Raw genomic sequence first — 164,502 nt, 5'->3', positions numbered from 1 at the left:
GGACCCTGCCCCGCCTGCGGACCCTGCCCCGCCTGCGGACCCTGCCCCGCCTGCGGACCCTGCCCCGCCTGCGGACCCTGCCCCGCCTGCGGACCCTGCCCCGCCTGCGGACCCCGCCCCGCCCGCGGACCCCGTGTCGGCTCGCCGGTCGAGATGCCCCTCAGCGGTGGGAACCCATGAGGTGGTGCATGAGGTGGTCCCGGAGGCGGTGCCGGCGCAGCCGGACGGCCAGTCGTCGAGGTCCCGCCACACGTCCTCGCCGCCGACGTGCACCCGCACCCGCGTGGGACGCAGCCCGGAGGGCTCGCCGCACAGGTGTGCCCGCAGCCAGGCCAGGCTTTCGGCGAAGACCTCGGGCCAGCCCTGCTGCATGGCGGAGGTGTGGGTCCAGGGCCCGACGAGCAGGGCGGTGTCGCATCCGGCCTGGCGCAACCGGGCGTACTGCTCGAAGGTCTGGTCGACCAGGGCGTCGTACCGTCCGGTGATCAGGCTCGTCGGGACGCGCAGCCCCTCGGCCGCCCGCGCCAGGGACGCGCCGTCCCAGTACGGGTCGCCGGCGTCCGGGTGTGCCATCACGTCGTCCAGCCACGGCACGTCGCCGAGGGCGGAGGCGTACGCCCCGCGCAGGGGCCGCGCGGTGACGATGTCGCGCATACGGCGCTGGAAGCGCAGCGTCGCCCTGGCGAACGGCGCGATCCCCCGGTGCTGGTACGTCATGCCCAGGCCGACGAGCAGGGCGTTCTCCAGCCGGAGAGCGCCGTCCGCGTAGAACAGGGCGTAGGGGTCGTGCAGACCCACCTGGACCACCATGGCCTTCAGCTCCGGCGGCGGGTCCAGGGCGAGCGCCCACTGCACGTATCCCAGGTAACTCGGGCCGATCGTCCCCAACGTCCCGTCGAACCACGGCTGCCGGCGCAGCCAGGACACCGTGGCCCGGCCGTCGGCGGCCTCGTTGCGCCACAGATCGAACACGCCGCCCGAGCCGCCGGTGCCGCGGCAGCTCTGCAGCACCACGTGGAAACCCTGCTCGGCGAAGAGCATGCCGTACATGGGGGACCAGGGCAGACCCCTGCCGTAGGGCGAACGCACCAGGAGGGTCGGGAAATCGCCGGCCGTCCGGGGGAAGTAGTGGTCCGTGAGCAGCGGACTGCCGTCGGCGCCCGGCACCACCAGCCCCGGCTCCCACCCGGCGTCGTGCCGCTTGTCCGGCAGGCCGCGCCAGATCGCCCTCATCATCCGCGAGGACAACGGCGGCTTCCCACGTCGTGATGCCATGCTTCACTCCTCATTCTCGTACGTCGTACGAGAATGGAGGATGCTTGGATGGCGGTGCACGGGACGGGAGGACGAAGACGGTGACGCGTGACGGCGGTGGGCCCGGAACCCCGGGGACCGACCCACAACAGCTGTGGCTGGCCCCCGAGCAGCCCCGCAGGGGCCGCAGGCCGGGCTTCAGCCGCGAGGCGATCACGGCGGCCGCCGTCGCCCTGGCCGACGCCGAAGGGCTCGAAGCGGTCACCATGCGGCGGGTCGCCGCACAGGTCGGAGCCGGAGCCATGTCGCTCTACAGCTACGCCTCCGACAAGGAGACGCTGCTGGAGCTGATGGTCGACCACGTCAGCGGCGAACTGCCGGCGTCGGAACCTCTCACCGGCGACTGGCGCGCCGACCTGAAGACCATCGCCCACCGCCAGCGCGACCTCATGCTCCGCCACCCGTGGCTGCCCGCCGCTCTCTCCACCCGCCGCAGCCTGGGCCCCAACACCCTGGCGTTCCTGGAACACGCGCTTGGCGCCTTGCGCCCCACCGGTCTGGACGGCGCGGCGAAGCTGGAGGTCTTCGCCCAGCTCACCGCGTTCGTCGCCGGACACGTCACCTACGAGATCACGCAGGCGGCAGCGGCCAGGTCCCCCGACCGGGCCGCGGCGGAAGCCCGCTATCTCGCCACCGTCGCCGCGGACGGCCACCACCCGGAACTCGCCGAAGCCCTCGCGTCCCCCGTCCGCGCCGTGACCCCCGACGCCACCTTCACCCGCTTCCTCAACCGCCTGATCGACGGCCTCACCACCGACTGATTCCGCTCCGCTTACCTCGGCTTCCCTCCGCTCCCGCCGCGAACTGGCCCCGGGCACGGGATCAGCTACGGGGCAGGACGAGGCGCGAGAGGACGGCGGTGGCGAACAGGAGCGCGGCGACGGCGAGCAGGCCGATGCGCATGCCCGGGAGGGAGAAACCCCCGCCGGGGCCGGCGAGCAGACTGCCGAACAGGGCGACGGACAGTGCGCCACCGGTCTGGCGAAGGGAGTTGAGCAGCCCGGACGCGGTGCCCGCGCGCTCCTGCGGGACGGCGTCCATCAGCAGCGCGGTCAGCGCGGGCACCGCCAGCGCCCCGCCGACGCTCAGCGGCAGCAGCAGGACGAGCACCAGCCACACCGGGGTGTGCGGGGCCAGCGGCAGCATGGCCAGCATCGCCCCGCCGAAGACCAACTGCCCGGCGACGATCACCGGCCGCCGCCCGATCCGCTCCGCCAGCCGCGGCGACACCAGGTTGGTCGCCGTCACCACGGCCGACATCGGGACGAACATCAGCCCGGCCGCGATCGCCGACATCCCGCGCAGCTGCTGGTAGTACAGGCCGAGCAGGAAGATCCCGCCGTAGAAGGCGGCGTTGAGGGCGAAACCGACCGCGAGCGGGACGGCCACCCGGCGGTCCCCCAGCATGCCCAGCGGGACCATGGGCTGCCGGTGCCGGGCCTCCACCACGGAGAAGGCGTACCCGGAGGCGAGCGCGAGCGCGGCGGCGGCCAGTACGGGCCCGCTGGTCCAGCCGCGGTGGCCGCCCTCGATCACCGCGAACGCCAGTCCGGCCAGGGCCAGTACGGCGGTGAGCTGACCGCCGCCGTCCAGTGCGGCTGGCCGGCGCGGGGAGCGCGGCACCCGGACCAGCAGGCCCAGGATCACCGCGCCCACCGGGAGGTTGAGCAGGAAGACCGCCCGCCAGCCGGCCGAGTCGGTGAGCAGCCCGCCCAGCACCGGGCCGGCGGCCATCGCCACCGAGCCGCCGACCGTCCACAGCGCGATGGCGCGGGCACGCGCCCGGGAGTCGTCGTAGGCCTGCCGGATCAGCGCCAGCGAGGCCGGCATCACGATCGCGGCGGCGGCACCCTGCGCCACGCGCGCCCCGACCAGCACGCCGATGCCGGGCGCGAGCGCGCAGCCGAGCGAGGCGAGGGTGAACAGGGCGACGCCCCACGCGTAGGCGCGACGGGCGCCGATGCGGTCGGCGAGGGAGCCCGCGGAGAGCATCAGGGCCGCGAACATCAGGGTGTAGGCGTCAACCACCCACTGGAGCCCGGCCATCCCGCCGCTGAGGGAGTCCCGGATCGCGGGCAGCGCGATGTTCACGGCCGAGACGTCGACGGTGATCACGGTGAACCCGAGCAGCGAAGCGACCAGTGCGACGCCGCTGCGCCGCGGCCGGGCGGGGCCCTCGGCGGGCGGCGACTCGGTTGTCCGGGCCGGGGACGGAGACGGGGCGGGGGTGGCCGGCATGGTGAACTCCTGGTGCAAGGGGACGACTCCAACAGCGAAGACCGGGCGGGCGGCCAGCCCGTTTCCGAGGCCGCGGACCGGTGTCACGCACCCCCTGGGCCCCGGCGGACGGGCCGCCCGCTCCGGCAGTTCGACTCTCCTCCCGCACATGGCCGCGCGGCAGACCGCGCTGTACCCGGGGTGCGGCGTTCCAGGCCCTGACACGGCCCCCCACGCTCCTCGACCGCCTGCGACAATGGCCGGATGGCAGCAGCGGACACGAGGGGCACGGAGCTCGGCCGATACCTGAAGGCCCGCCGGGCGCAGGTACGCCCGGAGGACGTCGGTCTCCCGGCCGGCGCGGGCCTGCGCCGCACTCCCGGACTGCGCCGTGAGGAACTGGCCGCGCTGGCCGGAGTGAGTGTCGACTACTACATCCGTCTGGAGCGCGGCCGGGAGACCAACCCTTCCCCCGCCGTGGTGGACGCCCTCGGCCGCGCCCTGCGGCTGCGGGGCGACGGTTACGAACGCCTGCACGAGCTCGCGGAGCTGGCCTCCGGCCGGCCCGCCGAGCTGCCGGCCTGCTCGGACCACACCGTCCGCGAGTCGGTCCTGCGGATGCTGGAGTCGGTGCGCCCGCTGCCCGCGTACGTGGTGAGCCGCTACAACCGCCTCCTGGCAGCGAACCCGCCCGGCCGACGGCTGATGCCCGGACTCTGGGACTGGCCCGAAAACCAGCGCAACCTGACCCGCTACCTCTTCCTGCACCCGGTCGGCCGGACGCTCTACGAGCCGTGGGAGGAAACCGTCGCCTCCTCGGTGGCACATCTGCGGGCGGTCGCCGGTGCCGACCCGGACGATCCCGAGCTGACCGCGCTCGTCGGCGAACTGATGCTGAAGTCCGCGAAGTTCGCGCAGCTCTGGGAGCGGTACGACGTCTGCGAACGTGGCGGCGGGCAGAAGTGCTTCCAGCACCCGAAGGCCGGCCCGATGACCCTGACCTACGAGGTCATGCGACTGGCCCGGACGGGTGGCCAGCGCATGGTGGTCTACCAGGCAGCCCCCGGCACCCCGGACGAAACGGCCATGCTCCGCCTGGACCCCGCGAACACCCACGCGAAGCCGCCGCCCCGGAAGCCCGCCGCCGAGCCCCGCCCCACCGCCACGCCCTCTCCGACCCACGCCTCGGCCGGCTGACACCTGCCGCTGTGCCGCCGGTGATCAAGACGGCTACGTCTGGTCGCCCCGCCCCACGGTGACGTTGACCGCCGCAGGGCCCGGTTCCGGCGCCGGTCCACCCCCGCTCTCTTTGTCATCCGTGCGCTTTCGCACCAACGGCCGCCTCCGCCCGGCGCAGGCCCGGTAGGTCAACACCGCGGCTGCGGTGGCCGGCGTGCATCGGGCGGGCGGCCGTGGAGCGCGTCCCTGGAAGACCGGCCGCTCCGCAGCTGTGCGACCGCCGGTTCACGGCGTGGACGCAAGCTCGGTCCGGATCTTGATTCTGGGACGATGCCCGCATGACTGATGAGATACGGAACGCGTATCTGGAGGCGGCCGAGAAGGCCGTGGACCTGCTGGCCACCGAGCAGGTGGCCCACCGTTGGAAGGACGAGTCCGTGCTCGCCGGGATGTCGGTGGGCGGACTGGCCGGTCACCTCGCCCGGAGCGTCCTGCAGGTCGAGTGGTTCCTCGACGGCCAGGTGCTCGGCGCGGAACCGGTGTCGCCGGTGCGGTACTACGCGCGACTCGTCGGCACGGCGAAGCCGGACTCGGCCCTGAATGTCGGGGTGCGTGCCCGTAGCGAGGAAACAGCCACAGCCGGTCCGGCTGCCGTGGCCGAGCAGGCACGGGTGGCGTGGGAGCGGCTGACGCGACGGCTGAGCACGGAGCCGGTCGATCGACGGGTGGAAGTCCTCCACCGGCCGGGAGAGGAGATGCTGCTCAACGGCTACCTGCAGACTCGTTGTGTCGAGCTGGCGGTGCACATCGAAGACCTCGCGCTCAGCGTGGGCACTGATCACCGGGCGCCCGACGCCGCCCTCGCCATAGCGGTGGACGTCCTCGTCGCAGCCGCCCGCGACCGGCACGGGGACCAGGCCGTGTTGCATGCGCTGGCCAGGCGCGAGCGCGACGTTCACCAGGCCCTGCGAGTGCTGTAGCCCGGTCCCGCCACAGGGACGTCCTGCTCGTCGTCCCTGACCTCTTGCCCCCACCGCCGTACCGCCGCGGCGTACGCGCTCCTCGCAGCGGGACTGTCGCCGTCATAGCGCTGCCCTCATTTCGCGGCTACGACCCGGACCAGCATGCAGCGAGGGACCGTGAGCGAGCCGTCCGTCCGGCATTCCGCACGGAGTTCGATACTTCGTTCAGCGATGGAAAGGTATGGCCATGCCTGCCGGGCGTCAATATCTCTGCCGAAGAAGGCCGCTTCCGCGTCGGGCGACCGGCAGGCCGCCGGCCTCGCCCGCTGCTCCGCGTTACCCAAACGTGATGGCCTGCTTCTCGCGCAACCTCTTGACCAGGGGGGACGGTGGGCGCTCATATGACCTCCGCATCACTGACCACTTGAGGGAGGTACAGCCGTGGCGCATCCGGGGCACAGCAGCACCTCCCTGGCAGGTCGCGACCAACGATTAGACGGCCCCCCTTAGACGGCACTCCTTGTTGCGGAGGCCGGGCGAGGTGAGCGCCCGTACTCCCTGCGACGCCACGCGAGTTCCAGTTCGCGTCCCGGACTCATCGCCCGCATCGTCGACTCGACGCCCGCGCCGGCCGGACGACGCCGGCGCCACGACCACATCGCCGGCTCCTCCCTGGCCCCTCCCTGCCCCCCTGATCGGCTCCTCCGGCGCCGCACACATCGTCGGCTCCCCGACCCCCGCATCCGGCCGCTCCCGGCCTCACCCCGCCCCAGACCACCCTCTGACGGCACGCGCCGCATGTTCAATATTTCGAACGTTGGTCGGTCCGCAGAACGTCGTCACGTCCACGGTTCCCGACGGAACGTCAGAAGCCGCAGCAACCGCGTCCGTTCCCCGGGCCGGCTCAACGAAGGAGATCAAGCATGCTCAGCAGAAGGAACTTCCTCACCGCGGCGGTCGGCGTGGCGGCTGCGACCGGACTCGCGGCCTGCGCCAAGGAGGACGGCAAAGCTGCCGCCTCCGCCGGCAGCGGCAGCAAGGCGATCACCCTCGGCTTCTCCCAGGTCGGCTCGGAGAGCGGCTGGCGCACCGCCAACAGCGACTCGGTGAAGTCGGCCGCGAAGGACGCGGGTTACACCCTCAAGTTCTCCGACGCCCAGCAGAAGCAGGAGAACCAGATCTCCGCGATCCGCAACTACATCGCGCAGAAGGTCGACGTCATCGCCTTCTCGCCGGTGGTCGTCACGGGTTGGGACGCGGTGCTCAAGGAGGCCAAGGCCGCGAAGATCCCGGTCGTCCTCACCGACCGCTCCGTCGAGACCTCCGACGACTCCCTGTACGTGACCCTGGTGGGCTCCGACTTCACGGACGAGGGCCGGCGCGCCGCCAAGATCCTGGAGAAGGTCCTGGAGAAGGCGGGCCACAAGGGCGCCGTGAAGATCGCCCAGCTTGAGGGCACCACCGGCGCCGCCCCCGCGATCGAGCGCGCCAAGGGCTTCAAGGAGGTCATGGAGGCGGACCACGCGGACGACTGGAAGATCGTCGTCAGTCAGACCGGTGACTTCACCCGGGCCGGCGGCAAGCAGGTCATGGCCGCCTTCCTCCAGTCCAACCCGGACATCAACGTGCTCTTCGCGCACAACGACGACATGGCCATCGGCGCCATCCAGTCCATCGAGGCGGCCGGCAAGAAGCCCGGCAAGGACATCCTCATCGTCTCCATCGACGGCGTGAAGGACGGCTTCGTCGCCATGTCCGAAGGCAAGATCAACGCCATCGTCGAGTGCAACCCACTGCTCGGCCCGCAGTTGATGGAGGTCGTCAAGAAGGTCAAGGACGGCGAGACGGTCGAACGCTGGATCAAGACCAAGGAGAGCGACTTCATGCAGGACCAGGCCAAGGACGCGCTCCCCACCCGCAAGTACTGACCGACCGTCCCCACCGGCGGGAGCCTCCCGGCCGGCATCCCCGGCCGGGAGGCTCCCCGCGGGCCTGGACCATTCACGAGGAGCGCTGCCATGGCAGAGCCGCAGCCCGTCCTGGAGATGACGGGCATAGTCAAAGAGTTTCCGGGGGTACGGGCTCTGTCGGGCGTCGACTTCCGGCTCTTCCCCGGTGAGATCCACGCCTTGATGGGCGAGAACGGTGCGGGGAAGTCCACTCTCATCAAGGTGCTGACGGGCGTCTACTCCCTGGACGGCGGCACGATCACCCTGGACGGCGAGTCCGTACGGTTCGGCAGCCCGCTGCAGGCGCAGCAGGCCGGTATCAGCACGGTCTACCAGGAGGTCAACCTCTGCCCCAACCTGTCGGTGGCGGAGAACATCTTCATCGGACGCGAACCCACCCGCGCCGGCCGCATCCAGTGGAAGCGGATGCGCAAGGAGGCGGCGGAGCTGGTCGACCGGCTCGGACTCGACATCGACGTCGCCGCGCCGCTGTCCTCGTACCCGCTGGCCGTGCAGCAACTGGTCGCGATCGTACGGTCGGTGGGCACCGGCGACCGGGACGGTGCGGGACTCGGCACCAAGGTGCTGGTCCTCGACGAGCCGACCTCCAGCCTCGACCGCGACGAGGTCCTCGAACTGTTCCGTCTGATGCGGCAGCTGAGGGACGAGGGCGTCGCGATCCTGTTCGTGTCACACTTCCTCGACCAGATCTACGAGGTCTGCGACCGGATGACCGTCCTGCGCAACGGCACTCTGGTCGGCGAGCACCTGGTCCGCGACCTCGACCAGGTCGGGCTGATCGAGCTGATGATCGGCAAGGCCCTGGACCAGCTCGAGGAACTGCACGAGCACCAGATGCACTCCGACGTCGGCGAGGCACTGGTCAAGGCCGAGGGGCTCGGCCGCACCGGCGGAATCACCCCCTTCGACCTGGAGATCAACAAGGGCGAGGTGCTCGGACTGGCCGGCCTGCTGGGATCGGGCCGCACCGAACTCGCCCGGCTGCTGTTCGGAGCCGACCAGCCCGACAGCGGCAAGGTGACCATCGGCGGCAGGCAGGTCTCGATGAGCGCCCCGAACGACGCCATCGCGGCCGGTGTGGCGTTCTGCTCGGAGAACCGAAAGAGCGAAGGCCTGGTCCCCGACCTGACGGTGCGCGAGAACATCATCCTCGCTCTCCAGGCGGCCCGCGGCTGGACCCGGCCCATCCCCGCCTCCCAGCGCGACGAACTCGTCGCCAGGTACATCAAGGCGCTGGACATCCGCCCCGCCGACCCGGAGGCCCGCGTGGGCCGGCTCAGCGGCGGCAACCAGCAGAAGGTACTGCTCGCCCGCTGGCTGATCACCCAGCCGAAGCTGCTGATCCTGGACGAGCCGACGCGCGGCATCGACATCGGCGCCAAGACGGAGATCCAGAAACTGGTGGTGTCCCTCTCCGAGGACGGCATGTCGGTGCTGTACATCGCGGCCGAACTGGAGGAGGTGCTCCGGCTCAGCCACACCATCGGAGTGCTGCGCGACCGCCGGCTGGTGGCGCGGCTGACCAACGGGCCGGAGATCACCACCAGCAAGATCCTCGAGACCATCGCGAGCGGAGAACACCAGTGACCACCACCTCCCGCTGGCGAGCACTGACGCATCACCACCTGTTCTGGCCGGTCGCGGTCCTGATCACCCTGCTGCTCGTCAACGTCCCCTTCACGCCCGACTTCTTCTCGATCAACATGACGGACGGCCACCTCTACGGCAGCCTCGTCTCGATCGTGCTGTTCGGCTCGCCGCTGATCCTGGTCGCGGTCGGCATGACCCTGGTCATCGCCACCGGCGGCATCGATCTCTCCGTCGGTGCCGTGGTCGCCATCACCGGCGCCCTGACCTGTTCGTACATCAGCGACCAGGCCGACCAGAACACCCTGTCCGCGGTGTTCCTGGCGATGGGCATCGGGCTGGTGGCCGCGGTCGTCTGCGGTCTGTGGAACGGCTTCCTGGTGGCCAGGATGGGAATCCAGCCCATCATCGCGACCCTCATCATCATGGTCGCGGGCCGAGGCGTCGCCCAACTGATCACCGACGGCCAGATCATCACCGTCAACAGCGAGCCGTACAAGCTGATCGGCGGCGGCTACTGGCTGACCCTGCCCTTCTCCATCTTCGTGGTGGCCGCGGTCGTGGCCGTCACCGTGGCGCTGACCCGCCGCACGGCGCTCGGCCTGCTGGTCGAGTCGGTCGGCGGCAACGCCGAGGCCAGCCGCCTGGTCGGCATCAGGTCCACCCGCATCAAGATCATGGTCTACATGTTCTGCGCGCTGTGCGCGGGCATCGCCGGCCTGATGATCAGCTCCAACACCTCGGCCGCGGACGGCAACAACGCCGGCCTGTGGATCGAACTCGACGCGATCCTCGCCGTGGTGATCGGCGGCACCTCGCTGCTCGGCGGCCGGTTCTCCATCGGCGGCACGGTGGTCGGCGCCCTCGTCATCCAGACCCTGACCACCACGATCTACACCATCGGCGTGCCGACCCAGACCAATCTGGTCTTCAAGGCCGCCGTCGTCATCGTCGTCTGCCTGCTGCAGTCCCCGAAGTTCCGGGCCAAGGTCTTCGGCGCGAAGGGCCCCAAGGGGCCGCGCCGGGACGCCGCCCCGGTGGAGCCCGCTCCGGCGGCCGACGCCGCCCCGAAGATGGAGGTGTCGCGATGAGCGCGACCACCCAGACCCCCAAGGCGGCTCCGCGCGGCAGCACCGCCTCCCGTGCCCGTGCCACGCGCCTGCTCGGCGACCGGCGTCTGCCCGTCCTGGTCACGGCCGCCCTGTTCATCGCCATGTACGCCGGCGGCCTCAGCCGGTACCAGAACTACGGTTTCGCCGAACCCCAGGTGTTCCTCAACCTGTTCATCGACAACGGCTATCTGCTGGTCGCCGCCATCGGTGCCACCTTCGTCATCATGTCGGGCGGCATCGACCTGTCCGTGGGCTCGCTGATCGGCTTCACCACCATGTTCACGGCGTGGCTGGTGGAACGCCAGGGACTGCCGCTGCTCCTGGTCGTCCCCCTCGCACTGGCCGTCGGCGCCTTCGGCGGTTTCCTGATGGGCTACGTCATCCACAACTTCGAGATCCAGCCCTTCATCGTCACCCTCGCCGGACTCTTTCTCTTCCGCGGACTGTGCCTGGTCATCAGCAAGGAGTCGATCTCCATCAGCGACGCCTCGGTGGGCACCCTGGCCCAGACGCGGGTGTCGCTCGGCATGGGGGAACTGTCGATCGGCGCCCTCGTGGCCCTGGTCGTCCTCGGTGTCGCCTGCTACGTGCTCCACTACACCCGCTTCGGGCGCCGTGTGTACGCCATCGGCGGCAACGAGCAGTCGGCTCTGCTCATGGGCCTTCCGCTGGGCGGCACGAAGATCGCCGTGTACACGGTGAGCGGCTTCTGCTCGGCCCTGGCCGGTCTGCTGTTCATGCTCTACATCCAGTCGGGCGACCCACTGCACGCCGTCGGCATGGAGCTCGACGCCATCGCCGCCGTGGTCATCGGCGGGACCCTGCTGACCGGCGGTTCCGGTTATGTGCTGGGCACGCTCTTCGGGGTGCTGGTGCTCGGCCTGATCAAGAGCGTCATCACGTTCGAGGGCACGCTCAGCTCCTGGTGGACGAAGATCGCCACAGGTGTGCTGCTGTGCGCCTTCATCCTGGTCCAGCGGACCATGACGGCACGCCGGAAGACCTGACGGCGGCACCCTGTGTGGCACGACCGCGATCCCTCGCCGGGGGGGTGCTCATTCGCGCCGACTGGTGCTGTTCTTACAGGTCACTGGTGCTGTTCTTACAGGTCACTGGTGCTGTTGTTACAGGTCAGCAGCCCCGGCGGGGGCGGTGCCCCCAGCGCCGACCGTGCCACCCGCGGCCAGTCGGCCGCCCCGCCGCTGACACGCGGTGCGTGGGGGCGGCGGTGCGGCACACGCACCCGGAGCGCCCCGGGCGCGCTGCGGCACACGCACCCGGAGCGCCCCGGGCGCGCTGCGGGACACGACGGGTGAGGGCAGAACGACGTGCTCTCCGTCGATGCCGACCGGGAGGGTGTCCGTGCCGGCTTCGACGACGACTTCCCCGGCGCTCAGCCGGACAAGTCCCCCGGAGCGCGGGCCGCGCACCAGCCGGGCCGCCTGAGCGGTGTTGCCGACCCGCACGCACACCACGCCGAGCAGGCCCGGGTCCAGCCGTTCCCTGCGCCCCGGATGGGCCGCGTCGACGGCACGTCCGTAGGGATTGTTGCTGACGAGGAGTGCCTGGAGTCCGTCGACGTCAGGAGAGAGGCTGGGGCGTCGGGCCGGTGAGCTGCCGCTTCGTCGGCTGAGCCAAAGGGCGTGCAGGCACCCGTCAGGGCCTGTCCGGCGGATCAGGCCGGTCGGCCCCGGCGTTGAATCGCTGTAGCTACCCGCCGGGCACGGAGCTGGGTGGAGCGGGTTGGGCCCGTCGATAAATACCTCGACATCGGTCGCGGTGATCGGGGACGCTTCGCGCGATGACCAGAATCCACGACACGCCGCCCGCGTGGGACGAGCGCACCCAGCTCACCACGTTTCTCGACTACACACGTGACACCGCCCGCGCCAAGTGCGATGGCATCTCTGCGGAGCATGCTCGCAAGGCGCTCCTGCCGGGCTCGCCGCTGATGACCGTGAGCGGAGTGATCAACCACCTGCGCTGGGTCGAGTACTACTGGTTCCAGGTGGTCTTCCTCGGCGAGGAAGACCGGGGCCCCTGGACCGAGGAGGACCCCGACCGCGAGATGCGTATCGCCGTCGACTTCCCGCTCACGCAGTTGCTCGACGAATACGCCGAACAGAGCGCCCGCTACCGCGAACTGGTTGCCGGGAATGGATTGGACGACCAGGCCAAGCGAGCCGTCCGTGACGGCCTCCACGTCGACCTGCGCTGGATCCTCCTCCACCTCACCGAGGAGACAGCCCGCCACAACGGCCACCTGGACATCCTGCGCGAGATGCTCGACGGCACGACCGGCGGCTAGTGCTGTGACCAGGAAGGGTCACCGGGTTGGTGGTCGGAGCGGTTGGAAATGGCGTGTCATCCGATCCGACTGCTGGGGGTGTGGTGGCTGAGCCTGTTCGTGTGCGCAGGCTGACCGACCAGGAAGGGCAGAAACTGCAGCAGATCGTGCGCCGGGGCAGCACCGGCTCGGTGCGTTACCGGCGCGCGATGACGCTGCTCGCTTCGGCCGGCGGCAACCGGGTGCCCGTGATCCGCCGACCCTGCAAACCTTTGGACTGCTTGAGCGTCCCCGCTTCGTACAAGAACCGTGCCACCTGAGTCAGCTCTTCGGCCACGGTCGAGTCTCCTCTCAGGCCTCGGCAAGGCGGATCGCCTACCTGATGCTGTCCAGTTCACGGCGAGCGCGAGCCGAGAACTCCCGGCTATCCAACATCACTGGCAGCCGTTCGCGCGGGGCTCGGGTCGCTGCCCCGGATTTCAGAAGATTCGGCCGGATGGCGAGCAAGGACCACAGGGAGTGGATGGTCAGGTCGACGTACCCGTAGTGGGAGCCAGCCCGTGAGCGAGGTGAGAGAGCAGCTTGTCCCCGGGCCAGGGACCGGGCTCGCGGGAAGCGATGAAGTCGTCGGACAGTTCGAGGTGGCGGCTCTCGCCCACCCCGTACGCCCAGTAGTTCAGGTTCGCGGCCTCACCGCGGTCGTCGTCGAGCAGGGGACGGTGTCGATGAAATGGCCCGACGTGTCGGACTGGTCGTCGCAGCCGAACAGGTACAGCGCCTGGCGTCGCAATAGGAACTGCTCCTCGCGGCGCGCTTGTTCGGCACGCGCTGCCGGCTGCTGAGCAGTGCGTGGGCCAGACCTGGCCGAGGTCGATCTCCACCGGGAAGGGGGGCCGCTACCTGAAGGACGCCGGTGAACACGTCTCCGTCCCGGTAGGTCCAGGTGCATGACTCAAGTGAGCCCTGGACGAGAAGGAGCACCCACGGGGATTCGCGAGTGCTCTTTCGGCCCGTGCCCCCCGGTGGGGGCGCTGAACCGCCGAGGTCGCCTCGGGGGTTCACCGGGCCACGGTGGCGAGGACATCGTGGCCCAGCCGCTGGACGACGTCCGTCGCGAGGCGGTGCCGTACCAGCTTGCCGTCCCGGGTGGAGCGCAGCAGGCCCGCGTCGCGCAGGGTCCTCAGGGCGTGGGAGACCTGGGGTTCGGTGGAGCCGAGCCGGGCGGCGAGCTCCGAGGTGGTGATGGGTTCGCCCAGCAGATGGCGGCAGAGTTCCATCCGGGCGGGCGAGGTCAGCGCCATCAGCCGGTCGTGCAGGTCCCGCAGGGTCAGCTGCCCGGCCGGAGCGGTACCGCGCGCCGCGTACTGCACCACCACGCACGACCGGTGCTCGTGCTTGACCGTCAGATGCGGCCACACCCGGGCGGACGGGACGAGGACGAGGGGGCGTGGGGCCACCTTCACCTCGTCGATCTGCAGCTTGTCCAGCCGTACCCGTTCCCCCGGACCGACCCGGGCCGCAGTCGGCAGCAACTCGGTGAGCACCTCCGCGGGCGACCGGGCCGTCAAGCGGCGACGCACCTCCCGCGCATGGTCCTCCAGAGCCGGCCGCAGCGTGCGCCAGTCCTCGGCGAAGAACGCCGTGTCGGCGGCCCGCAGCACCGCCAGCAGCCGGTCCCGAAGCTCCAGCGGCGCCGCCACCAACTGCCGCGCCAGCTCACCGCGGGCGTAGGAGCGACGCAGACAGCGGCGGGCGTAGTCCTCCGCGGCGGCGGTACCGGCGTGCAGCTCGCGGGCCGACGGCACGGGCAGGGCGTTGGTGCCGAGCACTCCGGGAGCCACCAGCTCCAGGAACTCCTCGGCCGGCAGCGCCGCGAGGGCTGTCAGCTCCTCGTCCAGACCGGCCACGGGCGGCAGCGCACGGGGGAAGAACAGCCGGCAGCGGAAACGGGCCCACAGCGGAGCGAAAACCGACAGCTCGTCGCGCAGTTCGTCCCCCGCCGCGACGGCGCGGGCCGTCCAGCCGGCGGCCTCCGGGTGGTGCTCGGGTTCGGCGAGTACATGCAGACTCGCCATCAATTCCGACAGCGCGGAGGGCCCGACCGCGAGGTCCGCGCGGCCGAGCCCCCCGAGGTCGAGGACGATGCTCACGTCGTCACCGTACGGCGGAACTCACCGGACCGGCGCGTCCGGACCGAGCGGGATGCCCAGCAGGTACCAGGCGAAGAACAGCGCCACCCACACCACCAGCATGATCATCGCGACGGGCAGGGTGAAGGAGACCAGGGTGCCGATGCCGGCCCTGCGGCGCAGGGTCTGCAGGTAGCCGACACAGAGCATGAACGAGGTGCTCATCGGGGTGATGGAGTTCGTGCAGGAGTCGGCGATGCGGTAGAGCGCCATGGTGGTGGCCGGGCTGGTGCCGAGCAGCATCAGCATCGGAACCAGCGCCGGGGCGACCAGGGTCCACAGGGCGGAGCCGGAGGTGATGAGGAGGTTCATCAGCGCGACGGCGACGATCAGCAGGCTGAACAGCACCAGCGTGGACGCGCCGAGCCCCTTGAGGAAGTCCGCGCCCTCTACCGCGACGACCGTGGCGATGTTGGTCCACTTGAACAGGGCGAGGAACTGCGACACGGCGAAGAAGAGCACCAGCAGCGGCGCGATGGAGCGCACCCCGTCCGCCATGAACTGCGGTATCGCGCGGCTCCCCCTGATCCGCCCGGTGAGCCGCCCGTACACGGCACCGACGAGCAGGAAGAAGACAGTGAGGAAGACGGCGATGGCGTTCATGAAGGTGGACTCCACGATTGCACCCCCCTCGCCACGCAGTGGCGACGAGACGGGCACCATCGCGAGCACGATCAGCGCGGCGTAGCCGAGCACGGTCAGCCCGGTCAGCTTCAGGGCCCGCCGCTCGGTGGCGTCATCGACCTCGGCGGCGACCACCTGCTGGGTCGCGGCCGCCTCCAGGTCCGCGTCGGGGGTCAGGTGGTGCTCGCGCTTGGCGAGGATCTTGTCCACGACCAGGGCGATGGTGCCGGCCAGCACGAACGCCGAGACGGTGGTGAAGTACATGTTGTCCGTCGCACGGACCACCACGTCCTTGTCGACGAGCTGCGCGGCCTCGGTGGCCACGGACGCGAACAGCGCGTCACCCGGGGCGATCAGCGGGTTGGCGTCACCGGCGGCGTTGATCGACACGAACGCGACGATCATGCCGAGCATGGGGGAGCGGCCCACGGCACGGAAGGCCACCGCGCCGAGCGGGATGAGGACCACGTACGCGGAGTCGGACAGGAACTTCCCCAGTACGCCGCCCAGCGCCACGCCCAGGACGACCGTGCGCGGGGAAAGTCCCGACAGCATGCGGCGGGCCAGCGCCTCGAACAACCCCGACCGTTCGGCGACCGCGACGCCCAGCATCACCATCAGCACGGTGCCGAGCGGGCCGAAGGTGACGAAGGACTCCTCGGCCCCGGTGACCAGGTCCCGTACGGCGTCCGCCGACAGCGCGCTGCGCACGCCCACCAGGCCGCCCGAGGACGGGTCCTCGACCTTCAACCCGGAGACGTTCAGCGCCCAGCTGGCGACGGCGACGACCCCGCACAGGATCCAGAACAGCCAGAACGGGTGCGGCAGGGCATTCCCCGCGCGCTCGACCAGGTCGAGGAGCCGGGAGCCGCGGCCCTCCTCGTCGGGCTCGCGGGTCCGCACCTCCGGGGTGCGACTGTCGGATGTGGTCATGACGGACTCCTGGGACGACGGGACGGGGGCGGAAGGGAGCGAGGAAGGGGGGAGGCGGCCCGAGGGGGTGCGCTGCACAGTAGGTCCCGTATGCGGCCCCGTCACCGTCCGGCGGAACAGTTGACCTGATGACGTCAAGTGATCGCCCTGCCCCGGCCCGCTGCCTAGCGTCACGGGAGTGACCTCGTACGACACCTCCTCCCGAGCCTGCCCGTCCGAACCCCTGCAGGGCGCCGCCCTGTGGCGCCGCACCCTGCGCATCCCCATGCGGGACGGCGTACGGCTCGCCGCCGACCTGTACTCCGCCTCACCCGAGCCGGAGTGGACCCCGCTTCCCGTGCTCCTCGAACGCACCCCGTACGGCCGGCGCGCACAACGCGGTTCGGACCAGGACCGCCACGACGCCCCGCTCCCTCGCCCCGAGGACATCGCCCGGCATTTCACCGAGGCCCGCTACCACGTCGTACGGCAGGACTGCCGGGGCCGCGGCGACTCGGAGGGCACGTTCGTGAAGTACCTCGGCGAGGGCCCGGACGGGGCGGACACGATCGTCTGGCTCAGGAAGCAGCCGTGGTGCGACGGCAGGGTCGTGATGACGGGTGTGTCCTACTCCGCCCACGCCCAGGCTGCCGCGGCCGCCGAGGGGGCGGAGGGCCTCGCCGCCATGTTCCAGGACTCGGGCGGCTTCTCCTCGGCGTACGACGCGGGGATGCGGATGGGCGGCGCCTTCGAGCTGAAGCAGGTGACCTGGGCGCTGCGGCACGCGGTGCGCAGCCCGGAGGCCGCGGCGGACCCGGTGCTGACCGAGGCGCTGCTGCGAGTGGACGTGCGGGGGTGGTTCGGCGCGATGCCGTGGCGGCCGGGCTGCACGCCGCTGCGGCATCTGTCGCCGTACGAGGACTATCTGCTGGAGCAGTGGCGGCAGGACACCTTCGGCGACTACTACCGGACCCCGGCGCTGTACGGCCGGGGCTTCTACGAGCGCTTCCCCGACGCGCCGAGCCTGCACATGGGCAGCTGGTACGACCCCTACGTCCGCTCCACCATCGAGAACTTCACCGCCCTGCGGGAGCTGAAGTCGGCGCCCTCGTACTTGGTCATGGGTCCGTGGACGCACGGACACCGCTGCGAGACGCACGCCGGGGACGTGGACTTCGGTCCGCGGGCGACCCTGGACGGCAATCTCGCCCCGTCGTACCTGGAGTTCCGCCGCCGCTGGTTCGACCGGGCGCTGGGCCGGGAGGGCGCCGATGAACTCCCGGCGGTCCAGTACTTCCTGATGGGCGGCGGCGACGGCAGACGGGACGCGGCGGGCCGAATGCGGCACGGCGGGGTGTGGCGCACCGACACACAATGGCCACCGGCCTCGGCATCCCCCGTCGCCCTCTACCTCACCACCGAGGGCACCCTCGCCCCGGCCCCGCCCACCACGCCCGTCGCGTCGGTGACCTACGACTTCGACCCACGCCACCCGGTACCCACCATGGGCGGCCAGGTCACCTCGGGCGAGCCGGTGATGACGGGCGGCGCCTACGACCAGAACGCCCCGGACGAGCGGGTGTACGGCGCACACGAGCCGTACCTCCCCCTGGACTCCCGCCCGGACGTGATCAGCCTGAGCACGCCGCCACTCCAGCGGGACGTGGTGCTGGCCGGCCCGGTGTCGGCACGGCTCCACATCTCGACCACGGCCCCGGACACCGACTTCACCATCAAGCTGATCGACGTCCACCCGCCCAACGCCGACTATCCGCACGGCTTCGCCATGAACCTCACCGACGGCATCGTCCGCTGCCGCCTGCACCGCTCCGCCGAGAAGCCCGAGTTGCTCACCCCGGGCGAGGTGTACGAGATCGAGGCCACCGCCCCCGACACGGCGAACCTCTTCGCCGCCGGCCACCGCATCCGGCTCGACATCTCCTCCAGCAACTTCCCCCGCTTCGACGTCAACACCAACACCGGCGAGTCGGAGGCGACGGCCCGTCGCACCGCCATAGCCACGAACACCGTGCACATGGACGCGGCGCACCCCTCCCATCTGCGGGTGTGGGTGGCCGGAGGAGCGGACGCCCTCGCGCAGGCAGCCTGGGGCGGAGTTCCGGGATCTGACCCTGCTGTGCCGCTCGGAGGCACTCGGACGGTGACGTGAACGGATCGGACCCACGCTCCGTATGCTTATCCGATCGAGGTGCGTATCCGGACGAATCACTCGATCTTCATGGGGTTGTGCACACGGGTCGCGGGCGTCGCGGCCTCGGGGGAATGTGAGGCGACCATGGTGGTGGCGAGTAACACGGTCCGCGGAGGCGCCATGCTTCCGGTGAACGCGGCGCGCTGGGCGATGTGGACCTTCGTCCTCGTCAACGCGGTGATCGTCGAGACGCTGTTCCTCAGCGCCGGTTCGGGCAAGAACGACGTACTCACGGTCGCCAAGTTCTTCGGACTGCACGCGGCCGTGCTGATGCTGTTCCAACTCCTGCTGGTGGCCCGGCTGCCCTGGCTGGACCGCCGCATCGGGATGGACCGGCTCACGGTGTGGCACCGCTGGCTCGGCTTCACCCTGCTCTGGACGATCCTCGCCCACGCCACGCTGGTGGTGCTCGGCTACGCTACTCTCGACGACACGACCATGGCGAAGACGTTCGTCGCACTGAGTGGGGTACCGGCCTCCCTGCTGGGCATGTGGGCTGCGGCCACCGTCCTCGTGGTCGCCGTGATCTCCACCCGGCCCTTGCGCCGACGACTGCGCTACGAGGTCTGGCACGGCCTGCACCTGCTGCTCTACATCGCCCTGGGCCTGTCGTTCGTCCACCAGCTGCTGGAGACCACGACGTTCACGTCCTCCGCCTTCGCCACCGCCTACTGGTGGATCCTCTGGCTGTTCGCCTTCGGCGCCCTGCTGACCGGGCGGGTCGTCATGCCGCTGTGGCGCAACGCCTACCACCGGTTCACCGTCGCCGCAGTGGTGCCGGAGTCGGACAACGTGGTCTCCGTCTACGTCACCGGCCGGCACCTCGACAAACTCCCGGCCCGCGCCGGCCAGTTCTGCATCTGGCGGTTCCCCGGACACAACCACTGGTGGTCGGCCAACCCCTTCTCCCTGTCGGCGGCACCGGGCGGACAGGGCCTGCGCCTCACGGCGAAGGCGGTGGGCAGCACCAGCGCAGGCCTGCGGAACGTCCCCGTCGGCAGCCGCGCCTTCGTCGAGGGACCGTACGGGGCGTTCACCTCGCTGCACCGCAGCCGCCCCGGCACCCTTCTGATCGCCGGCGGCGTGGGGATCACACCCGTGCGGGCCATGCTGGAGGAGGCGACCGGTGACGTCGTCGTGCTGTACCGGGTACGCAGCGAGGCCGACGCGGTGCTGCTGAACGAGGTACGGCACCTGGTCGCGCTCCGGGGCGGCCGGCTGCACCTGCTCACCGGCAGAACCGACGAGTGCGGCACCCCGCCGTTCGGTCCGGACAGCCTGCACCGCCTGGTCCCGGACATCACCGAACGCGACGTGTACGTCTGCGGCCCGCCCGCTATGACCAGGGCGGTGCTCGCGGGCCTGCGAGACCTGCGGGTCCCCGCGCGACAGGTGCACGCCGAGAAGTTCGGCCTGGCCTGATCGGAAAGGGGCCCGACGTCCGCAAGCGGTCGACCAGCTTCTCGCACCGGCGTCGGGCCAGCTCGTCCTTCGCGGGCATCTCGCATAGCTCCCACCTCTGCCCGCAGCCCCCTTTGTGCCATATGTGTGCCGGGAGGACATCTGACCAGGCGTTTCTCGGTGCCCGTCAGGAGTTCGATCCATCCCCGGCACGGTGGGGCCTTCCTGCGTGCACTGGGGTTACGAGCAACCGCCGACATCCGCGGCTGTTCGTAGCCGTTGATGTCGGCGTTGGATGTCATTCAGATCATTCAGATCATTCAGAGAGCACCAGGAGGATCAGTTGTAGGGGCATCATGACGAACGCGAGCGACAGCAGCAGTCCGCCGGCCAGCGTCACGCCCGCTGTGCGCCACAGCAGGGTCGAGGCTGTCAGTGAGCAGACGGCCCTGTCGGGCTGCTGACGGTCGTAGACGACTTCGATGCGTCTCGGGTCGCCGCCGATGCGTCTGGCCGCGTAGTCGGGCTCGATCTCGTGCGTCCCGCCCTCCAGATCGGTGTACCGGAAGAACGTCCGCTTGCCCTCTCGCCGGGCGAATGCCGCGACGACCGTGACACCCCGCCTGCGCACGGTCCACCGCTTCCACGCCCACCGGAGCGAGGGCACCACGATCAGCAGACCGAAGAGGGCGGGTACCGCCCCGAGCAGCCACCACGCCACCTGCTGCGGTTCGCCGGCCCAGGCCAGCAGGGCGAGTCCGCCGGCGTATACGAGAAGGAGAACGATCCCCGCGGCGCGTTCACGGCGGGTCAGGCCCTTCTTCCGGCCGGATGTGCTGACCGGCTGCTCCTCGACCAGGGCCGCCCCGCCCTGCGCCGGACCGCTTCTTGACCGTGCCCCGTTGGCCACCTCAACGAGCCGGCCCGCTTGGGCGGCGTCGCGGCCTTCCAGGGTGAACACGGGCCCCGGAGCGCCGTCCACGCCCCACAGCGCGATCTCGACCGAGCGTCGCCCCCGGCCCACGGCCCGTGCCTCCTCCACGGCCTCGACCGGTATCCGCCGCCGCAGCCCCTTCTGCTCCAACACTACGGCCCGGCCCTCCAGCCACATGGTCTCGCCGTACCCGCGCAGCGTGATCGACGGCAGTGGCGACAACGGCGGTGACGGCTCATGCCGACGGGACATCAGGACCTCTTTCTTTGGATCCGGAGGGGGTGGCACGAGAACTCAAAAGCATCCCACGTATCCGCCGCCCCCAGGGAGCGTCCGTTACCGTGAACCGGCTGGCGGACACTGTTTGCCTCGCCGAGATCCAGGCTTCCTTGCAGGAGCTGCCGCCCCTACGGAAGGTCCGCACACCGCTTCAACTGACGGGTACGGCGGCCATGGGGGGCCGGGAATTGAGGGTCCCCGGATTCGCCTCGGTTCCAGTCGCACCGGCGCACCGCCACCTCCCTTGGCGACGGGACCGCTTCGTCCCGAAGCAACTGGAGTGGGGGTGCTGTCTTGGGCTGGTGTGGCTCTCACCTGTGCTGATGTTCCGCAGGCGTTCGCGATTGTTCGCCGGTGTTCGTGGGCGCTGTCACGCAGTTAGACACTCAGGGGTGCCGCTCAGGCCAGGGACGGCCTTGCCCCGTGGCGTTCGTAAAGCCGTCGTACCTGCTTGATCCAGAAGCTGTCCTTCTCGTCCTTCGACGCACTCATGGGGAGGAGTTGAAGCTCCTTGGCGAGCTGGTAGAAGCCGGGGCCGGCATCGTTGGCGGTCAGGTAGTTAACGAGAGCCGACAGCATCAGCGGGGGATCAGAGGGCGCGATCTGCTGGTCTCGTTCCACGATCAGACCGAGCAGATGTCCCATAGCTGCTCGCTCGTCGGCACGGTCAAAGTCGAAGAGCCGATAGCCAGTTCGCCTGGCCAAGGTGACGTTGAGCTCGGTGTATGAAGTGAGCTTGCCCAACTTCGCTCGCTCAACGAGGAACTCGCGCCCTGAGTCCACAAGGCAGTCCCACTCGCTGTCCTCCCGGCCATATGCAGACATCCCGCCCCCTATGTGTCGTACCGGTCCGCTCGCGTAGGTGCCTGACCTCGTAATCGCGCCCGGCGTCGGAGTCCTCCAGGGTCTCGGCCCATAGGCGTTCGAAGGGCTGGCGATGCATCTGTGAAGAGATTGCGCCGCTCCAATCGCGCCAAGTGTCGTCGGAAACCCGGCCTTGAGCACGCAGATCTGCCTCATCCTCGCTCAGGCGAAAGTACAGCCGGATTGCCGTCTCCTCTTGCGGCGTGAGCGTGTGTCCGTCCATCCCACGAAGGGTGGTAGTCGACAGTCTGTCCAGCAACGACCAGTAGCGCGCCACGTAGACGTCTTCGACCTGGCGAACTCGCTGTGTCCGTACCTGCCAGACGGTGATGCCCCACGCAAGCGCCGCAGGGACCAGTGCGATTGTCAGTGAAAGCCACTCCATGATCGGGAATTGTGGAGCTTGTAGGCTGGCCCGACGCTGCCGTTATGGGACTGGGGCTCAGCCGATACCTTGCCCTGCCCTCCCCAGCCCGCGCGTGAGGTGGCATCGACCAACACGCTTTCCAACTGTGTTGGTGGCCTGCTGGGGCCTGTCCAGGGCCGTTCGCCCGCGTTCATGGCCGGTTGGTCGGAGGAGTGGGCCGGGGCTCGGATCCTCCCCTGAACGGCCATGAACGGGGCTGAATGAGACGGAAAGTGAGACGGTTCCGCTGGGCCAGGCGTTTAGCTCTTCCCTGGTATGGCTCAGCCTGCCCGTGCCTCATCCGCCAGCGAGGCGAGGTCGGCGGTGTCTTCGGACGGTGGTGCCTCGACGGTCACCGGCTGGTTGATGTCGAGGAAGGTGATGGTCAAGTCGAGGGGAGCACCGTCGATGAATTCGAGCGGCTTGCCGTCGGTGCCGCCCCGTGTGGCGCGTGTGTCGCCCCGCATGCGGAACTGCTTGGCGTGGTTGTCGTCCCCGATCCACAGATCCATGGTGAGCGTGTCGTCGACGCGCAGCATCATGAACTGATCAAGGTTGTCGATCTGGCGCTCCCGAGCCGCCTTGTTCGCTGCAGTGTCACGGGCGGCACTGATGCCGCGACCGGTGACCGTTCCTCTGTAGTGAGTGGTCCGGGTGCCGTCGATCGTCTCCGTCCCGATCCTCCGCACGTCCTTGGCGGCGGTCAGGATCGTGGACTGCATGGCTGGGTTACCTTCGATCTGAGTCGGCAGTACCCGGTAGGACTTGTTGTCCATCGCGCCGCGTCCCCATACAGCCGGGTCGGCGCTGAACCAGCTCTTGCCGTCCAGCTTCTCGGAGTCGATCCCGCTCCCGCGGACATACATCACCTCGTCGACGAACCGGATCTCCAGCCGGCCGTCTCTGCCCTGGTCGGTCGCGTTCATCCTCATCTTCATGACCGCCGGTTCCGTGTGCATGGATGCTTCGGCCTCCAGCCGGCCCTTCTCCGGCACGGTCCCGGTGACGCGGTAGTGGAGCGACCTGATGCGCTCGGAGTTCGCCGCCGCCTTTGCCACGGCCGTAGCGGGCGTCACCCTGGGCGAGCCCTCCGCGGAGTCACTCGCCGAGCCCCCTCCGCAGGCAACCGTTCCCCAAATGAGCAGCACAGAGGCGAACGTCGCGCTCGTCACTCTGCGCGGTACGCAACCATGCGATGAAATCGTCACAATTCCCCCCGGAATAAAGGTGGCTGGCTGACTCATTACCAAGGCGGTGAGCGTATCCCGGCGTGTGTCCTGTGACCTGCTGGGTTCTGATGAGCAATGCGCGACGGACCGCACACGCCTGCCCAGACGAGACGCTGCGACCCGAAGCGGCAGCATCACCACGGACGTCTACACCCATGTCGTCCAGGACACGCAGCGCGAAGCCATGAGCCACATGGACCGCCTGCTCAGGAGGCGCCCCGGTCGTCAGTGACCAGGCTCGTTGATGTCAGCCGTAGATGTCAGAAGGGCTCGCACCTACGAAAGTCGTAGGTGCGAGCCCTTCTGACCTGGTGCCCCCGGCAGGATTCGAACCTGCGACACCCGCTTTAGGAGAGCGGTGCTCTATCCCCTGAGCTACGAAGGCGGGCCTTGCGAAACCGTAGCTGAATACTCTGAGTGACTATTCGCCCCGATCGCGACAAGGGTGGGGACGCCACCGAGGTGGCAGCCCCTGACAGGGTAGCGGATCGGGGTGGGGCGGTGGGCTGGGGCCGTAGGTGCGTCCGCGCCGGAGCGAGGGAGGGTCTGCGCCGACCGCTGGACACCGCCCAGGGGCCGGTGCGGCGCACCATGCTCGCGGCGGCGGTCCGGGTACGACTTCCCCGGCCGGGCTTCGGGTTCGAGCTGTTGTTGATCGGCGAGTGGCACGAACGAGCCAAGGCACCGACGGCCCTGTGGCTCGCGGCCCCGCGACGGCATGTGTGGGCGCTTCGGGCCTCGCCTGATCCCTGCACACCCGAGCCCTACGCACCCGACCCTGATGCGCCCAACCCCCATGCGCCCAACCCCCGTGCGCCCAACCCCCGTGCGCCCAACCCCTCCGCACCCAACCCCTCCGCACCCAACCCCAACCCACCCGCCCCTTCTGCACCCTGACTGCCCGCATCCCCCACGCCCTCCCGAGACCGCACCCCCTGCTGCAGCGTGCGCCGGGTGTGGTGCAGTGGAGGGCAAGGTGGATCTCCAGGGCCCGTTCGGGATCCTGCCAGTCGTGGCCGAGGCGATGGTGACGCCGGTGCTGGCGGACGCGGTGGCGGAGAAGGTCGGCGGAGACAACGTCGAGGAGAGCCGCCGCAATGTCCGGTCCTCCCTCGGCCACCTGGCGATCCGGTGAGCGGGATGGAACACCCGTAGCTCCCCCCGGGGCGGGGGTCAGGTCAGCGGCACATGGGTGAAGCGGCCGGCGGTGTGGAGGTCCGCCTCGATGCGGGCGGCTGTCGACGTGAGTTCGGGGAGGAGGTCCGTCACGCACTCGCGCAGGGTGTGGCGGCTGGCGTGCATCGCCGTGTTCAGGGCGGCCACCACCCGTCCGGAGCGGTCGCGGAGCGGGACCGCGAGGGAGCGGAGGCCCTCTTCCAGTTCCTCGTCGACCAAGGCGTAGCCCTGGGAGCGGATCGAGGTCAGGTCAAGGCCTTCGTGATCCGTGGCTGTGTCCGCCAGCAGGACTCGGCCCGGGGCCGTCGCGTGCGCCGGCCGGCGCGTGCCCACCGTGATGTTCACGCTCATCACACGGCCCGTCGCCACCCTGGCCGTGTACTGGATCTCCTCGCCCGGGTCCGAGAGCACCGCCAGCGCCGTCGACTCGTGGATGCGGGACGTCAGGTCGGACAGGTGGGGCTGGGCGATCTCGGGCAGGGACGTGCGGGAGAGGGGCGGGAAGCCCAGGGAGAGGACCCGGGGGGTGAGGGTGAAGGCGCGGGGGTTCGGGGTCGTCACCAGGCCCAGGTGTTCGTAGGTGATCAGGGCTCGGCGGGCCGTCGCCCGGGCCAGGCCCGTCGCCTGGGCCACCTCCGTGAGGGTCAGTTCCGGCCTGCCCTCGCCGAAGGCCGTCAGGACCGTCAGGCCGCGGGCCAGGGATTCGATGAAGTCGCGGCCCAGCTGCTGCTTGGACGCGCCCGTCCAGAGCGCCAGGTCCGAGGGCGGCGGGCCGGGCTCCGGGGGCGGCGTGCGGCGCAGTTCGCGTTCCATCTCCGTCACCGCCGTCCGCAGCCTCGGCAGCAGGGTCGTGCGCAGGTCGTCCGCCGTGTGCCGACTCGTGTGGCTGACCACGCTCGCGACGCACGCGATTTTCCGGCTGTCGCCCGTGTGCGCGGACCGGACCGGGACCGAGACCGCCACCAGGCCCGGTTCGATCAGCTGGTCGTCGAGGGCCCAGCCGTTCGCGGCCGCGGCTTCCGTACGGCTGACGAAGGCCGCGTCGCTGCGCTGGTCCGCTCCGTGCTTACGCGGCGGTACGGCCGTGAAGGACAGGTCCCTCGGGTCCGACGCCCTGCGGTCCCGCCAGCGCTGCCAGTCGGTGTCCGTCCACTGCGTCGCGAACAGCGGGCCCGGTGCGGTGCGTTCGGCGGGGAGCAGGTCGCCGATGCGGAAGCTCAAGGACATCGCGCGGCGGCGGGTCGCCTGGTGGATGAAGCGGATGCCGTCGCGGTCGGCGACCGCCAGGGACACCGACTCGTCCAGTTCGTCGGCCAGGGCGTCCGCTCGGGCGGACAGGAGCGCGGGGAGGCGCAGGGCGGAGAGGTAGGCGTTGCCCAGTTCCATCAGGCGGGGGGCCAGGTGCACGTCCCTGCCGTCCACGCGGACGTAGTCCATGCGGGCGAGCGTGGCCGTGATGCGGTCGATCGTGGAGCGGGCGAGGCCGGTGGCGCGTTCCAGGGCGCTGAGGCTCAGCGTGCCGTCCGCCTCGGTCAGTTCCCGCAGGACCGCGATGCCGCGGATCAGCGGTGTGACCGCCTCGGTGGGCGCCCCGGCCCCGGCAGCCGGTGCGGCTGCCGCCCCCGTCACGGCCCCGGCAGACGGTGTGGCAGCCGCCCCCGTCACCTCGGCCCGTGGGGCCGCCGCCTCGTGGGCGTCGTTCGTGGGCTTCGCTGGCATCGGCTCTCCGGTACGGCGGTCGCGGCAGGCCTACCGTAATCCGGAATTCGTCCGACTACTGGGCGCTGATCGACCCCAGCCGACCGCTACCCCCTGCTACCTCGGCTCCCGCCGACCACTATCCCCTGCTACCTGCCATTATTGGCTCCCGCCGACCAGTATCCCCTGCTACCTGCCATTATTGGCTCGCGCCGACCGCTATCCCCTGCTACCCGCCATTATCGGCTCCCGCCGACCGCTACCTCCTGCTACCTGCCACCATCGGCTCCCGCGTCACCCGCACCCGGTAGTCCCCCTTCCGGTCCGCTCCCACCACCCTGATCACGATCCCCCTGCGCGGATCGCGGAACGTCTCCCCGCGCGCGAACGGCGCATCGGACAGTTCCGCGTGGACGTTCGGCACGCGGGTGCAGCCGCCGCTGTCGCGGCGGGAGTCCTGGACGGTGACCGGGCCCATGCCCGTGTCCACCGCGGCGTCGATCCTGTAGATCAGGACGCCTTGGCGGCAGACCGCCTCGTCGTTGCCGGCGCGGGTGCGCAGTTCGAGGGCGTAGCCCGTCCCGCTGTCCAGGGGGACGACGACCAGCTTGGAGCCGCCCCTGCGGGCCAGCGGCGTCAGGGTGTACTCCGTGGTGCCGGGGGCCGACACGCAGTGCACCTGCGCGGCGTCCAGCCAGCCCAGTTTCCACTTGTGCCAGCCGAGGAGGTCGTTGTTGGCGCCCCAGTCCTCGCTCATGATGTCCCAGTGACCGACCGCGCTGCCGCCCTCCGCGGTGTACAGGTCGGGCAGGCCGAAGACGTGGCCGTTCTCGTGGGGGAGGACGCGGTAGCCGGTGCGGTCGTAGGAGCCGGAGCCGTCGTCCTGGCGGGAGTAGACGAACGAGGCGTTGGCCACGGGTATGCCGTCGGCTTTCGGGGCCTCGGGGTTGCCGGCGAAGGTGACCGAGAGGACGGTGTCGAGGGCGGAGGGGCCCGCGTTGGGGGTGACCAGCACGTTCAGCAGGTCGTACTGGCGGAAGTCCACCTGGGGGTCGGCCGCGGCCACGAGGTCCTGGACCAGCGCGCGGTAGCCGGGGTCGAAGGGGGCGCCGCGGTCTATGCCGTACTCGCGGAAGGACTTCGGCATGCGCAGCCACTCCCGGATCGGGACTGCGGGGCGGTAGTCGAGGCGGCCGTAGGAACTGGTGCGGAACCAGTGGCGGGTCTGCGGGAAGAACTCCCGGTAGCGGTCCAGGGCGTTGCCCTCGCCGGGTGCGTCGGAGAAGTCGATCATCAGTGTGAGGGCGCGGACGGTGCCGGTGGAGCGGGCGTAGCCGTCGGTGGTGGGGATGCCCTCGGACATCTGCACCTTGCGGGCGCTGCGGATCAGGCAGGGGCCGTGCGCGGAGCTGCGGGACAGGACGACCGGACCGGCTCCGGCCGTGGTGGTGCCCGGGGCGAGGTGGCCCGTGCCGGCCGAGGTGCTGACCGTGAAGGTCAGGGCGGTCACGCAGGTGAGAGCGGCCAGACGCCGCCGGGGTATCCGGCGGCCGGGCGGCCCCGGGCCGTCCGGCCGGGGGCGCCGGTGCTGTGGCTGCATGCCAGGGACCAGCAAGGGACCTCCCGCGCCACGGCAGCCTCCCGGTCTCCGGCTGCACCCATGCGATCACCCTGCGTCGAGGGGTGTGGGGGGCGCGCGTTGGAGGAGACCGATCGTGGGTTTCCTGCCGGTAGCGGTCCCGGCGGCCTGCCGGTAACGGCCCCGCCGGCACCGTGAGCCAGGTCACAAACAAAAAGCCCGGGTGCGGGAAATACCGGGGACCCAGTCCCCGTTTAGCCAAGTGTCCGAGTGAAACGGGGAGCCTCTCCCCGGATCGCCTGACCGCACACCAAGACCGCACCACCCACCCAGGAGTACGCCGTGCAGACCGCCACCCCCACACAGCGCAAGGCGCCCCGGCCCCGTGCCGACGCCCTGCGCAACCGGGAGCGGATCGTCACCGCCGCCCGGGAGATGTTCGTCGAGCACGGCCCCGAGGTGCCGCTCGACGAGATCGCCCGCCGGGCCGGCGTCGGCAACGCCACGGTGTACCGCAACTTCCCGGACCGCGACGCGCTCGTGCGCGAGGTCGTCTGCTCCGTATTGGACCGTACGGTCGCGGCGGCCGAGCGCGCGCTCTCGGGGACCGGGGACGCGTTCGAGGCCCTGGAGCGCTTTGTGCACACCTCCGCCGACGAGCGGATCAGCGCGCTGTGCCCGATGGTCTCCAGCACGTTCGACAAGAACCACCCGGATCTCGAAGCGGCGCGCGAGCGCGTGGAGCGGATCCTCGAGATGGTCATGAACCGCGCCAAGGCGGCCGGCCAGCTCCGCCCCGACGTCGGCGTCGGTGACCTGATGGTCGCCGTGGCCCAGCTCAGCCGGCCCCCGGCCGGTACGGCGTGCCTCAGCGCCGACGCCTTCGTACACCGTCATCTTCAGCTGTTCCTGGACGGACTGCGGGCCCCGGCCCGTTCCGTCCTGCCGGGCACGACAGTGACCATGGAGGACCTCCGCCAAGCCTGACCAGCCGGACCGATTGGTTCCGGGCGCCACCCCAGTCACCACACGCAGAACTCACGACCAACGCCGGTCGTCGAGTCGTCCCTCAACGACACCCTTTTTCTTCCGGTTTTTCCATTTTTTCCGTCATCTTGTCCCGAAGTGGGTATCCCCATGTCTGAAACAGCCTCAAAGGCACTCGGCGCTCCGGCGGCCTCGCCGGACGCCGGCCGCTGGAAAGCGCTCGTCTTCATCGCGCTGGCCCAGCTGATGGTCGTCCTGGACGCCACCATCGTGAACATCGCCCTGCCCTCCGCCCAGCAGGACCTGGGCATCTCCGACGGCAACCGGCAGTGGGTCGTCACGGCCTACGCGCTCGCCTTCGGCGGTCTGCTGCTGTTCGGCGGCCGGATAGCCGACCTGTGGGGCCGCAAGAAGGCCTTCGTCGTGGGCCTGGGCGGCTTCGCCGTGGCCTCCGCGCTCGGCGGCGCGGCCACCAACGAGGCGATGATGTTCGGCGCCCGCGCCCTCCAGGGCGTCTTCGGCGCCCTGCTCGCGCCCGCCGCGCTCTCCCTGCTCGCCGTGATGTTCACCGATGCCAAGGAGCGCGCCAAGGCGTTCGGCATCTACGGCGCGATCGCCGGTGGCGGCGGCGCCGTCGGCCTGATTCTGGGCGGCTTCCTCACCGAGTACCTGGACTGGCGCTGGACGTTCTTCGTGAACATCCCGTTCGCCATCGTCGCCGCGGCCGGTGCGTACTTCGTCATCCGTGAGCCGGAGGGCGGCCGCAACCGCTCCCCGCTCGACATCCCGGGCGTCGTCCTGTCCACCCTCGGCCTCGTCGCTCTCGTCTACGGCTTCACCCGCGCCGAGTCCGAGGGCTGGAGCGACTCCGTCACCATCGGCATGTTCGTGGCGTCCGTCGTCCTGCTCGCGACCTTCGTGATCGTCGAGTCCAGGGTGAAGGCCCCGCTGCTGCCGCTGCGCGTGATCACCGAGCGCAACCGCGGGGGCATCTACCTCTCCCTCGGTCTCGCGATCATCGCGATGTTCGGCCTGTTCCTCTTCCTGACCTACTACCTCCAGATCGTGAAGGGGTACTCGCCGGTCAAGACGGGCTTCGCGTTCCTGCCGATGATCGCGGGCATGATCACGGGCTCCACGCAGATCGGCACCCGTCTGATGACCCGGGTCGCCCCGCGCCTGCTGATGGGCCCCGGCTTCCTGGTCGCCGCGCTCGGCATGCTGCTGCTGACCCGGCTGGAGATCGGCTCCTCGTACGCGGCCCTGCTGCTGCCGGCGATGCTGCTGCTCGGCCTGGGCATGGGTACGGCGTTCATGCCGGCCATGTCGCTGTCCACGCAGGGTGTGGAGCCGCGGGACGCCGGTGTCGCCTCCGCGATGGTCAACACCTCGCAGCAGGTGGGCGGCGCGATCGGCACGGCGCTGCTGAACACGATCGCCGCCTCGGCCACCACGTCGTACATCGCGGACCACATCGCCGGGGCCGGCAGCCGGTCCCAGCAGCAGCTGGTCCAGCTGGAGGGCATGGTCGAGGGCTACACGAGCGCCATCTGGTTCGCCGTCGGCATCCTGGTCGTGGCCGCCGCGATCGCCCTGACCTTCGTCAACGCGGGCCGTCCCGGCAGCGCCACCGTGACCGGTTCCGGTTCCGGTTCCGGTTCCGGAGAGGGCGTGGCGGACGAGGTGCAGGTGCCGGTCGTCGCCCACTGACGGCCGTACCGGGAAAACCCCTTCGGGCCCTTCCGTAGGTACGGGGAAGGGGACGCCTCGTACCTACGGATTCCAGGACCTGCCCCGGCTCAGCGGAGCCAGGGCAGGTCCGCACCGGCTTCGGCCGGCTGAAGTCCCTCGGCGATGATCCGCATGATCTCGCCGAGGGACTTCTGCTGTTCCGGGGTGAGCCGGTCGAAGACCGCCTGCCGTACGGCCTCCACATGCCCCGGCGCGGTCCGCCGCAGCACCTCGTAGCCCTCGTCCGTCAGCACGGCGAACTGGCCCCGTTTGTCGTCGGGGCAGTCCTCGCGGCGTACCCAGCCGTTCTTCTCCAGGCGCGCGATGGCGTGCGAGAGGCGGGAGCGGGTGATCTTCGCCAGCATGGCGAGCTCCGTCATCCGCAGCCGCCGCCGCGGCGCCTCGGCGAGCTTGACCAGAAGGCCGTAATAGACGTGCGGCATGCCCGCGTCGCGCTGGAGCTGACGGTCGAGGTGGTCGTCGAGGAGGGTGACGCCCTCCATGAACGATCGCCATACCAGTTGTTCGTCGTCGGTGAGCCAGCGCGGTTCCGGAGGCGCCGCCACGGAGCCCGGGGTCGGTGCGGATGCGGGTGCCTTCATGTCTTCCACTCTACGTGGCCCCTCCTTGAACTTTAAACAAATGCCCCGTACAGTTTTGTTAGGGAACCATGTTTTGGAAGGAGCCGCAGCATGTCCGCCGCCACCCAGGAGCGCATGCCCGCTCTGTACCTGAGCCACGGTGCCCCGCCCCTGGCGGACGACCCGGTCTGGCCCGGTGAACTGGCCGCCTGGGCGGCCGGCCTGCCGCGTCCCCGGGCGATCCTGATGGTCTCCGCCCACTGGGAGGAGGCCCCGCTCGCCCTCGGCGCCACCGAGACCGTGCCGCTCGTCTACGACTTCTGGGGCTTCCCCGAGCACTACTACCGGGTGACCTACGAGGCCCCCGGCGCACCGGAGCTCGCCGAGTCGGTACGGAAGCTGCTGCGCGCCCCCGGTGTTCCCGTCCAGGACGTCCCCGACCGGGGCCTCGACCACGGCGCGTACGTCCCGCTGGTCGAGATGTACCCGGAGGCGGACATCCCGGTCCTCCAGGTGTCCATGCCGACGCTCGACCCGGTCCGGCTCATGGAGATCGGCCGCAGGCTCGCCCCGCTGCGGGACGAGGGCGTGCTCATCGTCGGCTCCGGTTTCTTCACCCACAACCTGGCCGCGCTCCGGCAGGGCGGCACCCCCGCATGGTCGGCGGAGTTCGACGACTGGGGCCGGCGGGCGCTGGAGGCGCGGGACGTGGACGCCCTGCTGGACTTCACCCGCAAGTCGCCCGCGGGGCGGCTGGCGCACCCGCGCACCGAGCACTTCGCCCCGCTGTTCGTGACCATGGGCGCGGCCGACGCCACAGGTGAGCTGGACGCGCAGAAGTCGGTGATCGACGGCTTCTGGATGGGGCTGGCGAAGCGGTCGGTGCAGTTCGGCTGAGGCCGGGCCCTACATGAGGTCCTTCTCGTACCAGGCCACGTCCCAGTAGCGGCCGAACTTGCGGCCGACCTCCCGGTAGGTGCCGACGTGCCGGAAGCCGAAGCGCTCGTGCAGCCGGGCCGACGCCTCGTTCGGCTGCGCGATGCCCGCGTAGGCGCGGTGCAGGTCCTCGCCGGACAGGGCCTCGAAGAGGGCCTTGTACAGCAGGGTGCCGACGCCGCGGCGGCCGGCGTCCGGGGCGACGTACACCGTCGTCTCCACGGAGGTCGCGTAGGCGGGCTTCGCCCGGAAGGGGCTGGACGTGGCGTAGCCCAGAATCTCCTGTGAGTCCGCATCCGTGGCAACCATCAGGCGGTACGGCCCGTCTACAGGGTGGGAGAGCAGCCAAGGGCGGCGCTCTTCCGGAGTGAAGAGCGCGGTATCGAATGTGATCGCCGTCTCACGTACGTAGTGGTTGTAGAGGGCCGTGAGGGCTTCGAGGTCGGCCTCGACTCCCGGCCTGACCTGCACCTCTGTACGTTCCGTCGGCACCGCGCCTCCTCATCGGGCCCGACAGGGTACTGCATGATCCGAAAAATTGGGGGACAGGTTGGGAATTCTGTCCTGATTCCAGTCGTTGTTTCCATCGGATGCAGGGCACCCGAGGAGAGTCCGGAGAGTCCCGGAGACGGAGTCCAGCGTCCGAAGGACCACCCGCTGACCTCACCATCGCAAGGGAGCACGCATGGCAACCCGTGCCGTCGCCCGTCGTCAGTCCGCCACCGGCGAGACGGCCGACGCGGCAAGCAGTGTTCGCGCCCATGGCGGCGAGATCGCCGATCGCGACCTGGTCGGCATGTACCTCGACGAGATCGCGCGCACACCGCTGCTCGACGCCGCCAAGGAAGTCGAGCTGTCCCAGGTCATCGAAGCGGGTGTGTTCGCGCGGCAGGTCCTCGACGGGTACGAGGAGACCAAGGCGGACGCCACCCGTGAGGAGCTCGAAGCCCTCGTCGCCGACGCGGAGCGGGCCAAGGACGTCTTCATCCGCTCCAACCTGCGCCTGGTCGTCGCCGTCGCCCGCCGCTACCCCCGCAGCGGTCTGCCGCTGCTGGACCTGATCCAGGAGGGCAACGCCGGCCTGGTGCGCGCGGTCGAGAAGTTCGACTACCGCAAGGGCTTCAAGTTCTCCACGTACGCGACGTGGTGGATCCGCCAGGCCATCACCCGCTCCATAGCCGACCAGTCCCGTACGATCCGCCTGCCCGTCCACCTCGTGGAGGAGCTTGGCCGGATCCGGCGGGTGCAGCGCGAGTTCAACCGCGAGCACGGGCGCGACCCGGAGCCCGCGGAGATCGCCGCCGAGCTCGGCTCGACGCCGGAGCGCGTCACCGACGTGCTCGACTGGGCCCGCGACCCGGTCTCGCTGAACATGTCGGTGGACGACGAGGGCGAGACCCAGTTCGGCGACCTCCTGGAGGACACCTCGGCGGTGTCGCCCGAGCAGTCGGTGCTCACGCTGCTGCGCAGTGAGGAGCTCGACGACCTCATCGGCCGCCTCGACCAGCGCACGGCCTCGATCATCAAGATGCGCTACGGCATCGAGGACGGCCGGGAGCGCACGCTGACCGAGGTCGGCAAGGAGCACGGCCTGACGCGCGAGCGCATCCGCCAGATCGAGAAGCACGCGCTGCTGGAGCTGAAGAAGCTCGCTCGCAGCACCGGGTTCGACGCGGCGGCGTGACGCCGCCGCCGGCGTTCACGGGCAACGGTGCCGGCGTTCGCCGATGGGCGTCCGGACGTCCGGGAGCCCGGGCGTACGGCTCGTTCCACGGCCCATGGGTGTTGTCCGAGTGCCTGTGCGTGACGGGCGGTGTGCGCCCGGGGGCCGCCGCGTACGCCGGGTGGCGAAAGACCGCGCAAACATGGCGATGTAACGCCGCTTCAACCCGCGGGGCACCGGGAACAAGACTTCCGGGCCCACCAGTTCGGGCCGGGGCCACGCCCCTGGCCCACAGAGCCAAGTCCCGTCGCACTCCCCCCGGCGCCGGGACTCTCCCAAAGCCGGGCTTCGGCGCCCCTCCCCCCGGGTGCCGGGGCCCGGCTCTCCGCGTGAGCGGGGAACCCGCCCCTTCGCCGGGCGGGCAAGTGAAGGGCGGGTCACCCCGTACCTGAACCACGGGGTGGCCCGCCAGATGGCAGATTGTGTCACATGGGCATAGCCTGCCGGGCGTGAGCAGCACCACCCCGACCCCTCCTCAGGCCTCGCTGACCGAGCGGCGGAAGGCCGAGACGCGTATGGAGATCGCCCGGGCCGCAGCCGGCCTCTTCGTCCGGCACGGCTTGCGCGCCACCCGCGCGGAGGACATCGCCCAGGCCGCGGGCATCGCCCCGCGCACGTTCTACCGGTACTTCGCCACCAAGGAAGAGGCCGTCGCCCCGCTCTACGCGGCCGGCGCCCAGCGCTGGGCCGAGGCGGTACGCGCCGCCCCCGCCGACGTGGGCGTGCTCCGGGCCCTGGAGCACGGGGTGCGGCACACCCTCACACCGGCCGCCGGCGTCTCGGCGTCCTCCTGGGAGCGGGTCCGCACGCTCCTGCGCCTCGCCGAGGAGAACCCCTCCCTGCGCAGGGTGTGGGCGGAGGTGTGCCAGGCGTCGGAACGGACGCTGGGGGAGGTGCTGGCGGAACGGGGGACCGAGGCCGCTGCCGGTGACGACAACGTTGCCGCCGCCGCCGAGCCGCGCTTCACCGCCGCCGTCGCGAGCGCCGCCGTACGTACGGCCCTGGAGGGCTGGGCGGAGGGGGACGGCCCGGTGGAGGGCCCGGGCGGCCCGGCGGAACTCGCGCTGCGGAATCTGAGGGCGCTGCGGGACTTTCCCTGGGAGTCCTGACTTCCCCGGGACCCCTGACGGAGCCGAACAGCGGCCCGGCGCCGGATGCTTACCCCGAGCCCGAGCCCGAGCCCGAGCCCGAGCCCGAGCCCGAGCCGGAGCCCGAGTCCGAGTCCGAGCCGGAGCCGGAGGCGGAGCCCGAGTCCGAGCCGGAGCCCGAGTCCGAGCCCGCGCCCGAGTCCGAGCCGGAGCCGGAGCCGGAGCCCGAGTCCGAGCCGGAGCCGGAGGCGGAGCCCGAGTCCGAGCCCGCGCCCGAGTCCGAGCCGGAGCCGGAGCCGGAGTCCGAGCCGGAGCCGGAGGCGGAGCCCGAGTCCGAGCCGGAGCCCGAGCCCGAGTCCGAGCCCGCGCCCGAGTCCGAGCCGGAGCCCGAGCCCGAGTCCGAGCCCGCGCCCGAGTCCGAGCCGGAGCCGGAGCCGGAGTCCGAGCCGGAGGCGGAGCCCGAGTCCGAGCCGGAGCCCGAGCCGGAGGCGGAGCCCGAGCCCTGGCCGGAGGCGGAGCCCGAGCCGGAGGCGGAGCCCGAGCCGGAGGCGGAGCCCGAGTCCAAGCCGGAGCCGGAGGCGGAGCCCGAGCCCGCCGCCCTGCTCAACCGCGCCCCCAGTTCCCGTACCGCCCGCACGAGTTCCTCCGGCTCGCGGACCACGAAGTCGCACTCCAGCATCGCCAGCCGGAACGCCACCCACTGCACCGCGTCCCCGGCGGACCCGCGCAGCCGGCAGCTGCCGGCGTCCAACGGCTCGGGCGTGCCGAGCCACTTCGGCAGCCGGGCGGCGACGAAGTCGGCCGGGGCGGCGAACGTGACCTCGAACTCGTAGGACTCCTGCTGCCGTTGCATCGACTGCCGCAGGTAGTCCGCCGCGTTCCCCGTCGGCAGCTCGCGCGGCACGAACCGCGCTCCCGTGGCGAACGGTTCGCTCACGCGGTCGACGCGGAACGTGCGCCAGTCGTCCCGGTCGATGTCGTACGCCACCAGGTACCAGCGGCGGCCCGTGGACACCAGCCGGTACGGCTCCGTCAGGCGCCGCGACTCGGTGCCGTCGGCCGCCCGGTAGGCGAACCGCAGCCGCTCGTGCCCGGCCACCGTCGAGGCCATGACGGTCAGGGTCTCCGGTGCGATGCTCGGCCCGTCCCCGCTGGTCAAGGGCGTGGTCGCGGCCTGGAGTGTGGTCACGCGGTGGCGCAGCCGCCCCGGTAGCACCTGCTCCAGCTTGGCCAGCGCCCGTACCGACGCCTCGTCCAGGCCCTCCACCGCGTGCCCCGCCCCTGCGCGCAGCCCCACCGCGATGGCCACGGCCTCCTCGTCGTCGAGCACGAGCGGCGGCATGGCCTTGCCGGCGACCAGCCGGTAGCCGCCGTCGGAGCCCTTGGTCGCCTGCACGGGATAGCCCAGCTCGCGCAGCCGGTCGATGTCCCGGCGGACCGTGCGGCGGGAGACCCCGAGCCGGTCGGCGAGTTCGCCGCCGGGCCATTCGCGGGGCGTCTGGAGGAGGGAGAGGAGCGTCAGCAGCCGGGCTGGTGTGTCCGTCGTCATACCGAAGAGGATGCCGCACCAGTAGGACACGATCTGACCTAATCGCCCTCTACCTTCGACCCATGACCTCCACCGAGACCCCTCTCAGCGCCGCGGGCGGGACCGACCGCCGCCGTTGGTTCGCCCTCGCGATCGTGATGACCGCGGCCTTCATGGACCTCGTCGACGTGACGATCGTCAACATCGCCATACCGTCGATCCAGCGGGAGTCGGGCGCGTCCTTCAGCCAGATCCAGTGGATCACCGCCGGATACGCCCTGGCCTTCGCCGCCGGGCTGATCACCGGCGGACGGCTCGGCGACATCCACGGCCGCAAGCGGATCTTCCTCGTCGGCATCGGCGGCTTCACCCTGGCTTCCGCGCTGTGCGGCCTCGCGGTGAACCCGGAAATGCTGGTCGCCTCGCGGTTCCTCCAGGGCGCCATGGCGGCGCTGATGGTGCCGCAGGTGCTGTCGATCGTGCACGCGACCTTCCCGGCGCACGAACGGGGCAAGGTGTTCGGGCTGTTCGGCGCGGTCGTCGGGCTCGGGGCCGTGTCCGGTCCGCTGCTCGGCGCGCTGCTGACCGAGTGGAACCTGTTCGGGTGGGAGTGGCGCTCGATCTTCCTGATCAACCTGCCCGTCGGCGTCGCGGGTCTGTTCCTCGGCAGCCGCTTCATCACCGAGTCCAAGGCGCCGCGGGCCCTGAAGCTGGACCTGGTGGGTGTCGCGCTCGTGACGCTGGGGCTGCTGATGCTGCTCTACCCGCTCATCCGCGGCCGCGAGCTGGGCTGGCCGGTGTGGGGCTACGTCTCGATGGCCGGCGCGCTCGTCGTCCTCGCGGCGCTGGTGGCGTACGAGCGGCGCAAGAGCGCACGGGACGGCTCCCCGCTGGTCGAGCTGTCGCTGTTCAAGGTCAAGAGCTTCGCGGCGGGCATCGCCGTCCAGACCGTCTTCGGGGTCGCGCTCGGTGTGTTCTTCCTGGTGTGGACGCTGTACATGCAGGTGGGGCTGGGCTGGAGCGCGCTGAAGGCCGGGCTGACCGGGGTGCCGTTCTCGATCGCCGTGTCCGTGGCCGCCGGGATGTCCGTGCAGCAGCTGGTCCCGCGCTTCGGGCGCAAGGTGCTCCAGGCGGGCGCGCTGGTGATGGCGGCCGGAGTGCTGCTCTACCTCTGGGAGTCCGGGCACTACGGCCTCGGCATCGCGCCCTGGCAGATGGCGCTGCCGCTGGTCGTGATGGGCGTGGGCATGGGCCTGATCGTCGCTCCGCTGACCGACGCGATCCTCTCCGAGGTGCCGCGCGAGCACTCCGGCTCGGCGTCCGGCCTGCTCAACACCGTGCAGCAGATGGGCAACGCGCTGGGGCTCGGCCTGGTGTCGGTCGTCTTCTTCGGCACGATCGGCGACCATCTGCGCCGGGACCAGGTGGGCCAGGCCTTCGCGGACGCCTTCCGGAACTCGCTGGGCTGGGTGGCCGCGGTGATGGGCCTGATCTTCCTGCTGATGTTCGCCCTGCCGAAGCGGCCGGCGCAGCACGTCGAGGGGGAGCAGGCGGCGACGGAGCGGAAGGAACCGGTGCTGGTCTCCTGACCGCGGCTGTTCCCTCGGGGCAGGACGGGCTCGGCACCTGCGTGTCGAGCCCGTCCTCATTTCCGATCATGCCCGATTGAGTCCGAACCTGTTTACTTCGCCGAAATCTCGGCGTAGCCTCCCGCTGAAACCACACGTTCGGGCATAGGGCGGAGGCGAACAGACATGTACGCACCGGAGCGGCAGCAGGAGATCCTCCGGCTCGCCCGTGACGGCGGCCGAGTGGATGTCGTGTCGCTGGCCGAGGAGTTCCAGGTGACGGCGGAGACCATCCGCCGGGATCTGAAGGCCCTCGACCGCGCCGGACTGGTCCGCCGGGTGCACGGCGGAGCCATCCCGGTCGGGCGGCTCGACTTCGAACCGGACCTCGCCGAGCGCGAGACGACGGCCGCGGACGAGAAGGACCGCATCGCCAAGGCGGCCCTCGCGGAACTGCCGAGCGAGGGCACGATGATCCTCGACGCCGGTACGACGGTGGCCAAGATGGCCACGGCCCTCCCGCTGGAGTCCGCCCTCACCGTCGTCACGCACAGCCTGCCCATCGCGGCCCGCCTCGCCGATCATCCCGGCATCCAGCTCCACCTCGTCGGCGGCCGCGTACGGCACCGCACCCGAGCCGCCGTGGACGCCTGGGCACTGCGCGCGTACGGCGAGATCCGCGCCGACGTGCTGTTCGTGGCCGCCAACGGCTTCTCCGCCGAACACGGCCTGACCACCCCCGACCTGGCCGAGGCCGCCGTGAAGCGCGCGGCCCTGGCCGCCGCCCGCCGCGTGGTGCTGCTCGCCGACTCCTCCAAGCACGGCCAGGAGCACTTCGCCCGCTTCGGCGACCTGAGCGATGTGGACCTGCTGATCACCGACAGCGGGCTGAGCCCCGAAGACGCCGTCGCGATCGAGCGCGGCGGCACGGAAGTAGTGCGCGCATGATCCTCACCGTCACCCCCAACCCGTCCCTGGACCGCACCTACGAGGTGCCGTCCCTCGACCGCGGCGAGGTCATCCGCGCCACCGGCGAGCGGATGGACCCGGGCGGCAAGGGCGTGAACGTCTCGCGCGCCGTCGCGGCGGCCGGTCAGCGCACCGTGGCGGTCCTGCCCCTGGGCGGCGCCCCGGGCGCGCTCGTCGCCGACCTGCTCGACACGCAGGGCATCGAGGTCGCGCCGGTCCCGGTCGCCGGGGCCACCCGCTCCAACATCGCCCTCGCCGAGGCCGACGGCGTCCTGACGAAGATCAACGCGCCGGGCCCCGAACTGTCCGAGGCCGAGCGGGAACTGCTCCTGGAGACCGTACGGCAGCAGTCCCGCGACGCCGCCTGGATCGCCTGCTGCGGCAGCCTCCCGCGCGGCCTCGCCCCCTCCTGGTACGCCGACCTGGTCGCCCGCGCGCACGCCGCCGGCGCCCGGATCGCCCTGGACACCTCCGGGCCCGCGCTGCTCGCGGCCCTGCGCGAGCGCCCCGACGTGGTCAAGCCCAACGCCGAGGAACTCGCGGAGGCCGTCGGCCGCCCCCTCGCCACCGTCGGCGACGCCGTGAAGGCGGCCGAGGAGCTGCGCGCGATGGGCGCCCGGGCCGTCCTGGCGAGCCTCGGCGCCGATGGGCAGCTGCTGGTCTCCGGCGAGGGCGCCTGGTTCGGCAGCGCCCGCGTGGGCGCCGTACGCAGCAACGTGGGCGCCGGTGACTCCTCCCTCGCCGGTTTCCTGATCGCGGGCGGCAGCGGTCCCGAGGCCCTCGCCTCCGCGGTCGCCCACGGCGCGGCGGCCGTCCAGCTGCCCGGCAGTGTCATGCCCGAGCCCGGCGATCTGAACCCGGCCGCGGTGACGGTCTCGGCGGACATCCCGGCGGACCGCATGTTGAAGGAGCCGGTCTCATGACCCACCTCGAGCTGCCCGAACCGGCCCATGAGCGGCGAGTCGCCCCGTTACTCCCCGCTCCCACCCCCGTCACCCCCCACCGCACCCCCGTCCCCACCCCCGCCCACCCCACTGACCGGGCGATACGCGTGCTAAGGAGCCCGCGATGAGCGACATGATCACCGCGGACCTGGTCGATCTCGACCTGTCCGCCGACACCAAGGAAGCGGCGGCGCGTGCGCTCGCCGAGCGCATGGTGGCCCTGGGCCGGGTGACCGACCTGGACGGTTTCCTCGCCGACGTGGCCGCCCGTGAGGCGCAGATGCCGACCGGCCTCGACGGCGGCATCGGCATCCCGCACTGCCGCAGCGAGCACGTCACCGAGCCGACGCTCGCCTTCGGGCGCAGCTCCGACGGCATCGACTTCGGCGCGGCCGACGGCCCCGCCGACCTGATCTTCCTGATCGCCGCGCCGGCCGGCGCCGACGACGCCCATCTGACGATCCTGTCGTCGCTGGCCCGGCAGCTCATGAACACGGAGTTCACCGACGCCCTGCGCGCGGTGGGCGACGCGACGGCCGCCGCCGCGCTGATCCGCGGCGACGAGCCCGGCGAGCCTGCCGAGGCCGCCTCCGAAGACCCCGTGGCGTCGGCGGGAGCGGCCTCTCCCGCCGCCGCCACGGTCACCGACAGCACCGACGGCACCGCCGACGCGGCGGAGCGTCCGTTCCGTATCGTCGCCGTCACCTCCTGCCCCACCGGCATCGCCCACACCTACATGGCGGCCGAGTCGCTGGAGAACGCCGGCCGTGAGGCGGGCGTCGAGGTCACCGTCGAGCCTCAGGGCTCGGCCGGCTTCACCCGGGTCGACCCGTCGGTCATCGCCGCGGCGGACGCCGTGATCTTCGCCCACGACGTGCCCGTACGGGAGAAGGAACGCTTCGCCGGGAAGCCGACCGTGGACGTCGGTGTGAAGGCGGGCATCAACCGCCCCGCGGAACTCATCGCCGAGGTCCGCGAGAAGGCCGCCCGCGGGGAGGTCACCTCCGGGTCCGCCCCGGCCACTCCGGTGGAGCGCTCCGGCGACGCCGGCGAGGGCTACGGCACCAAGCTGCGCAAGTGGCTGATGTCCGGCGTCAGTTACATGGTGCCGTTCGTCGCGGCGGGCGGTCTGCTGATCGCCCTCGGCTTCGCGATCGGCGGCTACAAGGTCGACAAGGCCCCGTCGGTGATGGACCACTTCATGTGGGCCCAGGCCGACAGCTGGGCGGCCCTGCTCTTCCAGATCGGCGGCGTCGCCTTCGGCTTCCTCGTCCCGGTCCTGGCCGGCTACATCGCCTACGGCATGGCCGACCGGCCCGGTCTCGTCCCCGGCTTCGTCGGCGGCTCCATCGCCCTGACGATCAACGCCGGCTTCCTCGGCGGTCTCGCGGCCGGTCTCATCGCCGGTGGCGTGGTCATCGCGATCCAGAAGGTGAACATCCCGACGGCGCTGCGCGGCATCATGCCGGTGGTGGTGATCCCGCTCATCTCCTCGGCGATCGTCGGGTTCCTGATGTTCGTCGTCATCGGCAAACCCATCGCCGAGGCCCAGAAGGGCATGACCGACTGGCTGAACGGCCTGTCCGGCAGCAACGCCATCCTGCTCGGCGCCCTCCTCGGCCTGATGATGTGCTTCGACCTCGGCGGCCCCGTCAACAAGGTCGCTTACACCTTCGCCACGGCCGGTATCGCGGTGTCCAACCCCAGCGACTCCGCGATGAAGATCATGGCGGCCGTCATGGCGGCCGGCATGGTGCCTCCGCTGGCGATGGCCCTCGCCACGACCGTGCGCGGCAAGCTCTTCACACACACCGAGCGCGAGAACGGCAAGGCCGCCTGGGTGCTCGGCGCCTCCTTCATCTCCGAAGGCGCGATCCCGTTCGCCGCGGCCGACCCGCTGCGCGTCATCCCGGCCTCCATGGCGGGCGGCGCCATCACCGGCGCCCTGTCGATGGCCTTCGGCACCACGCTGCGCGCCCCGCACGGAGGCATCTTCGTGGTCCCGCTGATCGGCAACCCGCTGCTCTACCTGGTCGCCATCGCCGCGGGCGTCTGCGTCACCACGGCCCTGGTGGTCATCCTCAAGGGCATGCGCAAGCCGGCGGGCACCGCACCGGGCTCCGGCGAGGCCGCGGCCCGGTCGGCGGACGCGAAGCAGCCGGTGGCGGCGTGACGCCCCACGCCCGAGGGCCCTGGGTTCGCCCCTTTCGGGGTGTGTGAACCGTTCACGGCACCTGCGAGATAGATCACGAAAATCACGGCCCGGGACCGAAGTCCCGGGCCGTGGTGTCTACTGGGGCGCATGCCCGAGCACGTCTCCCGATGGCCCGCAGGCCACCCTCTCCCCGCCCTCCCGCAACAGCGGCAGACGGGCCCCCGGTCGGAGTCCGTGGAACTGACCCCCGAGGAGAGAGACGCCTTCACGGAGCTGGCGCGCCGACTCGGCGACAGAGCGGCCTGAGAGCCGCCCGGCGGCCTCCGGTTGCCGGGGTCCGTGCAGCGCGCGACACCTCGGCCGCGTTCACCCGCTACGAGGCGATGCCGCGCAGCCCGAAGTTCTCGGATGCCGCCTAGGACAGCTGCGCCGCCCGCCGCTCCATCGCCTCGCGTGCCGCGTCCTCGCTGGCGTACACCTCGCACATGTGCCGCCCGTCCGGCGTCGCCGTGTGCTCCACCTCCCAGAGGGAGACCTCCGCGCCGTCACGCAGCAGGAACGCGTGCTCGTAGAGCGAGTAACCCAGCCCCGCCCGGCCAGCGCGGCACGGGCGGCCGAAGGCCTGGGTGATCTGGTGGCCGGACGCCGTGGCCAGCAGGGCGGCCGTGTCCGCGCCCGGCCGGTCCGCGTTCTCCGCGCGGCGCAGTAAACGCCGCGCGTGGTCCGCCGAGTTGTCCCCGGCGTACGCGGGGCGCGGCGCGGGGACCTGGGACAGCTGTACCGCCACCGGCAGCTCGAAGTCGGGTGTGTCCGGCGGCAGCGGCAGACGCGTGGTGGCGGCGCGCAGCTCCTCCTCGTCGACGTACACCTCGTGCTGCGGCTCGCTGCCCGGCGCCGTGTTGTGGACGAGCTCCCAGAGCGTGAGCGCGGAACCGTCGGCGAGCAGCCAGGTGTGCCGGTACGTCTCCCGGTGCAGTCCCGCGCTGTGGTGCGCGGAGTGCAGCGAACCGTCGTGCGCCAGCGCGCAGTCCAGCCGCCTTATCGACTCGTCAGGCAGCTCGAAGGAGTTCAGCGCGCGGCCGAGGAGTCGCGCGAGGTGCTCCTCCGGAGACTCGGGCGAGTCGTGGGGTTCGTACGCTGCCGTCTCGTACGGAACGCTCAAGGTTTCTCCCGGCGTTGCTGCATGTCACCTTGTGGGTGCATACCGTAGCCCCTCGGTCGGACATCGTGTCCGGGAACCGAGAAAACGTACGTCCAGGAAAACGCCCGGACCGCGCGAAAAGTTCCCGCGCGGCCCGGACGGTCCGTCAAAAATCCCAGTTCGTACGATCGCTCAGCCGCTCACGAGGCGCTGCCCGCGACCCACTGGCTCCAGTCCATGTTCCACCCGTTGAGCCCGTTGTCCGGTGACACCGTCTTGTCGGGCGAGTTCTTGACGATCACCACGTCGCCGATGAGCGAGTTGTCGTAGAACCACTTGGCGGACGTGTTGCCCCCGGCGCCCTGGACGTCCGCCAGGCCGACGCAGCCGTGGCTGGTGCCCTGCCGGCCGAAGGGCGGATTTCCCTTGTTGTACCAGTAGTTGCCGTGGATGAACGTGCCGGACGTCGTCAGGCGCATCGCGTGCGGGACGTCCGGGATGTCGTACTCCCCGCCGAGCCCGACCGTCCGGCTGTTCATCCGGGTCTGCACGAACTTCTCGGAGATCACCATCTGCCCGTTGTACGTGGTGTGCTCCGGGCTGCCCGCCGAGATCGGGACCGTCTTGATGGTCTTGCCGTCCCGCACGACCGTCATGGTCTGCGTGTTGACGTCGACCGTGGACACCTGCGAGCGCCCGACGGTGAAGGTGACCGTCTTCTTCTGCACGCCGTAGACGCCGTTCGTGCCCTCGACGCCGTCCAGGTCGATCTTCATCGTGACCTTGGAGCCGGCCTTCCAGTACTCCTCGGGTCGGAAGTCGAGCCGCTGCGCGCCGAACCAGTGCCCGACGACCTTCTGCCCGCTGCTGGACGTGACCGTGATGTGCGCCTGCACGTCCTTGCGGTTCGTGATCGCCTTGTCGAAGCTGAACGACACCGGCATGCCCACACCGACCGTGGTGCCGTTGTCCGGCGTGTACGTCCCGATGAAGCTGTTCGCCGAACTGACCGTCGTGAAGATGGAATTCGCGGCGGCCGTACGACCCTTCGTGTCCTTCGCGGTCGCCGATATCTGGTACTTCGTGCCGCGCTCCAGCTGCTCCTTCGGCTTCCAGGCCTTGCCGTCGGAGGAGATCGAGCCCGGCACGGCCTGACCGCTGCCCGCCACCGTCATCTTCACGTCGGTCAGCTTCCCGTCGCTGACCTTCACGCCGGTCGAGTTGATGGAGGCGTCGGTCGAACCGTCCTTCGCCGAGATGGCGATCTTCGCGACGGACGTCTTCGCCGAGTCGCCGCCACCCTTGGCGTCGTCCTTGGCGTTGGCGCTGCCACCGCAGGCGGTGAGCGTCAGGGCGCCGACCATCAGGGCGGCACATGCCCCCAGTTTGCGCCGCGCTGCAATGTCCGGCGTTGTCACGGGCTGCTCCCAGTTCGTGTGATGTGCGTGGTCCGCTCCAGTACGTGAGAGAAGAGGGGACGGGCGGCCGGCCGGGTTCCGTCCGGCTGCCATGAGCGACATCACCGTTACAGGGCCGGGACAATGTCCGGCGCCACTGTGCAGCCGCTGTGCGGTGCCGTCCGTTCAGCGGCCCGCGTACAGCTCCCCGTACGACGGCCACGCCCCGCCCGGACCGTCGGACGGCTCCGCGGCGCGCACGGCCCGTACGATCGCCCGGGTCACGACGTCCGCGCCCGCCGCGAGGATCTCGTTGAGGGCGAGCGGGTTCGCGGCGTCCAGGGCGCGGTCCCCGGTCGCGAGCGCGAACACCGTGTCCCCGTCGTTGAGAAGGTGCACCGGCCGCACCGCGCGGGCGATGCCGTCGTGTGCCGTACCGGCCAGCTTCTGCGCCTGCGCCTTCGACAGGTCCGCGTCCGTGGCGACCACCGCCAGTGTGGTGTTGAGCGGCGGAGTCGAACTTCTCGCGGCCGTCTCGGCCAGGCGCCGCCGTGCGGCCTCGTGCACCCGCGCCTCCGGGTACTCCACCCGCCCCTGGAACAACTCCCCGTACAGCACCCCCGTCTCCGGATCCAGCACCGACCCCGCCGCGTTGGCCACCACCAGCGCGGCCACCGTGATCCCCGAGCCGAGCACGGTGCTCGCGCCGCCGACCCCGCCCTTCACGACCCCGACCACCGCCCCCGTGCCGGCGCCCACGCACCCCTCGGGCACCGGTGCGCCGGGCTCGCTCGCGGCGGCCGCCTCGACCGCCGCACGTCCGGTGGCCGCGTCCGGCCGGGCCCGGAAGTCGCCGCCGCGCCCCAGATCGAAGACACAGGCGGCGGGCACCACCGGCACGACATGCCCCGGATCCGCCCCGACCCGGATCCCACGCCCCTGTTCCTCCAGCCAGGCCATCACCCCCGAAGCCGCGTCGAGCCCGTACGCGCTGCCGCCGGTCAGCACGATCGCCTCGACCTTCCGCACCACGTTGCGCGGGTCCAGCGCGTCCGTCTCCTTGGTGCCGGGACCACCGCCCCGCACGTCCACGGCGGCCACCGCCCCGCCCTCCGGGGCCAGCACCACCGTGGTGCCGGTGAGCCAGCCGTCACCGGCGCGTGTAGCGTGCCCCACCCGCAGGCCGGAGACATCCGTCAGAGCGTCCACCAGAGCGTCAACTGTCATGCCGCCCAGTCTTGTCCACATGCCGGCCCTTGCGGGCGTACCCAGCCGGTCGGTACCTGCCGGGCGTACCCAGCCGGTTGGCCCGTCGGGCGCACCCGGCCCGGCCGACCATGCCGTCAGCCTCCCCGGCCGTAGGGAGGACGCCCCGTCACCCGGTCGGCGCCCTCTGCCCGTCGGACCGGGCGGCCCGGGTGGCCCTGCGCAGGGCCAGGGTCTCTCCCGCCACCACCGACAGCGCGCAGACCACGCCCGCCGCGAGCACCGCCCAGTCGGTGAGGAACGTGCAGCAGATCACCAGCAGTGCCGTCGTCGGCAGCACCAGCTGCTGGGCGATGCCCGACTTGAAGTGGCGCGAGTGCAGGGCCCACAAGGTCAGCAGGTACAGGGCCGTCGGCAGGGTCACGGCGGCCGACGCCGCCAGCGTGGAGATGTGCGCCTTGCCGACCGTCTGCTCCACCGCCACCTCCAGTCCGGCACCGATCGCGGCCGCCGAGGCGAAGACCAGATAGTGGCCGTAGCCCCACAGGAACGCCTGCCGGTTGGACCGCAGATGGCTGTGGATGGGTACGACGAAGTAGACCCACCACGCGGCGAAGATGATCAGCAGCCCGCCCGCCGCGATGGGGAGGAGCTCGCCCAGGGCGTCGTTCTCGTCGACGCCCGACTTCACGGCGACCGTGGCCGCGGCGATCGTCTCGCCGAGCACGATGATGGTGAACAGCCCGTACCGCTCCGCGATATGGCGCGGATGCCAGGACGTGGGACGGTCCTTCTCCGCCAGCGGCGGCACGCACAGCTCCAGCAGCACCATCACCAGGAACCACCAGGGCCGGGCCCCCTCGGGCAGGAACAGCAGCCCCAGCCAGCCGACCTGGCACGCCAGCACGCCACCGGCGTAGCGCAGAGCCGTCGTCCGCTCCGGGCCCTCGCTGGAGCGGGCCGCCCGCAGCCACTGCGCCGCCAGGGCGAGCCGCATGATCAGGTAGCCCAGCCAGACCACGAAGAACTCGTGCTCCCCGAACGCCTGGGAGACCCCCGCCGAGAGGACCAGCACACCGGCGATCTGCACCAGCGTGACGACCCGGTAGAGCACGTCGTCGTTGTCGTACGCCGAGGCGAACCACGTGAAGTTCATCCACGCCCACCACAGGGCGAAGAACACCATCGCGTAGTCGAGGATCCCCTCGCCCGCATGCCCCTCGGCGACGGCGTGCACCAGCTGGATGCCCGCCTGGGCCACCGCCACGACGAAGCACAGATCGAAGAAGAGCTCCAGCGGCGAGGCGGACCGGTGCGCCTCGTCCCGGCCCCGGGCCGTGAGCCTGCGCAGCGGCCCCCGGTCGCCGGGCAGGCCGGAGGGGTCGGGCGCAGGGGAGGGGACGGGCGGGGGAGCGGAGCTGGACGTCATGGTTCCCAGCACAACAGAAGGAGCGGGGAATTTCACCGCGACTTTCACCGCGACCGTACCCTGGACGCATGACCACCGCCCCCGATCCCGAGCCGCGCGCGCCGAAGCCCGCGCTGGTCTTCGACGACCCCCTCGACCAGCAGTCCTCCGACGACACCGACCGCGGCTGGGGCGAGCGCTCCGACACCGGTGGCGGCGCGGCCGACCTCAAGCGCTTCCTGGACGAGAAGCCGCCCCACCACCTCTGAGCCGCCCGGGCGGCCGCCCGTTGCGCTCCTGCCGGCGTTACTGCCGGTCGTGCCCGGCGCCGCGCTGTGCAACCAGCGCGTCCCGTATCTCCTTCAGCACCTCCAGCTCGGTCACCTCGATGACCTCCTGCGTGCCCTCCTTCGCCTTGCGGCGGGCCTCCAGGCGGGCCAGGTACTTCGCCATCGGCAGGACCATCAGGAAGTAGACGACCGCCGCGGTGATCACGAAGCTCAGCGTGGCGCCGAGGACGGAACCCCACAGGATCCGGATGCCCTCCTCGCCCTCGCACGTCGAGCTCAGACATGAGCTGTAGTGGTCGAGGTTCTTGGTCCCGATGGCCCCGACGACGGGATTGATGATCCCCTTCACCACGGCGTTGACGATGTTGGTGAAGGCGGCGCCGATCACCACCGCCACGGCCAGATCGACGACGTTCCCGCGCATCAGGAAGGCCTTGAAGCCCTCCCAGACGCTCGGATCCTTCTTCTCGCTCACCTCGGGGTCTCTCCTCGCACGAGCTTGCGGAACAAAACGCTCCGCAACCTACGTCAACGGTGCTCCGAACGGAGCACCTGGGTCCGTCGAACGAGCGACTTGACGAGACCAGGGGTGTCACCACAGGGTCACCGCCAACCGCGCGGTGGTGCTCGCGCCGGCCAGCCGGGCCGCAGTGGCACGGGGCACCGACAGCACGACCAGCGCCCCTGTGCCGCTCGCGTCCTCCAGCGGCTCCGGCACCTTCGTCACCCGGGCCCCGCGCGCGATCACCCGGGCATCGCCACCCGGCACCGTCTCAGCGGCGGCGATGACGTCGACCCGGTCACCGGGCCGCAGCAGACGCACGGTAGCCGCGTCGGCGATCCGGACCGGGGCCGTCACAGCCCCCACGGCGCGACGCGTGCGCACGGCCTGCCCCCCGGACACCGGGGCTGCGTGCGCGGGCGGCTGGGCCCGGGGATGCCCACGGGCCCCGTCGGCACCCCGCGGTCCCGCCGCCACCAGCGCGGTCGCGGTGACCGCGAGTCCCACGGCCAGGGCCCGCCGCCGGTTGCGCACGAGCCGCCCGGCCCGCCCGCGTACCCGTACGGGGTCGAACCGCGGCACCTCACGGGTCGCCGGCACCTCGGGGCCGGGCGGGCATGCGGCAGCAGACCAGGAAGGCAGGGTCGGGAACGAGGAAGACGGAGCGAGGGACATGGGGAACCACCACCTGTGACGAGCGACCGGCTTGCGCTCCCCACGATGAGGCTTCCCGCGACCGCCCGCTCAGGCCTGTGGACCTACCGCCGCCCTGTGGACAACTCCTTCACCCGAACGGCAACTTCCGCGCCGCGGTCCGCCCCCAGTGCACAGTCCGCCACCTACGGCAACGCGAACCCCGGATCCATCCCGCCCAGCGCGTTCACGCACAGACAGCCCCGCTTGTCCTCCTCCGGCAACCCCGCCACGGCGTCGAACAGCACGCCCCGCAGCCGGTCCACGTTCGCCGCGAACACCCGCAGCACCTCGTCGTGCGAGACGCCCTCCCCGGTCTCGGCGCCGGCGTCGAGGTCGGTGACCAGGGCCAGGGACGTGTAGCAGAGCTCCAGCTCACGGGCGAGAGCCGCCTCGGGATGGCCGGTCATGCCCACCACCGACCAGCCCTGCGCCTGGTGCCACAACGATTCGGCACGGGTCGAGAAACGCGGCCCCTCGATGACGACCAGCGTGCCTCCGTCCACCGGCTCCCAGTCACGGCCGCGCGCCGCCTTCAGCGCGACGGCCCGCCCGGCGGGGCAGTAGGGGTCGGCCAGCGACGCGTGCACCACGTTCGGCACCGTCCCGTCGGGCAGCGGCAGCCCGTCGAAGTACGTGTTCGCGCGGGACTTGGTCCGGTCGACCAGCTGGTCCGGCACCAGCAGCGTGCCCGGCCCGTACTCGGGACGCAGGCCGCCCACGGCGCAGGGGGCGAGCACCTGGCGCACACCGACCGACCGCAGCGCCCACAGGTTGGCCCGGTAGTTGATCCGGTGCGGCGGCAGGTGGTGCCCCCGCCCGTGCCGGGGCAGGAAGGCGACGCGCCGGCCGGCGATCTCGCCGAGGAAGAGGGAGTCGCTGGGCGGCCCGTACGGGGTGTCGACCTGGATCTCGGTCACGTCGTCGAGGAAGGAGTAGAACCCGGAGCCGCCGATGACGCCGATCCCGGCGTCCCCCTTGTTCGCCACGTTCGCCTTGTTCGCCATGCCCGCACCCTAACCGCAGGCGGAAACGCCGAGGACCCCGTCGCCGAAAGGCGACAGGGTCCCGTAAGAAACAGGCCTTCGAGAAGCCTCAGGAAGCCTCGAGAAGCAGACTTCAGGCGGCGGTGCTGCTGCTGGTGGAGCTGCCGGTGCTCGACGACGAGCTCGAGCCGGAGCTGGAAGCCGAGCCGGAGTCCGAGGACGACGACGAGGAACTCGACGACTTCGACGCCGGGGCGCTGCTCGACGAGGAGCCGCGGCTGTCGTTCCGGTAGAAGCCGGAGCCCTTGAAGACAATGCCGACCGCCGAGAACACCTTCTTCAGGCGGCCCTTGCAGCTGGGGCACTCGGTGAGGGCGTCGTCGGTGAACTTCTGCACCGCCTCGAGGCCCTCGCCGCACTCGGTGCACTGGTACTGGTAGGTGGGCACTGTCTTCCTCCTGGCACTCTCACTCGATGAGTGCTAACGACGATCCATCTTGACGTATTCCGGCCGTTCAGTCCACTGCCACCGGCACGCGGTGACCCACGCCACGCGCGACGGTGCGGCCCTGGGCGCGTCCCGCCAGCCGGGAACGCAGGGCCAGGAGGGTCGCCAGGGCGAGCACGGTACCGCCCATCGGCACCAGGAAACCGGCACCGTCCCAGAAGCGGTCCTCCAGTTGTCCGGCCACCGTGACGGCGGCCGCCTGGCCGAGCGCCACCGCGCCGGTCAGCCAGGTGAAGGCCTCGGTGCGGGCACCGGCCGGGACCAGCCCCTCGACCAGGGTGTAGCCGGTGATCAGGGCGGGCGCGATGCACATGCCGACCAGCAGGCCGAGCCCGGCGAGGACCGGCACCGAGTGGGCGGCCCACAGGCCCGACGCGGTGAGCGCGAGCGCCGTGTAGCCGACGACGAGGCGTCGCTGCGGGGCCACCTTCCAGGCGATCGCCCCGCAGACGACGCCGGAGAGCATGTTGCCCGCGGCGAAGACCCCGTAGAGGACGCCGTTGAGGCCCGGTTCGCCGATCGACTCGGTGAACGCGGCCAGCGAGACCTGCATCCCGCCGAAGACGGACCCGATGCCCAGGAACGTCACGATCAGCACGCGCACCCCGGGGATCCGCAGCGCGGAAGCGTGCTCCACGCGCGCGTGGCCGCTGCCGCCTGCGACCGAGGGCTGGGTGCTCTTCTGCGCGGCGAACAGCAGACCGCCGATCAGGGTCAGCGAGGCCTCCGTGACCAGCCCGGCGGCCGGGTCGACGGCCGTGCACAGGGCGGTGGCCAGCAGCGGGCCGACGACGAAGGTCAGTTCGTCCGTGACCGACTCGAAGGCCGCCGCGGTGGTCATGAGCGGCGAGTCCTTGAGCTTCACTCCCCAGCGGGCCCGCACCATGGGCCCGACCTGCGGCACCGAGGCACCCGTCGGGACGGCCGCCGCGAACAGCGCCCACAAGGGGGCGTCCGTCAGCGCCAGCGCCGTCAGCGTCAGCCCGGACAGCGCGTGCAGCAGCACGCCGGGGATCAGCACGGCCCGCTGCCCGTGACGATCCGCGAGGCGGCCGCTGTAGGGCGCGAACAGTGCCATGGAGACACCGGTGACGGCCGCGGCGGCGCCCGCCGCTCCGTACGAGCCGGTGGTGTGCTGCACCAGCAGCACGATGGAGATGGTCAGCATCGCGAACGGCTGGCGCGCCGCGAAGCCGGGGAGCAGGAAGGTCCAGGCGCCGCGGGTGCGCAGCAGCCGGCCGTATCCCGGGCGGGCGGAAGCCGTCGACTTCTTCGAGTCCGTCGACTTCTTCGAGTCCGTCGAGTTCTTCGAGTCCGTCGAGTTCTTCGACTTCTTCGAGGTGACCGTGGACGCCACGGCCCGTGCCTTTCTGCCGCCTGGTAGCGCGGGCCCGTGAGCGGGCGGCGCCGAGAGCTGTCCTCTTGCGCGGAACTGCGGTAGATGCCGGGGCCCGGTGAGGAGGGGTGACCCGACCGCCATACGGTCGCGCCAGCTCTGCGTCAGGCAGAGTTGGTTCGATCTTGGGGTGATGCCTTCATCGTACAGGCGCCCGGGGGTGGCCAGCCTGTGAAAAAGAGCACTGCGGGTGCGTCCACCTGTGAAATCATGAGCATGAACGGCGCAAAACCGTCCCTACTGACTCGCCCCGTCCGTCCCCAGCCATCCGGCCAGCTTGCCGCCGTGGCCCACCGCGCGCAGCCGGCGCTCCGTCGCGTCCCGTACGGGATCCGTGGCCACGACGAGGAGCTCGTCCCCGCGCTGCAGCACCGTCGTAGGGAGCGGAACGAACGATTCTGACTCGCGCACGACGAGCGTCACGGCGGCACCGGGCGGCAGCCGCAGCTCGGCGACCTCCACGCCGTGCATCTTCGACCCCTCGGGGATCGCCACGGACAGCAGATGCCCGCGCAGTCGCTCCAGCGGTGCCGACTCGATGCCGAGGTCGGCGGCCTCCGAACCGTCGCCCAGATGCAGCTTGCGGGCCAGCCACGGCAGCGTCGGGCCCTGGACCAGGGTGTAGACGACGACCAGGATGAAGACGATGTTGAAGATCCGGCGGCTCGCCTCGACGCCCTCCACCATGGGAATGGTCGCAAGGATGATGGGCACCGCCCCGCGCAGCCCCGCCCAGGACATGAGGGCCTGTTCCTGCCAGGGGACCCGGAAGGGCCGCAGGGAGACCAGCACGCTCAGCGGGCGCGCCACCATGGTCAGCACCAGCCCGATGGCGAGCGCGGGCATGATGTCGTCGCCCAGCTCGTGCGGGGTGACCAGCAGGCCGAGCAGGACGAACATGCCGATCTGAGCCATCCAGCCCAGCCCGTCGGCGAAGCCGCGCGTGGCGGGCCAGTGCGGCAGCCGCGCGTTGCCCATCATCATCGCGGCGAGGTACACGGCGAGGAATCCGCTGCCGTGGGCCAGCGCGCCCGCCGCGTACGCCACCACGGCGATGGCCATGACGGCGATCGGGTAGAGGCCGGAGGCGGGCAGCGCCACGTGCCGCAGCCCCCAGGAGCCGAGCCAGCCCACCGCGAGGCCGATGGCCGCGCCGATGGCCAGCTCCAGCAGGATCACGCCCAGCAGCACGTACCAGTGCTCGATCGGGCCCGCCGTGGACAGCGAGACCACGAGGATGACCACCGGGGCGTCGTTGAAGCCGGACTCCGCCTCCAAGGTGCCCGTCACGCGCGCGGGGAGGGGGATTTTCCGCAGCACGGAGAACACGGCCGCCGCGTCGGTCGAGGAGACGACCGCCCCGATGATGAGCGCCTGCCGCCACTCCAGCCCGATCAGGTAGTGCGCGGCCGACGCCGTCACCCCGACACTCACCGCGACACCGACCAGCGCCAGTGCCGTGGCGGCCGGCAGGGCCGGCTTGATCTCCTTCCACTTCGTGCCCAGACCGCCCTCGGCCAGGATCACGACCAGGGCCGCGTATCCGATGACCTGGGTCAGTTCGGCGTTGTCGAAGTGGATGTCGCCGATGCCGTCCTGGCCCATGGCGACGCCTATCCCCAGATACACGAGCAGGCTGGGGAGCCCGCTGCGCGAGGAGATCCGTACCGCTGCGACGGCGACGAGCAGGACGAGCGAGCAGACGAGCAGGAGCTGGTTGAGGTGGTGAACAGTCAGCGGCCGAATCCTTCCCTGGCCCACCCGCACGCGCGCGTGGGCTCACGTACATCGCACATGACGCTGTGGCGCATCGCGCCAACTACTTCGTTACCTTACCTAACTCTTGACGATTTCTTGACACTTCCGGGGCTGGGATCGAACGCTCGTCCGGGCTGGTTCCCGACTCCGCGTCAAGGGGCGCAGGGCCCTGCGCCTATCGTTGCTCCAGCGCTCAGTTAAAAGCACAGCCGAACCTGCCGCTCGACTTAGGACAGCAAGGACAGCGATGCCCCCGAACACCACCGCCTCCACGGGTCAGCAGCCCGGCAAGTCCGGCAGGAGAAAGGGGCGCAAAGCACGTCTGATCGTGCTCGTCCTGGTGCTGGCACTGATCGGAGGCCTCGCCTTCGGGGCGTACTGGTCCATCAGCACCGTCCGGGCCTCCTTCCCGCAGACCAAGGGCTCCCTCACGCTCAAGGGCCTCTCGGGACCCGTCGAGGTCAAACGGGACGGCTACGGCATCCCGCAGATCTACGCCTCCTCCGACGCGGACCTGTTCATGGCGCAGGGCTACGTCCAGGCGCAGGACCGGTTCTACGAGATGGACGTACGCCGTCACATGGCGGCCGGCCGGCTGTCGGAGATGTTCGGCAAGAGCCAGGTCGACAACGACGAGTTCCTGCGGACGCTCGGCTGGGAGCGGGTCGCCAAGGAGGAGTACGACACCAAGCTGTCGGCCGCCACCAAGAAGTACCTCCAGGCCTACGCCGAGGGGGTCAACGCCTACCTCCAGGGCAAGGACGGCGAGGACATCTCCCTGGAGTACGCGGCGCTCGGCTTCACCAACGACTACAAGCCGCAGAAGTGGACCCCGGTCGACTCGGTCTCCTGGCTGAAGGCGATGGCCTGGGACCTGCGCAGCAACATGCAGGACGAGATCGACCGCGCCCTGCTGACCAGCCGCCTCGGCCCGAAACAGATCGCCGAGCTGTACCCGCGGTACCCGTACAGCCGGAACAAGGCGATCGTCCAGGACGGCCAGTACGACGAGCTGACGGGCGCGTTCGAACAGGGCGGCACGAGCGGCACCGGCACGGGCACGGGCACGGGCACCGGCACCGGCGGCACGGGCACAGGCGGAACCGGCGGCACCGCGGCCGGCACGGCGGGCACGGCCTCCGGCGCCTCGGGCACCGCCTCCGGCACCTCGGGACTGGACAGCCAGCTCACCGGCCTCAGCGATGCCCTGAGCGACCTCCCGCCGGCCGTCGGCGTGAACGGCGACGGCATCGGCTCCAACTCCTGGGTCGTCAGCGGGCAGCACACCATCACCGGCAAGCCGCTGCTGGCCAACGACCCGCACCTGTCGCCCTCGCTGCCGTCCGTCTGGTACCAGATGGGCCTGCACTGCCGCAGCGTCTCCAGCGCGTGCCAGTACGACGTCAGCGGCTACACCTTCGCCGGTGTGCCGGGCGTGATAATCGGTCACAACCAGGACATCGCCTGGGGCATGACCAACTCCGGTGTCGACGTCACGGACCTCTACCTGGAGAAGATCACCGGCGACGGCTACCTGTACGACGGCAAGGTCAAGCCCTTCGAGACGCGCGAGGAGACCATCAAGGTCGCCGGCGGCTCGCCCCGGAAGATCGTCGTCCGCGAGACCAACAACGGGCCCCTGCTGTCCGACCGGGCCAAGGAGCTCGTGAAGGTCGGCAAGAAGGCCACCGTCGACACCGCCGCACCCGACAGAGGCGACGGCTACGGCGTCGCGCTGCGCTGGACCGCGCTTCAGCCGGGCACCAGCATGGACGCCGTCTTCGCCATGGACCGGGCGAAGAACTGGACCGACTTCCGCAAGGCCGCCGCCCTGTTCGACGTGCCCTCGCAGAACCTGGTCTACGCGGACACCGAGGACAACATCGGCTACACCCTGCCGGGCAGGATCCCCAAGCGCTCCCAGGACGACGACGGCTCCGTCCCGGCGCCCGGCTGGGACCCCAAGTACCGCTGGACCGGCTACATCGGGCAGGACGAGCTGCCGTACGAGTACAACCCGGACCGCGGCTACATCGTCACCGCCAACCAGGCCGTGATCGACCCGGACAAGTACCCCTACACGCTCACCGAGGACTGGGGCTACGGCACGCGCAGTCAGCGGATCACCGACCTGATCCAGTCGAAGATCAAGGACGGCGGCAAGATCTCGACGGACGACATGCGCCAGATGCAGCTGGACAACAGCAGCGAGATCGCCCGGCTGCTGGTGCCCACGCTGCTCAAGATCGACCCCGAGAACAAGGACGTCCGCGAGGCGCAGAAGCTGCTGGAGGGCTGGGACTACACCCAGGACACCGACTCGGCGGCCGCCGCCTATTTCAACGCGGTCTGGCGCAACATCCTCAAGCTCGCCTTCGGCAACAAGCTGCCCAAGGAGCTGCGGGTCAAGGGCCAGTGCCTGTGGGTGAAGCCGGTCAACACCACCGGGCCCGCCGATGAGGCGGAGGAGGTGCGCGAGTGCGGCGAGCGCGACCCCGACCAGGCGCAGCCCGACGGCGGCGACCGCTGGTTCGAGGTCGTCCGCAAGCTGATGGACCAGCCGGACAGCGACTGGTGGAAGACGCCCAAGGCGGGCACCCGACCCGCCGCCGTCAACCGCGACCAGCTGTTCAAGCGGGCGATGATCGACGCCCGCTGGGAGCTGACCGCCAAGCTCGGCAAGGACATCGACACCTGGACCTGGGGACGGCTGCACCGCCTGTTCCTGAAGAACCAGACCCTCGGCACCGAGGGACCCGGTTTCGTCCAGTACGCCCTCAACCGCGGCCCCTGGGAGCTCAGCGGCGGCGAGGCCACCGTCAACGCGACCGGCTGGAACGCGGCCGGCGGCTACGGCGTGGTGTGGGTGCCGTCCATGCGGATGGTCGTGAACCTCGGCGACCTCGACAAGTCCCGCTGGATCAACCTCAGCGGCGCCTCCGGGCACGCCTACAGCGCCCACTACGTCGACCAGACGGACAAGTGGGCCGACGGCGAACTGCTCCCGTGGTCCTTCTCGGACAAGGCGGTGGAGGACGGCACGGAGGACAAGCTGGTGCTCAAGCCGTGAGCCGCTGACACCGGAAACCGAAAGCGGCCCTCCACGCGTGCGTGGCGGGCCGCTTTCGCGTCAGGTCTCCGGCCCGAACCGCCGCACCCCCGACGGCGTCACCACCGCGTGCACCGGCCGGTCGTGCGGCTCCCCGGGGACGTGCTCGACCACCTCCGAGTCGTACAGCAGCACCACCAGCGCGGGATGCGCACCCGCCCGCTCCAGCCGCGCCAGCACACGGTCGTACGAGCCTCCGCCGCGTCCCAGCCGCATGCCGCGCGCGTCGACCGCCAGCCCCGGCAGCAGCACGGCGTCGGCGGTGGTCACGGCGTCCGGCCCGAGGCGCTCGCCGGCGGGCTCGAAGAGGGCCATCCTGCCGCCGTGTTGGACGCGCGCGAGCGAGCCCTCGCCCTCGTAGACGCCCCAGTCCAGGTCGTTGTCGGGCAGCAGGACCGGCAGCAGGACGCGTACGCCCCGGGCGCGCAGCGCGTCCAGGAGCGCGGGCGTCCCCGGTTCGCTCCCCACGGAGACGTACGCCGCCACCGTCCCGGCCCGCGCCAACTCGGGCAGCTCCAGTGCCCGCCCGGCCAGCGCGGCGGACGTTTCCCGCAGGTCATCCGCCGTCAACCTGTTCCTCATCGCGAGGAACTCCAGCCGCAAACTCCGCTTGTCAGGCTCGCCCGGACGTCCGATGTGACTCAAAGGTTGCTCCCGTACCGTTGCAATACGCTCATATGAGCGCCTATGAACCGGAGCCGCAGATTCCATGCAAAGGCACCGGATAAGGTGGCGGGCATGACTCAGTCGCACCCTCGGATCAGCAAGGCTGTCATTCCAGCAGCAGGCCTCGGTACCCGGTTCCTGCCGGCCACCAAAGCCACTCCCAAGGAGATGCTGCCGGTCGTCGACAAGCCGGCGATCCAGTACGTGGTCGAGGAGGCCGTCGCCGCGGGTCTCGACGACGTCCTCATGGTGACGGGTCGCAACAAGCGCCCCCTCGAGGACCACTTCGACCGCAACTACGAGCTGGAGTCGGCGCTTCAGAAGAAGGGCGACGCCGGCCGCCTCGCCAAGGTGCAGGAGTCGAGCGACCTCGCGACGATGCACTACGTCCGCCAGGGCGACCCCAAGGGCCTCGGACACGCCGTCCTGTGCGCCGCCCCGCACGTGGGTGACGAGCCCTTCGCCGTCCTCCTCGGCGACGACCTCATCGACCCCCGCGACCCCCTGCTCCAGCGCATGGTCGAGGTCCAGGAGCAGCGCGGCGGCAGCGTCATCGCGCTCATGGAGGTCGCCCCGGAGCAGATCCACCTCTACGGCTGCGCGGCCGTCGAGACCACCGAGGACAGCGACGTCGTCAAGGTCAGCGGCCTGGTCGAGAAGCCCGACCCGGCCGACGCCCCGTCCAACTACGCGATCATCGGCCGGTACGTCCTCGACCCGCACATCTTCGACATACTGCGCAAGACCCAGCCGGGCCGCGGCGGCGAGATCCAGCTCACGGACGCGCTCCAGCAGCTCGCCGAGACGCATGCATCAGCGGCTACCGCCGCGGGGACCATCGGCGGCCCGGTGCACGGCGTCGTCTTCAAGGGCCGCCGCTATGACACCGGCGACCGCGGCGACTACCTGCGTGCCATTGTCCGACTCGCGTGCGAACGTGAAGACCTGGGCCCGGACTTCCGGACCTGGCTTCGCAGTTACGTAGCCGAGGAGATGTAGCACGTTGAGCAGCGCCGCGACCCGCGTCACCGGCCAGGACCACTCCGGCCCCGACCACCTGTGGTCGGTGGAGGAGCACCTGGAGGACATCCTCGCCACCGTCCGTCCCCTGGAACCCATCGAGCTGCATCTGCTCGACGCCCAGGGCTGCGTCCTCGTCGAGGACGTCACGGTGCCGGTGTCCCTGCCGCCCTTCGACAACAGCTCGATGGACGGATACGCGGTACGTGTCGCGGACGTGGCGGGAGCGAGCGAGGAGTTCCCGGCGGCCCTGGAGGTCGTCGGGGACGTCGCCGCAGGCCAGGCCGAGCTGCTCCACGTGGGCCCCGGCCAGGCCGCCCGCATCATGACCGGCGCCCCGCTGCCGCCCGGCGCCGAGACGGTCGTGCCCGTCGAGTGGACCGACGGCGGGCTCGGCGAGGGCCCGGTGCGCGGCATGCGCGCCCGCAGCCTCGGCCCCGAGGGTGCCACGGGGCACGTGCAGGTGTACCGCCCGGCCGAGGCCCGCGCGCACGTGCGCGCGAAAGGCAGTGACGTGAAGGCCGGCGACCGCGCCCTGGAGGCCGGCACGATCCTCGGCCCGCCCCAGATCGCCCTGCTCGCCGCGATCGGCCGCGGCACGGTCCGGGTGCGCCCGCGCCCGCGCGTGGTGGTGCTCTCCACCGGCAGCGAACTCGTCCAGCCCGACACGGAACTGGGCGCCGGTCAGATCTACGACTCCAACAGCTTCGCCCTCACCGCCGCCGCCCGCGACGCCGGTGCCATCGCCTACCGCGTGGGCGCCGTCGCCGACGACGCCGAGACGCTGCGCTCCACCATCGAGGACCAGCTGGTCCGCGCCGACCTGGTGGTCACCACGGGCGGGGTGAGCGTCGGGGCGTACGACGTCGTCAAGGAGGCGCTGTCCCACGTCGCCGACGCGGACGAGGCGGGCAGCGGCATCGAGTTCCGCAAGCTCGCCATGCAGCCCGGCAAGCCCCAGGGCTTCGGCTCCATCGGCCCCGACCACACGCCGCTGCTGGCGCTGCCCGGCAACCCGGTGTCGTCGTACGTCTCCTTCGAACTGTTCGTCCGCCCCGCCATCCGTGCCCTGATGGGCCTGGCGGACGTCCACCGGCCGGTGACCCGGGCGACCCTGACCGCTGACAAGACGCTGACCTCGCCGAAGGGCCGCCGCCAGTTCCTGCGCGGCACGTACGCCGACGGCCGGGTCACCCCGGTCGGCGGCGCCGGATCCCACCTGATCGCGGCCCTCGCCCACGCCGACGCGCTGATCGTCGTCCCCGAGGACACCGAGTCCGTCGAGCCCGGCACCGAGGTCGAGGTGGTCCTGCTCGGCCGATAGGCGCTGGTTGGGGGTACCGTGTCGCGCACAGCAGGCCCGGACCGGGAGCGCCACACAGCATGAGCATGCAGGACCCCCCTACGCAGGACCGCCTGACGCACATCGACGAGGCGGGTGCCGCCCGCATGGTCGACGTGTCCGAGAAGGACGTGACCGCCCGCACCGCCCGTGCCAGCGGACGCGTCCTCGTCTCGCCCCGCGTGATCGAACTGCTGCGAGGCGAGGGCGTCCCCAAGGGCGACGCCCTCGCGACCGCGCGGATCGCCGGGATCATGGGCGCCAAACGCACCCCGGACCTGATCCCGCTCTGTCACCCCTTGTCGGTGTCCGGTGTGAAACTGGACCTGTCGGTCGCGGACGACGCGGTGGAGATCCTGGCCACCGTGAAGACGACGGACCGCACGGGCGTCGAGATGGAGGCCCTCACCGCGGTCTCCGTCGCCGCGCTCACCGTGATCGACATGGTCAAGGCGGTCGACAAGGGAGCGGTCATCACGGACGTACGGGTGGAGGAGAAGACGGGCGGCAAGTCGGGCGACTGGAGCCGGGCATGAGCTATCGCGCTCTCGTCGTCACCGCCTCCAACCGGGCCGCCGCCGGTATCTACGAGGACAAGGGCGGTCCGCTGATCGCGCATGGCCTGAGGGGTTTCGGCTTCGAGGTCGACGGCCCCCAGGTGGTCCCCGACGGCGACCCCGTGGAGGCGGCCCTGCGCGCCGGTGTCGAGACCGGCTACGACGTCATCGTCACCACCGGCGGCACGGGCATCTCGCCCACCGACCGCACCCCCGAGGCGACGCGCCGGGTGATCGACCACGAGGTGCCGGGCATCGCCGAGGCCATCCGGGCCTTCGGCCGGGAGAAGGTGCCGACCGCGGCGCTCTCCCGGGGCCTGGCCGGAGTGGCGGGCGGCACGCTGATCGTCAACCTGCCGGGCTCCAGCGGCGGCGTGAAGGACGGCCTGGCGGTCCTGGAGCCGCTGCTGGTCCACGCCGTCGAGCAGCTCCGCGGCGGTGACCACCCCAGACCCGGCAGTGGGGGTGCGAGCTGAACAGCCCATCCTGGCCCGTCGAGCTGGTGGACGGCGATGTCGTCCTCAGGCCGATAAAGCTGCGCGACCAGCGGGCGTGGCGCGAGGTCAACCGGCGCAACCGCGACTGGCTGCGCCCCTGGGAGGCGACCATTCCGCCGCCCACGCCCGGCGGGCCGCTGGCGCACCGCCCGACCTTCCGCCAGATGGTCCGCCACCTGAGGTCTGAGGCGAACGCGGGCCGGATGCTGCCCTTCGTCATCGAGTACCAGGGGCGGCTGGTGGGGCAGTTGACCGTGGCCGGAATCACCTGGGGCTCGATGTGCTCCGGGCATGTCGGCTACTGGGTGGACGAGGCGGTGGCCGGCCGGGGCGTGATGCCGACGGCGGTGGCGCTCGTCGTGGACCACTGTTTCCGCACGGTCGGGCTGCACCGCATCGAGGTCTGCATTCGCCCCGAGAACGGGCCGAGCCGCCGGGTCGTGGAGAAACTCGGATTCCGCGAGGAGGGGCTCAGGCCGCGGTATCTCCACATCGACGGGGCCTGGCGCGACCACCTCGTCTTCGCGCTCACGGCGGAAGAGGTGCCGGACGGGTTGCTGAGGCGCTGGCACCGGGCACGATCGCAGAGTAATCCGGGAATCCGGCACCACCCCGGAAATTGAATATGTGTTCGAAATTGATCGACTGATGACCATCTTGGGGCATTGAATTCCTGGCGTGGGCGGTCTGCTGATCGCATCGGTCGCAAAAAAAGTTAGAAATATCAGCCAGATCGTGCGACACACCGGCTCAATTGGCAGATGGCCTCACGCAAACCCCTCTACCGTGTGAGGCGTGAGCAGCAGCGGCCTCATCTACGCAGTCATTGTCGGGGCCTGGGCCGCCTACTTGGTGCCGATGTGGCTCCGTAGGCAGGACGAGCTGAACGAGGCCCGTCCGACGGAACGCTTCAGCACCGCCATCCGGCTTCTGTCCGGAAAGGCGGCCATGGAGCGCCGGTACGCCAAGGACCTGCGGGCGCGCTCCGCCGAGGAGGGGGAGCAGGACGCCGACGACCTGGACGCCGTCACCGACTCGGTGGACGTCCGGGCCTTCGCCGTGTCCAAGACGCGTCCGCAGACCCAGGTGCCCGTACCGTCGCCCGCCCCCGAGCAGCCGGCCCGCCCGGCACCCGGACAGGACCGGGCGAGCGCCGAACGCGGCCGGGGCCAGATGCCCGCCGCCCGGCGCGGTGCGGCCCCCCGGGCGAACAAGACGAACCAGGCGAACCAGGCGGCCGCAGCGCGGGCCCGGCGCTCGAAGGTGCTCGCCCGCCGTCGGCGCACCACCACCATGCTGTTCCTCGCCTTCACCCTGGGTGCGATCGTGGCCGCGGTCGGGGGCCTCGCGTTCCTGTGGGCGCCCGGGGTGCCCGCCGTCATGCTCAGCGTGTACATCGCGTACCTGCGCTCCCAGGAGCGCCGCCGCTTCACCTACCAGATGGACCGCCGCCGGGCCGAGGTCGCGGCCCAGCAGCTGCGGGAGCGCCAGCGGCAGCCCCGCCGGCACGCCGCCACCGACGAAGCGGCCGACGAACCGGAGGCGGGACCCGAGCCGGCGACCGACCCCGGCCTGTCGGCCCTCGCGGCGGACCGGCGCGCACTCGTCGAGCAGACCGACCACGCCGAGTGGGTCGACCAGCAGCGCGAGCGGCAGCGGCGCCCGGGACAGGGCGACAGCTGGGAGCCGGTGCCGGTACCCCTGCCGACCTATGTGACCGCACCCGTCGCGCCCCGGGCCACCAGCGACGTGGACCTCACGGCGCCCGACACCTGGAGCTCGGCGCGGTCGAGCACCGTCACCCCCGATCACGAGGACGCCCCGGCCCCTGCCGACAGCGCGGACCCCGGCGAGGCGGAGGCCCGCACGGAGGAGAGGGCGGACGGCGGCGGCCGCGGTGACGCCCGCCGTGCGGCCTCCGCACGGCGGGCCCGGGAGCGCGGGCGCACCCCGCTGTTCGACCAGTACGAGGACGGGGACCGGCCCCGGGCCGCCAACGAGTAGCCCCGCGAAGCCGCAGGTGACCGCCCCTCGGGAACGGATTTCCAAGCAGGCCGATCGGGGTGCTAAAGTTTCACTCGTTGCAAGGGCCTGTGGCGCAGTCCGGTAGCGCACCTCGTTCGCATCGAGGGGGCCAGGGGTTCAAATCCCCTCAGGTCCACGCAGCTCAGAGCCCGGTCGGGAAACCGACCGGGCTCTGACGTATGTTCAGCACCACATGCTTGCCCAAGCTTGGTCTCGCCGTGGATCTTCTTGACGATCTCACCTCGAGGCGAGCGCTGAGCCCCCGTCAGCCAGGGATCAGAGTCGCTTCGCGAAGCACCGGCTCGACTCGTGGTGCCGGTAATAGCCGAACTTGGCGCACGGCTCGTAGCCGCTGGACGTGTACAGGGCTATGGCCTCCGGCTGCTTGAGGCCCGTCTCCAGGACCATGCGGATGCGGCCGGCCGTGCGGGCGTCCTCCTCCAGGGCGGCCAGGATGCGGCGGGCGAGGCCCCGGCCGCGCAGCTGCTCGATCACGTACATCCGCTTGACCTCGGCGTCGCCGTCCAGGTTGCCTTCGTCGTTCGCGTCCTGGGAGCGCCAGGCGCCCGAGGCGACGGGGGTGCCGAGCTCGTCGTACGCGACCAGGTAGATGCCGTTCGGCGGGTCGAAGTCCGTGGCGGCCATGGGCGTGGCATCGCCGTCGTCGCCGTAGCGGACGGCGTACTCGGCCTGGACCTCGTCGTTCAGCTTCACGGCGTCGGGGTGGTCGAAGGAGACCCGGCGTATCTGCATGACGGCTACCGTATTCGATCCGGAACTGGACGCCGTCCAGTGTGCCGGTATCGTGCCGGGGTGCTCACTGTGACCTCTGTGAATGTGAACGGGCTGCGTGCCGCCGCGAAGAAGGGTTTCGTGGAGTGGCTCGCGCAGACCGATGCCGACGTGCTGTGTCTCCAGGAGGTGCGGGCCGAGCCGGAGCAGTTGCCCGAGCACGTCCGGGACCCCGAGGGCTGGCACGTGGTGCACGCGCCGGCCGCCGCGAAGGGGCGGGCCGGGGTGTCCCTCTACAGCCGGCGTGAGCCCGACCGGGTCCAGGTCGGGTTCGGGTCGTCCGAGTTCGACGGCAGCGGGCGGTATGTGGAGGCCGATCTGCCGGGAGTCACCGTCGCCTCCCTGTATCTGCCCTCGGGTGAGGTCGGGACCGAGCGGCAGGACGAGAAGGAGCGCTTCATGGGCGAGTTCCTCGCCCATCTGAAGGGGCTCCGGGAGCGGGCCGCCGCCGAGGGGCGCGAGGTGCTCGTCTGCGGCGACTGGAACATCGCCCACCAGCGGGCCGACCTGAAGAACTGGCGCGGCAACACCAAGAGCTCCGGGTTCCTGCCCGAGGAGCGGGAGTGGCTGTCCCAGGTCTTCGATCCCGCGGACGGCGGGTACGTCGACGTCGTACGCGCCCTGCACCCGGACACCGAGGGGCCGTACTCGTGGTGGTCGTACCGCGGGCGGGCCTTCGACAACGACACCGGCTGGCGGATCGACTATCACGTGGCCACCCCGGGTCTCGCCGGGCGGGCGGTCAAGGGATTCGTGGAGCGGGCCGCCACGCACGCGGAGCGGTGGTCCGACCATGCGCCGGTGACCGTCGTCTACGACCGTCAGGACACGGCCTAAGACCTGCGCATCCTGCGGTCCATCGCCAGGGACAGTTCCGCCTCCACCACGCTGCGGGCCAGCGGGCGCAGGCGGGGCAGGTCGTCCTCCGAGGCGTGGCGCAGGACCAGGCCGGTGAAGAGTTCGGCCAGGGCGTCGGCGTGGGTGCGAACCTGTTTGGCCGCGCGGAGGACCTCGGCGAGGGGGATGCCCTCGCGGACCAGGGCCGAGGAGACGTCCAGGAGGCGGCGGCTGATGTGGACGATCTCGTCGCCGTCGGTGCCGAGGTAGCCGAGCTCCATGGCGGCGGCGAGGTTCTCGGGGGTCGCCTCGCCCGCGAAGTGGTCGGCGAGCTCCTCGGGGGTGAGGTGCACCGGCTCCTCCTCCGTGGGGGCGCCGACGCCGAGCAGGTCGCCGACGTCCCGGCCGTGGTCGAAGGCCTCCGCCAGCTCCGCGATGCCGCTGAGGGTGTGGCCGCGTTCCAGCAGGGCCGTGATCGTGCGCAGGCGATTGAGGTGATGGTCGTCGTACCAGGCGATACGGCCCTCGCGGCGAGGCGGCGGGATCAGCTTGCGTTCGCGGTAGAAGCGCAGGGTGCGCACCGTGATCCCGGCCAGGCGGGCCAGCTCTTCCATGCGGTATTCACGCTTCTCGGCCACCTGGGCACCTTAAGGCGTACCGAGGGTAGCTTTCCTCGGCCGCCCCCTACCCATCAGTACGTGACTGCCCTACTCTCCCATTGCGCCAGTGTTCACTGGCATGGTTCTCGTGGTGTGTGGAGGTGTCGGCATGGGCGAACGCGAACACGAACGCGAGCATGTGCGGGTCGCGGTGGTCGGGTCCGGGTTCGGCGGGCTGGGGGCCGCCGTGCGGCTGCGCCGTGAGGGCGTCACCGACTTCGTCGTGCTGGAGCGGGCGAGCAGCGTCGGCGGGACCTGGCGGGACAACAGCTACCCGGGGTGCGCGTGTGACGTGCCGTCGCATCTGTACTCGTTCTCCTTCGCGCCCAACCCCGACTGGCCGCGCACCTTCTCCGGGCAGGAACACATCCGCGCCTACCTGGAGCACGTGACGGACACCTTCCGGCTGCGGCCGCACATCCGCTTCGACTCGGAGGTGAAGCGGATGACGTGGAACGCCGAGCGGCTGTGCTGGGACATCGAGACCAGCAGCGGGAGCCTGTCGGCGGACATCGTCGTCTCCGCCACCGGGCCGCTGTCCGACCCGAAGGTCCCGGACATCCCCGGGCTGGACTCCTTCCCGGGCAAGGTCTTCCACTCGGCCCGCTGGGACCACGGCTACGACCTGCGCGGCAAGCGCGTCGCGATGGTGGGGACGGGGGCCTCGGCCATCCAGATCGTGCCGGCCATCCAGCCCGACGTGTCGCGGCTCACGCTCTTCCAGCGCACCCCGCCGTGGGTGCTGCCCCGCGTCGACCGGGCCATCAGCGACGCCGAGCGGTGGCTCCACCGGCAGCTGCCCTTCACCTCGCAGCTGCGCCGCGGACTGCTGTGGGGCATCCGGGAGGTGCAGGTCCAGGCGTTCACCAAGCGGCCGAACGAACTCGGTTTCGTCGAGCGGCTGGCCAAGCGCAACATGGCCCGCGCCGTCAAGGACCCGGCGCTGCGGGCGAAGCTCACCCCCGACTACCGCATCGGCTGCAAGCGGATCCTGCTGTCCAGCGAGTACTACCCGGCGCTCGCGCAGCCGAATGTGGACGTCGTCGCGAGCGGGCTGACCGAGGTCCGCGGATCGACCCTCGTCGCCGCCGACGGCAGCGAGGCCGAGGCGGACGCGATCGTCTTCGGCACCGGGTTCCGCGTCACCGACATGCCCATCGCCGAGCGGGTCGTGGGCGCCGACGGACGGACCCTCGCCGAGAGCTGGAAGGGCGGCATGGAGGCCCTGCGCGGCGCCTCCGCCGCAGGTTTCCCGAACTGGATGACGATCATCGGGCCCAACACCGGCCTCGGGAACTCCTCGATGATCCTCATGATCGAGTCCCAGCTGAACTACCTGGCCGACTTCGTCCGACAGGTCGACGTCCTCGGCGGCCGGGTCGCCCTCGACGCCCGGCCGAGCGCCGTGCGTGCCTGGAACCACCGGGTGCAGGAGCGCATGAAGCGGACCGTGTGGAACACCGGCGGCTGCACCAGCTGGTACCTCGACGCGAGCGGCCGCAACACCACCATCTGGCCCGGCACGACAGCCGAGTTCCGGCAGGCGACGCGGCGGGTGGACCTCGCGGAGTACGACGTCCTGCGGGCTCCCGTGACGGAGACCGAGAAGGCTGCTGAACAGAAGGCCGGGGTGCACGCGTGAGCCGCCTCCTGTCCGTCGACTCCGGGCGCTACGCCCCGCCCGCCCCCGCGCGCGAACTGACCGCCGTCTCCGCCGACGGCGCCCGGCTGCACGTCGAGACCCACGGGCCCGACGGAGCCCCCGCCGTCGTCCTCGCCCACGGCTGGACCTGCTCCACCGCCTTCTGGGCGGCCCAGATACGCGACCTCGCCGCCGACCACCGGGTCATCGCCTACGACCAGCGCGGCCACGGACGCAGCCCCGCGAGCCCCGCGTGCACCACCGATGCCCTCGCCGACGATCTGGAAGCCGTGCTCGAAGCCACCCTCGCGCCCGGCGAACAGGCCGTGATCGCCGGGCACTCCATGGGCGGCATGACCGTGATGGCGACCTCCGGGAGAACCGCCTTCCGCGAGCACGCCGCCGCCGTCCTGCTGTGCAGCACGGGCAGTTCGCAGCTGGTCGTGGCCTCCACCGTCGTACCCCTCCGGCCCGGGCGGCTGCGGACCTGGCTGACCCGGCGGATCCTCGGCTCCCGGGCGCCGCTCGGCCCGGTCACGCCCCTGGCCCGCCGGATCCTCAAGTACGGGACGATGGGCCCGGGTTCGGCCCCGGACATGGTCGAGGCCTGCGCCCGCATCGTGCACGCCTGCCCCCGCAAGGTCCGCTACGCCTGGTCGCACGTGCTGGACCTGCTCGACCTGGACCACGGCGTACGGGAGCTGGACGTCCCCACGGCCGTGGTGGCCGGTACGGCGGACCGGCTCACGCCGCCGGTGCACGCCCGGGCCCTGGCCGCCGCGCTGCCGCACTGCACCGCTCTCACCGAGCTGCCCGGCATCGGCCACATGACGCCCATCGAGGCGCCCGAGCTGGTCACCGGCAAGATACGTGAACTCGTCCGGGCACACATCCAGGCACACATCCAGGTCGTATCCGAGGAGAGCGCATGAGCAGGGTGAGCCTCGAAGGCAGGGTCGCCGTGGTGACCGGGGCGGCGCGCGGCGTCGGGGAGTTGCTGGCCCGCAAGCTCTCCGCGCGCGGTGTGAGGGTGGCGCTGGTCGGACTCGAACCGGACGCGCTCAAGGAGGTCTCCGGGCGGCTGCACAGCGACAGCGACCACTGGCACGCCGACGTCACCGACCACGAGGCGATGGCCCGGGTCGCGCAGGAGGTCATGGAGCGCTTCGGCCGGGTCGACATCGTCGTCGCCAACGCCGGTGTCGCCACGGGCGGTCCGTTCGTCGACTCCGACCCGGTGTCCTGGCGGCGGGTGATTGAGGTCAACCTGATCGGTTCCGCGGTGACGGCCCGCGCCTTCCTGCCGCCGCTGCTGGAGAGCCGGGGTTATCTGCTGCAGATCGCGTCCCTCGCGGCGATCACCCCGGCGCCGATGATGACCGCGTACTGCGCGTCCAAGTCCGGTGTGGAGGCGTACGCGCACAGTCTGCGCGCCGAGGTCGGGCACCGGGGTGTGAAGGTCGGCGTCGGCTACCTGTCGTGGACCGACACCGACATGGTGCGCGGGGCCGACCAGGACGACGTCATGCGGGAGTTGAGGCAGCGGCTGCCCTGGCCGTCCAACAAGACCTACCCGCTGGGCCCGGCGGTGGACCGGCTCGTGGCCGGGATCGAGAGCCGGTCGAGCCATGTCTACGGGCAGTGGTGGCTGCGCGGCATGCAGGGCGTGCGCGGATATCTGCCCGGGATCATCGGGACGGTGGGCCAGCGCGAGATGCGGCGGTTCGCGGACCGGCTGACCGGCATGCGCACGGGCCTGGTCGGGGCGGGCGGAGCGGCCGATGAACAGCAGAGGACTACGCTCCGTAAATGATCGACATGCGCAGCGTCACGGGCCGTGTGAATCTGGTCGAGCCAGATCCCCTCACCCCCAACGGGAGTGAACCCACATGGGTATGAAGGACCAGTTCCAGGAGAAGTCCGAGCAGTGGCAGAACCAGGCCAAGCAGAAGGCCGACCAGGCCCGTGAGCAGATGCAGGGCCGCGGTCGCCGGCGTGACGAGGACATGGACCCCTCGCAGCCCTCGCAGCGCGAGCGTGAGCGGGAGCGCGAGCAGGAGGACCGCTTCGACCAGGACTACGACGCCTGACGTTGCGTGCTGAAGGGAAGGGGTGCCTCGCGCGGGGCGCCCCTTCCTCACGTCCGGGACCCTCGGGCCGTCCTCACGCCCTGGGCGGCAGCTTCGGACGGGAGCGGTCCGGTACGTCGCTGTAGGTCGGCGGTTTCGCCGGCGGGTTGGTCTCCAGCAGCCCGAGCGCCAGCTCCACCGCGTCGGTCAGCTGGGCGTGGCGGCCCTCCGCCCAGTCCAGCGGGGTGCGCAGGACGTCGATGTCGGGGGCGACGCCCTTGTTCTCCACCGACCAGCCGTAGGCGTCGAACCAGGCCGCGTTCATCGGCACCGTGATGACCGTGCCGTCCCCCAGCTCGTGCCGGCCGGTCATGCCGACCACACCGCCCCAGGTCCGCTGTCCCACCACGGGGCCCAGCTTCAGCAGCTTGAACGCGGCGGTGATCATGTCGCCGTCGGAGGAGGTCGCCTCGTCGGCCAGGGCCACCACCGGGCCCCGCGGCGCGTTCGAGGTGTACGACACGGGCTGGGCGTCGCGGGTGAGATCCCAGCCCAGGATCGTGCGGCTCAGCGTCTCGATGACCAGCTCGCTGATGTGGCCGCCCGCGTTGCCGCGCACGTCCACGATCAGCGCGGGCCGCGACACCTCCATGCGCAGATCGCGGTTGAACTGCGCCCAGCCCGAACCCCCCATGTCCGGGATGTGCAGATACCCGCATCGCCCGCCGCTCAACTCCCGTACCACCGTCCGGCGTTTGGCCACCCAGTCCTGGTAGCGCAACGGCCGTTCGTCGACGAGCGGGACGACGGCGACCCGCCGGGGCGGTCCCGTGCTCTCCGCGGCGGAGAAGGTCAGCTCCACCGTCGTACCGCCCGCGCCCGCCAGCAGCGGATACGGGCCCGCGTCCGGATCCACCGGGCGGCCGTCGACGTGGGTCAGGATCGCCCCCTCGCGGATGCCCGTACCGGCCAGCGGGGAGCGGGCCTTGGAGTCGGAGGAGTCGCCGGGCAGGATCCGCTTGACCATCCAGCCGCCGTCCCGGCGTACGAAGTTGGCGCCCAGCAGACCCTGCCGGCGCTGGTAGTGCGGCGGGCCCTCGTTGCGCCGGGCGGCGGTGACGTAGGCGTGGGAGGTGCCCAGCTCCCCCAGCACCTCGCGCAGCAGGTCGGCGAACTCGTCCGGGGAGGCGACCCGTTCGACCAGCGGACGGTACTGGTCCAGCACCCCGTCCCAGTCGATGCCGCACATGCCGGGCTCCCAGAAGTACGCCCGGATCAGCCGCCCGGCCTCCTCGTACGCCTGCCGCCACTCCGCCTCCGGGTCGACCACGTGCAGGATGCGGCGCGCGTCGATCCACACCGTCGTGTCCAGGTCGCCGGGCTCGGTCGCGGGCACCGCGCGCAGCTCGCCCTCGTCGACGATCACCAGCCGCGTGCCGTCGCCGCTGACCGCGAAGAAGTCCAGGTGCACGGCGAGTTCGGACTTCTTGGCCTTGGTGATGCCGAAGTGCTCCAGGGTCGGGCGGCCGCTGGTGTCGTCCGGGTTCGCGAACGTCTCGCCCAGCGCCCCCGAGATCGGCCAGCGCAGCCACACCAACCCGCCGCCGGCCACCGGGTGCAGTGCCGAGTACTTGGAGGCGGCCACCGGGAACGGCGTGACCCGGTTCTCCAGCCCCTCGACCTCGACGGTCACCGCCCCGTTGTCCCCGTTCTCATCGTCCTCCACCGGATCCAGGCCCCCGGCGGCCGGGCGGCCCTCCGGGTTCAGCGCGAACGGGGAGGGCGTCGCGGAGGACAGCGGCACGAGATACGGGCGGCAGCCCAGCGGGAAGGACAGGTCGCCGGTGTGCACGTCGTAGACGGGGTCGAAGCCGCGCCAGGAGAGGAAGGCGAGGTAGCGGCCGTCGCGCGTGAAGACCGGGTTCTCGTCCTCGAAACGGCCGTTGGTGACGTCGACGATGAACGTGTCCCCTTCTGCCGTTCCGGCGAGGCGGGCCATCTTGATCTGCCGCAGGGTCCGCCCGATCCCCGGATGCGACCAGGTCAGCCATGCCCCGTCCGGGGAGAACGCGAGGTCGCGCACGGGCCCGTTGATCGACCGGATCAACTCGGTGACCTCCCCGTCGGACTCCTCGGCCACGTCCACGAGCAGCAGTCGCCCGTCGTGCGAGGCGACCGCCAGCCGCTCGCCCTCCGGATCCGACACCAGTTCGCGCACCCGGCCCAGTCCGCCCGAGGCCAGCCGCCTCGGCCCGCGGTCGCCGCTCGCCCGGGGCAGGGAGGCGATCTCGATCGCGTCCTCGCCCTCGGCGTCCGTCACGTACGCCACCCGCCCGCTCGCGCCCAGCATCTCCGGCATCCGCACCCGGACACCCGGGGTGTCGGTGAGGGTGCGGGCCGGCCCGTCCCGGTGGGTGAGCCAGTACAGGCTGCCGCGCACGACGACCGCGCTGGCCCGCCCGGTCTCGTCGACCGAGATGCCGTCGACGTGCTGCGCCGCGGGCACCTGGTACGGGCGCCGCCCCGCGCGCGGCCCGCTCAGCCGTACGTCGAGCCGGCGCGGCTCGGAGTCCGGTGACAGATCGTCGACCAGCCACAGGTCGCCCGCGCACTGGTACACCACCCGGGTGCCGTCGCTGGCGGCGTGCCGGGCGTAGAAGGCGTCGTGATCGGTGTGCCGGCGCAGGTCCGAGCCGTCGTAGGCACACGAGTAGAGGTTGCCGACGCCCTCGTGGTCGGAGAGGAAGGCGATCCTGCCGCCGGCGAACATGGGGGAGTGCAGATGGCCGCCGAGGCCTTCGAGCAGCCGTTCGCCGTGCAGCCACAGCCTGCCCATGGCCCCGCCCCGGTAGCGCTTCCAGGCGGCCGGTTCGTGCGGCGGGGTGCCGGTGAGGAGGAGCGACTTGCGCTCCCCGTCCAGATCGGCGACCTGGATGTCGGCGACCGGCCCCCAGGGCAGCTTGCGGCCCGGGTCGCCGTCCGGGGAGACCTTGTACGCCCAGGTGAAGTACGAGAAGGGCTCGCCGTGCGAGGCCACGGCCAGGATCTCGCCGTCCGGAGTCCAGCCGCAGACCCGGGTGTCGGGGCTGCCCCAGTGGCTCACCTGTCGGGCCGGGCCGCCGTCCACCGGCGCGAGATGGACCTCGGGCACCAGGCTGCGCCAGCTCGTGTACGCGAGGTGCCGTCCGTCGGGCGAGAAGCGGGGGTGGCCCACCTTGGTGCGGTCGACGGTGAGCCGCCAGGCGCGGCCGGGGCCGTCCAGCGGGGCGAGCCAGAGGTCGTCCTCGGCCACGAAGCAGAGCAGGTCGTCATGGAGATGAGGCAGACGCAGATAGGTCACGTCTTCATGCTTTGCCGGGGGACGGAGTGCAGCAAGTTCAGGCAAAGCGGACCGCTGTCATGGCCGGGGCCGCGGTCGTGACCCAGGACACGTACGAAACGGTTTCGTTTCGTAAGGGCGTGCGCTATCTTCGTGGTGTACGAAACCGTGTCGTTCGGAGCAGGAAGGTGAGCGAGATGGCTGAGGTCGCCGCCGCGCGTCGCAGTCGGATCACCCCCGAGCGTGAGGCCGAGCTGTACGCGGCCGTGCTCGACCTGCTCCGCGAGGTCGGCTACGACGCCCTCACCATGGACGCCGTGGCCGCCCGCACGCGGTCCAGCAAGGCGACGCTCTACCGCCAGTGGGGCGGCAAGCCGGAGCTGGTGGCGAAGGCGATCCGGCACAACAAGCCGGGCAGCGTCGCCGACATCGACACGGGATCCCTGCGGGGCGACCTGCACGCCCTCACCTCGCGTGAGGACGACTGCACCATGCAGCAGAACGCCGCGCTGATGCGCGGTCTGTTCATGGCGGTCCACAGCAACCCGGACCTGCTCCAGGCCTTCAAGGAACTGCTCATCGAGCCCGAGATGGAGGAGTTCCACCGGGTGGTGCAAAGAGCAGTCGACCGCGGTGAGGTCGAGGCCGGCCGCCCGGCGCTGGACTACATCGTGCACATGCTCGTCGGCGCCTTCGCCACGCGCACCCTGATCGATGACCAGCCACCCACGCAGGCGTTCCTCACCTCGTACATCGACGCCGTGGTCCTCCCCGCCCTCGGCATTCCCGTCGACTGACAAACCCCCTCAGCACATCCCCACCTGACGTCACCGCTCACGTCGTCGGGCTGATCAGCCCTGCCCAGAACCGACCCCACGACCTGACCGGGAGTACGCCCTCGTGGCCACATTCCTCTACAAACTCGGCCGGATCTCCTTCCGGCGGCGGCATTTCGTCGCCCTGATATGGGTGGCCCTGCTGACCCTCGCCGGTGCCGGCGCGGCCGGCGCACCCGCCGCGGGCAACAGTTCCTTCTCCATCCCCGGCACCGAGGCGCAGAAGGCCTTCGACCTGCTGGAACAGCGTTTCCCCGGCGCGAGCGCCGACGGAGCCACCGCACGCGTCGTCTTCAAGGCGCCGAGCGGCGAGAAGATGACCGACCCCGGCAACAAGGCGACCGTCCAGGAAACCGTCAAGGAACTCTCCGACGGCTCCGAGGTCGTCCGCGTCACCGACCCGTACCGGGCGAGGGCCGTCAGCAAGGACGGCACGGTCGCGTACGCGCAGGTGTCCTACAAGGTCTCCGGGATGGAGCTGGAGGACTCCTCCCGCGACGCCCTGGAGGACTCCGCGCAGGACGCCCGCAAGGCCGGGCTGACCGTCGAGATCGGCGGTGACGCGCTCCAGACGGTCCCGCACACCGGCACCACCGAGATCATCGGCATCGCGGTCGCCGCCGTCGTCCTCGTCATCACCTTCGGCTCGCTGGTCGCGGCCGGTCTGCCGCTGCTGACGGCGCTCGTCGGCGTGGGCATCGGCGTCTCGACGATCACGGCGCTGGCCAGCGCGCTGGACCTGGGCTCGACGACCTCCACCCTGGCGATGATGATCGGCCTGGCGGTCGGCATCGACTACGCGCTGTTCATCGTCTCCCGCTACCGCGCGGAACTGGCCGAGGGCCGTGACCGCGAGGAGGCGGCGGGCCGGGCCGTCGGCACGGCGGGCTCCGCGGTGGTCTTCGCGGGCCTCACGGTCGTGATCGCCCTGGTGGGCCTGTCCGTCGTCAACATCCCGATGCTGACGAAGATGGGCGTCGCGGCGGCGGGCACCGTGGCCGTCGCGGTGCTGATCGCACTGACCATGATCCCGGCGCTGCTCGGGTACGCCGGCCGGAGGGTGAAGCCGGCGGGGGAGAAGGGCAGGCTGCTCGGCCGGGCGAAGAAGCAGGACGGGCAGGACGAGCCGGCCAAGCCGAACCTGGGCACGCGCTGGGCGAGCTTCGTCGTCCGCCGCCCGGTCGCGGTGCTGCTGCTCGGCGTCCTCGGCCTCGGCGCGGCGGCCGTCCCGGCGGCGAGCCTGGAACTGGGCCTGCCGGACGACGGCGCCCAGCCCACGTCCACGACGCAGCGCCGCGCCTACGACCTCCTCTCCGAGGGCTTCGGGCCCGGCTTCAACGGCCCGCTGATGGTCGTGGTCGACGCCAAGGACAGCGACGACCCGAAGGCGGCCTTCACACAGGTCGGCGACGAGATCAAGGGCCTCGAGGACGTCGTCACGGTGACGCCGCCGGCGCCCAACAAGGCCGGTGACACGGCGACGATCACCGTCATCCCGGACTCCAAGCCGTCATCGGTCGCGACGGAGGACCTGGTCCACTCCATCCGCGGCAAGGGCGCCGGGATCAAGGCCGACTCGGACGCGAACGTGCTGGTCACGGGGCAGACGGCGATGAACATCGACGTCAGCGAGAAGCTCAACGACGCCCTGATCCCCTACCTGGTGCTGGTGGTCGGCCTGGCCTTCCTCCTGCTGATCGTGGTGTTCCGCTCGATCCTGGTCCCCCTGAAGGCGGCCCTCGGCTTCCTCCTGTCGGTGATGGCGGCCCTCGGCGCCGTGGTCGCGGTCTTCCAGTGGGGCTGGCTGGCGGACCTGATGGGCGTCGAGCAGACCGGCCCGGTCATGTCGATGATGCCGATCTTCATGGTGGGCGTGGTCTTCGGCCTGGCGATGGACTACGAGGTCTTCCTGGTGACCCGGATGCGCGAGGCCTATGTCCACGGCGAGAAGGCCGGCCAGGCGATCGTGACGGGCTTCCGGTACGGCGCCCGGGTGGTGACGGCCGCGGCGGTCATCATGATGGCGGTCTTCGCCGGCTTCATCGGCTCGTCCGAGTCGATGGTCAAGATGATCGGCTTCGGCCTCGCGATCGCGGTCTTCTTCGACGCGTTCGTCGTCCGCATGGCCATCGTCCCGGCCGTCCTGGCCCTCCTCGGCCGCAAGGCCTGGTGGCTGCCGAAGTGGCTGGACCGGGCACTGCCCAACGTGGATGTCGAGGGCGAAGGCCTGCGCGCGGACACCGACCGCGAGGATCAGGACAGGGAGCCGGCACGCGCCTGACCGCACCCCGAAAGACCGGCCGGTGAGGGCCCCGTGGGACGGGGAGCCCTCACCGGCTCTGCTTTCTCATGCGTGTTTCTCAGGCGTGCGGGTGGAGGACGACCTTGGTGTAACCCTCGACGCGCTTGTCGAACTTCTCGTACGCCGTCGGCGCCTGGTCGAGAGGAAGCTCGTGCGAGACGACGAAGCTCGGCTTCGCGCGGTCCTCGATGATCAGGTCACGCAGGTGGCGGTTGTACCGCTTGACGTTGCACTGGCCGGTGCCCATGCGGAGCCCCTTCTCGAAGAGGCGCCCGATGGAGACCATCAGCATGCCCTGCTTCGCCTGCTCGTCCGGCCCGCCGGGATCACGCGGGACGTAGAGGCCGGGCACGCCGAGCGCGCCCGTCGGCCGGACCGTCTCGACGAGCGCGTTCAGCACGGTCGCCGGTTCCTCGCGGTCCTCGCCCTGCGCCTGCGCCTGGTAGCCGACGGCGTCGATGCCCTTGTCCGTGCCCTGGCCGTCGGTCTGCTCCTTGATCTGCTCCGCCGGGCTGCCCTGGGTGAAGTCGACCGGCACGGCACCGATCTCCCGCGCCTTCTCCAGCCGCTCAGCCACCCGGTCGACCACGAACACCTTGCTCGCGCCGCGCAGCATCGCGGAGTAGGCGGCCATGAGCCCGACCGGTCCGCCGCCGTAGACGGCGACGCTGTCACCGGGACGCACGTCGGCCAGTTCGTTGCCGTGGTAGCCGGTCGGGAAGATGTCCGCGAGCAGGACGAAGTCGGTCTCCTTCTCGGTGCCCTCGGGAAGCTTGAGGCAGTTGAAGTCGGCGTACGGCACGCGCACGTACTCCGCCTGGCCTCCCACATAGGGCCCCATCGCGACATAGCCGTAGGCGCCGCCGGCGAAGCCCGGGTTCACGGTCAGGCAGAAGCCCGTGAAGCCGGCCGTACAGTTCTTGCAGAAGCCGCATGCCACATTGAAGGGCATCACCACCCGGTCGCCGCGGCTGAGCGAGGTGACGCCCTCTCCCGTCTCCTCGACGACCCCGAGGTTCTCGTGGCCGAACACGATCCCCGGTTCCGCGGCGGTACGGCCCTCGTACATGTGCAGGTCCGAGCCGCAGATGGCGGTCGAGGTGACACGGACGATCACATCGTTCGGGTGCTGGATCCGTGGGTCCTCCACTTGCTCTATCGCTACCTCGAAGGGGCCTTTGTACACGACAGCCCTCATCGTCACGCACCTCCAACTGTGCCGTGGGTCATATACCAGGCTGGTGCATGATGAGACGATTTGCATCTACAGACGGAAGGAAGTACAGCCTTGTCACGACGTATCGGCACATTGCTCGTAGCGGTCCCCGGCCTGTCGGGCATCGTCTATCCGGAGGGCACGCGCGTGACCATCCAGGGCACCGGAGGGTCCGTCGACGGTTTCGTCGACGGGGACTGGCTGCCGCTCGCGTGGTGGGAGTTCGCGGACGTCCGGCCGGAGGACGCCACCGGCTGAAACCACCTCGCGTGCCTCACGCACGTACCGCTAGCGTGCCCGCATGACGACGACAGACGCCACGGACGCCGAGAACCCCGGAGCGCACCCCCGTTTCGCCGAGGCCCTGCGGGAGCTGGGGATCGGGGACCTCGTACGCCAGGTCCGCCGGTTCCCGGAAGCCACCCGTACCGCCGCCGAGGCCGCCGCCGCGCTCGGGTGTGAGCTGAGCCAGATCTGCAAGTCGCTGATCTTCGCGGCGGACGGCGTGCCGGTGCTGGTGCTCATGGACGGGGCCTCCCGGGTCGACCTCGAGCTCATGCGCAAGGAGCTCGGGGCGGACAAGGTCACGCGGGCCAGGGCCGATGTCGTGCGGGAGACCACCGGGTACGCCATCGGCGGGGTGCCGCCCTTGGGGCACCGGACGAGGACGCGCGTGCTCGCCGACCGGTCCCTGCTGGCCCACGACGTCGTCTGGGCCGCCGCCGGGACGCCGTACACCGTGTTCCCCATGGCGCCCCGCGACCTCGTCGCCCACGCCGGCGCCACCCTCGTGGACGTGCGCGAGCTCTCCGCGTGAAACCTCTGGTCACCGCCGCCGTCCTGCTCGCCGCCGTCACCCACGCCAGCTGGAACGCCATCGCCCACAAGATCACCGACAAGCTGGCCGGGTTCGCGCTGATCTCGGGCGGCGGGGTGGTCATCGGGTTGGCCCTGGCGCCCTTCGTGGCGTTTCCGCAGGCCCGGGCCTGGCCGTACCTGCTCGGCTCCGCCGCCATACACATCGCCTACTACGCGCTGCTGATGAAGTCTTTCCGGCTGGGCGACTTCGGGCAGGCCTATCCCATCGCGCGCGGCACCGCGCCGCTCGTCGTGACCGTGCTCGCCGCCGTCTTCGCGCACGAGGTGCCCGACGGATGGGCCGCCGCCGGTATCGCCCTGTCGTGCGCGGGGCTGACCGGCGTCGCCGTGTGGGGACTGCGCGGGCGCCGGCCCGACTGGGCGGCGATCGGGGCGGCCCTGGCGACCGGGCTGACGATCGCGGCGTACACCGTCGTCGACGGGCTCGGCGTGCGGGCCTCCAGATCCTCCCTCGGCTACATCGCCTGGCTGATGGCCGTGCAGGGCGTCGTGATCCCCGCCTACGCCGAAGCCAACTGGGAGCGGCTGGAGAAGGAGGAGGACTACGCCCGCATGAACGCGATCTACCGGTTCCTGTTCGCCGCCGTGGTCGTCCGCCCGCCGACGAGGCGCCCGGTTCAGCCGGTCGGCAGCCTCCGGCGCGACCCGCCACCCCGCCACGTAGTCGACACCGGACACCCACAGCCCGGAGTCCACGCCCGCGATGTCGTCGAGCCCATCGCTCAGCCAGTCCTCACCCGCGCCAGCCACGGCGTCCACCTCAGCCCTTTCCGAGATAACGGATCGTCAACTTCCTTGGCCCAGGGGTCGGAAGCAACGCAATGCGACGACCCCGGTACCATCAGGCACCGGGGACCGTCGCGTCCCCTGCCGGGCCACCCTTCGCTTTCCAGGGCTGATGGGGTGGCCCGGTCTCGGTATGGGGTTGTAAGGCGCGGCCCCTACTCGGGAGGGGAGCCCCCGAGGGGAACCAGGAGCCGCGCCCCCAGGCTGGGTGCTGTCCAGGCCCCAGCCCCGGCCGGAAAGGTCAGTCCGGCCGTCCGGATCACCGTCCGCTCCCGATCGCGTGGGAGCAGACCGGCACGGTGACCCGGAGATCTCTAATCCGGTCTGTCGTCGGCCCCGTTGTCGCGGTCGAAGCGGCACCAGACCGTCTTGCCGCCCTTCTCATGCGGCGTCCACCAGACCGCCGTCGCCAGCCGCTGACAGATGAGCAGCCCTCGACCGCTCACAGGGAGCACCGCCTCGGACATCTCACCCAGCAACCCCGGGGAGAACGTCTCTCCCAGCGGAAGCACGGGAGGGGTCGAATCCTCATCCGTGACCCCGATGAACAGCCACTTCGGCCAGAGCTTGAACGTCACGTCGATACGCCGACAGCTGCCCGGAAGGGCGAGGTGGCGTTCCGGCACCGCATGGTTCACCACGTTCCCGACCAGCTCCGAAACGGCCACCCGCGCATCGTCCACGAGCGCATCAGCACCCGCGCCCCGAAGGAACACCGCCGTCAGGTCACGTGCGACACGTGCCGTGTCGTCGAACTCGGCGAAGAGCGTCAGCGTCAGATAGTGCCCGTTGGAGGACGGATCCGGCGCCACGTACCAGTGCGCGTATGCGTCCAGTTCCTTCGCCAAGTGCTCGGTCTTCCCGGCGTCCATCACGCCCCCTTTCGAGCCTCCGATGGCTCACCCATCGCTTGCGTCACGCAAGCCAGTACACGGCTTGAGGTGCGTGACCGGCAGCGTTCACCAGGGGGTTCACGTGAGCACCGGAAATGCGAAGGGGGTTCACCAACGAACCCCCGCGACACCTCAGTTGTGACACCATGAACACTCGCCGTCATTCTCGGGTTGGCAGGGGAGCATGAACCGAGAGCCAAACGCGCAGTTAATCGCTGTCATGGCCGAGGCGAAGGTCTCGAACAAGGGCCTCGCGAAACGCATGCGGGACGCCGCCGAGCAACGCGGCACCACCCTCGGGACAACCCACATCGCCGTACAGCGATGGCGGGACGGCGCAGGCATCCAACCCCGGACAGCGGCGATCATGGCGGACGTCCTCGGCGCCAAGCTCGGCCGACGCATCACACCCGGCGATCTCGGATTCTTCGACCACACCCAGCCGCCCGCACCTCAGCCGATTGGCTACCCCACCACCGTCCCCGACGCCCTGTCCATGCTGGAGGGAATCACCCAGGAACGCGCCGAAACCCCGGCGATCAACTGATCATCGCGGACGCCGACCTGAGCTCCACCGTCCTGTCATGGATGATCGCCCGCCCCGACGGCATCCAGGCCCACCGACCCGCCCACCAGCGCATCGGCATGCGCGAGGTCCGCGCCATCAGAGACGCGGCCAGCATGTTCATGCAACTCGACTTCAAGTACGGCGGAGGCCACGGCCACAAGGCACTGCGCCACTACTTCCGCCACGAGGTCCTGCCCCTGCTGGACGCCAGCTACAGCGAGAAGGTGGGCACCGCACTGTTCGGTGCCGCCGCCGAGGTCTCCCAGCTCCTCGCATGGACCGCGTACGACACCGGAAACCACAAGCTCGCCCACCGCTACCTGACATCCACACTGCGCCTGTCCCAGGTCATCGACGACCGAATGTTCGGCGCCCGCATCCTCGGCAACCTCAGCCACCAGGCCAACTACCTTGGCAACCACACCCAAGCCATCCAGCTCGCCCGCGCCGCCGTCGAGGGTGCCAAGGGCCGGGCCACCCCGCGCGCCATGGCGAACTACTCGGCCATGGAAGCGCGAGCCCTGTCCAACGCAGGCGACCCGATCGCAGCAGGCCGGGCCATGAACGAAGCAGAGCGCCACTTCGAGCGCGCCGACACCGCAGAAGACCCGGCATGGTTCGGCTACTTCGACGAAGCGGAACTCATGGGCGAGCTCTGCCACTGCTTCCGCGACCTCCAGATGCGCCGTGAAGCGGTCGAGCAGGCGCAGCGCGCCGTGGACAGCACCGACCCGAAGTACGCCCGCACCCTGGGTTTCTGCCGCCTGGTACTCGCCCAAAGCCAGCTACTTAACGGCGAACTGGAAGCCGCCGTCACAACAGCCAGCCTGGCCGTGGACGGCGGCGACACCCTCCAGTCAACACGCTTCCAGCGCTACATCACCGACTTCCAAGCCAAGGTGAGCACCCACGCCACGAACCCGGCCGTGGCCGCCTTCAACGACCAGGTGCGAGACGCACTCGCCCGCCTGGAGGACGACGAGTAGCAGCTACCAGGGCCGCCAGTCCCGAGGCGCATCGTCATCACGCAGACCAGCAATGCGCCGGCGGTATTCAGCCGCAGTCCGCTCGTCCTCCTGCACGTTCTGCATGAGCCACGTTGTCATCCCGAACTCTTGCAGGCCACGCAGCGTCTCGTAGCCGTCCCAGTCGTACAGATCCCGACCGTACGCGGCCACGAAGTCGGCGTACTGCTCATCGGTCTGCCACCCAAGGCTGTGGTGCTCAACAGCCGTGACCATCAGATCCCACTCAGGGTGATCGAAGCAGAAGGCCTCGAAGTCGATCAGGATCACCTTCCCCTGATCGTCGACCATGAGGTTCTGTACGTGGGCATCACCGTGCACGGGCCCCTTGGGGGTCTCGAACCGCAACTCGCCATACTTGTCCCGCAGCTCCCGCCACCGCTTCCGCAGGAAGACCTTGTCATCCTCCTGGATCACGGCCCGGTCCAGCCGCAGCTCCTGCTTGTCGAACGGATCAAACGAAGGCAGCTCAAGCCCCTCCGGCACCGTTAGAGAGTGCAGATCCCGCAGGATGCCCCCGAACTCTCCGTAGGTGGCCTTCCGATCACCTTCAACGATCAGATGCCAGAACGTCACGGGGTGCCCCCTCGATCACGAGAGGCTGCTCAAGATCCTCAATGATGCGCGCGGCAGGGAACCCTTCCTCTGCCAGCCACCGCGAAACGGCCACTTCTACACGAGCCTTGGGCAGCCACTCCTGCCCACGAGCCACACGCACGATCACCGGGGCCGAGGCCAGCCGGAACAACGCGTTCTCTCCCAGCCGGATCAACTCGGCTCCCCTGTCGTCGAGCCCCGCCGCCCGGCACGCGGACGCCATCACTCGCGTAGCCCTCGCAGACGTGAACCCCTCATCCGATCGAGCAGCGTCAACCGCCATGCCCGTACCAGCTCCCCTAGTCGCGCGCGATCAACCGGCGCACGCCCACGGGTGACCAACCCCGACGTGCACCGGACACGACCACGACCGTACCCAGTTGCTGGAGCCGCGACGAGAGGCAACCGCGCGCATGGCCGATTGCTTGGTCCACTTCGCAGGGATCTGCGCCACGATCCAATGCGCGTGTTGGCGACCGTCACAGTTGTTGTTTTCACGCGGTGCGTGGTGCGTTGCACGGGGCAAGCGGATGTCGGTCGCAGGTGCAAGATGCGCCGGAACTCGAACGGGTCCATCCTGGAAGCAGCGACGCCTCGCCACGCTCCGCTCAATGCCGTGAGGGTTTTCCGGCCTCTGGTGCAACGCTTATCTTTCTCATTTGCCTAATGATCGCCACTTATGAGTGATGCACAGAGAAAGATGTGACCATGAAAACGAAAAGGCGAATCTTCGCGACAATCATGCTAGCCTCGATGGTCGGCCTTTCCTTTTCCGCTACTTCCATCGCGGAAGTAGAAACGGTCAACCAGGGATCTCAAGTGCAGTATCTAAGCGATATTGATCCACTGAGGTCCGAGTACGGAGTGGCAAACGAGCCTGCAGAGATCAATGGCGAGCAGTATGCGCAGAGCGTCGTCATGCAAGCCGATAAGGGCTACGTACCCTATGGTGACGCGGAATATAACCTTGGCCGCAAATGGCATAATCTCGATGCCACTATCGGGCTGCGTGACGATTCTCCGAGTGAAGCGGCATTGAAGTTTGAGGTCTTCGCAGACGGAACAAGACTGCACGAGGAAAGAATGCAAATCGGCGAGTCGAGTGAGATTTCCCTCAACGTATCAGGGAAGCTACGGCTGATACTCAAAGTATCCTATGACTCGTCCGAAGAAATAGACACTTATTGCTACGGCGTATGGGGAGACGTTCGGCTTAGCAACTAGGACCTGCAATTCCATGAGCCCGAGGCGACTCGAATCCTTAACCTCACACTAGTGTCGGCGTTGATGATCACGCTCAGCGCCTCGGCTCACGCAGCATCGGCCCCACATGTCCGCGTGTTGGGCAGGCTACCTGACATTCCATCCTACTGCGAGCCCAAGGGGTTTGAAGATTCCTCAGACCCTGCGAGTGTCGATCAATCCCCAAGGTAGGCGAGCCGGCCTGTGCGGATCTGAGCGTGTCCGGAGGACCAGACGGGATGCTGCTGCGGTTTGTGAATGACAGCCTCGCCGCCATCTCCGTGTCGAAGCCAGCGGTCTCGAACTCAACTGCATCTGGGATTCGCATCGGCAGCACACGAGCTGACGTCATGCGGACCTATGCCCGCGAGGTCTCCAGTACACCCTTGGAGGGTGGACTTGAGGAACTCGTATTTGCGCCCACAGTGCGGGAGTTTGCGGGGAAGGTCATCAGGTTCAATATGAGAAATGGAAAAGTCGAGCAGATTGTCGCCGGGCAGCGGGACTGGGCCACCTTTGCACCTTGCCCGCACTAGCTAGGGCCTGCCGCGAACGAATCCAGTCACCCTATCTGGTGTCCACCGAGGGAGAGGGGCTGAGATGAAAAGCCTCCTGATGATCTTCATCGCGAGCCTTGCACTTGCAGGATCGGGTCTCATCGTGGCCTCAAACGCTAACGCCCAGGGAAGGTACCTCCACTCTCTTTCAAAGAGCCAGTTCGACGAATACTGCCTCGCTGCAGGGCACGGGAAGGGCGTTACGGCAATCGGGAGCGACGCAGAATCCCTGCGCTGCATTGATGGTGACGGGAATCAAGTGGATATCGACGTCGACAAAGTTTGCGCATCCGCCTATCCGGAAATGAACGACCCTACCAGCAGGCTTAAAACCATGGGTGCAACATACTCTGCTTGGCAATGTATGGACGCGATTGGCTACGCGGGGCCGCCCGACCTGGAGAGCTTTTGTGAATCCAAAGGGGCGAAACTGGTATTTGTGGGTCATCCGTCGGGCTATGACGCCTATGGCTGGCGATGCAGTCCCCCGGTGAGGTTCACCGTCACCACGGTCTGCAAGTTGCAGTACGGGCGTGATGCGATCGATAGGGTAGAAGATGTCCGAAGTGATGAAGTCGATACGGCCTGGGGCTGCTATCACGTAAGAAAATCTTCCTCACCCGGCTGCCCAAGGAATCCGACGATGGCTACGATCCCCGATTCTGGAGTGGTCGGGTCGCGGTTTGTTCAAAAAGGTAACAACTGGCTGCCTGGAGGTACGGTGCATCTCACAGTGCCTGCGGGCTCCGCGGCCAAGTTCCTTGCTCAGTCGGCTACACCACGGGTTGGGCTTAGCGGCGGTTGGCAGACGGTCGTGACGGTAGGTAAGGGAACTCGGCCTGGCACGTACACCTACACCGCCACTGAAAAGGCGCCGCAGTGCCCATCCGGGAAGATCACCAAGAGTGGTTCGTTCACAGTGCGATAGCTGCACCAGGAATCGTCGCAGTGACCAAGCCGACTCGCGCCGGACAAGTCGCGTCACGACCGCACCGAGCACGCATGGCGCAGGACGAGGGCGGGTGTGATCTCATCCAGCCTCTGACCAGCAAAGCATGGCCGTGTTCTTCAAGGAGCGGTTCGGGGCGCCGAGAATCGTGGCGGCCGGGCTGCTCGTCGCCGGGATCGGGCTGATGCTGCACACCGGATAGTCCGGGTCGGACGGGTGCGCATCCCCCTTCTGAGGAGGACCCTGGAACTAGGCGTTCCGGAGGTGATCGACATGATGCACACCAGAGTCGGATGGCACGTCGAGATGGAGTTCCGGGAGGACGACCAGCACACCCAGGCGGTGGCGATGGTCCGGCTGCCCGACGGCACCGAGGTACGGGCGCGCGGGCACGCCAGCCGGCACCGGACCGACGTCAATCAGCCCAGAGTCGGGGAGGAGATCGCCGGCGCCCGGGCACTCAACGAGCTCGCCATGCAACTGCTGACCAAGGCGCACGAGGAGATCGACCAGGCGTCCGGGCGGACCTCCCACCCGATTCACGTCTAGAGACGTCCAAGACGTCCAAGAAGTCCAAGACGTCCAAGACGTCTAGAGTCCCAGCGCTCCCCGCACAGCGCGCACCAGCCCCTGCGCCCGCGGATCCGCCGTCACCGTCTTGCGGAAGCCGTTGGTGACATAGCCGAACGCGATCCCGGTGTCCGGGTCGGCGAAGCCGAGGGCGCCGCCGCGGCCCGGGTGGCCGAAGGAGCCCGGCGTGAGGAAGGGGGAGGCGCTGCTGTGCAGCATGTAGCCGAGGCCGAAGCGGGTGCCGACCACCAGGACGCGGTCGGGGCCCGCCGACTCCTCGGCCCGGGCCAGTGCGACCGTCTCCGGCGTGAACAGGCGTGCCGCGCCGGCGGTATCGCCGATCAGCGTCGCGTAGAAGCGGGCCAGTCCGTCCGCCGTCGCGATGGCGTTGGTCGCGGGGAGGGCCGCCGCGCGATAGGCCGGGTCGTTCTGGTCCGGGAACGGGGTGATCGCGGCGAAGGCCCGGCGGGTCAGGGAGGCCGGGTCCTCGTAGGCCGCGGTGACCGAGCGCTTCGGGCGGGTGCGCAGGCCGCCGGCCGGCTCGGGTCCCTCGACGCGGCCCACGCGTCCGACCCGGCCGGCCTCCGCGTCCGGCAGACCCAGCCAGAGGTCCAGGCCCAGCGGGCCGGTGAGCTGCGCGGCGAGCCATGCGCCGGCACCCTGCCCGGTCACGCGTCGCACCAGTTCGTCGAGCAGCCAGCCGTAAGTGAGCGCGTGGTAGCCGTGGTCGGTGCCGGGCTCCCACGCGGGGGCCTGGGCGGCGACGGCCTCCGGCCCCCGCAGCGGGTCGAGGGCCTCCTCGGGGCTGAGGGGCCGGTCGAGCACGGGCAGGCCGGCCCGGTGGTTCAGGACGTGCCGGACCAGCACCCGCTCCTTGTGCCGCGCCTTGAACTCCGGCCAGTAGTGGCCCACCGGCGCGTCCAGGTCCAGGTGTCCGCGCTGGTGCAGCAGCAGGAGTACGGCGGCGGCGACACCCTTCGTCGCCGAACGCACGACCTGGGCGGTGCCGCGCTCCCAGGGGGCCGTGCCGTCGACGTCCTTCGTGCCGGCCCACAAGTCGACGACCCGCTGTCCGTCCCGGTAGACGGCGACCGCCGCGCCCCGCTCCCCGAGCTCGGCGAAGTTCCGCACGAACGCGTCCCTGACCGGCTCGAAGCCCTCGGCCACTGTGCCGTGCACGTCCACGTCCACAACTCCTCGTATCGCTGCGGTGCTCTCCTCGTTCCCCTTCAGCCAAGCAGGATGGTCACGTCGATGTTCCCGCGGGTCGCGTTCGAGTACGGGCAGACCTCGTGGGCCGCGTCCACCAGCTTGCCCGCGAGGTCCGGGTCGAGGACGGGCAGCGAGACGCTCAGGGCGACCGCGAGGCCGTAGCCGCGCTGCTTGTTGGGGCCGATGCCGACCTTCGCGGAGACCGTCGAACCGGTCAGGTCGTATCCCTCGCGGTTGCCGACCAGGATCAGCGCGTTGTGGAAGCAGGAGCTGTAGCCGGCCGCGAAGAGCTGTTCCGGGTTGGTGCCGTTGCCGTCGCCGCCGAGCTGCGGGGGCATCGCGACCTTGAGGTCGAGCTGGCCGTCCTGGCTGGTGACATAGCCCTCGCGGCCGCCGTGGGCGGTGGCCTCGGCCACGTACATGATCTTCGTCGGGCGGGTGTCGACGGCGGGGCCGTCCATCATGCTGTCCTCCCCCGGGAAACAAGTGTGCACAAACACATCGTGCACAAGATACTGGCCGGTAACCGACCGTCCGCCACCAGGGGTGGGCAACCGTGGGTAACCGCTCCTAGGCCGTGTCCGCAAAGCCCCGCCTGCCCCGCGACGCCTGGCACGCTCCCCCACTGCCTCAAGGGCGTGGGAGGTGCCCCCACTCGCCGCACCGGACGAAGCCCCAAGTACATCCAGTACGAGGGACTCCGCCCGGCGCGCCGAGAGCACGCACCAGACGCCGCGGGGCCCGCCCTCCAGGCGGACGACGGGACGTTGCGGACACGACCTAGAGGCGCTCCGCCAGCCGCCACAGCTCCTCGCGCAGTCGCGCGACCTCCGTGTCGTCGAACCCCGTCGCCGACAGCAGCGCGCCGGGCACGCTCGCGGCCCGCTCCCTCAGTTCCTCTCCGCGCCCGGTCACCGCCACGAGCACCGAGCGCTCGTCCCGCGCCGACCGCTCACGCCGGACCAGACCCGCCGACTCCAGCCGCTTCAGCAGCGGCGACACCGTGCCGTAGTCGAGGCGCAACGCGGCCGCCAGCTCCTTCACCGTGGTCTCCCCGCGCTCCCAGAGGACCAGCAGGACGAGGTACTGCGGGTAGGTGAGGCCCAGTTCCTCGAGGAGCGGACGGTACGCCGACGTCACCGCGCGCTGGGCGGCGTACAGCGCGAAGCACAGCTGCCGGTCCAGCAGCAGCGGGCTCTCGGTCTCCTCGTTCGTCACGCGCCCATTGTCACGGACGGGCCGGAGCGGCCGGCACGGCACGCGGATCGAAGCCGAACGGCAGCTCCAGCCGGTGGGCGCGCATCAGGTCCTCGTCGGAGAGCAGTTCGCCGGTCGGGCCGTCCGCCGCGATCACGCCCTCGCTGAGGATCAGGGAGCGCGGGCACAGCTCCAGGGCATAGGGCAGGTCGTGCGTGACCATCAGCACGGTCACGTCCAACGACCGCAGGATGCCGGCCAGTTCGCGGCGGGAAGCGGGGTCGAGGTTGGACGAGGGCTCGTCGAGGACGAGGATCTCCGGTTCCATGGCGAGGACGGTCGCGACGGCCACCCGGCGGCGCTGCCCGAAGGAGAGGTGGTGCGGCGGGCGGTCCTTGAACTCCGCCATGCCGACCCGCTCCAGGGCCCGGTCCACGCGCTGCTCCAGCTCCGGCCCCTTCAGCCCGGCCGCCGCGGGCCCGAACGCCACGTCCTCCCGGACGGTCGGCATGAAGAGCTGGTCGTCCGGGTCCTGGAAGACGATGCCGACCCGGCGCCGGATCTCCGCCATGTGCTGTCTGCCGACGGGCAGTCCGGCCACCTTCACGGTGCCGGTGCCGCCGCTCAGGATGCCGTTGAGGTGGAGCACCAGGGTCGTCTTGCCGGCGCCGTTCGGACCGAGCAGCGCGACCCGCTCGCCGCGCGCGATCGAGAAGTCGACCCCGAAGAGGGCCTGGTGCCCGTCGGGGTAGGCGAAGGCCAGTCCGGCCACGTCCAGGGAAGGCGTCACATCAGTCACAGGGTCCATCCCAGCAGACATACGACGAGGGCCGCGCAGGGCAGGGCGAGGGCGTACGACCACTGCGACCGGGACGCGGTCACCTCGTCGATGACCGGCATGGAGCCGGCGTACCCGCGGCTGATCATGGCCAGGTGGACGCGCTCGCCGCGCTCGTAGGAGCGGATGAACAGGGCGCCCGCGGACTTGGCCAGGACGCCCCAGTGCCGGACGCCCTTCGCCTCGAAGCCGCGGGACTCCCGGGCGATCCGCATGCGCCGCATCTCGTCGGTGATGACGTCGCCGTAGCGGATCATGAAGGAGGCGATCTGGACGAGGAGCGGCGGGAGCTTGAGCCGCTGGAGGCCGAGGAGCAGTTCGCGCAGTTCGGTGGTGGCGGCGAGGAGTACGGAGGCGGCGACGCCGAGCGTGCCCTTGGCGAGCACGTTCCAGGCGCCCCACAGGCCGTTGACGCTCAGGGAGAGACCGAGGACGTCGACCCGCTCGCCCTCCGCCACGAACGGCATCAGCACCGCGAAAGCGACGAACGGCACCTCGATCAGCAGCCGCCGCAGCAGGAACCCGGCGGGCACCCGCGCGACGTACGCGACGGTCCCGAGCAGCAGGGCGTACAGCCCGAAGGCCCACATGGCCTCGCGCGGCGTCGACACCACGACCACCACGAAGGCGAACACGGCGGCGAGCTTGGTGTGCGGCGGCAGTCCGTGCACGGGCGAGTGCCCGTGCCGGTAGAGCTTGTGCGCGTGCCCTGCTCCCATGTCAGACGCTCGTGGTGCTCGTCGCGTCCGACGCGTCCGACGCGTCCGTCGCTCCCGGCGTGTCCATCGTGCCCGTCGTGTTCGAGGGGGAGGCGTCGTCGTCACGGCGGCGGCGGACGGCCCAGAAGACCGCGCTGCCCGCGACGACCGTGACGCCCACGCCGATGACGCCGGCCAGCCCCCCGGAGAGGCGGGCGTCGTCGACGTCCTTGACGCCGTAGTCGGCGAGCGGGGAGTCCGCGACGGCGTGCTCCTCGGTCTTCTTGTCGATGCCGTGGTCGGCGGCGACCTTCTCCAGGCCGTCCGGGTTCGCGGAGGCGTAGAAGCTGACGAACCCGGCCAGGACCAGGGAAGCGGCCAGGCCCGCGGCCCACACCTTGCGGTGCGAGGTCCGGGCGGCCACGGGCGCGGGCTCGGAGCCCGGCGCGTCGACCAGCTCGCCGTTCACCCGCAGCTTGAGCTTCTGCGTCAGGCCACGCGCCCCGTACACCAGGTCGGGGCGGACGGCGATGACCGCGCCGACGGTCAGCGCGGTGATCACGGCCTCGCCGATGCCGATCAGGACGTGCACGCCGATCATGGCGGTGGCGACCTTGCCGATCGACACGTCGGTGGTGCCGCCGACCGCGTACATCAGCGTGAACGCCAGGGCGGCGGCCGGGACGGAGACCAGGGCGGCGACGAACGAGGCCACGGTGACCGACCGGCGGCTGCGGGGCAGTACCTTCACCAGGCCGCGGAAGAGGGCGTAGGCGACGACCGTCGTGACGATCGCCATGTTGGTGATGTTCACGCCGAGCGCGGTCAGGCCGCCGTCCGCGAAGAGGATGCCCTGCATGAGCAGGACGACGGAGACGCACAGGACCCCGGTGTAGGGGCCGACGAGTATCGCGGCGAGCGCACCGCCGAGCAGATGGCCACTGGTCCCCGCCGCGACGGGGAAGTTCAGCATCTGCACGGCGAAGATGAACGCCGCGACGAGTCCGGCCAGCGGTGCCGTCCGCTCGTCGAGTTCGCGGCGGGCGCCGCGCAGGCTCACGGCCACGGCGCCCGCCGCGATCACACCGGTGGCGGCGGAGGTGGGCGCGTTGATGAATCCGTCGGGTACATGCACCGTTCGATGATGTGGCTTGATGCGAATGATGTGCAAGAGCGGGAACCTTGTTTTACCTCACGTGCGATATCTCCGGCCTCCGGGAGCGCTATGCGGAAAATATGCGACATTGGAGAGGGAATGGACGCACAGTCTCCGCACAGGTGGCGCACGGTGAAGGGTCTGTCCGATGTCCGTAGTCGAGCAGTACACGCGAGCCCACATCGTCACGGACGCGGCCGTCCCGCTGACCGACGAGCTGGAAGCGGTTCCGGTGACGCTGCGGTACGACCCCGAGCGCGATCCCCGCAGTGTCCGGATCCGTCTGCCCGGGGCCGGGGAACGGGAGTGGACCTTCGACCGCCGGCTGCTGGAGGAGGGGCTGCGGGCCCCCACGGGCAGCGGTGAGGTGCGGGTGTGGCCGTGCGGCCGGGTACAGGCCGTCGTGGAGTTCCACTCCGCGCAGGGCGTGTCGGTGGTGCAGTTCGAGCGGCAGCCGCTGCTGCGGTTCCTGCGGCGGACGTACACGGCCGCCGCGGAACCGGTCAGGCACTGAGCCCGGCCCGGGCGTCAGGCCCTGAGGCTCAGCCGCCCGCCTTCAGCAGCGCCGCCACGATCGGACCGGCCGTCGATCCGCCGTGCCCGCCCTGCTGGACCACACCCGCCGCCGCCAGGTCGCCCCGGTAGGCGGTGAACCAGCCGTTCGGCTTCTTCTGGCCGTCGACCTCGGCGGACCCCGTCTTCGCGCCGGCGTCGCCGCCCATCCCGGCCATCGCCTCCGCGGCCGTGCCGTAGTCGGCCGTGTACGCCATCAGTTCACGCAGCTGGGACAGCGTGCCCGCCGACAGCGTGCGCGAGGCCGTCGCGAGCTTGCGGCCGTCCACGTCCGGGGAGACCAGGTACGGCTGGCGGAAGGTGCCGGACTTGACCGTCGCCGACACCGACGCCATGTTCAGCGGGTTCATCCGGACGCCGCCCTGCCCGATCAGCGAGGCGGCCATCTGGGCCGCCGACTGCACCGGCACCGTGCCGTCGAAGGACGGCACTCCGATCGCCCAGTTGTTCATCCCCAGGCCGAAGACCTGCTGGGCCTGCTTGGTCAGGTCGTCGTCCTTGAGCTTGGGCGCCTGGCTGATGAAGGCCGTGTTGCAGGAGCGGGCGAAGCTCGCCTTGAACGTGCCGTTCTTGATCTCGAACTTCTTGTCGTTCTGGAACTTCCAGTGCCCGTACGTGAAGTACTTCGGGCACGGGTGCTTCTTGTCCGCCGCGGCCAGGCCCTTCTCGATCAGCAGCGACGAGGTGATGACCTTCATCGTGGAGCCGGGCGCGAGGGAGCCCTGGAAGGCGGTGTTGAAGCCGGGGGAGGCGTTGGCGGCGGCCAGGATCTCGCCGGTCGAGGGCCGCACCACGGCCACCGACGACCGGGCCTTCTTCGCGACCTGCTGCTCGGCCGCCGCCTGGAGGGCCGGGTCCAGCGTGGTCTTCACCGTGCCCGGCGTGCCCTTGCTCAGCTCCAGCAGGGTCTTGTCGGACAGGTCGTCCGACTTGGCGGACTTCCCGCGCACGACCCGCAGCTCGATGCCGGCCTTGCCGCCGGCCTCCTTGCCGTACTTCTCGCGCAGCCCGTCCAGGATGGGGCCGATCGAGGCGTACTTCTGCTTGGTCAGCTCGCCGCCGTCCCGGTCGAGGGCCTTGACCGGGGGCGTGCCCGCCTCGCCGGTGATCAGCTTGTCGCCGTCCTTCAGGTCGGGGTGGACGACCGCCGCGTGCCAGTCGACCAGCGGCTTCCCGTCGCTCGTACGGCGCACGACGGTCAGCGCGCTGTCGTACGCCAGCGGCTTCTCGGTGTCCTTGTACGCCACCGTGGCCTTGACGGAGAACGGCACCTTGTCACCCGTGGGCTTGCCCGGGGTGAGGGTGACGTCCTTGATGCGGGCTTCCTTCGTGTAGCCGGTGAGCTGGGACCTGGCCGCCGCCGAGTCGTCGGTGGCCGCGGCGGCCTCGGTGACCTTCCCCGACTGCCAGGCGGTGAGGAAGGTCCGGGCGGTGGTGGTGACCTCGGTCGCCGACAGGGGCCCGGTCTTCACCTTGGGCTTCTGGTCGGTGGAGGCCGCACGGGTGCCGTCGTCGGCCGCCGCGCCCGCGCCGTAGAGCGCGTAGGCGCCGAACCCGGCACCGCCGACGACCACGGCGATCATCCCGCCGATCACGGCGGGTCTCGTCTTCCCTCGCTCGGCGACGCGCCTTCTGTTGCCCACTGCTGTTCGTTCCTCCACGAATTCCCAGGGTCCCCGTTGCCCTCGGCTGTCCCAACGACGGCCACCACCCTAGAGTCCCGTCCCGTGGAGGTGAGATCAGCCACCCGTTCGTAGCACGGCTGCGACAATCGGCCCGGCCGCGTCGCCGCCGTGGCCGCCCTCCTCGGTCATGGCCGCCGCCGCGATGTCGTTCCGGAATCCGGTGAACCAGCTGTTGGACTTGGCGTTCCCGTCGACCTCGGCGGAACCCGTCTTGGCGCCGATGTCGCCGCCGAGTCCGGCCATGGCCTCCTGGGCGGTGCCCTGGGTGGCGGTGAGCCGCATCATCTGCTTCAGCTGGGCCGCGGTGCTCGCCTTCAGGCCCTGGGCCTGGGCCAGTTGCCGGTCGTCCAGCCTCGGCGAGACGAGATAGGGCTGGCGGAAGGTGCCGGTGATCGCGGTCGCGGTCACCGAGGCCATGTTCAGCGGGCTCATCTGCACCTGGCCCTGCCCGATGGCACCGGCCGCCCGGTCCGGTCCACCGACCGCGGGGACGCTGCCGTCGAAGGAGACGACGCCGGTCTTCCAGTTGTCCTGCCCGAGCCCGAAGCGCTGCTCGGCCTCCTGGTTCAGCGAGGCGTCCGTGAGCGGCTTCTCGTCGATGAGCTTGATGAAGGCGGTGTTGCAGGACCGCATGAAGCTGTCGGCGAGGGTGGCGTTCTCGTTGGGCTTCATGCCCTTGAGGTTGTTGAAGGTCTGACTCTGCCACGTCGCCGTGGGCGGGCAGGGTGCCGGGCCGTTCATCGAGGTCACGCCGTTGTCGATGAGCATCGCGGCGGTGATGATCTTCATCGTGGAGCCGGGTGCGCTCTGGCCCTCGAAGGCCGCGTTGAAGCCGTCCGTGCGGTTGTTCGCCACGGCCAGCACCTCACCGGTGCTCGGCTTGACGGCCACCACCGACGACTGGGCGAACCGCTTGACCGCCATCTCGGCCGCCGCCTGCGCGCTCGGGCTGATCGTGGTGGTGAGCTTGCCGGGCTTGCCCTCGGCGAGGGTCAGCAGCGAGGTGTCGGGAGCGCTCCCGCTGTGCCGGACGACCAGCTCGATACCGGAGGAGCCGCCGGCCTTCCGTCCGTACTTCTCGCGCAGGGCGTCCAGGAGGGGGCCGAGGGAGGGGTACTTCTCCTTCGTCAGCTCGGAGCCGTCACGGCCGACCGCCTCGATGGGCGGGCTGTCCGACCGCTCCGTGACGAGGGTGTCGTCCTTCTTCAACTCCGGGTGCACGACGGACGGCTGCCAGTCGACCAGCGCCCGCCCGCTGGTGAGACCGCGCACGACCGTCAGCTTGCTGCTGTAGCTCAGCGGCTTCGACGTCCCGCCGTAGGCCACCTTCGCCTTCACCGTGTAGGGCACGGTGGTGCCGGACGCCGTGCCGGGCGTGATCTTCACGTCGGTGATGTGCGCGTCGTCCCCGAAGGCGGTCAGCAGCTGCTCGGCGGCCGCGTCGTTGTTCGTGTACGACGCCGCCGTCGCGGCCTCGCCCTTCTCCCAGGCCGCGAAGAACTCGGCCGTGGTCTTTCTGACCTCGTCCTTGTCGGGCGGCCCCGACTTCTTCTGCGCGGCCACCCCGCTCGTACCGCCCCCGTCACCGCTCAGCGCGCTCAGGATGTTGTAGGCCCCGTACCCGGCCCCGCCCACCATCACCGCGAACACACCGCCTATGACGGCGGCCTTGACCCCCCTGCCCATGAGGCGGTCCCCTCCCCGTTTGAGCTTCACACGCCCCTTTGAACGCGTTCAGAAAGCTCGATCCTGGAGCACTCTAAGCACAAGCGGTTGCTGTCGGCACGGGCGTTTTCGATTTTTGACCGAAGGCAGGTCGCTAAGGGCTGTCCCGTAACTGATCTTTGGCACGAGAGTGGTCGGCTGAGAACGGATCCTGGGGCCCACCCTTTGGAAGGGGCGCCGACCTCGGTTCACCCCTGTGACCGCACGACACAGCAGCGGATGGCAGGGGCCGTCCTCCCGGCAATGTGTGGATCCACCCGTCCGGGGAGATGAGCAGGGCCCTGTTATCGTGCGCCGATGTCAACGATCAAGCAGTTCCAAGTGACCTTCGACTGCGCGGAACCTGCGCGCCTCGCCGCCTTCTGGTGCGAGGTGCTGGGGTACGTCGTACCGACAGTCCCGGAGGGCTTTGCCACGTGGGAGGAGTACCACCACTCGCTGCCGCCTGAGGACGAGGTCTACTTCGCGTGCGCTGATCCCTCGGGTGTGGGCCCGCGCGTGCTCTTCCAGCGAGTTCCCGAAGGCAAGGTCGTCAAGAACCGGGTGCATCTTGATGTGCGGGTCGGCACAGGGCTCGTGGGTGACGAGCGCCTGGCCACACTCGAGGCCGAATGCGCACGGCTGATGGCGCTCGGCGCGAAACACGTGCTGACGCAGCGCGCCGATGGCGTCAACGAGTCGTGCATCACGATGCAGGACATCGAGGGCAACGAGTTCTGCCTCGCCTGATTCTCCTCCGAGACTGCGAGGGGGGAGCCGTCTCCCGGGGACCTCTCAGGTCTCGTATGCGGCAGAAGCTATCCCGTGAGAGCGAGGTTGTGCAGTCGGGCGATGCCGAGCATGGCGTGTCGGACCCCGTCGCCCTTGAGACGGCAGTCGCGGAGGATCTTCCAGGTCTTCATGCGGGCGAAGACGTGCTCGACGCGGGCCCGGACCTGTTTGTGCGAGCGATTGTGCTCGCGCTTCCAGCCCGACAACTCTTCGCCCGGGGTGCGGCGGTGGGGCATGAGGAGGCCGGTGCCCGGATAGCCGCCGTCGGCCATCGTGAGGGTCCTGCCCACGGCGGCCTTCGCGCCAGACTCCTCCCATGCCCGGCAGTCGTTGCGATTGCCGGGCAAAGGCTCACCGACCACAACGACCAGGCGGGTATCCGCGTCAATGACGACCTGGTGGTTGGTGTTAGGAGGTCACGTATCTGCTTGTCGTGGAGCCTGAGCGCCTGCTCCTCCAGAGCTTGGTTCAGCCGCTGAAGCTCTGCGTGCCACTCCCGGCCGTCTGGGCTTCGCTCATCTCCGACGCCCTTCTTGCAGTGGGCGTGGATTTCGTAGCTCAGCCTGATGCACTCGTGGCTGCCGACTCGGCCAGACCCAGCAGGTATATCCGCTCGGAGTCGTGTGCAGTCCGGCGCTGCTGCCACACGACTGCACCTGTGGAGACGGCCGCACCGATCAGGGTCCTACGAGAACGAACAGCCCCGCCCATATCTCCGATCCCATGGCGATCATGCTGCCGGGACGCGAAGCCGGACGGGGCTATTGATCCGAAACTCAAAGGGTTCCATTCGAGGGTGTAGCGGACGTGGGGGCCGCCGAAGTAGCCGCGGACGATGTGTGGCTGACGTTGGCGCCGGAGCGCGGACATCGCGTTCACCGAGAACCGGTTGCCTGTGCGGCGCACGACCGGAGTGTGTCCCTTGGCGCCCCCAGGTGCTGCCGGTCACTTGGTCGGAACGGATGCCGACCGAGTCGGCGAAGAGCAACTCCCCACCCTCGGCCTTCGCCTTCGCCTGGATCCCGGCCAGGTTTCCTCCGGTCAACGCGGACTGCTCCCGCGTCCTGCTCCCGCCCCGCTTGTCCGGCCGCTGGAACGACAGCCCCCGGCAGCGCAGGTACTTGCCCACGCCCTGCTCCGTCAGGCGCACCCGGAACAACTTCGCGATCAGGTCCCCCACGCCGGCGCGTGCCCACATCTGCCCCGCCAGCCCCAGGTCAGGAGTGGTGATCCAGTACGGCCTGCCGGATCGCCTGCTGCTCGACCGTATCGAGAACCTGGTGCTCGTGGGGGCGCCGTCCCCTCGGCTGGGCCAAGAGCGCCCCACGCCCGCCGGCCAGCCACTTCGCCCACAAGTTGTCCACAGCCTTGAGCGAGACCTGAAACACCGCCGAGACATCCTCGCGAGTCCGGCCTCCGACCAGCGCGGCCACCGCCCGTAACCGAAGGGCCTCCTGCGCTGACGGCGGCAACCGTCGCGCACATACGAGTTCGCTCACGCAGGGATCAACGACCCAGAACAGTTACCGTTTCGGATCAATAGTGTCCCGCCCTGATCGCACGAGCACACTTCACGGCTGTTCTTGTTCGATCGCGTAAGCCGCTTCCCGGCTGTCGACAGCGCTGTTACGTTGAAGTCGCCTAAGCCCGACGAGTTCGGCTGCCCGGGAACTGTTTGAGCCTGAGCGCGCATGTGCGGAATAGCGAAGAGCGCCCGGCGGGCGGTCATGAAGTGTGTTGACGCCGGCGACATTAGGGGGGCCTTCATGTCATCCACTCCAACTCCCTCGGTGCCACCCCCGGGCAGTGAGCCGCCGAGAAGCGGTTCATCTTCGACCGAGCCATCCTCGCCTGAGGCTAGGCCTTCTACCCAGCCGGCTTCGGGCGGTGCCGGTACGGTCGGGCCGCCAACATGTGGTCCGGGAGCAACTCGCCCAGGTACTCGGTCCGCTGCGTCCGGTGAGGGGGATGGCGATGACGCCCCGCCGAGCACGGCCTGGCAGTGGACTCTCAGGGTGTTTGCGGTGATCGGCGCTATTGGTGTCCTCGTCTCATCGGCTGTTGCGATTTGGGGGCTTCCGGCGGCCTTACAGAGTTCCGAGGTCGCGAAGCAGGCCGAAACCCGTGAACAGAACCAGGATAAGCAGGACGACGCGAAGGAGGATCGCCTCACGATCGGTCCTGCGATCGACATCGCGGCTGGAGAGCCGAACCTCTATTTCAGCCGCCGGTATGCGCTCGCTCAGCGCACCACGAATGCGGAGAGTCTTCCGGACGGCGGATTTCTGTCGCACGAATACTGGGCCTGGTTCGCGAAGAACAAGGGCCTGCGAGTTAATGAAGCCACGGTCCGCGTCACCATCTTTCCCATCCACCGGGGCACGGTGGTGATCCAAAACATGCGGATCACCAACCTCTCCTGCAAACCCACGCGCTACACCGGCACTGCTGTAGTTCCGCCCAACTTTGGAGACAGCGGCGGTGAGGCGCTTCCCACGGCAGTCGCCTTCGACCTTACAGAGCCCAGTCCCAGGCCGTGGAAGAACCAAGGCTGGGTAGCTAACGAGGACGCGTACGTGCTCTCTGGAAACGCCTTTGCCAAGGCCATCTACCTTGATGGGGGCGAAGATTTTGACGCCAGAGCATTCGACCTCTCCTTCTTCACCATGAATAAGGACTGTGAGTTCGGTGTCGAGGTGAACGTTACGACCGCCGGGAGGGGAGACGAGTGGTACCCCGTGGTGTTTCCCGGCTCACGATTGACCTACAAGGTGGCTGGCCGCCCGGAACGGTACGAGACTTCCGTGGTCAGCGAAAGTGTGGAGGCGCCACCTGTTCTAAAGGGCCCGCGCACCCCAATTGGGCCGCCAGTCTTGCGAAAAGGCACGTTCTTGCCAGCTCATGGTCGGACCTAAATAGTCGTCCGCGGTAGGGCGGTGGCGGCGGAAGCGATCGTCTACCCTCTGATCGTCGCTGGCGCACTGACGATTGCCTTCGGCCGCAACATCCGACGAGTGATCGAGGTTCTTGGCGCTATCACCGGCGCACCCTAAACGCATGGATGGCGGCAACGCTGCAACCCTCAGCGGTGGAAGTGGTTGCGCTTGATTACCGCTTTGCGGATGTTGACCGTGGCCCCGCCCTGATGGCTGCTCTCGCTGAACACCGCACAGCGATCCATCCGCCGAAGATGACGGCGGCGAGGGTGATGAGCTGCAGGGGACGCAGGACCTCCGCATAGCGGTCCGAGATGGTGCGTTCCCCACCCCGATCGACCCCGCGCACCTCCGGAGTCGCGGAGTGAGAAGGCCACCGGATGACCTCAGCCCCTTCGCGGACTGCGGGGTGGCCGGAAGGGGTCGTCAGGGTTGTGCGGGCCGCTAGGTTCGTCTGGAGGCCTTGGCAGGAACGGCAGCGGTTCCATGCCCTCGGAGTGCGACCAGGTGCGGTATCGCGCTGCAACCTCCATGAGGGTGCCTGCCCTCCAGCTTCGTTCTGCAGGCCGGAAATGCTCGGGCTCCACCCCAGCGAGCTCGAGCAGATCGAGCAACATACGAGCGATCAATGGCTGATCAAGGTGTTCTTCAACATCCTCTGCGCCCCAGCGAATCAGCGTTTCCGCAGCTCGTGTAAGGCCTTCGGTGCTTGCTGTTGGGAAAGCTAGTGCCAGCGATGCTCGCACAATCTCTACGGCATCATCTGATCGCACGACTCACCGCCTCCTTTCACAGACGATGCAGACCCCGTAGCTGCGAGCCAAGACGCGCAATGTCATTTTTGTGGTGTTCTGCACCTGGCGTAGACACTCGTGGCGGTCGAGATGGGCGTACTGCTGGGTCGACATGGCATCCCGGACAAAGACTTCCCAGTGATCCTGTGCTCTAGACCAGTCGTTGCGATGAGCTACTCGCACCCAGGCATCGACGAAGTCCTGCTGCGCGATGGTTCCGTGAAAGTAGGCGGTCAAGTCATCGATGAGCCCGGGGAGACGAAGGCGCTGCCGCAACTTACGCTGCTTGAAGAGGGTGTGCGTCGAGATCGACTTCGCTCGACTGATGCGTTCGGCGATCACGTGCCCTGCGAATCCACCGATGATGGCAGGCACAAGGAGCCAGCCGATGAGCGACGCGAACCAGAGCAGGACATGCTGCGGGGCATCGATCAGGGCGAAGACTCGATACACACCGCTGGGGCTCTCAGCTCGGGCAGCGAAGACGTACAGCACGGTTAGGCCGGCGGCCATCGGGAGCCCCCAGTCCAGAATCCACTGGGTGACACCCTTCAAGGCCTTCCGTGACCGCCAGGCTCGGCGAAGTCGCCTGAGGAGACGCTGGCGCCCTGGTGGCAACTTCAGGTGGCTCGGAATCGGGATGGGCCCGCCCAGCGGCAACTGTTCCCCCCGGTTGTCGTCATCGCAGCGTGTCGGCCCCCCGGCCGCTTGCATTAAGCGTGAGTGATTCTGCCGCAGAGTGGGCCCGCCTACACGGTGGTTCTGGGGTATCCATGGGGCAGTGAGCCGTCGAGCAACGTAAGCCGCAGGTCCCCCCCATCACTCATCGCGCGGTCTGTTCATCTGCCGGGGCCCGGAACGCGGCCGTCTTCGGGCCGTCCGAGGGGGCCCACGACAGCCATTAACGACCAACAACGACCGTGAGGGCGCGGCAGACGGCCGCGCCCTCATGGTGTGTCTGTCCAGCTAGACCCAGGTGTCCAGCCACATCCGCGCCCGCCAGTCGTCGATCGGGATGGCGGTGCCGGTGTAGAGGGGCCAGAAATAGATGAAGTTCCACGCGATCAGCAGGACGAGGACGCCCGCGGCCGTGGCGCCGACGACGCGGCGGGTGTCGGTGGAGCGGGGCGGGCCGATGATCGCGCCGAGGAGCATGGCCACCGCCAGGCACAGGAACGGCAGGAAGACGATGGCGTAGAAGAAGAAGATCGTGCGCTCCTGGTACATGAACCAGGGCAGGTAGCCGGCCGCGATGCCGCAGGCGATGGCGCCCGCGCGCCAGTCGCGGCGCAGCAGCCAGCGCCACAGCACGTAGAGGACCGCGAAGCAGGCGACCCACCACAGCAGCGGCGTGCCGAGGGCCAGGACCTCGCGGGCGCACTTCTCACCGGCGTCGGCCGGGCAGCCGTCCTTGCCGGGCGCAGGCGACTCGTAGAAGTACGACACCGGGCGGCCCAGGACCAGCCAGCTCCACGGGTTGGACTGGTAGGTGTGCGGCGAGGACAGGCCGACGTGGAACTCGTACACCTGGTGCTCGTAGTGCCACAGGCTGCGTAGCCAGTCGGGCAGGAAGGTCCAGTCGCCGCCCTTGCCGTCGGTCGCGGCCCAGTTGCGGAAGTAGCCGCCCTTGCCGTCGGTGGCGGAGAGGATCCAGCCGGTCCAGGACAGCACGTAGGTGACGACCGCGACCGGGACCGTGGCGACGAACGCCAGGCCCGTGTCGCGCCTGAGCACCGCCGAGTACGGGTGCCGGGCGCCGGCCACCCGGCGCGAGCCGACGTCCCACAGGACCGCCATCAGGCAGAACGCGGCCAGGATGTAGAGGCCGTTCCACTTCGTGGCGAAGGCCAGGCCCAGCATCAGGCCCGCCGCCCAGCGCCAGGGGCGCCATCCCAGACGGGCCGTCTCGGCGACGTGCCGGTCGGGACGGACCCGGCCGTCGGCGTCCACCGGGAGCGCCGCGGCGAGTTTCCCGCGCGCGTGGTCCCGGTCGATGAGCAGACAGCCGAACGCGGCCAGCACGAAGAACATCAGCACCCCGTCGAGCAGCGCCGTGCGGCTCATCACGAAGTGCAGGCCGTCCACCGCCATCAGGGCGCCCGCCAGGCACCCCAGGAAGGTGGAGCGGAACAGCCGGCGCCCGATCCGGCACAGCAGCAGCACCGACAGCGTGCCGAGCAGCGCCGTCATGAACCGCCAGCCGAACGGGTCGAAACCGAACAGCAGCTCGCCGAGCCCGATGACGTACTTGCCGACCGGCGGATGCACGACGTACGCCGCGTCCGTCGGGATCGTCACGTGCCCGCCCGAGGAGAGGACCAGGTCGTTGGCGTTCTTGTCCCAGTTGACCTCGAAGCCGCGGTGGACGAGCGCCCACGCGTCCTTGGCGTAGTACGTCTCGTCGAATATCACCGCCTTGGGGTTGCCGAGGTTCCAGAACCGCAGCACCCCCGCCAGCAGCGTGACGAGCAGCGGGCCGATCCAGCCCGACCAGCGCACCAGCCGCCCCGCGAGTGTGTGCGGGATGCCGAGCGCGGCCCACAGGCGCGGACCGGGTTCGGTGTACGGCGGCACCAGCCGGTCACGGACGTCACCGGCGTCGCTTCGTGGCTGCTGGTAGCCGAAGCGGCGCAGCCGCTGCTGCCAGGACGGCCGCTGCTCGTGCGGCGCCTGGCCCTGCCGGGTGTCCGTGGAGGACGCGGTACTGGTCACCGCGCCATCGTAGGGAACCGTGCTGTGTGAGTCCCGTGCATGGCCGGTATGCGTCCCCATCCTCCGCCCCTGGGCGGAGTGTGCGTCCCCGGCCCCTGGGAGGATGGAGGGCGTGACCGGAACCCTCGTACTCGCAGGCACCCCCATCGGCGACATCGCGGACGCCCCGCCCCGGCTCGCCGACGAACTGGCCGGAGCCGATGTCGTCGCCGCCGAGGACACGCGGCGGCTGCGGCGGCTGACCCAGGCGCTCGGCGTCACGCCCAAGGGGCGGGTGGTGTCGTACTTCGAGGGCAACGAGTCCGCGCGGACCCCGGAGCTGGTCGAGGAACTGGTGGGCGGGGCACGTGTGCTGCTCGTCACGGACGCCGGGATGCCGTCGGTCTCGGACCCCGGGTACCGGCTGGTCGCCGCCGCCGTGGAGCGGGACGTCCGGGTCACCGCCGTGCCCGGGCCGTCGGCCGTGCTCACCGCGCTCGCGCTGTCGGGGCTGCCCGTCGACCGGTTCTGCTTCGAGGGGTTCCTGCCGCGCAAGGCGGGGGAGCGGCTGGGGCGGCTGCGGGAGGTGGCCGGGGAGCGGCGCACGCTCGTCTACTTCGAGGCTCCGCACCGGCTCGACGACACGCTCGCGGCGATGGCCGAGGTCTTCGGGGCGCAGCGGCGGGCCGCGGTGTGCCGGGAGCTGACCAAGACGTACGAGGAGGTCCGGCGGGGCGGGCTTGAGGAGCTCGCCGCGTGGGCCGCGGAGGGTGTGCGCGGGGAGATCACCGTGGTGGTGGAGGGGGCGCCCGAGAAGGGGCCCGAGGAGACCGGGCCCGAGGAGCTCGTGCGGAGGGTCCGGGTGCGCGAGGAGGCGGGGGAGCGGCGTAAGGAGGCCATTGCCGCCGTCGCGCAGGAGGCCGGGGTGCCGAAGAGGGTGGTGTTCGACGCGGTGGTTGCTGCGAAGAACGCCGCCGGGTAGCCGGGTTCGGGGTGGGGGCCGGAGTGGTTTGCGGGGTGCGGGTGGTGTGGGGTCGAGCGCGCCCACGCGGCGGAGCCGCACACGGATACGGTCCCGCCCCCCTGAAGGGCGGTTGACCACCCTCTGAGCAGGGCGCATGTCGTTTGAGCGTGCGCCCCATGGGTGAGCAAAGGCGACGGGGGTCCGGGGCAAGGGACGCCCAAATCGGGGCCAATTAGTCGACAGGTCTGCTGCCATCGGTCCGGCTGAGGAGTCCACTGGGCTGCGGGGGCGGAATCGTCCTCACGCCACAGCGGAACAGGAGCTGGCATGAGTGAGATCACAGGGCAGACCGGGCTCCGCGCCGGTGCCAGTGCCGTCGTCAACGAGTCGTACTCCTTCGCGTGCATGCGCTGCGGCTACGGCTGGGAGCAGTCGTACGAGATAGAGCACCACACGGACGCCGCGGGGCACGAGTTCGTCCTCTACGTGGCGGACGGGCAGGTCGTGCCCTCCCCGCTGAGCAAGCCCACGTGCCAGAACTGTGACGGACACATCGTGCGGATCATGCGGCCCGGGCGGGTCGAGTCGGCGCGCAACGCGGCGCACCGGCCGCACCGCGTGCCCCCGCAGGCCGGCCCCGTTCAGGCCCCGACGGCGGACGCCGAAGCCGAGGGCACCGATGAGCGGGAACAGCGCGAGGACCACCACTGGCACCTGTCCGACCTGCTGCACCCCTTCCAGCGCAAGGCGAGCTGACCCGTCCGGCTCCCCTTGTCGACGCCCTCCCCGGTCCTCCCCCATCGGGGAGGGCGTACCCCTTTCGTAGGATCGGGGCATGCCTTCGAATGACTCCGGCAAGCAGGCCGCGCCCCCGCTCCCGGAACCCCTCCGGGTGCCGGTCGCCGACTCCCACACCCACCTGGACATGCAGTCCGGCACGGTCGAGGAGGCGCTGGCGAAGGCGGCGTCCGTCGGAGTGACGACCGTCGTGCAGGTCGGCTGCGACCTCAAGGGCTCCCGCTGGGCGGCCGAGACGGCGGCGGAGTACGACGCCGTCCACGCGACGGTCGCCCTGCACCCGAACGAGGCGCCCCGGATCGTCCACGGCGACCCCGACGGCTGGTCGAGGCAGGGCGCGCGCGGACCCGGCGGCCAGGCGGCCCTCGACGAGGCGCTCGCCGAGATCGACCGGCTGGCCGCGCTGGAGCAGGTCAAGGGCGTCGGCGAGACGGGCCTCGACTACTTCCGCACCGGCCCCGAGGGCAAGGAGGCGCAGGAGAGGTCCTTCCGCGCCCACATCGAGATCGCCAAGCGGTACGGCAAGGCCCTGGTCATCCACGACCGCGAGGCCCACGACGACGTCCTGCGCGTCCTGAAGGAGGAGGGCGCCCCCGAGCGGACCGTCTTCCACTGCTACTCCGGCGACGCCGAGATGGCGCGGATCTGCGCGCGCGCCGGCTACTTCATGTCCTTCGCCGGCAACGTCACCTTCAAGAACGCCCAGAACCTGCGGGACGCGGTGGCGGTGGCCCCGCTCGAGCTGCTGCTGGTGGAGACGGACGCGCCTTTCCTCACGCCGGTGCCGTACCGCGGCCGGCCCAACGCCCCGTACCTCGTGCCGATCACGGTGCGGGCCATGGCCGAGGTGCGCGGCATCGACGAGGACACGCTGGCGACGGCTCTCGCGGCGAACACGGCACGGGCGTTCGGTTACTGACCCTCCCGCCCGCCTCACCGCACTACTGTGCGTAGTCGCGTCGCTTTGGAGAGTGACGAACGCTCCGCTAGGTTCTGGGGGCCCGATCCGGACCCCTCTGGACCCCATCCGGCCCCTGGAGCGTGTCGGCGTGAGCAACTCGCGGTACGAGACATACGAGACGTACAAGACGTACGAGACTTACGAGGCGCACACGGCCTGCGAGCCGTCCGGCCCGGCCCACGCGGACCCGCTGTACGGCGGCTTCGACGCGCCGCCCGCCGATCCGCACGGTGCCGGGACGTTCGGGTACGGGACGGCGCCTCGGGCGCCCGCCGCCTATGAGGACACCTACCGGCCCGCCTACGAGGTGCCTCCCCCGCGCACCTCGCGCGCGCAGGCGCGCGCCCAAACCCGCGCCGCGTCGCGCACCGGCTCGCACCGGCGGTCACCGCGCCGCCGCAAGGCGCGGTACGTCGAACGGCCGGGCGACGGCTCCATGCGGCGGCTGCTCCCGCAGGCCCTGGTCGTCGCCTTCCTGGCGGGCGGCACCACGGCGTTCGTCGCCAAGGACAAGGCGATCGAGCTGAACGTCGACGGCAAGGCGCGCACGCTGCACACCTTCGCCGACGACGTCACCGAGCTGCTGGCCGAGGAGGGCGTCGATGTCGGCGCCCACGACGTGGTGGCGCCCCGCTCCGGCACGGAGATCGCCAGCGGCGACGAGGTCGCCGTGCGCTACGGCCGGCCGGTGCGGCTCACCCTCGACGGACAGCGCAGCGAGGTGTGGACGACGGCTCACACGGTGGAAGGGGCGCTCCGGCAGCTGGGGGTGCGACAGGAGGGCGCGTACGTGTCCACCTCGCGCTCCCGGCGTATCGGGCGGGAAGGGCTCGCGCTGGACGTGCGGACCGAGCGCACGGTCACGATCATGGCGGACGGCCGGGCCCGCACCGTCCGCACCAACGCGGCGACCGTGCGGGAGGCCGTCGAGGAGGCCGGGATCACCCTGCGCGGCCAGGACACCACGTCGGTCCCGCAGGGGAGCTTCCCGCGCGACGGGCAGACCGTCACGGTGCTGCGGATCACCGATGGCAGGGAGGTCCGCGAGGAGCCGATCCCGTTCCAGGTGCGGCGGACCGACGACCCCACCCTGTTCCGCGGCACGGAGGTCGTCGAAGAGGCGGGCCGGCCCGGCCTGCGCCGGGTCACCTACGCCCTGCGCAGTGTCAACGGCGTCAAGCAGAAGCCGCGCCGGATCAGGTCCGAGGTGGTGCGCGAACCGCGCCCGCAGCTGGTGAGGGTCGGCACCAAGCCGCGACCGGCGTCCGTCGAGGGCGCCGACCACCTCGACTGGCAGGCCCTCGCGGCCTGCGAGTCCGGCGGCCGCCCCGACGCGGTCGACTCGTCGGGCACCTACGGCGGCCTGTACCAGTTCGACACCCACACCTGGCAGGCCCTCGGCGGCAAGGGCCGCCCCCAGGACGCCCCGGCGGCGGAACAGACGTACCGCGCGAAGAAGCTGTATGTGCGGCGGGGCGCAAGCCCGTGGCCCCACTGCGGAGGCCGCCTGCACGGGTGACCTGGCTGCGGGCACTCGTGCCCCCCAGTGCCCTGAGGGCCTGGGAGGTACCCCCAGGCGGCACCGGTGGGCGCAGCGGCACCCCGCACCGCCGGGCCGCGCACGCACCCGCCCCCGGCGCCAACGCCGAGCACCAGGAAACCCGCCCCCAGACCCCCCGTACCCTTGTCCCGTGACCAGCCCCACCCCCGACGCCCTCCTCGGCCCCGCCGACGTCCGCGAACTCGCGGCAGCCCTCGGCGTACGCCCCACCAAACAACGCGGCCAGAACTTCGTGATCGACGCGAACACAGTCCGCCGCATCGTCCGCACCGCACAGGTCCACCCCGACGACGTGGTCGTCGAGGTCGGCCCGGGCCTCGGGTCACTGACGCTCGCCCTGCTGGAGGTCGCCGACCGCGTCACGGCCGTCGAGATCGACGACGTGCTCGCCACCGCCCTGCCCGCGACCATCACGGCCCGCATGCCCGACCGCGCCGACCGCTTCGCCCTCGTCCAATCCGACGCGATGCACGTCACGGAGCTGCCCGGCCCCGCCCCGACCGCGCTGGTCGCCAACCTCCCCTACAACGTGGCCGTCCCGGTCCTGCTGCACATGCTCGACACCTTCCCGAGCATCGAGCGCACCCTCGTCATGGTCCAGTCGGAGGTCGCCGACCGCCTCGCGGCCCCGCCCGGCTCGAAGGTGTACGGCGTCCCGTCGGTCAAGGCCAACTGGTACGCCGAGGTCAAGCGGGCCGGCGCCATCGGACGGAACGTCTTCTGGCCGGCGCCCAACGTCGACAGCGGCCTGGTCTCCCTCGTCCGCCGGGCCGAGCCGCTGAAGACGACGGCTTCGCGGCGCGAGGTGTTCGCCGTCGTCGACGCCGCCTTCGCCCAGCGCCGCAAGACGCTGCGGGCCGCGCTCGCCGGCTGGGCCGGGTCCGCCGCCGCCGCGGAGGCCGCCCTCGTCGCCGCCGGGGTCTCCCCGCAGGCGCGGGGCGAGTCGCTGACCGTGGAGGAGTTCGCGCGGATCGCCGAGCACAAGCAGAACCAGCACCAGCAGGAGGAGTCCGCGTGAGCGTGACGGTCCGGGTCCCCGCCAAGGTCAACGTCCAGTTGGCGGTCGGCCCCGCCCGCCCCGACGGCTACCACCCCCTGGCCAACGTCTTCCTCGCCGTCGGCCTCTACGACGAGGTCACCGTCACCCCGGCCGACGAGTTCCGCCTCACCTGCGAGGGCCCGGACGCCGACCAGGTCCCCCTGGACCGTACGAACCTGGCCGCCCGGGCGGCCGAGGCGCTCGCCGGGCGGTACGACCGCACGCCCGACGTCCACATCCACATCGCCAAGGACATCCCCGTCGCCGGCGGCATGGCGGGCGGCAGCGCGGACGGCGCCGGCGCGCTGGTCGCCTGCGACGCGCTGTGGGGGACCGGCGCATCCCGGGAGGAACTGCTCGACATCTGCGCCGAGCTGGGCAGTGACGTGCCGTTCAGCCTGGTCGGCGGGGCGGCCCTCGGCATCGGGCGGGGCGAGCAGCTGACGCCCCTGGAGGTCGGCGGCACCTTCCACTGGGTGTTCGCGATGGCCGGCCGCGGCCTGTCCACCCCTGCCGTGTTCCGGGAGTTCGACCGGCTCGGCGAGGGCACGGACATCCCCGAGCCCGTCGCCTCCCAGGAACTCCTCGCCGCCCTGGCGAAGGGCGACCCGGACGCGCTCGCCGCCGCCGTCTCCAACGACCTCCAGCCCGCCGCCCTCTCCCTCTTCCCGGAACTCGCCGGCACCCTGGCGGCCGGCCGGGCCGCCGGCGCCCTCGCGGCTCTCGTCTCGGGCTCCGGCCCGACCACCGCGTTCCTGGTCCGCGACCCGGAGTCGGCCGCCGCGGTGGCGCAGGCCCTGCTGGCGTCCGGGACGTGCCGGACGGTGCGCACGGCGTCCAGCCCGGCACCCGGGGCGACGCTCGCCGGGCACAGTCGAAGGACCCCTTAATCACGTGCCCCGGCCGCGGCCGGGAGCCTAGGCTCTCCCAGTCGTTTCAAGAGGGGGGCACAAGCGTGCGGGAACTGGTCGCGGCCGTACGGCGCGGTGACGTGGACGAGGTCACGGCGCTGCTGGAGTCCGGCGCTGACCCCGACACCCTCGAGGACGGCCTCCCGGTCCTCTGCCTGGCCGTGGCGGCGTACGACCTGACCGTCGCCGAAGCGCTGCTGGAGGCCGGCGCCGACCCCCTGCGCCGGCTGCCCGACGGGAGCACCCCGCTGCTGCGGGCGGTGGACGGCGGGTCACACCTCCTGGTCTACGCGCTCGCCTCCCACCGGGTGCCGCTCCCCGCGCCGGAGCGCGAGGAGCTGCTGGCCCGGGCCCGGCGCTGGACCGAGGCGGGCGTGGAGGCGGAGCTGCGCCGGCTCACCGGGCTCACGGGGCCCGCCGAGCGGATCCGGGTCGAGGACGACGAGATCGGCTGGTGGTGTGAGCAGCTCACGCTCGGCGGGCTGACCGTGCGCGACGAGCACCGGGCGGTCCTCACCAGCATGGAGGCCCGCTACGGCGTCCGTACCCCGTTCGACGAACTCGTCGCGCGTGCCCTCGCCCATCCCGACCGGGACCACGTCGTCTGGTCGGACGTGGTGTTCACACTCGGCCGCCGGCTGGACGAGGAGACCTGGCAGTGGACCAGGGACCTGCTCAACCACCCCGACCGGCTGCACCGCCTGCTCGCCGCCGACGTCATGCTGCTCCTGATCCTCGGGGACCCCGTCAAGGGAGGCGACCCCTTCTGGGACCGGGGCAGGGAGCTCGTGCCCTGGGCCGAACAGGAGAAGGACCCGGAGGTGCTGGCGGTCATCCTCCAGGCGATGACCCACGACAGCGCCCCGGAGATCGAGGCCGTCGGCCTGTCGCACCTCGCGCACCCGGACCCCCGGGTGCGCGCCCTGGTGACGGACGCCCTGGGACGGTCCGAGGACGGCCGGTCCGAGGTCCGTCCCGAGAGCCTCACCGCCGTACTCACCCTGGCCCGCGACGAGGACCCCGGCGTACGCGAGGCGGCGTGCCGCTGGCTCGCCCACTACCGAGGGCGCGAGCCCGAGGTGGGCGACGCGCTGGTCGCGCTCACCCATGACGAGCGGCAGCCGATCCGCATCTGCGCCGTGTCCGGCCTGGCCTACCGCGACGATCCGCGCTGTGTGGAGGCCGAGCACCGGATCGGGTCCGTCGACGCGGAGCAGCCGTTCGACGAGAGGCTGCTGGACGTGTGGCGCTACCAGCGCCGCCAGGAGACCGCCGGGGGCTCCTGACGACCCCGGACGGAGCACCGCCCCGCCCGACTACCCTGGAGGGTCGATCGTCCCCCCTGTCAGGAGAGAAATGGCCGTCAACCTGGTCAATGTCGAGAACGTCAGCAAGGTGTACGGCACCCGCGCCCTGCTCGACGGCGTCTCCCTCGGCGTCTCCGAAGGGGACCGCATCGGCGTCGTGGGCCGCAACGGCGACGGCAAGACCACGCTGATCCGCATGCTCGCCAGGCTGGAGGAGGCCGACACCGGGCGCGTCACGCACTCCGGCGGTCTGCGCATCGGCGTGCTCACGCAGCACGACTCCCTCGACCCCGAGGCCACCGTCCGCCACGAGGTCATCGGCGACATGGCCGACCACGAGTGGGCGGGCGTCGCCAAGGTCAGGGACGTGCTGACCGGCCTGTTCGGCGGGCTCGACCTGCCGGGGTTCCCCAAGGGGCTCGACACCGTCATCGGTCCGCTGTCCGGCGGTGAGCGGCGCCGCATCGCGCTCGCCAAGCTGCTCATCGAGGAGCAGGACCTGCTGGTCCTCGACGAGCCCACCAACCACCTCGACGTCGAGGGCATCGCCTGGCTCGCCCGGCACCTCCAGAACCGCCGGTCGGCGCTCGTCTGCGTCACCCACGACCGCTGGTTCCTGGACCAGGTGTGCACGCGCATGTGGGACGTCCAGCGCGGAGACGTCTACGAGTACGAGGGCGGCTACTCCGACTACGTCTTCGCCCGGGCCGAGCGCGAGCGCATCGCCGCCACCGAGGAGGTCAAGCGGCAGAACCTCGTCCGCAAGGAGCTGGCCTGGCTGCGCCGCGGGGCACCCGCCCGTACGTCCAAGCCGCGCTTCCGCGTCGAGGCCGCCAACGAGCTCATCAAGGACGTACCGCCGCCCAGGGACAGCAGCGAACTGATGCGGTTCGCGTCCACGCGGCTCGGCAAGACCGTCTTCGACCTTGAGGACATCACCGTCCAGGCCGGTCCCAAGGTCCTCCTCAAGCACGTCACCTGGCAGCTCGGGCCCGGCGACCGGATCGGTCTCGTCGGTGTCAACGGCGCCGGGAAGACGTCCCTGCTGCGGGCCATGGCCGAGGCGGCCCGGACCGACGGCGAGGCCCAGCCCGCGGGCGGGCGCATCCGCGTCGGCAGGACCGTGAAGCTGGCCTACCTGTCCCAGGAGGTCGCCGAACTCGACCCGGCCACGCGCGTGCTGGAGGCCGTGCAGCAGGTGCGCGAGCGCGTCGACCTCGGCAAAGGGCGCGAGATGACGGCCGGTCAGCTGTGCGAGACGTTCGGCTTCACCAAGGAGAAGCAGTGGACGCCGGTCGGGGACCTGTCCGGCGGTGAGCGGCGGCGGCTCCAGCTGCTGCGGCTGCTCATGGACGAGCCCAACGTCCTCTTCCTCGACGAGCCCACCAACGACCTCGACATCGAGACGCTGACGCAGCTGGAGGACGTGCTCGACGGCTGGCCCGGTTCGATGATCGTCATCTCCCACGACCGGTTCTTCATCGAGCGCACCACCGACCGGGTGTTCGCGCTGCTCGGCGACGGCACCCTGCGGATGCTGCCGCGCGGTATCGACGAGTACCTGGAGCGGCGGCAGCGCATGGAGGAGGCCGCGGCCGCATCGACGCCCGCCGCGGCGCCGCGGACCGCCGCCCCGGAGAAGAGCGCCGCCGACCAGCGCGCCGCCAAGAAGGAACTCCAGAAGATCGAGCGGCAGCTCGACAAGGTCTCCGAGCGGGAGACCAAGCTCCACGCCCAGATCGCCGAGAACGCCACGGACTTCTCGAAGGTGGCCGAACTGGACGCCGAGCTGCGCGAGTTGGCCGGTCAGCGCGAGGAGCTGGAGATGCGCTGGCTGGAACTCGCCGAGGACGCGTGAAGGGTGCGTGAAGGCGCATAACGACGGCATCACGGGCCGGTCCTCCCTTGGGAACAGGGGGTGATACGGCCCGGTGCGCTGTCGGAACGGGGTGATAGAAAGAGCCGTCTTAGAACTTTATGAAGCGACTCTGAGCACATCGCGTACCTCAGGGCGTGGCTAAAAATCAGTGATCGAACGGGGGAGCCGCTGATGACCCAGCCGCCCAATCAGCCACCGCACGGTGGCTTCGGAGCACCGCAGAACCAGCCGCCGCAGGGCGGTGGCTTCGGGGCACCGCAGACCCCGCCACCGCCCCAGGGACCGCCCCACACGCCGCCGCCTCCGCAGGGGCCGCCGCAGCCGGGATACGGCTATCCCCAGCAGCCCCCGCAGCAGCCCGGGCCGTACGGGCAGCCGGGACAGTACGGGCAGCCGGGACCCTACAACTCCGGCCCCTACGGCCAGCCGCAGCAGCCGGGCCCGTACGCCCAGCCCGGCTACGGCTACCCGCAGCAGCCGCAGTACCCCGGCGCGCCCGGCACTCCGCCCGGCGGCGGCTCCGGCAACCCCTTCAAGGGCAAGCCCGCCCTGATCATCGGCGCCGCCGTGGCCGCGCTGCTCCTGGTCGGCGGCACCGTGTGGGCGGTCAGCGGCGACGACGGCAAGGACGAGAAGAAGCCCGTCGCCCAGCCGACCGACGACGGCAAGCCCGCCTCCTCCGCCCCGGTCAACCCCGGTGACGGCAGCGGCGACGGCGGCGAGGACCCGGAGAACCTCAACGAGGGCCGCCAGGCGGGCGAGGCGAAGGTCCTCTGGTACAAGGAGGCGCCCGACGCGCCCGGGTCCGGCGCCGACGCCCCCGGCATGTGGATCACCGACAAGACCGCGGTGAAGGCGGCGTACAAGCAGCTCTTCGCCTACAACGTCGGTGACGGCAAGCCCACCTGGGACGCCATCACCTTCCCGCAGAAGATCTGCGCGACCACCCCGCAGAAGACGTCCGACGACAAGATCGTCGTCGCGTACATGAGCGGCGGCAGCGACCGCGCCAAGTGCAACCAGCTCCAGGAGATCGACCTCAACACCGGCGAGAAGGGCTGGAAGGAGGAGGTCGCCGACGGCGCCCTGTTCGACTCCACGCTCTCCGTCGAACTGTCCATCACCGGCAAGACGCTGATGGTCGGCCGCTCCCAGTCCGGCACGGCCTACGACGTCACCAGCGGTGACAAGCTCTTCGACAAGAAGAAGTACGGCGCCTCCTGCTTCCCCTCCGCGTTCGCCGGCGGCGAGAAGCTGATCGCCGTCTCCTCCTGCGGCGCCGGCACCTCGAAGGAGCACGACGAGGTGCAGGAACTCGACCCGCGCACCGGCGACGCCAAGTGGACGCAGCCGTTCGACAAGGGCTGGCGGGTCGCGCGCACCTACTCGGTGAGCCCGCTGGTCGTCTACAGCACCAACGAGGACAAGAAGGCCTGGAACATCTCGACCTTCACCTCCGGCGGCAAGTTCCGCTCCCAGGTCGGCTTCGACGAGGACTTCGCCCCCGAGTGCGGCTGGGCCATCCTCGAACGCGACCTCCAGGGCTGCCAGGGCGTCGCCGTCGACGACACCACGCTCTACCTCCCGACGGAGGCGACCACCGGCGCCAACGAGATCGTCGCGGTCAACCTCGCCGACGGCAAGGAGAAGTGGCGGGTGAAGTCCCCGGCCGACGAATCGATGCTGCCGATGAAGGTCGAGGGCGGCAAGCTCATCGCCTATGTGCAGCCGTCGTACGACGCGGGCGGCCAGGTCGTGTCCATCCCGACCGGCGGCAGCGGACACAAGCCGGTCAAGCTCCTCCAGAACCCGCAGGGCGCGGCGGACATCGAGAACGGCTTCTTCTCCAAGGACACCGACTGGGTCGACGGGCGCTTCTACATCTCGACCACCCGGCTGAGCGGAAACGACGACACGAAGGAGAAGTTGATGCTCGCCTACGGCAAGTGACGCTTCCCCTCCCGCTTCTGCCTTCGCGTTCGTCGTCCGTCCCCTTCCCCGAGGTACTCACGCCATGACCCAGCCACCGCCTCCGCCGCCTCAACAGCCCCCGCCCGGGGGTGGCTTCGGGCCGCCCCAGGACCAGCCCCCGCAGGGCCCGCCGGCGGGTGGGCCGAACCTCGGGAAGACCCCGCAGCCGGGGTACGGCTACCCGCAGGCTCCGCAGACGCCGCCCCCGCCCCCCGCTCAGCAGCCGCAGCCCGGGTACGGCTATCCACAGGGAGCTCCACAGGCGCCCCAGCCGCCGCAGGCGCCGCCCGGCTACGGCTATCCCGGCCAGCAGCAGCCGCAGGCGCCTTACGGCCAGCCGGGCTACGGGCAGCCGGGATACGGCCAGCCCGGTTACGGCTATCAGCAGCCGACCATGCCGCTCCAGCCGCAGCCCGGACAGCCGGGCGGGGGAGGGAAGTTCAACGCGCAGCTGGCCATCATCGTCGCCGCTGTCGTGGCGATCGCCCTGATCGTCGGCGGCGGCGTCTGGTACTCCACGTCCATGGACGGCGGCAAGAAGGACGACACGGCCAGCTCCGGCGGCACCACCGGCGGCACGGACGACAACAACGGCGGCACCACCTCCGGCGGCAAGGAGAAGGCCCCGGCCGACACCGGCGCCAAGGTCCTCTTCCAGGTCCCGATGCCCGAGGTGAAGAACGACAGCACGGTCGTCGTCTCCGGCTCGTGGCTCACCGACAAGACGTACGCCAAGAGCGGCGTCGCCGAGATCGTCGGCTACGACCGCGACAAGGGCGCCGAGCAGTGGACGATCCCGCTGGACGGCCCGGTCTGCCAGGCCAGCCGCCACGTCACGGACGACAACAAGACGGCGATCCTCTACCAGCCCGCGATGCCGACCAAGGCCGACCCGTCGCACGGGTGCAGCCAGCTCGCCGTGATCGATCTCGACGCGGGCAAGAGGCTGTGGACCAAGACCGTCAAGACCGGTGACCAGCTGATCAGCTTCGACAACGTCACGATCAGCGGAAACACCGTCGCCGTCGGCAGCACCAGCGGCGGCGCCGCCTTCGACCTGTCCGGCAAGCTCCTGTGGAGCCCCAAGCCGATCGACTCCTGCTACGACGCCGGGTACGGCGGCGGCGAGAAACTGGTCGCCGTGCGCAAGTGCGGCACGTACGAGCAGCGGCAGTTGCACATCCAGACCATCGACCCGAAGACGGGGAAGGTGATCTCGGAGTACAAGATGGCCCAGGGCATCGAGTACGCGAGCATCGTGTCGACCGACCCGCTCGTGGTGGCCGCCGACGTCGGCGACTCCGCGGGCGACGGCAGCGGCATCTCCGACTTCTTCTCCATCGACAACAAGACCGGCAAGCTGCGCACGCGCATCTCCGCGCCGGGCGAGCAGTTCGCGGCGCGCTGCGAGGGCGTCACCCGCATCGAGTACTGCACCCAGCTGGCGGTCGGCAACGACCGGCTGTACCTGCCGACCGAGGAGCACGACGGCACCGGCGAGTACAGCCAGACCAACGAGATCGTCGCCTTCGACCTCACCACCGGCAAGCAGACCGGGCAGCGGGCCGACGCGGGCGACGGCTACAGGATCTCGCCGCTGCGCATGGACGGCGGCAACCTGATCGCGTACAAGCGGCCGCCGTACGACAAGGGCGGGCAGATCGTCAGCATCGACGGGGGCAGCTTCAAGCAGACGAAGCTGCTGGAGAACCCGGCGAACGACTCGGTGCGGGACGTGGAGGCGAGCATGTCGCCGGAGTACTCCGAGCTGCTGTACGGCGACGGGCACCTGTTCATGTCCAAGGTGTACGCCAGCAAGCGGACCAGCAGTACGAGGGAGAAGGAGTATCTGGCGGTCGGCTTCGGTACGAACTGATCGCTCGGTGTCCGCTCGGTGATCGACTGAGTGCGGGTACGGTCCCGTCCCTGTTCAGGGGCGGGACCGTTCGCGTTTGGTTGGGTCAACCTCGTATGAGAGGAATTTCGACGATCGGGGCGATTCTCGCCGGTAGGGGGAGCGCAACGTCGAACAAGCGTGTAGCTTCCGGGGGCATGAAGGCGGGGGAGCCGGGGGGCTTCCATCTGGGGGGACCGGGGTGACTGGGGGGTTACTCGATGGGAGTGCGGCTCATGGTGGTCGACGACCACCGACTGCTGGCCGAGGCGCTGGCCTCGGCGCTGAAGCTACGGGGGCACCGGGTGCTGGCCGCGGCGGCGCCGGCCGCGGGGGCGGCGGAGCTGGTGATCACGCGGGCGCCGGAGGTGTGCCTGCTGGGGACGGCCACGCCGGCGGAGCCGGGGATCTTCGACCCGGTGGTGCGGATCAAGCGGGAGCGTCCGCAGGTCGCGGTCCTGGTCCTGGGTCCGGTGCCCAGCCCGCGCGGCATCGCGGCAGCCTTCGCCGCGGGCGCTTCCGGCTACGTGCGGCACGATGAGCGCATAGAGGGTGTCGAGCGGGCGATCATGAAGGCCCGAGCGGGGGAGGCGGCGGTGGCGCCGCAACTGCTGCAGGGCGCGTTCAGCGAGTTGCTCAACCCGGCGGCCCAACCGGACGACGAGGGCCAGCGGTTGCTGTCGATGCTCACGCCGCGGGAGGTCGAGGTCCTGGTCCGCGTCGCCGACGGCGAGGACACCCGTCTGATCGCGGCGGGCATGGGCATCGCCCCCTCCACGGCCCGCACCCACGTCCAACGGGTCCTGATGAAACTGGGCGTGGGCTCGCGCCTGGAGGCAGCGGCCCTGGCGGCCCGGACGGGCTTGCTGGACCGCGCGGGATCGCTCCAGCGGACAGTGACGCCGGACCCGGGGGCGGGGCCGGAGGCCTGACCAGGTGCCGACCGCTCGGCCTTTCATGAGCGGAGTACCGGCTGACCGTTGCCGGAGGACGGTGGGTGGGGCGGCCAGGGACCGAGCGCGGGGAGTCCGTGCGCCGCTACCGGTGAGATCGCGGGCGTGCGCCCGGCCAGCCAGGCCGCCAGGTCGCGCACCCGCCCGGTGACCACCGTGCCCGGCCGGTCGCCGACGGACCACTCTCCGCGCACGTCTTCGGCGGAGAGGCGCGTGCCTGCCGGCAGACGGCCGAGGAGGAACGCGATGGCGTGCGTGGCCAGGCCCTCGGGCCAGTCGTCCGACCGCACGCCGAGGTCCAGGTCGACCAGGTGGATCCATGCCTCGCGCCAGCGTGCCCAGACGGTCGCGGCCAGGTCGGCGTTCCGGAACGTGACCGGACGTTTCCAGTCTTCGTCGCCGGCGCGTGCCCAGGCCGCCTCCAGGCGGGCTGTCTGGGCGGCGAGTTCGGCCCGGTGCTCGGCGGCGCTGCGGCCGGCCGTGGCCTCGATGATGGCGTTGCGCTCGTCCACGCCACCGTCGTAGGCCGCCACGAGGTCCCCGCGCAGTGCATGCTCCGCGAGACGGGCGAACATCCTCGCGTTGTCGGTGAGATGCGCCAGTACGTGGCCACGGGACCAGCCGGGAAGGGCGGACGGTTCGGCGACCTGCTCGTCGGTCACTCCGGCGACGAGCCGTTCCAGGGTGCCGTGGGCTTCGATCACGGCTGCGACGGGTGGTTGCATGGGCAGCCCTTCTACGAGGCGGGAAGCTGGTACACGACTGAGGCCCGCATCCATGCGCCCCACGCTGCATGAGCCCTCTTGCCTCAGTAAAGAAACTTTCCGAGCATGATCGGCTCAGCGCGTGGTCGCGGCCAGGCGCTGCCTCAAGGCGACCAGCACCCCGGCACCTCGTCGCGCCGAGTTGCGCACCCGCCCGGCCTCAGCGCCGGCGCCGAGTACCGGACGGCGCAGGGCTACTCCACGCGCTCATCGTCCCCCGGCTCCACCCCCGGCGGCGGAGGAGCCACAGGCCTCAGCTTCAGCCAGACCAGGAAGAACACCCCCAGCGCGAGCATCCCCAGCCCGGTCCACAGGTTGATGTTCACGCCCTCCGCCTTGTCGAGGTCGGCATCGGACGCCGTGAACCCCGCGATCGTGACGATCACCCCGTAGACCACGAACAGCCCGCCGATGATCCGCCGGATGTCGAACAGCCGCGCGGCGGTCGCCGACTTGCCCTGCAGCTCGGTGACTTCCCGCTGCACGTCCTTCTCGGAGTAGAACTCGGACATGTTCTGTCAGCCTCCCTGGGTCAGAACGAGAACGGGATGTAGCAGGCCGCGGCCAGGACGACCGCGCCCCAGCCCAGCAGCGCCGGCTTGCGGTACCAGGCCTCGTCCCCCGGCGCCGGCGGCTCCGCCATGCCGGGCGAGGTCGTGCCGTAGACCAGCCCCTGGAGTTCCTCGGCCGGCTTCGGCGCGGTGAAGAGCGACACCGCCACCATGACGACCGCGCCCGCGACGAACCCCGCGATGGCCGAAACGAAGTTGGCCCCTTGGTCGGAGGGGATGTCGACGATGTCCTGCTTGTAGAGGACGAAGTAGTTGACCATCGCGGCCGTGGTGCCGGCGAGCAGACCCCAGAAGCCCGACTTCATCGACGTCCGCCTCCAGAACATGCCGATGATGAAGACGACGAACATCGGCACGTTGAAGAAGGAGAACAGCGTCTGGAGGTAGCTCATGATGTTGGAGAAGGACGACGCCAGGAACGCCGTGCCGATGGAGGCCAGGACACCGATCGCGGTGATCAGGCGGCCGAAGCGGACGTAGTACTCGTCCTCCCGTCCCTTCACGACGTACTTCGCCCAGATGTCGGTCGTGAACACCGTGTTGAACGACGACACGTTCGCCGCCATGCCCGCCATGAAGGCCGCGAGGAGACCGGTCACGGCGATGCCCAGCACCCCGTTGGGCAGCAACTGCTCCATCAGGTAGGGGATCGCGTCGTTGTACTGCAGGTCGGAACCGGATGTACCGATCTTCGGGACCAGTACCGCGGCGACCAGACCCGGGATCATCACCAGGAACACGATGAAGATCTTCGGGAACGCGGCGATGAGCGGGGTGCGCTGGGCCGCCGAGAGGTTCTTCGCGGACAGGGCGCGCTGCACCTCCGCGAAGTTCGTCGTCCAGTAGCCGAAGGAGAGTACGAAGCCGAGGCCCAGGACGATCGTCAGCCAGTTCGCGCCCAGCGGGTTGGCGCTGCCGATGCCCGTGCCGCCCCAGGAGGTCATGAAGTCGGCGCCATGGGACCGGGTGAGGGAGTCGGACAGGCCGTCCCAGCCGCCCACCTTCTTCAGGCCGAGCACCGAGATGGGGATGAGCGCGGCGAGGATCACGAAGAACTGCAGGACCTCGTTGTAGATCGCCGAGGACAGTCCGCCGAGCGTGATGTACGCCAGGACGAAGAAGCCGGCGACCACGATCGCCACCCACTGCGGCCAGCCGAGCAGCGCCTCGACGACGATGGCCAGGGCGTAGAGGTTGACGCCGGCGATGAGGATGGCGGCGCAGGCGAAGAGCACCGAGCTGAGCAGGTGCGCCGCCCTGTCGAAGCGCAGCAGCAGGAACTCGGGGACCGAGCGGACCTTGGAGCCGTAGTAGAAGGGCATCATCACCAGGCCGAGGAAGACCATGGCCGGGATGGCGCCGATCCAGTACCAGTGCGTGGTGTAGACGCCGTACTGCGCGCTGTTGGCGGCCATGCCGAGGATCTCGGTGGCGCCCAGGTTGGCGGCGATGAACGCCAGGCCGGTGACCCAGGCGGGCAGGGAACGGCCGGAGAGGAAGAAGTCGAGGCTGGTCTTCACCGAGCGGCGGGCGGCGAAGCCGATGCCGAGGACGACGGCGAAGTAGATGCCGAGGATCGTGTAGTCGAGCCAGTTCGTGGGGAGTCGCAGCTCGGCTGCCAGGTGGGTGGGGGGATGCATGAGCCCTCGCTTCGTTGCGCGAACCGATACGTCGCGGAATCTACGCCTCCGCCTTCAGACAGTGAACACGTCTGCTGATGCTCTTTGTTTGATTGTGATGTTGACGATTGGGGGGAGTCGTGTTTTGATATGTTTGGTTATGTTTGAAGGATGAGGAGTCCGGCGTGAAGAAGACCTCGACCCGGCTGGCCGACGGTCGCGAGCTCATCTACTACGACCTGCGTGACGACAGCGTGCGGGACGCGGCCGACCGCCGCCCGCTGGACCGCACCGTCACCACGTCCGAGATCCGCCGCGACCCCCTGCTCGGCGACTCCGTCGCCATCGCCTCGCACCGCCAGGGCCGCACCTACCATCCGCCGGCCGACGAGTGCCCCCTGTGCCCCTCCGAGGGCGACCGGCTGAGCGAGATCCCGGACTCCTCGTACGACGTAGTCGTGTTCGAGAACCGCTTCCCCTCGCTGGCCGGCGACTCCGGCCGCTGCGAGGTCGTCTGCTTCACGTCCGACCACAACGCGTCCTTCGCGAGCCTGAGCGAGGAGCAGGCCGGCCTGGTGCTGGAGGCGTGGACGGACCGTACGTCGGAGCTGTCCCATCTCCCCTCCGTCGAGCAGGTGTTCTGCTTCGAGAACCGGGGTGCCGAGATCGGCGTGACCCTCCAGCACCCGCACGGACAGATCTACGCCTACCCCTTCACCACCCCGCGCACCGCCCTGATGCTGCGTTCCGTCGCGGCCCACAAGGAGATGACGGGCGGGGAGAACCTCTTCGACGCCGTCCTGGAGCGTGAACTCGCCGAGGAGCGGGTCGTCCTGGAGGGCGACCACTGGGTGGCCTTCGTGCCGTACGCGGCGCACTGGCCGTACGAGGTCCACCTCTACCCCAAGCGCCGCGTGCCCGACCTGCTCGGGCTGGACGAGGCCGCGCGCACAGAGTTCCCCAAGATTTATCTGGAACTCTTGAGGCGCTTCGACCGGATCTTCGGTGACAGTGAGCCCCCGACCCCGTACATCGCGGCCTGGCACCAGGCCCCGTTCGGCGCGCTGGAGGAGTTCGACGGAGTCGTGCGCGAGGACTTCGCGCTCCACCTCGAGCTTTTCACCATCCGCCGCACTTCCGGCAAGCTGAAGTTTCTCGCGGGTTCCGAGTCCGGCATGAACGTGTTCATCAACGACGTGCCGCCGGAGCGCGCGGCCGAGCGACTGCGAGAGGTAGCGAGTTCATGAGCGGGAAGTACCTGGTGACGGGCGGCGCGGGTTACGTCGGCAGCGTGGTCGCCCAGCACCTGCTGGAAGCCGGTCACGAGGTCGTCGTCCTCGACAACCTCTCCACGGGCTTCCGCGAGGGCGTCCCGGCCGGTGCGGCCTTCATCGAGGGCGACATCCGCGACGCAGCCAAGTGGCTGGACCCCTCCTTCGACGGCGTGCTCCACTTCGCGGCGTTCTCGCAGGTCGGCGAGTCGGTCGTGAAGCCGGAGAAGTACTGGGACAACAACGTCGGCGGCACCATGGCCCTGCTCGCGGCGATGCGCGAGGCGGGCGTGCGCAAGCTCGTCTTCTCCTCCACGGCGGCGACGTACGGCGAGCCGGAGCAGGTTCCGATCACCGAGTCGGCGCCGACGTCCCCGACCAACCCCTACGGCGCCTCGAAGCTCGCCGTCGACCACATGATCACCGGCGAGGCGGCGGCCCACGGACTGGGCGCGGTCTCGCTGCGCTACTTCAACGTGGCGGGCGCGTACGGCGCGTACGGCGAGCGCCACGACCCCGAGTCCCACCTGATCCCGCTCGTCCTGCAGGTGGCGCAGGGCAGGCGCGAGGCGATCTCCGTCTTCGGTGACGACTACCCGACGCCGGACGGCACCTGCGTGCGCGACTACATCCACGTCGCGGACCTCGCCGAGGCCCACCTGCTCGCCCTGACGGCCGCTGCCCCCGGCGAGCACCTCATCTGCAACCTCGGCAACGGCAACGGCTTCTCCGTCCGCGAGGTCATCGAGACGGTCCGCCGGGTGACCGGCCACCCGATCCCGGAAGTGGTCGCCCCCCGCCGGGGCGGCGACCCGGCGATCCTGGTGGCGTCGGCCGCCACGGCCCGCGAGAAACTGGGCTGGAACCCGTCCCGCGCGGACCTCGACGGAATCGTCGCGGACGCCTGGGACTTCGCGCAGCGGCGCGGCAACTAGTACGGAACGAAGGGTCAGGGGTCAGGCATGAGCGAGGCTGTTGCCGACGAGGCCGCCGGAGCGGTCGCCGGGCGGTTCACGGAGCTGTACGGCGCCGAGCCGCACGGAGTCTGGGCGGCACCGGGCCGCGTCAACCTCATCGGCGAGCACACCGACTACAACGACGGCTTCGTCATGCCGTTCGCCCTGCCGCACCAGGCGGTGGCGGCGGTCTCACGCCGCGAGGACGGCGTGCTCCGCCTCCACTCGGCGGACGTCGAGGGCGGGGTGGCCGAACTCCGCCTGGACGACCTGTCCCCGGAGTCGGACAAGAACTGGACGGCGTACCCGGCGGGCGTGGTGTGGGCGCTGCGCGAGGCCGGCCACGCGGTGACGGGCGCGGACATCCACCTGTCCTCCACGGTCCCGTCGGGCGCGGGCCTGTCGTCCTCGGCGGCGCTGGAAGTGGTCGTGGCGCTGGCCCTCAACGACCTCTTCTCCCTCGGCCTGCGGGGCTGGCAACTGGCCCGCCTGTGCCAGCGCGCGGAGAACGTCTACGTGGGCGCCCCGGTCGGCATCATGGACCAGACCGCGTCGGCGTGCTGCGAGGCGGGCCATGCCCTCTTCCTCGACACCCGCGACCTCTCCCAGCGCCAGATTCCCTTCGACCTGGCGGCGGAGGGCATGCGCCTCCTCGTGGTCGACACCCAGGTCAAGCACTCCCACAGCGAGGGCGAGTACGGCAAGCGCCGTGAGGGCTGCGAGAAGGGCGCGGCGCTGCTCGGCGTCGACGCCCTGCGGGACGTGCCCTACGCCGACCTGGACGCGGCCCTGGCCCGCCTCGGCGACGAGGAGGAGGTCCGCCGCCTGGTCCGCCACATCGTCACGGAGAACGAGCGTGTCGAGCGGGTGGTGTCCCTGCTGGAGTCGGGCGACACGCGCGCGATCGGCCCGGTCCTGGTCGAGGGCCACGCCTCCCTCCGGGACGACTTCCGCATCTCCTGCCCCGAACTGGACCTGGTCGTCGACACGGCCCTCACCTCCGGCGCCCTGGGCGCCCGCATGACCGGCGGCGGCTTCGGCGGCTCGGCGATCGTCCTCGCGGAGGAGCCGGACGTGGACCCGATCACCAAGGCGGTCCAGGAAGCCTTCGCCGCGGCGGGCTTCACGGCACCCCGCGTCTTCGAGGCGGTGCCGTCGGCGGGGGCACGCCGCCTGCGCTGACGAATCGGCCGGGCGCCCTGTCCTCCAGGAGGAAGGGCGCCCGATCATCTGTCCGCGACGTCAGCGGTTGACGGCCTGGTACTCCTGGACCGCCACGTCGGTGGTGGTGGCGAACGTGCCGCTGGGCAGGTCGCCGCCCGTGCCGCCCGCGCCTTCCCAGCTGATGTCCCAGGTGAGAGTCGCCTTGAGGCTGTAGGAACCGTCCCCCGACGAGCGCAGGTACCGCACCCCGCACGGAGGCGTCAGCTCCGCCTTGCCCCTGGCGTACGGCTCTCCGATCGACCCGTCGTCGTTGATCCCGCACTCACCGGACACCGGAAGGCTCTCCGCGTCCTCCGTCCCCGGATCGAGGTGCAGGCTCACGGGCTTGGCGGTCGTGGTCGCCCACAGCCCGGTCCCGGGAAGACTCGCCGTGACGGAAACCGGCTTGAAGGTGCCCTTGTCCAGCCAGACCCAGGTGGGAGCGTTCACGGTGGACTTGCCGTTCGGCGCGAGGGTCACCTTGGTCGGCGGCACGACGGTCCGCTGATGGGCAAGCCCGGCGAGCGTCTCGGTGTCGATGGCCTGGGGGACGCCGGGGTTCTTGCCGTTGTCCACCCAGAAGGGTTCACGCTTGCAGTTCCTGGAGGCGGGGTCATCCTTCATCTTCGGATTCGTGACGGCCACCCACCACATGCCCTCGTCGTTCTTGTCGACGTTGAAGTCCTTGTAGGGGTCGCCTTCTTTGTAACGCGCCTTGTCGTCCGCGATGCCCGCGGGATCGCCGCCGACGGACTCGTACATCGACCAGTTGGCCTCGGTGTAGGTCTTGAAGTCCTTGGCTTTCCAGTAGGGCTCGTACCAGCAGGCCGGTGGTTCCCAGTCCACGGCGTCGGATGTGATCGGGCCGCCGTCCTTGGAGGGGGCTGCGCCCTTCACGTTGAAGGTGATACGCGACTGCAGCACCCGGCCTGAGGAGTCACCGGATGTCTCGACATCCCGGGATCCGTTGCTGCCGATGCCTCCGGCGACGGCTGTATCCACCCCGAGGAGGAGCAGCGCGGAGGTGAGAGCCGCGAGCGCCATGCGTCGGGTCACGGCTGGCACCTCTTGGCACCCCGGTCCTCGTGGAGGCTCCAGATCTGCCAGACACCCTCCTTGTTCTTCTTGACGCCGGTGTTGTAATAGACGTAGCTCTCGGGCGAGGTCTCGACCACGTTCACCTTGTTGGTCTTGAGGTCCTTGACGTTCGCGTTGCTCTCGTCCGCGCAGTACGTCACCGCCGCTGACGTCTTGTCGAACACCGTCACCTGACGGTCGAAGTAGCGCAGGGTACCGGCCCAGCTGGTCTTTCTGGCGATGTTGTCCTTGGCGTATTTGTAGACGCCGGCCAGCGCACTGTCCGTGTAGTAGAAGCCCATCCCGGACTTCTTCAGGTCGCCGTACGCCATCGCCTGATCCACAGTGCTGATGGCCCGTTCGTTGTCGGCGAGGATGGCGTCCTTCTGGGGGTCTCCGGTCTGCCTGTCTTCGAAGACGTTCTTCATGTCGTCAGGCAGCTTGATCTCAGGCCGATCGATCCCGTCCGCCGTAGCGGACACCGACGGCGAAGCCGATGGCGAATCGGCCGAATCCGCACCGGCGATCTTGTCGGACGACGCCCCGTCACCTTCCCCCGAGCCGCAGGCGGTCAGCAGCAGGGCCGCGGATGCGGTGAGCGCGGCTGTCACGAGCCGAGCAGGGCGGTTCACTGTGTGCTCCCGTTGAGGTGGGGGGACAAGTCGAGCGAACCAAACGCTATCCGTGGGCCTCACCGCGACGGCAACGAGGTCTTCCTCAGCCCAGCCGCTTCGTCAGCATGTACTCCGTGATCCCCGGTGGATAGTCCGGCACCTCGCACACCACCTCGTACCCCTGCTTCTCGTAGAAGCGGGGGGCCTGGAAGTCCCATGTCTCCAGGCGGGCCGCGCGGCATCCCCGCTCCTCGAAGGCGATGCGTTCCGCCTCCCGAAGCAACCCGGCCCCGAGGCCCCCGCCGCGAAGGCGTTCGTCGACCCACAGGTAGGTGACGTGGAGCCAGGTCGCCCACGTGTAGCCGACGAGGCCGCCCGCCAGGCCGTCGTCCGTGTCGTTCACAGCCCACACGTGCAACGGGACGTCCCGTTCGTCCGGCGTCCCGCGCAGGGCGCGCAGCACCGGAGAGGCGGCTGTGTTCGTTTCCCGCAGGCGTGTACGGAGCAGATCACGTCGGGCCTTGTCGACTTCTGTCTCAAGACGGAACATGCGGCACACCATAAACGCGCAGGGCAGTCAGTTCTGCAAATAACCTTCCGCTCCGGGCCCCCGGCCGTACCCTGATGAACAGCACCGGTGGGGGCCGGTGCCGATCAGGGGGCGAGACAGCCGGGTACGACACCCGGGGTGGGGGTAGCGGTTTCTGCACGGCGGCGGCCGTGCGGCTGCGGCGACCCGGCCGGACTGCTGTGAGGACGGACGGACAGATGCAGCAGATCCGGGCACCCCGGTGCCGTACCCGCGCGGTGCCGTCTTCCGACGATGGGGTATCCCCTGCTCTTCAGGAGCCTGGGGAAGGGGGTTACGTGGTTCGCATCCGAGTCCTGGTCGTCGACGACCATCGCATCTTCGCCGAGTCACTCGCGGCGGCCCTCGCCGCCGAGCCCGATGTCGAGGTCTCCGCGGCCGGCAGCGGTCCCGCCGCGCTGCGCAGCCTGGAGCGGGCGGTCGCCGAGGGGCGGCGGTTCGACGTGCTGCTCGTCGACGCCGATCTCGGCGGCAAGGTGCCGGGCGCCCGCCCGGCCGTACCCGTGCAGGAGGGCAACGAGGACGGGCTCGTGGACGGGATCTCCCTCGTCACGGGGGTGCGGTCCGCGCAGCCGAACGTACGAATCGTCGTGCTCGCCGAGAAGGACGACCCGCGGCGGGCCGCGCTCGCCCTTCAGGCTGGAGCCTGCGGGTGGGTCGCCAAGGACTGCTCGCTGTCCCGGCTGCTCACGGTCATCCGGGGCGTGCTGCGGGACGAGACGCATCTGCCGCCGGCCCTGCTGACCGGCGTGCTGCGGGAACTGACCGCCGCCCGCAAGCACCGCACGGAGAGCGAGCGGCTGGTGGAGTCCCTCACTCCGCGTGAGCGGGAAGTGCTGCGGTGCATGGTGGCGGGGCTGGGGCGCAAAGCCGTCGCCGAGCGCCTCTTCCTGTCGCCGCACACGGTGCGGACGCACATGCAGAACGTGCTGGGCAAGCTGGGCGTGCACTCCACGCTCGCCGCCGTCGCCCTGGCCCGGCGGGCCGGAGTGGGCCCCGCCGACCTAGCCGGGGATGTTGTCGAACGGGGCGGTCAGCTGGCGTAGCAGCCCCGCCAGTTCGCCGCGCTGGGCCCGGGTGAGCTCCGCGAGGATCGCGCGCTCCTGGTCCAGCAGGCCCGCCAGGGCCTGGTCCGCGCGGTCCCTGCCCTCGGCCGTCAGCCGGACCAGGACGCCACGGCGGTCGCTGGGGTCGGGGAGGCGTTCCACCAGGCCCTTCTTCGCCAGGCGGTCGATGCGGTTCGTCATCGTGCCCGACGTGACCAGGGTCTGGGTGAGGAGCTGTCCCGGCGAGAGCTGGTACGGCGTGCCCGCGCGGCGCAGCGCCGTCAGGACGTCGAACTCCCACGGCTCCAGGCCGTGCTCCGAGAAGGCCAGCCGGCGTGCCCGGTCCAGATGCCGGGCCAGTCTGCTCACGCGGCTGAGCACCTCGAGCGGTTCGACGTCGAGGTCCGGGCGCTCCCGGCGCCATGCTGCGACCAGCCGGTCGACCTCGTCCTCCATGACGATCAGTGTAGTGGTTGTGTCGACGTAGAGTCTCTTGACATCCATTTTCTTGACGTCGAGATAAATTGCCTGTCACGCTGTGTGTGCGTCCCATACGGTCATCACGGACACCAGGAGCACCCATGCCCGCAGCCGCCCCCACCTGGGACCCCGCCCAGTACCTCCGCCACGCCGGCCACCGCGCCCGCCCCTTCGCCGACCTCCTCGTCCGCGTCCCCGACCTCCCCGGCGACCCTCCCCGCATCGCCGACCTCGGCTGCGGCCCCGGCAATGTCACCGCGCTGCTCGCCGCCCGCTGGCCCACCGCCCGGATCACCGGCTACGACAACTCGCCCGAGATGCTCGACAAGGCCCATGTGGATCACGAGGGGCCCACCCCGGGCGGCGGCCGTCTCGACTTCACCCACGCCGACGCCCGCACCTGGACGCCGGACGAGCCCTGCGACCTGATCGTCAGCAACGCCACGCTCCAGTGGGTGCCGGGGCACCTCGACCGGTTCACCGACTGGGTGGCCGCGCTGAAACCCGCCGGGACCTTCGCCTTCCAGGTGCCAGGGAACTTCGACGCCCCCAGCCACCGGCTCATGCGCGACCTCGCGCACGCACCGCACTGGCGCGACCGGCTCGCGGGCACCCTGCGCCACGGCGACGCCGTCCACACCCCCGAGACCTACCTGGAGCGGCTCACCTCGCTCGGCTGCACCGCCGACGTGTGGGAGACGACGTACATCCATCTGCTCCAGGGCGAGGACCCCGTGCTCGACTGGGTGAAAGGGACCGGCCTGCGGCCCGTGCTGACCGCCCTCGCCGACGACCCCGAGGCACGGGACGCCTTCGTCGCCGAGTACCGGGCGGCCCTGCGCGAGGCCTATCCGGCAGGTTCGCACGGCACCCCGTTTCCGTTCCGCCGGGTGTTCGCGGTGGCCCGGAAACGGGGGTGAGTGGTGGTCAGGTCGTGCGGCCCAGGTGGGTGACGAGAATGCGGATCACTTCGTCGTCGATGACGTACATGACGCGGTAGTCGCCGACGCGGAGGCGGCGGATGTCGAGGCCGTAAGGGACCGAACCCGCCGGACGAGGGTCATCGGCGAGCTTGTCGATGGTGTCCAGGACCAGGGCGAGGCCGCTCGGATCCGCCTTCAGGAACCGCGCCGCGGCGTCGAGGGCGTGCGGCTCGAAGACGATTTCGTAGGTCACTTCTTCTCGAGCCCCAGCCGCCTGCGTACCTCGTCCATGGGGATGCCCGGGCCAAGCGTGCCCTCCGCCTTGCGTCGCTGATAGTCCGCGACGGCGAGGGCGTCTTCGAGATCCTCTATCACCTGCGGAGACACGAGCAGCGCGGCCACGTGGCCGTGGTCGGTGATGGCGATGGTCTCGCGGCTGTGGGCCGCGCGCCGGACCAGGTCGCCGAGCTGGGAACGGGCGGAGCTGATCGTGATCTCAGTCATGCGCACATGGTGCCACAAGATTAATCTCGTGGCCCATGATTTCCACTGGCTTCAGCATTTGCGGCGCCCTATCAGATGCGGCTTGGCCTCCAGGCCGTCCAGGCCGTGCCACGCCAGGTTCACCAGGTGCGCGGCCACCTCGGCCTTCTTCGGCTTGCGTACGTCCAGCCACCACTGGCCGGTCAGGGCGACCATCCCGACCAGGGCCTGGGCGTACAGCGGGGCCAGCTTGGGGTCGAAGCCGCGGCTCTTGAACTCGCGGCCCAGGATGTCCTCCACCTGGGTGGCGATGTCCGAGATGAGCGAGGCGAAGGATCCCGTCGACTGGGGGATGGGGGAGTCGCGGACCAGGATGCGGAAACCGTCCGTGTACTCCTCGATGTAGTCCAGCAGGGCGAAGGCCGCCTGTTCGCACAGTTCGCGGGGGTGACCGGCCGTGAGAGAGCTGGTCACCATGTCCAGCAGGCGGCGCATCTCGCGGTCCACGACCACCGCGTACAGCCCTTCCTTGCCGCCGAAGTGCTCGTACACCACCGGCTTGGATACCCCGGCCTTCGCCGCGATCTCCTCCACCGACGTGCCCTCGAAACCCTTCGCGGCGAAGAGCGTACGACCGATCTCCAGCAGCTGCTGGCGGCGCTCGGCACCGGTCATCCGGGTGCGACGCACTCGCCGCGGCTTGTCGTTGCTGGGGGTGCTGCTCGAGTCGGTCGCCACAGCGACCATCATGCCGCCTTGACGGGCTCCTTCCCGCGCGGGGAGCCGCCTTCCCCGGTGTTCCGGCGCGAATCGATACGTGAGCGTGACGGCCAGCGCACGTCGTACGCCCAGCCGAGCATCTCGAACCAGCGGATCAGCCGGGCGGAGGAGTCCAGCTGGCCGCGCATCACCCCGTGCCGCGCGGAGGTGGGGTCGGCGTGGTGCAGGTTGTGCCAGGACTCGCCGCAGGACAGGATCGCCAGCCACCACACGTTGCCCGAGCGGTCACGCGACTTGAAGGGGCGCTTGCCCACCGCGTGGCAGATCGAGTTGATCGACCACGTCACGTGGTGCAGCAGGGCCACCCGGACGAGCGAGCCCCAGAAGAACGCCGTGAACGCCCCCCACCAGGACATCGTGACCAGCCCGCCGATCAGCGCCGGGAGGGTCAGGGACACGACCGTCCACAGGACGAACTGGCGGGAGATCGCGCGGAGCGTCTTGTCCTTGATCAGGTCCGGGGCGTACTTCTCCTGCGATGTCTGCTCCTCGTCGAACATCCATCCGATGTGCGCCCACCACAGGCCCTTCACCAGGGCCGGGAGCGTCTCGCCGAACCGCCACGGCGAGTGCGGGTCGCCCTCCGCGTCGGAGAACTTGTGGTGCTTGCGGTGATCGGCCACCCAGCGGACCAGCGGACCCTCGACCGCCATGGATCCGGCGATCGCCAGCGCGATCTTCAGCGGCCGCTTGGCCTTGAAGGAGCCGTGGGTGAAGTGACGGTGGAAACCGATCGTGATGCCGTGGCATCCCAGGTAGTAGAAGAACACCAGCAGACCGAGGTCCAGCCAGCTCACACCCCAGCCCCAGGCCAGCGGCACCGCCGCCAGCAGCGCGAGGAACGGGACGGTGATGAAAAGGAGGAGGGCGATCTGCTCGATGGACCGCTTCCGCTCGCCGCCCAGCGTGGCGGGGGGAGCTTGATCGGTTGCCTGACCGGACGCCTTCGGGGCGTTCTCGATCACGTCGGAACTACTGGTCATACGCGTCCCCTGGAGGGTATGTGGATGGAGAAGGGGGTTGCCGGTCACGGGAACCCCGCAGTGCTTCCTACGGTTCCGTAACCTACGGCTTCGTAAGTATGGCAGCGCGACGCCCGGCGACAAGAGCCCGCCAGCTGCGCGTCTCGGCCGACACCTATCCTGGAGTCGGTCGGACAGCGCGGTCCGCTCTGATTTCCTCCCGGATGTCCGATCCATATGCGGCACCCGCCGCGCGAGACGCCGTCCGGGTACCCCCTCCCAGACGAGCTTCAACACTGCAAGGAGCCGCACCTGTGAGCAGTGCCGACGACCAGACCACGACCACGAGCAGCGAGCTGCGTGCCGACATCCGCCGACTGGGTGACCTCCTCGGAGAGACCCTCGTCCGGCAGGAGGGTCCCGAGCTCCTGGAACTCGTCGAGAAGGTCCGCCGCCTCACCCGTGAGGACGGCGAGGCCGCCGCCGAGCTGCTGCGCGGCACCGAACTCCAGACCGCGGCCAAGCTGGTCCGCGCGTTCTCCACCTACTTCCACCTGGCCAACGTCACCGAGCAGGTCCACCGCGGCCGCGAGCTGCGCGCCCGGCGCGCCGCCGAGGGCGGACTGCTCGCCCGCACGGCCGACCGGCTCAAGGACGCCGACCCCGAGCACCTGCGCGAGACGGTCCGCAACCTCAACGTCCGCCCCGTGTTCACGGCCCACCCGACCGAGGCCGCCCGCCGGTCGGTCCTGAACAAGCTCCGGCGCGTCGCCGCACTCCTGGAGACCCCGGTCATCGAGTCGGACCGCCGCCGCCTCGACACCCGCCTGGCCGAGAACATCGACCTCGTCTGGCAGACCGACGAACTGCGCGTCGTCCGCCCCGAGCCCGCCGACGAGGCCCGCAACGCCATCTACTACCTGGACGAACTGCACGCCGGCGCCGTCGGCGACGTCCTGGAGGACCTCACCGCCGAGCTGGAGCGCGCCGGGGTCAAGCTCCCCGACGACACCCGCCCCCTCACCTTCGGCACCTGGATCGGCGGCGACCGCGACGGCAACCCCAACGTCACCCCCCAGGTCACCTGGGACGTCCTCATCCTCCAGCACGAGCACGGCATCAACGACGCGCTGGACACGATCGACGAGCTGCGCGGCTTCCTGTCCAACTCCATCCGCTACGCCGGCGCCACCGAGGAACTGCTGAGCTCCCTCCAGGCCGACCTGGAGAACCTCCCCGAGATCAGCCCCCGCTACAAGCGCCTCAACGCCGAGGAGCCCTACCGGCTCAAGGCCACCTGCATCCGGCAGAAGCTGGAGAACACCAAGCAGCGCCTCGCCAAGGGCACCGCACACGTGCCGGGCCGCGACTACCTCGGCACCAGCGAGCTGATCAGCGACCTGCGGATCATCCAGACCTCCCTGCGCGAGCACCGCGGCGGCCTCTTCGCCGACGGCCGCCTCGCCCGCACCATCCGCACCCTGGCCGCCTTCGGCCTCCAGCTCGCCACCATGGACGTACGCGAACACGCGGACGCCCACCACCACGCCCTCGGCCAGCTGTTCGACCGACTCGGCGAGGAATCCTGGCGGTACGCGGACATGCCCCGCGACTACCGCACCAAGCTGCTCGCCAAGGAACTGCGCTCCCGCCGCCCCCTCGCACCCACCCCGGCACCCGTGGACGCCCCCGGCGAGAAGACCCTCGGCGTCTTCCAGACCGTGAAGAAGGCCCTGGAGGTCTTCGGACCCGAGGTCATCGAGTCGTACATCATCTCCATGTGCCAGGGCGCCGACGACGTCTTCGCCGCCGCCGTCCTCGCCCGCGAAGCCGGCCTGCTCGACCTGCACGCCGGCTGGGCCAAGATCGGCATCGTGCCGCTGCTGGAGACCACCGACGAGCTCAAGGCCGCCGACACCATCCTGGAGGACATGCTCTCCGACCCGTCCTACCGGCGCCTCGTCGCGCTGCGGGGCGACGTCCAGGAGGTCATGCTCGGCTACTCCGACTCCTCCAAGTTCGGCGGCATCACCACCAGCCAGTGGGAGATCCACCGCGCCCAGCGCCGCCTGCGCGACGTCGCCCACCGCTACGGCGTGCGCCTGCGCCTCTTCCACGGCCGCGGCGGCACCGTCGGCCGCGGCGGCGGCCCCACCCACGACGCCATCCTCGCCCAGCCCTGGGGCACCCTGGAGGGCGAGATCAAGGTGACCGAGCAGGGCGAGGTCATCTCCGACAAGTACCTCATCCCGTCCCTGGCCCGGGAGAACCTCGAACTCACCGTCGCGGCCACCCTCCAGGCCTCCGCCCTGCACACCGCCCCCCGCCAGTCCACCGAGGCCCTCGCCCGCTGGGACGCCGCGATGGACGTCGTCTCCGACGCCGCCCACGCCGCCTACCGCCGCCTCGTCGAGGACCCCGACCTGCCGACGTACTTCCTCGCGTCGACGCCGGTGGACCAGCTCGCCGACCTGCACCTGGGCTCCCGGCCCTCCCGCCGCCCCGGCTCCGGCGTCTCGCTCGACGGCCTGCGCGCCATCCCGTGGGTGTTCGGCTGGACCCAGTCCCGGCAGATCGTCCCCGGCTGGTTCGGCGTCGGCTCCGGCCTCAAGGCACTGCGCGAGGCGGGCCTGGACACCGTCCTCGACGAGATGTACGGACAGTGGCACTTCTTCCGCAACTTCATCTCCAACGTCGAGATGACCCTGGCCAAGACCGACCTGCGGATCGCCCAGCACTACGTCGACACCCTCGTCCCCGACGAACTCAAGCACGTCTTCGACACCATCAAGGCCGAACACGAACTGACCGTCGCCGAGGTCCTCCGCGTCACCGGCGAGAACGAACTGCTGGACGCCGAGCCCGTCCTCAAGCAGACCTTCGCCATCCGCGACGCCTACCTCGACCCCATCTCCTACCTCCAGGTCGCCCTGCTCAAGCGGCAGCGCGACGCGGCGGCCGCCGGTGAGCAGCCCGACCCGCTGCTCGCCCGCGCCCTGCTCCTCACCGTCAACGGCGTGGCAGCGGGCCTGCGCAACACCGGCTGAGCCGCTCCCCGGACACGACCGTGCCCCCGAGCCCGTACAGGCTCGGGGGCACGGCGCGTTCCACATCAGCCGCGGCCGAGCCTCCGGCGACGCAGCACCAGGAACCCACCGCCGGCGACCAGCGCCGCCGCCACACCGGACAGCAGACCCACCGGCGCCCCGTTGCCCGTCTCGGCGAGATCACCGTCCGCACCGCCCTGCGGCGACGAGGACGCGGTCACGCCCCCGCCGGCCGGCGAACTCGGGGACGCCGAGGACGTCGGGGACGCCGACGCTCCCGGCCCGGCCGACGGCGACTCGGACGCCCCGGACGACGGCGACGGCGAAGCCGACCCGGACGGCGTCGAACCGCCGGGCTCCTCCTCCTCGCAGTCCGCCCAGAACACCTTGTGCTTGGCGGCACCCTTCTCGCCGTCGAAGTTCCAGAACAGCTTGTAGTGCCCGTCGGGCAGCGACAGATCCTCCGTACGGCCGTGGCCCTGGTCGTCCAGCGTGAGCGCGCCGGACTTCACCGTCTCCCCCTTGTTCTCGCTCGGGGGGATCGCGTTGATGTGCCAGTCGACCTCCTGGACGCCGTCGAAACCGAAAGCGTCCAGGTAGAAGGTGCACACATGCGGCTCGTTGCGGCGCAGTTCCTCGCCCGTCGAGGCGTCGTGGATCTTGACCGTGCCATTGTCCCCGGGAGGGGTCGCGTGGGCGGCCGGAGCGAGCAGGAGGACCGCGGAAGCAGCGGCGGCGACAGCGCCGGCACGCGAGAGAGTTCGCATCGAGAAGTCATCCATCTTCGAGAAGTGACCGGGAAGATGTGGAGGGGGCGGCTCAGCTTCCAGCCCCGCCCGACCGCCCGTCAATCACGAACCGACAACGCTCGGCCCCCCACAGAAATGGAGAACGCCGGAACCCCTCAGACGGACACGAAAGCCGCCGTCAGCAACGCCACCCCCGACAAGGCCATCACCCACGCCGCCCGCGTGCGCAGCAGACCGCCCGCCACCACCACCGACGCCAGCAACAGCGCACCGCCCAGCGGAACCCACGCGTACAGCACCCCGGCCGGACCCGAGCGCACCGCGTCGTCACTGCCCGGCTTCACGACCACCGTGTAGGTCCGGCCCTTCTGCACCGCGACCGACTTCTCCAGGACCACCTGCGACCGCGGCTGCGAACCCTCCGACAGCGGCGCGTACCGGCCCGTGCACGTCTCCGCCCCGCACCGCGTCACATCGACCGTGCCGTGCTCCCGGCCCTTCGTCAGCATCACGTGCTGCGCCGTACCCCACGACGCCCACACACCCGCGATCAGGATCAGCACCGCGACCGTGCCCATCACCGCGAACCGCCCGAACCGCAACACGGCATGGGCGCTCTGGTGAGTGGCGGCGACAGAGGCAGGCATGGCCGGGATCATTGGCCATACCCGCACGGCCGGTCAACTCCCGTGGGCGACACGTCAGGAGTTGTACGTGCTTTGCGCCCGCTCCAGCCCCTCGATCACCAGACACTCCACCGCGTCCGCCGCCCGGTCCACGAAGTAGTCCAGCTCCTTGCGCTCCGCCGACGAGAAATCCCGCAGCACGAAGTCCGCCACCGGCATCCGCCCCGGCGGCCGGCCGATCCCGAACCGCACCCGGTGATAATCCGCCCCGAACGCCTTCGTCATCGACTTCAGCCCGTTGTGCCCGTTGTCCCCGCCGCCCAGCTTCAGCCGCAACACCCCGTAATCGATGTCCAACTCATCATGAACCGCCACCACATGGGCGACCGGCACCTTGTAGAAATCCCGCAGCGCGTTCACCGGCCCGCCCGACAGATTCATGTACGACATCGGCTTCGCCAGGATCACCCGCCGGCTCAACGGCCCCGGCGGCCCGATCCGGCCCTCGACGACCTGCGCCTGCGCCTTCCCGGCCCGCTTGAACCTCCCCCCGACCCGGTCCGCCAGCAGATCGGCCACCATGAAACCCACGTTGTGCCGGTTCCCCGCGTACTCCGGCCCCGGATTGCCCAGCCCCACGATCAGCCACGGAGCGGCCGCATCGGTCGTCACGTCCATGTCTCCTTCATACGCGTCGGCCGCTGCTCCGCACCGGAACAGCGGCCGACGAAACGACGACGAAGAGGATCAGGCCTCGGCAGCCTCGTCGCCCCCGGACTCCTCACCCTCGGTCTCCTCGGCCTGCGCGGCCAGGACCTGCAGAACGACGGTGTCCCCGTCGACGTCCAGCGTCGTGCCCTTCGGCAGCGGGATGTCCTTGGCCAGGACCGAGTCACCCGCCGTCAGACCCTCGACGGAGACCGTCACGGACTCCGGGATGTGCGTCGCCTCAGCCACCACCGGCAGCGCGTTCAGCACGTGCTCCAGCAGGTTGCCGCCCGGGGCCAGCTCACCCTCGGTGTGCACGTAGATCTCGACGTTCACCTGCTCGCCGCGCTTCACCAGCTGCAGGTCCACGTGCTCCAGGAAACCCTTCAGCGGGTCACGCTGCACGGCCTTCGGAATCGCCAGCTCGTTCTGCTTGCCGTCGATGTCCAGCGCGATCAGCACGTTCGGCGTACGCAGCGCCATCAGCAGGTCGTGACCCGGCAGGGTCAGGTGCAGCGGATCCGAACCGTGCCCGTACAGCACACCCGGAACCTTGTCTTCACGACGGATACGGCGCGCGGCACCCTTGCCGAACTCGGTGCGCGTCGCGGCGGAGATCTTCACCTCGGACATACTCACTCCTCGAAGTCAGAAACGGACGTGGTCACCCGGCCACGAACGGCCTGCTACGAAGAGCGCGTCGATAACGGACAGCCGCACAAACTTCCAGAAGAAGCGGTACGGCCTCCCTCGCCGAGCAACTTCAGCAGTCTACTCGGCGAGGGAGGCCGCACCCAAAACGATCTACAGCAGCCCGCCCAGGGGCTCCTACTGCTCGTCGAACAGGCTCGTCACCGAACCGTCCTCGAACACCTCACGCACCGCACTCGCGATCGTCGGCGCGATCGACAGCACCGAGATCTTGTCCAGGTCCGCGCTCAGCTCACCCGGCGTCGGCAGCGTGTTCGTGAACACGAACTCACTCACCCGCGAGTTTTTCAACCGGTCCGCCGCCGGACCCGACAGCACACCATGCGTCGCCGTCACGATCACGTCCTCCGCACCGTGCGCGAACAGCGCGTCCGCCGCGGCACAGATCGTCCCGCCCGTGTCGATCATGTCGTCCACCAGGACACACACGCGCCCCTTCACCTCACCCACGACCTCGTGGACGGTGACCTGGTTCGCGACGTCCTTGTCCCGGCGCTTGTGCACGATCGCCAGCGGCGCGCCCAGCCGGTCGCACCAGCGGTCGGCGACCCGCACCCGGCCCGCGTCCGGAGACACGACCGTCAGCTTCTGCCGGTCCACCTTCCGGCCCACGTAGTCCGCCAGCAGCGGCAGCGCGAACAGATGATCCACCGGACCGTCGAAGAAGCCCTGGATCTGGTCCGTGTGCAGATCCACGGTCAGCAGCCGGTCCGCACCCGCGGTCTTCATCATGTCCGCGATCAGACGCGCCGAAATCGGTTCACGTCCCCGGTGCTTCTTGTCCTGCCGCGCGTAACCGTAGAACGGCACGATGACGGTGATGGAGCGGGCCGACGCGCGCTTCAGCGCATCGATCATGATCAACTGCTCCATGATCCACTTGTTGATCGGAGCCGTGTGGCTCTGGATCAGGAAGCAGTCGGCACCGCGTGCCGACTCCTGATAACGCACATAGATCTCACCGTTGGCGAAGTCGAAGGCCTTCGTCGGGACAACCCCGACACCCAACTGCTGGGCGACCTCCTCGGCAAGCTCGGGGTGGGCGCGGCCGGAGAAGAACATCAACTTCTTCTCGCCGGTCGTCTTGATCCCGGTCACAGCACTGTCTCCTCAGAGGTGTCGCAGCTGGGGTTTCGAGAGACCTCTCAGCCGGCTTGCGAGAGGCCGTCTCAGCTGGTGGGGGTGCGGGTGTGCACTTATCACCGTACGCCGTGTTTCAGGCACCGGTTTCCGGTCAGCCCTCCTCGGCCGACCCCCGGGAAGCCGCCTCGGCCGCCTTCGCGGCCGCGCTCCCCGGACGCTTCCGAGCCACCCAACCCTCGATATTCCGCTGCTGACCACGGGCCACGGCCAGCGAACCGGGCGGCACATCCTTGGTGATCACGGACCCGGCGGCGGTGTACGCGCCGTCCCCGACCGTGACAGGCGCCACAAACATGTTGTCCGAGCCCGTACGGCAATGCGAACCGATGGTCGTGTGGTGCTTCTCCTGACCGTCGTAGTTCACGAACACGCTCGCGGCACCGATGTTGGAGAAATCACCGATCGTCGCGTCACCGACATAGGAGAGGTGAGGCACCTTGGTCCCCTCCCCGATCGACGCGTTCTTCGTCTCCACGTACGTCCCGATCTTGCCCTTCGCGCCGAGCCGCGTCCCCGGACGCAGATACGCGTACGGCCCGACGGACGCCCCGGGCCCCACCTCCGCACCCACGGCCACGGTGTTGTCCACACGCGCACCGGCACCCACCCGGGTGTCGGTCAGCCGGCAGTTGGGCCCGACCTCCGCGCCCTCCCCGAGATGGGTCGACCCGTGCAGCTGCGTACCCGGATGCACGACGGCGTCCTGCTCGAACGTCACCGTGACGTCGACCCACGTGGTCGCCGGGTCGATCACCGTCACACCGGACAGCATCGCCTCGGTGAGCAGCCGGTCGTTGAGAATGCGACGAGCCTCGGACAGCTGCACACGGTTGTTGATGCCGGCGATCTCACGGTGGTCGCCCGCCACGGACGCCCCGACCCGGTGCCCGGCCTCACGCAGAATGCCGAGGACATCGGTCAGGTACTCCTCGCCCTGGCTGTTGTCCGTCCGCACCTTCTTCAGCGCGTCGGCGAGCAACTGCCCGTCGAACGCGAACACCCCCGAGTTGATCTCCCGGATCGACCGCTGGGCCTCGGTGGCGTCCTTGTGCTCCACGATCGCCGTCACGGCACCCGAGTCGTCCCGCACGATCCGGCCGTAGCCGGTCGCGTCCGGCACCTCGGCGGACAGCACGGTGACCGCGTTGCCGTCCTCCGCGTGGGTGGCGGCGAGCACCCGCAGCGTCTCGCCGGTCAGCAGGGGAGTGTCCCCGCACACGACGACGACCGTCCCGTCGACGGACCCGCCGAGCGCCTCCAGTCCCATCCGTACGGCGTGCCCGGTGCCGTTCTGCTCCGCCTGTACCGCCGTGCGGACGTCCGGGGCGATCTCGCCGAGGTGGGCGGTGACCTGCTCACGGGCGTGGCCGACCACGACGACCAGGTTCTCGGGGTCCAGCTCGCCCGAGGCGGCGAGCACGTGTCCCACGAGACTGCGGCCGCAGAGCTCGTGCAGGACCTTGGGTGTGGCCGACTTCATACGGGTGCCCTCACCCGCTGCGAGAACGACGACGGCTGCCGGGCGGTTGGCGCTCACGGGATGCCCTTCGGCTGTGGATGGGGTGGGGTGACATCCGCAGGATACCGGGGGGTTTTGTGGGGGGTGAGGGTGTGGGGCCTGACCGGGGGGTCACGGGGGCAGGACCCGAACTGAGGCTCTGGGGGCCGCTGGCTCCCCCGCAAGGATTCGAACCTTGTCCTGCTGGTACCAAAAACCAGTGTGCTGCCAGTTACACCACGGGGGACAGCGCCTCAGACCTTACCGGAGACGTGCCTGAGCGTGGGCAACGATGCCGCTCCACCAGCCTTCGATGCGGTTGTACAGCTCGGCACTTCGGGCAACCGTCACGACGAGACAGCCGTGGTAGTCGGCGCCGGTGTTCTTACGGACGGTTTTGGGGTTGTGCTTCTTCAGCGTCGGCCTGGCGAAGACCGACACGTCGACGTCAGCCAGGTCTGCCCAATAGCGCTGCGCCGCGTCCACGTCCGCTGACTCGTGGATGAGCACCCGGAAGCGCAGGCGTTCCCGGCTCACTCCGAGCAGGTCGAGCCAGGCGAGGTAGACACGGATCACTCCCGGGTCACTGTTGACGAAGACGACCCTCTCGCGCCGGTCGTACGGCTTGCTCTTGGCGCCCTCCGCCCAGTAGAGCGCGACCCCCGTCAGGAACAGCTCCCTGTCCGTGAGGTCACCCACCTCCTGTGTTGCGACTTCCTTGGTGCGCTTGCGCTCTTCGTCCTGCGAGGCGCGGAGCCGGGCGAGACCCGCTTGCATGAGCGCCCGCTGTTCCTCCGGGGTGTACCGGGGCTCCGGCTTCGGGAGGTCCCTCACCCACAGCGACACCGAGCTCCTCGAGCACCCCAGCTCCGCCTCGATCTGGTCGTACGTCCAGCCCTGGAGCCGGAGTTCCCGGGCCCTTTCCCGGAGGTCGTCCTTCGCGTTCGGGCGCTTCGTCCAGGCCGGTGGCGGCTCGCCCTTCACCAGTTGGTTGGGGGATGTCGTTGTTGAAGATCTTCAGCTCGTCGCGGATCCGGCGGAGGCTGCAGCCCGAGCGTCGCAGGGTCACTGCCCGTTCCCGCAGTCCTTCGAAGTCGGCGTATTTGCCGGGTGCATGTGTCATACGCATACCGTTCGGGCGGAATGGAGGGCTCCGGGGTCGAACGGTGAGCGATTCAGCAGTTCGAGGGATATCGGGCCGTATCGCAGCCGAACGGTCACGGAGTGTGGTGTGGGCCAGTCCGGGAAACTCGCCGGAAAACCGGCCGGGGCCGCCCGTAGGCTGGAGGCATGACCGCGACGGGGGAAGACCATGTGACGGCCCGGGGAGGGCCGTGGTGGTGGGCCAGACGGCGTAGTGCCGTGTTCGATGTGAGTCTGGCCGTGGTGTCCGCGCTGGAGTGCGGGCTGGAGGGGATCCCGTTCGCAAGGGATGCGGGGATTCCGGTGCCGGCGGGGATCCTGTTCGGGCTGGTGGCCGGTTCCGTGCTGGTGGTGCGGCGGCGTTGGCCGATCGCCGTCGTGCTGGTCTCGATCGCCATCACGCCGGCCGAGATGGGCTTCCTGATGGGCGTGGTCGGCCTGTACACGCTGGCCGCCGCCGAGTTGCCCCGGCGGATCATCGCCTCGCTGGCGGGGATGTCGCTGGTGGGCACGTTGATCGTGACGTTCGTGAAGACGCGGCAGGACGTGTCGCGGGGGGACTTGGACCTGGGGGACTGGTTCGTACCCTTCGCCGCCGTCACGATGTCGCTGGGCTTCACGGCGCCCCCGGTGCTGCTCGGTCTGTACGTGGGGGCCCGGCGGCGGCTGATGGAGAGCCTGCGGGAGCGGGCGGACAGTCTGGAGCGGGAGCTTCAGCTGCTGGCCGAGCGGGCGGAGGAGCGGGCCGAGTGGGCCCGGAACGAGGAGCGGACGCGGATCGCCCGGGAGATGCACGATGTCGTCGCGCACCGGGTGAGTCTGATGGTGGTGCATGCGGCGGCGCTGCAGGCGGTGGCGCGGAAGGATCCCGAGAAGGCCGTCAAGAACGCCGCGCTGGTGGGGGACATGGGGCGGCAGGCGCTGACCGAGTTGCGGGAGATGCTCGGGGTGCTGCGCAGTGGCGGGGACGCGCGGCGTGAGCGTGCCGCGTCGGTGCCGCTGGCGGCGGTGGGGGTGGCTGCCGCGGCGGCGGCTTCGCGGGCGGCTGATGACGAGGGGCCGTGTCTGGCGGAGATCGAGGATCTGGTGGGGCAGTCGGCCGCCGCGGGGATGGTGGTGGATCTGACGGTGGAGGGCGATGCCCGGCCGTATGCGCCGGAGGTGGAGCAGACGGCGTACCGGGTGGTGCAGGAGGCGTTGACGAACGTCCACAAGCACGCGGCGGGGGCGAAGACGTATGTGCGGCTGGCGCATCGGGTGTCGGAGATCGCGATGCAGGTGGAGAACGAGCCGCCGGAGGCGGCGGCGTCGTCGGCGCGGTTGCCGTCCGGGGGGAACGGGTTGGTGGGGATGAAGGAGCGGGTTGCCGCGCTGGGCGGGGTGTTCGTGTCCGGGCCGACGGACGCGGGGGGTTTTCGGGTGTCTGCGGTGATTCCGGCGTCGTAGCCCTCGGCGGGGGGCGTTGGCTGGTCGTTGTTTCCCGTCGGTGTCGTCAGCCGGTGGTCAGGCGGGTCGGTTCCGTGCCGGCGATGAGGGTGGACAGGGCCTGGTCGATGTGGGCGCCGAGGTACCAGTCGCCGGTGTGGTCGAGGGTGTAGACGCGGCCTTCGGTGTCGATGGCGAGGAGGGCCTGGCTGTCGGTTTCGGCGCCGAGGGGGCAGACCTCGGTGCCGAGGGCGCGGCCGAGGTCGCCGAGGGTGCGGGCCATGTGGAGGCCGTGCAGTGGGTCCAGGTGGAGGGTGGCGGGGGCGACCTGGCGGCCGGGGCCGGTGGGGGTGATGTGGAGTCCGCCGAATTCGGCCCAGGCTTCGACGGCCGCGGGGAAGACGGTGTGGCGGTGGCCGGCGGGTGAGGTGTGGTCGCGCAGGGCGTCGGCCCAGATCTCGGCCTGTTTGATGTCCCAGCGTCCGGGTTGCCAGCCGGCGGCGCGCAGGGCGGCGTCGACTTGTACGGCGAAGCGGGTGGTGGACGTGCGGTCGGTGTGCATCTGCCCTTCGTCTCGTCGAGGTCATGGGTGGCGGGCGCAGGGTGGCGGCGGTGTTTTCGGTGTGTGGGGCGTGTCAGCCGGTTGTGGCCGCCGGGTCGACTATGCGGACGCCGAAGTGGGCGCTGAGCGCGGTGCAGGCGCGGCAGGGGGTGGCGAAGCTGCCGTGGAGGGGGTCGCCGTCCTCGCGGATGCGGCGGGCGGTGAGTTTGGCCTGCTTGAGGGCTTTGCGGGCTTCGCCGTTGGTCATGGGTTTGCGTGCGGCGCGTTTGCTGCGGGCGGCGTCGGCGGCGGTGATGTGCCGGGAGATGAGGATGGTTTCGGCGCAGCGGCCGGTGAAGCGGTCGCGCTGGGCGCTGGTGAGGGTGTCCAGGAAGTCCTGGACGAGGGGGTGGAGTGCGGGGGGTGTGTCGCCGCGGGCGGCGGTGCCGGTGAGGGTGGCGCCGCGGACGGAGAGGGCGGCGGCGACGGTGGGGAGGATGCCGTCGCGGCGGTGGTGGAGGACGGGGGCGTGGGTCGCTTCGGTGGCGCTCCAGCCGATGCGGGGGTCGCCGCCTCTGGGGTCGCCGGTGCGCTCGTTGCCGTCTCGTGGGGCGCCGCCCCGGGGGTCGCCGTGTCGTGGGTCGGCGGACCTGCCGGTGTGTGGTCCCGTCTGTGTCGCGTTCATGATCGTATACCCCTCCGTGCATCCCCCCGGGGGTCACAGACTGCCAAATGGCGTGGCTGGTGCGGAAGCTGGGGCGCGGTGACACGCCCGTACCGGGGCGTGCCGTCACGGTGGGGTGACGGCTGGTCACGGAGGCGGAGGGCGGCCGGCTGGTGCCGGTGACCGGTGTCGTCGTACCGCATAGGCTGTCGGCACCGCGGGCGATGCGGTGATCCGTTCGGAGATCGATGTGGTGAACCGGAGGGTGATCCGTGAGGTGGGCGCGTGCGGTGATGTGTACCGAGGTGCACAGCAGTTGAGACAGAAGACGTGACAGTCGATACGGGCCGTAGTGCGCCAAGGGTGGTGAAATACGGGTCGTACAGAGTGCCGCAGGGGGCAACCGCCATGACGACAGGTCGGCTCGGGCAGCAAGCCGCGCCGCCGAACGCGGCCTACGCCGGGCAGGTCGTGCATTTCCCGGATCCGGTCCGGGCGGCGCGTCACCCGAGAGGGGTACGGGTCGACGAGCGTGGTTACCCCGACTTCTCGCCCTACGCGCGTGCGGCCGCGGAGATCGCGGAGCCGCCGGAGGGTTTCGGCGTGGACGAGTTGCGGCTGACGGACTACGTGTCGGCGAACATGGCGCTGGCGTCGTCCGGGCACGAGTTGTGGGACACGGTGCCGGCGGTGGCGACGCCGCACGGCTGGACGTGGCACCACGCGGTGGGCACGCGGCGGCTGGAGCTGGTGCCGGTCGAGGTGAAGGCGTTGCTGCGGCACCACGGCGGCGTGGCGACGTCGGGCGTCGACCAGTCCAAGCGGGGCACGCGGCCGTTGCAGGAGACGCGTCCGGCGCACTTCGGGTTGCCGAAGTCGGGCGTGGCGGTGACGGAGACGCAGGTGCAGGGGGCCGAGGAGGACCTCGGCTACCGGCTGCCGGGGCCGTACCGGTCGTTCCTGAAGGCGGCGGGGGGCTGTGCGCCGGTGGGTGCCGCGCTGGATGCGGAGCTGGGGCTGCTGATCGACCAGCCGTTCTTCACCGTGCGGGACGAGGCGGCCGTCAACGACCTGGTGTACGTCAACAAGTGTCTGCGTGACCATCTGACCAAGGACTTCCTGTGTGTCGGGTTCGTCCAGGGCGGGCTGCTTGCCGTGAAGGTGAAGGGCGAGCGGATCGGTTCGGTGTGGTTCTGCGCGTACGACGACGCCCGGGACGTGGATCCCGCGCTGCCGCCGGCGGAGCGGGTGGAGCGGCTGCTGCTGCCGTGCGGGGAGGACTTCGACGTCTTCCTGTCGCGGCTGGCCGGTAATCCGCCGGAGTTGGAGACGGTGGCGAATCTGATGGTGGACGGCGGGTTCGCGCGTGTGGTGCCGGTGGGTGCGGTGTCGTCCTCGGCCGTGGGGGAGTGACTTCAGCGATGGTGACGTTCGCGCAGGCGCAGGAGCGCGCGGAAGAGTGGATCAACGGGGACGTGCCGTCGTACCAGCATCGTGAGGTGCGGGTGCGGGAGTTCGACCTCGGGTTCGTGGTGTGGGCGGAGGACCGGGCGGACGGGCCGCGTTCCGACGGCGGCGCGCAGCGGCTGGTGATCGCGCGGGACAGCGGCGAGGCGACCCTGTGGCCGGGGTTGCCGGTGGGTGAGGTGATCCGCCGGTACGAGGAGGAGTACGGCCGTCCGGACACGGCCCAGGAACCGGCGCCGGCTCCGGCGGCCCGGGTGGACCTGAACCAGACGTCCTTCCTGCTGACTCCGCCGGAGTGGTTGCAGGACGCGGCGGACAAGCTGGGGATTCCGGATCGGCGGGGGGCGGGTGCGCAGGGGGGTGAGGGCGCCACTGCGGCGTCTGCCTCTGGTGCCGGGGCTGGTGATGCCGGTTCTGGTGCCTCCTGGCCCGCTGCCGTGGGGAGCGACTCGGGGAGTGGCTCGGGGGTGGGGGCGCCGGGTGCGCCTGCCGGGGCTACGCCCTGGGCCGGTACGGACACCAACGGCGATGCCGGTGACGACCGTTCCGTACCGCTCCCCGCGACGGTTTTCGCGCCGCCGCTGAGCGAGACCGACGGGGACACGCCGCCGCCGTCGGCGCCCGACGCCAAGACGGCGCTGATGTCGGGCGGCAGCGGGCTTCCGCCGACGGCGGTGTCACCGGCGATCGACGAGCCGAACGCGCAGGGCGGTCAGGGTGCCGGTCCGGGTGCGGCCGGGCCTGCGGGTCCTGCCGGTTCCGCCGGTGTGCCGCAGCCGCCGGCCGGGCCGGGTACGCCTGCGCGGCCGCTCGCGCCGAACGCCGGGGACATCGCCGACGCCGCGACCAGCAAGGCGAGTCCGCCGCCGGGTCGTGGACGGGGCTCGGGTCCGACGACGCCGCCTCCGCCGGGCGCTCCCGGGACGCCGGGTGCGCGGCCGGGCAGTATGCCTGCGCCGTCGGGGCCCGGGGCGCCGGGTACGCCCGCGGGTGGTTACGTGCCTACGCAGCTTGTGTCGGCGCTTGGGCCGGAGGGGCCTGGGGCGCCTGGGGGCCCCGGCAGCGAGGGCGCCGGTGCGCCGCTGCCTCCCCAGCAGCCGCCGGGGCCTCCTGGTGCGCCGAATCCGCCCGGTGCGCCGCAGCCTCCTGGTGCGCCGAATCCGCCCGGTGCGCCGCAGCCTCCTGGCGCCCCGAACCCGCCTGGTGCTCCGAACCCGCCCGGCGCTCCAGGTGGTACGCCCCCGGGGGGTGTCCACCATGCCGCGACGATGCTGGCCGACCCCGGTCGGGGCGCCCCGGGCGCGCCGCAGCCTCCCGGGCCTCCCGGGCCTCCGGCTCCTCCGGGCGCGCCTGGTGCACCCGGAGGGCCTGGTGGGCCTGGCGCCCCCCAGCCGCCTGGCGCGCCGGGTGCTCCCGGCGGCCCGGGTCCCGTGCATCACGCGGAGACCATGCTGGCCGCGCCTCCGGCGGGTGGCCCCGGCGTGCCTCCGCCGCCGCAGGCCCCCGGCGCACCACCCGCCGCACCGGGCGCTCCTGGCGTGCCCGGTGCGCCGCCGATGCCGCCGCCGGGTGGGATGCCGGGTGCGGTGCCGCCCGGTGCGATGCCGCAGGGCGGGATGCCGCCCGGCCCCATGCCCCCGGGTGGGATGCCGCCCGGTGCGATGCCGCCGCCCGGTCAGCCCGCCCCCGGGCAGCCTCCGGCGTACGGCTATCCGCAGCAGCCCACCGGACAGCCGACGGTCGGCCCCGGCTACCAGGCCGTGCTGCGCTACCGCGCGCAGGACGGTTCCGAGCAGCAGCTGATCCGGCGTTCGGCGCCGGGTACGCCGCACCCGGAGTGGCAGATCTTCCACGAGCTGCGGGCCATGAACGTGCCGCCGGACCAGGTGCTGGAGCTGCACACCGAGCTGGAGTCGTGCGAGCTGCCGGGTGCGTACTGCGCGCGGATGATCCGGGAGCAGTGGCCGCAGGCGCGGATCACGAGCATCGCGCCGTACGGTACGGACCACGCGAGCCGGCAGCAGGGCATGCAGCAACTGCTGGCCCACCAGGGCGAGTTGCACCAGGTGGCGGACGGTCCGGCGCGTCCGGCTCCGGTGCGGGCGCCGCTGCCGCCGGTGCAGGCGGTACCGCCGATTCCGCCGGAGGCCATCGCGCAGGAGCTGGGTGCCGCGTTCGGGCCGGGGGTGTTCCGGTTCGAGCAGGCCGCCGTGTCCCGGCAGGGTGTGCCGCCGGTCGTGGCGCACACGCTGGTGGCGGCGGGCCTGCCGATGGACATGGGCCCCTTCTTCTGGGCGCAGGCGCAGCCGGGCCGGCCCGTGCCGACGCTGGCGGAGCTGGCGGCCGAGCGCGGTGTGCAGCCGGCCCCCGACGCCGGGTCCTACCTGGTGATGGGCAGCGACTTCGGCAAGGCGATCTGCGTGCAGTACGGCACGGCGAACATCGTCGCGGTGCCGGTGGAGCCGGGGCCGGGCGGGGCGCCCGTACCGCCGCAGTTCGTGAACACCGGGCTGCCGGAGTTCGCGCGCTGCCTGGCGCTGCTCGGGCGGATGTGGCGGCTGCGGTTCGGTCTGAACCAGGAGCAGGCGGGCCGTTGGACCGTCGACTTCCAGGCGCAGTTGGCCGCGCTCGACCCGGCGGCGCTCGGGTCGCCGGAGAGCTGGTGGTCGGTGCTGCTGGAGCAGATGTGGGACGGACTGCTGTGAGGCGTCGCCGCTGAGGTGTCCTGGAGTGACCTCTGTGTGGAGTGTCGTGTTATGGATACTTCCGCCTGATCCACCAAGATGTGCGCGAAATCATCCCATTTCGTGCTCGATCGCGCGTCGGCGTGGTGGAGAGGGACCCCGGTATGAGCAGCGCATCGGTGTCCCCGCACGGCTTCCTGGCCGTGCGGGGGCGCGGTTACCGTCCCGAGCAGGTCGACGAGTACGCCGAGGCCCTCTCCGGCGACCGTGACGCGGCCTGGGAGAGGGTGGCCCGGCTGACGGTGCTCGCCCGGCAGATGGACGCGGAACTGGAGCGGCTGCGGGACGCCGTGGCGCGGCTGGTCCCGCAGACCTACGAGTCGCCGGCTACCGGCTGGCCGGTGCGTTGCCGGCGTCGGCGTCTGCTGGCCGTGTCTGCGCCACGCGGCCCGGGCACCGTCGACCACCGGCCCACCGGCTGCGTGTTGGCGTCGCCACTGGCCACCAGCCGGCCAGCGCCTTGCCGACGCTGCCGCCAACCGCCCGCCGGCCGTCGATTCGGCGTGATGCCGGCAGGGCGTCGGCGACGAGCGCGCCTTGCGCGACGCTGTCGTCCGTTGGCCGCCGCTTCCGTGCGGCGCCGGCAGGGCGCCGTCGATCACCGGCCGGCGGCTGTGCGTCGGCGGTGCCGCCGAACCCGGCCGGCCCGCGCGTTGCCGACGGCGCCGCCGGCCCTCGTGCCCTGTGTGTCAGCGGTCCCTGCGTACCGCGCCCGCCAGGATCCAGCCCTCCACCGCCTCGTACTCGTGGCGTTGTTCCTCCGACTTGCGGCGGCCGGAGGCCAGGGTGCCCAGCCAGCCGCAGGCGAAGCCCAGGGGGATGGAGAGCAGGCCGGTCGTGGTGAACGGGAACCAGTTGAAGTCGGCGTCGGGGAAGGCGGAGACGGGCGAGCCGGAGACCAGGTTGGTGCCCGGCATCAGCAGCAGGACCGCCAGCGAGCCGCCGATGAGGGTGCTCAGCAGGCCCGTTCGCGTGTAGCGGCGCCAGAAGAGGCTGTAGACCAGTGCGGGCGCGATGGCCGAGGCACCCAGGCAGAACGACAGCGTCACCAGGGGCTGCAGGCTGTGATGCTGGACGAGTGTGGCCAGGAGGATCGCCGGGATGCCCACGGCCAGCGCCGACAGCCGCGCCAGTGTCATCTCGCGGCGCGGTGACATCTCCCGCACCCGCGCCGCGAACACGTCGTGCGCGAGGGAGTTGGCGCAGGCGAGGATCATCCCGGCGACCGAGGCGAGCAGCGTGAGGAAGACCGCCGTGGTGACGGTCGTGAACAGGAACGTCTCCGCCGACGACACGTCCGCGCCGAACGCCGCCTGCGAACCCAGCAGGTACGCGGTGTTGCCCTGCGGGTCGACCTGCGCGATCACCGCCCGGCCGACCAGCGCGGTCGCGCCGAAGCCGACGACCGTGATGATCAGCACGAACAGCGCCACGCCCGACACCGCCCAGGACATCGAACGCCGCACCTGCCGTGCACTGGAGGCGGTGTACATGCGCATGGTGACGTGCGGCAGTACGCCACCGCCGAGGACGACCGTCAGCTGCGCGGTGATCATGTCCAGGTCGGGGCTGGGGCCGCTCGCGAACTGGAGCCCCGAGGAGAGGAACGCCTTGCCCACACCGCTGTTCGCGGCGGCCGCGTTGAACAGGGCCCCCGGGTCCCAGTCGAACCGGTTGAGGATCAGCACGGCGACCACCATGCCGGAGCCGAGCAGCATCACGATCTTCAGGATCTGGATGAGTGCGGTGCCCTTCATCCCGCCGATCGCCGCGTAACTGATCATCAGCGCGCCCACGCCGACGATGCAGCCCGTCTGCAACGACTCGCCCGAGAAGCCGAGGACGAACGCCATCAGCTGCCCGGTCCCCGCCAGCTGCACGACCATCAGTGGCAGCAGCGCCGCCAGGGTCACCCCACAGGCCGCCATCCGCACGCCGCGTCCCGGCATGCGGCGGGTCAGCGCGTCGCCCATGGTGAACCGGCCCGCGTTGCGCAGCGGTTCGGCCAGCAGGAACATCAGCAGCATCAGGGACAGCGCCGTACTGAGGGCCAGTACGGTCCCGTCGTAGCCGAACAGGGCGATCACGCCGCCCGTGCCGAGGACGGTCGCGGCGGAGATGTAGTCGCCGGCGACCGCCAGGCCGTTGCGCATGGGGGACAGGGAGCTGTAGCCGGTGTAGAACTCGTCGAGGTCGTCCCGGTCCGGGCCCGTCATCACGCACAGCAGGAGCGTGATCGTGGCCACCGCCGTGAAGCCCACGAGCGACATCGCCTGGGCGTTGCCGCTGAACTCGGTGGTCACCGCGTTCCCTCCCGCCTGGCGTCCAGTTCGGCCTGCTTGCGTATCCGGTCGGCGATCGGGTCGACGCGGCGGCGGGCCGTCTGCTCGTACAGGACGATCGCCAGCCAGGTCACGGGGACCTGGACGAGCGCGAGCAGCAGACCGGTGGGCAGGCCGTCGGTGACGGTGCTCGTCATGAAGGACGGGGCGAACGCCGACAGGATCAGGAACAGGACGAAGTAGCCGAGCGCGGTGAGCGTGGCCACGCGCCGCTGCCAGCGGTAGGCGCTGCGCAGCACCCGCAGGTCGCTGTGGTGCCCGAGCGCGACACGGCGCTGCGGACGCCTGCCGACCGGTTCGGGCTCCTGCTGCGGCACCCAGGGATAGGTGTCGTAGGAGGGCGAGGAATCCGGCGGGCGGTACGGGTAGGACGGTGGCGGCGGGTCGTAGGACATCCCGGTGCTCCTTGCGCGGATCGGTTCCGGTGCGGCGGACCGCAGGGAGGTGGGGGGAGCGGCCACGCACGTTACTTCGGAGTACCCGGACAGCGCGAGAGTTTCGGCAAACTGATTGGTCGGTATGCGCTTGCCTTTCTGACCTCGGGTGTTACCCGCGTTAACGCATGTTCGCCGGAGGTGTCGGTGGCGCGAAGGCCAAGTCCCGCCGTACGTGGCGCACTGCGGGGCGGCCGTCCACGACGGTGTCCTCGACGGGTGTGAAGCCGTTGCGGGCCAGGACCGTCATGGAGGCCCGGTTGTCCAGATGGGTGACCGCGGTGAGGGAGGTCAGCCCGTAGTCGGAGGCGGCCAGGCGGCACACCTGGGCGACGGCCGCCGTCGCCACGCCACGGCCCGCGGCCCGTTCGCCCACCCGGTAACCGAGTTCGGCGCAGCCGTCCGCCAAGTCGAGCAGGTTGACCCGGCCGACCAGGTTCCCCTCCTCGTCCAGGACGACATGGAAGCGGCACACGCCCGCGTCCTGCTCCGCGAGGAGCGCCCGGAGGCGTTCGGCGAAGCCCTCCGCCGTGAAGAAGGCGTCTCCGCGGTCCGGAACCGTGCGGGCGAAGTACGCCCGGTTCTCCCGCTCGAAGGCCAGCAGCGCGTCCGCGTGATCGGCCCGGAGCCGTTCCAAGGTCAGCATGGGCGGGAGGATACGTACGGTCAGTCCTTGAGCACCGGGAATTTCCGGGGGCGAGGAACAGCAGCACCAGGAACGCCACCGCCGCCGCGCAGGACGCGCCCAGGTAGACGGCGTGCACCGCGTCGGCGATCGCCCGCCGGGTCGCCTCCGGCGCGGTGCCCGAACCGAGGGCCCGGGTCACCGAGTCGAGGTCGCCCGTACCGCCGAGCCGGGCGGCCAGCACCCCGTTGGCGACCGCGCCGATGACCGCCGCGCCGATCGTCTGGCCGGTCTGGCGGCAGGGCCCTCCCCCTGGTGTCTGCCTGCCCCTTGCACCTACCTGCCGCCCGACAGCTTCGCACTTGGCCCGCCCGGCACCCGACCTCCACCCCTCAAAGACGCGCTTCGCGCGACCCTTGTCTGATTCAAGCTGCGGGAGGGTGGAGCCTGAGTGAGCCGGCGGGTGGAGCGAACCCTGAGACGGTCTCCACCCTTCGGTGGACTGCCCCTAGGGGTACCTCCGTACTACGACCTGGGGAGGGTTCGTACCGGCGGAGGACGAGACGCGCGGGGGCCGGTCCTTAACCTGGCTTTACGCCGTCGGGGGGCGGCTCTGCACACCGGCGGGGGTGGGGTTTTCCACAGGAAAAGACTGCGCTGAGCACCAGGGCGTGGGGCCCCTCCCCACCGCGAGACTGAAACGCGTCGGACGGATCCCTCGCCCGCATCGCGTACCAGCGGCTGCCGACCAGGCGACCGCCTTCACCATCTGCTGACCGATATAGGAGACATACCGTGACTTCGGCTGTGACCATTCCCAGGCACGGGGGTACTGGAGGGCGTACGGCCGTTGCCGCGCGGGCGCGGCAGGTCGTGAAGGCGTACGGGACCGGTGAGACCCGCGTCGTCGCCCTCGACCACGTCGACGTGGACATCGCACGCGGCCAGTTCACCGCGATCATGGGCCCCTCGGGGTCCGGCAAGTCCACGCTCATGCACTGCCTCGCCGGGCTCGACACCGTCACCGGCGGCCAGATCTACCTCGACGAGACCGAGATCACCGGCCTGAAGGACAAGAAGCTCACGCAGCTGCGCCGGGACCGGATCGGGTTCATCTTCCAGGCGTTCAACCTGCTGCCGACGCTCAACGCCATAGAGAACATCACGCTGCCCATGGACATCGCGGGCCGCAAGCCGGACAAGCAGTGGCTGGCGCGGGTCGTGGAGACCGTCGGGCTCGCAGACCGGCTCAAGCACCGGCCCACCCAGCTCTCCGGCGGCCAGCAGCAACGCGTCGCCGTGGCGCGGGCGCTGGCGGCCCGGCCCGAGATCATCTTCGGGGACGAGCCGACCGGAAACCTCGACTCGCGCGCCGGCGCCGAGGTCCTCGGCTTCCTGCGCCGGTCCGTGGACGAGCTGGGCCAGACCATCGTGATGGTCACCCACGACCCGGTCGCCGCCAGCTACGCGGACCGCGTGCTGTACCTCGCCGACGGCCGCATCGTCGATGAGATGTTCAAGCCGACCGCGGAGGCCGTCCTCGACCGCATGAAGGACTTCGACGCCCGGGGGCGCACGTCATGACCGTCATGAAGACCTCGATGCGCAACTTCCTCGCGCACAAGGGGCGGATGGCGCTCTCCGCGATCGCCGTCCTGCTGTCGGTGGCCTTCGTCTGCGGCACGCTCGTCTTCACGGACACCATGTCCACGACCTTCGACAAGCTCTTCGCGGCCACGTCCTCCGACGTGACGGTGAGCGCCAAGGGTGCCTCCGACACCGGTGAGACCACCGCCGACAACGGCAAGCCGCCGGTCATGCCGGCCTCCGTGCTCGGCGAGGTCCGCAAGGCGCAGGGTGTGAAGTCCGCCGAGGGCGCGGTGTTCTCCACCTCCGTGACCGTCGTGGACGCCGACAAGGACAACCTGTCGCCCTCCAGCGGCGCCCCGACGATCGTCGGCGGCTGGAACAGCAACGAAGCCCGCACCATGAAGATCACCTCGGGTGCGGCCCCCAGGAGCGCCGACCAGATCATGGTCGACGCCGACACCGCCGACAAGCACGACCTGAAGCTCGGCGAAGAGATCGGCGTGATCAGCGCCGTCGGCACGCACACCGCGAAGATCTCCGGCATCGCCGACTTCACCGTCACCAACCCCGGCGCGGCGATCTTCTACCTCGACACCAAGACCGCCCAGCAGGCCCTGGTCGGCGAGAGCGGCGTCTACACCAACGTCAACGTCACCGCGGCCTCCGGCGTCAGCGACGCGCAGCTGAAGAAGAACGTCTCGGCCGAACTGGGCGCCGGCTTCCAGGTGCAGACCGCCAAGGAGACCGCCGACGCCAACCAGAAGGACGTCGAGGGCTTCATGAACGTCATGAAGTACGCGATGCTCGGCTTCGCCGGGATCGCCTTCCTCGTCGGCATCTTCCTGATCATCAACACCTTCTCCATGCTGGTCGCCCAGCGCACCCGCGAGATCGGTCTGATGCGGGCGATCGGCTCCTCCCGCAAGCAGGTCAACCGCTCCGTGCTGGCCGAGGCGCTGCTGCTCGGCGTCGTCGGATCGGTGCTGGGCGTGGGCGCGGGGGTCGGCCTCGCGGTCGGCCTGATGAAGCTCATGGGCCAGATGGGCATGGAGCTGTCCACCGACGACCTGACGGTGGCCTGGACGACCCCGGTGGTCGGCCTCGTCCTCGGGGTCGTCGTCACCGTCCTGGCCGCCTACCTGCCCGCCCGGCGGGCCGGCAAGATCTCCCCGATGGCCGCACTGCGCGACGCGGGAGCCCCCGCGGACGCCCGGGCCGGCTGGATCCGCGGTGTGATCGGCACGGTCCTCACCGGCGCCGGAGGTGTCGCCCTGTACCTGACGGCCGAGGCTGACAAGGCCACCGAGGGCTCACTGTGGCTCGGCCTCGGCGTGGTGCTGTCGCTGATCGGCTTCGTCGTCATCGGCCCGCTGCTCGCCGGCGGTGTGGTCCGCGTCCTGGGCGCCGTCCTGCTGCGGATGTTCGGCCCTGTCGGCCGCATGGCCGAGCGCAACGCCCTGCGCAACCCGCGCCGCACCGGCGCGACGGGCGCCGCGCTGATGATCGGCCTCGCCCTGGTGGCGTGCCTGTCCGTGGTCGGCTCCTCCATGGTGGCGTCCGCCACCGACCAGCTCGACAAGACCGTCGGCACGGACTTCATCATCCAGTCCGACAGCGGCCAGCTGATCACCCCGCAGGCCGTCAAGGCCGCGAAGTCGGCCTCGGACGTGGAGCGGGTCACCGAGTACAAGTGGACCAAGGCCGACTTCACCACCCCCGACGGCAAGACGCTCAAGAACACGGCGATCACGGCGGCCGACCCGTCGTACGCGACCGACCTGCGCACCGAGACGGTCGCCGGCGAGCTGCCCGACGCCTACAAGCCCGACTCGATGTCCGTGCACGAGAAGTTCGCCAAGGACCACGGCATCAGCCTCGGGTCCAAGATCAAGGTCGCCTTCAAGGACGGCTCCACGGCCGACCTGACGGTCCGGGCGATCACCAGCAGTGACGTCGTGATCGACGCGGGCGCGATGTACACATCCATCTCGACGCTGGCCAAGTACGTCCCCGCCGACAAGATGCCGCTGGACTCGCTGCTCTTCGCCACCGCCAAGGACGGGCAGCAGGACGCCGCCTACAAGTCCCTGAAGTCGGCCCTGCACGACTACCCGCAGTACACCGTGCGCGACCAGACCGACTACAAAGAAGCGCTGAAGGACCAGATCGGCCAGCTGCTCAACATGATCTACGGCCTGCTGGCCCTGGCGATCATCGTCGCCATCCTGGGCGTCGTGAACACCCTGGCCCTGTCGGTGGTGGAGCGCACCAGGGAGATCGGCCTGATGCGGGCGATCGGCCTCTCCCGCCGCCAGCTGCGCCGCATGATCCGCATGGAGTCGGTCGTCATCGCCCTCTTCGGTGCCCTCCTGGGCCTCGGACTGGGCATGGGCTGGGGCGCCACCGCACAGCAGCTCCTCGCCCTGGAGGGCCTGGGAGTCCTGGAGATCCCCTGGCCGACGATCATCGGCGTCTTCGTCAGCTCGGCGTTCGTGGGACTGTTCGCGGCGCTCGTCCCGGCGTTCCGGGCGGGCCGGATGAACGTCCTGAACGCGATCGCGACCGAGTAGCCGGCCAAGACCACCGCACACGGGGGTTGCGGAGGACGGGCCCGCCCCGGAGGTTTCCGCCTCCGGGGCGGGCCCCTGTGCTCGACAGGGTGGGGGAGCACCCGGTGTCAGCCCGCCGTCCGCCGCTCCAGGACCACGTATCCGTTGGCCTTGCCCGCGACGGCGTACTCGGCGCCGGGGTGCAGCCGCCGGGCGTAGCCCACGGGGTCGCGGTACCTGCCGTCGACGTTCTCCAGGGCGATGTACTCGGGGGTGATGCCCTGGGTGCCGCCGAGCCAGAGGACGCGGCAGCGAGCGGTCAGGCGGCTGATCGGGCCGACGTTGGCCTCGACGGTGGCGCCGTCGGGGATCCGCGCCAGGAGCCCTTCGACGCCGGACACCGCGGCGGGCTCCCGGTAGACCCCGGCCTCCGTGAGCTGCGCCAGCGGCAGCGAGGTGGTCAGCGCCAGGGCCGCCGCGGCGACGGCGGCCGGCAGCTGGGCGGCGTACGAGCTCAGCCACGGACGCGGGCTCGTGCGCGCCGTCGTGAGGGCGTCGGCCAGGGCGAGGAAGACGACCGGCATCAGGACCGCGCTGTAGTGCCAGTCGGTGCCCCAGTAGTGCTCGTCCCCGGACAGGAAGCGCCAGCCGAGCGTCGGCAGGGCCACCAGCAGCAGCGGGGAACGCAGGGCGAGCAGTCCGCTGGTGGGGACCAGGAGCCAGGCGAGGGTGCGCAGCTTGGTGCCGAGGCCGTCGACGGGGCTGCCCGACTCGCTGACCTTGGTCCAGTAGTCGTAGGTCCCGGAGGTGTTGAACGACGGGATGACCACCGTGAGGACGAGCAGCGTCGCCGCCACGCCGAACACCGCGGCGGCGAGGGCGTACGGAACCGTCCGGGGCGACGAGTCGCGCGCCCGCCACGCGACGACGAGCGCGATCGCCGCCAGCGTCAGCCCCAGGTCCTCCTTCACCAGCACCAGGGGAAGCGCCCAGTGCAGGGCCGCGCGCCGGCGCTCCGTGAGCAGGGCCTCCAGGGAGAAGGCGATCAGCGGGACGGCGAAGCAGATCTCGTGGAAGTCGAAGTCGACGGCGCGCTGGACGCCCCAGGACAGTCCGTAGGCGAGGCCGAGCGTCAGACCGCGGCGCCGACCGAGGAGCCCGGCGGCGGCGCGGGTGACGGGTACCGCGGACAGGGCGAAGAGCGCGGCCTGCGCGACCAGCAGCGTGACCGGCGAGGGAAACAGCCGGTACACCGGCGCGAGCAGGGCCGTCACCGGGCTGAAGTGGTCACCCAGGATGTCGAAGCCCGGCCCCTTGAGGTCGGCCACCGGCGCCCGCAGATGTGCGTACGCCCGCACGACCTGCTCGAAGATGCCGAGGTCCCAGGAGAGGGTCGTCATGTGCTGGTAGCGGCCGACGGAGACGGCCGCGTAGGCGGCGCACAGGGCGGCGCCGAGGATCCAGGGGTCCCACCGCCCGCGGCCCGGGGGCGGATCGTCGCGGGGCAGGCCGACCGGCGCCGGTATGTGGGGCTGGGGCTCCGAGGCCTGGAGGGTGGGCGCAGGCATGCCGTGCCTTACGGGTGGTGGGGGCCGCTCGGGGGACGGACCGATCATGCCGTGGCGAAATCAACGGGTGGGGGCGATGGTGTGAAGGTTGGGCGGCTGATTCCCACTTGACCGGCCGCACTTGCCCGGCCGTGACCGGCCGCACCTGCTCGGCCAGGACCGGCCGCGCGGGCTCGACCGGAACAGGCGTTGCCCACAGCCCCGCCGCGCGGACGCGCGTCGTCGTACGCTGGAGACCCCCGGCCCGCAGCGCGCGTCGGGCCCGTCGTGTTGCCCAGCCCTGGACGGAAAAATCCCCGAATGAGCCTGCACGGTCTGCTCGACGCCGTAACCAAGGACGCCGCCCTCGCGGAAGCGATCAACGCGGCCGCAGACGGCAACCGCATGCATGTCGACCTGGTCGGCCCCCCTGCGGCCCGCCCCTTCGCGGTCGCCGCCCTGGCCCGCGACACCGGCCGCCCGGTGCTGGCGGTGACGGCGACGGGCCGTGAGGCGGAGGACCTGGCCGCGGCCCTGCGCTCCCTCCTCCCGCCGGAGGGCATCGTGGAGTACCCCTCCTGGGAGACGCTCCCGCACGAGCGGCTCAGCCCCCGCAGCGACACCGTCGGCCGCCGCCTGGCCGTGCTGCGCCGCCTGGCCCACCCCCGCCCCGACGACCCCGAGACCGGCCCGGTCTCCGTCGTCGTGGCGCCCGTGCGGTCCGTGCTTCAGCCGCAGGTCAAGGGCCTGGGCGACCTGGAGCCGGTCGCCCTGAGGACGGGACAGACCGCCGATCTGAACGAGATCGTCGACGCCCTCGCGGCCGCCGCGTACGCGCGCGTGGAGCTCGTGGAGAAGCGCGGCGAGTTCGCCGTGCGCGGCGGCATCCTCGACGTGTTCCCGCCCACCGAGGAACACCCCCTGCGCGTCGAGTTCTGGGGCGACGACGTCGAGGAGATCCGCTACTTCAAGGTCGCCGACCAGCGCTCCCTGGAAGTCGCCGAGCACGGCCTGTGGGCGCCGCCGTGCCGCGAGCTGCTGCTCACCGAGGATGTCCGCGCGCGGGCGCGTGCCCTGGCCGAGGAGCACCCCGAGCTCGGTGAACTGCTCGGCAAGATCGCCGAGGGGATCGCGGTGGAGGGCATGGAGTCCCTCGCGCCGGTCCTGGTCGACGACATGGAGCTGCTGCTCGACGTGCTGCCCAAGGGCGCCATGGCCGTCGTGTGCGATCCGGAGCGGGTCCGCACGCGCGCGTCGGACCTGGTGGCCACCTCCCAGGAGTTCCTCCAGGCCTCCTGGGCGGCCACCGCCGGCGGCGGCGAGGCGCCCATCGACGTCGGCGCGGCCTCCCTGTGGTCCATCGCCGACGTCCGGGACCGGGCCCGCGAGCTGGACATGATGTGGTGGTCGGTGTCGCCGTTCGCCGCCGACGAGGAGCTCACGGAGACATATGCCGCTGACGCGGCGGGGGACACGCTCAAGCTCGGCATGCACGCCCCGGAGACCTACCGCGGCGACACCGCCAAGGCCCTCGCCGACACCAAGGGCTGGCTCGCCGACGGCTGGCGCGCGGTGTTCGTCACCGAGGCGCACGGCCCGGCGGCCCGTACGGTCGAGGTGCTGGGCGGCGAGGGCATCGCGGCCCGCCTCGACACCGACCTCGCCGACCTCTCCCCGTCGGTCGTGCACGTGGCGTGCGGCTCGATCGAGCACGGCTTCGTCGACCCGGCCCTCGGACTCGCCGTCCTGACCGAGACGGACCTGACGGGCCAGAAGGCGGCCGGCCGCGACGGCGCCCGGATGCCGGCCCGCCGCCGCAAGACCATCGACCCACTCACCCTGGAGCCGGGCGACTACATCGTCCACGAGCAGCACGGCGTCGGCCGCTACATCGAGATGGTGCAGCGCACCGTGCAGGGCGCGACCCGCGAGTACCTGGTCGTCGAGTACGCGCCCGCCAAGCGCGGCCAGCCCGGCGACCGCCTGTACATCCCCACCGACCAGCTGGAGCAGATCACCAAGTACGTCGGCGGCGAGGCCCCCACCCTGCACCGCCTCGGCGGCGCCGACTGGACGAAGACGAAGGCCCGCGCGAAGAAGGCCGTCAAGGAGATCGCGGCCGACCTGATCAAGCTCTACAGCGCCCGCATGGCGGCCCCCGGCCACGCCTTCGGCACGGACACCCCCTGGCAGCGCGAGCTGGAGGACGCCTTCCCCTACGCGGAGACGCCCGACCAGCTCACCACCATCGCCGAGGTCAAGGAGGACATGGAGAAGTCCGTCCCCATGGACCGCCTGGTCTGCGGCGACGTCGGCTACGGCAAGACCGAGATCGCGGTCCGGGCCGCCTTCAAGGCCGTCCAGGACGGCAAGCAGGTCGCCGTCCTGGTGCCCACGACCCTGCTGGTGCAGCAGCACTTCGGGACGTTCAGCGAGCGGTACGCGCAGTTCCCGGTGAACGTGAAGGCGCTGTCCCGCTTCCAGACCGACACGGAGGCCAAGGCGGTCCTGGAAGGCCTGCGTGAGGGCTCGGTGGACATCGTCATCGGCACCCACCGCCTGTTCTCGTCGGAGACCAAGTTCAAGGACCTGGGCCTGGTCATCGTCGACGAGGAGCAGCGCTTCGGCGTCGAGCACAAGGAGCAGCTGAAGAAGCTCCGCGCCAACGTCGACGTGCTGACCATGTCCGCCACCCCGATCCCCCGGACGCTGGAGATGGCGGTCACCGGCATCCGCGAGATGTCCACGATCACGACGCCTCCGGAGGAACGGCACCCGGTGCTGACCTTCGTCGGCCCTTACGAGGAGAAGCAGATCGGCGCCGCCATCCGCCGCGAGCTGCTGCGCGAGGGCCAGGTCTTCTACATCCACAACCGCGTCGAGTCCATCGACCGGGCCGCCGCCCGGCTGCGCGAGATCGTCCCCGAGGCGCGCATCGCCACCGCCCACGGCCAGATGTCCGAGCAGGCGCTGGAACAGGTCGTCGTCGACTTCTGGGAGAAGAAGTTCGACGTGCTGGTGTCCACGACCATCGTGGAGTCCGGCATCGACATCTCCAACGCCAACACCCTCATCGTGGAGCGCGGCGACACCTTCGGCCTGTCCCAGCTGCACCAGCTGCGCGGCCGGGTGGGCCGGGGCCGCGAGCGCGGGTACGCGTACTTCCTCTACCCGCCGGAGAAGCCGCTCACCGAGACCGCGCACGAGCGGCTCGCGACCATCGCCCAGCACACGGAGATGGGCGCCGGCATGTACGTGGCGATGAAGGACCTGGAGATCCGCGGCGCGGGCAACCTGCTCGGCGGCGAGCAGTCCGGTCACATCGCGGGCGTCGGCTTCGACCTGTACGTCCGGATGGTCGGCGAGGCCGTCGCCGACTACCGCCGCCAGCTGGAGACCGGAGAGATCGAGGAGGAGCCGCCGCTCGAGGTCAAGATCGAGCTGCCCGTCGACGCGCACGTCCCGCACGACTACGCGCCCGGCGAGCGGCTCCGGCTCCAGGCGTACCGCGCCATCGCCTCCGCCAACACGGAGGAGGACATCAAGGCCGTACGCGAGGAACTCGTCGACCGCTACGGCAAGTTGCCCGAGCCGGTGGAGAACCTGCTGCTCGTGGCCGGTCTGCGGATGCTCGCGCGGGCGTGCGGCGTCGGCGAGATCGTGCTCCAGGGCACCAACATCCGGTTCGCGCCCGTGGAGTTGCGCGAGTCGCAGGAGCTGCGGGTCAAGCGGCTGTACCCCGGCGTCGTCATCAAGCCGGCCGTGCACCAGGTGCTGGTGCCGCGCCCGAAGACCGCGAAGGTCGGCGGCAAGCCACTGGTCGGGCGCGATCTGCTGGCGTGGGTCGGGGAGTTCCTGACGTCGGTGCTGGGCTCCTGACGTCGGTGCTGGGCTCCTGACGCCGACGTCCTGTCAGGCCACCGGTCGTACACGTGCGCCGGTGGCCTCGCGCAGGGCCGCCGCCGGCCCGGGCCGGACGGAGTGTCACCGGCCGAGCGAAGCCGCCCGCAGGAGCTGTCTCTCCGCGGACGGCCTCTGAGGGTGGAGGCCTTACTGCTGGTCGGGCCCTTCGCGGTCGCGGTCGCGGTCCATGCCGAGCTGTCCCTCGACCCGCTGCTGCCCGGCGTCGACCTGGTCCTCGTACGTGCCGCCGGTCCTCTCGTTCATCTTCTGTTCCGCGGAGTCGGAGCGATGCTTGCCCTTGCTCCGCGCCTGGCTCTTGAACTTGTCGAAGATGCCCATCCAGAAACTCCCTCCGGAGATGGCTCAGAACCGACGATACGCGCGGCATACGAGGAATGCCCGTTTAGGGCCGATGTGGTCTGGACCTCTTCCTCGCTACGGTGGTATCAGGCACACGCCGCCCGTGCGGAGGCGGAACAGGCAAGCAGGGAGGGGCGCACGGTGAGGCGTCTGAGGCGCGGGGCGGCACTGGCCGTCGCGATGATGTTCGCCGGTCCGGCGCTGGCCGGCTGTGAAGGCCTGACCCCGCCCTCGGACGGCGGTGGACCCTCGGGTTCCGGCGTCCCGGCGGCCGGTGACGGACGGGCCGTGAGCCCGCTGGACAACCCGGACGGCACGAAGCCGGGCCTGGCGGCGATCACCTCCACCCAGGACAGGGCGCGGGCCCGTGCCGTCATCGAGAAGGTGGAGACGAAGGGGCGGGGGCCCAGGACGGGCTACGAACGGGACAAGTTCGGCTACGCCTGGATGGACTCGGCACCGGCCGACGTCCCCTTCGCCCGCAACGGGTGCGACTCGCGCAACGACCTCCTCAAACGCGACGGCGAGGACCTCCGCTTCCGCTCGGGCTCGGACTGCGTCGTCATGGCACTGACGCTGCACGACCCGTACACCGGGAAGGTCATCGAGTGGACCAAGTCCCGTGCGACGAAGGTCCAGATCGACCACGTCATGCCGCTGTCCTACGACTGGCAGATGGGCGCCTCGCGCTGGACGAAGGACAAGCGTGAGGCCATCGCGAACGACCCGCTCAACCTCGTCCCGGTGGACGGGCCGACCAACGGCTCCAAGGGCGACTCCGGTCCGGCGTCCTGGCTGCCCCCGAACAAGCGGATCCGCTGCGCCTACGCGGTGCGCTTCGCCCAGGTGTCGCTGAAGTACGAGCTTCCCGTCACGGCGGCGGACAAGCGGATGATGCTGAGGCAGTGCGGCGGTTGACACCGGACGACCTGAGCCCGGGCGGAGTGCGCCGGACGCCGGGCGGCCTCGTCGCGCTGGCCGTCGGCGGGTTCGGCATCGGTCTCACCGAGTTCCTCATCGCCGGGCTGCTGCCGCAGGTGGCGTCGAGCTTCGCGGTGTCCGAGGCGGCCGCGGGCCGGCTGATCTCCGGATACGCGCTGAGTGTCGCGGTGGGAGCGATCGCGCTGACCGCGGCGACGGCACGGCTGCCCCGCAAACAGGTCCTGGTCGGCCTGGTGGCGCTGTTCGTCCTCGGCAACCTGCTGTCCGCCGTCGCGCCGAACTACCCGGTGATGCTGCTCGGGCGGATCGTCGCGGCGTTGTGCCACGGTTCGTTCTTCGGCATCGGCTCGCTGGTCGCGCGCAGCCTGGTCGCGCCGGAGAAGAAGTCCCAGGCCGTGGCGGTCATGTTCGCCGGGCTGACGGTCGCGAACGTGCTGGGCGTGCCGTTCGGCGCGCTGGTCGGTGAGCGCTGGGGCTGGCGGGCGGCGTTCTGGGCGGTCACCGCGATCGGCGTCCTCGCCCTGGCGGGGATCGCCGCGCTGGTGCCCGCGGGGGCGGGCCGGACACCTCCGTCCACGGGGACGGCAGATGGAGGACCGGTGCCGCCCGGCGGCCTGCGGGCGCAGGTGCGGGCCTTCCGCTCCTGGCAGGTCTGGCTGACGCTGACGGCCACCGCGCTCGGCTACGGCGGGATGTTCGGTGCCTTCAGCTACATCGCCTACACCTTCACCGAGGTCAGCGGCTTCGCCCCGGCGGACGTCGCCTGGCTGCTGATGGTCTACGGCGTCGGACTGGTCGTCGGGAACATGGTCGGCGGGCGCGCGGCCGACCGCGACCGTGACCGTGCCCTGGTCCTCGCTCTGTTCGGACTCACCGTCACGCTGGCCCTGTTCGGGCTATTCGCCGGCAGCGCGACCGCCTCGGTCGTCCTGGTGTTCCTGATGGGGGTGACGGGGTTCGCCAGTGTGCCCGGGATGATCACGCGTGTCACCGATTACGCGCACGGGGCGGCACTGGCCGCCAGCGCCAACGTGTCCGCGTCCAACGTCGGCAACGCCCTCGGCGCCTGGCTCGGAGGCCTGGCCATCACCGCGGGCCTGGGCTACACCTCACCGCTCCACGTCGGTGCCGGCATCGCCCTGCTGGCCACCATCGTCATGGTCATCGCCGCGCGGCAGGCCAGGTCTTCGCAGGTGGCGGACCGTGTCCCCACGCGGTAATCCGGTTCCGGCCGTGTCCCTTCACGCCTACCGTGGCCGCATGCAACCGAAGGTATCGTGCCTCGCCGACCGCCCGGACATGCGGGAGCGGGTCGTCGGGATGGCGGACAGCTGGCCGGAGTTCACGATCCAGGACCTCGTCGGTGCCGCGCACTTCCCGCGGATCGCCGCCGAACTCCCGGAGTACGTCCTGTTCGCCGAGGACGAGCAGGGCGAGGTCGTCGCGAACGGCTTCAGCGTGCCCTTCGCCCTCCAGGCCGAAGGCCGTGGCCGACTGCCCGGGAACGGCTGGGACACGGTCCTCGTGTGGGCGTTCTCCGACCTGCGCCGCGGCGTCCGCCCCGACACCGTCAGCGCGATCTCGATCTCCGTCGCCCCGCACGCCCAGGGTCGCGGCCTGTCCGCGCTGATGCTCTCCGCCATGCGCGACAACGCCCGGGCGCACGGCTTCCGGGAGGTCGTCGCCCCGGTCCGCCCCAACGCCAAGCACCTGGAACCGCACACGCCCATCGAGGAGTACGCCCACCGGGGCCGCCCCGACGGCCTGCCCCAGGACCCGTGGCTGCGGGTCCACGCCCGGGCCGGTGCCACCATCGACTCCGTGGCACCGGCGTCCATGACGGTGGCCGCCCCACTGGCGGACTGGCGCCGCTGGACGGGGCTGCCCTTCGACACCCGGGGCGACATCGAGGTGCCCGGCGCCCTGGTGCCGGTGCGCTGCGAACCGGAGCGCGGCTACGCGGTGTACGTCGAGCCCAACGTGTGGATGCGGCATCCCCTGTGACCGGGCGGGCCCGTCCCGGAGCTCCCCTACGCCCCGTAGGCCAGTTGGCCCGCCACCTCCGCGAGTTCGTGAGCGGGCTCGACGCCCAGCTCCCTGCGCAGCCGTCGCCGTAGGTCCCGGAACAGCTCGGCGGCCCTGCTGCCGACCGCGCCGAGGTGCTGCTCGTCTCCGGGATGAGCAGCGAGGACATCGGCAGGGCGGCGGCCCGGGCCGGACTGGCCCTGTTCGAACTGGCGCCGCGCCGCCGCACGGTCGAGGACGCCTACTTGAAGCTCACGGCCGATGCGGTCGAGTACCGGGGATCCGTGCAGCAACCGGTGGAAGGGAGCCGGGCATGAGCACGGCCGTACTGCGGACGGAAGTCGACAAATTGCCGTCGCTGACCTCGACGTGGTGGTTCCTCGGCATCACCGCCGCGGTGTCGCTCGCGCTGAGCGGCTTCGGGGTGCGGGAGACGGCGGAGGGACAGGAGCCGGGCATCGCCGACGTCCTGACGGGACCGGCCTTCGCCCAGCTGCTCATCATGGTCTTCTCCGCCCGTTCGGCCACCATGGAGTTCCGCACGGGCACGATCGGGGCCTCCCGTCTGGCCGTGCCGTCCTGGCAGCGGCTGCTGACGGGCAAGGCGGCGGTCGTCGCCGGGGCAGCCGCGCTCGCCGGCGCGGTCCGCATGGCCGGTGGCCTCGCCGTGGCGGCGCTGGCGGAGCCCGCCGCGCGGCTCACCCCGCACTCCGGACTCGGGCTGGCGCCAGCTCCTCACGGTGTCCGTGGCGTTCGCGATCACCGCAGTGATCGGACTCGCGGTCGGGCTGCTGCTCAAGAGCGGGGGCGCGACCGTGGCGGTCGTGCTGGTGTGGTCCCTGGTGGCCGAGCCCGCGCTGGGCGCCGCGGGCGAATGGCTGCTCAGCGTCGACATCGGTGCCTGGCTGCCCTTCATCGCGCTCAGCGACCTCCGGGGCCAGCCCGGCGGGACGCCGTTCCCCGGCGGCCCCTACGCGGCGGGTCTCTACGTCACACTCCTCGCCGCCGGGCTGCTGGCGGCGGCGATCCGGGTCCAGGAGCGCAGGGAGCCCTGACCTGACCTGACCTGACCTGACCGGACCGGACCTGACCGGACCGGAACGGAGGCCCGGAGCCCCGGAGCCCGGAGATCCGGAAGCCCGAGACCCCGGGAGGGGACCCCGCCGACCCCCCCCGGACGCGGCTCCCCTCCCGGCCTGGACCGCGCGGCGGTGCCGGAAGTCCCGGTGAATCGTTGGTCGAATGGGTTGGCCAGAGCTTGGCCACTGCCTACCATCGATCACCGCAAGACCTTGTGCACCGTCGCACAATCTCCTCGGGAGGTCTCCTTGCACCGCCGCCGTCGCACCGCGCTCGTCCTCACCGCCGCGATCGCCGCCGCGGCGCCCCTTCTCACCGCATGCGGCAACGACGCGCATCCCGGCGCGGCGGCCGTGGTGGGCGGCCAGCGGATCACCGTCTCTCAGCTGGAGGACCGGGTCGGCGAGGTACGCGCGGCCCAGCGGGCGGCCGTGCGGGACGATGCCCAGTACCAGCAGGCCATCGCCGGCACCGGCACGCTCGCCCGCGACACCCTGCACACCATGGTCCTCGACCGGGTGCTGCACCGCGCCGCCCAGGACGCCGGTGTGACCGTCACTCGCAGGGAGATCCAGGAGATGCGGTCCGGCCTGGAGGAGCAGGCGGGCGGCGCCAAGGCGCTGGAGACCACCTGGCTCCAGCAGTACGGCATCCCGCCGCAGCGCCTGGAGGAGAACCTCCGCCTCCAGCTGGAGGCCCAGAAGCTCGCTCAGCAGCTCGGCACCGACACCAACCGCCCCGAGTTCTGGAAGGCCCTGTCCGAGGCCTCCAAGGACCTGAACGTCGACCTCAACCCGCGCTACGGCACCTGGGACGTCCAGAAGAGCAGCCGAGCCGACGCGAAGACGCCGTGGGTGCGGGACGTGTCGGCGGCGCAGGCGCAGCAGAACATGTAGGGCACCGCCGCAGGACCCCCCGGCACCCAGGCACCCAGGCACCCGGGGCCTGTGGATGACTTCCGGGCTTGTCGGCGGCGTGGGATAGCTTCGAATCGTGAACGCCAACAGCCCCGAAGCCCCCGGCCGCATCGTCCTGCTCACCACCAGCCACCGCGTCGCCCCCGGCCTGCTGTCCTGGCCCGCCTGGCAGGCGCTGCACGCGGCCGACCAGGTGCTGTGCGCGGACGGCGCGCACCCGCAGCTGCCGTATCTGCGCGAGGCGGGGATCACCGTCGACGAGGCGACCCCGACGGCCGAGGAGCTGGTCGACGCCTGCGCCGGTGGCCGCACGCTGGTCGTCGTGGCGACGGGCGAGGGCGAGCCGGCCCTGACGGACGGCCTGGCCCGCCTGGCCGGCAGCGGCCGCGTCGCCATGCCCGAGCTGGAGCTGCTCCCCGCGTCGTACGACCTGCCGGGCGCCCGCCTGCTCGATCTCGTCCAGGTCATGGACCGTATCCGCGCCGAGTGCCCGTGGTCGTCCCAGCAGACGCACAAGGGCCTGGCCAAGTACGGCATCGAGGAGGCGTACGAACTCGTCGAGGCGATCGAGGAGGGCGACCGCGACGAACTGCGCGAGGAGCTCGGTGACGTCCTCCTCCAGGTCGTCTTCCACGCCCGGATCGCCGAGGACGACCTGGAGAGCCCCTTCTCCGTCGACGACGTCGCCGCCGGGATCGTCGCCAAGCTGATCCACCGCCACCCGCATGTCTTCGGTGACGAGACGGCCACCACGCCCGAGGAGGTCAAGGCGCACTGGCTGCGCACCAAGGCGGTCGAGAAGCAGCGCAGCTCGATCACCGAGGGCATCCCCCTCGGCCAGCCCGGCCTGGCCCTCGCCGCCAAGCTGGCGTCCCGGGCGCGCACAGCCGGCCTGGACATACCACTCCCGCCGGTGGAGGGCATCGGCTACGACCTGCTGGCCCTGGCGGTCCGCGCGGAGGCGGAGGGCGTCGACCCGGAGGCGGCCCTGCGAGCGGCGGCCCGCGCGTACCGGGACGCGATCAGGGAGGCGGAGCAGGGCTGAGACCGGCCGGGGCAGGGCACAGGGGGCGGAGGCCGGCTGGGACGGGCCCGGGCTCAGGGCACAGACGGCGGAGGACCGCAGGGACCGGCCGGGGCGAGGCACAGGGGGCGGAGGCCGGCTGGGACGGGCCCGGGGGCAGGGCACAGAGGGCGGAGGACCGCAGGGACCGGCCGGGGCGAGGCACAGGGGGCGGAGGCCGGCTGGGACGGGCCCGGGGGCAGGGCACAGAGGGCGGAGGACCGCA

Annotated in this window: 136 protein-coding genes, 3 tRNA genes and 12 pseudogenes; 80 read left to right on the top strand and 71 right to left on the bottom strand. The window is 70.5% G+C overall.

The genetic code is table 11. The features are described from left to right. The coding region (locus tag AC07F0_RS01280) for a CocE/NonD family hydrolase (RefSeq protein WP_478972685.1) at window positions 1–1,275 on the bottom strand (1,275 nt) is incomplete at its 3' end. Between the two features lie 80 nt (window positions 1,276–1,355). Between AC07F0_RS01280 and AC07F0_RS01275 the strand changes: the two genes are divergently transcribed. Further along, window positions 1,356–2,075: a TetR/AcrR family transcriptional regulator C-terminal domain-containing protein gene (locus AC07F0_RS01275; RefSeq protein ID WP_478972682.1), complete on the top strand. Its 720-nt coding sequence runs from the start codon at window positions 1,356–1,358 to the stop codon at window positions 2,073–2,075. Between the two features lie 61 nt (window positions 2,076–2,136). Here the strand turns inward: AC07F0_RS01275 and AC07F0_RS01270 are convergent, their stop codons facing one another. After that, window positions 2,137–3,552 (bottom strand): MFS transporter, encoded by a 1,416-nt coding sequence (locus tag AC07F0_RS01270; protein ID WP_478972679.1) that lies wholly within the window; start codon window positions 3,550–3,552, stop codon window positions 2,137–2,139. A 243-nt stretch (window positions 3,553–3,795) separates the two neighbouring features. Between AC07F0_RS01270 and AC07F0_RS01265 the strand changes: the two genes are divergently transcribed. The 9 genes and pseudogenes from AC07F0_RS01265 to AC07F0_RS01225 form a co-directional block, all read left to right on the top strand. Beyond that, window positions 3,796–4,728: a helix-turn-helix domain-containing protein gene (locus AC07F0_RS01265; RefSeq protein ID WP_478972676.1), complete on the top strand. Its 933-nt coding sequence runs from the start codon at window positions 3,796–3,798 to the stop codon at window positions 4,726–4,728. A gap of 320 nt (window positions 4,729–5,048) precedes the next feature. After that, window positions 5,049–5,690, top strand: a complete 642-nt coding sequence (locus tag AC07F0_RS01260; RefSeq protein ID WP_478972673.1) for a maleylpyruvate isomerase N-terminal domain-containing protein — start codon at window positions 5,049–5,051, stop codon at window positions 5,688–5,690. Between the two features lie 905 nt (window positions 5,691–6,595). Continuing rightward, a complete protein-coding gene (locus AC07F0_RS01255; RefSeq protein ID WP_436727233.1) occupies window positions 6,596–7,600 on the top strand; it encodes an ABC transporter substrate-binding protein in 1,005 nt (334 codons plus the stop codon). A gap of 90 nt (window positions 7,601–7,690) precedes the next feature. Further along, a complete protein-coding gene (locus tag AC07F0_RS01250; RefSeq protein WP_478972670.1) occupies window positions 7,691–9,229 on the top strand; it encodes a sugar ABC transporter ATP-binding protein in 1,539 nt (512 codons plus the stop codon). Further along, window positions 9,226–10,320 carry an ABC transporter permease gene (locus tag AC07F0_RS01245; protein ID WP_478972667.1) on the top strand — a complete coding sequence of 365 codons (1,095 nt, stop codon included), beginning with the start codon at window positions 9,226–9,228 and terminating at the stop codon, window positions 10,318–10,320. Before AC07F0_RS01250 ends, AC07F0_RS01245 begins: the two co-directional genes overlap by 4 nt. Continuing rightward, window positions 10,317–11,348, top strand: coding sequence for a galactofuranose ABC transporter, permease protein YjfF (gene yjfF, locus AC07F0_RS01240; protein ID WP_478972664.1), 1,032 nt, complete (start codon window positions 10,317–10,319; stop codon window positions 11,346–11,348). Before AC07F0_RS01245 ends, yjfF begins: the two co-directional genes overlap by 4 nt. 321 nt (window positions 11,349–11,669) lie before the next feature. Then, on the top strand, window positions 11,670–11,954 hold the full coding sequence (locus AC07F0_RS01235; RefSeq protein ID WP_478972661.1) for a hypothetical protein: 285 nt from the start codon (window positions 11,670–11,672) through the stop codon (window positions 11,952–11,954). A 188-nt stretch (window positions 11,955–12,142) separates the two neighbouring features. Further along, entirely contained in the window at window positions 12,143–12,649 is a 507-nt protein-coding gene (locus AC07F0_RS01230) for a DinB family protein (RefSeq protein WP_478972658.1), read from the top strand. A gap of 83 nt (window positions 12,650–12,732) precedes the next feature. After that, window positions 12,733–12,882: pseudogene (locus tag AC07F0_RS01225) on the top strand (IS630 family transposase); the annotation flags it as partial. A gap of 804 nt (window positions 12,883–13,686) precedes the next feature. Here AC07F0_RS01225 and AC07F0_RS01220 read toward each other — a convergent pair. Together AC07F0_RS01220 and AC07F0_RS01215 are read right to left on the bottom strand one after the other, a co-directional pair. Next, window positions 13,687–14,778: an ArsR/SmtB family transcription factor gene (locus AC07F0_RS01220; RefSeq protein WP_478972655.1), complete on the bottom strand. Its 1,092-nt coding sequence runs from the start codon at window positions 14,776–14,778 to the stop codon at window positions 13,687–13,689. 21 nt (window positions 14,779–14,799) lie between these two features. Continuing rightward, window positions 14,800–16,374, bottom strand: a complete 1,575-nt coding sequence (locus tag AC07F0_RS01215; protein WP_478972652.1) for an AbgT family transporter — start codon at window positions 16,372–16,374, stop codon at window positions 14,800–14,802. 178 nt (window positions 16,375–16,552) lie between these two features. Between AC07F0_RS01215 and AC07F0_RS01210 the strand changes: the two genes are divergently transcribed. Both AC07F0_RS01210 and AC07F0_RS01205 read left to right on the top strand, forming a co-directional pair. After that, the gene (locus AC07F0_RS01210) at window positions 16,553–18,523 is read left to right on the top strand and encodes a CocE/NonD family hydrolase (protein ID WP_478972649.1); all 1,971 of its coding nucleotides are present in this window, start codon (window positions 16,553–16,555) and stop codon (window positions 18,521–18,523) included. Between the two features lie 162 nt (window positions 18,524–18,685). Beyond that, complete coding sequence (locus AC07F0_RS01205; RefSeq protein ID WP_478972646.1) at window positions 18,686–19,987, top strand: ferredoxin reductase family protein; 1,302 nt, start codon at window positions 18,686–18,688, stop codon at window positions 19,985–19,987. Between the two features lie 295 nt (window positions 19,988–20,282). Here the strand turns inward: AC07F0_RS01205 and AC07F0_RS01200 are convergent, their stop codons facing one another. The 3 genes from AC07F0_RS01200 to AC07F0_RS01190 form a co-directional block, all read right to left on the bottom strand. Further along, window positions 20,283–21,152, bottom strand: a complete 870-nt coding sequence (locus AC07F0_RS01200; RefSeq protein ID WP_478972643.1) for a hypothetical protein — start codon at window positions 21,150–21,152, stop codon at window positions 20,283–20,285. Between the two features lie 426 nt (window positions 21,153–21,578). Further along, a complete protein-coding gene (locus AC07F0_RS01195) occupies window positions 21,579–22,004 on the bottom strand; it encodes a hypothetical protein (protein WP_478972640.1) in 426 nt (141 codons plus the stop codon). Between the two features lie 726 nt (window positions 22,005–22,730). Further along, window positions 22,731–23,693, bottom strand: coding sequence for an SCO4651 family lipoprotein (locus AC07F0_RS01190; RefSeq protein WP_478972637.1), 963 nt, complete (start codon window positions 23,691–23,693; stop codon window positions 22,731–22,733). Between the two features lie 115 nt (window positions 23,694–23,808). Between AC07F0_RS01190 and AC07F0_RS01185 the strand changes: the two are divergent. After that, window positions 23,809–23,910, top strand: a pseudogene (locus tag AC07F0_RS01185) (tyrosine-type recombinase/integrase); the annotation flags it as partial. Between the two features lie 77 nt (window positions 23,911–23,987). On the opposite strand, the gene AC07F0_RS01180 reads toward AC07F0_RS01185, so the two are convergent. Beyond that, window positions 23,988–24,063, bottom strand: a tRNA-Arg gene (locus AC07F0_RS01180). Between the two features lie 624 nt (window positions 24,064–24,687). Here AC07F0_RS01180 and AC07F0_RS01175 point away from each other — a divergent pair. After that, a pseudogene (locus AC07F0_RS01175) lies at window positions 24,688–24,813 on the top strand (chorismate synthase); the annotation flags it as partial. Window positions 24,814–24,851: 38 nt separating this feature from the next. On the opposite strand, the gene AC07F0_RS01170 reads toward AC07F0_RS01175, so the two are convergent. Both AC07F0_RS01170 and AC07F0_RS01165 read right to left on the bottom strand, forming a co-directional pair. Then, a complete protein-coding gene (locus AC07F0_RS01170; RefSeq protein WP_478972634.1) occupies window positions 24,852–26,573 on the bottom strand; it encodes an IclR family transcriptional regulator domain-containing protein in 1,722 nt (573 codons plus the stop codon). A 238-nt stretch (window positions 26,574–26,811) separates the two neighbouring features. Next, entirely contained in the window at window positions 26,812–28,152 is a 1,341-nt protein-coding gene (locus tag AC07F0_RS01165; RefSeq protein ID WP_478972631.1) for a M6 family metalloprotease domain-containing protein, read from the bottom strand. A gap of 321 nt (window positions 28,153–28,473) precedes the next feature. Here AC07F0_RS01165 and AC07F0_RS01160 point away from each other — a divergent pair, with 321 nt between their 5' ends. Then, window positions 28,474–29,118 carry a TetR/AcrR family transcriptional regulator gene (locus tag AC07F0_RS01160; protein ID WP_478972628.1) on the top strand — a complete coding sequence of 215 codons (645 nt, stop codon included), beginning with the start codon at window positions 28,474–28,476 and terminating at the stop codon, window positions 29,116–29,118. Window positions 29,119–29,268: 150 nt separating this feature from the next. Beyond that, on the top strand, window positions 29,269–30,828 hold the full coding sequence (locus tag AC07F0_RS01155) for an MFS transporter (RefSeq protein WP_478972625.1): 1,560 nt from the start codon (window positions 29,269–29,271) through the stop codon (window positions 30,826–30,828). Between the two features lie 89 nt (window positions 30,829–30,917). Here the strand turns inward: AC07F0_RS01155 and AC07F0_RS01150 are convergent, their stop codons facing one another. Then, window positions 30,918–31,451: a MarR family winged helix-turn-helix transcriptional regulator gene (locus AC07F0_RS01150; RefSeq protein ID WP_478972622.1), complete on the bottom strand. Its 534-nt coding sequence runs from the start codon at window positions 31,449–31,451 to the stop codon at window positions 30,918–30,920. Window positions 31,452–31,541: 90 nt separating this feature from the next. Between AC07F0_RS01150 and AC07F0_RS01145 the strand changes: the two genes are divergently transcribed. After that, window positions 31,542–32,327 carry a dioxygenase family protein gene (locus AC07F0_RS01145; protein WP_478972619.1) on the top strand — a complete coding sequence of 262 codons (786 nt, stop codon included), beginning with the start codon at window positions 31,542–31,544 and terminating at the stop codon, window positions 32,325–32,327. A 9-nt stretch (window positions 32,328–32,336) separates the two neighbouring features. Here the strand turns inward: AC07F0_RS01145 and AC07F0_RS01140 are convergent, their stop codons facing one another. Continuing rightward, window positions 32,337–32,858: an N-acetyltransferase family protein gene (locus tag AC07F0_RS01140; protein ID WP_478972616.1), complete on the bottom strand. Its 522-nt coding sequence runs from the start codon at window positions 32,856–32,858 to the stop codon at window positions 32,337–32,339. A gap of 193 nt (window positions 32,859–33,051) precedes the next feature. Between AC07F0_RS01140 and AC07F0_RS01135 the strand changes: the two genes are divergently transcribed. Together AC07F0_RS01135 and AC07F0_RS01130 are read left to right on the top strand one after the other, a co-directional pair. Continuing rightward, the gene (locus AC07F0_RS01135; RefSeq protein ID WP_010035431.1) at window positions 33,052–34,050 is read left to right on the top strand and encodes a sigma-70 family RNA polymerase sigma factor; all 999 of its coding nucleotides are present in this window, start codon (window positions 33,052–33,054) and stop codon (window positions 34,048–34,050) included. A gap of 488 nt (window positions 34,051–34,538) precedes the next feature. Next, on the top strand, window positions 34,539–35,198 hold the full coding sequence (locus AC07F0_RS01130; RefSeq protein ID WP_478972613.1) for a TetR/AcrR family transcriptional regulator: 660 nt from the start codon (window positions 34,539–34,541) through the stop codon (window positions 35,196–35,198). 565 nt (window positions 35,199–35,763) lie between these two features. Here the strand turns inward: AC07F0_RS01130 and AC07F0_RS01125 are convergent. Further along, a pseudogene (locus AC07F0_RS01125) lies at window positions 35,764–36,726 on the bottom strand (helix-turn-helix transcriptional regulator); the annotation flags it as partial. A gap of 62 nt (window positions 36,727–36,788) precedes the next feature. Between AC07F0_RS01125 and AC07F0_RS01120 the strand changes: the two are divergent. The 4 genes from AC07F0_RS01120 to AC07F0_RS01105 all read left to right on the top strand — a co-directional run bounded on the left by AC07F0_RS01120 (window position 36,789) and on the right by AC07F0_RS01105 (window position 42,359). Continuing rightward, window positions 36,789–38,294: an MFS transporter gene (locus AC07F0_RS01120; RefSeq protein ID WP_478972610.1), complete on the top strand. Its 1,506-nt coding sequence runs from the start codon at window positions 36,789–36,791 to the stop codon at window positions 38,292–38,294. A gap of 165 nt (window positions 38,295–38,459) precedes the next feature. Beyond that, window positions 38,460–39,221, top strand: a complete 762-nt coding sequence (locus tag AC07F0_RS01115; RefSeq protein ID WP_436727201.1) for a DeoR/GlpR family DNA-binding transcription regulator — start codon at window positions 38,460–38,462, stop codon at window positions 39,219–39,221. Then, the gene (gene pfkB / locus AC07F0_RS01110; protein ID WP_478972607.1) at window positions 39,218–40,165 is read left to right on the top strand and encodes a 1-phosphofructokinase; all 948 of its coding nucleotides are present in this window, start codon (window positions 39,218–39,220) and stop codon (window positions 40,163–40,165) included. Before AC07F0_RS01115 ends, pfkB begins: the two co-directional genes overlap by 4 nt. Window positions 40,166–40,310: 145 nt before the next feature. After that, a complete protein-coding gene (locus AC07F0_RS01105; protein WP_478972604.1) occupies window positions 40,311–42,359 on the top strand; it encodes a PTS fructose transporter subunit IIABC in 2,049 nt (682 codons plus the stop codon). Window positions 42,360–42,756: 397 nt separating this feature from the next. Here the strand turns inward: AC07F0_RS01105 and AC07F0_RS01100 are convergent, their stop codons facing one another. From AC07F0_RS01100 to AC07F0_RS01085, 4 genes are all read right to left on the bottom strand, one after another. Continuing rightward, window positions 42,757–43,503 (bottom strand): DUF6227 family protein, encoded by a 747-nt coding sequence (locus AC07F0_RS01100; protein ID WP_478972601.1) that lies wholly within the window; start codon window positions 43,501–43,503, stop codon window positions 42,757–42,759. Between the two features lie 179 nt (window positions 43,504–43,682). Next, entirely contained in the window at window positions 43,683–44,900 is a 1,218-nt protein-coding gene (locus AC07F0_RS01095; RefSeq protein WP_478972598.1) for a L,D-transpeptidase, read from the bottom strand. A gap of 165 nt (window positions 44,901–45,065) precedes the next feature. Continuing rightward, window positions 45,066–46,106, bottom strand: a complete 1,041-nt coding sequence (locus AC07F0_RS01090; protein ID WP_478972595.1) for a P1 family peptidase — start codon at window positions 46,104–46,106, stop codon at window positions 45,066–45,068. A gap of 148 nt (window positions 46,107–46,254) precedes the next feature. After that, complete coding sequence (locus tag AC07F0_RS01085) at window positions 46,255–47,514, bottom strand: low temperature requirement protein A (RefSeq protein ID WP_478972592.1); 1,260 nt, start codon at window positions 47,512–47,514, stop codon at window positions 46,255–46,257. 68 nt (window positions 47,515–47,582) lie between these two features. Between AC07F0_RS01085 and AC07F0_RS01080 the strand changes: the two genes are divergently transcribed. Beyond that, entirely contained in the window at window positions 47,583–47,762 is a 180-nt protein-coding gene (locus AC07F0_RS01080) for a hypothetical protein (protein WP_478972589.1), read from the top strand. A gap of 37 nt (window positions 47,763–47,799) precedes the next feature. Here AC07F0_RS01080 and mscL read toward each other — a convergent pair whose 3' ends face one another. The 6 genes from mscL to AC07F0_RS01050 all read right to left on the bottom strand — a co-directional run bounded on the left by mscL (window position 47,800) and on the right by AC07F0_RS01050 (window position 53,635). Continuing rightward, window positions 47,800–48,258 (bottom strand): large conductance mechanosensitive channel protein MscL, encoded by a 459-nt coding sequence (mscL, locus tag AC07F0_RS01075; RefSeq protein ID WP_478972586.1) that lies wholly within the window; start codon window positions 48,256–48,258, stop codon window positions 47,800–47,802. Between the two features lie 117 nt (window positions 48,259–48,375). Further along, on the bottom strand, window positions 48,376–48,960 hold the full coding sequence (locus AC07F0_RS01070; protein WP_478972583.1) for a hypothetical protein: 585 nt from the start codon (window positions 48,958–48,960) through the stop codon (window positions 48,376–48,378). 164 nt (window positions 48,961–49,124) lie between these two features. Continuing rightward, window positions 49,125–49,985: an S-methyl-5'-thioadenosine phosphorylase gene (locus tag AC07F0_RS01065; protein ID WP_478972580.1), complete on the bottom strand. Its 861-nt coding sequence runs from the start codon at window positions 49,983–49,985 to the stop codon at window positions 49,125–49,127. 112 nt (window positions 49,986–50,097) lie between these two features. Next, window positions 50,098–50,412, bottom strand: coding sequence for an FmdB family zinc ribbon protein (locus AC07F0_RS01060; RefSeq protein WP_478972577.1), 315 nt, complete (start codon window positions 50,410–50,412; stop codon window positions 50,098–50,100). A gap of 67 nt (window positions 50,413–50,479) precedes the next feature. Then, a complete protein-coding gene (locus AC07F0_RS01055) occupies window positions 50,480–51,829 on the bottom strand; it encodes an MFS transporter (RefSeq protein WP_478972574.1) in 1,350 nt (449 codons plus the stop codon). A gap of 276 nt (window positions 51,830–52,105) precedes the next feature. Then, entirely contained in the window at window positions 52,106–53,635 is a 1,530-nt protein-coding gene (locus AC07F0_RS01050; RefSeq protein WP_478972571.1) for a potassium/proton antiporter, read from the bottom strand. A gap of 238 nt (window positions 53,636–53,873) precedes the next feature. On the opposite strand from AC07F0_RS01050, the gene AC07F0_RS01045 reads away from it, so the two are divergent. Then, a complete protein-coding gene (locus AC07F0_RS01045) occupies window positions 53,874–56,696 on the top strand; it encodes a penicillin acylase family protein (protein WP_478972568.1) in 2,823 nt (940 codons plus the stop codon). 60 nt (window positions 56,697–56,756) lie between these two features. Here the strand turns inward: AC07F0_RS01045 and AC07F0_RS01040 are convergent, their stop codons facing one another. After that, complete coding sequence (locus tag AC07F0_RS01040; protein WP_478972565.1) at window positions 56,757–57,317, bottom strand: 5-formyltetrahydrofolate cyclo-ligase; 561 nt, start codon at window positions 57,315–57,317, stop codon at window positions 56,757–56,759. Window positions 57,318–57,473: 156 nt separating this feature from the next. Here AC07F0_RS01040 and galU point away from each other — a divergent pair, with 156 nt between their 5' ends. From galU to AC07F0_RS01005, 7 genes are all read left to right on the top strand, one after another. Continuing rightward, complete coding sequence (gene galU / locus AC07F0_RS01035; protein WP_478972562.1) at window positions 57,474–58,400, top strand: UTP--glucose-1-phosphate uridylyltransferase GalU; 927 nt, start codon at window positions 57,474–57,476, stop codon at window positions 58,398–58,400. Between the two features lie 4 nt (window positions 58,401–58,404). After that, window positions 58,405–59,745: a molybdotransferase-like divisome protein Glp gene (gene glp / locus AC07F0_RS01030; RefSeq protein ID WP_478972559.1), complete on the top strand. Its 1,341-nt coding sequence runs from the start codon at window positions 58,405–58,407 to the stop codon at window positions 59,743–59,745. Between the two features lie 59 nt (window positions 59,746–59,804). After that, entirely contained in the window at window positions 59,805–60,299 is a 495-nt protein-coding gene (moaC, locus tag AC07F0_RS01025) for a cyclic pyranopterin monophosphate synthase MoaC (protein WP_029180854.1), read from the top strand. Continuing rightward, a complete protein-coding gene (locus tag AC07F0_RS01020; protein WP_478972556.1) occupies window positions 60,296–60,796 on the top strand; it encodes a MogA/MoaB family molybdenum cofactor biosynthesis protein in 501 nt (166 codons plus the stop codon). Before moaC ends, AC07F0_RS01020 begins: the two co-directional genes overlap by 4 nt. 23 nt (window positions 60,797–60,819) lie before the next feature. Then, entirely contained in the window at window positions 60,820–61,440 is a 621-nt protein-coding gene (locus AC07F0_RS01015) for a GNAT family N-acetyltransferase (protein WP_478973552.1), read from the top strand. Window positions 61,441–61,612: 172 nt separating this feature from the next. Next, a complete protein-coding gene (gene sepX / locus AC07F0_RS01010) occupies window positions 61,613–62,821 on the top strand; it encodes a divisome protein SepX/GlpR (protein WP_478972553.1) in 1,209 nt (402 codons plus the stop codon). Window positions 62,822–62,904: 83 nt separating this feature from the next. Next, window positions 62,905–62,978 (top strand) — tRNA-Ala (locus AC07F0_RS01005). A gap of 140 nt (window positions 62,979–63,118) precedes the next feature. Here AC07F0_RS01005 and AC07F0_RS01000 read toward each other — a convergent pair. Continuing rightward, window positions 63,119–63,595 (bottom strand): GNAT family N-acetyltransferase, encoded by a 477-nt coding sequence (locus AC07F0_RS01000; protein WP_478972550.1) that lies wholly within the window; start codon window positions 63,593–63,595, stop codon window positions 63,119–63,121. Between the two features lie 60 nt (window positions 63,596–63,655). Here AC07F0_RS01000 and AC07F0_RS00995 point away from each other — a divergent pair, with 60 nt between their 5' ends. Beyond that, complete coding sequence (locus tag AC07F0_RS00995; RefSeq protein ID WP_478972547.1) at window positions 63,656–64,471, top strand: exodeoxyribonuclease III; 816 nt, start codon at window positions 63,656–63,658, stop codon at window positions 64,469–64,471. Here AC07F0_RS00995 and AC07F0_RS00990 read toward each other — a convergent pair. After that, the gene (locus AC07F0_RS00990) at window positions 64,468–65,109 is read right to left on the bottom strand and encodes a MerR family transcriptional regulator (RefSeq protein WP_478972544.1); all 642 of its coding nucleotides are present in this window, start codon (window positions 65,107–65,109) and stop codon (window positions 64,468–64,470) included. The two genes, AC07F0_RS00995 and AC07F0_RS00990, sit on opposite strands and share 4 nt — an antisense overlap. Window positions 65,110–65,239: 130 nt before the next feature. Here AC07F0_RS00990 and AC07F0_RS00985 point away from each other — a divergent pair, with 130 nt between their 5' ends. The 4 genes from AC07F0_RS00985 to AC07F0_RS00970 all read left to right on the top strand — a co-directional run bounded on the left by AC07F0_RS00985 (window position 65,240) and on the right by AC07F0_RS00970 (window position 68,862). Beyond that, complete coding sequence (locus AC07F0_RS00985) at window positions 65,240–66,772, top strand: flavin-containing monooxygenase (protein ID WP_478972541.1); 1,533 nt, start codon at window positions 65,240–65,242, stop codon at window positions 66,770–66,772. Continuing rightward, entirely contained in the window at window positions 66,769–67,704 is a 936-nt protein-coding gene (locus AC07F0_RS00980; protein WP_478972538.1) for an alpha/beta fold hydrolase, read from the top strand. The genes AC07F0_RS00985 and AC07F0_RS00980 overlap by 4 nt, the downstream gene beginning before the upstream one ends. After that, entirely contained in the window at window positions 67,701–68,585 is an 885-nt protein-coding gene (locus tag AC07F0_RS00975) for an SDR family oxidoreductase (protein ID WP_478972535.1), read from the top strand. Before AC07F0_RS00980 ends, AC07F0_RS00975 begins: the two co-directional genes overlap by 4 nt. Before the next feature lie 76 nt (window positions 68,586–68,661). Beyond that, entirely contained in the window at window positions 68,662–68,862 is a 201-nt protein-coding gene (locus tag AC07F0_RS00970; protein WP_391078125.1) for a hypothetical protein, read from the top strand. Between the two features lie 73 nt (window positions 68,863–68,935). Here AC07F0_RS00970 and AC07F0_RS00965 read toward each other — a convergent pair whose 3' ends face one another. After that, window positions 68,936–72,181: a S41 family peptidase gene (locus AC07F0_RS00965; RefSeq protein WP_478972532.1), complete on the bottom strand. Its 3,246-nt coding sequence runs from the start codon at window positions 72,179–72,181 to the stop codon at window positions 68,936–68,938. Between the two features lie 176 nt (window positions 72,182–72,357). Between AC07F0_RS00965 and AC07F0_RS00960 the strand changes: the two genes are divergently transcribed. Together AC07F0_RS00960 and AC07F0_RS00955 are read left to right on the top strand one after the other, a co-directional pair. Further along, window positions 72,358–72,957, top strand: coding sequence for a TetR/AcrR family transcriptional regulator (locus AC07F0_RS00960; RefSeq protein ID WP_478972529.1), 600 nt, complete (start codon window positions 72,358–72,360; stop codon window positions 72,955–72,957). A gap of 103 nt (window positions 72,958–73,060) precedes the next feature. Then, window positions 73,061–75,277 (top strand): MMPL family transporter, encoded by a 2,217-nt coding sequence (locus AC07F0_RS00955; protein ID WP_478972526.1) that lies wholly within the window; start codon window positions 73,061–73,063, stop codon window positions 75,275–75,277. Window positions 75,278–75,356: 79 nt separating this feature from the next. On the opposite strand, the gene AC07F0_RS00950 is transcribed toward AC07F0_RS00955, so the two are convergent. Continuing rightward, window positions 75,357–76,496 carry a glutathione-independent formaldehyde dehydrogenase gene (locus AC07F0_RS00950; protein WP_478972523.1) on the bottom strand — a complete coding sequence of 380 codons (1,140 nt, stop codon included), beginning with the start codon at window positions 76,494–76,496 and terminating at the stop codon, window positions 75,357–75,359. A 90-nt stretch (window positions 76,497–76,586) separates the two neighbouring features. On the opposite strand from AC07F0_RS00950, the gene AC07F0_RS00945 reads away from it, so the two are divergent. The 3 genes and pseudogenes from AC07F0_RS00945 to AC07F0_RS00935 form a co-directional block, all read left to right on the top strand. Continuing rightward, on the top strand, window positions 76,587–76,772 hold the full coding sequence (locus AC07F0_RS00945) for a hypothetical protein (RefSeq protein ID WP_401470353.1): 186 nt from the start codon (window positions 76,587–76,589) through the stop codon (window positions 76,770–76,772). A gap of 43 nt (window positions 76,773–76,815) precedes the next feature. Further along, window positions 76,816–77,331 carry a YbaK/EbsC family protein gene (locus AC07F0_RS00940; protein WP_478972520.1) on the top strand — a complete coding sequence of 172 codons (516 nt, stop codon included), beginning with the start codon at window positions 76,816–76,818 and terminating at the stop codon, window positions 77,329–77,331. After that, window positions 77,328–77,907, top strand: a pseudogene (locus AC07F0_RS00935) (EamA family transporter); the annotation flags it as partial. The gene AC07F0_RS00940 and the pseudogene AC07F0_RS00935, both read left to right, overlap by 4 nt. 586 nt (window positions 77,908–78,493) lie before the next feature. Here AC07F0_RS00935 and AC07F0_RS00930 read toward each other — a convergent pair. Beyond that, complete coding sequence (locus AC07F0_RS00930; protein WP_478972517.1) at window positions 78,494–79,051, bottom strand: ATP-binding protein; 558 nt, start codon at window positions 79,049–79,051, stop codon at window positions 78,494–78,496. 205 nt (window positions 79,052–79,256) lie between these two features. On the opposite strand from AC07F0_RS00930, the pseudogene AC07F0_RS00925 reads away from it, so the two are divergent. Next, window positions 79,257–80,626 (top strand): annotated as a pseudogene (locus AC07F0_RS00925) (sporulation protein). A 3-nt stretch (window positions 80,627–80,629) separates the two neighbouring features. On the opposite strand, the pseudogene AC07F0_RS00920 reads toward AC07F0_RS00925, so the two are convergent. Then, window positions 80,630–81,545: pseudogene (locus AC07F0_RS00920) on the bottom strand (phosphotransferase enzyme family protein). A 470-nt stretch (window positions 81,546–82,015) separates the two neighbouring features. On the opposite strand from AC07F0_RS00920, the gene AC07F0_RS00915 reads away from it, so the two are divergent. The 4 genes and pseudogenes from AC07F0_RS00915 (at window position 82,016) to AC07F0_RS00900 (ending at window position 84,559) form a co-directional block, all read left to right on the top strand. Continuing rightward, window positions 82,016–82,486, top strand: a complete 471-nt coding sequence (locus AC07F0_RS00915) for an NPCBM/NEW2 domain-containing protein (protein ID WP_478972514.1) — start codon at window positions 82,016–82,018, stop codon at window positions 82,484–82,486. 618 nt (window positions 82,487–83,104) lie between these two features. Then, window positions 83,105–83,989: a hypothetical protein gene (locus tag AC07F0_RS00910; protein WP_478972511.1), complete on the top strand. Its 885-nt coding sequence runs from the start codon at window positions 83,105–83,107 to the stop codon at window positions 83,987–83,989. A gap of 130 nt (window positions 83,990–84,119) precedes the next feature. Further along, a pseudogene (locus AC07F0_RS00905) lies at window positions 84,120–84,212 on the top strand (EamA family transporter); the annotation flags it as partial. A gap of 71 nt (window positions 84,213–84,283) precedes the next feature. Further along, window positions 84,284–84,559, top strand: a complete 276-nt coding sequence (locus AC07F0_RS00900; RefSeq protein ID WP_037667980.1) for a DUF1876 domain-containing protein — start codon at window positions 84,284–84,286, stop codon at window positions 84,557–84,559. Window positions 84,560–84,601: 42 nt separating this feature from the next. Here the strand turns inward: AC07F0_RS00900 and AC07F0_RS00895 are convergent, their stop codons facing one another. From AC07F0_RS00895 to AC07F0_RS00870, 6 genes are all read right to left on the bottom strand, one after another. Further along, window positions 84,602–85,765 (bottom strand): serine hydrolase domain-containing protein, encoded by a 1,164-nt coding sequence (locus AC07F0_RS00895; RefSeq protein WP_478972508.1) that lies wholly within the window; start codon window positions 85,763–85,765, stop codon window positions 84,602–84,604. 44 nt (window positions 85,766–85,809) lie between these two features. Next, on the bottom strand, window positions 85,810–86,256 hold the full coding sequence (locus tag AC07F0_RS00890; protein WP_478972505.1) for an organic hydroperoxide resistance protein: 447 nt from the start codon (window positions 86,254–86,256) through the stop codon (window positions 85,810–85,812). Between the two features lie 316 nt (window positions 86,257–86,572). Continuing rightward, on the bottom strand, window positions 86,573–87,010 hold the full coding sequence (locus tag AC07F0_RS00885) for a MarR family winged helix-turn-helix transcriptional regulator (RefSeq protein WP_478972502.1): 438 nt from the start codon (window positions 87,008–87,010) through the stop codon (window positions 86,573–86,575). 10 nt (window positions 87,011–87,020) lie between these two features. Beyond that, window positions 87,021–87,797, bottom strand: coding sequence for an energy-coupling factor ABC transporter ATP-binding protein (locus AC07F0_RS00880; RefSeq protein ID WP_478972499.1), 777 nt, complete (start codon window positions 87,795–87,797; stop codon window positions 87,021–87,023). Continuing rightward, entirely contained in the window at window positions 87,785–88,546 is a 762-nt protein-coding gene (gene cbiQ / locus AC07F0_RS00875) for a cobalt ECF transporter T component CbiQ (RefSeq protein ID WP_478972497.1), read from the bottom strand. Before cbiQ ends, AC07F0_RS00880 begins: the two co-directional genes overlap by 13 nt. A gap of 1 nt (window position 88,547) precedes the next feature. Further along, complete coding sequence (locus tag AC07F0_RS00870) at window positions 88,548–89,660, bottom strand: energy-coupling factor ABC transporter permease (protein WP_478972495.1); 1,113 nt, start codon at window positions 89,658–89,660, stop codon at window positions 88,548–88,550. Window positions 89,661–89,829: 169 nt separating this feature from the next. Here AC07F0_RS00870 and AC07F0_RS00865 point away from each other — a divergent pair, with 169 nt between their 5' ends. Beyond that, entirely contained in the window at window positions 89,830–90,195 is a 366-nt protein-coding gene (locus AC07F0_RS00865; RefSeq protein ID WP_478972492.1) for an SsgA family sporulation/cell division regulator, read from the top strand. A gap of 28 nt (window positions 90,196–90,223) precedes the next feature. On the opposite strand, the gene AC07F0_RS00860 is transcribed toward AC07F0_RS00865, so the two are convergent. After that, window positions 90,224–91,897 (bottom strand): penicillin-binding transpeptidase domain-containing protein, encoded by a 1,674-nt coding sequence (locus AC07F0_RS00860; protein WP_478972489.1) that lies wholly within the window; start codon window positions 91,895–91,897, stop codon window positions 90,224–90,226. Window positions 91,898–91,993: 96 nt separating this feature from the next. Next, on the bottom strand, window positions 91,994–93,625 hold the full coding sequence (locus AC07F0_RS00855; protein WP_478972486.1) for a penicillin-binding transpeptidase domain-containing protein: 1,632 nt from the start codon (window positions 93,623–93,625) through the stop codon (window positions 91,994–91,996). A 336-nt stretch (window positions 93,626–93,961) separates the two neighbouring features. Here AC07F0_RS00855 and AC07F0_RS00850 point away from each other — a divergent pair, with 336 nt between their 5' ends. Continuing rightward, window positions 93,962–94,393, top strand: a complete 432-nt coding sequence (locus AC07F0_RS00850; protein WP_171166537.1) for a VOC family protein — start codon at window positions 93,962–93,964, stop codon at window positions 94,391–94,393. 68 nt (window positions 94,394–94,461) lie between these two features. On the opposite strand, the pseudogene AC07F0_RS00845 reads toward AC07F0_RS00850, so the two are convergent. From AC07F0_RS00845 to AC07F0_RS00835, 3 genes and pseudogenes are all read right to left on the bottom strand, one after another. Then, window positions 94,462–94,845 (bottom strand): annotated as a pseudogene (locus AC07F0_RS00845) (transposase family protein); the annotation flags it as partial. Window positions 94,846–95,165: 320 nt separating this feature from the next. Beyond that, window positions 95,166–95,633, bottom strand: coding sequence for a winged helix-turn-helix domain-containing protein (locus AC07F0_RS00840; protein ID WP_478972484.1), 468 nt, complete (start codon window positions 95,631–95,633; stop codon window positions 95,166–95,168). 19 nt (window positions 95,634–95,652) lie between these two features. Continuing rightward, window positions 95,653–95,868 carry a helix-turn-helix domain-containing protein gene (locus AC07F0_RS00835; protein WP_478972481.1) on the bottom strand — a complete coding sequence of 72 codons (216 nt, stop codon included), beginning with the start codon at window positions 95,866–95,868 and terminating at the stop codon, window positions 95,653–95,655. 582 nt (window positions 95,869–96,450) lie between these two features. Here AC07F0_RS00835 and AC07F0_RS00830 point away from each other — a divergent pair. Continuing rightward, complete coding sequence (locus AC07F0_RS00830) at window positions 96,451–97,350, top strand: hypothetical protein (RefSeq protein ID WP_478972478.1); 900 nt, start codon at window positions 96,451–96,453, stop codon at window positions 97,348–97,350. A 797-nt stretch (window positions 97,351–98,147) separates the two neighbouring features. On the opposite strand, the gene AC07F0_RS00825 is transcribed toward AC07F0_RS00830, so the two are convergent. After that, on the bottom strand, window positions 98,148–98,720 hold the full coding sequence (locus AC07F0_RS00825) for a DUF6313 family protein (protein WP_478972475.1): 573 nt from the start codon (window positions 98,718–98,720) through the stop codon (window positions 98,148–98,150). A 411-nt stretch (window positions 98,721–99,131) separates the two neighbouring features. Further along, a complete protein-coding gene (locus AC07F0_RS00820; RefSeq protein WP_478972472.1) occupies window positions 99,132–100,877 on the bottom strand; it encodes a dolichyl-phosphate-mannose--protein mannosyltransferase in 1,746 nt (581 codons plus the stop codon). 112 nt (window positions 100,878–100,989) lie between these two features. Between AC07F0_RS00820 and rsmI the strand changes: the two genes are divergently transcribed. The 11 genes from rsmI (at window position 100,990) to AC07F0_RS00765 (ending at window position 115,073) form a co-directional block, all read left to right on the top strand. Next, on the top strand, window positions 100,990–101,838 hold the full coding sequence (gene rsmI, locus AC07F0_RS00815; protein WP_478972469.1) for a 16S rRNA (cytidine(1402)-2'-O)-methyltransferase: 849 nt from the start codon (window positions 100,990–100,992) through the stop codon (window positions 101,836–101,838). A gap of 309 nt (window positions 101,839–102,147) precedes the next feature. Then, window positions 102,148–102,576: a hypothetical protein gene (locus tag AC07F0_RS00810; RefSeq protein WP_436728066.1), complete on the top strand. Its 429-nt coding sequence runs from the start codon at window positions 102,148–102,150 to the stop codon at window positions 102,574–102,576. A gap of 79 nt (window positions 102,577–102,655) precedes the next feature. Then, on the top strand, window positions 102,656–103,537 hold the full coding sequence (locus tag AC07F0_RS00805; RefSeq protein WP_478972466.1) for a TatD family hydrolase: 882 nt from the start codon (window positions 102,656–102,658) through the stop codon (window positions 103,535–103,537). Window positions 103,538–103,667: 130 nt separating this feature from the next. Then, complete coding sequence (locus AC07F0_RS00800) at window positions 103,668–105,098, top strand: ubiquitin-like domain-containing protein (protein ID WP_478972464.1); 1,431 nt, start codon at window positions 103,668–103,670, stop codon at window positions 105,096–105,098. Between the two features lie 172 nt (window positions 105,099–105,270). Continuing rightward, a complete protein-coding gene (rsmA, locus tag AC07F0_RS00795; protein ID WP_478972461.1) occupies window positions 105,271–106,158 on the top strand; it encodes a 16S rRNA (adenine(1518)-N(6)/adenine(1519)-N(6))-dimethyltransferase RsmA in 888 nt (295 codons plus the stop codon). After that, complete coding sequence (locus AC07F0_RS00790; protein WP_478972458.1) at window positions 106,155–107,069, top strand: 4-(cytidine 5'-diphospho)-2-C-methyl-D-erythritol kinase; 915 nt, start codon at window positions 106,155–106,157, stop codon at window positions 107,067–107,069. The genes rsmA and AC07F0_RS00790 overlap by 4 nt, the downstream gene beginning before the upstream one ends. Window positions 107,070–107,134: 65 nt before the next feature. Continuing rightward, window positions 107,135–108,376 carry a HEAT repeat domain-containing protein gene (locus AC07F0_RS00785; RefSeq protein ID WP_478972455.1) on the top strand — a complete coding sequence of 414 codons (1,242 nt, stop codon included), beginning with the start codon at window positions 107,135–107,137 and terminating at the stop codon, window positions 108,374–108,376. A gap of 70 nt (window positions 108,377–108,446) precedes the next feature. Next, window positions 108,447–110,255 carry an ABC-F family ATP-binding cassette domain-containing protein gene (locus tag AC07F0_RS00780; RefSeq protein WP_436731323.1) on the top strand — a complete coding sequence of 603 codons (1,809 nt, stop codon included), beginning with the start codon at window positions 108,447–108,449 and terminating at the stop codon, window positions 110,253–110,255. A gap of 192 nt (window positions 110,256–110,447) precedes the next feature. Further along, a complete protein-coding gene (locus tag AC07F0_RS00775; RefSeq protein WP_478972452.1) occupies window positions 110,448–112,226 on the top strand; it encodes an outer membrane protein assembly factor BamB family protein in 1,779 nt (592 codons plus the stop codon). 64 nt (window positions 112,227–112,290) lie between these two features. Continuing rightward, window positions 112,291–114,123, top strand: a complete 1,833-nt coding sequence (locus tag AC07F0_RS00770; protein ID WP_478972449.1) for an outer membrane protein assembly factor BamB family protein — start codon at window positions 112,291–112,293, stop codon at window positions 114,121–114,123. 239 nt (window positions 114,124–114,362) lie between these two features. Continuing rightward, window positions 114,363–115,073 carry a helix-turn-helix transcriptional regulator gene (locus AC07F0_RS00765; protein ID WP_478972446.1) on the top strand — a complete coding sequence of 237 codons (711 nt, stop codon included), beginning with the start codon at window positions 114,363–114,365 and terminating at the stop codon, window positions 115,071–115,073. 23 nt (window positions 115,074–115,096) lie between these two features. On the opposite strand, the gene AC07F0_RS00760 is transcribed toward AC07F0_RS00765, so the two are convergent. From AC07F0_RS00760 to AC07F0_RS00750, 3 genes are all read right to left on the bottom strand, one after another. Next, window positions 115,097–115,819: a maleylpyruvate isomerase family mycothiol-dependent enzyme gene (locus tag AC07F0_RS00760; RefSeq protein WP_478972443.1), complete on the bottom strand. Its 723-nt coding sequence runs from the start codon at window positions 115,817–115,819 to the stop codon at window positions 115,097–115,099. Between the two features lie 233 nt (window positions 115,820–116,052). Next, the gene (locus tag AC07F0_RS00755; protein WP_478972441.1) at window positions 116,053–116,370 is read right to left on the bottom strand and encodes a hypothetical protein; all 318 of its coding nucleotides are present in this window, start codon (window positions 116,368–116,370) and stop codon (window positions 116,053–116,055) included. Window positions 116,371–116,390: 20 nt separating this feature from the next. After that, on the bottom strand, window positions 116,391–118,070 hold the full coding sequence (locus AC07F0_RS00750) for a sodium:solute symporter family protein (RefSeq protein ID WP_478972438.1): 1,680 nt from the start codon (window positions 118,068–118,070) through the stop codon (window positions 116,391–116,393). 164 nt (window positions 118,071–118,234) lie between these two features. Between AC07F0_RS00750 and galT the strand changes: the two genes are divergently transcribed. The 3 genes from galT to galK are packed head-to-tail and all read left to right on the top strand — an operon-like array spanning window position 118,235 to window position 121,458. Beyond that, window positions 118,235–119,296 (top strand): galactose-1-phosphate uridylyltransferase, encoded by a 1,062-nt coding sequence (gene galT, locus AC07F0_RS00745; protein ID WP_478972435.1) that lies wholly within the window; start codon window positions 118,235–118,237, stop codon window positions 119,294–119,296. Beyond that, on the top strand, window positions 119,293–120,255 hold the full coding sequence (galE, locus tag AC07F0_RS00740) for a UDP-glucose 4-epimerase GalE (protein ID WP_478972432.1): 963 nt from the start codon (window positions 119,293–119,295) through the stop codon (window positions 120,253–120,255). Before galT ends, galE begins: the two co-directional genes overlap by 4 nt. Before the next feature lie 27 nt (window positions 120,256–120,282). Next, the gene (gene galK / locus AC07F0_RS00735; RefSeq protein WP_478972429.1) at window positions 120,283–121,458 is read left to right on the top strand and encodes a galactokinase; all 1,176 of its coding nucleotides are present in this window, start codon (window positions 120,283–120,285) and stop codon (window positions 121,456–121,458) included. Window positions 121,459–121,518: 60 nt separating this feature from the next. On the opposite strand, the gene AC07F0_RS00730 is transcribed toward galK, so the two are convergent. From AC07F0_RS00730 to AC07F0_RS00720, 3 genes are all read right to left on the bottom strand, one after another. Beyond that, window positions 121,519–122,544 carry a hypothetical protein gene (locus AC07F0_RS00730; protein ID WP_478972427.1) on the bottom strand — a complete coding sequence of 342 codons (1,026 nt, stop codon included), beginning with the start codon at window positions 122,542–122,544 and terminating at the stop codon, window positions 121,519–121,521. Next, on the bottom strand, window positions 122,532–123,188 hold the full coding sequence (locus AC07F0_RS00725) for a hypothetical protein (protein WP_478972424.1): 657 nt from the start codon (window positions 123,186–123,188) through the stop codon (window positions 122,532–122,534). The genes AC07F0_RS00730 and AC07F0_RS00725 overlap by 13 nt, the downstream gene beginning before the upstream one ends. A gap of 85 nt (window positions 123,189–123,273) precedes the next feature. After that, entirely contained in the window at window positions 123,274–123,732 is a 459-nt protein-coding gene (locus tag AC07F0_RS00720; protein WP_478972421.1) for a GNAT family N-acetyltransferase, read from the bottom strand. A 305-nt stretch (window positions 123,733–124,037) separates the two neighbouring features. Here AC07F0_RS00720 and AC07F0_RS00715 point away from each other — a divergent pair, with 305 nt between their 5' ends. Next, window positions 124,038–124,805, top strand: a complete 768-nt coding sequence (locus AC07F0_RS00715) for a response regulator transcription factor (protein WP_356926358.1) — start codon at window positions 124,038–124,040, stop codon at window positions 124,803–124,805. On the opposite strand, the gene tamR is transcribed toward AC07F0_RS00715, so the two are convergent. Then, window positions 124,764–125,261 carry a MarR family transcriptional regulator TamR gene (gene tamR / locus AC07F0_RS00710; protein WP_010035221.1) on the bottom strand — a complete coding sequence of 166 codons (498 nt, stop codon included), beginning with the start codon at window positions 125,259–125,261 and terminating at the stop codon, window positions 124,764–124,766. The genes AC07F0_RS00715 and tamR overlap by 42 nt on opposite strands. A gap of 125 nt (window positions 125,262–125,386) precedes the next feature. Between tamR and AC07F0_RS00705 the strand changes: the two genes are divergently transcribed. Continuing rightward, window positions 125,387–126,205 carry a trans-aconitate 2-methyltransferase gene (locus AC07F0_RS00705; protein ID WP_478972419.1) on the top strand — a complete coding sequence of 273 codons (819 nt, stop codon included), beginning with the start codon at window positions 125,387–125,389 and terminating at the stop codon, window positions 126,203–126,205. A gap of 7 nt (window positions 126,206–126,212) precedes the next feature. Here the strand turns inward: AC07F0_RS00705 and AC07F0_RS00700 are convergent, their stop codons facing one another. The 4 genes from AC07F0_RS00700 to AC07F0_RS00685 are packed head-to-tail and all read right to left on the bottom strand — an operon-like array spanning window position 126,213 to window position 128,454. Continuing rightward, on the bottom strand, window positions 126,213–126,461 hold the full coding sequence (locus AC07F0_RS00700; RefSeq protein ID WP_478972416.1) for a type II toxin-antitoxin system RelE family toxin: 249 nt from the start codon (window positions 126,459–126,461) through the stop codon (window positions 126,213–126,215). Further along, complete coding sequence (locus tag AC07F0_RS00695; protein ID WP_478972413.1) at window positions 126,458–126,712, bottom strand: type II toxin-antitoxin system Phd/YefM family antitoxin; 255 nt, start codon at window positions 126,710–126,712, stop codon at window positions 126,458–126,460. Before AC07F0_RS00695 ends, AC07F0_RS00700 begins: the two co-directional genes overlap by 4 nt. A gap of 51 nt (window positions 126,713–126,763) precedes the next feature. After that, the gene (locus tag AC07F0_RS00690) at window positions 126,764–127,441 is read right to left on the bottom strand and encodes a TetR family transcriptional regulator (protein ID WP_478972410.1); all 678 of its coding nucleotides are present in this window, start codon (window positions 127,439–127,441) and stop codon (window positions 126,764–126,766) included. Continuing rightward, window positions 127,438–128,454 (bottom strand): acyl-CoA desaturase, encoded by a 1,017-nt coding sequence (locus tag AC07F0_RS00685; protein WP_478972407.1) that lies wholly within the window; start codon window positions 128,452–128,454, stop codon window positions 127,438–127,440. The genes AC07F0_RS00690 and AC07F0_RS00685 overlap by 4 nt, the downstream gene beginning before the upstream one ends. A gap of 293 nt (window positions 128,455–128,747) precedes the next feature. Between AC07F0_RS00685 and ppc the strand changes: the two genes are divergently transcribed. Continuing rightward, window positions 128,748–131,480, top strand: coding sequence for a phosphoenolpyruvate carboxylase (gene ppc, locus AC07F0_RS00680; RefSeq protein WP_478972404.1), 2,733 nt, complete (start codon window positions 128,748–128,750; stop codon window positions 131,478–131,480). A 65-nt stretch (window positions 131,481–131,545) separates the two neighbouring features. On the opposite strand, the gene AC07F0_RS00675 is transcribed toward ppc, so the two are convergent. From AC07F0_RS00675 to AC07F0_RS00640, 8 genes and pseudogenes are all read right to left on the bottom strand, one after another. Continuing rightward, window positions 131,546–132,247: an LPXTG cell wall anchor domain-containing protein gene (locus AC07F0_RS00675; RefSeq protein WP_478972401.1), complete on the bottom strand. Its 702-nt coding sequence runs from the start codon at window positions 132,245–132,247 to the stop codon at window positions 131,546–131,548. A 137-nt stretch (window positions 132,248–132,384) separates the two neighbouring features. Beyond that, window positions 132,385–132,888 (bottom strand): hypothetical protein, encoded by a 504-nt coding sequence (locus AC07F0_RS00670; RefSeq protein WP_478973549.1) that lies wholly within the window; start codon window positions 132,886–132,888, stop codon window positions 132,385–132,387. 42 nt (window positions 132,889–132,930) lie between these two features. Next, a complete protein-coding gene (pth, locus tag AC07F0_RS00665) occupies window positions 132,931–133,533 on the bottom strand; it encodes an aminoacyl-tRNA hydrolase (protein ID WP_436730332.1) in 603 nt (200 codons plus the stop codon). Between the two features lie 69 nt (window positions 133,534–133,602). Beyond that, entirely contained in the window at window positions 133,603–134,196 is a 594-nt protein-coding gene (locus tag AC07F0_RS00660; RefSeq protein WP_478972398.1) for a 50S ribosomal protein L25/general stress protein Ctc, read from the bottom strand. A 195-nt stretch (window positions 134,197–134,391) separates the two neighbouring features. After that, the gene (locus tag AC07F0_RS00655) at window positions 134,392–135,372 is read right to left on the bottom strand and encodes a ribose-phosphate diphosphokinase (RefSeq protein WP_306966257.1); all 981 of its coding nucleotides are present in this window, start codon (window positions 135,370–135,372) and stop codon (window positions 134,392–134,394) included. Window positions 135,373–135,508: 136 nt separating this feature from the next. After that, complete coding sequence (glmU, locus tag AC07F0_RS00650; protein WP_478972395.1) at window positions 135,509–136,954, bottom strand: bifunctional UDP-N-acetylglucosamine diphosphorylase/glucosamine-1-phosphate N-acetyltransferase GlmU; 1,446 nt, start codon at window positions 136,952–136,954, stop codon at window positions 135,509–135,511. Window positions 136,955–137,086: 132 nt separating this feature from the next. After that, window positions 137,087–137,162, bottom strand: a tRNA-Gln gene (locus AC07F0_RS00645). 14 nt (window positions 137,163–137,176) lie between these two features. After that, a pseudogene (locus tag AC07F0_RS00640) lies at window positions 137,177–138,038 on the bottom strand (terminase gpP N-terminus-related DNA-binding protein). Between the two features lie 167 nt (window positions 138,039–138,205). On the opposite strand from AC07F0_RS00640, the gene AC07F0_RS00635 reads away from it, so the two are divergent. Beyond that, window positions 138,206–139,504 carry a sensor histidine kinase gene (locus AC07F0_RS00635; RefSeq protein WP_478972392.1) on the top strand — a complete coding sequence of 433 codons (1,299 nt, stop codon included), beginning with the start codon at window positions 138,206–138,208 and terminating at the stop codon, window positions 139,502–139,504. Between the two features lie 46 nt (window positions 139,505–139,550). Here the strand turns inward: AC07F0_RS00635 and AC07F0_RS00630 are convergent, their stop codons facing one another. Beyond that, the gene (locus AC07F0_RS00630) at window positions 139,551–140,045 is read right to left on the bottom strand and encodes an SUKH-3 domain-containing protein (protein WP_478972389.1); all 495 of its coding nucleotides are present in this window, start codon (window positions 140,043–140,045) and stop codon (window positions 139,551–139,553) included. Window positions 140,046–140,118: 73 nt separating this feature from the next. Then, window positions 140,119–140,709, bottom strand: a complete 591-nt coding sequence (locus AC07F0_RS00625) for a YwqJ-related putative deaminase (RefSeq protein WP_478972387.1) — start codon at window positions 140,707–140,709, stop codon at window positions 140,119–140,121. A 387-nt stretch (window positions 140,710–141,096) separates the two neighbouring features. On the opposite strand from AC07F0_RS00625, the gene AC07F0_RS00620 reads away from it, so the two are divergent. The 3 genes and pseudogenes from AC07F0_RS00620 to AC07F0_RS00610 all read left to right on the top strand — a co-directional run. Continuing rightward, the gene (locus AC07F0_RS00620; RefSeq protein ID WP_478972384.1) at window positions 141,097–142,101 is read left to right on the top strand and encodes an SMI1/KNR4 family protein; all 1,005 of its coding nucleotides are present in this window, start codon (window positions 141,097–141,099) and stop codon (window positions 142,099–142,101) included. 8 nt (window positions 142,102–142,109) lie between these two features. Then, window positions 142,110–144,860 carry an SUKH-4 family immunity protein gene (locus AC07F0_RS00615; protein WP_478972382.1) on the top strand — a complete coding sequence of 917 codons (2,751 nt, stop codon included), beginning with the start codon at window positions 142,110–142,112 and terminating at the stop codon, window positions 144,858–144,860. A 143-nt stretch (window positions 144,861–145,003) separates the two neighbouring features. Further along, window positions 145,004–145,222 (top strand): annotated as a pseudogene (locus AC07F0_RS00610) (cellulose-binding protein); the annotation flags it as partial. A 366-nt stretch (window positions 145,223–145,588) separates the two neighbouring features. Here AC07F0_RS00610 and AC07F0_RS00605 read toward each other — a convergent pair. The 4 genes and pseudogenes from AC07F0_RS00605 to AC07F0_RS00590 all read right to left on the bottom strand — a co-directional run. After that, window positions 145,589–147,202, bottom strand: a complete 1,614-nt coding sequence (locus AC07F0_RS00605) for a sodium/solute symporter (protein ID WP_478972379.1) — start codon at window positions 147,200–147,202, stop codon at window positions 145,589–145,591. Then, the gene (locus AC07F0_RS00600; RefSeq protein WP_478972376.1) at window positions 147,199–147,636 is read right to left on the bottom strand and encodes a DUF485 domain-containing protein; all 438 of its coding nucleotides are present in this window, start codon (window positions 147,634–147,636) and stop codon (window positions 147,199–147,201) included. Before AC07F0_RS00600 ends, AC07F0_RS00605 begins: the two co-directional genes overlap by 4 nt. 160 nt (window positions 147,637–147,796) lie before the next feature. Further along, the gene (locus AC07F0_RS00595; protein ID WP_478972373.1) at window positions 147,797–148,321 is read right to left on the bottom strand and encodes a GNAT family N-acetyltransferase; all 525 of its coding nucleotides are present in this window, start codon (window positions 148,319–148,321) and stop codon (window positions 147,797–147,799) included. Between the two features lie 20 nt (window positions 148,322–148,341). Beyond that, window positions 148,342–148,604: pseudogene (locus AC07F0_RS00590) on the bottom strand (MFS transporter); the annotation flags it as partial. Window positions 148,605–149,095: 491 nt separating this feature from the next. On the opposite strand from AC07F0_RS00590, the gene AC07F0_RS00585 reads away from it, so the two are divergent. Further along, the gene (locus AC07F0_RS00585; RefSeq protein WP_356028569.1) at window positions 149,096–149,884 is read left to right on the top strand and encodes an ABC transporter ATP-binding protein; all 789 of its coding nucleotides are present in this window, start codon (window positions 149,096–149,098) and stop codon (window positions 149,882–149,884) included. Next, window positions 149,881–152,460 carry an ABC transporter permease gene (locus AC07F0_RS00580; RefSeq protein WP_478972370.1) on the top strand — a complete coding sequence of 860 codons (2,580 nt, stop codon included), beginning with the start codon at window positions 149,881–149,883 and terminating at the stop codon, window positions 152,458–152,460. The genes AC07F0_RS00585 and AC07F0_RS00580 overlap by 4 nt, the downstream gene beginning before the upstream one ends. A 107-nt stretch (window positions 152,461–152,567) precedes the next feature. Here the strand turns inward: AC07F0_RS00580 and AC07F0_RS00575 are convergent, their stop codons facing one another. Further along, window positions 152,568–154,007: a DUF2079 domain-containing protein gene (locus tag AC07F0_RS00575; RefSeq protein ID WP_478972367.1), complete on the bottom strand. Its 1,440-nt coding sequence runs from the start codon at window positions 154,005–154,007 to the stop codon at window positions 152,568–152,570. A gap of 300 nt (window positions 154,008–154,307) precedes the next feature. Here AC07F0_RS00575 and mfd point away from each other — a divergent pair, with 300 nt between their 5' ends. Next, window positions 154,308–157,865 (top strand): transcription-repair coupling factor, encoded by a 3,558-nt coding sequence (gene mfd / locus AC07F0_RS00570; protein WP_478972364.1) that lies wholly within the window; start codon window positions 154,308–154,310, stop codon window positions 157,863–157,865. Window positions 157,866–158,036: 171 nt separating this feature from the next. Here the strand turns inward: mfd and AC07F0_RS00565 are convergent, their stop codons facing one another. Continuing rightward, window positions 158,037–158,228 carry an Rv0909 family putative TA system antitoxin gene (locus AC07F0_RS00565; RefSeq protein ID WP_478972361.1) on the bottom strand — a complete coding sequence of 64 codons (192 nt, stop codon included), beginning with the start codon at window positions 158,226–158,228 and terminating at the stop codon, window positions 158,037–158,039. Window positions 158,229–158,390: 162 nt separating this feature from the next. On the opposite strand from AC07F0_RS00565, the gene AC07F0_RS00560 reads away from it, so the two are divergent. From AC07F0_RS00560 to AC07F0_RS00550, 3 genes are read left to right on the top strand one after another with little or no spacing between them, the layout of a single operon-like run. Next, window positions 158,391–159,167, top strand: a complete 777-nt coding sequence (locus tag AC07F0_RS00560; RefSeq protein WP_478972358.1) for an HNH endonuclease family protein — start codon at window positions 158,391–158,393, stop codon at window positions 159,165–159,167. Then, on the top strand, window positions 159,155–160,411 hold the full coding sequence (locus AC07F0_RS00555) for an MFS transporter (RefSeq protein ID WP_478972355.1): 1,257 nt from the start codon (window positions 159,155–159,157) through the stop codon (window positions 160,409–160,411). Before AC07F0_RS00560 ends, AC07F0_RS00555 begins: the two co-directional genes overlap by 13 nt. 40 nt (window positions 160,412–160,451) lie before the next feature. Continuing rightward, window positions 160,452–161,195, top strand: coding sequence for an N-acetyltransferase (locus AC07F0_RS00550; protein ID WP_478972352.1), 744 nt, complete (start codon window positions 160,452–160,454; stop codon window positions 161,193–161,195). Window positions 161,196–161,221: 26 nt separating this feature from the next. Here the strand turns inward: AC07F0_RS00550 and AC07F0_RS00545 are convergent, their stop codons facing one another. Then, complete coding sequence (locus AC07F0_RS00545; RefSeq protein ID WP_478972349.1) at window positions 161,222–161,509, bottom strand: hypothetical protein; 288 nt, start codon at window positions 161,507–161,509, stop codon at window positions 161,222–161,224. Between the two features lie 363 nt (window positions 161,510–161,872). Here AC07F0_RS00545 and AC07F0_RS00540 point away from each other — a divergent pair, with 363 nt between their 5' ends. The 3 genes from AC07F0_RS00540 (at window position 161,873) to AC07F0_RS00530 (ending at window position 164,258) form a co-directional block, all read left to right on the top strand. Beyond that, complete coding sequence (locus tag AC07F0_RS00540) at window positions 161,873–162,271, top strand: hypothetical protein (protein WP_478972347.1); 399 nt, start codon at window positions 161,873–161,875, stop codon at window positions 162,269–162,271. A gap of 273 nt (window positions 162,272–162,544) precedes the next feature. Continuing rightward, window positions 162,545–163,192: a SurA N-terminal domain-containing protein gene (locus AC07F0_RS00535; protein ID WP_478972344.1), complete on the top strand. Its 648-nt coding sequence runs from the start codon at window positions 162,545–162,547 to the stop codon at window positions 163,190–163,192. A 97-nt stretch (window positions 163,193–163,289) separates the two neighbouring features. Next, window positions 163,290–164,258: a nucleoside triphosphate pyrophosphohydrolase gene (locus tag AC07F0_RS00530; RefSeq protein ID WP_478972341.1), complete on the top strand. Its 969-nt coding sequence runs from the start codon at window positions 163,290–163,292 to the stop codon at window positions 164,256–164,258. Window positions 164,259–164,502: the final 244 nt, after the last annotated feature.

The organism is Streptomyces sp. NPDC045955 (genome assembly GCF_056430805.1).
The sequence above is the reverse complement of the archived record's forward strand: the minus strand, read 5'-3'. Positions and strand labels throughout refer to the sequence as shown.

Coding starts and splice junctions, on each gene's coding strand:
- AC07F0_RS00635 (WP_478972392.1), top strand. CDS start 138,206: ATGACCGCGACGGGGGAAGACCATGTGACGGCCCGGGGAGGGCCGTGG.
- AC07F0_RS00615 (WP_478972382.1), top strand. CDS start 142,110: ATGGTGACGTTCGCGCAGGCGCAGGAGCGCGCGGAAGAGTGGATCAAC.
- AC07F0_RS01215 (WP_478972652.1), bottom strand. CDS start 16,374: ATGACCACATCCGACAGTCGCACCCCGGAGGTGCGGACCCGCGAGCCC.
- AC07F0_RS01115 (WP_436727201.1), top strand. CDS start 38,460: ATGTACGCACCGGAGCGGCAGCAGGAGATCCTCCGGCTCGCCCGTGAC.
- pth (WP_436730332.1), bottom strand. CDS start 133,533: ATGGACGTGACGACCGATGCGGCCGCTCCGTGGCTGATCGTGGGGCTG.
- galK (WP_478972429.1), top strand. CDS start 120,283: ATGAGCGAGGCTGTTGCCGACGAGGCCGCCGGAGCGGTCGCCGGGCGG.
- AC07F0_RS01165 (WP_478972631.1), bottom strand. CDS start 28,152: ATGCAGCCACAGCACCGGCGCCCCCGGCCGGACGGCCCGGGGCCGCCC.
- AC07F0_RS00770 (WP_478972449.1), top strand. CDS start 112,291: ATGACCCAGCCACCGCCTCCGCCGCCTCAACAGCCCCCGCCCGGGGGT.
- AC07F0_RS00930 (WP_478972517.1), bottom strand. CDS start 79,051: ATGGACGCCGGGAAGACCGAGCACTTGGCGAAGGAACTGGACGCATAC.
- AC07F0_RS00630 (WP_478972389.1), bottom strand. CDS start 140,045: ATGCACACCGACCGCACGTCCACCACCCGCTTCGCCGTACAAGTCGAC.
- AC07F0_RS00675 (WP_478972401.1), bottom strand. CDS start 132,247: ATGCGAACTCTCTCGCGTGCCGGCGCTGTCGCCGCCGCTGCTTCCGCG.
- AC07F0_RS00705 (WP_478972419.1), top strand. CDS start 125,387: ATGCCCGCAGCCGCCCCCACCTGGGACCCCGCCCAGTACCTCCGCCAC.
- AC07F0_RS00685 (WP_478972407.1), bottom strand. CDS start 128,454: ATGACCAGTAGTTCCGACGTGATCGAGAACGCCCCGAAGGCGTCCGGT.
- AC07F0_RS01020 (WP_478972556.1), top strand. CDS start 60,296: ATGAGCTATCGCGCTCTCGTCGTCACCGCCTCCAACCGGGCCGCCGCC.
- AC07F0_RS00720 (WP_478972421.1), bottom strand. CDS start 123,732: ATGGTGTGCCGCATGTTCCGTCTTGAGACAGAAGTCGACAAGGCCCGA.
- AC07F0_RS01170 (WP_478972634.1), bottom strand. CDS start 26,573: ATGCCAGCGAAGCCCACGAACGACGCCCACGAGGCGGCGGCCCCACGG.
- AC07F0_RS01070 (WP_478972583.1), bottom strand. CDS start 48,960: ATGTCCCTCGCTCCGTCTTCCTCGTTCCCGACCCTGCCTTCCTGGTCT.
- AC07F0_RS01085 (WP_478972592.1), bottom strand. CDS start 47,514: ATGACGTCCAGCTCCGCTCCCCCGCCCGTCCCCTCCCCTGCGCCCGAC.
- AC07F0_RS01090 (WP_478972595.1), bottom strand. CDS start 46,106: ATGACAGTTGACGCTCTGGTGGACGCTCTGACGGATGTCTCCGGCCTG.
- AC07F0_RS00810 (WP_436728066.1), top strand. CDS start 102,148: ATGAGTGAGATCACAGGGCAGACCGGGCTCCGCGCCGGTGCCAGTGCC.
- tamR (WP_010035221.1), bottom strand. CDS start 125,261: ATGGAGGACGAGGTCGACCGGCTGGTCGCAGCATGGCGCCGGGAGCGC.
- AC07F0_RS01255 (WP_436727233.1), top strand. CDS start 6,596: ATGCTCAGCAGAAGGAACTTCCTCACCGCGGCGGTCGGCGTGGCGGCT.
- AC07F0_RS01190 (WP_478972637.1), bottom strand. CDS start 23,693: ATGAGTCAGCCAGCCACCTTTATTCCGGGGGGAATTGTGACGATTTCA.
- AC07F0_RS00690 (WP_478972410.1), bottom strand. CDS start 127,441: ATGATGGTCGCTGTGGCGACCGACTCGAGCAGCACCCCCAGCAACGAC.
- pfkB (WP_478972607.1), top strand. CDS start 39,218: ATGATCCTCACCGTCACCCCCAACCCGTCCCTGGACCGCACCTACGAG.
- mfd (WP_478972364.1), top strand. CDS start 154,308: ATGAGCCTGCACGGTCTGCTCGACGCCGTAACCAAGGACGCCGCCCTC.
- AC07F0_RS00780 (WP_436731323.1), top strand. CDS start 108,447: ATGGCCGTCAACCTGGTCAATGTCGAGAACGTCAGCAAGGTGTACGGC.
- AC07F0_RS00575 (WP_478972367.1), bottom strand. CDS start 154,007: ATGCCTGCGCCCACCCTCCAGGCCTCGGAGCCCCAGCCCCACATACCG.
- AC07F0_RS01045 (WP_478972568.1), top strand. CDS start 53,874: ATGCCCCCGAACACCACCGCCTCCACGGGTCAGCAGCCCGGCAAGTCC.
- AC07F0_RS01040 (WP_478972565.1), bottom strand. CDS start 57,317: ATGAGGAACAGGTTGACGGCGGATGACCTGCGGGAAACGTCCGCCGCG.
- AC07F0_RS00620 (WP_478972384.1), top strand. CDS start 141,097: ATGACGACAGGTCGGCTCGGGCAGCAAGCCGCGCCGCCGAACGCGGCC.
- yjfF (WP_478972664.1), top strand. CDS start 10,317: ATGAGCGCGACCACCCAGACCCCCAAGGCGGCTCCGCGCGGCAGCACC.
- AC07F0_RS00840 (WP_478972484.1), bottom strand. CDS start 95,633: ATGTGGGCACGCGCCGGCGTGGGGGACCTGATCGCGAAGTTGTTCCGG.
- AC07F0_RS00960 (WP_478972529.1), top strand. CDS start 72,358: ATGGCTGAGGTCGCCGCCGCGCGTCGCAGTCGGATCACCCCCGAGCGT.
- AC07F0_RS00775 (WP_478972452.1), top strand. CDS start 110,448: ATGACCCAGCCGCCCAATCAGCCACCGCACGGTGGCTTCGGAGCACCG.
- AC07F0_RS00880 (WP_478972499.1), bottom strand. CDS start 87,797: ATGGACCCTGTGACTGATGTGACGCCTTCCCTGGACGTGGCCGGACTG.
- AC07F0_RS01135 (WP_010035431.1), top strand. CDS start 33,052: ATGGCAACCCGTGCCGTCGCCCGTCGTCAGTCCGCCACCGGCGAGACG.
- AC07F0_RS00900 (WP_037667980.1), top strand. CDS start 84,284: ATGATGCACACCAGAGTCGGATGGCACGTCGAGATGGAGTTCCGGGAG.
- AC07F0_RS00940 (WP_478972520.1), top strand. CDS start 76,816: ATGACGACGACAGACGCCACGGACGCCGAGAACCCCGGAGCGCACCCC.
- cbiQ (WP_478972497.1), bottom strand. CDS start 88,546: ATGGGAGCAGGGCACGCGCACAAGCTCTACCGGCACGGGCACTCGCCC.
- AC07F0_RS00910 (WP_478972511.1), top strand. CDS start 83,105: ATGAAAAGCCTCCTGATGATCTTCATCGCGAGCCTTGCACTTGCAGGA.
- AC07F0_RS00950 (WP_478972523.1), bottom strand. CDS start 76,496: ATGAGGGCTGTCGTGTACAAAGGCCCCTTCGAGGTAGCGATAGAGCAA.
- AC07F0_RS00855 (WP_478972486.1), bottom strand. CDS start 93,625: ATGGGCAGGGGGGTCAAGGCCGCCGTCATAGGCGGTGTGTTCGCGGTG.
- AC07F0_RS00760 (WP_478972443.1), bottom strand. CDS start 115,819: ATGCAACCACCCGTCGCAGCCGTGATCGAAGCCCACGGCACCCTGGAA.
- AC07F0_RS00550 (WP_478972352.1), top strand. CDS start 160,452: ATGCAACCGAAGGTATCGTGCCTCGCCGACCGCCCGGACATGCGGGAG.
- AC07F0_RS00660 (WP_478972398.1), bottom strand. CDS start 134,196: ATGTCCGAGGTGAAGATCTCCGCCGCGACGCGCACCGAGTTCGGCAAG.
- AC07F0_RS01105 (WP_478972604.1), top strand. CDS start 40,311: ATGAGCGACATGATCACCGCGGACCTGGTCGATCTCGACCTGTCCGCC.
- AC07F0_RS01195 (WP_478972640.1), bottom strand. CDS start 22,004: ATGTCTGCATATGGCCGGGAGGACAGCGAGTGGGACTGCCTTGTGGAC.
- AC07F0_RS01230 (WP_478972658.1), top strand. CDS start 12,143: ATGACCAGAATCCACGACACGCCGCCCGCGTGGGACGAGCGCACCCAG.
- AC07F0_RS01080 (WP_478972589.1), top strand. CDS start 47,583: ATGACCACCGCCCCCGATCCCGAGCCGCGCGCGCCGAAGCCCGCGCTG.
- AC07F0_RS00695 (WP_478972413.1), bottom strand. CDS start 126,712: ATGACTGAGATCACGATCAGCTCCGCCCGTTCCCAGCTCGGCGACCTG.
- AC07F0_RS00975 (WP_478972535.1), top strand. CDS start 67,701: ATGAGCAGGGTGAGCCTCGAAGGCAGGGTCGCCGTGGTGACCGGGGCG.
- AC07F0_RS01205 (WP_478972646.1), top strand. CDS start 18,686: ATGCTTCCGGTGAACGCGGCGCGCTGGGCGATGTGGACCTTCGTCCTC.
- galE (WP_478972432.1), top strand. CDS start 119,293: ATGAGCGGGAAGTACCTGGTGACGGGCGGCGCGGGTTACGTCGGCAGC.
- AC07F0_RS01145 (WP_478972619.1), top strand. CDS start 31,542: ATGTCCGCCGCCACCCAGGAGCGCATGCCCGCTCTGTACCTGAGCCAC.
- AC07F0_RS01155 (WP_478972625.1), top strand. CDS start 29,269: ATGTCTGAAACAGCCTCAAAGGCACTCGGCGCTCCGGCGGCCTCGCCG.
- AC07F0_RS01260 (WP_478972673.1), top strand. CDS start 5,049: ATGACTGATGAGATACGGAACGCGTATCTGGAGGCGGCCGAGAAGGCC.
- AC07F0_RS00600 (WP_478972376.1), bottom strand. CDS start 147,636: ATGTCCTACGACCCGCCGCCACCGTCCTACCCGTACCGCCCGCCGGAT.
- AC07F0_RS00755 (WP_478972441.1), bottom strand. CDS start 116,370: ATGTCCGAGTTCTACTCCGAGAAGGACGTGCAGCGGGAAGTCACCGAG.
- AC07F0_RS00595 (WP_478972373.1), bottom strand. CDS start 148,321: ATGCTGACCTTGGAACGGCTCCGGGCCGATCACGCGGACGCGCTGCTG.
- AC07F0_RS00750 (WP_478972438.1), bottom strand. CDS start 118,070: ATGCATCCCCCCACCCACCTGGCAGCCGAGCTGCGACTCCCCACGAAC.
- AC07F0_RS01265 (WP_478972676.1), top strand. CDS start 3,796: ATGGCAGCAGCGGACACGAGGGGCACGGAGCTCGGCCGATACCTGAAG.
- AC07F0_RS01120 (WP_478972610.1), top strand. CDS start 36,789: ATGACCTCCACCGAGACCCCTCTCAGCGCCGCGGGCGGGACCGACCGC.
- galU (WP_478972562.1), top strand. CDS start 57,474: ATGACTCAGTCGCACCCTCGGATCAGCAAGGCTGTCATTCCAGCAGCA.
- AC07F0_RS00625 (WP_478972387.1), bottom strand. CDS start 140,709: ATGAACGCGACACAGACGGGACCACACACCGGCAGGTCCGCCGACCCA.
- AC07F0_RS00765 (WP_478972446.1), top strand. CDS start 114,363: ATGGGAGTGCGGCTCATGGTGGTCGACGACCACCGACTGCTGGCCGAG.
- AC07F0_RS00565 (WP_478972361.1), bottom strand. CDS start 158,228: ATGGGCATCTTCGACAAGTTCAAGAGCCAGGCGCGGAGCAAGGGCAAG.
- AC07F0_RS00970 (WP_391078125.1), top strand. CDS start 68,662: ATGGGTATGAAGGACCAGTTCCAGGAGAAGTCCGAGCAGTGGCAGAAC.
- AC07F0_RS01250 (WP_478972670.1), top strand. CDS start 7,691: ATGGCAGAGCCGCAGCCCGTCCTGGAGATGACGGGCATAGTCAAAGAG.
- AC07F0_RS01065 (WP_478972580.1), bottom strand. CDS start 49,985: ATGGCGAACAAGGCGAACGTGGCGAACAAGGGGGACGCCGGGATCGGC.
- AC07F0_RS00985 (WP_478972541.1), top strand. CDS start 65,240: ATGGGCGAACGCGAACACGAACGCGAGCATGTGCGGGTCGCGGTGGTC.
- AC07F0_RS00915 (WP_478972514.1), top strand. CDS start 82,016: ATGGTCGGCCTTTCCTTTTCCGCTACTTCCATCGCGGAAGTAGAAACG.
- AC07F0_RS01200 (WP_478972643.1), bottom strand. CDS start 21,152: ATGTCCCGTCGGCATGAGCCGTCACCGCCGTTGTCGCCACTGCCGTCG.
- AC07F0_RS00890 (WP_478972505.1), bottom strand. CDS start 86,256: ATGATGGACGGCCCCGCCGTCGACACCCGCCCGACGAAGATCATGTAC.
- AC07F0_RS00670 (WP_478973549.1), bottom strand. CDS start 132,888: ATGATCCCGGCCATGCCTGCCTCTGTCGCCGCCACTCACCAGAGCGCC.
- AC07F0_RS00865 (WP_478972492.1), top strand. CDS start 89,830: ATGTCCGTAGTCGAGCAGTACACGCGAGCCCACATCGTCACGGACGCG.
- AC07F0_RS00580 (WP_478972370.1), top strand. CDS start 149,881: ATGACCGTCATGAAGACCTCGATGCGCAACTTCCTCGCGCACAAGGGG.
- moaC (WP_029180854.1), top strand. CDS start 59,805: ATGAGCATGCAGGACCCCCCTACGCAGGACCGCCTGACGCACATCGAC.
- AC07F0_RS01150 (WP_478972622.1), bottom strand. CDS start 31,451: ATGAAGGCACCCGCATCCGCACCGACCCCGGGCTCCGTGGCGGCGCCT.
- AC07F0_RS01270 (WP_478972679.1), bottom strand. CDS start 3,552: ATGCCGGCCACCCCCGCCCCGTCTCCGTCCCCGGCCCGGACAACCGAG.
- AC07F0_RS00805 (WP_478972466.1), top strand. CDS start 102,656: ATGCCTTCGAATGACTCCGGCAAGCAGGCCGCGCCCCCGCTCCCGGAA.
- AC07F0_RS01000 (WP_478972550.1), bottom strand. CDS start 63,595: ATGCAGATACGCCGGGTCTCCTTCGACCACCCCGACGCCGTGAAGCTG.
- AC07F0_RS00850 (WP_171166537.1), top strand. CDS start 93,962: ATGTCAACGATCAAGCAGTTCCAAGTGACCTTCGACTGCGCGGAACCT.